The organism is Pseudoxanthomonas winnipegensis, from assembly GCF_030322905.1.
Classification (GTDB): Bacteria; Pseudomonadota; Gammaproteobacteria; order Xanthomonadales; family Xanthomonadaceae; genus Pseudoxanthomonas_A; species Pseudoxanthomonas_A winnipegensis.
Genome location: NZ_CP095475.1, coordinates 3,027,023 through 3,257,708, shown reverse-complemented (window position 1 = coordinate 3,257,708; position 230,686 = coordinate 3,027,023). Strand labels below are relative to the sequence as shown.

Annotated in this window: 189 protein-coding genes, 1 tRNA gene and 1 pseudogene (2 of these 191 cut by a window edge); 115 read left to right on the top strand and 76 right to left on the bottom strand. The window is 68.7% G+C overall.

All coding sequences use genetic code 11. The annotated features are described in order from the left end of the window. The 4 genes from MWN52_RS14325 to MWN52_RS14310 form a co-directional block, all read left to right on the top strand. Positions 1-469: the 3' portion of a type IV pilus twitching motility protein PilT gene (locus tag MWN52_RS14325; protein WP_130517185.1), read on the top strand. 569 nt of this gene lie to the left of the window's left edge; 469 of the gene's 1,038 nt are visible here — the last part of the coding sequence; its start codon lies beyond the left edge, outside the window; the stop codon is at positions 467-469. A gap of 127 nt (positions 470-596) precedes the next feature. Continuing rightward, positions 597-1,727, top strand: coding sequence for a PilT/PilU family type 4a pilus ATPase (locus tag MWN52_RS14320; RefSeq protein ID WP_130517187.1), 1,131 nt, complete (start codon positions 597-599; stop codon positions 1,725-1,727). A gap of 62 nt (positions 1,728-1,789) precedes the next feature. Further along, the gene (locus MWN52_RS14315; RefSeq protein ID WP_286575161.1) at positions 1,790-2,359 is read left to right on the top strand and encodes a hypothetical protein; all 570 of its coding nucleotides are present in this window, start codon (positions 1,790-1,792) and stop codon (positions 2,357-2,359) included. A 137-nt stretch (positions 2,360-2,496) separates the two neighbouring features. After that, positions 2,497-3,192 (top strand): YitT family protein, encoded by a 696-nt coding sequence (locus MWN52_RS14310; RefSeq protein ID WP_337053951.1) that lies wholly within the window; start codon positions 2,497-2,499, stop codon positions 3,190-3,192. 558 nt (positions 3,193-3,750) lie between these two features. Here the strand turns inward: MWN52_RS14310 and MWN52_RS14305 are convergent. The 3 genes from MWN52_RS14305 to MWN52_RS14295 all read right to left on the bottom strand — a co-directional run bounded on the left by MWN52_RS14305 (position 3,751) and on the right by MWN52_RS14295 (position 6,962). Beyond that, positions 3,751-4,320 (bottom strand): DNA-3-methyladenine glycosylase I, encoded by a 570-nt coding sequence (locus tag MWN52_RS14305; RefSeq protein WP_286575160.1) that lies wholly within the window; start codon positions 4,318-4,320, stop codon positions 3,751-3,753. Positions 4,321-4,356: 36 nt separating this feature from the next. Then, the gene (gene recQ, locus MWN52_RS14300) at positions 4,357-6,156 is read right to left on the bottom strand and encodes a DNA helicase RecQ (protein WP_286575159.1); all 1,800 of its coding nucleotides are present in this window, start codon (positions 6,154-6,156) and stop codon (positions 4,357-4,359) included. Positions 6,157-6,413: 257 nt separating this feature from the next. Then, positions 6,414-6,962 carry a Dps family protein gene (locus MWN52_RS14295; RefSeq protein ID WP_130517195.1) on the bottom strand — a complete coding sequence of 183 codons (549 nt, stop codon included), beginning with the start codon at positions 6,960-6,962 and terminating at the stop codon, positions 6,414-6,416. Between the two features lie 84 nt (positions 6,963-7,046). Here MWN52_RS14295 and hrpA point away from each other — a divergent pair, with 84 nt between their 5' ends. Further along, the gene (gene hrpA / locus MWN52_RS14290; protein WP_286575158.1) at positions 7,047-11,231 is read left to right on the top strand and encodes an ATP-dependent RNA helicase HrpA; all 4,185 of its coding nucleotides are present in this window, start codon (positions 7,047-7,049) and stop codon (positions 11,229-11,231) included. Between the two features lie 337 nt (positions 11,232-11,568). On the opposite strand, the gene MWN52_RS14285 is transcribed toward hrpA, so the two are convergent. Beyond that, positions 11,569-13,368 carry a chloride channel protein gene (locus tag MWN52_RS14285; RefSeq protein WP_286575157.1) on the bottom strand — a complete coding sequence of 600 codons (1,800 nt, stop codon included), beginning with the start codon at positions 13,366-13,368 and terminating at the stop codon, positions 11,569-11,571. 180 nt (positions 13,369-13,548) lie between these two features. Between MWN52_RS14285 and MWN52_RS14280 the strand changes: the two genes are divergently transcribed. The 3 genes from MWN52_RS14280 (at position 13,549) to MWN52_RS14270 (ending at position 18,941) form a co-directional block, all read left to right on the top strand. Next, positions 13,549-15,720 carry a RelA/SpoT family protein gene (locus MWN52_RS14280; protein ID WP_286575156.1) on the top strand — a complete coding sequence of 724 codons (2,172 nt, stop codon included), beginning with the start codon at positions 13,549-13,551 and terminating at the stop codon, positions 15,718-15,720. A gap of 783 nt (positions 15,721-16,503) precedes the next feature. After that, on the top strand, positions 16,504-18,078 hold the full coding sequence (locus MWN52_RS14275; RefSeq protein WP_286577749.1) for a hypothetical protein: 1,575 nt from the start codon (positions 16,504-16,506) through the stop codon (positions 18,076-18,078). Positions 18,079-18,080: 2 nt separating this feature from the next. After that, positions 18,081-18,941, top strand: coding sequence for an EcsC family protein (locus tag MWN52_RS14270; protein WP_130517203.1), 861 nt, complete (start codon positions 18,081-18,083; stop codon positions 18,939-18,941). Positions 18,942-19,009: 68 nt separating this feature from the next. Here MWN52_RS14270 and MWN52_RS14265 read toward each other — a convergent pair whose 3' ends face one another. Continuing rightward, entirely contained in the window at positions 19,010-21,115 is a 2,106-nt protein-coding gene (locus tag MWN52_RS14265) for a glycosyltransferase (protein WP_286575155.1), read from the bottom strand. A 97-nt stretch (positions 21,116-21,212) separates the two neighbouring features. Between MWN52_RS14265 and mrcB the strand changes: the two genes are divergently transcribed. From mrcB to MWN52_RS14245, 4 genes are all read left to right on the top strand, one after another. Next, positions 21,213-23,642, top strand: coding sequence for a penicillin-binding protein 1B (gene mrcB / locus MWN52_RS14260; protein ID WP_286575154.1), 2,430 nt, complete (start codon positions 21,213-21,215; stop codon positions 23,640-23,642). Then, positions 23,639-24,166 (top strand): tetratricopeptide repeat protein, encoded by a 528-nt coding sequence (locus MWN52_RS14255; RefSeq protein ID WP_130517209.1) that lies wholly within the window; start codon positions 23,639-23,641, stop codon positions 24,164-24,166. The genes mrcB and MWN52_RS14255 overlap by 4 nt, the downstream gene beginning before the upstream one ends. Positions 24,167-24,197: 31 nt before the next feature. Next, entirely contained in the window at positions 24,198-26,210 is a 2,013-nt protein-coding gene (gene yoaA, locus MWN52_RS14250; RefSeq protein ID WP_286575153.1) for a DNA repair helicase YoaA, read from the top strand. Between the two features lie 346 nt (positions 26,211-26,556). Further along, positions 26,557-28,194, top strand: coding sequence for an NAD+ synthase (locus MWN52_RS14245; protein ID WP_286575152.1), 1,638 nt, complete (start codon positions 26,557-26,559; stop codon positions 28,192-28,194). Here MWN52_RS14245 and MWN52_RS14240 read toward each other — a convergent pair. The 3 genes from MWN52_RS14240 to MWN52_RS14230 all read right to left on the bottom strand — a co-directional run bounded on the left by MWN52_RS14240 (position 28,182) and on the right by MWN52_RS14230 (position 31,800). Then, the gene (locus tag MWN52_RS14240) at positions 28,182-29,042 is read right to left on the bottom strand and encodes a PhzF family phenazine biosynthesis protein (protein ID WP_286575150.1); all 861 of its coding nucleotides are present in this window, start codon (positions 29,040-29,042) and stop codon (positions 28,182-28,184) included. The genes MWN52_RS14245 and MWN52_RS14240 overlap by 13 nt on opposite strands. Before the next feature lie 237 nt (positions 29,043-29,279). Beyond that, the gene (locus MWN52_RS14235) at positions 29,280-30,854 is read right to left on the bottom strand and encodes a DUF4034 domain-containing protein (RefSeq protein WP_286575149.1); all 1,575 of its coding nucleotides are present in this window, start codon (positions 30,852-30,854) and stop codon (positions 29,280-29,282) included. 67 nt (positions 30,855-30,921) lie between these two features. Further along, positions 30,922-31,800 (bottom strand): outer membrane protein assembly factor BamD, encoded by an 879-nt coding sequence (locus MWN52_RS14230; RefSeq protein WP_131660296.1) that lies wholly within the window; start codon positions 31,798-31,800, stop codon positions 30,922-30,924. Positions 31,801-31,906: 106 nt separating this feature from the next. Here MWN52_RS14230 and rluD point away from each other — a divergent pair, with 106 nt between their 5' ends. The 4 genes from rluD to MWN52_RS14210 all read left to right on the top strand — a co-directional run bounded on the left by rluD (position 31,907) and on the right by MWN52_RS14210 (position 34,915). Beyond that, on the top strand, positions 31,907-32,911 hold the full coding sequence (gene rluD / locus MWN52_RS14225) for a 23S rRNA pseudouridine(1911/1915/1917) synthase RluD (RefSeq protein WP_286575148.1): 1,005 nt from the start codon (positions 31,907-31,909) through the stop codon (positions 32,909-32,911). Then, entirely contained in the window at positions 32,908-33,678 is a 771-nt protein-coding gene (gene pgeF / locus MWN52_RS14220) for a peptidoglycan editing factor PgeF (protein WP_286575147.1), read from the top strand. The genes rluD and pgeF overlap by 4 nt, the downstream gene beginning before the upstream one ends. Beyond that, positions 33,675-34,115, top strand: coding sequence for a thiol-disulfide oxidoreductase DCC family protein (locus MWN52_RS14215; RefSeq protein WP_286575146.1), 441 nt, complete (start codon positions 33,675-33,677; stop codon positions 34,113-34,115). The genes pgeF and MWN52_RS14215 overlap by 4 nt, the downstream gene beginning before the upstream one ends. Positions 34,116-34,258: 143 nt before the next feature. Beyond that, positions 34,259-34,915, top strand: a complete 657-nt coding sequence (locus tag MWN52_RS14210; protein WP_286575145.1) for a hypothetical protein — start codon at positions 34,259-34,261, stop codon at positions 34,913-34,915. A gap of 70 nt (positions 34,916-34,985) precedes the next feature. Here the strand turns inward: MWN52_RS14210 and MWN52_RS14205 are convergent, their stop codons facing one another. After that, on the bottom strand, positions 34,986-37,421 hold the full coding sequence (locus MWN52_RS14205; protein WP_286575144.1) for a TonB-dependent receptor plug domain-containing protein: 2,436 nt from the start codon (positions 37,419-37,421) through the stop codon (positions 34,986-34,988). 251 nt (positions 37,422-37,672) lie between these two features. On the opposite strand from MWN52_RS14205, the gene MWN52_RS14200 reads away from it, so the two are divergent. The 4 genes from MWN52_RS14200 (at position 37,673) to MWN52_RS14185 (ending at position 39,989) form a co-directional block, all read left to right on the top strand. Then, complete coding sequence (locus tag MWN52_RS14200) at positions 37,673-38,149, top strand: DUF3574 domain-containing protein (RefSeq protein WP_130517227.1); 477 nt, start codon at positions 37,673-37,675, stop codon at positions 38,147-38,149. Next, positions 38,116-38,616, top strand: a complete 501-nt coding sequence (locus MWN52_RS14195; RefSeq protein WP_286575143.1) for a GNAT family N-acetyltransferase — start codon at positions 38,116-38,118, stop codon at positions 38,614-38,616. The genes MWN52_RS14200 and MWN52_RS14195 overlap by 34 nt, the downstream gene beginning before the upstream one ends. Positions 38,617-38,898: 282 nt before the next feature. After that, complete coding sequence (parS, locus tag MWN52_RS14190) at positions 38,899-39,513, top strand: type II RES/Xre toxin-antitoxin system antitoxin (protein WP_286575142.1); 615 nt, start codon at positions 38,899-38,901, stop codon at positions 39,511-39,513. Next, positions 39,513-39,989, top strand: coding sequence for an RES family NAD+ phosphorylase (locus MWN52_RS14185; protein WP_286575141.1), 477 nt, complete (start codon positions 39,513-39,515; stop codon positions 39,987-39,989). Before parS ends, MWN52_RS14185 begins: the two co-directional genes overlap by 1 nt. A gap of 176 nt (positions 39,990-40,165) precedes the next feature. Here the strand turns inward: MWN52_RS14185 and MWN52_RS14180 are convergent, their stop codons facing one another. Then, positions 40,166-43,189, bottom strand: a complete 3,024-nt coding sequence (locus tag MWN52_RS14180; protein ID WP_286575140.1) for a TonB-dependent receptor — start codon at positions 43,187-43,189, stop codon at positions 40,166-40,168. 680 nt (positions 43,190-43,869) lie between these two features. Here MWN52_RS14180 and MWN52_RS14175 point away from each other — a divergent pair. The 4 genes from MWN52_RS14175 (at position 43,870) to MWN52_RS14160 (ending at position 49,400) form a co-directional block, all read left to right on the top strand. Then, positions 43,870-45,591 (top strand): thiamine pyrophosphate-dependent enzyme, encoded by a 1,722-nt coding sequence (locus MWN52_RS14175; protein ID WP_286575138.1) that lies wholly within the window; start codon positions 43,870-43,872, stop codon positions 45,589-45,591. Between the two features lie 249 nt (positions 45,592-45,840). Next, complete coding sequence (locus MWN52_RS14170) at positions 45,841-47,433, top strand: hypothetical protein (protein WP_286575137.1); 1,593 nt, start codon at positions 45,841-45,843, stop codon at positions 47,431-47,433. 87 nt (positions 47,434-47,520) lie between these two features. After that, on the top strand, positions 47,521-48,465 hold the full coding sequence (locus tag MWN52_RS14165) for an alpha/beta fold hydrolase (RefSeq protein ID WP_286575136.1): 945 nt from the start codon (positions 47,521-47,523) through the stop codon (positions 48,463-48,465). Between the two features lie 104 nt (positions 48,466-48,569). Continuing rightward, on the top strand, positions 48,570-49,400 hold the full coding sequence (locus tag MWN52_RS14160) for a DUF3014 domain-containing protein (RefSeq protein ID WP_286575135.1): 831 nt from the start codon (positions 48,570-48,572) through the stop codon (positions 49,398-49,400). A gap of 29 nt (positions 49,401-49,429) precedes the next feature. Here MWN52_RS14160 and MWN52_RS14155 read toward each other — a convergent pair whose 3' ends face one another. From MWN52_RS14155 to MWN52_RS14145, 3 genes are all read right to left on the bottom strand, one after another. Next, positions 49,430-50,137, bottom strand: coding sequence for a glutathione S-transferase (locus MWN52_RS14155; RefSeq protein WP_286575134.1), 708 nt, complete (start codon positions 50,135-50,137; stop codon positions 49,430-49,432). A gap of 189 nt (positions 50,138-50,326) precedes the next feature. Continuing rightward, positions 50,327-51,637 carry a discoidin domain-containing protein gene (locus tag MWN52_RS14150; RefSeq protein ID WP_286575133.1) on the bottom strand — a complete coding sequence of 437 codons (1,311 nt, stop codon included), beginning with the start codon at positions 51,635-51,637 and terminating at the stop codon, positions 50,327-50,329. A gap of 259 nt (positions 51,638-51,896) precedes the next feature. Further along, positions 51,897-52,154, bottom strand: coding sequence for a GIY-YIG nuclease family protein (locus tag MWN52_RS14145; RefSeq protein ID WP_286575132.1), 258 nt, complete (start codon positions 52,152-52,154; stop codon positions 51,897-51,899). A gap of 119 nt (positions 52,155-52,273) precedes the next feature. On the opposite strand from MWN52_RS14145, the gene clpB reads away from it, so the two are divergent. Both clpB and MWN52_RS14135 read left to right on the top strand, forming a co-directional pair. Further along, positions 52,274-54,859, top strand: coding sequence for an ATP-dependent chaperone ClpB (gene clpB, locus MWN52_RS14140; RefSeq protein WP_286575131.1), 2,586 nt, complete (start codon positions 52,274-52,276; stop codon positions 54,857-54,859). 196 nt (positions 54,860-55,055) lie between these two features. Next, the gene (locus tag MWN52_RS14135; RefSeq protein ID WP_286575130.1) at positions 55,056-56,156 is read left to right on the top strand and encodes a sterol desaturase family protein; all 1,101 of its coding nucleotides are present in this window, start codon (positions 55,056-55,058) and stop codon (positions 56,154-56,156) included. A gap of 36 nt (positions 56,157-56,192) precedes the next feature. Here the strand turns inward: MWN52_RS14135 and ybaL are convergent, their stop codons facing one another. From ybaL to MWN52_RS14115, 4 genes are all read right to left on the bottom strand, one after another. Next, entirely contained in the window at positions 56,193-57,920 is a 1,728-nt protein-coding gene (gene ybaL, locus MWN52_RS14130; protein WP_286575129.1) for a YbaL family putative K(+) efflux transporter, read from the bottom strand. 326 nt (positions 57,921-58,246) lie between these two features. Beyond that, positions 58,247-59,176 carry a DMT family transporter gene (locus tag MWN52_RS14125; protein WP_425608040.1) on the bottom strand — a complete coding sequence of 310 codons (930 nt, stop codon included), beginning with the start codon at positions 59,174-59,176 and terminating at the stop codon, positions 58,247-58,249. A gap of 128 nt (positions 59,177-59,304) precedes the next feature. Beyond that, a complete protein-coding gene (locus tag MWN52_RS14120) occupies positions 59,305-60,132 on the bottom strand; it encodes an AraC family transcriptional regulator (protein ID WP_286575127.1) in 828 nt (275 codons plus the stop codon). A gap of 793 nt (positions 60,133-60,925) precedes the next feature. After that, complete coding sequence (locus MWN52_RS14115) at positions 60,926-63,343, bottom strand: TonB-dependent receptor (protein ID WP_286575126.1); 2,418 nt, start codon at positions 63,341-63,343, stop codon at positions 60,926-60,928. Positions 63,344-63,622: 279 nt separating this feature from the next. Between MWN52_RS14115 and MWN52_RS14110 the strand changes: the two genes are divergently transcribed. Beyond that, on the top strand, positions 63,623-65,485 hold the full coding sequence (locus MWN52_RS14110; protein ID WP_130517261.1) for an ABC-F family ATP-binding cassette domain-containing protein: 1,863 nt from the start codon (positions 63,623-63,625) through the stop codon (positions 65,483-65,485). 9 nt (positions 65,486-65,494) lie between these two features. Here the strand turns inward: MWN52_RS14110 and MWN52_RS14105 are convergent, their stop codons facing one another. Next, positions 65,495-66,382, bottom strand: coding sequence for a LysR family transcriptional regulator (locus MWN52_RS14105; protein WP_286575125.1), 888 nt, complete (start codon positions 66,380-66,382; stop codon positions 65,495-65,497). Between the two features lie 168 nt (positions 66,383-66,550). On the opposite strand from MWN52_RS14105, the gene bla reads away from it, so the two are divergent. Continuing rightward, a complete protein-coding gene (gene bla / locus MWN52_RS14100) occupies positions 66,551-67,468 on the top strand; it encodes a class A beta-lactamase (protein ID WP_286575124.1) in 918 nt (305 codons plus the stop codon). Between the two features lie 1,083 nt (positions 67,469-68,551). On the opposite strand, the gene metK is transcribed toward bla, so the two are convergent. Next, positions 68,552-69,763, bottom strand: coding sequence for a methionine adenosyltransferase (gene metK, locus MWN52_RS14095; RefSeq protein ID WP_130535230.1), 1,212 nt, complete (start codon positions 69,761-69,763; stop codon positions 68,552-68,554). Between the two features lie 225 nt (positions 69,764-69,988). On the opposite strand from metK, the gene olsF reads away from it, so the two are divergent. From olsF to MWN52_RS14075, 4 genes are all read left to right on the top strand, one after another. Further along, positions 69,989-71,695 carry a bifunctional ornithine lipid synthase OlsF gene (gene olsF / locus MWN52_RS14090; protein WP_286575123.1) on the top strand — a complete coding sequence of 569 codons (1,707 nt, stop codon included), beginning with the start codon at positions 69,989-69,991 and terminating at the stop codon, positions 71,693-71,695. Continuing rightward, positions 71,692-72,489 (top strand): UDP-2,3-diacylglucosamine diphosphatase, encoded by a 798-nt coding sequence (locus MWN52_RS14085; RefSeq protein WP_286575122.1) that lies wholly within the window; start codon positions 71,692-71,694, stop codon positions 72,487-72,489. The genes olsF and MWN52_RS14085 overlap by 4 nt, the downstream gene beginning before the upstream one ends. Before the next feature lie 78 nt (positions 72,490-72,567). Further along, positions 72,568-74,646, top strand: coding sequence for a hypothetical protein (locus MWN52_RS14080; protein ID WP_286575121.1), 2,079 nt, complete (start codon positions 72,568-72,570; stop codon positions 74,644-74,646). 218 nt (positions 74,647-74,864) lie between these two features. After that, positions 74,865-75,980, top strand: coding sequence for a metal-dependent hydrolase (locus MWN52_RS14075; RefSeq protein ID WP_286575120.1), 1,116 nt, complete (start codon positions 74,865-74,867; stop codon positions 75,978-75,980). On the opposite strand, the gene dusB is transcribed toward MWN52_RS14075, so the two are convergent. The 4 genes from dusB to MWN52_RS14055 all read right to left on the bottom strand — a co-directional run bounded on the left by dusB (position 75,926) and on the right by MWN52_RS14055 (position 80,449). Next, positions 75,926-76,924 (bottom strand): tRNA dihydrouridine synthase DusB, encoded by a 999-nt coding sequence (gene dusB / locus MWN52_RS14070; RefSeq protein ID WP_286575119.1) that lies wholly within the window; start codon positions 76,922-76,924, stop codon positions 75,926-75,928. The genes MWN52_RS14075 and dusB overlap by 55 nt on opposite strands. A gap of 95 nt (positions 76,925-77,019) precedes the next feature. After that, complete coding sequence (locus tag MWN52_RS14065) at positions 77,020-77,970, bottom strand: ribokinase (protein WP_286575118.1); 951 nt, start codon at positions 77,968-77,970, stop codon at positions 77,020-77,022. 151 nt (positions 77,971-78,121) lie between these two features. Next, positions 78,122-79,420, bottom strand: coding sequence for a NupC/NupG family nucleoside CNT transporter (locus tag MWN52_RS14060; RefSeq protein WP_130517310.1), 1,299 nt, complete (start codon positions 79,418-79,420; stop codon positions 78,122-78,124). Positions 79,421-79,576: 156 nt separating this feature from the next. Then, entirely contained in the window at positions 79,577-80,449 is an 873-nt protein-coding gene (locus MWN52_RS14055) for an SEL1-like repeat protein (RefSeq protein WP_286575117.1), read from the bottom strand. Positions 80,450-80,633: 184 nt separating this feature from the next. Here MWN52_RS14055 and hemP point away from each other — a divergent pair, with 184 nt between their 5' ends. The 12 genes from hemP (at position 80,634) to MWN52_RS13995 (ending at position 91,257) form a co-directional block, all read left to right on the top strand. Then, positions 80,634-80,828, top strand: coding sequence for a hemin uptake protein HemP (hemP, locus tag MWN52_RS14050; protein ID WP_165394674.1), 195 nt, complete (start codon positions 80,634-80,636; stop codon positions 80,826-80,828). Between the two features lie 170 nt (positions 80,829-80,998). Continuing rightward, positions 80,999-81,631, top strand: coding sequence for a Hemin transport protein (locus MWN52_RS14045; RefSeq protein ID WP_425608130.1), 633 nt, complete (start codon positions 80,999-81,001; stop codon positions 81,629-81,631). Positions 81,632-81,938: 307 nt separating this feature from the next. After that, positions 81,939-84,197, top strand: a complete 2,259-nt coding sequence (locus MWN52_RS14040; RefSeq protein WP_286575113.1) for a TonB-dependent hemoglobin/transferrin/lactoferrin family receptor — start codon at positions 81,939-81,941, stop codon at positions 84,195-84,197. Positions 84,198-84,283: 86 nt separating this feature from the next. Continuing rightward, a complete protein-coding gene (locus MWN52_RS14035; RefSeq protein WP_286575112.1) occupies positions 84,284-85,228 on the top strand; it encodes a DUF6607 family protein in 945 nt (314 codons plus the stop codon). Positions 85,229-85,327: 99 nt separating this feature from the next. Continuing rightward, positions 85,328-86,293, top strand: a complete 966-nt coding sequence (locus tag MWN52_RS14030) for an SPFH domain-containing protein (RefSeq protein ID WP_130517323.1) — start codon at positions 85,328-85,330, stop codon at positions 86,291-86,293. After that, the gene (locus tag MWN52_RS14025; protein WP_235872861.1) at positions 86,280-86,729 is read left to right on the top strand and encodes an NfeD family protein; all 450 of its coding nucleotides are present in this window, start codon (positions 86,280-86,282) and stop codon (positions 86,727-86,729) included. The genes MWN52_RS14030 and MWN52_RS14025 overlap by 14 nt, the downstream gene beginning before the upstream one ends. Positions 86,730-86,810: 81 nt before the next feature. Continuing rightward, positions 86,811-87,917, top strand: coding sequence for a glycine cleavage system aminomethyltransferase GcvT (gene gcvT / locus MWN52_RS14020; RefSeq protein ID WP_286575111.1), 1,107 nt, complete (start codon positions 86,811-86,813; stop codon positions 87,915-87,917). A 15-nt stretch (positions 87,918-87,932) separates the two neighbouring features. Continuing rightward, complete coding sequence (locus tag MWN52_RS14015) at positions 87,933-88,553, top strand: 2-hydroxychromene-2-carboxylate isomerase (protein ID WP_286575110.1); 621 nt, start codon at positions 87,933-87,935, stop codon at positions 88,551-88,553. A gap of 71 nt (positions 88,554-88,624) precedes the next feature. Further along, the gene (gene gcvH, locus MWN52_RS14010; RefSeq protein WP_130517329.1) at positions 88,625-89,020 is read left to right on the top strand and encodes a glycine cleavage system protein GcvH; all 396 of its coding nucleotides are present in this window, start codon (positions 88,625-88,627) and stop codon (positions 89,018-89,020) included. 3 nt (positions 89,021-89,023) lie between these two features. After that, positions 89,024-89,494, top strand: a complete 471-nt coding sequence (locus tag MWN52_RS14005; protein ID WP_286575109.1) for a hypothetical protein — start codon at positions 89,024-89,026, stop codon at positions 89,492-89,494. A 396-nt stretch (positions 89,495-89,890) separates the two neighbouring features. After that, positions 89,891-90,247, top strand: a complete 357-nt coding sequence (locus MWN52_RS14000; RefSeq protein WP_130517333.1) for a histidine biosynthesis protein HisIE — start codon at positions 89,891-89,893, stop codon at positions 90,245-90,247. Between the two features lie 302 nt (positions 90,248-90,549). After that, positions 90,550-91,257 carry a DUF2968 domain-containing protein gene (locus MWN52_RS13995; RefSeq protein WP_235871647.1) on the top strand — a complete coding sequence of 236 codons (708 nt, stop codon included), beginning with the start codon at positions 90,550-90,552 and terminating at the stop codon, positions 91,255-91,257. Positions 91,258-92,041: 784 nt separating this feature from the next. Here the strand turns inward: MWN52_RS13995 and MWN52_RS13990 are convergent. Next, a complete protein-coding gene (locus MWN52_RS13990; protein ID WP_130517337.1) occupies positions 92,042-93,517 on the bottom strand; it encodes a serine hydrolase domain-containing protein in 1,476 nt (491 codons plus the stop codon). A gap of 211 nt (positions 93,518-93,728) precedes the next feature. Here MWN52_RS13990 and MWN52_RS13985 point away from each other — a divergent pair, with 211 nt between their 5' ends. From MWN52_RS13985 to MWN52_RS13975, 3 genes are all read left to right on the top strand, one after another. Next, on the top strand, positions 93,729-94,628 hold the full coding sequence (locus tag MWN52_RS13985) for a DMT family transporter (RefSeq protein ID WP_286575107.1): 900 nt from the start codon (positions 93,729-93,731) through the stop codon (positions 94,626-94,628). An 80-nt stretch (positions 94,629-94,708) separates the two neighbouring features. Continuing rightward, positions 94,709-96,025 (top strand): NTP/NDP exchange transporter, encoded by a 1,317-nt coding sequence (locus tag MWN52_RS13980; protein WP_286575106.1) that lies wholly within the window; start codon positions 94,709-94,711, stop codon positions 96,023-96,025. 67 nt (positions 96,026-96,092) lie between these two features. Next, complete coding sequence (locus MWN52_RS13975; RefSeq protein ID WP_286575104.1) at positions 96,093-96,449, top strand: DUF1304 domain-containing protein; 357 nt, start codon at positions 96,093-96,095, stop codon at positions 96,447-96,449. Here MWN52_RS13975 and MWN52_RS13970 read toward each other — a convergent pair. The 3 genes from MWN52_RS13970 to MWN52_RS13960 form a co-directional block, all read right to left on the bottom strand. After that, positions 96,444-96,929, bottom strand: a complete 486-nt coding sequence (locus MWN52_RS13970) for a hotdog fold domain-containing protein (protein WP_286575103.1) — start codon at positions 96,927-96,929, stop codon at positions 96,444-96,446. The genes MWN52_RS13975 and MWN52_RS13970 overlap by 6 nt on opposite strands. A 73-nt stretch (positions 96,930-97,002) precedes the next feature. Next, the gene (locus MWN52_RS13965; protein ID WP_286575102.1) at positions 97,003-99,477 is read right to left on the bottom strand and encodes an acyl-CoA dehydrogenase; all 2,475 of its coding nucleotides are present in this window, start codon (positions 99,475-99,477) and stop codon (positions 97,003-97,005) included. Then, on the bottom strand, positions 99,474-100,430 hold the full coding sequence (locus MWN52_RS13960; RefSeq protein ID WP_286575100.1) for an alpha/beta fold hydrolase: 957 nt from the start codon (positions 100,428-100,430) through the stop codon (positions 99,474-99,476). Before MWN52_RS13960 ends, MWN52_RS13965 begins: the two co-directional genes overlap by 4 nt. A 125-nt stretch (positions 100,431-100,555) precedes the next feature. Between MWN52_RS13960 and MWN52_RS13955 the strand changes: the two genes are divergently transcribed. Genes MWN52_RS13955 through MWN52_RS13940 form a run of 4 tightly spaced genes read left to right on the top strand, consistent with a single transcriptional unit; the run spans position 100,556 to position 103,224 of the window. Continuing rightward, the gene (locus MWN52_RS13955) at positions 100,556-101,155 is read left to right on the top strand and encodes a TetR/AcrR family transcriptional regulator (RefSeq protein ID WP_130517351.1); all 600 of its coding nucleotides are present in this window, start codon (positions 100,556-100,558) and stop codon (positions 101,153-101,155) included. A gap of 49 nt (positions 101,156-101,204) precedes the next feature. After that, positions 101,205-101,789 carry an RNA polymerase sigma factor gene (locus MWN52_RS13950; protein ID WP_130524902.1) on the top strand — a complete coding sequence of 195 codons (585 nt, stop codon included), beginning with the start codon at positions 101,205-101,207 and terminating at the stop codon, positions 101,787-101,789. Next, positions 101,786-102,319 (top strand): hypothetical protein, encoded by a 534-nt coding sequence (locus MWN52_RS13945; RefSeq protein WP_286575098.1) that lies wholly within the window; start codon positions 101,786-101,788, stop codon positions 102,317-102,319. Before MWN52_RS13950 ends, MWN52_RS13945 begins: the two co-directional genes overlap by 4 nt. An 11-nt stretch (positions 102,320-102,330) precedes the next feature. Continuing rightward, positions 102,331-103,224 (top strand): DUF4097 family beta strand repeat-containing protein, encoded by an 894-nt coding sequence (locus tag MWN52_RS13940; RefSeq protein WP_130535251.1) that lies wholly within the window; start codon positions 102,331-102,333, stop codon positions 103,222-103,224. A gap of 159 nt (positions 103,225-103,383) precedes the next feature. Here MWN52_RS13940 and MWN52_RS13935 read toward each other — a convergent pair whose 3' ends face one another. Next, complete coding sequence (locus MWN52_RS13935; RefSeq protein WP_425478221.1) at positions 103,384-104,238, bottom strand: XOO1806 family protein; 855 nt, start codon at positions 104,236-104,238, stop codon at positions 103,384-103,386. 116 nt (positions 104,239-104,354) lie between these two features. Further along, positions 104,355-105,254 carry an Hsp33 family molecular chaperone HslO gene (gene hslO / locus MWN52_RS13930; protein WP_286575096.1) on the bottom strand — a complete coding sequence of 300 codons (900 nt, stop codon included), beginning with the start codon at positions 105,252-105,254 and terminating at the stop codon, positions 104,355-104,357. Positions 105,255-105,417: 163 nt separating this feature from the next. On the opposite strand from hslO, the gene mtgA reads away from it, so the two are divergent. After that, positions 105,418-106,149: a monofunctional biosynthetic peptidoglycan transglycosylase gene (gene mtgA, locus MWN52_RS13925; RefSeq protein ID WP_286577748.1), complete on the top strand. Its 732-nt coding sequence runs from the start codon at positions 105,418-105,420 to the stop codon at positions 106,147-106,149. Between the two features lie 2 nt (positions 106,150-106,151). Further along, positions 106,152-107,144, top strand: a complete 993-nt coding sequence (locus MWN52_RS13920) for a glycosyltransferase family 2 protein (RefSeq protein ID WP_286575095.1) — start codon at positions 106,152-106,154, stop codon at positions 107,142-107,144. 98 nt (positions 107,145-107,242) lie between these two features. Here MWN52_RS13920 and MWN52_RS13915 read toward each other — a convergent pair whose 3' ends face one another. The 5 genes from MWN52_RS13915 to MWN52_RS13895 form a co-directional block, all read right to left on the bottom strand. After that, the gene (locus MWN52_RS13915) at positions 107,243-109,207 is read right to left on the bottom strand and encodes an AsmA family protein (protein ID WP_286575094.1); all 1,965 of its coding nucleotides are present in this window, start codon (positions 109,205-109,207) and stop codon (positions 107,243-107,245) included. A gap of 76 nt (positions 109,208-109,283) precedes the next feature. Continuing rightward, complete coding sequence (gene trhA / locus MWN52_RS13910; protein ID WP_286575092.1) at positions 109,284-109,952, bottom strand: PAQR family membrane homeostasis protein TrhA; 669 nt, start codon at positions 109,950-109,952, stop codon at positions 109,284-109,286. A 109-nt stretch (positions 109,953-110,061) separates the two neighbouring features. Continuing rightward, entirely contained in the window at positions 110,062-111,666 is a 1,605-nt protein-coding gene (locus MWN52_RS13905; RefSeq protein ID WP_130524895.1) for a peptide chain release factor 3, read from the bottom strand. A 72-nt stretch (positions 111,667-111,738) separates the two neighbouring features. After that, on the bottom strand, positions 111,739-112,383 hold the full coding sequence (locus MWN52_RS13900; protein WP_286575090.1) for a hypothetical protein: 645 nt from the start codon (positions 112,381-112,383) through the stop codon (positions 111,739-111,741). 121 nt (positions 112,384-112,504) lie between these two features. After that, positions 112,505-114,973, bottom strand: coding sequence for a penicillin-binding protein 1A (locus tag MWN52_RS13895; RefSeq protein WP_286575089.1), 2,469 nt, complete (start codon positions 114,971-114,973; stop codon positions 112,505-112,507). Positions 114,974-115,198: 225 nt separating this feature from the next. Between MWN52_RS13895 and MWN52_RS13890 the strand changes: the two genes are divergently transcribed. The 13 genes from MWN52_RS13890 (at position 115,199) to tkt (ending at position 131,025) form a co-directional block, all read left to right on the top strand. Next, positions 115,199-116,257, top strand: coding sequence for a pilus assembly protein PilM (locus MWN52_RS13890; protein WP_130524892.1), 1,059 nt, complete (start codon positions 115,199-115,201; stop codon positions 116,255-116,257). Further along, entirely contained in the window at positions 116,257-116,970 is a 714-nt protein-coding gene (locus MWN52_RS13885; protein ID WP_286575087.1) for a PilN domain-containing protein, read from the top strand. Before MWN52_RS13890 ends, MWN52_RS13885 begins: the two co-directional genes overlap by 1 nt. After that, on the top strand, positions 116,967-117,638 hold the full coding sequence (locus tag MWN52_RS13880) for a type IV pilus inner membrane component PilO (protein ID WP_130535259.1): 672 nt from the start codon (positions 116,967-116,969) through the stop codon (positions 117,636-117,638). The genes MWN52_RS13885 and MWN52_RS13880 overlap by 4 nt, the downstream gene beginning before the upstream one ends. Then, complete coding sequence (locus MWN52_RS13875) at positions 117,635-118,174, top strand: pilus assembly protein PilP (protein WP_286575085.1); 540 nt, start codon at positions 117,635-117,637, stop codon at positions 118,172-118,174. Before MWN52_RS13880 ends, MWN52_RS13875 begins: the two co-directional genes overlap by 4 nt. 14 nt (positions 118,175-118,188) lie before the next feature. Next, a complete protein-coding gene (locus MWN52_RS13870; protein ID WP_286575084.1) occupies positions 118,189-120,099 on the top strand; it encodes a type IV pilus secretin PilQ in 1,911 nt (636 codons plus the stop codon). A 210-nt stretch (positions 120,100-120,309) separates the two neighbouring features. Then, positions 120,310-121,335, top strand: coding sequence for an AAA family ATPase (locus tag MWN52_RS13865; RefSeq protein ID WP_286575083.1), 1,026 nt, complete (start codon positions 120,310-120,312; stop codon positions 121,333-121,335). Positions 121,336-121,447: 112 nt separating this feature from the next. Beyond that, positions 121,448-122,392, top strand: a complete 945-nt coding sequence (locus MWN52_RS13860) for a DUF58 domain-containing protein (RefSeq protein ID WP_286575082.1) — start codon at positions 121,448-121,450, stop codon at positions 122,390-122,392. Next, entirely contained in the window at positions 122,389-122,847 is a 459-nt protein-coding gene (locus tag MWN52_RS13855) for a DUF4381 family protein (protein WP_286575081.1), read from the top strand. The genes MWN52_RS13860 and MWN52_RS13855 overlap by 4 nt, the downstream gene beginning before the upstream one ends. Then, entirely contained in the window at positions 122,844-123,860 is a 1,017-nt protein-coding gene (locus tag MWN52_RS13850) for a vWA domain-containing protein (RefSeq protein WP_286575080.1), read from the top strand. The genes MWN52_RS13855 and MWN52_RS13850 overlap by 4 nt, the downstream gene beginning before the upstream one ends. Beyond that, the gene (locus MWN52_RS13845) at positions 123,857-125,638 is read left to right on the top strand and encodes a vWA domain-containing protein (RefSeq protein WP_286575078.1); all 1,782 of its coding nucleotides are present in this window, start codon (positions 123,857-123,859) and stop codon (positions 125,636-125,638) included. The genes MWN52_RS13850 and MWN52_RS13845 overlap by 4 nt, the downstream gene beginning before the upstream one ends. Continuing rightward, on the top strand, positions 125,635-127,392 hold the full coding sequence (locus tag MWN52_RS13840) for a BatD family protein (protein WP_286575077.1): 1,758 nt from the start codon (positions 125,635-125,637) through the stop codon (positions 127,390-127,392). The genes MWN52_RS13845 and MWN52_RS13840 overlap by 4 nt, the downstream gene beginning before the upstream one ends. Positions 127,393-127,514: 122 nt before the next feature. Next, positions 127,515-128,789, top strand: a complete 1,275-nt coding sequence (locus MWN52_RS13835) for a dicarboxylate/amino acid:cation symporter (protein WP_130524880.1) — start codon at positions 127,515-127,517, stop codon at positions 128,787-128,789. Between the two features lie 226 nt (positions 128,790-129,015). Continuing rightward, the gene (tkt, locus tag MWN52_RS13830; protein ID WP_286575076.1) at positions 129,016-131,025 is read left to right on the top strand and encodes a transketolase; all 2,010 of its coding nucleotides are present in this window, start codon (positions 129,016-129,018) and stop codon (positions 131,023-131,025) included. Positions 131,026-131,719: 694 nt separating this feature from the next. Here tkt and MWN52_RS13825 read toward each other — a convergent pair. Continuing rightward, positions 131,720-132,475, bottom strand: a complete 756-nt coding sequence (locus MWN52_RS13825; protein ID WP_286575075.1) for a M23 family metallopeptidase — start codon at positions 132,473-132,475, stop codon at positions 131,720-131,722. A 4-nt stretch (positions 132,476-132,479) separates the two neighbouring features. Then, positions 132,480-133,493, bottom strand: a complete 1,014-nt coding sequence (locus MWN52_RS13820) for a L,D-transpeptidase family protein (RefSeq protein ID WP_286575074.1) — start codon at positions 133,491-133,493, stop codon at positions 132,480-132,482. A 193-nt stretch (positions 133,494-133,686) separates the two neighbouring features. On the opposite strand from MWN52_RS13820, the gene mprF reads away from it, so the two are divergent. Then, the gene (mprF, locus tag MWN52_RS13815; RefSeq protein ID WP_286575073.1) at positions 133,687-136,269 is read left to right on the top strand and encodes a bifunctional lysylphosphatidylglycerol flippase/synthetase MprF; all 2,583 of its coding nucleotides are present in this window, start codon (positions 133,687-133,689) and stop codon (positions 136,267-136,269) included. Next, positions 136,266-137,681, top strand: a complete 1,416-nt coding sequence (locus tag MWN52_RS13810; protein ID WP_286575072.1) for a virulence factor family protein — start codon at positions 136,266-136,268, stop codon at positions 137,679-137,681. Before mprF ends, MWN52_RS13810 begins: the two co-directional genes overlap by 4 nt. Before the next feature lie 106 nt (positions 137,682-137,787). On the opposite strand, the gene MWN52_RS13805 is transcribed toward MWN52_RS13810, so the two are convergent. Continuing rightward, on the bottom strand, positions 137,788-139,749 hold the full coding sequence (locus MWN52_RS13805; protein ID WP_286575071.1) for an acetyl-CoA hydrolase/transferase C-terminal domain-containing protein: 1,962 nt from the start codon (positions 139,747-139,749) through the stop codon (positions 137,788-137,790). 264 nt (positions 139,750-140,013) lie between these two features. On the opposite strand from MWN52_RS13805, the gene MWN52_RS13800 reads away from it, so the two are divergent. From MWN52_RS13800 to MWN52_RS13785, 4 genes are all read left to right on the top strand, one after another. Further along, positions 140,014-142,155, top strand: coding sequence for a TonB-dependent siderophore receptor (locus MWN52_RS13800; protein ID WP_286575070.1), 2,142 nt, complete (start codon positions 140,014-140,016; stop codon positions 142,153-142,155). 172 nt (positions 142,156-142,327) lie between these two features. Next, a complete protein-coding gene (locus MWN52_RS13795; protein ID WP_286575069.1) occupies positions 142,328-142,696 on the top strand; it encodes a BlaI/MecI/CopY family transcriptional regulator in 369 nt (122 codons plus the stop codon). After that, the gene (locus MWN52_RS13790; protein ID WP_286575068.1) at positions 142,686-144,560 is read left to right on the top strand and encodes a TonB family protein; all 1,875 of its coding nucleotides are present in this window, start codon (positions 142,686-142,688) and stop codon (positions 144,558-144,560) included. Before MWN52_RS13795 ends, MWN52_RS13790 begins: the two co-directional genes overlap by 11 nt. Further along, positions 144,560-145,234 (top strand): hypothetical protein, encoded by a 675-nt coding sequence (locus MWN52_RS13785; protein ID WP_425608039.1) that lies wholly within the window; start codon positions 144,560-144,562, stop codon positions 145,232-145,234. Before MWN52_RS13790 ends, MWN52_RS13785 begins: the two co-directional genes overlap by 1 nt. A gap of 210 nt (positions 145,235-145,444) precedes the next feature. On the opposite strand, the gene MWN52_RS13780 is transcribed toward MWN52_RS13785, so the two are convergent. Genes MWN52_RS13780 through modA form a run of 4 tightly spaced genes read right to left on the bottom strand, consistent with a single transcriptional unit; the run spans position 145,445 to position 148,163 of the window. Continuing rightward, complete coding sequence (locus MWN52_RS13780; RefSeq protein WP_131660413.1) at positions 145,445-146,002, bottom strand: flavin reductase family protein; 558 nt, start codon at positions 146,000-146,002, stop codon at positions 145,445-145,447. Positions 146,003-146,061: 59 nt separating this feature from the next. Further along, positions 146,062-146,679 carry a molybdenum ABC transporter ATP-binding protein gene (gene modC / locus MWN52_RS13775; RefSeq protein WP_286575066.1) on the bottom strand — a complete coding sequence of 206 codons (618 nt, stop codon included), beginning with the start codon at positions 146,677-146,679 and terminating at the stop codon, positions 146,062-146,064. Next, the gene (gene modB, locus MWN52_RS13770) at positions 146,679-147,377 is read right to left on the bottom strand and encodes a molybdate ABC transporter permease subunit (protein WP_286575065.1); all 699 of its coding nucleotides are present in this window, start codon (positions 147,375-147,377) and stop codon (positions 146,679-146,681) included. The genes modC and modB overlap by 1 nt, the downstream gene beginning before the upstream one ends. 3 nt (positions 147,378-147,380) lie before the next feature. Then, the gene (gene modA / locus MWN52_RS13765) at positions 147,381-148,163 is read right to left on the bottom strand and encodes a molybdate ABC transporter substrate-binding protein (RefSeq protein ID WP_286575063.1); all 783 of its coding nucleotides are present in this window, start codon (positions 148,161-148,163) and stop codon (positions 147,381-147,383) included. Positions 148,164-148,321: 158 nt separating this feature from the next. On the opposite strand from modA, the gene MWN52_RS13760 reads away from it, so the two are divergent. Next, positions 148,322-148,801, top strand: coding sequence for an OsmC family protein (locus MWN52_RS13760; RefSeq protein ID WP_130528539.1), 480 nt, complete (start codon positions 148,322-148,324; stop codon positions 148,799-148,801). Continuing rightward, positions 148,798-149,238 (top strand): annotated as a pseudogene (trxC, locus tag MWN52_RS13755) (thioredoxin TrxC). Before MWN52_RS13760 ends, trxC begins: the two are co-directional and overlap by 4 nt. 598 nt (positions 149,239-149,836) lie before the next feature. Here trxC and MWN52_RS13750 read toward each other — a convergent pair. Continuing rightward, complete coding sequence (locus MWN52_RS13750) at positions 149,837-150,400, bottom strand: N-acetylmuramoyl-L-alanine amidase (protein WP_286575062.1); 564 nt, start codon at positions 150,398-150,400, stop codon at positions 149,837-149,839. 91 nt (positions 150,401-150,491) lie between these two features. On the opposite strand from MWN52_RS13750, the gene MWN52_RS13745 reads away from it, so the two are divergent. The 3 genes from MWN52_RS13745 (at position 150,492) to rlmKL (ending at position 153,758) form a co-directional block, all read left to right on the top strand. Next, the gene (locus MWN52_RS13745) at positions 150,492-150,983 is read left to right on the top strand and encodes an MOSC domain-containing protein (RefSeq protein WP_130517426.1); all 492 of its coding nucleotides are present in this window, start codon (positions 150,492-150,494) and stop codon (positions 150,981-150,983) included. Next, complete coding sequence (locus MWN52_RS13740; protein WP_130524863.1) at positions 150,980-151,507, top strand: YqiA/YcfP family alpha/beta fold hydrolase; 528 nt, start codon at positions 150,980-150,982, stop codon at positions 151,505-151,507. Before MWN52_RS13745 ends, MWN52_RS13740 begins: the two co-directional genes overlap by 4 nt. 112 nt (positions 151,508-151,619) lie before the next feature. Continuing rightward, on the top strand, positions 151,620-153,758 hold the full coding sequence (rlmKL, locus tag MWN52_RS13735) for a bifunctional 23S rRNA (guanine(2069)-N(7))-methyltransferase RlmK/23S rRNA (guanine(2445)-N(2))-methyltransferase RlmL (RefSeq protein WP_286575061.1): 2,139 nt from the start codon (positions 151,620-151,622) through the stop codon (positions 153,756-153,758). A 15-nt stretch (positions 153,759-153,773) separates the two neighbouring features. On the opposite strand, the gene MWN52_RS13730 is transcribed toward rlmKL, so the two are convergent. Next, positions 153,774-154,637 (bottom strand): DMT family transporter, encoded by an 864-nt coding sequence (locus MWN52_RS13730; protein WP_286575060.1) that lies wholly within the window; start codon positions 154,635-154,637, stop codon positions 153,774-153,776. A 118-nt stretch (positions 154,638-154,755) separates the two neighbouring features. On the opposite strand from MWN52_RS13730, the gene MWN52_RS13725 reads away from it, so the two are divergent. The 3 genes from MWN52_RS13725 to MWN52_RS13715 all read left to right on the top strand — a co-directional run bounded on the left by MWN52_RS13725 (position 154,756) and on the right by MWN52_RS13715 (position 158,859). After that, positions 154,756-156,144 (top strand): aminotransferase-like domain-containing protein, encoded by a 1,389-nt coding sequence (locus MWN52_RS13725; RefSeq protein WP_286575059.1) that lies wholly within the window; start codon positions 154,756-154,758, stop codon positions 156,142-156,144. Positions 156,145-156,249: 105 nt separating this feature from the next. Further along, positions 156,250-157,521, top strand: coding sequence for an MFS transporter (locus tag MWN52_RS13720; protein ID WP_286575058.1), 1,272 nt, complete (start codon positions 156,250-156,252; stop codon positions 157,519-157,521). A gap of 66 nt (positions 157,522-157,587) precedes the next feature. Next, positions 157,588-158,859 (top strand): MFS transporter, encoded by a 1,272-nt coding sequence (locus MWN52_RS13715; protein ID WP_286575056.1) that lies wholly within the window; start codon positions 157,588-157,590, stop codon positions 158,857-158,859. Position 158,860: 1 nt separating this feature from the next. On the opposite strand, the gene MWN52_RS13710 is transcribed toward MWN52_RS13715, so the two are convergent. From MWN52_RS13710 to MWN52_RS13690, 5 genes are all read right to left on the bottom strand, one after another. Further along, positions 158,861-160,312 carry an MFS transporter gene (locus MWN52_RS13710; protein ID WP_286575055.1) on the bottom strand — a complete coding sequence of 484 codons (1,452 nt, stop codon included), beginning with the start codon at positions 160,310-160,312 and terminating at the stop codon, positions 158,861-158,863. Positions 160,313-160,564: 252 nt separating this feature from the next. Continuing rightward, the gene (locus MWN52_RS13705) at positions 160,565-160,837 is read right to left on the bottom strand and encodes a DUF2845 domain-containing protein (protein ID WP_286575053.1); all 273 of its coding nucleotides are present in this window, start codon (positions 160,835-160,837) and stop codon (positions 160,565-160,567) included. Between the two features lie 914 nt (positions 160,838-161,751). Next, positions 161,752-164,433, bottom strand: coding sequence for a M1 family metallopeptidase (locus MWN52_RS13700; protein WP_286575052.1), 2,682 nt, complete (start codon positions 164,431-164,433; stop codon positions 161,752-161,754). A 169-nt stretch (positions 164,434-164,602) separates the two neighbouring features. Then, the gene (locus tag MWN52_RS13695; protein WP_286575051.1) at positions 164,603-165,901 is read right to left on the bottom strand and encodes a DUF445 domain-containing protein; all 1,299 of its coding nucleotides are present in this window, start codon (positions 165,899-165,901) and stop codon (positions 164,603-164,605) included. A gap of 39 nt (positions 165,902-165,940) precedes the next feature. After that, entirely contained in the window at positions 165,941-167,311 is a 1,371-nt protein-coding gene (locus MWN52_RS13690; RefSeq protein ID WP_286575049.1) for a GntT/GntP/DsdX family permease, read from the bottom strand. A 173-nt stretch (positions 167,312-167,484) separates the two neighbouring features. Between MWN52_RS13690 and creD the strand changes: the two genes are divergently transcribed. The 5 genes from creD to MWN52_RS13665 all read left to right on the top strand — a co-directional run bounded on the left by creD (position 167,485) and on the right by MWN52_RS13665 (position 172,407). After that, positions 167,485-168,810: a cell envelope integrity protein CreD gene (gene creD, locus MWN52_RS13685; protein WP_286575048.1), complete on the top strand. Its 1,326-nt coding sequence runs from the start codon at positions 167,485-167,487 to the stop codon at positions 168,808-168,810. Beyond that, on the top strand, positions 168,810-169,199 hold the full coding sequence (locus MWN52_RS13680) for a hypothetical protein (RefSeq protein WP_286575047.1): 390 nt from the start codon (positions 168,810-168,812) through the stop codon (positions 169,197-169,199). The genes creD and MWN52_RS13680 overlap by 1 nt, the downstream gene beginning before the upstream one ends. Continuing rightward, entirely contained in the window at positions 169,196-169,819 is a 624-nt protein-coding gene (locus MWN52_RS13675; protein ID WP_286575045.1) for a GNAT family N-acetyltransferase, read from the top strand. Before MWN52_RS13680 ends, MWN52_RS13675 begins: the two co-directional genes overlap by 4 nt. Next, complete coding sequence (locus MWN52_RS13670; RefSeq protein WP_286575044.1) at positions 169,816-170,700, top strand: carbon-nitrogen hydrolase family protein; 885 nt, start codon at positions 169,816-169,818, stop codon at positions 170,698-170,700. Before MWN52_RS13675 ends, MWN52_RS13670 begins: the two co-directional genes overlap by 4 nt. Before the next feature lie 120 nt (positions 170,701-170,820). After that, positions 170,821-172,407, top strand: coding sequence for a M20/M25/M40 family metallo-hydrolase (locus tag MWN52_RS13665; RefSeq protein ID WP_286577746.1), 1,587 nt, complete (start codon positions 170,821-170,823; stop codon positions 172,405-172,407). A 94-nt stretch (positions 172,408-172,501) separates the two neighbouring features. Here the strand turns inward: MWN52_RS13665 and MWN52_RS13660 are convergent, their stop codons facing one another. The 5 genes from MWN52_RS13660 to MWN52_RS13640 form a co-directional block, all read right to left on the bottom strand. Further along, a complete protein-coding gene (locus MWN52_RS13660; protein WP_286575042.1) occupies positions 172,502-173,143 on the bottom strand; it encodes a LysE family translocator in 642 nt (213 codons plus the stop codon). Positions 173,144-173,219: 76 nt separating this feature from the next. Further along, positions 173,220-174,032, bottom strand: coding sequence for an AraC family transcriptional regulator (locus tag MWN52_RS13655; RefSeq protein ID WP_286575041.1), 813 nt, complete (start codon positions 174,030-174,032; stop codon positions 173,220-173,222). 559 nt (positions 174,033-174,591) lie between these two features. Next, positions 174,592-176,370 carry a Mur ligase family protein gene (locus MWN52_RS13650; RefSeq protein ID WP_286575040.1) on the bottom strand — a complete coding sequence of 593 codons (1,779 nt, stop codon included), beginning with the start codon at positions 176,368-176,370 and terminating at the stop codon, positions 174,592-174,594. Positions 176,371-176,378: 8 nt separating this feature from the next. Then, a complete protein-coding gene (cphA, locus tag MWN52_RS13645; RefSeq protein WP_286575037.1) occupies positions 176,379-179,150 on the bottom strand; it encodes a cyanophycin synthetase in 2,772 nt (923 codons plus the stop codon). After that, positions 179,147-179,989, bottom strand: a complete 843-nt coding sequence (locus MWN52_RS13640) for a cyanophycinase (RefSeq protein WP_130524845.1) — start codon at positions 179,987-179,989, stop codon at positions 179,147-179,149. The genes cphA and MWN52_RS13640 overlap by 4 nt, the downstream gene beginning before the upstream one ends. A gap of 247 nt (positions 179,990-180,236) precedes the next feature. Here MWN52_RS13640 and MWN52_RS13635 point away from each other — a divergent pair, with 247 nt between their 5' ends. From MWN52_RS13635 to MWN52_RS13610, 6 genes are all read left to right on the top strand, one after another. Further along, positions 180,237-180,509, top strand: a complete 273-nt coding sequence (locus tag MWN52_RS13635; protein ID WP_130528559.1) for a type II toxin-antitoxin system TacA family antitoxin — start codon at positions 180,237-180,239, stop codon at positions 180,507-180,509. A 3-nt stretch (positions 180,510-180,512) separates the two neighbouring features. After that, positions 180,513-180,995: a GNAT family N-acetyltransferase gene (locus MWN52_RS13630; protein WP_286575035.1), complete on the top strand. Its 483-nt coding sequence runs from the start codon at positions 180,513-180,515 to the stop codon at positions 180,993-180,995. Between the two features lie 344 nt (positions 180,996-181,339). Beyond that, positions 181,340-182,050 (top strand): hypothetical protein, encoded by a 711-nt coding sequence (locus MWN52_RS13625; RefSeq protein ID WP_286575034.1) that lies wholly within the window; start codon positions 181,340-181,342, stop codon positions 182,048-182,050. Between the two features lie 84 nt (positions 182,051-182,134). Next, complete coding sequence (locus MWN52_RS13620; protein WP_286575033.1) at positions 182,135-182,611, top strand: hypothetical protein; 477 nt, start codon at positions 182,135-182,137, stop codon at positions 182,609-182,611. 44 nt (positions 182,612-182,655) lie between these two features. Next, a complete protein-coding gene (locus MWN52_RS13615) occupies positions 182,656-183,825 on the top strand; it encodes a DUF6161 domain-containing protein (RefSeq protein WP_286575032.1) in 1,170 nt (389 codons plus the stop codon). Positions 183,826-183,852: 27 nt separating this feature from the next. After that, positions 183,853-185,595 carry a P-loop NTPase fold protein gene (locus tag MWN52_RS13610; RefSeq protein WP_286575031.1) on the top strand — a complete coding sequence of 581 codons (1,743 nt, stop codon included), beginning with the start codon at positions 183,853-183,855 and terminating at the stop codon, positions 185,593-185,595. A 445-nt stretch (positions 185,596-186,040) separates the two neighbouring features. Here MWN52_RS13610 and MWN52_RS13605 read toward each other — a convergent pair whose 3' ends face one another. From MWN52_RS13605 to MWN52_RS13590, 4 genes are all read right to left on the bottom strand, one after another. Beyond that, complete coding sequence (locus MWN52_RS13605) at positions 186,041-186,328, bottom strand: hypothetical protein (protein WP_286575030.1); 288 nt, start codon at positions 186,326-186,328, stop codon at positions 186,041-186,043. Positions 186,329-186,465: 137 nt separating this feature from the next. After that, on the bottom strand, positions 186,466-187,887 hold the full coding sequence (locus MWN52_RS13600; RefSeq protein WP_286575029.1) for a site-specific integrase: 1,422 nt from the start codon (positions 187,885-187,887) through the stop codon (positions 186,466-186,468). 184 nt (positions 187,888-188,071) lie between these two features. Next, positions 188,072-188,281 (bottom strand): hypothetical protein, encoded by a 210-nt coding sequence (locus tag MWN52_RS13595; RefSeq protein WP_286575028.1) that lies wholly within the window; start codon positions 188,279-188,281, stop codon positions 188,072-188,074. Positions 188,282-188,410: 129 nt separating this feature from the next. Further along, complete coding sequence (locus MWN52_RS13590) at positions 188,411-188,653, bottom strand: hypothetical protein (RefSeq protein WP_286575027.1); 243 nt, start codon at positions 188,651-188,653, stop codon at positions 188,411-188,413. A gap of 214 nt (positions 188,654-188,867) precedes the next feature. Between MWN52_RS13590 and MWN52_RS19665 the strand changes: the two genes are divergently transcribed. Further along, positions 188,868-189,707, top strand: a complete 840-nt coding sequence (locus tag MWN52_RS19665; protein WP_425608038.1) for a MobA/MobL family protein — start codon at positions 188,868-188,870, stop codon at positions 189,705-189,707. 256 nt (positions 189,708-189,963) lie between these two features. On the opposite strand, the gene MWN52_RS13580 is transcribed toward MWN52_RS19665, so the two are convergent. Beyond that, a complete protein-coding gene (locus MWN52_RS13580; RefSeq protein ID WP_286575025.1) occupies positions 189,964-190,356 on the bottom strand; it encodes a hypothetical protein in 393 nt (130 codons plus the stop codon). 451 nt (positions 190,357-190,807) lie between these two features. On the opposite strand from MWN52_RS13580, the gene MWN52_RS19660 reads away from it, so the two are divergent. Next, entirely contained in the window at positions 190,808-191,164 is a 357-nt protein-coding gene (locus tag MWN52_RS19660) for a helix-turn-helix domain-containing protein (protein WP_425608037.1), read from the top strand. Between the two features lie 14 nt (positions 191,165-191,178). Here MWN52_RS19660 and MWN52_RS13570 read toward each other — a convergent pair whose 3' ends face one another. The 3 genes from MWN52_RS13570 to MWN52_RS13560 form a co-directional block, all read right to left on the bottom strand. Beyond that, complete coding sequence (locus MWN52_RS13570) at positions 191,179-192,150, bottom strand: hypothetical protein (RefSeq protein WP_286575023.1); 972 nt, start codon at positions 192,148-192,150, stop codon at positions 191,179-191,181. Positions 192,151-192,192: 42 nt separating this feature from the next. Next, on the bottom strand, positions 192,193-192,666 hold the full coding sequence (locus MWN52_RS13565) for a hypothetical protein (RefSeq protein ID WP_286575022.1): 474 nt from the start codon (positions 192,664-192,666) through the stop codon (positions 192,193-192,195). 374 nt (positions 192,667-193,040) lie between these two features. Further along, positions 193,041-193,691 carry a hypothetical protein gene (locus MWN52_RS13560; protein WP_286575021.1) on the bottom strand — a complete coding sequence of 217 codons (651 nt, stop codon included), beginning with the start codon at positions 193,689-193,691 and terminating at the stop codon, positions 193,041-193,043. 398 nt (positions 193,692-194,089) lie between these two features. On the opposite strand from MWN52_RS13560, the gene MWN52_RS13555 reads away from it, so the two are divergent. After that, positions 194,090-195,730 carry a MobA/MobL family protein gene (locus MWN52_RS13555; protein WP_286575020.1) on the top strand — a complete coding sequence of 547 codons (1,641 nt, stop codon included), beginning with the start codon at positions 194,090-194,092 and terminating at the stop codon, positions 195,728-195,730. Positions 195,731-195,781: 51 nt separating this feature from the next. Here MWN52_RS13555 and MWN52_RS13550 read toward each other — a convergent pair whose 3' ends face one another. The 4 genes from MWN52_RS13550 to MWN52_RS13535 form a co-directional block, all read right to left on the bottom strand. Next, positions 195,782-196,504 carry a hypothetical protein gene (locus MWN52_RS13550; RefSeq protein WP_286575019.1) on the bottom strand — a complete coding sequence of 241 codons (723 nt, stop codon included), beginning with the start codon at positions 196,502-196,504 and terminating at the stop codon, positions 195,782-195,784. A gap of 83 nt (positions 196,505-196,587) precedes the next feature. Further along, positions 196,588-197,028, bottom strand: a complete 441-nt coding sequence (locus tag MWN52_RS13545) for a ubiquitination-like system serine protease family protein (RefSeq protein ID WP_286575018.1) — start codon at positions 197,026-197,028, stop codon at positions 196,588-196,590. Further along, a complete protein-coding gene (locus MWN52_RS13540; protein ID WP_286575017.1) occupies positions 197,025-198,209 on the bottom strand; it encodes a ThiF family adenylyltransferase in 1,185 nt (394 codons plus the stop codon). Before MWN52_RS13540 ends, MWN52_RS13545 begins: the two co-directional genes overlap by 4 nt. Continuing rightward, entirely contained in the window at positions 198,184-198,879 is a 696-nt protein-coding gene (locus tag MWN52_RS13535) for a multiubiquitin domain-containing protein (RefSeq protein WP_286575016.1), read from the bottom strand. The genes MWN52_RS13540 and MWN52_RS13535 overlap by 26 nt, the downstream gene beginning before the upstream one ends. Before the next feature lie 146 nt (positions 198,880-199,025). On the opposite strand from MWN52_RS13535, the gene MWN52_RS13530 reads away from it, so the two are divergent. The 4 genes from MWN52_RS13530 to MWN52_RS13515 all read left to right on the top strand — a co-directional run bounded on the left by MWN52_RS13530 (position 199,026) and on the right by MWN52_RS13515 (position 201,828). After that, positions 199,026-199,352 (top strand): helix-turn-helix domain-containing protein, encoded by a 327-nt coding sequence (locus MWN52_RS13530; protein WP_286575015.1) that lies wholly within the window; start codon positions 199,026-199,028, stop codon positions 199,350-199,352. 43 nt (positions 199,353-199,395) lie between these two features. Next, entirely contained in the window at positions 199,396-200,268 is an 873-nt protein-coding gene (locus tag MWN52_RS13525) for an ImmA/IrrE family metallo-endopeptidase (protein ID WP_286575014.1), read from the top strand. A gap of 741 nt (positions 200,269-201,009) precedes the next feature. Further along, positions 201,010-201,240, top strand: a complete 231-nt coding sequence (locus tag MWN52_RS13520) for a hypothetical protein (RefSeq protein WP_286575013.1) — start codon at positions 201,010-201,012, stop codon at positions 201,238-201,240. Between the two features lie 63 nt (positions 201,241-201,303). Further along, positions 201,304-201,828 (top strand): hypothetical protein, encoded by a 525-nt coding sequence (locus MWN52_RS13515; protein WP_286575012.1) that lies wholly within the window; start codon positions 201,304-201,306, stop codon positions 201,826-201,828. Between the two features lie 103 nt (positions 201,829-201,931). Here MWN52_RS13515 and MWN52_RS13510 read toward each other — a convergent pair whose 3' ends face one another. Further along, entirely contained in the window at positions 201,932-203,341 is a 1,410-nt protein-coding gene (locus tag MWN52_RS13510; protein WP_286575011.1) for a site-specific integrase, read from the bottom strand. A 29-nt stretch (positions 203,342-203,370) separates the two neighbouring features. On the opposite strand from MWN52_RS13510, the gene MWN52_RS13505 reads away from it, so the two are divergent. From MWN52_RS13505 to MWN52_RS13475, 7 genes are all read left to right on the top strand, one after another. Further along, a tRNA-Arg gene (locus MWN52_RS13505) sits at positions 203,371-203,447 on the top strand. Positions 203,448-203,739: 292 nt separating this feature from the next. Beyond that, on the top strand, positions 203,740-203,874 hold the full coding sequence (locus tag MWN52_RS13500; RefSeq protein WP_267899560.1) for a hypothetical protein: 135 nt from the start codon (positions 203,740-203,742) through the stop codon (positions 203,872-203,874). Between the two features lie 91 nt (positions 203,875-203,965). Further along, entirely contained in the window at positions 203,966-206,449 is a 2,484-nt protein-coding gene (thrA, locus tag MWN52_RS13495) for a bifunctional aspartate kinase/homoserine dehydrogenase I (protein ID WP_286575010.1), read from the top strand. Further along, positions 206,446-207,366, top strand: a complete 921-nt coding sequence (locus tag MWN52_RS13490) for a homoserine kinase (protein WP_286575009.1) — start codon at positions 206,446-206,448, stop codon at positions 207,364-207,366. Before thrA ends, MWN52_RS13490 begins: the two co-directional genes overlap by 4 nt. A 154-nt stretch (positions 207,367-207,520) precedes the next feature. Next, positions 207,521-208,813 carry a threonine synthase gene (thrC, locus tag MWN52_RS13485; RefSeq protein WP_286575008.1) on the top strand — a complete coding sequence of 431 codons (1,293 nt, stop codon included), beginning with the start codon at positions 207,521-207,523 and terminating at the stop codon, positions 208,811-208,813. Between the two features lie 103 nt (positions 208,814-208,916). Next, a complete protein-coding gene (locus MWN52_RS13480) occupies positions 208,917-211,352 on the top strand; it encodes a DUF3772 domain-containing protein (protein ID WP_286575007.1) in 2,436 nt (811 codons plus the stop codon). Positions 211,353-211,630: 278 nt separating this feature from the next. After that, positions 211,631-212,227, top strand: coding sequence for an HD domain-containing protein (locus MWN52_RS13475; RefSeq protein WP_286575006.1), 597 nt, complete (start codon positions 211,631-211,633; stop codon positions 212,225-212,227). A gap of 328 nt (positions 212,228-212,555) precedes the next feature. Here MWN52_RS13475 and MWN52_RS13470 read toward each other — a convergent pair whose 3' ends face one another. Then, positions 212,556-213,809, bottom strand: a complete 1,254-nt coding sequence (locus MWN52_RS13470) for a TIGR03862 family flavoprotein (RefSeq protein ID WP_286575005.1) — start codon at positions 213,807-213,809, stop codon at positions 212,556-212,558. Between the two features lie 112 nt (positions 213,810-213,921). Between MWN52_RS13470 and MWN52_RS13465 the strand changes: the two genes are divergently transcribed. Then, positions 213,922-215,529: a serine hydrolase gene (locus MWN52_RS13465; RefSeq protein WP_286575004.1), complete on the top strand. Its 1,608-nt coding sequence runs from the start codon at positions 213,922-213,924 to the stop codon at positions 215,527-215,529. Positions 215,530-215,806: 277 nt separating this feature from the next. Here MWN52_RS13465 and MWN52_RS13460 read toward each other — a convergent pair whose 3' ends face one another. Then, complete coding sequence (locus MWN52_RS13460) at positions 215,807-216,244, bottom strand: FKBP-type peptidyl-prolyl cis-trans isomerase (RefSeq protein WP_286575003.1); 438 nt, start codon at positions 216,242-216,244, stop codon at positions 215,807-215,809. A gap of 59 nt (positions 216,245-216,303) precedes the next feature. Here MWN52_RS13460 and MWN52_RS13455 point away from each other — a divergent pair, with 59 nt between their 5' ends. Together MWN52_RS13455 and MWN52_RS13450 are read left to right on the top strand one after the other, a co-directional pair. Further along, complete coding sequence (locus tag MWN52_RS13455) at positions 216,304-216,669, top strand: DUF6164 family protein (protein ID WP_286575002.1); 366 nt, start codon at positions 216,304-216,306, stop codon at positions 216,667-216,669. A gap of 20 nt (positions 216,670-216,689) precedes the next feature. Next, positions 216,690-217,427: a sulfurtransferase gene (locus MWN52_RS13450; protein WP_286575001.1), complete on the top strand. Its 738-nt coding sequence runs from the start codon at positions 216,690-216,692 to the stop codon at positions 217,425-217,427. Positions 217,428-217,429: 2 nt separating this feature from the next. Here MWN52_RS13450 and MWN52_RS13445 read toward each other — a convergent pair whose 3' ends face one another. Next, positions 217,430-218,512 carry a GGDEF domain-containing protein gene (locus tag MWN52_RS13445; RefSeq protein WP_130554018.1) on the bottom strand — a complete coding sequence of 361 codons (1,083 nt, stop codon included), beginning with the start codon at positions 218,510-218,512 and terminating at the stop codon, positions 217,430-217,432. Positions 218,513-218,625: 113 nt separating this feature from the next. On the opposite strand from MWN52_RS13445, the gene MWN52_RS13440 reads away from it, so the two are divergent. The 4 genes from MWN52_RS13440 (at position 218,626) to MWN52_RS13425 (ending at position 221,530) form a co-directional block, all read left to right on the top strand. After that, positions 218,626-219,297: a glutathione S-transferase gene (locus MWN52_RS13440; RefSeq protein WP_286575000.1), complete on the top strand. Its 672-nt coding sequence runs from the start codon at positions 218,626-218,628 to the stop codon at positions 219,295-219,297. A 76-nt stretch (positions 219,298-219,373) separates the two neighbouring features. Then, positions 219,374-220,369: an LLM class flavin-dependent oxidoreductase gene (locus tag MWN52_RS13435; protein ID WP_130528764.1), complete on the top strand. Its 996-nt coding sequence runs from the start codon at positions 219,374-219,376 to the stop codon at positions 220,367-220,369. Between the two features lie 226 nt (positions 220,370-220,595). Next, positions 220,596-221,000, top strand: coding sequence for a hypothetical protein (locus tag MWN52_RS13430; protein WP_286574999.1), 405 nt, complete (start codon positions 220,596-220,598; stop codon positions 220,998-221,000). Between the two features lie 5 nt (positions 221,001-221,005). After that, positions 221,006-221,530, top strand: a complete 525-nt coding sequence (locus tag MWN52_RS13425) for a GNAT family N-acetyltransferase (protein WP_286574998.1) — start codon at positions 221,006-221,008, stop codon at positions 221,528-221,530. Between the two features lie 5 nt (positions 221,531-221,535). Here the strand turns inward: MWN52_RS13425 and MWN52_RS13420 are convergent, their stop codons facing one another. The 7 genes from MWN52_RS13420 to MWN52_RS13390 form a co-directional block, all read right to left on the bottom strand. After that, positions 221,536-223,611: a M2 family metallopeptidase gene (locus tag MWN52_RS13420; RefSeq protein ID WP_286574997.1), complete on the bottom strand. Its 2,076-nt coding sequence runs from the start codon at positions 223,609-223,611 to the stop codon at positions 221,536-221,538. 70 nt (positions 223,612-223,681) lie between these two features. Continuing rightward, a complete protein-coding gene (locus MWN52_RS13415) occupies positions 223,682-224,374 on the bottom strand; it encodes a YrbL family protein (RefSeq protein WP_286574996.1) in 693 nt (230 codons plus the stop codon). 47 nt (positions 224,375-224,421) lie between these two features. Then, the gene (locus MWN52_RS13410) at positions 224,422-224,946 is read right to left on the bottom strand and encodes a hypothetical protein (protein WP_425608036.1); all 525 of its coding nucleotides are present in this window, start codon (positions 224,944-224,946) and stop codon (positions 224,422-224,424) included. A 53-nt stretch (positions 224,947-224,999) separates the two neighbouring features. Further along, a complete protein-coding gene (minE, locus tag MWN52_RS13405) occupies positions 225,000-225,254 on the bottom strand; it encodes a cell division topological specificity factor MinE (protein WP_130517500.1) in 255 nt (84 codons plus the stop codon). A gap of 2 nt (positions 225,255-225,256) precedes the next feature. After that, positions 225,257-226,066: a septum site-determining protein MinD gene (minD, locus tag MWN52_RS13400; protein WP_130517502.1), complete on the bottom strand. Its 810-nt coding sequence runs from the start codon at positions 226,064-226,066 to the stop codon at positions 225,257-225,259. A gap of 80 nt (positions 226,067-226,146) precedes the next feature. Continuing rightward, positions 226,147-226,908: a septum site-determining protein MinC gene (minC, locus tag MWN52_RS13395; RefSeq protein ID WP_130524833.1), complete on the bottom strand. Its 762-nt coding sequence runs from the start codon at positions 226,906-226,908 to the stop codon at positions 226,147-226,149. Continuing rightward, entirely contained in the window at positions 226,905-227,501 is a 597-nt protein-coding gene (locus MWN52_RS13390) for a GNAT family N-acetyltransferase (RefSeq protein WP_130517506.1), read from the bottom strand. The genes minC and MWN52_RS13390 overlap by 4 nt, the downstream gene beginning before the upstream one ends. A gap of 149 nt (positions 227,502-227,650) precedes the next feature. On the opposite strand from MWN52_RS13390, the gene MWN52_RS13385 reads away from it, so the two are divergent. From MWN52_RS13385 to MWN52_RS13375, 3 genes are all read left to right on the top strand, one after another. Beyond that, the gene (locus tag MWN52_RS13385; protein WP_130517508.1) at positions 227,651-228,886 is read left to right on the top strand and encodes a sensor histidine kinase; all 1,236 of its coding nucleotides are present in this window, start codon (positions 227,651-227,653) and stop codon (positions 228,884-228,886) included. Then, positions 228,883-229,524, top strand: coding sequence for a response regulator (locus tag MWN52_RS13380; RefSeq protein ID WP_130517510.1), 642 nt, complete (start codon positions 228,883-228,885; stop codon positions 229,522-229,524). Before MWN52_RS13385 ends, MWN52_RS13380 begins: the two co-directional genes overlap by 4 nt. Positions 229,525-230,182: 658 nt before the next feature. Beyond that, positions 230,183-230,686: the start of a polyketide cyclase gene (locus MWN52_RS13375; protein ID WP_130517512.1), read on the top strand. 660 nt of this gene lie beyond the right edge of the window; only the first 504 of its 1,164 coding nucleotides appear in the window; the start codon lies at positions 230,183-230,185; its stop codon lies off the right edge, out of view.

Below are 230,686 nucleotides of genomic sequence, written 5' to 3'. Positions count from 1 at the left end.
CTCGGCGCTGCGCGAGGACCCCGACTACATCCTGGTCGGCGAGTTGCGCGACCTGGAGACCATCCGCCTGGCGCTGACCGCCGCGGAAACCGGCCATCTGGTGTTCGGCACCCTGCACACCAGCTCGGCGGCCAAGACCATCGACCGCATCATCGACGTGTTCCCCGCCGGCGAGAAGCCGATGGTGCGCTCGATGCTGTCCGAATCGCTGCGCGCGGTAATCAGCCAGGCGCTGCTGAAGAAGGTCGGCGGTGGCCGCACCGCCGCCTGGGAAATCATGGTCGGCACCCCGGCCATCCGCAACCTGATCCGCGAGGACAAGGTCGCGCAGATGTACTCGGCCATCCAGACCGGCCAGCAGTACGGCATGATGACCCTGGACCAGCACCTGCAGGACCTGGTCAAGCGCAGCCAGATCACGCGCCATCAGGCCAAGGAATACGCCAAGGACAAGCGGTTGTTCGAGTAAGGCCGGGAATTGGGAGTAGGGAATCGGGAATGGGGCAGGCCGCCATCCCGCGCTTTCCGCTCCCGTGGTGCCCGCAGCCGCGATTCCCGATTCTCCATTCCCGATTCCCAGCTCCGAAGGAGCAAGCATGAGCGCCATCGACTTCACCTCGTTCCTCAAGCTGATGGCGCATCAGAAGGCGTCGGACCTGTTCATCACCTCGGGCATGCCGCCGTCGATCAAGGTGCACGGCAAGCTCACTCCGATCACGCAGACGCCGCTGACGCCGCAGCAGTCGCGCGACCTGGTGCTCAACGTCATGACCCCCGCCCAGCGCGAGGAGTTCGAGAAGACCCACGAGTGCAACTTCGCCATCGGCGTGGCCGGCGTGGGCCGCTTCCGCGTGAGCTGCTTCTACCAGCGCAACCAGGTGGGCATGGTGCTGCGCCGGATCGAGACCAAGATCCCCAGCGTCGATGAGCTCAACCTGCCGCCGGTCATCAAGACCCTGGCGATGACCAAGCGCGGCATCATCATCTTCGTCGGCGCCACCGGCACCGGCAAGTCGACCTCGCTGGCGGCGATGATCGGCTACCGCAACCAGAACTCGACCGGTCACATCATCACCATCGAGGACCCGATCGAGTTCGTGCACAAGCACGAGGGCTGCATCATCACCCAGCGCGAGGTCGGCATCGACACCGACAGCTGGGAGAACGCGCTGAAGAACACCCTGCGCCAGGCGCCGGACGTGATCATGATCGGTGAGGTGCGCACCCGCGAGGGCATGGACCACGCCATCTCCTTCGCCGAGACCGGCCACCTGGTGCTGTGCACCCTGCACGCCAACAACGCCAACCAGGCGATGGACCGCATCATCAACTTCTTCCCCGAGGACCGCCGCAGCCAGCTGCTGATGGACCTCTCGCTCAACCTCAAGGGCGTGGTCGCCCAGCAGCTGGTCCCGACCCCCGACGGCAAGGCGCGCCGGGTGGCGATGGAGATCATGCTGGGCACGCCGCTGATCCAGGACTACATCCGCGACGGCGAGATCCACAAGCTCAAGGAAGTGATGAAGGAGTCCACCAACCTGGGCATGAAGACCTTCGACCAGAGCCTGTTCGAGCTCTACCAGGCCGGCGAGATCTCCTACGAGGACGCCCTGCGCTACGCCGATTCGCAGAACGAGGTGCGCCTGCGCATCAAGCTGGCCCAGGGCGGCGACGCGCGCACCCTGGCCCAGGGCCTGGACGGCGTCGAGGTCGCCGAGGCGCGCTGAGCGCAATGATTCAAGGGACCGCGGTGCCCAAGGGGCACTGCCACTGACGACAGGGGATGTTGATGGAACTACAGGCGGAAAATCCGTATCAGGCGCCTCGGGCGCCGCTCGACAGTGTGTCCGCCGGCCCGTCCAGGACGGTGCCTTTGCTTTATGCGCCGGCGACCTGGAAGTTCCTGCTGCTGTCCTTTGGCACGCTGGGCCTCTATCTCATCATCTGGTTCTACCGCAACTGGGTTGCCTTGCGGCGCGCCCGGCAGGTCGATCTCTGGCCGGTACCGCGCGCGATTTTCTCGGGCATCACCGCCTACTTCTGCTTCGAGCAGATGGAAGATCTGCTCGCCAAGCGGATGGGGCGCCGAGCTCCGCAGCTCAATGGCGGGCTGATGGCGTTCCTGTACTTCATCCTTTGCGTGACCTCGCGCCTGCCGCATCCCATCTGGATGATCTCCCTGCTTGCGCCGCTTCCGGTGCTCTGGGTCAACCTGCGGGTGCGCGCGGCCCACCTGGCCAGCAGCGAAGAGATCTGCGCGGACGATCCCCTGTCCTGGGGGGCCTGGATTCTGGTGGCGTTTGGCCTCCTCTTCTGTGCGCTGGCCCTGGTCGGCTTGCTGCTGCCGGATCCGGGCTAAGCGGTTTCCGGCGTAACGAAAGTCGGGACTTGGCTCGCTAAACTGCACGCGCCCCCTCCCTGCTGCCGCCCGCCGTGACACCTGCCAAGCCGCCTTCCGACGCTTCTGCCCTCGATACGCCCGCGCAGGAGATCGGCCTGGACGATGGCGGCGCCGATCATTCGCCGCCGGGCGTGGTGGTCACCTCGGGGCCGCTGACGCCGCCGCCGGATTCGGAAGGCACGGTGGCCGACGATCGGGCCTTCCACCACTCCGTGGCCGAGGACGTGCAGGGCATGGTGCTGGCCACGCTGACCGCCTCGCTGGGACTGGCGGTGTTCGCCAAGGGCGGGCTGATGATCGGCGGCATGGCGGGCGTGGCCTTCCTGGCGCATTACACCTTCGGCTGGAACTTCGGCCTGATGTTCGTGCTGGTGAACCTGCCGTTCTACTGGCTCTCGGTGCGACGCATGGGCTGGGAGTTCACCCTCAAGACCTTCGTGGCGGTCGGCGCCTGCGGCGTGCTCACCGACCTGCTGCCGCACTGGGCACCGTACGCGCAGATGACGCCGCTGTACTCGGCGCTGGTCGGTGGCGCGTTGGTCGGCATGGGCATCCTGTTCTTCATCCGCCACCACGCCAGCCTGGGCGGCGTGGGCATCCTGGCCGTCTACCTGCAGCGCACGCGCGGCATCAGCGCGGGCAAGGTGCAGATGACCTTCGATGCGGTGCTGATGGGCGTGGCCTGCTTCACGCTGGCGCCGTCGAAGGTGCTGTACTCGGCGCTGGGCGCGGTGGTGCTGAGCCTGGTGCTGATGTTCAACCATCGGCCGCATCGGTATATGGGCGTTTGAAGCGGGCGCCGTGAGCGAGCGTGCTGGATGCGCAGCTCAGTGGAAGGCCGCTTGAATCTTTGAGTCGTCATTACCGCGAACGCGGGAATCCAGGGACGTTGCTTTTCGGCTTTGAGTACGTGACTTCGCTGGTCCCCAGGCGTCATACGCTGCCGTTGAGGCGGCTCACCACGTGCCGTGGAATTTGCAGGGACTCATGTCCCTTCCCAGCATACGACGCATTGATATGTGGGGCCTTGCGTCAGCGACATCGGTCGGCTCTGCGTGTTCCGTCCAGTCTTCTCGCCGTGTCTTGCGCGGACGGATGGGAAGCAGCAAAAGCGAAAAGCGCAAAGTCCCTGGATTCCCGCTTTCGCGGGAATGACGGAATGGGGTGAACGACGAGGTTCAAGTGCTCGCGGGAATGACGGAGTAGCGAGGGCGACGAGGTCCCGCTTCCGTGAGAGCGACGGAGTAGCGCGAACCGCGAGATTCGCGCATTTGCAGGGAGTGGAGCGAACGATGAAGTGCCCGTGTCCGCGGGGAGTGGGGCTAGGGACAAGTGAGGAGGCGCTGGCGCTACTTCTTCGTCTTCGCCGACCTCAGTGGCTTGCCCGCCTGCATCCATGCCGGCTTGTGCCTGGCCGCCGCGGCGAACGCCGGGCAGCCTTCGTGGTGCGCGCCCGGCAGGTAGCCCAGGCTCATCAGGAACTCGCCGGTGATCTCGCCGCCGGTGAAGCGGAAGGTCCGCTTGAACAGCTTCACCCAGTCCGCCTTCTCCAGCGGGTGGTGGGCGTCGAGCCAGGCGGCGAAGCTGCCGTGCGAGGCGCGCAGGGTCTGGATGACCTGGGCGTTGTGGATCGCGGCCAGCACCTTGAGGCGGTTGCGGATGATGCCGGCGTCGGCCAGCAGCCGCGCGATGTCGGCCTCGCCGTAGGCGGCCACCCGGTCCACGTCGAAGCCGCTGTAGGCGGCGCGGAACGCGGCGCGCTTGCGCAGGATGGTCTCCCAGCTCAGGCCGGCCTGGTTGATCTCCAGCAGCAGGCGCTCGAACAGCACCGACTCCTCGCGCTGCGGAAAGCCGTACTCGGTGTCGTGGTAGTCGCCGTGGATCGGGTGGCCGAGGGCGATGGCGCAGTAGCCGCTCATGGGGGCAGTCCGGGTCGGTGAAGGGAGGGGCGGGCGTCAGCCCGCCTCGCGGACCACGTCGATCAGCGCCGGGCCATAGCGGTCCAGCTTGCTGCCGCCCACGCCGCCCACGCGCGCCAGGGCGCGCAGGTCGGTCGGGCGCTGCTGGGCGATGTTGCGCAGTGTGGCGTCGTGGAAGATGACGTAGGCCGGCACGTTCTGCTCCTTGGCCAGCTGCGCGCGCAGGCGGCGCAGGGCCTGGAACAGCGGCTGGTCGGTCTCGGGGACCTCGGCCGCGGCCGGGCTGGTGCCGCCGCTGCGCTGGCGCAGCTTGGGCGAATCCTTGCGCAGCAGCAGGGTCTGCTGGCCTTGCAGGACCGGCTTGGCCGAGGGCGTCAGGCGCAGGCTGCCGTGGCCTTCGGCGTCGACCTCCAGCACGCTGGCGGCCACCAGCTGGCGGAACACGCCACGCCAGGTTGCCGCATCGAGATCGCTGCCGATGCCATAGGTGGTGAGCTGATCGTGGCCGAGCTGGCGGATGCGCTCGGTGTCGGCGCCGCGCAGCACGTCGATCAGATGCGCCGCGCCGAAGCGCTGGCCGGTGCGGTAGACGCAGCTCAGCGCCTTGCGCGCGGCCTCGGTCGCGTCCCAGGTCGCGGCCGGGGTCAGGCAGTTGTCGCAGTTGCCGCAGGGTTGCGGATAGGTCTCGCCGAAGCCGGCCAGCAGCACCTGGCGCCGGCACTGCATCGATTCGCAATAGCCCAGCAGCTGGTCGAGCTTGCGCCGCTCCAGGCGCTTGCGCTCCTCGGCGGCCTCGCCCTGTTCGATCATCTGCTTGAGCAGCACCACATCGCCCAGGCCATAGGCCAGCCAGGCCTGGGCGGGCTCGCCGTCGCGGCCGGCTCGGCCGGTTTCCTGGTAGTAGCCCTCCAGCGACTTGGGCAGGTCGGTGTGGGCGACGAAGCGCACGTCCGGCTTGTCGATGCCCATGCCGAAGGCGATGGTCGCGCACATGACGATGCCGTCCTCGCGCAGGAAGCGGCGCTGGTTCTCGGCGCGCAGCCGCGCGTCCAGGCCGGCGTGGTAGGGCAGGGCGTCGAAGCCCTTCTCGCGCAGGAACTCGGCGGTCTGCTCGACCTTCTTGCGCGACATGCAGTAGACGATGCCGGCCTGGCCCTTGTGGTCCTCCAGGAAGTCCAGCAGCTGGCGGCGGCCGTTGTCCTTCTGCACCACGGTGTAGCGGATGTTGGGCCGGTCGAAGGAGCTGACGAAGCGGCACGCGTCCTCCAGCTGCAGGCGCTCGGCGATCTCGGCCTGGGTGGGCGGATCGGCCGTGGCGGTCAGGGCGATGCGCGGTACCTGCGGCCAGCGCTCGTGCAGCACGGTGAGCTGGCGGTACTCGGGGCGGAAGTCGTGGCCCCACTGCGACACGCAGTGCGCCTCGTCGATGGCGAACAGGCTCACCTGTGCGCGATCGAGCAGCGACAGGAAGCGCGGGGTCAGCAGCCGTTCGGGCGCCACGTACAGCAGATCCAGCTCGCCGGACAGCAGGTCGCGCTCGACCTGCTGGGCGGCCTGGGCCTCGAGCGAGGAGTTGAGGAACTCGGCGCGCACGCCCAGCTGGCGCAGCGCCTCGACCTGATCCTGCATCAGCGCGATCAGCGGCGAGACCACGATCGCCGTGCCCTCGCGCAGCAGCGCCGGCACCTGGTAGCACAGCGACTTGCCGCCGCCGGTGGGCATCAGCACCAGGGCGTCGTGGCCGCTGGCCAGGTGCTCGACGATGGCGGCCTGCTCGCCGCGGAAACCAGGGTGTCCGAACACCCGGTGGAGGATTTCTAGCGCACGTTCCTGCATGCGTACAGGATACCGGGCCGCGGTCTCATCCCCCAGATACGCAATGCCCGGCACAGGGCCGGGCATCGACTACAAATCACGTCGGAAATTTCTGGATCCCGGCTGCAGCCCCCGATTCACTGGCTGGTGGAGAGCCCCCTTGAGTCAAGGGGGCGCGCCGAAGGCGCGGGGATCTGGCAGACGAGTGAGCAGGGGCCCAAGGTTTCGCCAAAGGCGAAACTTTGGGGTAAGCCCGCAGGGACGAAGTCCCGAAGGGATTATTGCAACAGCGACCGCAGCATCCACGCATACTTCTCGTGGGTGTTCAGGCGCTGGGTCATCAGGTCCACGGTCGGGTCGTCGCTGCCGTTCTCGGCGGTCTTCAGCGTCTGGCGCGCGGTGCGGCAGACCGCCTCGTTGCCGACCACCAGCTGGCGCACCATCTCCTTCCAGTCGGCGCTGTCGGACAGGCCGGCCTCCTCGGGGATGGAGCTGAGCGCGACGAACTCGCGGTACGAACCCGGCGCGTTGTAGCCCAGGGCGCGGATGCGCTCGGCGACTTCGTCCAGCGCGCCCCACTGTTCGGTGTACTGGGTCTCGAACATCAGGTGCAGCGAGTTGAACATCGGCCCGGTCACGTTCCAGTGGAAGTTATGGGTCTTCAGGTACAGCGTGTACGCGTCGGCCAGGTAGTGCGACAGGGCGGCGGCGATGTCCTTGCGATCGGCCGGACTGATCCCGATATCCACACGCGGGGCGCTCGGCGCGGCGGCGGCCAGCGGCGTGCCCTTCTTCTTGGTGGCGGGTTTGGTCTTGGTCTTGGCCATGTGCAACTCCTCATCAGTGGCGATGCGTCACAATAAACGCCGCAGATGAAGATTGGTAATCAAAAGATTCACGCAGAACGATTCATGGCTTCAATCGCCCCGCTTCCCACCCAGCCCGACGCCGCGCGGCGCGCCATCGATGGCGCGCTGAGCCGCGACCGTGGCCGCCTGCACGGCCTGTGGTCGCGCTGGAAGGCCGCGCCGGAGGACGCGCAGCTGCGCGCGCGCTTCGGCCAGGCGCTGGCCGAGTCGGTGGCCGCCTGTCAGGCGCGCGCGGCCAACCTGCCGGCGGTGACCCTGGACCAGGCGCTGCCGATCGCGCGCGAGGGCGAGCGGATCGTCGAGCTGATCCGCCAGCACCAGGTCGTGGTGATCGCCGGCGAGACCGGCTCGGGCAAGACCACCCAGCTGCCCAAGCTGTGCCTGGCGGCCGGGCGCGGCGCGGCCGGCATGATCGGCTGCACCCAGCCGCGCCGCATCGCCGCGCGCGCGGTGGCCCGGCGCGTGGCCGAGGAGCTGCAGGTGCCCATGGGCGGCGCGGTTGGCTACCAGGTGCGCTTCAACGACAACGTCGGCGACGACACGCGCATCAAGTTCATGACCGACGGCATCCTGCTGGCGGAGATCGCCAGCGACCGCTGGCTGTCGAACTACGACACGATCATCGTCGACGAGGCGCACGAGCGCAGCCTCAACATCGACTTCCTGCTGGGGTATCTGAAGCAGCTGCTGCGCAAGCGCCGCGACCTGAAGGTCATCGTCACCTCGGCGACCATCGACACGGCGCGCTTCGCCGCGCACTTCGACGACGCGCCGGTGGTCAGCGTGGAAGGGCGCACCTTCCCGGTGGAAGTGCGCTATCGGCCGCTGGAGGAGCCGGGAGTGGAGAGCGGGGATTCGGGATTGGACACAGCGGATGGCGGCGAGCGCCCGACATCCCGTGCTTCCGCCAATCCCGACTCCCGACTCCCCAATCCCGGCCTCACCGTCAACGATGCGATCGTCGCGGCGGTCGACGAGATCACCCGGGAAGACGCGCGCGGCGACGTGCTGATCTTCCTGCCGGGCGAGCGCGAGATCCGCGACGCGCACCAGGCGCTGGAACGGCGCAAGTACCGCCATACCGAGGTGCTGCCGCTATATGCGCGGCTGTCGGCCAAGGACCAGGACGCGGTGTTCAATCCCGGCGCGCAGCGGCGCATCGTGCTGGCCACCAACGTGGCCGAGACCTCGCTGACCGTGCCGCGCATCCGCTACGTGGTCGATCCCGGCCTGGCGCGGGTCAAGCGCTACAGCCCGCGGCAGAAGCTGGACCGCCTGCACATCGAGCCGGTCAGCCAGGCCAGCGCCAACCAGCGCATGGGCCGCTGCGGCCGCGTGGCCGAAGGCATCTGCGTGCGCCTGTACGCGCAGGCCGATTTCGAGGCGCGTCCGCGCTATACGGACCCGGAGATCCGGCGTTCCTCGCTGGCCGGCGTGATCCTGCGCATGCTGCAGCTGGGCTTGGGCCGGATCGAGGATTTCCCGTTCCTGGAGGCGCCGGACGAGCGCGCCATCGCCGATGGCTGGCAGCAGCTGGTCGAGCTGGGCGCGGTCACCGAGGCCGACCGCCACGGCCTGCGCAAGCTGACCGAGGTCGGCCGGCGCATGGCGCGCCTGCCGGTGGACGTGAAGCTGGCGCGCATGCTGGTCGCCGCGCAGGCGCACGGCTGCCTGCGGCCGATGCTGGTGATCGCCGCGTTCCTGGGGATCCAGGATCCGCGCGAGCGCCCGCCCGAGGCGCGCGAGGCGGCAGACAACGCGCATGCCAAGTTCGCCGATGCGCGCTCGGAGTTCGTCGGCATCCTGCGGCTGTGGGACGGCTATGCGCAGGCGCACGAGGAGCTGACCCAGTCCAAGCTGCGCGACTGGTGCGGGCGCCACTTCCTGGGCTTCCTGCGCATGCGCGAGTGGCGCGAGCTGCATCGCCAGCTGCGGGTGCTGTGCGAGGAGCTGGGCTGGGCCGAAGAACCGGCCGCCGCCGCGATGGCGCCACTGCTGGCCGGCTCGCCCGCCGCGCCGGTGGGCCAGGACGGCAAGCCCGCCTCGCGGCCCACGCGCGGCGAACTGCATCGCGCCGCGCGCCTGGCGCGCGAGGGCAAGGCCTCGCTGCCGGGCGCAGCGCCGGCCCAGGCCGCGCCTGCGCCTGCGGCGCAGGACGACAGCGCGCCGCGGATCAGCGAGCGCGAGCGCAGCGCGGCCTACCAGTCGCTGCACCGCGCGCTGATCGCCGGCCTGCCGACCCAGGTCGGGCATCGCACCGAGAAGGGCGATTTCCTGGCCCCGCGCCAGCGCCGGTTCCATCTGTTCCCCGGCTCGGCCCTGGCCAAGAAGCCGCCGGCCTGGGTGCTGACCGCCACGCTGCTGGACACCCAGCGCGTGTGGGGCCTGACCAACGCGGCGATCGAGCCGGACTGGGTGATCGCCGAGGTGCCGCAGCTGCTGGCGCGCAAGCACTTCGACCCGCACTGGTCGCGTGCGCAGGGGCAGGTGCTGGCCTCCGAGCAGATCAGCCTGTTCGGCCTGGTGCTGGCGCCGAAGAAGCCGGTCCACTATGGCCGCATCGCGCCGCAGGAGGCGCATGAACTGTTCGTGCGCCAGGGGCTGGTGCCGGGCGAGATCAACACGCGCGCCTCGTTCGTCGCCGACAACGGCAAGGTGCTGGCCGCCGCGCACGAGGAAGAGGCCAAGCTGCGCCGCGCCGGCATCGTCGCCGACGAGGACTGGCAGGCGCGGTGGTATCTGGACCGCATCCCGGGCGAACTGCATTCGGCCGCAGGCCTGGATGCCTGGTGGAAGACGCTGCCCGACGACAAGCGCGGCCGGCTGCGCTGGTCGCTGGCCGATCTGCTGCCCGGCGAGGGCAGCGAGGCCGATCGCTATCCGAAGTATTTCGCGCTGGGCGATGCGCGCCTGCCGCTGCACTACACCTTCGAGCCGGGCGCGGAGGACGACGGCGTCACCCTCGAGGTGCCGCTGCATCTGCTGAACGCCCTGGATGCGGCGCGGCTGTCGTGGCTGGCGCCGGGCTTCGTCGCGGAGAAGGCGGCCGCGCTGATCCGCACGCTGCCCAAGGCGCAGCGGCGCAACTTCGTGCCGGCGCCGGACTTCGGCCGTGCGTTCTTCGAGGCGCATCGCAAGCCCTCCGGCGACGATCTGCGCGGCGAGCTGGCGCGCTTCCTGGCCAAGGCCACCGGCGTGGCGGTGAGCGCGCTGGATTTCGACGAAGCCGCGCTGGAGCCGCATCTGCGCATGCACCTGCGCCTGCGCGACGAGCAGGGCAAGGTGCTGGCGTCTTCGCGCGATCTGGAGGCGCTGCGCGAACGCTTCGGCACGCAGGCCGGCCATGCCTTCGCCGCGCGCGCCGGACGTGCGCTGGCCAGCGAGGGCCTGCACGCCTTCCCGCACGACCCGATCCCGCTGCAGGTGCCCGGCGAAGCCGGCGTGCCGGCGTATCCGGCGCTGGTGGACGAGGGCGACAGCGCCGCGCTGCGCATCTTCGCCGACCGCGCGCAGGCCGCCGCCGCACATCCCCGCGGCGTGCGGCGCCTGCTGGAGCTGGCGCTGGCCGACAAGGTCAAGCAGGCGCGCAAGCAGCTGCCGGTCTCGCCCAAGACCGGGCTGCTGTATGCGGCTATCGAGTCGCAGGAGCGCCTGCGCGGCGATATCGTCGATGCGGCCCTCAACGCGGTGCTGGCCGAGGGCCTGGGCGAGATCCGCGACCCGGGCAGCTTCGCCCAGCGCCGCGATGCGGCCGGCAAGGCGCTGTTCGGCGAGGCGATGGAGCGGCTCAAGCTGGCCGAGGCGATCCTGGCCGGCGTGGCCGAACTCAAGCCCGAGCTGGAGGCGCCGCTGATGGGCTGGGCGCGCGGCAACCTGGACGATCTGACCGCCCAGCTGGCCGCGCTGGTGCATCCGGGCTTCCTGCGCGACACGCCGGCGCCGGCGCTGTCCCAGTTCCCGCGGTATCTCAAGGCGATGAAGCTGCGCGCCGAGCGGGCCAAGCGCGATCCCACCCGCGACCAGCAGCGCATGCTGGAGCTGGTGCCGTTCATGCAGGCGCTGGAGGATGCCGCCGCGCTGGGCCGCGCCGCCTCGGACGACTGGCAGGCGCTGCGCTGGGATCTGGAGGAACTGCGCGTGTCGCTGTTCGCCCAGGAGCTGGGCGCGCGCAGCGGCGTCAGCCCGAAGAAGCTGGCCCAGCGCGTGGCCGCCCTCCAGGGGCGCTGACTCGCTCCCTCCCTTTCGCGTAGCGAAGGGGAGGGCTGGGGAGGGGTGCTGTTGCTTTGGCTTTTCAGGCGCTCCGCGAAAGGCACCCCCTCCCAGCCTCCCCCTGCCCGCTGCGCGGGCAAGGGGAGGGGCAGAGGCGCTCCTCGCGCGGGTGCGGCTTCGTTGGCGGTGGTGCAGCTCGGCCCCCTCCCTTTCGCGCTCAGCGCGAAGGGGAGGGACGGGGAGGGGTGCTGTTGCTTTGGCTCTTCAGGCGCTCCGCGAAAAGCCCCCCCTCCCAGCCTCCCCCTGCCCGCTGCGCGGGCAAGGGGAGGGGCAGAGGCGCTTCAGCGCCTAGGGATCACTCATCTCCGCTGACGCGCTCGCCCATCAGCTCGCGTTGCCGCTTCTCCAGCTCCTCGGCGTAGCGCTTGCGTACGAAGTTTTCGGACAGCACGCCGAGCACCTTGCGCTCGTCGTCGACCACGGCCAGTTCGTCGGCCTGGGTGGCGTCGAAGACCTTCATGATCGAGACGATGTCGGTGTCGGCGGTCAGCGCCGTGTCGCGGTGCTGGGCGTACTGCGCCACGGTGGCGTCCTCGCGCACGCGGTCGGCGTAGACCGTCGACAGGGGCACCAGCCCGGCGTAGTGGCCGCGCTCGTCCTCCAGCACCACGCGCTGGGTCGAACCCAGCGGGAAGCGGCGGCGGAACTCGGCCACGCTGGTGTCCTGCAAGGTGTGGTTGGCGTCCTTGCGCATCATCTTGCCGGCCGACAGGTTGCGCACCCAGCCCACGTCGCGCGCGCTGCGGATGCTTTCCCCGCGCAGGTGCAGGCGCCAGGTCGAGAACGAATAGCCGAAGGCCTGGCGCACCACCGTGTTGGCCACCAGCACCGCCACCATCACCGCGGTGGTCAGCACGAAATCGTGGGTGCCCTCCAGGATCAGCATGGCCATGGTCATCGGCGCGCCGACGATGGCCGCGGCCAGGGCCGCCATGCCCACCAATGCCGCGCCGGTGACGTCCACCACCGAGGCTTGGACCAGCTGGTTCATGCCCACCGCGAAGAACGCGCCGACCAGCGAGCCCATGAACAGCGAGGCGAAGAACAGGCCGCCGCGGAAGCCGAAACCCAGGCAGATGCCCGAGGCCAGGCACTTGAGCACCAGCAGCGTGGCCAGCAGCTGCAAGGTGTTGTCCCCGCCGATGTCCAGGTGCAGCGCGCCGTGGCCGGAGGACAGCACCTGCGGCGAGACCAGCGCCAGCGGGATCAGCAGCAGGCCGCCGATCACCGGCCGGCCCCAGATCGGCAGCTGGATCTTGCCGACGCCGCGTTCGATCCCGGCCACCAGCCGCATCACCGCGATGCCGATCAGCGCGCAGGTCAGCCCCAGGGCGATGTAGATGGCGTAGTCGCGCGGCTCGAGCTGGTAGGCGGTGGCCGCCGGCAGCGTATAGGCCGACGCGCCCAGCGTGTCGGCCATGAACGCCCCGGCCAGCGCGGCGGCGGCCACCGGCGCCAGCGCCGAGGGCACGTAGGCACCGATGACGATCTCGAAGGCGTAGAACGCCCCGGCCAGCGGCGCGCCGAAGGCCGCGGCGATCGCCCCGGCCGCGCCGGCGCCGACCAGGGTGCGCATGTCGGTGCGGCGCACGCGCAGGATGCGGCCCAGCTGCGAACCGGCGCCCGAGCCCATCTGGGTGTAGGTGGCCTCCAGCCCGACCGAGGCGCCGAAGCCGTTGGACAGCAGCGTCTGCGCGGCGACGATCAGGTTGTCGCGCATCGACATGCGGCCGCCGTGCAGGGCGTTGGCTTCGACCGAGTCGATCAGCGCGCGCTTGCGTCGCCGCGCGATGAGCGTCACCAGCCCGACCAGCAGGCCGCCCAGCGGCAGCACCAGCAGCTGGTTGAGGCTGACATGGTCGAGCATGCTCAGGCGCTGGTCCGGCGCCAGGCCGTACAGCCAGGCCTGCAGGCCATGGGCGATGCCGCTCTGCAGGACGGTCAGCGCCGCGGCGATCAGCCCGACCAGCGCGGCCAGGCCGATGAACCACAGGTCGCTGGCGCGCAACTGCCTGCGCAGCCAGTCCAGTGGACGGTGCGCCTGCAGGCCGCACCAGCGCGCCAGCGGCTGCAGCCTATCGGCGAGGCCTTGCATCAGGACGCACGCGAACGGTGGCCCCTGCCTGCGCACGCGCGGACCGGCGCGGCGCGGGGATGCACGGGGCGCCGGGGGCGGATCGCACGGTGTGTGCGCGGCATGGGTGTTCTTCAACGAGGGGCAGGCCGTTAGTGTAGTCGTACCCTTCGATCCCCACCGTGTGATGGTGCACGCCTGATGTCCGCTTCACCGACGCTGCCGCTGTCCGCCTCCGACGCCGCCCTTTCCGTGCTGCCCGCCGGCCTGCGCGACCAGGTCGAGCCCGCCCTGGCCCAGCCCGGCGCGCAGGACGGCATGCCCGATCCGTGGCCGGTGCTGGCCAACACCCTGGCGACCCTGGCCGGGCTGTCCGCCGATGCCGAGGTGCTGGGCGCGGCCCTGCTGTTCGGCCTGCCGGGCCTGCAGCCGGCGCTGCTGGGGACGCTGCGCACGCGCCATCCCGGCCTGCCGGCGCTGCTGGATGGCCAGGCCGCCGCCGCGCAGGTCTGGGCGCTGCATGCCGAGCCGGCCTCGGCGCGCAACACCGAAGGCCTGCGCCGGCTGCTGCTGGCCATGGTCCACGACCTGCGCGTGGTGCCGATCCTGCTGGCGCGGCAGCTGGCGCGCATGCGCGCGGCCGCGACGCTGCCGGCCGACCAGCGCCGCGAGCTGGCCCTGCTGACCCGCGACATCCACGCGCCGCTGGCCAACCGGCTCGGCATCTGGCAGCTGAAGTGGGAGCTGGAAGACCTCTCCTTCCGCTACCTGCAGCCGGACACCTACCGCTCCATCGCCGCGCAGCTGGACGACAAGCGCGGCGGGCGCGAGCGCTACATCGAGCAGGTCAAGGCGACCCTGCGCGAAACCCTGGCCGCGCATCACATCGCCGCCGAAGTCAGCGGCCGGCCCAAGCACATCTACAGCATCTGGAAGAAGATGCAGCGCAAGCAGGTGGCGCTGGACGAGCTGTTCGACCTGCGCGCGGTGCGCATCGCGGTCAGCGACGTGGCCCAGTGCTACGCGGCGCTGGGCGTGGTGCACGCGCTGTGGACGCCGATCCCGTCGGAGTTCGACGACTACATCGCCCGGCCCAAGGCCAACGACTACCGCTCGCTGCACACCGCGGTAATCGGCCCGGAAGGGCGCGCGCTGGAGGTGCAGATCCGCACCCACGAGATGCACGCCCAGGCCGAGCTGGGCGTGGCCGCGCACTGGCGCTACAAGGAGGGCGGCGGCGATGCCGCCTTCGACCGCAAGATCGCCTGGATGCGCCGGCTGCTGGAGCATGCCGGCGACAGCGAGGCGGGCGATACGGCCAAGGCGGAGGCCGCGCTGGGCGGGGAGTTCGCCGCCGAGCTGGCCGAGGACCGCATCTATACGCTCACGCCCAAGGGCGAGGTGATCGACCTGCCGCGCGGCGGCACGGTGCTGGATTTCGCCTACCACGTGCACACCATGGTCGGGCACCGCACGCGCGGGGCCAAGGTCAACGGCCGCATCGTGCCGCTGGGCCACGTGCTGCGCAGCGGCGACCGGGTGGAGATCATGACCGCCAAGACCGGCGAGCCCAAGCGCGACTGGCTGCTGCCGGCCAATGGCTTTCTGGCCAGTGCGCGTTCGCGCGACAAGGTGCGCGCGTACTTCCACAAGCTCGACCGCGCCGGCAACATCGCCGCCGGCAAGGAGCTGCTGGAGCGCGAGCTCAAGCGCCTGCATCTGCACCAGCTGGACCTGGGGCCGGCGCTGCGCAAGTTCCGCGCCGAGACGGCCGAGGAGCTGTACATCCAGGTGGCCCTGGGCGACACCGGCCCCAGCCAGGTCGCCCGTGCGCTGCAGGAAGAGCAGCGCGCGCAGGCCGGCGACGGCCCGCTGCCGCCGCAGAACCCGATCCGCCGCCCCGTGCAGCGCGCGCCCGGCGCGGACAAGTCGCGCTTCACCGTGCAGGGCGTGGGTAACCTGTTGGTGCAGCTGGCCAAGTGCTGCCAGCCGGTGGCCGGCGAACCCATCGTCGGCTACCTCACCCGCGGCCGCGGCGTCACCGTGCACCGGCGCGACTGCGCCGCGCTGCGCCGGCTGGCCGCCCAGCATCCGCAGCGCGTGCTGCCGGTGGAGTGGGGCGTGGCCGGCGGCGGTTACGAGGTCGATGCGCTGATCAGCGCCATCGACCGCAAGTGGCTGCTCAAGGACATCACCACGCTGATCGCGCAGGAGGATGCGCACGTGCTGGACATCCACAGCGACAGCGCCGGCGGCGCCGGCAAGATCCGCTTCCGGCTGAGGCTGAAGGTCTCCGACTACGGTCAGCTGTCCACCCTGCTCGGCAAGCTGGACGCGTTGCCCGGCGTGCAGGACGCGCGTCGCGCCGGCTGAGCGCGGCTTTCAAAGCGCGTTCTTGCCACACAGCAAAGCGCGTCTTCTGTTGTCCGCGCCGCGCAGTGGCCTCCGCCCCAGCTTTTAGCCCCCTCCCTTTCGTGCGCAGCACGAAGGGGAGCTCGAAGTCGCGGCGAGCGACTGAGGGGGATGGGGTGCTGTTGCTTCTGCACTTCAGGCGCCGCGCGAAAGGCACCCCCTCCCAACCTCCCCCTGCCCGCTGCGCGGGCAAGGGGAGGGGCAGGTCACTCGTCCAGCGTAGCCGCAGCTTTTGGCCCCCTCCCTTTCGTGCGAAGCACGAAGGGGAGGGCTGGGGAGGGGTGCTGTTGCTCTTGCACTTCAGGCGCCGCGCGAAAAGCACCCCCTCCCAACCCCCCCCTGCCCGCTGCGCGGGCAAGGGGAGGGGCAGATTGCTCGTCCAGCGTAGCCGCAGCTTTTGGCCCCCTCCCTTTCGTGCGGAGCACGAAGGGGAGCTCGAAGTCGCGGCTAGCGACTGAGGGGGAGGGGTGCTGTTGCTTCTGCACTTCAGGCGCCGCGCGAAAGGCACCCCCTCCCAACCTCCCCCTGCCCGCTGCGCGGGCAAGGGGAGGGGCACATGACCTCTCTGATCGTCGTTTCTGTGGACGTGGGAAACCAGCGGCTTGTGCACGCAGGGCGAGAGGCACTGGATCCCCGTGTTCGCAGGGAATGGCGATGGGTCGTGGTGTTTGGCTTCTCCCGCAAATCTGCTGTTCAGCATAGGGAACGGCTTGTCACGTTGGCTGGCGGATACTGCCGCGCGTGATGGAGCCGCACGACCGATTGCCTGACGGCAGGATCGAACCGCGCATCGACTGGCAGGCCGCGCCAGGCGAGCCGGCTCGCGTGCGCCCGCTGCCGGTACAGCGCCGGACGCGTCGCTGGCCGTGGATCCTCGGTGCGGCCGTGCTCGCGCTGCTGGTCGCGGCGGTGGCGCTGCGCCAACCGATCGCCGACCGGCTGTGGCAAGGCACGCGCGTGCAGGCCCTGCTCGACCAGGGCGAGGCGGCGCTCAAGCAGGGCCGGCTGAGCGCGCCGGACGGCAGTGGCGCGCGCCAGCGCTTCGAGGCCGCGCTGGCGCTGGACAACGACCGTAGCGAGGCACGCGACGGCCTGGCCCGCGTCGGTCGCGCCGCGATCGGTCAGGCGCGCGCCGCGCTGGCCGCGGGAGACCTCGCAGGTGCGGGCGCGGCGCTGGACCTGGCCCGCCAGCTGCAGGTGCCGCGCGCCGACGCCGACGCGATCGCGGCCGAACTGCGCCAGCGCGAGGCCCGCGCCGCCGGCATCGGCACGCTGCTGGCCCAGGCGGTGGCCGCGCGTGCGGCCGGGCGCATCGTCGGCGGCGACGATGCCGCGCTGCCGCTGTTCCAGCGCGTGCTGGGGCTGCAGCCGGACAACACCACCGCGCTGGAGGGCCGCGAGGATCTGCTGTCCGACCAGCTGCAGCAGGCGCGCCGCGCGTTGTCGGCCGGGGAGCTGGCCCAGGGCGCGCAGCTGATCGAGCAGGTGCGCGGCTTCGACGCCGGCCACTTCGACCTGCCGGCCGCGCGCGCGCAGCTGGCGCGCGCGCTGGACGATCAGCGTCGCCAGGCCGAGGCCGATCTGCGCCGCGGCCGCTTGGACGCGGCGCTGGAGCGCTACCGCGCCGTCCTCGCCGCCGCGCCCGGCGATGCCGCCGCCACGGCGGGCGTGCAGCAGGTCGCCCGGGCCTATGCCGAGGACGCACAGCGCCAGGCAGCGGATTTCGATTTCGAACAGGCGCGCGCCGCGCTGGCCCAGGCCCGCGCGCTGGCGCCGCAGTCGGCGGCCGTGGCCGAGGCCGCGCGCGCGATCGAGCGCGCCCAGCGCAGCCAGGCGCGGATGGAGCACGCCGCGCCACCCTCGCCGCAGCGCCAGCGCCGCGTGATCGCCCTGCTGGAAGAGGCCGAGCGCGCCCAGGCCCGCGGCGACTGGGTCGACCCGCCGGGCGAAAGCGCCTACGACAAGCTGCGCGCCGCCCAGGCGCTGGCGCCGGACGACGCGGCCGTGCGCCGCGCCGCGCAACGCCTGCTGCCCAACGTGCAGGGCTGCGTGAGCCGCGCGCTGGCCGCCAATCGCGTGCGCGCCGCGCAGACCTGCCTGGATGCCTGGCAGGCCATGGCGCCGGGCGATGCCAGCCTGGCGGCGGCGCGCCGGCAGCTGGCGATGCGCTGGATCGACATCGGCAGCGAGCGCCTGGGCGCCGGCGAGCTGGGCGTGGCCAGCGAGGCCCTGCAGCGCGCCCGCGGCCTGGACCGCAGCGCGCCGGGGCTGGCCGACTTCGCCGCGCGCATCGCCCACGCCCGCGCCGGAGGCGGCTGAGCATGGCGCGCGCACAGCCGCTGGTCGGCGAACTCATCCCGGCAGGCCAGGCCGGCACGCTCGGCCCGCATGAGCTCGAACAGCTGCGCCAGGCCGTGCGCAGGCTCGAGCACCCCAGCTTCGGCGCGCGCGTGGCCAACCTGGTCGGCGCGCCGGTGGAGCGGCTGGTCGGCTTCCTGCCGCGTCGGGCCCATGCGCTGATCGCCGCGGCCACGCGCAAGGCCATCGGCGCGGCCCTGCGCCTGTCGCTGACCACGCTGGACACGCGCGTGCCGGCCGAAGGCGCGCGCAAGTCCTCGGACTGGTGGCACCTGGGCGCGACCTCGGCCACCGGCGCCTTCGGCGGCGCGTTCGGCCTGACCGCGCTGGCGATCGAGCTGCCGCTGACCACCACGATCATGCTGCGCTCCATCGCCGACATCGCCCGCAGCGAGGGCGCCGACCTCAACGACCCGGCCGTGCGCCTGGAATGCGTGCGCGTGCTGGCGATGGGCGGCCCATCCTCGGCCGACGACGCGACCGAGGTCGGCTATTACGCCGCGCGCGAGGCGATGAGCCGCATGGTCGCCGACGCGGCCACGCACGTGGCCCGCCACGGCCTGCAGAAGGAAGGTGCGCCGGTGCTGGTCGGCCTGGTCAAGGCCATCGCCGAGCGCTACTCGATCCAGGTCAGCGAGAAGGCCGCCGCGCAGTGGATGCCGGTGCTCGGCGCGCTCGGCGGGGCGACGGTCAACGCCGTGTTCACCGACCACTTCCAGAGCATGGCCCGCGGCCACTTCGTCGTCCGCCGCCTCGAACGCCTGCACGGCCCGGAGACGGTGCGCGTGGCGTATGAGGCGCTGGCGCGGCTGATGGAGGAGTAGGGGGAAGAGGAGTGAGCAGAAGCGGGAGCGCCTGCGTTTGCTCTTACTCACTCCTCACGCCTCTCCACTCACTCCTGCTCCAAAAACAGCCGCCTCACCGTCGCGCGCGCCGCGTCCAGGGAGAAGTGGCGGCGCACATTGTCCAGGCCGTTGCCGGATAGATGGCGCCACAGTGCGGCGTCGCCGTCCAGGCGCAGCACGGCGTCGGCGAAGGCCTGGGGCGTGTCGGCCACCAGTACATCCAGGCCGTCGCGCAGATGCATGCCTTCGACCGCGATCGAGGTCGCCACCACCGGCAGGCCGTGGGCCATGGCCTGGTTGACCTTGCCCTTGACCCCGGCGCCGAAGCGCAGCGGCGCCAGCGCGATGCGGCTGGCGTCCAGCAGCGGCTGCAGGTCGGGCACGTGGCCGTGGACGATGAGATGGGCGCCGGCCAGGCGCCGCACCTGCGGCGGCGGGTCCATGCCCACCACGTGCAGGCGCAGCCGCGGGGCGCGGGCCAGGATCAGCGGCAGCACCTGCTCGCCGAACCACACCACCGCATCGACATTGGGCGGGTGGTGGAAGCCGCCGACGAACAGCAGATCGGCGCGGTCCTCGAACGCACCGCCGGGCGTGGCCGGGCGATGCAGGTTGGACAGGATCTCCACGCGCACCTGCGGCGCCACGCGCGCCAGTTCCTCGGCCTCGACCGGGCTGACCACCACGGTGGTGTCGGCCGCGGCCATCACCGCCAGTTCGCGCGCCTGGGTGGCCTGCGCCTGGCGCAGCATGGCCGCATCGCCGCTGGTCTGGGCGCCGCGCTGCTCGCGCAGGTAGTGCAGGTCCACGGTGTCGAACACCACCCTGGCCTGCGGCGCATGCGTGCGCAGCAGCGGCACAACCGCGTCGGCCACGTAGTGGCGGCAGACCATGGCCGTGGCGAAGCGCGCGCCGTGCTGGCGCAGGAAACGCGGCAGGGCAGTGGCGAACGGCGCGTACCAGACCTCCACGCCCATGGCCTGCAGCGCCTCGGTATAACCCGGCACATGGGCCAGGTCGGCGGCGACGAACACCACGTGCGCGCCTTCTTCCTGCAGCAGCGCGATCAGGTTGACCAGGCGCAGCGAGGCCGAGTCGCGGTCCGGCCGCGGCGTCATCGAATCGATCAGCAGCACCTGGCGCTGGTGCGCGTGCAGGCTGGCCGGAGAGGGTTCGCTGCGCTGGGTCGGATCGGCCTGCAGCGTGGCCTGCCACTTGTCGGCGAACACGCCGGCGTTGCGCACCTGGTAGGCCTTGATGCCGCTGCCGGTGTCGTTGCCGGCCGTGGCGCCTTCGCGGTGCACGACCACCGAGGCCGGCTGGTACAGCACGCGCCGGCCGGCCGCGCGCACGGCGAAGGCCAGGTCGGTGTCCTCGTAATAGGCCGGCGCGTAGCGGGTGTCGAAGCCGCCGACCTGTTCGAACAGCGCGCGCGGGATCGCCACCGCGGCGCCGGAGAGGTAATCGGCCTCGCGAACATAGCCATAGCGCGGGTCGTCGGGCGAGTCGAAGCGGCCGTAGTTCCAGGCCGAGCCATCGGCGAACACCACGCCGCCGGCCTCCTGCAGGCGGCCGTCCGGATAGACCAGCTTCGCCCCGGCCAGGCCGGTGCCCGGATGAGTGTCGAAGGTGCCCAGCAGCGCCTCCAGCCAGCCGGGCTGGGGCAGGGTGTCGTTGTTGAGGAAGACCAGGTAGCGTCCGCGCGCCAGCGCCGCGCCGTCGTTGCAGGCGGCGATGAAGCCGCCGTTGCGCGGCCGCAGGTGGTAGCGCAGGCCCTGCACCTGCGGCAGGCAGGCGGCGGTATCGTCGGGCGAGCCGTCGTCGACCACGATGATCTCCACCGGCAGCGCCGGCGGCCGGGCGGCCAGCGCGCGCAGGCAGTCCAGGGTCATCTGCAGCTGGCCGTAGACCGGGATGATCAGGCTGGCCAGCGGCGCCTCGGAGGCCGGCACGGCGAAGGGCGAGAACGGCTGAGAGGCCGGCAGCCACAGCGGCCGGGCCGGGGCGGGGCGGTTCAGGGCGCCGGCCAGGCGCTGCCAGGCGCGGCGGGCGGTCGGGGCCAGGCCGCGGCTGCGCGCGCTGGCGATGACGCGCCGCAGGGTGGAGGCCGCGCGCGTCCAGGCAAAGCGCGCCTCATCCCACAACATCCTCATCAGAACTCAACTCCGGCTGATCGGGCGGAAGGCCGCGCGGCCGGCCGCGTGCGGGGCTGCGCTAGACTCTCCTGTCCTTTTCATTGTCGCACCACCTGTGGCCCGCAACGATTACGACGCCGACGAGGCGTACGACGACGAGCACGACGAGGCCACAACGGCCCCCCCGGCCTGGCGCAACCGCCTGATCACCGCCGTGTTGGCGCTGCTGGGGCTGGGGCTGGGCTTCATGATTCCGTACGTGGCCTACCTGAACCATCAGGTCAGCCAGCGCTTCGGCGCGCTGCAGTGGCAGATCCCTACCCGCGTCTACGCGCGCCCACTGCCGCTGGCCGAGGGCGAGGCGCTGGACGCGGCCACGCTCAAGACCGAGCTGGACGCGGCCTCCTACCAGGACGACGGCAAGGGCCAGCTGCCCGGCACCTATGCGCGCGACGGCAACCGCTTCACCATCGCCAGCCGCGGCTTCACCGACGTGGACTACATCATCCCGGCCACGCGCATCCAGGTGACGCTGTCGGCGGGCGAGGTGCAGGGCCTGCGCGATCTGGCCCGCGGCCGCAACATCCGCTCGGCGCGGCTGGACCCGGCGCGCATTGCCACTCTCTACGGCCAACAGCAGGAGGAGCGCCGGCTGGTGCGGCTGGAGGACGTGCCCGAACTGCTGGTCACCGGCCTGCAGGCGGTCGAGGACCGCGACTTCGCCACCCACCATGGCATCGACCTGTCCGGCATCGCGCGCGCGGGCTGGGAGTTCGTCAGCAGCGGCGGCCAGGTGCGCCAGGGCGCCAGCACGCTGACCCAGCAGCTGGCCCGCAGCGGCCTGCTCGGCATCGGCCGCGAGCAGACCGTGGGCCGCAAGTTCAACGAGATCCTGTATGCGCTGATCCTGGAGGCGCGCTACGACAAGCGCACCATCCTGGAGGCCTACTTCAACCAGGTTTACTGGGGCCAGCGCGGCAGCCAGGCGATCCACGGCGTGTCGGCGGCCTCGGAGTTCTGGTTCGGCCGCGACCTGGACAGCCTGTCCACCGAGCAGATGGCGCTGCTGATCGGCATCGTCAAAGGCCCGTCCTACTACGATCCGCGCCGCCATCCCGAGCGCGCCCGCGAGCGCCGCGATCTGGCCCTGCGCCGTATGCTGGCGACCAGGCTGATCGACCAGAAGGAATTCGACCGCGCGGTGAAGGCCCCGCTGGGCGTGACCACCGACCCGGGCATCACCGCGGCCAACCGCTTCCCGGCCTATGTGGACCTGGTGCGCCGCCAGCTGGCCCACGACTATCCGTCCGACGCGCTGCAAGGCGCCGGCCTGACCGTGATGACCGGCATGTCGCCCTCGGCCCAGGCCTACGCCGAAGGCGCGGTCAAGCGCACCATCGACCAGCTGCAGAAGGGCAAGCGCCCGCCGCTGCAGGCCGGCCTGGTGCTGACCGACACCCACAACGGCGATGTGCTGGCGGTGATCGGCAACCGCGACGTGGCCGTGCCGGGCTTCAACCGCGCGGTCGAGGCCCAGCGTCAGGTCGGCTCGATCATCAAGCCCTTCGTCTACCTGCTGGCGCTGTCGCAGCCGGACACCTGGTCGCTGGCCAGCTGGGTGGACGATGAGCCGATCACCGTGCCGCTGGGTCGCGGCCGGAGCTGGAGCCCATCCAACTCCGACAACCGCAGCCACGGCCGGGTGCGGCTGATCGATGCGCTGGCCCATTCCTACAACCAGGCCACCGTGCGCGTGGGCCTGAAGGTCGACCCGCAGCGCGTGGCCGACCTGCTCAAGGTGCTGGCCGGCGTCGAGGCCGAGCCCAACCCCTCGCTGATCCTGGGCGCGACCGACCAGAGCCCGTATGCGATGGCGCAGGCCTACCAGTTCCTGGCCTCCGGCGGGCAGATCCAGCCGCTGCACGCCGTGCGCGGTGTGATCGACGCCCAGGGCCGGGTGCTCAACCGCTACGACAAGACCCCGGCCAAGGCGCAGGAGGGCGATTCGATCGCCGCCCACCTGGTCACCGTGGCGCTGCAGGCGGTGATCACCGACGGCACCGGCCGCCAGCTGCTCAGCGACGGCCTGGGCCGGCTGTCGCCGGCCGGCAAGACCGGCACCAGCAACGACGGCCGCGACAGCTGGTTCGCCGGCTACACCGGCGATCACCTGGCCGTGGTGTGGATGGGCAACGACCAGAACCTGGAGACCGGCCTGTATGGCGCCACCGGCGCGATGAAGGTCTGGTCGGGCATCTTCTCGCGCCTGCCCAGCGCGCCGCTGCAGGTCTCCAGCCAGGGCCTGGACTGGCAGTGGGTGGCCGATTCGGCCGCCACCGACGCCAGCTGCCCGGGCGCGCGCCGCTTCCCGTTCGTGGCCGGCCACGCGCCGCCGTACCAGGCCTGCCAGCAGTTCTCCACGCCGGAGGAACAGTCCGGCGGCTGGCGGCGCTGGTTCGGCCTGCCGCCCAAGGAGGAGCCGGAAGCCCCGGCCCGCGAACTGCCGACCCCGACCCCGCCGCCGCCGTCCACGAGCCCGCTATGACCCGTCCCTGCCGTCTTGCCCTGGCCTGCGCGCTGCTGCTGCCGCTGGCCGCCTGCGTGACCGAACCGCCGCCGCCGCCGGCCGCCCCGGCGCCGCCGCGCCTGACCCCGACCCAGGCGCTCAACGCCGTGCTGGCCGTGGCCAAGACCGACGACCGCGAGCTGGACGTGCAGCCGATCCGCGACCCGCAGGTCGAGGACCTGCGCGAGGCCTCGGTCGCCGCCCAGCGCCGCCGCGACTGGCAGGCCTCGGCCGAGGCGCTCAACCAGGCCCTGCTGATCAGCCCGGACGACCCGGCCGTGCTGCAGGAGCGGGCCGAGGTGGCCCTGGCCCTGGGCGACTGGGAGCGCGCCGAGACCCTGGCGCGCAAGGCGCTGTCGCTGGGCTCGAAGACCGGCCCGCTGTGCCGGCGCCACTGGTCGACCATCGAGCAGTCGCAGATCGCCCGCGGCGAGACGCAGAACGCCGCCTCGGCGCACGCCCAGATCGCGGCCTGCACCGTGGCCGGCTTCGACCGGATGTGAGCGGCGCCGGTCGCCGCCGCGCGGCGCGCTGATGGCGCAGCTGTCGCAGGCCAGCTGCGAGGCACTGGGCGAGGGCGGCGCCCTGGCCCAGCGCCTCGAGAACTTCGTCCCGCGCCAGGCGCAGCTGGCCCTCACAGGCGCCATCGCCGATGCGCTGGATGCGCGCGAGACCCTGCTGGCCGAGGCCGGCACCGGCACCGGCAAGACCTACGCCTACCTGGTGCCGGTGCTGCTGTCCGGGCTGAAGGCGATCCTGTCCACCGGCACCCGCGCGCTGCAGGATCAGCTGTTCCACCGCGACCTGCCGCGCGTGCGCGCCGCGCTGGGCGTGGGCCACAGCGCGGCGCTGCTCAAGGGGCGCGCCAACTATCTGTGCCGCTACCGGCTGGCGCAGGCGCGCGGCGAGCCGCGCTTCGTCTCGCGCGAGCAGGCCGACCAGTTCCAGCGCATCGTGGTGTGGAGCGGGCGCACCCGCTACGGCGACATGGCCGAGCTCGAATCGCTGCCCGAGGATTCGCCGCTGCTGCCCATGGTCACCTCGACCGTGGACAACTGCCTGGGCACCGAATGCCCGTTCTGGGACGACTGCTTCGTGGTCCAGGCGCGCCAGCGCGCGCAGGCCGCCGACGTGGTGGTGGTCAACCATCACCTGCTGCTGGCCGACCTGGCGCTCAAGCAGGAGGGCTTCGGCGAGATCCTGCCGGGCGCGCAGGTCTTCGTGATCGACGAGGCGCATCAGCTGCCGGAGCTGGCGGCGAACTTCTTCGGCGAAGGCTTCGGCCTGCGCCCGCTGCAGGAACTGTTGCGCGATGTGCTGGTCGAGGCGCGCCAGGCGCCCGGCGCGCTGGCGCCGCTGCAGCCGCCGGTGGCCGCGGCGGAGCAGACCCTGCGCGAGCTGCGCGCGGCGATGGAGTTCCTGCCGCCGCGCGGCACGCGCGAGCGCGCGCTCGGCAGCGCGCCGGTGCGCGAGGGCTTCGACGCCCTGGTCGTGGCGCTGGAGGACCTGGCCCGCGCGCTGGCGCCGCTGGCCGACACCACGCCCGGCCTGGACGCCTGCAACGCGCGCTGCCGCGATATCGAGGGGCGGCTGTTGCGCTGGCTTGGCGATCCCTCGGCGAACGGGCCGCAAGCCCTGCTGCGCCATGCCGATGTGCCCCCGGCGGACCTCGACGACCTGCCGCTGGCGCCGGACGACGCGCCGCACGACGCCTCGACCGATGTGTTCTGGTACGAACTGACCCCGCGCGGCTTCCGCTGCCAGCGCACGCCGCTCGATGTGTCAGGGCCCCTGCGCCAGCACCGGCAGGCCTCGCATGCGGCGTGGGTGTTCACCTCGGCCACGCTGACGGTGGGCGGTGGCTTCGACCACATCGCCCAGCGCCTGGGCCTGGACGATCCGCACACGCTGCTGCAGCCCAGCCCGTTCGACTGGCCGCGCCAGGCGCTGTGCTACCAGCCGCCAGGGCTGCCCGATCCCAACGCGCGCGGCTATGGCACGGCGCTGGTCGCCGCGCTGCTGCCGGTGCTGCATGCCTCGGACGGGCGCGCCTTCCTGTTGTTCGCCTCGCACCGCGCGCTGCGCGAGGCCGCCGAGGCGCTGCGCGACGCGCCCTGGCCGCTGTTCGTGCAGGGCCAGGCGCCGCGCGCCACGCTGCTGCAGCGCTTCCGCGAATCGGGCAATGGCGTGCTGCTGGGCTCGGCCAGCTTCCGCGAGGGCGTGGATGTGGTCGGCGAGGCCTTGAGCGTGGTCGCCATCGACAAGCTGCCCTTCGCCGCGCCGGACGATCCGGTGTTCGAGGCGCGGCTGGAGGCGATCCGCAACGCCGGCGGCAACCCCTTCCGCGACGAACAGCTGCCGCAGGCGGTGATCGCGCTCAAGCAGGGCGTGGGCCGGCTGATCCGCAGCGAGACCGACCGCGGCGTGCTGGTGCTGTGCGACCCGCGCCTGTCCGGCAAGGCCTATGGCCGAGTGTTCATGCAATCGCTGCCGCCGTTCGCGCGGACCCGCGAAGTGGCCGATGTGGCGGCGTTCTTCGGTAAGTGAGCGAAGCGCTGGTTGGGGAGCCTGTGCGGAAGCTGAGGGAAGAGGCTCGGGAAAGCCCATCGCCGGCATGGCAGCTCACACCGAGCAAAGGCACGGCGGTGGATTGATCAAGTCGCCGCCTCCTTGTAGAGCGGAGCTTGCTCCGCTGCGTTTCGATCGGGTCTTCGGGAAAGCCCCAGCGGAGCAAGCTCCGCTCTACACAGCGGGGATCCGCCTGGGCGACGATGAGGCTTGACCGACGAGGTCCGACTTCACCGACGGTCGCACCCAGCGCGTCGTTCGCACAGGCCGACCGGGCGCTTCTGAAATAATGCACGGGTCCGTCCCGCATCGCATCAGGTGACCCATGCCCGCAACGCTTCGCATCGCCATGGCCCAGTTCGACTATCCGGTCGGCGACGTGGCGGGCAACACCCGGCGCATCATCGAGCAGATCGCCATCGCCCGCGACGAATACGGCGCCGACGTGGTGCTGTTCCCCGAGCTGGCGCTGAGCGGCTATCCGCCGGAGGACCTGCTGATGCGGCCCTCGTTCCTGGCCGACTGCCACCGCGCGCTGGCCCAGGTCGCCCAGGCCGCGACCGGCATCGTCGCGGTGGTGGGCTGGCCCGAGAGCGCCGGCAGCGTGCTCTACAACGCCGCCAGCGTGCTGCGCGATGGCCGCATCGAGGCGACGTATCGCAAGCGCGAGCTGCCCAACTACAACGTCTTCGACGAGCGCCGCTACTTCCACGTCGATCCCGACGGCGGCAGCTGCGTGTTCGAGGTCAAGGGCGTGCCGGTGGGCGTGGTGATCTGCGAGGACCTGTGGTTCGCCGAACCGCTGGCCGACACCGCGCGCGCCGGCGCGCAGCTGGTGCTGGTGCCCAACGCCTCGCCGTTCGAGCACGGCAAGCACGCCCAGCGCGATGCGCTGCTGGCCCAGCGCGTGGCCGAGACCGGCGTGGCGCTGGCCTATCTCAACGTGGTCGGCGGCCAGGACGCGCTGGTGTTCGACGGCGCCTCGGTGGTGGCCAGCGGCAACGGCGAGATCTCGCCGGCGGCGGTGGCCTTCGCCGAGCAGTGGCTGGTGGCCGATTACGACGCCGCCTCGCGCGTGTTCTCGCCGGTGCTGTGGCGCGACGAGGGCGACGAGAGCCGCGATGGGCTGGCCTGGCGCGCGGTGGTGCGCGGCATCGCCGACTACTGCGGCAAGAACGGCTTCAGCAAGGTCTGGGTGGGGCTGTCCGGCGGCATCGACTCGGCGATGGTGCTGGCGCTGGCGGTCGATGCGCTGGGCGCCGGCAACGTCACCGCCGTGCGCATGCCCTCGCGCTACACCGCCGGGCTGTCCAACTCGCTGGCCGAGGAACAGTGCCGCGCGCTGGGCGTGCGCATGGAGACCGTGGCGATCGAGGCGCCGTTCAAGGGCTACCTGGAGGCGCTGGGTCCGTTGTTCGAAGGCCACCCGGTCGATACCACCGAGGAGAACCTGCAGTCGCGCGCGCGCGGGGCGATCATGATGGCCCTGTCCAACAAGTTCGGCGGGCTGCTGCTGACCACCGGCAACAAGAGCGAGTACGCGGTCGGCTACGCCACCATCTACGGCGACATGTGCGGCGGCTATGCGCCGATCAAGGACCTGTACAAGACCGAGGTGTTCGCGCTGTCGCGCTGGCGCAACACCGTGGGCGGCGCGCCTGTGATCCCGCCGGCGGTGATCGACCGCCCGCCCTCGGCCGAGCTGCGCGAGAACCAGCTCGACCAGGACTCGCTGCCGCCCTACGACGTGCTCGACGCGATCCTGCTGCGCTACGTCGATCTGGAGCAGTCGCGCGAGGAAATCATCGCCGCCGGCTTCGACGCCGACACCGTCCACCGCATGCTGCGTCTGGTGCGGGTCAACGAATGGAAGCGCCAGCAGGCCGCCCCCGGCCCGAAGGTCTCCCTGCGCGCCTTCGGCCGCGAGCGCCGCTACCCGATCAGCAACCGCTACCCGGCCTGAGCCGGCGCCGGAATCGGCACGGCGCGGCCGCTCACCCGGATCGGACCCGCCGCCGGGATGTGCACCCGCAGCTGGCTCGGCCGGCCCATGTCCTCGCCCTGCACGATGTGGAGGTCGGTCGGCGCCTGGACCGCGCCGAGCGCGCGCAGGTAGGCGCCGAAGGCCGCCGCGGCCGCGCCGGTGGCCGGATCCTCGACCACGCCGCCGGCGGGGAAGGGATTGCGCGCGGCGAATTCGCACTCCGAGACGCGCCAGACCAGCGCCACCGTGGCCAGTTCGTGCGCCTGCGTCAGCGCCTTGAGCCCGGCGAAGTCGTAGTCCAGCCGCGCCAGCCGCTCGCGCGTGGCGGCAGCCAGGATCAGGTGGCGCGCGCCGGCGTAGGCGATGGCCGGCGGCAGCGCCGGGTCCAGCTCGTCGGCGCTCCAGCGCAGCCGGGTCAGGGCCTGGTCGAGCAGGCCCGGCGGCAGCGCGGGCAGCACGTGCGGGGCGACGCTGGTCAGGGTCGCCCCGATGCCGGCATTCTCGCGCGCGGTGACCACCTCGACCAGGCCGGCGCGGGTGCGGAAGCGCAGCGTGCCCGGGCCGTCGCGCTGCGCCAGCGCGACCGCGCCGGCAATGGTGGCGTGCCCGCAGAACGGCACTTCGTCCAGCGGACTGAAGTAGCGCACGTCGAACGCGCCGGCCTCGCCCGGCTGGACGAAGATCGATTCGGAATAGCCCAGCCGTGTGGCCAGTGCCTGCATGTCCGCGGTCGCCATGCCCGAGGCATCGAGCACGACACCGGCAGGATTGCCGCCCTCGGGCCGATCGGTGAACGCGCTGTAGTGCAGGACATGAGGTGAGGACACGCACGGACCTTGGGAGCGGGAGAGTCGCCTCAGCTTAGGGCGTGGCGCGCACGCGGCCCAGCGCCGCGGCGCGATGCTGGATTCCAACCGCAGCCGTGGCTTCTGGCTGCGAGCGCGCATCGTCGCTCCGCCAGAGACCTCCGATCGTCGTTCCCGCGAAGGCGGGAACCCCGTGGCGTTAGCGCAGGGAACCAGTGTGCCGGGTTTGGCACCTTCGCCACTCGCCCCTAGCGCGCCCTATTGCCTCTTCCCCGCGCGAAGCTCCTGAAGCTGCGTGGTCATCTGTGCCTGCCGCGGATCGGTTCCCTGCGGCAGGGAAAAGAAGCGCTGCGCCGCCGCTTCGGCACCGGGATCATGCTGCTGGGTCAGGACCCAGGCCCGCATGAAGTTCGCCATCGGGTCGTCCGGAAGAGCCGCGACCAGGGCCTGCGTACAGGCCAGCGCGCCGGAGGGATCGTGTTCCCGACGCACGACGATGTCGCAGAGGCAGGTCTGTGCCCACTGCCGGTGGCGCGGCTCCTGCAACAGCACCGTGTAGGCTTGCTTCGCGGTGGCGTAGTCGCCGAGCTTTTCCGCGGAGATAGCCAGCTTGGTGTAGGTGCCCGGACTTGCCAGTCCGCGGTCGACGGTGTCCTGCAGGATGCGGACCGCCTGAGCGTGGTCGCCGTGCTTCTGGTACATCTCGGCGAGTTCATTGAGCACAGCGACATTGCGCGGCTCGAACCGGATCGCCTGGGTCATGTAGACCATGGCGTCATCAAACTGCCCGGCTTCCTGCAGGCCGCGTGCGGCACCGGCCAGCGCTGCGCCGTGCGGGGCGTCGGTGGCGACCGCGATCATCAGCGGCAGGGCCGCTGCGGGCTGCTTGTCGCGCTGTAACGCCATGCCTCGCTCCAGGAGCGTGGTATGACGCATGTAGGCCAACGCCGGATTCTCTTGCGCCGGGGCTTCGATGAAGGCATCGAAGGACGCCAGCGCCTGCCAGCTCCCACCCCAGCGCGGCATGGCGGCCAGGCGCAAGGCGTTCAGATAGTTCGGCAGGTCGGGCTCGGCCTGCGCACAGCGGTCGACGGTGTCCTGCCCGAGCGGCGGGCCGCTGCCCATCCGCACGATATCCAGCAGGGCCGCGCAGGCATAGCCCTGGTGGGGATCGATCGCCACGGCCTCCTGCAGCACCGGACGGGCCCGGTCCAGCCAGCGTTGCATGGCATCGAGCTGCTGCCGCGAGGTCTGGGAGATGAAGCCACCGCCCCGTTGCCTCCAGGCGTTGTTCAGATAGGCCAGGCCTACCGCCGTCATCGCGTAGACGCTTCGTGGCGACTGCGAAAGCCAGGCCTCCGCGGTCTTGCTGACCTCGGGCAGATCTCTTGACTCGTTCTTGAAGGCCTCGAAGGCGCGCTCCCACTCCGGATGCTGACGAGGCGACTGTGCGTAGGCGGCCTGTGCGCTGCTGAACGCCTGGTCGAGCTGTTTCCCGCCGTCCGGCCCGCTCAACAGCGCCTCGATGCGGGCAATGGGCCAAGGTCCCTCCAGAAGCGCGTCGCAGCGGGAGCGGGCGGCCCCGGATGGCCAGTGGTTGCCGGGCAGGTCAGGCGCGGCGATGCAGCGCGCGTGCGCATCCGGAATCGCGGCGACGTCGGTGATCTTTGCCAGATAGGCCGCCGCTTCATCCCTGGACCAGGGGGGAACCGACGCGGCGTTGGCTGTCTGGAGAGCGGGTGGGGTGGATGCGGCCTGGCAACCGCCCAACCCAGCGAACGCAGCCCACGACACTGCGGCCCACAGCAAAGACGGCAGCCGGCTTGCTTCCATGCGTCATCCCCGTTGAAAACGAAAAAGGAGCCTTGCGGCTCCTTTTACGCTTTTCCTCGCAGGAAAGTCAGTGGGCGTCTTCGCGCTCGTTGTCCAGCGCGGACTTCTCGCCGGCGAAGGGGTTGAGCTTGCGCATGGTCGAGGGGAAGTCCGGCCACTTGCCGGCCAGCCAGGGGTGCTGCGGGTCGTTCATCTGCAGCACGCGGCGGGCGTCGTCGGCCAGCGGCTTGTTGCCCAGGCGGGTGTAGGCCTCGCCCAGCAGGGCGACGGCGTCGTACTGGTACTCGCTCTGCGGCAGGGTCTCCAGGATGTACTTGGCGCGGCCCACGGCGGCGGTGTAGGCGCCGCGGTGCAGGTAGTACAGCGCGGTGTCCATCTCGTGGCGGGCGAAGGTATTGCGCAGCTGGACCATGCGCAGGCGCGCATCGGCGGCGTAGCGGCTGTTGGGGTAGCGCTCGGAGACGGTGTTGAAGTCGCTATAACCCTGCAACGGGGTGGACAGGTCGCGGCGGCTGGAATCCAGGCTCCAGACCTTCTGCAGGAACACCGTGTCGCGGTTGGAGTTGGCCAGGCCGCGCAGGTAGTACATGTAGGGCACGTTGCGCTGGGTCGGATAGGTGCGCAGGAAGCGGTCGATGCTCGACACGGCCTCCTCCAGCTTGCCCGACTTGTACTGCGCGTAGGCCAGTTCCATCTGCGCCTGCTCGGTGTACGGGCCGTACGGGTACTGGGCGATCAGCGACTGGAACTGCTTCTCCGCACCGGACCAGTTGCCGCGGGTCATGTCGGTGTGGGCCTCGGTGTAGATGGCCTCGACCGGGCGCGAGTCGACCGCCTTGTCCTTCTTGTTGCGGCCGCAGCCTGTGGCCGTGAGGGCCACCACCAGGAGCAGGAGCAGGACGCGGACGGTGGCGCGGGCGGACGGGGCTGCGAAACGCTGGGACATGGGCTGGCGGACGGGCCGCATCGGGGAAACGAGGGGGCGATGATAGCCTAGGCGGCTGCCGGGCCATGAATTCCGGCCAACTTCTTCACTGGAACCGCTTGACCGGATGACTGACGTAGCCGACGACGACGCCCCCCTGGACGCCCCCGCCACACAGGGCCCGCGCAGCGCCCAGGTGCCCACGCACGCGGCCGGGCGCCGGTTCGACGCGGTGCTGGCCGAGCTGTTCCCCGAGTTTTCCCGCTCGCGCCTGTCCGAATGGATCAAGTCCGGCGACGCGCGCCTGGATGGGGAGGTGGTGCGCCCGCGCGACCCGGTCACCCCCGGCCAGGTCGCCACGCTGGACGCCGTGCTGGACACCCAGACCCACGCCCAGCCCGAGGACATCCCCCTGCAGGTGCTGTACGAGGACAGCGAGGTCCTGGTGCTGGACAAGCCGGCCGGGCTGGTGGTCCACCCCGGCGCCGGCAACCCGACCGGCACCCTGGTCAACGCCCTGCTGTTCCGCGACTCGACGCTGTCCGCGCTGCCGCGCGCCGGCATCGTCCATCGCCTGGACAAGGACACCTCTGGAGTCATGGTCGTGGCCAAGACCCTGCCGGCGCACACCTCGCTGGTGGCGCAGCTCTCGGCACGTGAGGTGCATCGGCAGTATCTGGCGGTGGTGGTCGGCGCGATGGTGTCCGGCGCGACCGTCGATGCGCCGATCGACCGCCATCCGCGCGACCGACTGAAGATGGCCGTGCGCGAGGACGGGCGCGATGCGGTCACCCATGTGCGCCTGCGCGAACGCTTCCGCGGCCATACCGCGGTCGAGTGCCGGCTGGAGACCGGCCGCACCCACCAGATCCGCGTGCACATGGCGCATCTGCGCTTTCCCATCGTCGGCGATCCGCTCTACGGCGGCCCGCTGCGCCTGCCGCGCGGGGCGAGCGAGGAACTCAACGCCCAGCTGCGCGGCTTCCGCCGCCAGGCGCTGCACGCCGAGACGCTCGAGTTCAGCCACCCGACCACCGGCGAGCCGGTGCGCACCAGTGCGCCGGTCCCGGCCGACATGCTGGCGCTGATGGCGGCGCTGCGCGACGACGCGGCCGCGCACAAGCGCAAGTGAGCGCCCTGCTGCCCGCGCACTGGCCCGCGCCGCCCGGCGTGCGCGCGCTGGTGACGCTGCGCTTCGGCGCCGGCGGCTCGGCTGCGCCGTTTGACACCTTCAACCTGGGCAACCGCAGCGCCCCCGCGGGTGACGACTCCGCACAGGTGGAGGCCAACCGCGCCGAGCTGGCCACCCTAGCCGGCCTGCCGTCGCTGCCGCACTGGCTGCGTCAGGTGCACGGGACCGGCGTGGCGCGCTTCGAGACAGCGCTCGGCGCGCCGCGCGCGCAGGGCGATGAGCCGGAAGGCGACGCCGCGGTCACCGACGCCCCCGGCGTGGTGCTGGCTATCCTCACCGCCGACTGCCTGCCGGTGGTGTTCGCCGCCGCCGACGGCAGCGAGGTGGCCGCCGCCCACGCCGGCTGGCGCGGGCTGGCCGACGGGGTGTTGGAGCGCACCGTCGCCGCGATGCGCACGCCGGCCGCGCATGTGCGCGCCTGGCTGGGCCCGGCGGCGGGGCCGGAGGCCTACGAGATCGGCCAGGACGTGTTCGACGCGTTCACCGCGAGCGACCCCGGTGCCGCCGCGGCCTTCGTCGCGACCCGCCCCGGCCACTGGCGCGTGGACCTGTACGCACTGGCGCGCCGGCGCCTGGCCGCGGTCGGCGTGACCGACGTGCACGGCGGCACGCTGTGCACCCTCGGCGATCCGCAGCGCTTCTTCTCGCATCGCCGCGACCGCCGCAGCGGCCGCATGGCCACCCTGGTGTGGCGGGCGCCGACATGAGCGCGGCCGCGCCCTCCGGCGGCGATTCCGCCGCCCAGACGCGAGGCGCGGCGATCATCGTGTTCGACGGCGCATGCGCCATGTGCAACGGCTGGGTGCGCTTCCTGCTGCGCCACGATCGCGCCGCGCGCTATCGCTTCGCCGCCATGCAGGGCCGCACCGGCGCGGCCCTGCTGGCCGAGCACGGCCTGGACCCGCACGACCCGTCCTCGTTCCTGCTGGTCGACCGCGACGGCGCCCACGTCGAGACCGACGCCATCGCGCGCGTGCTGGGTGGCCTCGGCGGCGGCTGGCCGGTGCTGGCCACGGTCATGCGCGCCGTGCCGCGCGGCGCGCGCGACCGCGTCTATCGCTGGGTCGCCCGCAACCGCCGGCGCTGGGCCGGCGCCACCTGCGCCGTGCCCAGCCCCGAGCAGCGCGACCGCTTCCTGGACTGACGCGGCGCGGAAGGTCGGCGCCGAACCGCCGCACCGCCAGTGAGATGTCCCATTGCGACAGCAAAGGTGGTGAAATCCCCTTCAGGAGAGGTCACTCCCATCCCAGTCCTGCCTTCAGGCGCCCGCATGCCCTTGGAGTCGCGATGAAACGAATCCTGATGACGTTGGCCGTTCTGGTAGCAGCCATGCTTGCGGCTGTAACGCTGCGGAACAGCCCAGAGGGCTCATCGGTCGAGCAGGCGGATCCTGTCGCCAAGACAGTCGAAGAAGAACAAGCGCCCGAGAGCCCGGCGGCGAAGGGCAGCGGTGAACGCTCGGAGGCGCCAGGTCTTTCATCCAGTCAGTCGGTCGAAAGTCGATCCGCGCCCGGGGCCACCAGGAAGACCGGTTTCAAGCCGCTCGACAGCGACGGCGCCAAGCGCATCGACCTCATGGTGCACAAGCTCAGCTACGCGAATCCCGAGTTCATCGATCTTTACACGCTGGCCGAGAAAGAGAAGCAGGACCCGGCCTGGTCCCCCGACCTGGCCGAAAAGATAGAAGTCTCGCTGCGCTCGCATGGCCTGGAATACGACGCCCTGCAGATCGGGACGCCTTCCTGCTCGGCCTCGCTGTGCATGGTCAAGGCCGTGGCCCTCCGCGGGTATGCCGATCAGTTGCCGGCGTCCAATTGGCAGCGCTTGGTCGGCTCGGTCTTCGGGGAGAGCTGGTTTGCCGAGAACTTCATGGACGCCCACACCTATCTGGCGGATGACGACATCGGGACGACGTACATCTCCATCTTCGAGCGCAAGCGGTAGCTTTCCGATCAGGCAGGACCGGGGTCGGCCCGTCCAGGCGACGGGCCGACCCTTCAGGACGTCAGCGCACTCAGAAGGTGAAGCGCACCCGCCCGTAGTAGTACGCGCCGTTGCTGCCGATCGGCGAGAGGACGTCGTAGGGCAGGTTGCCGAAGTAGGCGATATCCGGGATCGAGCGGTCCGGATACTGGTCGAGCAGGTTCTGCCCGCCCAGGGCGATGCTCCACTGCGGCGTGATGCGGTATTCGACTTCCGCATCCAGCTGATACTCGGCGCTGTAGGTTTGGCGCGGGACGAAACCGTCACCGAAGTCGAACACGCGCGTGGCCTTGCCGTAACGGCTCAGGCGCGAGGTGAGCGACCACGTGTCGTCGGTCCAGCTCGCTGCCAGCGCGGCGCGCGTGCGCGGCGTGGCCTCGGTCAGCGTATTGCTCTCTTCCACGCCGAACAGCACGTAGTCCGGGTCCAGCGCGAGCAGCTGGCCCGGCGTGGCGACCAGATGCTTCAACTCGGTCTTGGCGTAGCTCCAGGTGCCGGTCAGCAGCAGCTGACCATCGCCGACGGACTGGCGCCAGTTGCTGACCAGCTCGGCGCCGCGGGTGCGGGTGTCGGCGGCGTTGACGAAGAAGCTGGCGCTCTGCACGCCGCCCACGCCGAAGCGGTCCTGCACGAAATCGGTCAGCGCATCGCCGGTGATGTCCTCGGACAGCGCGACGCGGTCGTCGATGTCGATCTGGAAGAAGTCCAGCGACAGGTCGAACTGGCTGCCGATGCGGCTGGTGAAGCCGAGACTGTAGTTGTGCGACTTCTCCGGCTTGAGCGGCTGGGCGCCCAGCGCCTGGGCGATGGGGTTGTTGACCGACAGCAGCCGGCCCTGCACCAGGCGGCCGGCGGCGTCGTAGCCGGTGGAGGTGGCCTCGTAGCCGATCTGGCTCAGCGAGGGCGCGCGGAAGTTGTTGGACACCGCCGCGCGCACGGCGAAGGCGGGCACGAACGCGTAGCGCGCGGCCAGCTTGCCGGTCCACTGGCCGCCGAAGTCCTGGTAGTGCTCGTAGCGGCCGGCGATGTCGGTGGAGAAGTGCTCGCCGAACTGACTGGACAGCGAGGCATAGGCGCTGGCGACGTTGCGCGACAGGTCGGCCACGTCCTGCGGAGTCAGGCCGCCGCCGGCCTGCGAGCCGGTCGGGCGGTCGGTGTAGGGGCCGGCCGCGTAGCTGGCCGGGTCGCCGGCGCCGGTCTCGTAGCGCTCGCGGCGGAACTCCACGCCGGTGCCGAGCGTATGCGTGGCCGTGCCGGCCTCGAACACCCGGCTTAGGTCCAGGTTGGCCACGGTCTGGTCGAAGGCGTAGTCGCCGGTCTTGAAGCGCGTGGGGCTGCCCGGGCCGAGCGAGGCGTTGAGCGAATCCTTCAGCCGGTAGGTGAAGTCGTTATGCCCGTAGTCCAGGCTGGCGTCGTAGGCCCAGTCGCCCCACTGGCCGCGCGCGCCGGCCACGGCCTGCGCGTCGCGGTTTTCGCCCAGCGACACCGGCCGGTAGCCGCGCGGGTAGACCTGCTTCCAGTTGGCCACGCTGTCGGGATAGCGGAAGTAGTTGGCGCCCTGCGTGTCGCGCTGGTTGAAGGTGCCGAAGGCGTAGAACTCGGAGGTGGCGCCGAACGGCACCGCCGCGTTGATCCAGGCGTTGAGGTCCTTGGACTTGCCGTCGCCCAGCACGTAGTTGCGCTTGCCGGCCAGGGCCAGGTTGTCCGGCGTCTGGTCCTCGAAGAAGGGAATCTGGTCGAAGCCGGCGCGGTTGGTGCCTTCGCGGTTCTTCAGCTCCACGCCCAGCTTGAAGAAGCCGTCCTCGCCGATGCGATCGCCGACCTTGGCGCTGAAGAAGCTGGTCTGGCCGTCGGTGATCTCGCGGTGGATCGGTTCGACATCGGTGTGGTTGGCGCCGAAGCTGGCCTCGATCGCGCCGGCGTCCGGATCGTCGTCCAGGATCACGTTGATCACCCCGGCCACCGCGTCCGAGCCGTATTGCGCGCCGGCGCCGTCGCGCAGCACCTCGATGCGCTTGATCGCGCTGATCGGGATGGCATTGAAATCGACCGGCGTGGTGCCCTTGCCGATCTTGCTGTCGGTGTTGACCAGGGCCGAGGTGTGGCGGCGCTTGCCGTTGACCAGCACCAGCACCTGGTCGGGCGAGAGCCCGCGCAGCTGCGCGGCGCGCACGTGGTCGGCGCCGCCGGAGTTGGACTGGCGCGGGAAGTTGAACGAGGGCAGCAGCGCCTGCAGCGCGCTGCCCAGTTCGCCATTGACCACGCCGGCCTTGCGGATGTCCTCGGCGGTGAGCACGTCCACCGGCGCGGTGGACTCGAGCACCGTGCGGTTGCTGGCGCGGGTGCCGGTGACGATCACCGTGTCCAGGTTGGTGGCGGTGGCCGGGGCGGCGTCCTGGGCGAAGGCGGGGGCCGACAGGGCCAGGGCGATGGCCAGGCTCAGCGGCCTGACGAACGGGGACGACATGGCAGTTCTCTCCTGAAGCGATAACGGTCGCGACCGGTCGCGCCGGCCGTGGCGGCGACTGGGGTCGGCAAGGGTTGCTGCATCCATCCGGATGAAGCGATATATTAACTTGACGTAAAGGCGGCGCGCGAGCCGTGGCTCGGTGCCGTGCGGCATGAGCTCATGCCGGGCGGTTATCCGCGCCGTGCCGCGTCGGCCTTCCGATCGTGTTCTCCTTGCCCGTTTTTCCGCCCCCCACCGAGATTTTGCCGATGCTGCTGCGTGCCCCGTTGATCGCCGTTCTGTTCACCTTGAGCGCCTGTGCCAGCGTCGCGCCTTCGCACCCCGCGCCCGCCGCCGTCAGCGCCACCCTGCAGGGCGATGCCTTGCGGCCGGCGCAGGCCAGCGGCTGGGTGCGCAGCGAGCTGTACTTCGGCGTGGGCGTGGAGGAAGGGCCGGGCGGGCGGCACGAGGACCAGCCGATCAGCGAGGCGCAGTGGCGCGCCTTCCTGGACAAGGAGGTCACCGCGCGCTTCCCGGATGGCCTGACCGTGCTGGATGGCTACGGCCAGTGGCTGTTCCGCGGCGCCGCGGCGCCGGAGCGGCTGAAGACCAAGGTGCTGGTGATCCTGCACGAGGACACGCCGCAGCGCCGTGCCGACATCGAGGCCATCCGCCTGGCGTGGAAGCAGGCCACCGGCCACCAGTCGGTGCTGTGGTCGCGTCAGCCGGTGGAGGTGTCGTTCTGAGCGCGTCGCCTTTCCAGATCCGCGTCGACGACCTGGGCGGCGCGCAGATCCGCGCGCTGCTCGAGTATCACCTGCGCCAGATGCACGCCAATTCGCCGCCGGGCAGCGTGTTCGCGCTGGATCTGAGCGGCCTGCAGGCGCCGGGCATGACGGTGTGGAGCGCCTGGCGTGGGCAGGCGCTGGTCGCCATCGGCGCGCTCAAGGAATGGGGCGAGGGCACCGGCGAGCTCAAGTCCATGCGCACCCATCCGGACCATCTGCGCCAGGGTGCGGCGGCCGCCGTGCTGGACCACATCATCGCGGTGGCGAAGGCCCGCGGCCTGCGCCGGCTGAGCCTGGAAACCGGGTCGGGCGAGGCCTTCGAGCCGGCGCTGGCCCTGTACCGCAAGCGTGGTTTCGGCAACGGGCCGGCGTTCGGCGACTATGTCGCCAGCGATTTCAACCAGTTCCTGCACCTGCCGCTTTGAAGCATCGATGCAGGCGGGCGAGGACATCGCCCGCCTGGAACCCCATGCCGGCCATCTCGCATCAGAGACCGACCTTGAATTGAGACGTGCACGTGAGGCAGTGGTGCACCTCCGCTTAGTGGCCCTGCCCTAAGCGAGGATGCGCGCAACTGGTCACAGTGCTAACCATCACGTCGGGATGCCAGATTAGCCAACCACGTGATCGAAAGAGAACGCGTGCATGCCGGCAAGGCTGCGCCAATTGGCGTACTATCAGTGCCATATGCCGACTGGCGAGTGGTCATGAGCGACATCGAAGTTAACGTTCTCGATTACCTGGGCGTTAAGCGGCCCAGTAATTTCTTTGCCAAGCGCAGTTCACTGCCCCCTGCCAAGAAGCTTCCTGGGAGCACGAAGGCCAAGGCTGCAGGCGCGCTGTCGTCCGCTGCGAGGCGACCGGTGAGGTCAACTAAGCCAGGCAAAGTAACGGTTGCCAAAGGTGGCCGGATCCGCGGCTCAAGCACAGCTGCGGAAGTACTTCCTTTGAGGAAGGGGCTGCCTCTGAAGGCGGTCGCGGCCGTGCAGCTTCCAGGATTTGTCATCACAAATCTTGCTCGTAAGCTCGACGTGACGCCCCAGGAGGTCCTGAGCGTCTCCAGTATCTCGCCCAGGACCTACCATCGCCGACAGGAAAATGACGGGTTATTGACCGAGACCGAATCCGACCGGGTCATGCGCATTGCTCGGCTTGCCAGGCAGGCCGAGCGGGTCTTTGGAGACGCAGGCAAGGCCAGTCGCTGGCTATCCACCCCAAATCGTATCCTCGGCAACGTGCCCCTGCAGCTGCTGGCCACCGACGCCGGCGCGCATGAGGTGGAGGATGAACTGGGACGAATCGAGTATGGCGACTTTGCCTGATGTTGGTCTACAGGATCAGCGCAGAGCAGCACGTCGGCACGGCACTCGCTGGCATTGGAGCCGCTCGCTACGGCGGTCGTTGGAACAGCCTCGGTGTGCATGTGGCTTACGCCGCTGAATCAACAGCACTCGCGATGCTCGAGGTGCTGGTCCACATGAATCTGGATATGGTTCCAGAGGGCCAGCGTCTGCTCACTTTCGCCATTCCGGACGACGCGGTGGTGGACTTGCCGCGCGATCAATGGCCAAACGGCTGGAGGAGCCTTCCCTATGATCCAGCCGTTCGCGCCGTGGGTGACGCCTTTATCGCAGGGCGGCAGCACTTGGCGCTGCGTGTGCCCAGTGCGATTGCCCAAGGGGCCTCTAACTTCCTCATCAATCCCGCCCATCCCCGCATCGGGCAAGTCGAGCTTGAGCGAAATGATCCGTTAGCATTGGATTCGAGGCTTTTCCGTTTCGGTCCTTCAGCGAGCTAAAAAAAGCCCCGCTTGCTGCAGGGCTAGTTGGTTAATGCTTGGCGCCTGTTCGATGTCAGGCGCCAGCAATATTGAACTCAACGCAACAACTTCGGCCTCTGTCGAAATCTACCTCGTTGTGGGCGATGTGGCCGCCTTGCAGGCAGTCGACCGGCGTCGCCGGCCTGAAGTTCCGCTCAGAAGTCGTAGGACACCGACAGCCGGATCGAGCGCGGCGGCTGGCGGATGGTGACGGTCTGGAACAGCGGGTTGTTGGGACTGGCGTCGGTGCTGGGCGTGGTCTGGGCGAAGGCGTAGCGCTGCAGCGCGACCTGGCTGTCGAGCACGTTGAAGATGCTGCCGGTGAAGGCCAGGCGGTGATCGCCGAAGTCCGGCGTCCAGGTCACGCCCAGGTCCAGCTGGGTCATCCACGGCATGCGGCCCTGTTTGCCCGGAGGCGAGGGTTCACCGTTGCAGAAGTGGTAGACGCTGCCATAGCCCAGCGGATCGAGCTGCTGCTGACCGTAGAAGCTCAGGCAGTGGCGCGGCGTGCCCGACACGGCCGCGAAGTTGGCCGACACCAGCCACTCCGGCGAGAAGGTGTAGTAGCCGTAGAGCTTGAGCTGATGGGTGTGGTCGTTGTTCTGCGGTCCGTTGGCGTTCTCCATGATCGTCCAGTTGTCCCAGTCGTAGCTGGTGGAGGTGCCGCCCTGGCTGGCATCCGAACGCACCTGGCCCTCGGTATTGCCGTAGCTGCGCGAGAACACATAGCTGGCCTTGCCGTACCAGTTGTCGGCGACCGGATGCTCGAGCACCGCCTCCAGGCCGTAGTACTTGCGGATCAGCTTCTGCTTGAAGCCCAGGTCCTGCATGCTCATCGGGAAGTCGAAGTACGAGCCGTCCCCATCGATCATGGTGAAGACGTTGGTGCGGCCGGGATTGATCAGATAGCAGGTGTTGAAGTTGGCCACATCGTGCCCGGCGGCATTGGCCGCGGCGGCGACCTGCGACATCGAGCAGAAGTCGTCGATCGCGTTGCGCAGATTGCGGTAGGTGCTCTTCAGGCCCCACACCCAGGCATCGCCCAGCGTGTGTTCGAAGCCCAGGATGAACTCGTCCTGGTATTCCGGCTCCAGCGTGCGCGCGGTGGCCGTCTTGGGATCGGGCGCCTGTCCGAACTGGTTGAGCGCCGAGTACTCGCCGGAGATATCGGTCAGCCCGGTGGGCGAGCCATCGGCGGCGATGCCCGAATAGGTGTACAGGTGGGTGGTGTTGTAGAAGCCGGCGGCGACGATCAGGCCGGGGTTGAGCGGCAGGCCCAGGTAGTAGCGTCCGGCGTTGGCGTAGACCTTGAAGCTCGAATCGCCGTGCACGTCCCAGGCCGCGCCCAGGCGCGGCGCCCACTGCGGCTTGGTCTGACGGATGTAGGGCACGCCGTCGGAGTTGAAGTTGGTGAACTGGTCGTTGCGCAGGCCGATGCTCAGCAGCAGGTTGTCGGCTACCTGCCACTTGTCCTCGATGTACTGCGCCTTCTGCGAGGAGCTGATGGTGGTGATGCCGCTCCAGGTGTTGCGCTGGACGTAGTAGCCCGCCGCGCCGTTGGGGAAACCGGCGACGGGGCCGATGCCGTGCGAGGCGTCCAGCGGCAGGCTGGGATCGTCGGCGCGCTGGTAGGACCAGACATAGCCGGGGCCCGGCGCATGGCCGCCCTGGTCCAGGGCCTGCGAGCGGATGTTGTCGATACCGGCACTGAGGGTGTGGTTGCCCAGGGTCCAGGCCAGGTCCACGCGCAGGTTGCTGGAGTGGTTGCCGCGGTCCGGTTCGCTGAGGTCGCCCTGGATCTGGTTGTTGTAGCGCGGCGTGCCGCCGTTGAGCGCCGGGTTCTGGTAGGTCCAGTTGTCCACGCGCACCAGGGTGGGGTCGTAGTTGGGCGGCTGCGCGTTGTACATCTTGGTGTCCATCTCGCCGTAGGTGGCCGAGAGGGTGAGCGTGTCGGTCAGGTAGCCGGTATAGCGGGCCACCCACATGTCGCCGCCGTACTGGCTGTCGCCGTTGGCGTACAAGAAGCCGCTGCGCTTCAGGGTCTTGTAGTCGTAGCCGTAGACGTTGCTGGAGCTATCCAGCCGATCACGCACGCCGGTCAGCTCCAGCAGGTTGTTGTCGTTGATGTTCCAGTTGAGCTTGACGTAGGCGCGCGGCATCTTGCTGGTCTGGCTGACGTAGTTGCCGCCGCTGTCCAGCGTGTTGGTGGAATCGGTCCAGTCGCGCTGGAACTCGCCGGCGGCGAAGAAGAACAGCCGGTCGCGGATGATCGGGCCGCCGGCGTAGGCCGAGACGGTATAGCTGTCGGTGCGGTTGGCGCCGTTGTAGTGATACAGGTCGCCGGCCAGCGGCGAATCGGGCAGGCCGTTGGCGTAGTGGGAATTCTTGGCCTCGGCGCGGCCCCAGTCCGGCTGCCACAGCACCTGCGCGCCGTAGTGCCACTGGTTGGTGCCGTGCTTGCCGACCGCGTTGATCACGCCGCCGTCGGAGCGGCCGAACTGCGCGCTGTAGCCGCCGGTGTAGATCTCCTGCTGGTCGATGGCGCCGTAGGGCAGGGTCAGGCCGCCGGCGGTGTTGAGCGGGTCGGTCGTGTTGAAGCCGTTGATGTAGTAGGCGTTCTCGGTCGGCGAGGAGCCGCCGAAGCTCACCAGCTCCTTGCCCGTGTCGCTGTGGAAGCCGCCGCTGTTGGCGACCACGCCCGGTGCCAGCTTGGCGATGTCCTCAGCGTTGCGGGCCAGCGGCAGGCGCGCCAGCTGGCTGGCGGTGATGACCGTGCGCGAGTCCACCGCCGAGGCGTCGATGCTCGGCACCGCCGAGGCCGACACCTTGACGGCGCCCAGGTTGGTGGCGCCTGCCGTCGCCGCGGGCGCGGCGAAGGACACTTCCGAGGCCACGCCGACCTTCACCAGCACGTGGGCGTCTGCACCGAGCGGCTGGCCGTCGCGGACCGCGCTCAGGGTGTATTCGCCCACCGGCAGGGCCGGGCTGCGGTACTGGCCATCGGCACCGACCTGGATCTCGCGGGTGGTGCCGGTGGCGCTCTGGATGCGGATGGTGCTGCCGGCCTCGGCCTGGCCGTACAGCGTGCCGGTCGTGGATTGGGCGAAGGCCGAGGGGCTGGCCGACAGCGCGAGCGCGGCCGCCAGGGCGTGGAACAGGAGGGAGCGGGAAAACGACATGGATCGGGTCTCCGGGGCGTGGTTGAGCGCGTCCGCACCGGCCGGAAGGACCAATGAGACATGCGGATCGCGGATGGCAAGAACTGCGGCCACGGCAACGCGTCCTGTGCGGACGTGGCGAACGGGCACTGCTACTACGAGGAATCCCCTGGCGGAGCGCGTCCGCCAAGCGTTTTTTTACCATTCTGTAATCGGTTTCACAACCCACTGACAAAATCGACAGAAAGACCGCCCCGTCTACGTTTCAGCGCGATCGAAGGTGGTTGCGGACGAAAACGTCGGTGCGATGGGTTGAAGCCGCCGGAGGCGGGCCGTGCGTGTCTGACTTTTCGCTTTGGCGCAGGTCTTGCGCATCGTGTGGAGGCGCGCCGTAGCAACGCGGGGTCTGCATGGACGTCCATGGATCCCCGCGTTCGCGGGGATGACGAGCATTGCGTTCGCAGCGCCAAGCCGCGGGAAAGCCTTTCCTTGTCGTGCCCGCGGAAGCGGGAAAGCAGCGCCTCTCATGCGGAGGGTGAAAGCCCCTGGCGCCTGCATCGATCACCAACGCGCACTAACGGGCGCGATGCATGTTGTCGCGGCGCGCGACGCCGCGCTGCAATCGAATGTCGCACGAAGCGCACGTGAGCCTCACCGCGCGCTGGCTAGCCTCCAGGACCCCACGTTCGAAGGTCATTCCCATGAGCAAGCGCGTTGCAGAGATCGTCGTCGAGACCCTGGAGGCGGCGGGCGTTCGGCATTGCTACGGCATCGTCGGCGACACCCTCAACCATGTCACCGACGCCATCCACCGCAGTTCGATCCAGTGGGTGCACATGCGCCACGAGGAGGCCGGCGCCTTCGCCGCCGGTGCCGACTCGCTGATCAGCGGCCAGCTGACCGCCTGTGCGGGCTCGTGCGGGCCGGGCAGCCTGCACTTCATCAACGGCGTGTTCGAGAGCAACCGCAACCGCGCACCGATGGTGCTGATCGCCAGCCAGATCGTCACGCCCGAGCTGGGCATGGAGTTCCCGCAGGAAGTGGACTTCAAGGCGGTCTACAGCAGCTGCAGCGTGTTCTGCGAGCAGGTGCACAGCCCGGAGCAGGCGCGGCGCGTGGTCGCGCTGGCCTGCCAGGCGGCGATCAGCCGGCGCGGCGTGGCGGTGGTGATCCTGCCGGCCGACATCAGCCAGGCGCAGGTCAAGCATGACGTGCCGTTCGCCGTGCATCGCGCCGAGCCGGTGCTGCGGCCCAACGATGGCGAGCTGCAGCGTATGGCCGAGCTGCTCGACCGCGGCACCAAGATCGGCATCTACGCCGGCGCCGGCTGCGAGGGCGCGCACGATGCGCTGGTCGCGCTGGGCGCACGGCTCAAGGCGCCGATCGCGCACACCTCGCGCGCCAAGGACTTCGTCGAATACGACAACCCGTACAACATGGGCATGACCGGCATCTTCGGCATCGAGTCCGGCTACCACACGCTGATGGCCTGCGACACGCTGCTGCTGCTCGGCGCGGACTTCGCCTGGGGCCAGTTCTATCCGGACAAGGCCACGATCGTGCAGGTGGATCGGGACGGAAGCCATCTGGGCCGGCGCCATCCGATCGATCTGGGCGTGGTCGGCGACATCGGCCCGACCCTGGAGGCGCTGCTGCCGTTGCTGGCCCAGCGCGAGGACAGCGGCTTCCTGGACGAGTGCATCGCGCACCGCGACAAGGCCATGGCCAAGCGCGCCGAGGAGGAGCAGCCGGGCGAGGGCGAGCTCATCCATCCCCAGCACCTGACCGCGCTGCTGGACCGCTACGCCGATGACGATGCGCTGTTCACCGCTGACGGCGGCTCGCCGATGGTGTGGGTGCTGCGCCATATCCGCGTCAACGGCCGGCGCCGCACGCTGCCCAGCCTGCTGCACGGCACGATGGCCAATGCGATGCCGCAGGCGCTGGGCCTGCAGAAGGCCTTCCCGCACCGGCAGGTGATCTCGCTGTCCGGCGATGGCGGTATCGCGATGCTGCTGGGCGATCTGCTCACCGCCATCCAGGAAGACCTGCCGATCAAGGTGGTGGTCTACAACAACAGCTCGCTCAACTTCGTCGAGCTGGAGCAGAAGGTCGAAGGCCTGCTGGACAACTACACCGATCTGAAGAACCCGGACTTCGGCCGGCTGGCCGAGGTGATCGGTTATTACGGCCGCACCGTGACCCGCAGCGCCGACCTGGAGCAGGCGGTGCGCGACTTCCTGGCCCATCCCGGCCCGGCGCTGCTGGACGTGCACACCAGCCCGACCGAGCTGGTCATGCCGCCGCAGATCGAGGCCGGGCAGGTGGCCGGCACCGCGCTGTATGCGGCCAAGGCCGTGCTGAGCGGGCGCCTGGGCGACGTCAAGGAACTGCTGACCACCAACTTCCTCAACAAGAAGTAGTCGCTCCGCACAGGGGCCGACCTGTAGAGCGGAGCTTGCTCCGCTGAGGCTTTCCCCACGAACCGAACGAAGAGCAGCGGAGTCCCCAAGATGGGATTGCCACGAGCTCCGCTCTACAAGGAGGTCGCCACTGGTCTGGTAGACAGTGGCTCCCCCCGACTCGGGCAGGACGCTTTGTGCATGGCATCGCGCTGTCAGGGGCGCGCGGGCGTCGTACCATCGCGCGGTCCCCACGCTTGGCCCTCCCGCATGTCCTCATCCGCTTCGCCGGCGCCGGTGCGCCCGCGCTGGTTCGTCGCCGGCGATCTCAACGGCTTCTTCGGCCTGGTGGTCGACAACCTGTCGATCCTGGGCTTCATCGCGATGGCGCTGGTGGGGATCTTCCAGTTCCCGGCCGAGGTGGTGTTCGGGCGCATGTTCCCCGGTACCGCCTTCGGCGTGCTGGTCGGCAACCTGGCCTATACGGTGATGGCGCGCCGGCTGGCGCAGCGCACCGGGCGCGAGGATGTGACCGCCATGCCGCTGGGTCTGGATGCGCCGACCAGCATCGGCATGGCGCTGCTGGTGCTGGGCCCGGCCTTCGTCGGCTTCAAGAGCGGTGGCATGGCGCCGGACGCCGCGGCGATCGCCACCTGGCAGCTGGGCATGGGCGCACTGGTGGTGATGGGGCTGTTCAAGCTGGTGCTGTCCTTCTTCGGCGAGGCGGTCACGCGCGCGCTGCCGCGCGCGGCGCTGCTGGGCTCGATCGCCGGCATCGCGCTGGTGCTGATGGGCCTGCTGCCGCTGCTGGAGACGCTCAAGTCGCCCGTGGTCGGCCTGCTCACCCTCGGTCTGCTGCTGTACGTGCTGATCGCCAAGGGGCGGCTGCCGATCCGCCTGCCTGGCGTGCTGGTGGCCTTCGTCGTCGGCACGGTGCTGTATTACGCGCTCGGCCTGGCGGGGCTGGGGGCGCCGGGCTTCCAGCTGCCGGCGCTGGTGGCGCCGCACATCGCGCTGCCGTGGCCGTCGCTGGGCTTCGTGCAGGGGCTCTCCTACGCGGTGCCGTATCTGCCGCTGCTGCTGCCGTTCGGCCTGTTGATGGTGGTCGGCGGCATCAACGTGTCCGAGAGCGCGCGCGCGGCGGGCGACGACTACCGCACCCGCGACATCCTGCTGGTCGAGGCCGTCGCCACGCTGGTGGCGGGCGTGTGCGGCGGCGTGGCGCAGACCACGCCCTACATCGGCCAGCCGGCCTACAAGCACATGGGCGCGCGCAGCGGCTACACGCTGCTCACCGGCTTGTTCATCGGCATCGGCGGCATGCTGGGCATCGTCTCGATGCTGGTGCAGTGGCTGCCGCTGGCGGTGCTCTCGCCGATCATCGTCTACGTGGCCATCGACATCACCACCCAGGCCTTCCAGGCCACGCCGCAGCGGCATGCCGGCGCGATGGTGCTGGGCTTCCTGCCGTCGGTGGCCTATCTGCTGCTGATCAAGGCGCATGGCTGGATCGCGCCGGAGGCCTTCGCCGCGATGGCCAGCACGCTCGATGGCCACGGCCTGCCGGAGATGGCGGTGATCGCGGTGCTGGGCAACGGCTTCATCATCACCGCGATGCTGTGGACCGGCGCGGTGGTGGCGATGATCGACGGCGTGCTGCGGCGCGCGGCGGCGTTCTGGCTGGTGGCGGCGCTGTTCACGCTGTTCGGCGTGATCCACTCGGTGATTCCCAGCGGCGGCATCTATGTGCCCTGGAAGCTCGAGGGCCTGGCCGCGACGATCTGCTGGCAGTTCACCGGCGCCTACCTGGCGCTGGCGGCGTTGATGGGCGTGCTGGCGCTGCAGCGGCGTCCGGCGCCCTGAAGGGAAGGGCGCGGCGGCGGGGCCCCTTGACGGGCGTTTGCGGCGCCTTCGACCATCGCCGCTTCTCCCCCGTGCGATGAGCTCCCGATGACGCCCGCCTCCCTGATGGTCCGTTGCCTGCGGCGTGTGACCCTGCTGGCCCTGCTATACCTGGTCACCGCCGCGACCGCGCAGGCCGCGCCGCCGGATTCCGCGCCGTGGTGGACCGGCCTGCCGCCGATGAAGCACACCACGGTCTACGGCCAGACCCTCCGCTACTACGACGTGGGCAGCGGCCCGACCCTGGTACTGCTGCACGGCCTGGGCAGCAACGCCGGCTTCGACTGGGGCGCGGTGATCCCCGAACTGGCCAAACACTACCGCGTGCTGGCGCCGGATCAGCTCGGCTTCGGCCAGTCCGCCAAGCCGTCGATCGCCTATGGCGTGACCACCTGGGTGGACATGCTGGGCGGGTTCCTGCGCGACCGCGACGTGCAGGAGTTCTCCCTGGCCGGCGAGTCGCTCGGCGGCTGGATCGCCGGCCTCTACACCGTGCGCGCCAGCCAGGCCGGCCTGCCCATGCCCACGCGCCTGATCCTGGTCGACGCCGGTGGCCATCCCTCGATGAAGCCCATCCCCGGCAAGTCCGGCGGCCCGGCCTCGTGGCCGCCGCTGTCCATCGCCGGCACGCGCGAGGGCCTGGCGCGGTTCGTTTTCCACGACCCGAACAAGGTCACGGCGCAGATTGCCGAACAGGCCTTCGCCATGCGCCTGGCCGAGGGCAGCCAGTACACCCAGGACAGCTTCCGCCAGGGCCTGGGCGCCGATGCCAGCGTGTTCCTCGACCAGGCCGCGCTGGCGCGGCTCGACCTGCCGGTGCTGGTGGTCTGGGGCGCGCAGGATCGGCTGGTGCCCCCGGCCAACGGCAAGGACTTCGCCGCGTGGATCCCGCATGCGCGCCTGGTGACGATCGATCAGGCCGGCCACGCGCCGGCGGTCGAACAGCCGCAGCGCTTCCTCGAAGCGGCCCTGCCGTTCCTGCAAGGGCGCTGAGCGCCGCGCCGCTGACGTCGTGCCGCCAGCCGCGCGGCGCGGGAACCGATCCGGCATGACGCGGTCCCACCTGCGTTCGATCGCAATCGCAGGTGGTGTTCCCGATGTCCTCGCAACCTTCTTCCAACCCCCGCTGGCCCTGGGCTCTCGTCGTCGTCCTGGTCGCGGCCGCCGGCTGGTGGCTGTTCGGTCAGCGCAATGCGCCGCAGCCCCCGTCAAACACGCAGGCTGCCACCGCAGAGCAGTCGCAGGCGCCTGCCGCCTCGACGCCGCCCGCCGGATCCCAGCCCCAGGCCGCCCCGGCCATCCAGCATCCGGTGCCCGGCGATGCGGCCGATGCCGCACTGCCGGCGCTGGCCGCCAGCGACGATGCGGCCTGGCAGGCCTTGTCCGGCGCGTTCGGCAACGACGCGGCGGTCGGCATCGTGCTGCGCGAGCATCTGATCCAGCGCCTGGTGGTGATGATCGACAACCTCACCCAGCCCAGCCTCACGCGCAATGCGCTGGCGGTGAAGCCGGTCGAAGGCACGCTGCAGGTCAGGGAAGGCGAGACGGCGATGGAGATCGATCCGGCCAATGCGCAGCGCTATGCGCCGCATGTCGCGGCCTTCACCCATGCCGACCCCGCCACGCTGGTGCAGGCGTATCGGCGCTTCTATCCGCTGTTCCAGCAGGCCTACCTGGAACTGGGCAAACCCAATGCCTACTTCAACGACCGCCTAGTGGAGGTGATCGACCATCTGCTGCAGGCGCCGGATCCCAGCGGGCCGCTGAGCGTCGAACCCGACGGCAAGGGCCGCCTGCGCTTCACCGATCCGGCGCTGGAGCGTCTGTCGGTGGGGCAGAAGGCGCTGGTGCGTCTGGGCCCGCAGCAGGAGGCCGCGGTGAAGCAACAGCTGCGCGCCATCCGCACCGCGCTGACGCGCATGGACTAGGTCTGCCCGAAAACGAAGGGCAGGGCGCCTCAGGCCGCGTCCAGCTCCGGGTAGTGGCGGAAGATGCCGTTGGTGTTGAACGGCAGCCGCCGCTCCGAGGCCAGATAGGCCGCGATGCGCGGGCGCTGCGCCACGCGCTCCTGCAGGCCGTGCAGCAGCGGCAGCTCCGGCGCCAGCGCGGCCATGCGCCGCGGGAACATGTACTGCAGCCCGCTCATCAGCTGGAACAGCGACAGGTCGACGTAGGAATGCTGGCGCAGCGCATGCCGGCCATCGGCCTGCGCGAGCACCTGTTCGAAGTAGCCCAGGAACTTGGGTAGGCGCTGCGCGCGCAGGTCCGCGGCGCGCCGCTGCGCCTCGGCCTGCTGGTCCTGGTAGTACAGCGAGGAGGCGATGGGGTGGTGGGTGTCGTGCACCTCGGCGACCAGGTCGGCGATGGTCAGCTGCAGCTGCAGGGCCTGCAGGCGGCGCGACTCGGCCTCCGGGACCAGCTCCAGCGTCGGGCCCAGGTAATGCAGGATCGCGCTCACCTGGGCCAGCACCAGGCGCCCGGCCTTGAGGAAGGGCGGCGCGAACGGCCGCGCGCCATCCTGCTGGCCGGACAGGAACGGCTCCATCACCGCATCGCCCTGTTCGCGGACCACGTCGGTGTAGTCGGCGCCGGCATCTTCCAGCGCCAGCCGCACGAACTCGCCGCGCCCCTGAATGCCGCTCCAGTAGTACAGCTCGTAATGCATCGCGCGCTCCGCCTCCGGGGGAACGCGTCAGGCTAGTCGAGCCGTGGCGAGGGAGGCGTGATGCGCGCCCGGTGTGTCGCGATGCGCGGTTCTCAAAGTGTTGAACGACTGCCGCCGATCGTCGGCGTGCGCCGCTTGTCCCGCACACCAGCGCCCGGCCAATCGCCGGGCGCCGGCGTCGCCGCTGTCTCAGTAGACCTCCAGCTCGTAGATGCGCGTGGCCGGGTCGCCGTTCTGCGTCGGCGTGTTGATCTTGAGCTGCACGTAGCGCGCCGTGACCGGATTGATGTCGTGCGTGCTGACGTTGGCGGTGTTGCTGCTGGCGCTGGCCACGGTGGACCAGGTGCTGGCGTCGGAGGACACCTGCAGCGTGTAGGCGCGGGTGTTCAACGCGCTGTTCTCGCCGCCGGCGCCGGCGTGTCGCACGATCACGCGCTTGACGCTCTTGGCGCTGCCAAGGTCGACCCGCAGCCACGCGCCGCTGACCAGGGAGCAGAACTTGTCGCTGGTGCCGCCCGAGACGCTGCCGTTGACCGCCTTGGCCGGCGTCTCGTTGGCGTTGCAGGCGCTACTTCCGGTCGCGGTCTTGGCATAGGCCAGGTTCGGCGAGGCGGTGCCGGTGCTCACCGCCTGATTGATGGCGCCCGCATAGTCGGCCGCGGTGCCCTGCGCGGCGCAGGCCTGGATATCGTCGTAGAGCCAGATGAAGCCGCCGGCGATGCCGGCCGAGGACTTCCAGGCGCTCATGCGACTGTTGACGCTGGCCGGGCTGTCGCCGCTGGCGCAGTTGTTGCCGTGTCGGCTCCACAGGCCCGGATCGACGGTGATGCCCAGGCTGTCGGACCAGGACTTGGGATCGTTGCCGGCGCCGCCGTCGTAGACCTGCAGATAGACCCCGTCGACCCGATCGCCCAGGTTGGCCTTGAGCGTCTTCCAGAACGTCACCTGCGTATACGGCGCGAAGGTGATCGCCAGGCCCAGGCTGTCGTAGAGCATCTTGCCGAAGGCGGTGGCCGAGGCCAGGTCGTAGGCCGACTCGTCGTCGAAGTTGACGGCGTTGGCGCCGGTGGCGTTCTTCAGCGCCTGGAAGTTGCGGTACAGGATGCTGTCCGACCCGGTGCCCTGGCTGTTGATCAGCGCTTTGATGTTCTCGAAATCGGTGGCGCCCGCCGAGCCGACGGACAGCTCGATGCGGGTCACCGAGGTCGGCGCGGTCTTGAGGCGGGTCAGGCGGCTGGGCCAGCCGCTGTCGCCCACGTAGCTGCCGTTGGACACGATCAGCTTGTCGTTGAGGTACAGGTCGCCGTTGGACTGGACGTGCACGCTCCAGAGCATGACGGTGGTGAAGCCCGAGGCGCGCAGGTCGTCGATGACGCTGGTGCCGCCGGAGTAGAACGGGCCGCCGCCGTAGATGGCGGAGTCGGCACGGGCCTGGCCGGGGAACAGCGGGGCGAGCGCAGCGAGCAGCAGGCAGAGCGAGAGACGGGTCGTGCGGTGCATGGTCCAGCTCCTGGTTGACGAAGGCGGGGGACGCCGACGCTCGGCAGGGCGGTGGGTGCCGTCAATTCGCGGAAAACGGTTGCGGCCCGCCGCCTGCGTCGATGTGTGACCTACAACGCAGTTGGGCGCGCCTGCGACGCCCTGGAAAAGTCGGAGATTAGATCGATCCAAAGGCTGTTATTGCGCCGCAGCAGCGGTTTTGCGCGAAGGCATGCGCCGATCGCCGGCCTGCCGTGCGCTTGCGTGTCATGACGCGGGGCTAGGCTTCCGTCAGCCAGGCCTGCTTGCGGGCGCGCGGCAGCTGCTTGACCTGCCATTCGGCGCGCGCGGCGCTGGCGCGGTCGGGGTAGGCGCGGCTGGCAAGGGTGCGCAGCGGCGGATGGGCGCGGGTGTAGCGCGCGCCGCGGCCCTGCTGATGGGCGGCGAAGCGCGCGGCCACATCGGTGGTGATGCCGCAGTAGTAGCTGCCGTTGCGGCATTCGAGCAGGTAGACGAACCAGGGCGCGGGCGCAGGCATCGGCGGGAATTATGCAGCGCCTGAGCGCTGCGTCTCACTCCCCCTTGAAACACGCTGGCTGAACGCCATGTGGAAGACATTGCCGGTATCGCCGGCCCCCTTTCTTCGAGGATGTTCCCATGCGAATGGACAAGCTGACTTCGCGCTTTCAGCAGGCACTGGCGGATGCGCAGTCGCTGGCCGTCGGCCGCGACAACAACTTCATCGAGCCGGTGCACCTGATGGTGGCGCTGATCGACCAGACCGGCGGCAGCACCAAGGCCCTGCTGCAGCAGGCCGGCGTCAACGTGCCGCTGCTGCGCGAGCGGCTGGGCGAGGCGCTCGACGCGCTGCCCAAGGTCACCGGGCAAGCCGGCAACCTGTCGGTCGGTAACGACCTGAACCGCCTGTTGAACGTCACCGACAAGCTCGCCCAGCAGCATGGCGATGCCTTCATCGCCAGCGAGTGGTTCGTCCTGGCCGCGGTCGAGGACAGCGGCCCGCTCGGCCTGATGCTGCGCAACGCCGGCGCCGACAAGGCGCGGATCAGCGCGGCCATCGACAAGATCCGCGGCGGGGAGAGCGTGCAGAGCGAGAACGCCGAGGACCAGCGCCAGGCGCTGGAGAAGTACACCATCGACCTGACCGCGCGCGCCGAGGCCGGCAAGCTGGATCCGGTGATCGGCCGCGACGAGGAAGTGCGCCGCACCATCCAGGTCCTGCAGCGCCGCACCAAGAACAATCCGGTGCTGATCGGCGAGCCCGGCGTGGGCAAGACCGCCATCGTCGAGGGCCTGGCCCAGCGCATCGTGAACGGCGAGGTGCCCGAGAACCTGCGCAACAAGCGCGTGCTGAGCCTGGACATGGGCGCGCTGATCGCCGGCGCCAAGTTCCGCGGCGAGTTCGAGGAGCGCCTGAAGGGCGTGCTCAACGACCTGGCCAAGAGCGAAGGCCAGATCATCCTGTTCATCGATGAGCTGCACACCATGGTCGGCGCCGGCAAGGCCGACGGCGCGATGGACGCGGGCAACATGCTCAAGCCGGCGCTGGCGCGCGGCGAGCTGCACTGCATCGGCGCCACCACGCTGGACGAGTACCGCAAGTACATCGAGAAGGACGCCGCGCTGGAGCGCCGCTTCCAGAAGGTCTACGTGGGCGAGCCCAGCGTCGAGGACACCATCGCCATCCTGCGCGGGCTCAAGGAGCGCTACGCGCTGCACCACGGCGTGGAGATCACCGACCCGGCCATCGTCGCGGCCGCCACGCTCTCGCACCGCTACATCACCGACCGCCAGCTGCCCGACAAGGCCATCGACCTGATGGACGAGGCGGCCAGCCGCATCCGCATGGAGATCGACTCCAAGCCGGAGGAGCTGGACCGCATGGAGCGCCGGTTGATCCAGCTCAAGATCCAGCGCGAGATGCTCAAGAAGGAGAAGGACGAGGCCTCGCGCAAGCGACTGGCCGATCTGGAGAGCGACATCGAGGCGCTGGAGCGCGAGTTCTCCGATCTGGAAGAGATCTGGAAGTCGGAGAAGGCTGCGCTGCAGGGCACGACCAAGATCAAGGAGCAGATCGAACAGGCCAAGCTGGACCTGGAAGCCGCCCAGCGCCGCCAGGACTACGCCAAGATGAGCGAGATCCAGTACGGCGTACTGCCGCAGCTGGAGAAGCAGCTGGCCGCCGCCGCCGAGGCCGAGCACACCGAGTTCAAGCTGGTGCAGGACCGCGTCACCGCCGAGGAGATCGCCGAGGTGGTCAGCCGCTGGACCGGCATTCCGGTCAACCGCATGCTCGAGGGCGAGCGCGAGAAGCTGCTGCGCATGGAGGACGTGCTGCACCAGCGCGTGGTCGGCCAGGAAGAGGCCATCCGCGTGGTGTCCGACGCGGTGCGCCGCTCGCGCGCCGGCCTGGCCGATCCGGACAAGCCTAGCGGCTCGTTCCTGTTCCTGGGTCCGACCGGCGTGGGCAAGACCGAGCTGTGCAAGGCGCTGGCCGAGTTCCTGTTCGACAGCTCCGATGCCATGGTGCGCATCGACATGAGCGAGTTCATGGAGAAGCACGCGGTGGCGCGGCTGGTCGGCGCGCCTCCGGGCTACGTGGGCTATGAGGAAGGCGGCTACCTGACCGAGGCCGTGCGCCGCCGGCCGTACTCGCTGATCCTGCTGGACGAGGTCGAGAAGGCCCATCCGGACGTGTTCAACATCCTGCTGCAGGTGCTCGACGACGGCCGCCTGACCGACGGTCAGGGCCGCACCGTGGACTTCCGCAACACCGTCATCGTGATGACCTCCAACCTGGGCTCGCACCAGATCCAGGAGCTGTCCGGCGACGACTCGCCCGAGGCCTATACGCAGATGAAGGCGGCGGTGATGGGCGTGGTGCAGGCGCACTTCCGCCCTGAGTTCATCAACCGGCTGGACGACATCGTCGTGTTCCACCCGCTGGACAAGGCGCAGATCAAGCAGATCGCGCGCATCCAGATGAGCGGGCTGGAGAAGCGCCTGGCCGAGCGCGGGCTGAAGCTGGAGGTGTCGGACAAGGCCTTCGAGCTGCTCGGCAACGTCGGCTTCGACCCGGTCTACGGCGCGCGTCCGCTGCGTCGCGCGATCCAGGCGCAGCTGGAGAACCCGCTGGCGCAAAAGATCCTGGCCGGCGAATTCGTCAGCGGCGACACCATTCAGGTCGATGCGCAGGGCGGGCAGCTGGTCTTCAGCAAGGCGTGATCGAGGGGGCGGGATTGGGGATTCGGGATTGGGGATTCGCAGAAGCGGTCCCTCTATCCCGGCCTCGCCCGCTCTGACCAATCACCAATCCCGAATCCCCAATCCCCGACGGCAACAGCCGTCGAGGACAGCTTGGCGAAAGCCAGCGGCGTGATGCTGTGGGGGCCGGCCTCGTGCCCCTCTTCGCCGTCTTCGCATGTCTGGTTTCGCCCTGGTGTCGTCTGTCGCCCATGCCTGGTCCACGCTGGTCGATCTGCTGGCCCGCGAGGCCGTGGCGCCGCTGCTGTCCGCGCTGCACCTGACCGGGCTCAGCGACGATCCGCGCGACATCGCCGCCTCGCTGCTGATCGCAGCGCTGCAGCTGGCGATCATCGGCCTGGTCTTCCGTCCGCTGGAGAGCCTCTGGCCGGCCGAGCGCTGGGAAGATCGGCGGCTGGCGCGGATCGACTTCCACTACACCTGGGTGATGCTGGTCGGGGTCTTCCCGCTGTTCTCGTTCCTGGTGCTGACGCCGCTGGCCAACCTTGCCGGCGGCGGTGCCGATGCCGGCTCCGCCGGGCACGGCCTGCGCGACGCGTGGCCCTGGCTGGACCGCCATCCTGCGGTGCTGTTCGTCGCCTACTACGTGGTCTACGACTTCACCTACTACTGGATGCACCGCGTGCAGCACTGGATGCCGTGGTGGTGGGCGATGCATTCGATGCACCACAGCCAGCGCCAGCTCAGCTGCTGGGCCAACGATCGCAGCCATTACCTGGACGGGGCGCTGCAGTCCTTCGTGCTGGCCGGGGTGGGCGTGGCCTTCGGCATCCGCGCCGACGAGTTCGCCTGGATGATGCTGCTGGGCGAGCTGGTGCAGAACTTCTCCCACGCCAACGTGCGCATCGGCTTCGGCCCGGTGCTGGGCAGGGTGCTGGTGGATCCCACCTTCCATCGCCTGCACCACATGGTCGTCGATCCGCAGCGGCCCAACCTGCACAACTGCAACTTCGGCCAGGTGCTGGCGGTGTGGGATGTGCTGTTCGGCACCGCGCTCTACGGCGAGCCGGTGCGGCCTACCGGCGTGGCCGACCCGATGGTCGACCGCGACAACGAGCTGGGCCTGGTGGCGATGCAGTGGGAGACGCTCAAGCGCTTCTGGGGCGCGGTGCGCTGCCGCGCCGGCTGGACGCCGGGGGATGTGGCCTTCGATGCGCACTATCGGCCGGTGCCGGTGCAGCACGAGGCGCATGCGCCGGTGCCGGCACACGGTGCGCAGGGCGTGCCGGCGCCGGAGGGCGAGCGCGTCCGCTGCTGATCCGGCCCGCGGCGCCGGGGCGGGTGTGCGGCCGCCTCAGGCAGACGTTGCGGCCGGCTCGGCAGCGGGCGGGCGGCCCTGGCGGTAGGGCGGCATGGCCATGATCATCTCGGCCAGCGAGAACGCCAGTTCGCGCTCGGCCAGCACGGCGGCATCGGCGCCGTGTTCGAGCAGGTGTTCGACCTCGGCCTCGCTGTGTGCGCGCGCCAGCACGGTCAGCTCGGGATTGAGCGCGCGCAGCTTGGCGATGGCCTCGCCGGCCTCCAGCGGCTGCGGGATGGCCAGCACCGCGATGCGCGCCTTGTCCGGCTGGGCCTCGGCCAGCACCGCATCGGCCGCCGCGCTGCCGCGGATGGCGGCAATGCCGGCCGCGTGCGCCTTGTCGACGTTGTCGCGGCTGTCGTCGATCACCACCACCGGCACGCCGCGCTCGTGCAGCACGTGCACCAGGTTGCTGCCGACCCGGCCGTAGCCGATCACGATGGCGTGCTCGCCTGCGCGCAGCGGCGGGCCGGGCAGGGGCTCGGGCTCGACCGCCGGGATGCCGGGGGCATCCTGCGGATGGCGCCGCAGCCAGCGGTCCAGCGCGGTGAACAGGAAGGGGTTTGCCACGATCGAGAGCAGTGCGCCGGCCAGGATCAGGTCGTGCCCCTCCTGCGGCAGGATCTTCAGGGCCAGGCCCAGGCCGGCCAGGATGAAGGAGAACTCGCCGATCTGCGCCAGGCTGGCCGAGATGGTGAGCGCCGTGCCCTTGGGATAGCCGAAGCTGCGCACGATGGCATAGGCCGCCAGCGACTTGCCGACCACGATGATCAGGAAGGTGGCCAGCACCTGCAGCGGGTACTTCACCACGATGGTCGGGTCGAACAGCATGCCGACCGAGACGAAGAACAGCACCGCGAACGCATCGCGCAGCGGCAGCGAATCGTTGGCCGCCTTGTGGCTTAGCTCGGACTCGTTGAGCAGCATGCCGGCGAAGAACGCGCCCAGGGCGAAGCTCACCCCGAACAGCTTGGCCGAGCCGAAGGCCACGCCCAGCGCGATCGCCAGCACCGACAGGGTGAACAGCTCGCGCGAGCCGGTCGCCGCGACGCGCTCCAGCGTCCAGGGGATCACCCGACGCCCGACCAGCAGCATCACCGCCACGAACGCGGCCACCTGCAGCAGCGTGGCGCCCATCGCCTTGGCGATCTCCATCCACGCCCCGCCGCCGGCCCGGGCGCCGGCCTCGCCTTCGCCCAGCGCGCCGGCTAGCGCCGGCAGCAGCACCAGCGCCAGGACCATGGCCAGGTCCTCCACGATCAGCCAGCCCACCGCGATGCGGCCGCGGCTGGTGTCGAGCATGCGCCGCTCCTCCATCGCCCGCAGCAGCACCACGGTACTGGCCACCGACAGCGCCAGGCCGAAGACGAAGCCCTGCATCGGGTTCCAGCCCATCCACCAGGCCAGGCCGAAGCCCAGCAGCGTGGCCACGGTGATCTGCACGACCGCGCCGGGGATGGCGATCTTCTTGACCGACATCAGGTCTTCGAGCGAGAAGTGCAGGCCCACGCCAAACATCAGCAGCATCACACCCAGCTCGGACAGCTGCGTGGCCAGGTCCTGGTCGGCAACGAAGCCGGGGGTGAACGGCCCGACGATCATGCCGGCCACCAGATAGCCCACCAGCGGCGAGAGCTTGAGCTTGTTGGCCAGCGCGCCCAACACGAAGGCCACGGCCAGGCCGACGGCGATGATGTCGATCAGGCTGGTGTCGTGATGCATGGGCGTCCTTGGTGTTGCGAGCCGTCGAGTTTGGCTCAGCATGAACAGGCTGCGCAAATCGAAAATGACCGAACGGTTCATGCGGCCTATCGATCATGACCGAACCGACAGCTGCGATGCCCCGACCTTACGCCCATCGCCGTTCGCTTCATGCCGATGCGACCTTGTGGTGGCTGCGCGCCCCGCTCGGCCTCACCCGCCCCCAACCACCGTCATGCCCGCGAACGCGGGAAGTGCCTTTCGGCAGACGCATGTCTGACTATCCGTGGACTTCGGCGGTCGCGTGCGAAACACCGAGGCGGCGACACCTGCCACCGCACAGCCCGCTAGAGATGCACTTCGGGCCGGATACGCACGGCCACCAGCACGCCCGCGATCAGCAGCCCGACCCCGAGCAGCATCACGCCGCCGGGCCAGGTGCCGCGCAGCAGGAAGGCGTAGAGCAGGGCGGCCAGGGTCTCGAACACGATGAGCTGGCCCACCAGCGCGGTGGGCAGGCGTTGGCTGGCGGCATTCCAGCACAGCGTGCCGGCCCAGGAAGACAGCAGCCCGATGGCGCCCATGAGGCCGACGAAGGCCCAGGGGCGCGGACCCAGCGGCGCCACATCCACCGTCGCGCTCGCCGTTGCGTAGCGCCAGGCCAGATAGGCCGCATAGCCGAGCAGGGCGATCGGCAGGGTCGCCAGGCCCTGGGCCGTGGCCCAGGCGCGCGCCTTGCGGTTCGGATGGGCGCGCATCCAGTCGCCGTTGCGCAGGGGATACCAGGTCCAGCAGGCGACGGCGCCCACCGCGAGGATCGCGCCCCACAGGTAGCGGCTGCGCTGGGCCTGGGAGGCGTGGGCGAGTGCGGCCATCTCGACCTGGTTGACGCAGGCGATGCCGGCCAGGATCACCAACAGGGCGGGGGCGAGGCGGGGCCAGGGCAGACGCCCGTCGCGGGCGTGGTTGCGCAGGTTGGCGGCGATGGCGATGACCACGGGCAGGGTGCCGATGATCATGGTCGGCAAGGGCGCGCCGGCGCGCTGGATGGCGCTGGAAAGACACAGGTAGTACAGGAAGTTGCCGACCACCGAGAGCTTGAGCGCTTCGGTCCAGTCGGCGCGCGTGAGTCGCCGCAGTTCGGCGCGGTCCCACCAGGCCAGCGGCAGCGTGATCAGGCCGAACGCCAGGTAGCGGCCCAGGGTGTGGAGGATGGGCGGGTACTCGGGCAGCAGCAGCGGCCCGACGAAGACCAGGCCCCACATCAAGCCTGCCATCAAGGCGAATGCCACGCCTGCGCCCATGGTCGGTGTTCCCCTGCGATGCCGTCACGTCAGGGCGCAGGGTGGCGCGTGGGCGCGGCCGCCGTCTTGTACCAGCTTGCGCTTGCGGTCGTGTCGGAGGCTCAGCGGATCTGGCGTTGATAGCGCGCCGGGGTGACGCCGTAGCGGCGTGCGAAGGCGCGGGTCAGGTGGGCCTGGTCGGTCAGGCCGGTGGCCGCGGCGACATCGGCCGGGCGCATGCCCCGGGCCAGCAGGCGCTTGGCTTCGGCCAGGCGCAAGGCCATCAGCATCTGGTGGGGAGTGAGGTGGTATTGCGCCTTGAACTTGCGCAGGAAGTGGAAGGGGCTCAGGTTCGCCACGGCGGCCAGGTCGGCCAGTGCCAGCGGCTCGTGCAGCGCGGCGCGCATGGCGTCGATGACGGGCGCCAGGCGTGCGGGGGCGCCATCGCGGAGCTCACGCATGGCGGTCCGCGCCAGGGGGCGCAGGCAGGCGATGAAGTCCAGCAGCAGGCCATCGGCCTGCAGGGCATCGCTGCATTGCCACAGGTGCTGGTGCAGGGAGGTCAGGCGCTGCGCGAGTTCGGGATGGCGCGATTCCACCACGTCGCCGAACCACCAGTGCGCTTCGCCGCTGAGCGCGCTGACCAGGGCCGGATCCAGATACAGCATGCGGTAGCGCCAGCCGCCTGCGGTTTCCGCGCGGCCGGTATGCGGTACGTCGGGGTGCATCAGGACGAGAGACTGTGGGGTGGCGAGGTGGTCGGCGCCGCGATAGCGGAACCGTTCGACGCCGGTTTCGATGATGCCCAGTCCGTACGCCTGGTGCGTGTGCGGTTCGAAGGCGTGCTGCACGATGCTTGCGCGGTAGAGCTCGGCGCCCGGCCGGCCCGCCACGTTCCGAAACTCGGCGTGGTCCTCGGAAGCGGTCAGGGGCTCTGGCAGGTGGGGCATGCCGAGAGTCTAAGAGCGATGCGTGCCCTGGTGGTGGCGCTTGAGTCAGGGAGATTGACCAATCTGCTGCTCGCAGCGTCATCAGCGTTAGGAGCGCAGTGCCGCAACGTTCCGGTCCTCTCGTTCCACGTGCCGGGTGTTTTCTAGTTTCGTCGAAGAACAAAAAGCGTTCTTTGCCTGATCGGGGTATGGCGGCGCGTGGTTGTTGTTCGGCTTCGGGTGGGCAGCGGTCCGGCGGGCGGTGTCCGCTTATCCCTCGGTCAGGGCATCCTGCCCTGACTCGGGCGCTCGGCGTCCTGCCTCGCTAGTCGCGGCCACCGCCCGCCGAACCGCTGCCTCGCGCGTCATGCAGTGGGGCTTCGGTTCAAAAGAAGTCTTGCTAACCCGACCCAGAGCCTCGGCCAGGTGTGCAGAGCCTGATCATTAAGGTTCGCGACAGCGCATGGGCGCTACGTGTCCTTGCAGCATGCCCGACGGCAGATGCGTTGTCGGACTCCAATGTGGGAGCCGCCATGGCGGCGATGAGGCTCTACCGGGCATGCCTGAGCAGCGATGAAGCTTTGCAGGGAAAGCCCCATCGCCGCCATGGCGGCTCCCACCAGGCATGGTGCGGAGGCTCAATTCTCTCCTGTCCCAGGCTGAGCCTGGGAGAGTTGGCGAGTCGAGGAGTCTTGCCCTACCGGATCGAGGCTGGTGGCCGAAGTGCGCTCACCAACCCTGTGTCTGGGCGCAAGAAAAAAGCCCCGGCCAGATCGGCCGGGGCTTTGGGTTCACGCGATGACGCTGGTGCGGTTTACCAGGTGTAGGCGATGCGGCCGTACACGTAGGCGCCGTTGAAGCCGAACGGCGAGTAGTTGCTGTACGGGAACACGCCGCTGGTGGAGTTGGCGTAGGTGTTTTCCTGCGGATAGGTGTCCAGCACGTTGTCCGCGCCCACCGTCAGCGTCCACTGCGAGGTCGGCTTGTAGCTGGCGTTGACGTCGACCAGCCACTTGGCGTCGAAGGTCTGGTCGTTGGCCGGCGTGGTCGAGTTGCGCACGGTGACGCTGCCATAGCGCGTGCCGGTCAGGCCCACGCTCCAGTGGTCGCTATGCCAGGTGCCGCCGACGATCGCCTTGCTCTTGGGGAAGCTGTCTTCCAGTCGGCCGATCTCGTCGCGCCCGACCAGGCCGGTGGTGATGCCCAGGCCGGTCAGCACGGCCGGCGAGGCGTCCAGGCGGGTCACCTCGGTCTTGCCGTAGCTGTAGCTGGCGGTCAGGTCCAGGCCGCTGGTGGCGAACGGGATCGCATAGGTGCCCACCACGTCCACGCCGCGGGTGCGGGTGTCGGCGGCGTTGGTGAAGTAGCGGAACTGGGTCACCTGGTCCTGGCCCAGGCTGGTCAGCAGCGCGCGCGCGGCCGGGGTGGTGTTGACGTTGGAGGACAGCAGGATGCGGTCGTCGATCTTGATCTGGTAGGCATCGACCGTCAGCGAGAACGCATCGGTCGGCTGCAGCACCAGGCCCACGCTGTAGGAGGTCGAGGTCTCGGCCTTGAGCGGCTTGGCGCCGAGGGCCTGGGCCACAGCGGTGTCGGCCGGGAAGGTGCCGGACTGGAAGAACACGCCGTTGTTGATCGTGCTGGAGATGGCCTGGAAGCTCTGCTGGGCCAGCGACGGGGCGCGGAAGCCGTTGGACGCCGTGGCGCGCAGGGCCACGCGGTCGGTGAAGGCGTAGCGCGCCGACAGCTTGCCGGAGACCTTGCTGCCGAAGTCCGAGTAGTCCTCGTAGCGACCGGTCAGGCCGGCGGAGAACTTGTCGGTGAAGTCGGCTTCCAGCCCGGTGTAGACCGCGTAGCTGTGGCGATCGGCATGCACGGCATTGGCCGGGGTGAAGCCGCCGAAGCCCTGCGCGCCGGAGCTGGAGCCGGCGATGCCCTGGCCCGCGTTGGCGTAGGAGCCGTACTCGCCCGGCGACTGGTTCCACTTCTCACCGCGGTACTCGGCGCCGAAGGACCAGGTCACCGGATAGGCCAGGCCCCAGTCCAGCGCCTGGGTGAAGTCGGCGTTGAAGATGTTCTGGGTGTACTCCAGCGCGCCATCGTAGAAGCTGGTCGGGCTGGCCGCGCCGAGCGTGTAGTTGATGGTGTTGCGGGTGTGGTAGTCGATCTTGTTGTAGCCGTAGTTGTAGCTGACGTCCCAGGTGAAGCCGCCGTCGGTATTGCCCTTGAGCCCGGCGATCAGCGAGCGGTCCTTGGAGTACTGGTTGATCACCGGCACGTAGCCGTCCGGGTAGAACTGCGCCAGCAGCGCGCTCTGGTTGTTGTGGTTCTTCGAGCGGTAGAAGGCGTAGGAATCGATGTCGCGGTTGCTGGCGATCGCCGTGGCGTAGGCGCTGAGGTGGTCGCTGAAGTCGAAGCTGGTGTTGGCCGACACCGCGCCGGCGTTCACGTCCGGGTCGCCGATCACGAAGGCCTTCTGGCCTACCGAGGGGAAGTTGCCGGTGTTGGGCGTGCTGCCAGCGTAGGCGCCGGAGCGGTTGGTCGGATCCTGGTAGCCGACCTGGCCGGCCACGTGCAGCTTGCCGCGACCGTCGGCGAAGCCCATGCCCGCATCGCCGGAGAGCTGGTACTGCTCGCCATCGCCCTTGGCGTACTTGCCGTAGTTCACCGCCAGGCTGCCGCCGCTGCCGGCGCCCTTGAGCACGATGTTGACCACGCCGGCGATGGCGTCCGAACCGTACTGCGCCGAGGCGCCGTCGCGCAGCACTTCCACGCGCTCGATGGCCGCGACCGGAATGCTGTTGAGGTCTACCGCCGAGGAGCCGCGGCCGATGCTGCCGTTGAGGTTGATCGCGGCCGAGCTGTGGTAGCGCTTGCCATTGACCAGCACCAGCACCTGGTCGGGCGAGAGCCCGCGCAGCTGCGCCGGGCGCACGCCGCTGGTGCCGTCCACCAGCGCCGGGCGCGGGAAGTTGAGCGAGGGCAGGGCGCGCGAGAGCGCGGTGGCCAGTTCGGTGGTGCCGGTCGCCTGCAGGGTCTCGGGCGAGATGATGTCGATCGGCGACTGCGATTCGGCCACGGTGCGGTCGGCCACATGCGTACCGGTGACGATCACGGTATCCAGCGTGCTGGCTTTGACGGGCGCCGAAGACGCGGCGTCCTGGGCGAAGGCGGGGGCGGCGGCCAGGGCGAGAGCCACGGCGGCGGCGAGGGGACTGGTCTTGCGGTTCATCTGTGCAACTCCGGTAATAAAGGCTCGCATCGCTGGGGGAGGGCTCGTCACCTGAACAGGGGGCGAGGTCGCGATGCACTTTCGAATTAACGCTTTTCTAACTGATGTGTCAAACCCGGTTTCGGCTGAAATCGCTTTGGCCGTGCGCGCCGCGCGCCGGAAAATCCGCAGTTGCGGCGCCCCGCGCGGGCTCCGAGTCAAGTATTCGTTAACGTTAGAATGGCGTCGCAGGAAGGGTCCTCATCTCCTCATGCCCTTCGGTTATTTCGGAAACCCCCCATGATTTCGTTGCGTAATTTCGCCCTCCGTCGCGGCGAACGCCTGCTGTTGTCCAATGTCGACCTGGCCATGCACGCCGGCTACCGGGTGGGCGTGGTCGGGCGCAACGGCACCGGCAAGTCCAGCCTGTTCGCCGCGGTGAAGGGCGAGCTGGAGGCCGACAAGGGCGATGTCGAGCTGCCCGGCAAGGTGCGCATCGCCAGCGTGGCGCAGGAGACTCCGGCTCTGCCCGATGCGGCGCTGGACTTCGTGCTGGGCGGCGACACCGAAGTGGCCGCCGTGCTCAAGGCCGAGGCCGATGCCATGGCCGCCGAGGACTGGGAAGCGGTGGCCGCCGTGCACATCCGCATGGAGGAAGTCGGCGGCTACGACGCCCAGGCGCGCGCCGGCAAGCTGCTGCACGGCCTGGGCTTTCCGGCCGACACCCACCAGCGCGCGGTCAAGGACTTCTCCGGCGGCTGGCGCGTGCGCCTGAACCTGGCGCGCGCGCTGATGATGCCCAGCGACCTCCTGCTGCTGGACGAACCGACCAACCACCTCGACCTGGACGCGGTGTTCTGGCTGGAGCAGTGGCTGCTGAAGTATCCCGGCACGTTGCTGCTGATCAGCCACGACCGCGAGTTCCTGGACAACGTGGCCACCCACACCCTGCACCTGCATGGCGGCGGCGCCAAGCTCTACGTTGGCGGGTATACCGACTTCGAACGCCAGCGCACCGAGCACCTGCGCCAGCAGCAGATCCAGCACGAGAAGGCCGAGGCCGAGCGCGCGCATCTGCAGAGCTTCATCGACCGCTTCAAGGCGCAGGCCAGCAAGGCCAGCCAGGCGCAGAGCCGCATCAAGCGCCTGGCCAAGATGGCCGGCACCGAGGCGGTGCGTGCCGAGCGCGAGTTCCGCATCGAATTCGCCGCGCCGGCGCGCCTGCCGTATTCGCTGATCCGCCTCAACCATGTCGAGGCCGGCTACGGCGAGGACACGGTGATTCTGCACAAGGTCGGCTTCGGCCTGGAGGCGGGCGACCGCATCGGCCTGCTCGGCCCCAACGGCGCGGGCAAGTCCACCCTGGTCAAGACCCTGGTCGGCGAGCTGGCGCCGGTGCATGGCGAGCGCAGTGCGCACCCGGACCTGTGCATCGGCTACTTCGCCCAGCACACGGTCGAGTCGCTGCACGAGGGGCAGTCGCCCATCGACCATTTTCGCGAGATCTCCCCGGATGCGTCCACCCAGTCGTTCCGCGACTTCCTGGGCAAGTGGAACTTCCCTGGCGATCGCGCCTTCGAGGTGGTCGATGGTTTCTCCGGCGGCGAGCGCGCGCGCCTGGCGCTGGCGCTGATCGCCTGGCAGCAGCCCAACGTGCTGCTGCTCGACGAGCCGACCAACCATCTGGATCTTGAGATGCGCGAGGCGCTGGCCGAAGCGCTCAGCATCTTCGAAGGCGCCATCGTGATGGTCAGCCACGACCGCCATCTGATCGGCCTGGTCTGCGACACCTTCTGGCGCGTGGCCGATGGCGTGGTCGAACCGTTCTCCGGCGACCTGGACGACTACGCCGCCTGGCTGCGCACGCGCCCGGCCGCGCAGGGCACCAAGCAGAAGCTGGCCCAGGCCGCGCCCACGCCACCGCCGCCGACCCCGCCGCTGGTGCAGAAGAAGCCACCGAACCCGCACAAGCTCAAGGCGGCCGAAGACAAGGTGGCGCAGCTGGAGGCGGCCGTGGCCGCGATCGATGCGCAGCTGGCCGACCCGGCCAACGCCGCCGACGGCAGCCGGCTGGCCGCGCTCGGCCGCCAGCGCGAGCAGGCCGCCGGCGACCTGGCCAAGGCCGAGGCGGCCTGGATGGCGCTGTACGACGACGCGGCCTGAGCCGGGGCGTCAGTCCGCCGGCGCGGTGTCCTGCGCCACGCGCTGTTCGAGCCAGCGCCGGAACTGCTGCGCGGCCGGGCTCTCGGGCCGCGAGCGCAGCCGGGTGAGCCAGTAGCGGCCCAGCGCGATGTGCAGATCGAACGGTCGCACGAGCTGGCCGCTGTCCAGCGCCTGCTGGAACAGCTCCACCGGCAGCAGCGCCACGCCGGCGCCCGCGGTGGCGGCCGCGGCCATCGCCAGGGACGTGTCGAACACCGGACCACGCGCATCCAGCGGCGCGATGCCGGCCGCCGCGCACCAGCGCGACCATTCGTCCTGCCGGTAGGTGCGCAGCAGCGTGTGCGCGGCCAGGTCCTCCGGGCGGTGCAGGGTCCTGGCCAGGGCCGGGGCGCACAGCGGGGCGAAGCGCACCGCCATCACCGGGGTGCTGTGCTGGCCGGGCCAGTCGCCCTCGCCGAAGCGGATCGCCAGCTCCAGCCCCTCGCCGGCCAGGTCCACGCGGTTGTTGTGGGTCTGCAGGCGCAGGTCGATGGCCGGATGCGCCGCGCCGAACTGCGCCAGGCGCGGCAGCAGCCAGCCGATGGCGAAGGTGCCGACCACGCCGACGTTCAAGGTCTCGCGATAGCGGCCGTCGGTGAAGCGATCCAGCGTGCCGGCGATGCGGTCGAAGCTTTCGTTGAGCATCGGGTACAGCGCCGCGCCCTCGTCGGTCAGCGCCACCCCGCGCGCCAGCCGATGGAACAGCACCACCTGCAGGCGCGATTCCAATACACGGATCTGATGGCTCAGCGCGGCCTGGCTGATGTGCAGCTCCAGCGCGGCGCGGGTGAAGTTCAGGTGGCGCGCGGCCGCCTCGAAGGCGCGCAAGGCATTGAGCGGCAGGGCGGATCGGAGCATGACGGCCGTACGGGAGGGAGAGGATGCAGGCACGCCGGCGGGGCATCGTGCGACGGGCACTGTAGCCCAAGCCATCGATCCAGCTTATGGCTGCCCCTGAAACTTCGCGCTGGTGGCCGCAGGGCTGCCTTCCAATAATCCTGGGACCCAACCGTTCGGAGTGCCGCCATGTCTGACCGTCGTCGATTCCTCCAGCGCAGCGGGACCGCGCTGCTCACCGCCTTCGCCGCGCCCTGGGCGGCCGCCGTCGCGCCGGTAGCGCCTGCCGCCGCGAAGGGCGGCGTGGCCGCGGCCATCGCCGGCGCCAAGGACTTCGCCGCGCTGGAGCAGGTCAGCGGGGGACGGTTGGGCGTGACCCTGCTGGAGGTCGGCACCGGCCGCCGGATGGGCCGCCGCCAGGACGAGCGCTTCCCGATGTGCAGCACCTTCAAGGCGCTGCTGGCCGCGCACGTCCTCAGCCTGGCCGACGCCGGGGCGCTGTCGCTGGATGAGCGCCTCCCGATCCGTCAGGCGCAGCTGCTGTCCTGGGCGCCGGAGTCGGAGCGGCACGTGGGCAAGGACCTCACCGTGCGCGATCTCTGCCGCGCGGCCGTCACCAACAGCGACAACACCGCGGCCAATCTGCTGCTGGCGCGGGCCGGTGGGCCGTCTGCGCTGACGGCGTTCCTGCGCAGGCAGGGCGACGCGGTGACCCGCAGCGATCGCTACGAGCCGGAGATGAACAACTTCGCGCCCGACGATCCGCGCGACACCACCAGTCCTGCGGCGGTGGCCGCCAGCCTGGCGCGCTTCGCGGTGGGCGATGGCCTGTCCAAGGCATCGCGTGCGCAGTACGCGGACTGGCTGATCGACAACCAGACCGGTGACGACTGTCTGCGTGCCGGCCTGGGCAAGCGCTGGCGCGTGGGCGACAAGACGGGCAACAACGGCCGCGACACGCGCAACGATCTGGCGGTGCTGTGGCCGCTCGCGGGCGGCACGCCGTGGGTGCTGGTGGCGCTGCTGCAAGGCGCACGGGTCGATTCGGATCAGCGCGACGCGGTGCTGGCGCGCGTGGGCGCGCTGGCGGATCAGATGATCGGTTGAGGGCGAGGCGGCGTTTCGCATGTTGCCGGTTCTTCCGATTGCATGATCTTGGCGTTTGGGCGTTCGGCTTCGAAGAGGCAGCGATATGGCAGGCGGTGTTTGCTTGTCCCTCGGTCGGGTCATCTGCCGCGCCTATGTGTCTATCGTCGTTCCCGCGAACGCGGGAACCCAGGGACTTTCGCTCGGAGCACGAAGAACAGGTTCTTCCCGCGATCCTGAGGTCGCGTTGCAGCTGAGCGTTGTGGCTTCGGAGGAGCGGTGCTTCCGGCTTCGGAGGGGCAGCGGTCCGGCGGGCGGGGGCCGCTGATCCCTCAATCACGGCATCCTGCCCTGATTCGGGCGCTCGGCATCCTGCCTCGCTAGGCGCGGCCCCCGCCCGCCGGCCCGCTGCTGCACGCGTCGAGTCATAAGGCTTCGGTTTGCGGGGGCGTTCGCCCCCCCCTCGCGCATCACGCGATCAGTGACAGGAAATCATCGACTTGAGGCCCCCTCCCTTGCGCGCAGCGCAGGGGAGCTCGAAATCGCGGCTAGCGATTGAGGGGGAGGGGTCGAGGCTTTCCCGGTCAAGCCACAGAAGCGAAGAGCAAAAGCACCCCACCCCCTCAGTCGCTAGTTCGCGACTTCGAGCTCCCCTTCGCCTGCGGCGAAAGGGAGGGGGCAGAGCGCTGCTCGATGCCTCGAGCTGGAAGACGTCCTGATCCATCCACAGTGGGGCTTCCACCGGTCGGTGCTGATCCCATGTGGGAGCCGCCATGCCTCCCACTTGTAGAGCGGAGCTTGCTCCGCTGGGGCTTTCCCTACGAACCGAACGAAGAGCAGCGGAGCGAGCTCCGCTCTACACACGGGCGGCTGCTAGATTTGAGAGACAGTTGCTCCCACAAGAGCATGCAGCGCTGTCAATCCTTTTCATCCCGGCGTCCGCTGTCGTTGGCGGATCGAGCCGAGGAGCCGCGCCCGGCCGGATCGCGGCTGGGCGGCGACGTCCGCTTTTGCAGCGGCCAGAATCTCGGCGAAGAACCAACAAACAAAAAGGCCGCTTCTCAGCGGCCTTCTTGCAGTCTGCGGCGCGGGCGCGCGGCAGGCTTACTTCAGCTTGGCATCGGCGCGCAGGGCGTCGGCCTTGTCGGTCTTCTCCCACGAGAAGGCGGTGGCGGTGTGCTGCGTGCCAGCGCCGTCGGTGTAGGTGAATTCCTTCGGCTTGCGGCCGAAGTGACCGTAGGAGGCGGTCGGCTGGTACATCGGGTGGATCAGGTCGAGCATCTGGATGATGCCGTACGGACGCAGGTCGAAATGCTTGCGGATCAGCTTCTCGATCTTCTCGTCGGCGATCTTGCCGGTGCCGAAGGTGGTGACCGAGATCGAGGTCGGCTCGGCCACGCCGATGGCGTAGGAGACCTGCACCTCGCAGCGGTCGGCCAGGCCGGCGGCGACCACGTTCTTGGCCACATAGCGCGCGGCGTAGGCGGCCGAGCGGTCGACCTTGGACGGATCCTTGCCCGAGAATGCGCCGCCACCGTGGCGCGCCCAGCCGCCGTAGGTGTCCACGATGATCTTGCGGCCGGTCAGGCCGCAGTCGCCCACGGGGCCGCCGATGATGAACTTGCCGGTCGGGTTGATGTGGAACTTGGTGCCCTTGTGCAGCCACTTGGACGGCAGCACCGGCTTGATGATCTCCTCGCGCACCGCCTCGATCAGGTCCTTCTGCTTGACGCCCGGATCGTGCTGGGTCGACAGGACCACCGCGTCGATGGCCGTGGCCACGCCGTCCTCGTAGCGCAGGGTGACCTGCGACTTGGCGTCGGGGCGCAGCCAGGACAGCGGCGAGTTCTTCTTCTTGCGGATCTGCGCCTGGCGCTCGACCAGCCGGTGCGAGAGGTGGATCGCCGCCGGCATGTAGCTGTCGGTCTCGTTGGTGGCGTAGCCGAACATCAGGCCCTGGTCGCCGGCGCCCTGTTCCTCGGGCTTCTTGCGGTCCACGCCCTGGTTGATGTCCGGCGACTGCTTGCCGATCAGGTTGAGCACGCCGCAGGTCTCGCCGTCGAAGCCGACCTCGGAGCTGTTGTAGCCGATGTCCAGGATGACCTTGCGGGTCAGGGCTTCCAGGTCGATCCAGGCGCTGGTGGTCACTTCGCCGGCCACGATCGCCACGCCGGTCTTGACCAGCGTCTCGCAGGCCACGCGGGCGCGCTTGTCCTGGGCCAGGATCGCGTCCAGGACGGCGTCGGAGATCTGGTCTGCGATCTTGTCCGGATGGCCCTCGGAGACCGATTCGGAAGTGAACAGGTAGCTGGACATCAGGCTTATATCCTTTGATTCGGATGAAAAGATGGCCGCGCATGATACACGCGCGGCGCCGGCCGCGCATGGTGGCGTGCCCCGTGTTGCCGGGACGTTACTTTCCGCGCCCCGGCCTGCGGCCGGGCGGTGTCATCGCCGTGCCGCACGCGTGCAACGCGGCTGACGCCATCGCGGCCCAGTCTGGCGTTCCAGATCCGCCGCTGACCGGGATGGGACCCGACCATGCGCCCTCTGGAAGACACCCTGCTCGAACGTTATCCGCGCTGGTTCGGCGGCCGCCGTGGCCTGCTGACCCGGCCGCTGCTGCGCCGCTACGGGCACTGGTCCGGACTGGACCAGGCGCTGGCATTCCTGAACGCGCACCGGGACAGCACGCCCTGGGACTTCGTCGCCGCCGCGCAAGGATTCCTGCAGTTGGACGGCAGCTTCGATGCGCAGGCCCTGGCGCGCATTCCCGCCAGCGGCCCGCTGCTGGTGGTCGCCAACCATCCTTCCGGCGCGCGCGATGCGATGGCGCTGCTGCATCTGGTCGGCCAGGTGCGGCGCGATGTGCGCATCGTCGCCAACGAGGTGCTGACCCACATCGCACCGCTGCGCCCGCTGCTGCTGCCGGTGCGCGTATTCGGCGGCAGCTCGGCCGCCGGCAGCCTGCGCGCGGTGCGCGCGGCGCTGGATGCCGGACAGTGCGTGATCGTGTTTCCGGCCGGCGAGGTGTCGCGCCTGTCGCCGCTGGGCGTGCGCGATACGCGCTGGCGGCCGGGCTTCGTGCGCTTCGCCCGGGCCAGTGGTGCCCAGGTGCTGCCGGTGCGCGTGCAGGCGCGCAACTCGGCGCTGTTCTACGGCGCCTCTGCGGTGTTCAAGCCGGCCGGCACGGTGCTGCTGCCGCGCGAGATGTTCGCGCGCCGCCAGCAGCCGCTGCGCCTGTACGTGGGCCAGGCGCAGGCGCTGGCCACGCACGCCGACGAGACCACCGTGCTGCGCCAGCTGCGGCGCGCGCTGTATGCGCTCGGCAGCCGCGCCGATGCCGGGGCCGAATCGCCGGCCGCGCTGATCGCGCCGGTGCCGGTGGCGCAGCTGCGCGCGGCGATCGCGGCGCTGCCGAGCTTCGGCCGCACCAGCGAGGGCCGGCGCATCGTCGCCGGGCCGCTGGCCGCCGACTCGCCGCTGCTGCGCGAGATCGGCCGCCTGCGCGAGCTGACCTTCCGCAAGGTGGGCGAGGGCACGGGCCGGGCGCTGGACGTGGACGACTACGACACCTGGTACGACCACATCGTGCTGTGGGACGAGGAGGCCGGCGCGGTCGCCGGCGCCTACCGCGTGGCGCGCGGGGCGCAGGTGCTGGCCAGGCGCGGGCTGGCCGGGCTGTACACGGCCAGCCTGTTCGACTGGTCCGAGGGCGCGCTGCCGCGCATCGCCCAGGGCATGGAGCTGGGCCGCAGCTTCGTCGCGCCCGACTACTGGAACAGCCGCAGCATCGACCAGCTGTGGCAGGGCATCGGCGCCTACCTGGTGGCCCATCCGCAGGTGCGCTATCTGTTCGGCGCGGTGTCGATGAGCGCGGCGCTGCCGCAGGCCGCGCGCGAGCAGATCGTGGCCTATTACCAGCGCTTCCACGGCCAGGACGCCGGCGCCACGGCGCGCCATCCCTTCGTGCTGCAGGCGGTGCCGGCGGCGTTCGAGACGCTGGATGCGCAGGCGGCCTTCGCCGTGCTGCGCGAGAACCTCGCCGCGCTCGGCGCCCAGGTGCCCATGCTGTTCCGTCAGTACACCGAGCTGTGCGAACCGGGCGGCGCGCACTTTCTGGCCTTCGGCGTGGACGCCGACTTCGCCGGCTGCGTCGACGGGCTGATCGAACTGGACCTGGAGCGCATGCACACGCGCAAGCGCCAGCGTTATCTGCACACCCCCACGCAGGAGCAAGCCGCATGAACCGCGCCGTGTTCGTCTCCGATGTGCACCTGGGCTCCACCCATTGCCATGCCGCCGAGTTCGCCGACTTCCTGACCCGGCTCAAGTGCAGGCAGCTCTATCTGGTCGGCGACATCGTCGATCTGTGGTGGATGTCGCGGCGGCGCGCGCGCTGGGACGCCGCCCACCAGCGCGTGGTCGAGGCGCTGCACGCGCTGGCGCGCAACGGCACCGAGCTGATCTACGTGCCCGGCAACCACGACCGCGCCGCGCGCCGTTTCTGCGGGCTGATGCTGCCGGCCATGCAGGTGCGTCGCCGCGTGATCCACACCACCGCCGACGGCCGCCGCCTGCTGGTGGTGCACGGCGACGACTACGATGCGGCCACGCACTTCGGCGGGCTGCAGGAGCAGTTCGGCGACTGGCTGTACTACCGCATCCTCACCGGCAACAAGCTGGTCAACCGCATGCGGCGGCGCTTCGGCCTGCGCTACTGGTCCCTGGCCGAATACCTCAAGCGCAAGAGCGCGGCGGCCGAGCGCTACATCGCCCGCTTCGTCGAGGCCGGCCTGGCCGACGCGCGCCGGCGCGGCCTGGACGGCATCGTCTGCGGCCACATCCATCGCGCCGCGCTGATGCGCCGCGACGGCCTGGTGTACGCCAACGATGGCGACTGGGTCGAGAGCCTCACCGCGCTGTGCGAGACCGCCGACGGCAGCCTGCAGCTGGTGTCCCACGCCGGCCAGGTGCTGAGCGAAGTGCCGGCGCGCCTGCGCCTGGTGCCGGACGAGCCGGCGCTGCCGCAGGCGGCCTGAGCGCGCGCTCGATGTAGCCGCGCTTTCGTTCCGCGCTGCGCCTGTCCGGGTGGCGCCGCGGGCTGCGTGTGCTGGGGCATGGAGCCAAGACTGCGCGCATCATTCCCCGGACTGCTGCTGATCGCGGCCCTGCTGGCGTTGGCGCTGGCGCGCGCGATGGTCGGCACCGCCCGCGATGGCCTGACCCTCGACGAGCCCTACCACTACGCCGCCGGTGTGTCCTACGCGCGGCTCGGCGACTACCGGATCAATCCCGAGCACCCGCCGCTGGCCAAGCTGTGGACCGGCTGGCTGGCGCCTGCCTCGGTAGTGCTGCCGCCGCTGCGCGAGCTGCACGAGAAGGACGACGAGCGCATCTACACCCAGTCCATGGCCTACCTGGACAACGCGCCGGCCGATTCCCAGCACCACATCCGCGTGGCGATGTTCGCGCTCAACCTGCTCCTGCTGGCCGCGCTGGCGCTGCTGGTGTGGAAGGTGGCGGGCCTGTGGTGGGCGACCGGGCTGCTGGCCTGGCTGGCGGTGGATCCCACGGTCGGCGCGCACCTGCCGGTGCTGATGACCGACCTGCCGGTGGCCCTCGCCCTGGGCATGAGCGCGGCCAGCGCGGCCTGGCTGGCCAGCACCTGGCGCTGGCCGGCCTGGCTGGCCTTCGTGCTGTCGGCGGGGCTGGCGCTCGGGTCCAAGCACTCGGCCCCCGGTGCGGTGGCCGGCATCGGCGTGGCGCTGCTGCTGGCCGCGGCCTGGCGGCACTGGCGCAGCCGGCGGGACGCGCTGCCCGGCACGCACGAGCGCGCCGCGACCCTGCTGGCGCGGTGGGCTGCGGTCGCACTGGCCGCCCTGGTCGCGGTGGCCGTGCTGTGGTCGCTGTACGGATTCCGCTTCCATGCCGGGCGCGATGGCAGCGACGCCTTCAATCGGCCGATGGCGCCCAAGATCGACGACCTGGCCTCTCCCGTGCAGCGCCGGGTGCTGCATGCGCTGGACGACGCGCGCCTGCTGCCGCGGGCCTATCTGTGGGGCATGGCCGACACGCTGCGCGCCGGCGTGGAAGGCCGCGGCCAGCGCGAGCACAAGCTGTTCGGCCACGAGTTCAAGGGCGCGCCGCCGTGGTTCTTCTGGCCCGGCCAGCTGGCGGCCAAGCTGCCGCTGCCGCTGCTGGCCGGCGCGCTGCTGGGCCTGCTGGCGCTATGGCGCGCGCCGCTGTCGAGCGGGCAGAAGCACCTGCTGCTGACCATGGGCGCGCTCGGGGCGGCATACTGGGCCAGCCTGCTCGGCTCGCGCGGCACCTATGCCGGTGTGCGCCACGCGCTGCCGCTGTTCCTGCCTTTGGCCACGCTGGCCGGCGCGCTGGCCTGGCGTGCCTCGGTGTCGGTCCGGCGGCGCTGGCTGCTGCCGCTGGCCTTCGCGCCCACCGCGCTGGCGCTGGTGATGACCGCACGCGAGCCGCGGCTGTGGGAGTACTTCAACGAGCTGGGCGGCGGCAGCGCGGAGGGCTGGCGCAACTTCTCCGATGAAGGCGTGGACCTGGGCCAGCGCCTGCCCGAGATCAGCCGCTGGATGCGGACCCACCAGCCGCCGGGAACCACGCTCTACAACAGTTATATGTACATGCCCGAATGGGTGCGCGGCAGCGGCTCGCCGCTGCGCGAATACGTGGAGAGCGTGGACGACACCAATCTCGCCGGGCGCTACGCCGGTCTGTTCGTGATGCGGTTGAGCAGCACCATTCCCGAGCCCGAGTACAACTGGAACCCGGCCGTCACCATGCGCAACCTGCATCAGGTGGGGCGGATCGGCGTGCTGGGCGTCTGGCAGGGCCGGATGGACGACAAGCGCCTGCGCGTGCGCGGCCTGTATCGCGAGGTGCTCAAGGAGGTCTATCGCACGCCCTCGCCCGACTGGCGGCAGGTGGCCACGCGCTGCGCGGAGATCCTCGAGGCGGTGCCGTTCGCCACCGGCTGCTATGTCGAGCGCGGCAATGCACTGGCGCGGCTGGGCGATGTCGCCGGTGCGCGCAAGGCCTGGGCGGGCGGGGCCGATCAGCTTGCGCCAGACGATCCCATCGGCTTGCAGCTGCGCGCGCTGGTCAAGGCCAGCGAAGGCGATCGTCTTCCGGCGAACTGGCGGCCGGTGCGCAATCCGAGCCTGGAGTAAGGCGCTTCGGCCGGTGTTGATCGCGGGCATCGGCATGCGTCGGGCCTGAAGCCAAGGGACCGGGCCGTGCGTGCGTGGCATCCGGGCAGGGCGGCTTGATCGGCAATCCCATCGGGCCGCTCGTGCAATGCGATGCACGGCGCGATCGCCCGCTGGCGGCTCATGGAAGCGGCGGCACATAGAGCCCGCAGCCCCGACCAAGCAGGCATGATGCGGGCATGGATTCGGTCACTCATCTTCTGCTTGGCGGCGCCATCGGCGCGGCCCTCGCCCCGGCGGGTCAGCGCCGCGCCGCCATCCTGGCCGGCGCGGCGCTCAACACCTTGCCGGACCTGGACGTGCTGCTGCTGCCGCGGTTCACCGACGACCCGGTGATGCTGATGACCTGGCATCGCAGCTTCCTGCATTCGGTGTTCGTGCTGCCGCTGATCGGCGCGCTGGTGTGGTGGGTGTGCCGGGTGCGCGGCACCCGGGTCAATTCGGCGCCGGCGCGCTGGTTCTGGCTGATCCAGGCCTGCCTGCTCAGCCATCCGCTGATGGACGCCTGCACGGTCTACGGCACCTCGCTGCTGTGGCCGCTGGATGTGCCACCCACGATGTGGTCGCTGTTCTTCATCATCGAACCGGCCTTCACCCTGTGGCTGCTGTTGGGCTGCGTCATCGCCTGGTGCGTGCCGCGCAAGCCGCTGGGCCAGCGCGGCGCGATCGCCGGCCTGGTGCTGGCCGCCGGCGTGCTGGGCGTGGCCGGCCTGGCCAAGGCGAGGGTCGATCGCCAGGCCGAGCGCACCCTGGCGGCGATGGGGTTGGGCGATGCGCCGCGCTTCTCCACGCCGATGCCGTTCTCCACCCTGCTGTGGCGGGTGGTGGCGATGACGCCGTCCGGCTATGTCGATGCCGAACGCTCGGTGTTCGATCGGGGGCCGATGGTGTTCCGCGGCCATCCCTCCAACACCCAGGCGCTGGCGCAGGCGATGCGGATCGGCATCCCGGCGGTGACGCGGCTGGACTGGTTCAACCACGGCTTCATGCGCGCCCGGGTGCAGGACGGGCGGCTGGTGCTGTCGGACCTGCGCATGGGTCTGGATCCGGACTACACCTTCAATTTCGCCGTGGCCGAGCTGCGCGATGAGGACTGGCAGGCGATGGCGCCGCAGCAGATCCAGGCGCGGCTGCCGATTTCAGGCGTTGATGGCTTCAGGCGATTGATCGGCGCGGTGTGGCAGCGCACCTTGCAGGAGGACGACACGCCGCTGCGGGCGCTGATCCTCGGGCCGCAGGCTCAGGCGGCGTCGGCGAACGACACCGCCACGCCGGCCTCCAGCGCATCGAAGTAGTCGCGCGTCAGGCGCAGCTGCTCCTCGGCGCTCTCGGCGCGGTTGACCACCGCGCGGAAGGCGGCGTTCTCCGGGCGGTCCTTCGCGTACCAGCCCAGGTGCTTGCGCGCGATGCGCACGCCCTGGGGCTCGCCGTAGAAGTCGTGCAGGGCCTGCAGATGGCCGAGCAGGATGTCGCGCACCTCGCCGATCATGGGGGGCGGCAGTTCCTCGCCGGTGGCCAGATAGTGGGCGATCTCGCGGAAGATCCACGGCCGCCCCTGCGCGGCGCGGCCGACCAGCACCGCGTCGGCGCCGGTGTCGCGAAGGACCTGCGCGGCCTTGCGCGGGGAGTCGATGTCGCCGTTGGCGAACACCGGGATGTCCAGCGCGGCCTTGATCGCGGCGATGGTGTCGTACTCGGCCACGCCGGTGTACTGCTGATCGCGGGTGCGCCCGTGCACGGCCAGGGCGGCGATGCCGGCGTCCTGGGCGATGCGGGCGATGGTCGGCGCGTTGCGGTGCCCGGCGTCCCAGCCGGTGCGGATCTTCAGCGTCACCGGCACGTCCACGGCCTGGACCACCGCCGCGACGATGCGCGCGACCAGCGCTTCGTCGCGCATCAGCGCCGAACCGGCCCAGGCGTTGCACACCTTCTTGGCCGGGCAGCCCATGTTGATGTCGATGATCTGCGCGCCGTGGTCGACGTTGTAGCGCGCCGCCTCGGCCAGCTGCGCGGGCTCGGTGCCGGCGATCTGCACGCTGACCGGCGCCGGCTCGCCCTCGTGGTCCATGCGCCGCAGCGACTTGTCGGTGCTCCAGAAGCGCGGATCGGAGATGGTCATCTCCGACACGGCCAGGCCCGCGCCCAGCCGCTTGCACAGCTGCCGGAACGGCTTGTCGGTGACCCCGGCCATCGGCGCCAGGATCAGCGGCGGTTCGATCTCGTAGGGGCCGATGCGCATGGGCGAGGGGCGAGGAGTGAGCGAAGAGACCTGAGGGATGAGCGGAGGGCGGCAGGAGTGCGTGCTGTTACTCACGCCTCCTGTCCACTCACTTCTCAGCTTTCCGGCGTGAGCCGCGGCATCGACACCGCCGCGCCTTCGCTCTCGGTCGAGCGGGCGGCGAAGCGGTTGGCGAAGCGCACGTGCAGGTTGAACGCGGCCTGCGGCGCATGCGCCAGCGAGGCGGCCAGCGCGCCGTTGAAGGCATCGCCCGCGCCGGTGGTGTCCACCGTCTGCGCGGTGTCGGCCGCCACGCGGTAATGGGCCTGCGCGTCGCCGCGCAGATGCTCGTCCTCGTGCGAGACGAAGGCGCCGACCGCGCCCAGGGTGATGACCACCGTACCGCCGGGCAGCAGCTGGCGGCACAGGCCGTGCAGCGTGTTGCCGTCCAGCGCGGCCACATCGTCGCCTTCCATGCGCTGGCCGACATGGCGGCCCAGCAGGGCGGCGAACTCGGTCTCGTTGGGCGTCAGGATGTCGCTCTGGCGCAGCAGCGCGATGCTGGCCACCGCGTTGGCCGGGGCGGGGTTGAGGATGGTGGTCACGCCCGCGGCGCGCGCGCTGGTCAGCGCCGCCTCGATGCTCTCCAGCGGCGACTCCAGCTGCGCCAGCACCACCTGCGCGCCGGCCAGCAGCGGCTGCTGCTGGGCGATGAAGCCGGGGCTCAGGGTGAAGTTGGCGCCGGGGCCGATCACGATGGTGTTGCGGCCGTGGTTGTCCACGTAGATGCCGCCGGTGCCGGTGGGTTCATCGCTGGCTTCGGCGACGACCTGCACCCCGTCCTGCTCGGCCAGGCCGCGCGCCATCGCACCGCCGACATCGCCGCCCAGCGCGCACACGAACGTGGTCCCCGCGCCCGCGCGCGCGGCCGCGATGGCCTGGTTGAAGCCCTTGCCGCCGGGGCCGGAGCTGTAGCGCCCGGCGATGGTGGCGCCGGCGGTGGGCAGCGCATCGCAGCGCCAGACGTGGTCGACATTGAACGAGCCGACGACAACGACAGAACTCATAGACATCTCTTCTTCTAATCCAACATAAAAACGGCGGCCGCAAAGCCGCCGTCGGGGGCGTCAGTATGCCGCAGCGCGGCACAGGCCTAGCGGCGAACGGCGTCAGCAATGCTGAACGAGGCGCGCGCGGACAGCGCGCGGGCGACTTGGTTCAGCTGAAGTGGCTCAGCACGCCGGCGATGGTGGCGGTCATGAACGTGGCGATCGAGCCGCCCAGCACCGCGCGCAGGCCGAAGCGCGCCAGGTCCGCGCGGCGCTCAGGGGCCAGGCCGCCAATGCCGCCGATCTGGATCGCGATCGAGCTGAAGTTGGCGAAGCCGCACAGCGCGTAGGTGGCGATCAGGCTGCCGTCGGCGCTGAGCGACACGCCCGGCACCTGGCCGTTCACGATGCGCGCCAGCTCGGTATAGGCGACGAATTCGTTGATCACCACCTTCTGCCCGATCAGCGAGCCGACCGTGGTCGCGTCCACCCATGGCGTGCCGATCACCCAGGCCACCGGCGCCAGCACATAGCCCAGGATCGTGGCCAGGTTGGTCGGCCGGCCGATCGCGGCGGCCAGGCCGCTCCATTCGCCGAACCAGGTCAGCGGCGCATTGAGCAGGGCGATCAGCGCGATGAAGGCCAGCAGCATCGCGCCGATGTTCAGCGCCAGGCGCAGGCCGTCGCCGGCGCCGGCCGCGGCCGCGTCGATCACGTTGCTGGTGGTCTTCTCCACTTCCATCTTGACCGTGCCGCGGGTCAGCGGCGTGCCGGTCTCGGGAATCAGGATCTTGGACACCACCAGCGTGGCCGGCGCGGCCATGATCGAGGCCGCCAGCAGGTGCTTGGCGTAGAAGGCCTGCTGCACCGGATCGCCATTGCCCAGCATGCCCACGTAGGCCGCCAGCACGCCGCCGGCGATGTGGGCCATGCCGCCGATCATCATCGTGATCAGCTCCGACTCGGTCATCCGCGGGATGTACGGGCGCACGGTCAGCGGCGCCTCGGTCTGGCCGATGAACACACTGGCGCAGACGCTGGTGGTTTCCGCGCCGGACACGCGCATCACCTTGGTGATGGCCCAGGCCATCGCCCGCACCACCGCCTGCATCACGCCCAGGTGGTAGAGCACGCCCATTAGCGCGGAGAAGAAGATGATGGTGGGCAGCACCTGGAAGGCGAAGATGAAGCCCGCCTTGGGCACGTCCATCAGGCTGCCGAAGATGAAGTTGGAGCCTTCGCCGACGAAGCTCAGCACCTTCACGAACACCTTGCCCAGCCAGTCGAAGACATCGCGCCCGCCGGGCACCAGCAGCACCAGCGCGGCGAAGCCGATCTGCAGCGCCACGCCGGTCACCACCAGGCGCCAGTCCACCGCGCGCTTGTTGTTGGAGAACAGCCAGGTGATGCCCAGCAGCACGACCAGCCCGAACAGGCCGAACGCGGCCCGCGATACACCTTCCAGCATTGCGATCCCCAAGACCACGCGACGTCGAAGCGATGCAGCCTAAGTGAGGGGGACGGGCGCGGCAAGGCGAGGCGGCGCGAAAGAGCGCCGCGCGGGCGCCGGGCGGCATGGGACGGGACGCGGCGGGCACGGTTCGCGCGGGCGCCGCGCCCGGTGCTACTGGCAGGGCGCGGTGGCCGGGTCGTCGGGCCGCAGCTCCAGGTCCACGGACACCGGCGCGGCAAGCGCCCGGCTGCCGAAGGCCTCGCGGAACAGCCGCTGCGCCTGGCGTTCGGCGTCCACGCGCTGGCGCAGGGCCAGGGTCGAGACGTCCGGCGCCGGGCCGGCCTTCAGGTAGGACAGCAGCAGCCGGTAGCGATAGGCCAGCGCCGGGTCGTCCGGCACCCGCGCGTCGAGCAGGCCCTGATCGTCGCTGTAGGCGTTGGCCAGCAGCAGCGCCGCTCGCGGATCGCCGGCCTGCAGCGCACGCTGCAGCATCGGCACGGCCTCGCCATACCAGTCGGCGAAGCCCGGGTCCTGCAGGTAGCGCTCGTGGTCCTGGGCCTGGGCCGCCTGCGGGAAGGGGCCGGCGGCGTAGCGCAGCAGGGCGTCGCGGTTGCCGGCCAGCGCCGCCTTGCGCAGATAGAACGCGGCTTTGCCGCGCAGCGCGGCGTCCACGCCCTGGCAGCGATCGCGGCCGGCGTCGGCGGGCGAGGGCGCGGCGCACAGCAGCAGTTCCACCGCGATCCGGCAGGCGGCCGCCGCCTCGCCGGCATCGGCCCGGCGCAGGACGGCCTGCAGATTGGCGCCGAGCGGTTCGCCCCAAGGGGGCAGGGCGGAGGCGGCGAGCGCGTCGGTGCGCGGGGGCGTCGCGCCGGCCGGATCATTGCGCGCGGCGAAGGCGCGCTGTGCCTGCGCGGTCTGCGCGGCGATCCGCGCCGACAGTGCGGCCGCCTCGTCGGCCTGCCGCCGCCAGCGCCAGACACCGAATCCCACGGCCGCCAGGACCAGCACGCCCATCACCAGGTTGAAGCGACCACGCGGGCTCACGCCGTGTCCTTGCTCGATCCGACAGCGACGAGTCTGCCATGGGCCCCGTGCATCCCGTGCCGCCTTGGCGCGTGCGCAAATAAAGAATCGGAAGCGCGATGACCATCGAAAAATTCAATCAGGACCATTTGACTCTTCAATGAGAATGATTATCATCCACGTCGAACCACACAGGAGCTGCCCCATGTCCGCCAACACCATCGCCTTCCCCCACGCCGACACGCGCGCCGCCGAGCGCAGCCCGCGCGTGGTGCCCCCGGCCGAGACCCTCAACAGCGAAGCCCTGCTCAAGGGCCGTCGCGAGATCCTGATCCAGCACGGCGACCGCGTGTATCGCCTGCGCCATACCAGCAACGACAAGCTGATCCTGACCAAGTAAGTCTTGGTTTGGCGGGCGATGGAGCGCCCGCTGCCGTGTTCGCGCCCGCACCGGGCGGCAGCGGCCAGTTCGCGCGCGGCGATGGCGCTCCCTCTCTCACCATCGCCGCGCGCGGGCCGCTGTCGCCGCCGGTGCACCTGCCTGACGCCATCCGCCCCCAGGAGCCGGTCATGACCCTCGACACGATTGCGCCGACCACGCGCGCCGATGCGACCCGCTCGCTGCCGCTGCCGCAGCAGCTGGCCGCGCTGGGCACCGTGCTGTGCCTGTATCGCGCCCAGCAGGGCAGCGAGCTGGCCGGCTGGAACCAGGCGGTGCGCGCGGCGATCCAGTCCGGCGTGGAAAGCGACGGGCTGCGCGAGAGCCTGCTGTTCTTCGACCGCGACGGCGCCTGCTGCTGGCGGCTGTGCCTGCTGCCGGACAGCGACTTCCTGGCCTGGGACCAGCTCAGTGCGCGGCTGCCGGCGCATGCGGCCGGCAACCCGCATGGGCGCGGGGTGAGCGAGCGGCTGTGGCAGCGCCTGGCCCGGCGCCTGACCGGCGAACAGTGGCGCGCGTGTCCGGTGCGCCTGCATGCGCTGGCAGCCGCCGGCGCCCAGGCGGTGCTGGCCGCCAGCCTGACGCCGGTCTCCGCGCTGGGCGCGGCCGCCACGCGCGCGATCGTGCACGCCGAGGGCGCCGAACTGGCCGCCTGGGACGACTGCTGCTGCGCGCAGGCCGCGCTGCAGTCGGTGGGCGTCGGTGCGGCGCATGGCGACCTGGCCGACTATGTGTTCAGGCCCGACCTGAAAGCCAGTCGATGACTTCGCGCGCATCACCCTTATGTATGCCACTGGCTCGCCTCGTCCGATGGCGTGCGCCGCCTGCCTGGGACGGGCGCGACCGCGCCGGGCCGCGCTTGCTTGAGGCGCGCGCGGCCGACTGAAGCCCGGGCGCCTGCGCCTGGCCGAGGCGACATCGCCAAGTCGGGATCGCCGCGACCGGCGCTTCCCTGTTGAACCTCACCTTGCGGTGGCCCTGCGTCAGCGCGTCTTCCTCCTCCTCCTGGGCGCCAGCCTCGACCGTGCACGGTCGCGCCAGCCTGCCGGGTCACCTTGCAAAGGGCCTGTCATGCCGACGTTCCGTGTCTCCCTGCTTGCCTGTGCGCTCGTCTGCGCGCTGGCGTCCCCGGCGCGCGCCGCCGATCCAGCCGTCGCCCCGCCGGACGCGTCCGGCGATGCGCTGCCCACGCGCGACTTCGATCCGCTGCAGGTCACCGCCACCCGCAGCCAGCGCGCGGTGTCCGACGTGCCCAACACCGTGGATGTGATCGAGCGCCAGCGTCTGGACCAGACCCTGGTCTTCGACATCAAGGATCTGGTGCGCTACGAGCCCGGCGTATCGGTGACCTCCAGCTTCGGGCGCTTCGGCCTGGGCGGCTTCCGCATCCGCGGGCTGGAGGCCAACCGCGTGCAGATCCTCACCGACGGCATCCGCGTGCCCGACGCGTTCGCCATCGGCAGCTATTCCAATGCCAACCGCAACTTCGTCGACCTGGACACGGTCAAGCGCGTGGAGATCCTGCGCGGGCCGGCCAGCGCGCTGTACGGCTCCGACGCGCTGGGCGGCGTGGTCGCCTTCGTCACCAAGGACCCTTCGGATTATCTGAAGGCGGGCAAGGACGCCTACTTCGGCCTCAAGTTCGGCTATGCGGGCGACTGGAACGGCCTGTTCGCCGGCGCCACGGCCGCCTTCGGCGGAGAGCGCTGGAGCGGCCTGGCGGTGGTCAGCCATCGCCAGGGGCAGGCGGAGGAGAACATGGGACACGACCGCAGCCAGACGCCGGTCGGCACCGCCGCCAACACCCGCACCGCGCCCAATCCGCAGGATCGCAACGGCACCAGCGTGCTGACCAAGCTGGTCTACGCACCGTCGCAGACCAACCGCCTGCGCCTGACGGTGGAGGGCAACCGCGACGACACCGACACCAACGTGCTCACCTCGCGCGGTTACACCGCCTCGACCCGCGCCACCACGCTGGACCTGCGCGGCGACGACCACCAGTCGCGCGAACGCGTGGCCCTGGCCCAGGAGCTGGACGCGCTGGACTGGGCGCTGGCCGACAGCCTGGACTGGCAGGTCTACTGGCAGGACAGCCAGACCACGCAGGACACCCACGAGCTGCGCACCACCGCCAGCCTGGGCCAGCATCGCCGCGACCGGCGCTTCGACTTCGAGCAGCGCGAGATCGGTGTGCAGGCCAACCTGCTCAAGACCATCGACGCCGGCAGCGTGGTCCACACCCTGCGCTACGGTCTGGACCTGCAGCGCACGCGCACCGAACAGGAACGCGATGGCCGGGTGACCTACGCCAACGGCACCAGCACCAATGTGATGTCGCCGGATGTCTTCCCGGTGCGAGACTTCCCGATCACCGATACCACCACCTCGGCCCTGTACGTCCAGGACGAGATGGCCTTCGGCCAGCGCTTCAGCCTGGTGCCGGCGGTGCGCGTGGACCATTACGACCTGGACCCGAAGCCCGATGCCATCTTCGTCGAGGACAACCCGGGTGTGGCCGTGACCGGCCTGAGCAAGACCAGCGTCTCGCCCAAGCTGGGCGCGGTGTGGAAGTTCGCCGGCGACTGGTCGCTGTACGGCGGCTACGCGCGCGGCTTCCGCGCGCCGCCCTACAACGACGCCAACCTGGGCTTCACCAATCTGCAGTTCGGCTACACCGCCATCCCCAACCCGGACCTCAAGCCGGAGACCAGCAACGGCTTCGAGCTGGGCCTGCGCTACACCGGCCCGGCGGTGTACGCCGCGCTGACCGGCTATCGCAACGACTACCACGACTTCATCGAGTCGCAGGGCTTCGTGGGCTACAACGCGCAGGGCCTGATGGTGTTCCAGTCGCGCAACTTGTCCCGTGCACGCATCTACGGCGGCGAGTTCAAGGGCGGCATCGACCTGGGCGCGCTGGCCGGCTGGAGCGGCTGGTCGCTGCGCGCGGCCGCGGCCTGGTCGCACGGGCAGGACCTGACCGCCGATGTGCCGCTGGACACGATCGATCCGCTGACCGGCACGCTCGGCCTGATCTACGACGCGCCGACCTGGGGCGTGGAGCTGGCCGGTTCCTTCGCCCGGCGCAAGGACCGGGTGTCCGACGCGACCTACTTCCGCGCGCCCGGTTATGGCGTGGCCGATCTGCTGGCGCACTGGAACTTCGCCCCCGGCGCGCGGGTGAACCTGGGCGTGTTCAACCTGGGCGACCGCAAGTACTTCAGCCCGGGCGACGTGCCGGTGGGCACGTTGGCCAGCAGCGCGACGCTGGATCGCTACACCAGTCCGGGCCGCACCGTCTCGGCCAGCCTGACGGTGGAATGGTGAGCCTGCGCATGCGCCCCGCACACCGCCGCACGACACCCGCGCCTGGCGGGTTCCAGCCTCTGTCCCAAGTCAAAGGAAAGCCTTCCATGTCCTGTCGCCTGTCCATCGCCGCGCTCGCGGCCCTCGCCGTGCTCGCACCGGCGCATGCGCAATCCGCCGATCCGGCGCGCGACCATGCGGCCATCCTGAAGATCGCCGGCGAGTTCGCGGTGGACTTCGCCTTCGACGAGACCGTGCTGCTGCAGCCCGGCTACGAGCGGGCCGCGGCCATGCGCAGCAGCGCCGACGAGGCGGTGGTCGTGGTCGAGGACACGCCCACGCGGGTGGTGCTGCAGCACCTGCTGGTCGACGGCAAGAGCGGCCACGTCACCAAGCACTGGCGCGAGGACTGGGTCTACCAGGCGCCGCGGCGGTTCGAGTTCAGCGCCGACCAGACCTGGACCGTGCGCGCGCTGTCGCCGCAGGAAACTACCGGCGCCTGGACGCAGTGCGTGTACGAGGTCAGCGACGCGCCGCGCTACTGCGGCACCGGGCGCTGGACCTACAGCGGCGAGGTGGCGACCTGGACCAGCGACGAGAGCTGGCGCCCGCTGCCGCGCCGCGAATACACCCGCCGCAGCGACTACAACGCCTTGCGCGTGGTCAACCGCCACACCATCACGCCCAACGGCTGGAGCCACGAGCAGTTCAACACCAAGGTGCTGCGCAAGCCCGACGGCCGCCAGGTGGAGATCGCGCGTGAGTTCGGCTTCGACGACTACCGCCGCGACAGCCAGGTCGACTTCGCGCCGGCCTACGCCTACTGGAAGGCGACCAGCGACTTCTGGGCCGGCGTGCGTGCGCGCTGGGCCGGATTCCTGAACGCGCCGCCGGGGCTGCACCTGAAGACCAAGCTCGATGGCATGGCGATGGTGATGCCGCTGTTCGAGCAGGCCGACACCCTGGTGCAGGGCGGCAAGGTCAAGGCCGCCGACACCGATGCGGTGTTCGCCAGGTACGTGGAAGCCGCGCCGGCGCCCGCCGATCGATGAAGGTGCGGCGGCCGCCCCGCACGGCGGCGCATCCCGCAGGCGCGACCCTATAATCGTGCTCGGGAGCGCCCGCCTCGGGCGACAGGCAAGGGGAGTGCAATGGGAACGGGAATGATCCTGGCCGCGTTGATCGTGGTCTTCGTCGTGGTCACGCTGTTCAAGGGCGTGCGCGTGGTGCCGCAGGGCTTCGAGTACACGGTCGAGCAGTTCGGCAAGTACACCAACACGCTGAGCCCGGGCCTGCACATCCTGATTCCCTACATGCAGGGCGTCGGCCGCAAGGTCAACATGATGGAGCAGGTCTTCGACGTGCCCTCGCAGGAAGTCATCACCAAGGACAACGCGGTGGTGAAGGTGGACGGGGTGGTGTTCTTCCAGGTGCTGGACGCGGCCAAGGCGGCCTATGAAGTGTCCAACCTGGACCAGGCGATGATCGCCCTGGTGCAGACCAACATCCGCACCGTCATCGGCTCGATGGACCTGGACGAATCGCTCAGCAACCGCGAGACCATCAACGCGCGCCTGCTGGGCGTGGTCGACCACGCCACCAGCCCGTGGGGCGTCAAGGTCAACCGCATCGAGATCAAGGACATCCAGCCGCCGCGCGACCTGGTCGATTCGATGGCCCGGCAGATGAAGGCCGAGCGCGACAAGCGCGCCTCGATCCTGGAAGCCGAGGGCGCGCGCCAGTCGGAGATCCTGCGCGCCGAGGGCGAGAAGCAGAGCGCCATCTTGGAGGCCGAGGGCAAGCGCGAGGCGGCCTACCGCGAGGCCGAGGCGCGCGAGCGCCTGGCCGAGGCGGAGGCCAAGGCCACCACCCTGGTGTCCCAGGCCATCGCCGACGGCGATGTGCAGGCGATCAACTACTTCGTGGCGCAGAAGTACGTCGAGGCGTTCAAGGAACTGGCCACCGCGCCCAACCAGAAGTTCGTGCTGATGCCGATGGAGGCCTCGGGCATGATCGGCTCGCTCGGCGGCATCGCGCAGCTGGCGCGCCAGGCGCTGGGCGAGGACGGTCCGCGGCCGCCGGCCATGCCGCCGAAGGTGCCGCGTGCCGGCGTTTGACGCGGCGACCCTGCGCCTGGCGTTCTGGGCCGGCCTGGCGCTGGTGCTGTTCGCCGCCGAGGCGCTGGTGCCCGGCGCCTCGCTGATGTGGCTGGGCTTCGCCGCCACGGCGATGGTGCTGGTGATGCTGATCGCGCCCGGGCTGGAGGTGCTGCCGCAGGCGGCGCTGTTCGCGGTCTTCGCCATCGCCTCGGTGCTGGTGTACCGGCGCTGGTTCCGCGCCCGTGCGCAGATCAGCGACAAGCCCTTGCTCAACCGGCGCGCCGAGCAGCTGGTCGGCCAGACCGCCGTGCTCGAGCAGCCCATCGTGCGCGGCCGTGGCCGCATCCAGCTCGCCGACACCTACTGGAGCGTGGCAGGCCCAGACCTGCCCGCCGGCGCGGCGGTGCGCGTGGTGTCCACCGACGGCATGACCCTGCAGGTGGAAGCGGCCTGACCGGCGCGGCCGTGGCCTGGGTCACGGCCGCGGGGCGGCGAGGTTCTGGGATAATGCTGGCCTCTTTGTAAGGACCAGCCCATGACCCAGAAGACGATCCTCAACGACAGCCACCGCGCGCTCGGCGCCAAGATGGTCTATTTCGGCGGCTGGGACATGCCGATCAGCTACGGCTCGCAGATCGAGGAACACCACGCCGTGCGCCGCGACGCCGGCATGTTCGACGTCAGCCACATGACCGTGGTCGACCTGCGCGGCCCGCGCGTGCGTGAGTTCCTGCGCTACCTGGTCGCCAACTCGGTGGACAAGCTCAAGAAGCCGGGCAAGGCGCTGTACACCGCGATGCTCGATGCCAACGGCGGGGTGATCGACGACCTGATCGTGTACTTCCTGGAGGACGCCTTCTTCCGCCTGGTGGTCAACGCCGCCACCCGCGAGAAGGACCTTGCCTGGATCAACAAGCAGGCCGCCGCCTATGGCGTGGAAGTGATCGAGCGCCCCGAGCTGGCGATGATCGCCGTGCAGGGGCCGAACGCGCGCGCCAAGGTCATCGGCCTGCTGCGCGAGGAGGATCGCGAGGCCGCCGACAAGCTGGCGCGCTTCGCCGCGCTGGACGCGGTCAGCAGCGCCGGGGTCGAACTGTTCCTCGCCCGCACCGGCTACACCGGTGAGGACGGCTTCGAGATCGTGCTGCCGGCCGAGCGCGCCGTGGCGTTCTGGGACGCGCTGCTGGAAGCCGGCGTCAAGCCGGCCGGCCTCGGCGCGCGCGATACGCTGCGCCTGGAGGCCGGCATGAATCTCTACGGCCAGGACATGGACGAGACCGTCTCGCCCTACGAGGCAGCGATGGGCTGGACCGTGGCGCTGGATGAGGGCCGCGAGTTCGTCGGCCGCGAGGTGCTCGAGGCCCAGCACCTGCAGGGCGCGCCGCGCCAGCTGATCGGCCTGGTGATGGACGAGAAGGGCGTGCTGCGCCACGGCCAGAAGGTGCTCACCGCGCAGGGCGAGGGCGAGATCCTGTCCGGCACCTTCTCGCCAACCCTGGGCAAGGCCATCGCCTTCGCCCGCGTCCCCAGCGGCGAGCCGGGTGAGGTGCGCGTGGACATCCGCGGCCGCGAGGTGCCGGTGCGCGTGGTCAAGTTCCCCTTCGTCCGCGACGGGCAGCCGCAGCCCGGCGTCATCGTCTAAAGGCAGCTCGCGACCATGGCCGAGCAACTGGACTACTTCGTCACCCTGCTTTCGCCCTGGTCCTACCTCGGACACCGGGCGTTCCTGGACATGGCCGCGCGCCACGGCGCGGTCGTGCGCACGCGGCCGGTGCGGATCTTCGATCTGTTCGGCGAGGTCGGCGCCCTGCCGCTGGCGCAGCGTCCGCCGGTGCGCCAGGCCTACCGGCTGATCGAACTGCAGCGCGTGCGCGAGCAGCGCGGCCTGCCGTTGAACCTGCGGCCGAAGTTCTACCCCTGCGATATCGCCCTGGCCGATCGCACGGTGATCGTGCTGATCGCGCAGGGCCACGATCCGCAGGCCTACATGGCCGACGCGTTCGCCGCGCTGTGGGCCAACGAGCAGGACCTGGCCGATCGCGCGACGCTGGCGACGCTGCTGTCCGCGCACGGCTTCGATGCCGAGGCGGTGCTCGCGCTGGCCGACGCGCCCCAGACCCATGCGACCCACCAGGACAACACCCGCGCCGCGATCGATGCCGGCCTCCCTGGCCTGCCGGGTTACGTGCGCGACGGCGAGCCGTTCTGGGGCCAGGACCGGATCGACCTGCTCGACGCTGCCCTGCGCAGCGGCCGCGCGCCGTACCGCGCCGGGTGACAAGTCGCGGCGGCCTTTCGTTAGACTTGCGCCATTCCCAACCATCGCGCCCAACCGGCCGGAGCATCCTCATGAGCGAGATCCCTGGTGATCTGAAATTCCTCAAGTCCCACGAGTGGGCGCGTGTCGAAGGCAACGGCCGCGTCACCGTCGGCATTTCCGACCACGCCCAGGGGCTGCTGGGCGACCTGGTCTACGTCGAGCTGCCCAACGTGGGCGATGCGGTCACCGCCGGCAACGCCTGCGCGGTGGTCGAGTCGGTCAAGGCCGCCTCGGACGTCTACAGCCCGGTGTCGGGTACGGTCGTCGAGGTCAACGAGGCGCTGGCCGACAAGCCGGAGACCATCAACGAGGACGCCTACGGCGAAGGCTGGCTGTTCGTGGTCGAGATCAGCGACGCCGACGAGCTCAACGACCTGCTCGGCCCGGACGACTACGCCGAGCAGCTGGAAGAAGACGAAGAGTGATCCATGCACGCCGGCCCGGTGCCGGCGTCGCACGCAAGACCAACGCCGCGTCCTGGACGCGGCGTTTTTTTTATGGGTCCGTTCCGGCGCCATCGCGGCGTGATGTTCGTGTCGTTGAGACGCTCGCCTGCATCGACATGGCAGGCGATCGGGATGCGCGCGACGCCGCGCGCTTGGAAAAAGTTTGCGCAGTTGGCGCGCGAGGCAGCTTGTGCGACGCGAAAACGCATGCCGCGAGCGCCTTCGGAATCAGGTGCGATTCAACTGCGCGACACCTTCGACACCACCCTCGGCACGCGCGTCCAAGCGCATGCGTCGGCAACCGCGTCACGCGCGACGCACGCAGCAAACTGCATAAAAAAAGCACTCTGCTCGACATGCCTTGTCGCGCGCGCGTCGCCGCGCCATCGGCTCGAACGCCATCGGCTCGGCAGGCCGGCGCGGCAAGGCGATGACGCGCTTCAAAACACATGAGAAATTTTTCTGAAAAACCATTGACACTAGAAAAAACCGTGATTAGGTTTCGCCCCAACGCGCACAGGCGCTATGCAAATCAAGCGAGTCGGTCATCGCGACGAAACCCACAACGGCAAGGTCGCCCGCCCGTACCCCCGGCAGGATGGTCGAAGGCTTCGCTTCCCCTGAAGAAATTCGAACCCCGATCCGCATCGACACCTGCGCCGCAGTCGCCGCAGGTGTCTTTGCTTTGACGGGTGCACGACGTCGGCCCCGGCCGGCGTCGCAACAGATCCGCCCCAGCGCGCATGGCGCGTCGGCGGCTGCATGCGGGTCCGACTCCCGCGGCGTTTTGAGTACTGGGCTTAGCAACGGATGTTTCATCCAAAGTAATCACTGACGAGGAGCCATCACATGGCAACGAAGAAAGCTGCGAAGAAGCCGGCCAAAAAGGCCGTCAAGAAGGTCGCCAAGAAAGCGGCCGCCAAGAAGGCTGTAAAGAAGGTCGCCAAGAAGGCCGCCAAGAAGGTCGCTAAGAAGGCCCCGGCGAAGAAGGTCGTGAAGAAGGCTGCCAAGAAGGTCGCGAAGAAGGCCGCCAAGAAGGCCCCGGCGAAGAAGGTCGCCAAGAAGGCCGCCAAGAAGGCTCCGGCGAAGAAGGCTGCCAAGAAGGCTCCGGCCAAGAAGGCTGCCAAGAAGTCGCCGGCCAAGAAGGCGACCAAGAAGAAGGCCGCTCCGGTCGCTCTGCCGGCAACCCCGGCGCCGCTGATCTAACGAGAAGTATCGCGGCGACATCGCCGCGCGCTGTCGTTCTGACTGCAGCTTCCTTCCCCGGTTGCCCAGCGGGGAAGGAAGTGTTTTTTTAGGGCGCCACCCCGGCGCCGCACGCGACACCCGGCCCGGCCCGCGCATCGCCGACCACGGCATCGGCCTGCCAGGCGCAGGAACAAAGTGGCGCCCGCGCCCTGCGGCCCGCGAAAGCCGCGTGCTAACATCCCGACCGTATGCCCTGCGCAACGCAGGGGGGCGATCACGCCAGAGAAGTCGGGGCAAGACGGATGATTCATCGGGGGAGCATGTCAAGGATCTGGTTCGGCGCGGCCATCGTGCTGATCTCCACGGCCTGTGCGCCGCTGCCTGCCGCCACGCGGACCAAGCAGGCCCCGCCGCCCGAGCAGACCGCCGAAGTGGCCGAGCCCAGCATCGGCAACACCGCCGAGGAGCTGCGCCACCTGATGGACGCCGGCTCGCTGACCGAGCTGCGTACCACCTACAACGGCAACTACGGCGCCAGCCTGCTGTTCCATGCCGACTCGCTCAACTATTACGTCACCCTGTTCCGCGACAAGCAGTTCTGGCGCGTGATCCGCACCAGTTCGGTCGAGCAGGCCGAGCAGGTCTACAAGACCTTCGTCGACCAGACCAACCAGCTCTCCCAGGTCTATATCGACACCGTGCGCCTGGAGGCCGGCAAGCGCTACACCGAGCGCATGGTCGAACTGAACCAGAAGCGCCTGCAGGGACTCCAGGCCGAAGTCGAGCAGCAGCGCCAGCAGGCCCTGCAGGTCAGCAACGCCCTGCAGCAGAACAAGCAGCAGGCCGTGAGCCTGAGCAGCGACCTGCGCGCCACCAACACCGAACTGGAAGCGCTGACCCGCCGCATCGAACAGCTGCAGCAACAGCAGGGCAATCCCGCGCTGGAGCTGCCGCCGACACCGGCCACCGCTCCGGCAGCGCAGCCGGCTGCGCCGAGCCCTTCGGTGCCGGCGCCGGGCACGGACTGAGCGAAGCGCCGGGTCGCGCCGTTTCGGCATGGCCCGGTTCGCAATCAAGCCCGGCAGTTGCCGGGCTTTTTTGTTCCTCGCCGAGCGTGGGGCGTCAAGCGCCTCACGACCTGCATGCGGTCTTGGCCCATCCATTCGCCGACCGGCCTCGCCCAGCCGAGCGCACCTACTCGTTGGTCATCCTTCTTGACTCACGCTCGGATGGAAAGGGAATGAGCTCGCCGCATCCCGTAGGAACCACTGCCTCTCAGCTCAGTCGCGGCCTCCTTGTAGAGCGGAGCTTGCTCCGCTGCTCTTCGTTCGGTTCGCAGGGAAGGCTCCAGCGGAGCAAGCTCCGCTCTACAGGGGGAGCCGCAATGGTGGCGATGAGGCACTACCAGGAATGCGTGAAGCGCGATGAGGCATCGCCGGTAAAGCCCCATCGCCGCCATTGGCCCAAAAGGCCAGAAGGGCGGCTCCCAGGGGATTTTCGCAAGGACTGTTTTATCGCCGTCCGACGGACCGCTGCCCCTGCGAAGCCGAAACGCACGCGCCGCGATCCCTCGACCGAGAGACCCTCTTGTCTTGATTCCAGGGACTACTTGCGCCAGTCGGCCGGGCACCCGTTCGAACAGACGCTGCCGCAGTGAGCGGCACTGCGAAGGCGCACGCCGCACGGGCAGCAGCCCGGGACCCGTCCAGCGCGAACTGCGGCAACCACGCATCCGAGGCCGGGGGTACTTCCCAACGAAAACGCCGGGCAAAGGCCGGCGTCGTTCTTGGCTGATGTTCGCCGGTTGGCGGATCAGTGCGGCGCAGCCACGGCCTTGCTCGAAGCCGCGCCGGCCTCGTCGTCGTCGCTGACGTTGTCGTCGGAGGCGGCGTGCATGGCCTGCGGCAGCGGATGACCGTTGGTCTGCGCCAGCAGCAGCTGCTTGGCCATGTCGGTGTCCAGCCAGCGCTGCGGCGACAGACCCAGCGCGGTGTCCAGCACCGTCGGCAGCAGGCCGGACGGCAGCGGACTGTTGCTGTTCCACAGGATCGCCACACCGAAGTCGCGCCCCGGCACCAGCGCGACCAGGCCGCGGTAGCCCTCCACCGCACCGGCATGGAACACGACCTGCTGGCCCGAGTAATCCAGCACGCGCCAGGCCAGCGCATAGCTGGCCGACTCCACGCGCGCACCGCGCCAGCCGGCGCGCATCTCGCCCGGCGTGCTGATCAGCGGCGCATGCAGCGTGGCCAGCAGCGGCGCCGGCAGCACGTCCGGACGATGGCCCAGCTGCGCCAGCAGCCACTGCGCCATGTCGCTGGCGCTGGCATTGACGCCGGCGGCCGGCGCCAGACGGTAGTAGGTCGGCTTGGGATTGATCGAAGCCCAGCCACTGCGCGCACGCACGTGCGGCTTGGCCCAGCTCGGGCTGTTCTCGATGCCGGCCAGGCCGATGCTGGCGTCGTTCATGCCCAATGGCTTGAAGATCCGCCGGTCCACGGCCTGATCGTAGAAGCTGCCGGTCGCGGCGAAGACCACATCGCCGATCAGGCTGAAGGCGACGTTCTGATACTCGTAGCACTGCCCCGGGCGGCAGCCCAGCGGCGCGGTGGCGAGCTTCTGCGAGACGGTGTAGTAGTCCGCGTTGCCTTCGATGTCGTTGTCGAAGGCGTTGTGCCAGCGAAGCCCGGTGCGGTGGCTGAGCACGTCGGCCACGGTGACCTCACGCGTGGCGACCGGATCGATCAGACGGAAGCTGGGCACATAGTCGGCGACCTTGCTGTCCCAGCGGATCACGCCATCGTTGACCAGCAGCCCGGCCATCGTGCCGGCGAAGGCCTTGGACAGCGAGGCTAGACGGAAGACGGTATGCGCATCGATCGGACGCGGGTTGCGCACATCGGTCACGCCATACCCCTTGGCGCTGATGATGCGGCCGTCCTGGACCACGGCCATGGCCAGCCCCGGGACGCGCTGGCCCACGGTCAGGTCCTTGGCCAGCGCCTCGAACGCGGCGACGTCGAAGCCCGGCGCGACCGGACGCACATCGCTGGGCGACAGCGCGGTGCGATACGGCAAGGGCTTGGTGGGAGATTCGTAGGGCGCCGGCGCGGCGCGCCAGGCGGCGGCTTGTGTCGCGCCTTCGGCGGCGCCGCTCATGGTGACCGTCGCCAGCTGTGCGGGCAGGGTCGGCGTCTGTGCAGTGGAGGACACGGCCAGCGGCAGCAGCGCGGCCAACAAGGTCATCGTCAGCGATCGCGCACGATGGCGCCCCCTGAGGTTTTTCATGTGCGAGATGCCCGCGTGATCTGGCGTGTTTTGGATCATAACGCTCATGTCGAGAAATGCACAAACGGCCGGAGATTGGCCGGCCATCTCTTTCATCCCATTGATCTTTTTGAACAGCGCGCCGCGCCCTCCGTGCGCCCTGTTCAGCGTCTTGCAACGCGACCAAAGCGGTAATGACGGCGTTGCAAGGTGCGGGCGATCATGCCCGGACATGGCCGCGCCAGCCCCCGATAACTCGCCAAGTTCCGGCCGCGATGCGCTACTGGGGATCGGGTTCGTGCTGGTGTGGTGCACCGGCTACATCGCCGGCAAAGTCGCCGTCGCCCACGCCGCGCCGCTGACCTCGCTGACGCTGCGCTTCGGCATCGCCGCGCTCGTGTTCGGCGCGCTGGCCCTGATCGGGCGGGTGGGGCGCTGCCGGCGCGTGGACCTGCTGCACAGCGCGGCCACCGGCGTGCTGATGCTGGCCCTGCACTTCGGCGCGGTCTACGTGGCCTTCCAGTGGGGCGCCAACGCCGGCGTGTCGGCCCTGGTGATCGGCGCCATGCCGCTGCTGGTGGCGCTGGTGGCCACCCTGGACGGCAGCGAACGGCTGGGCGCCTGGCGCTGGTTCGGCATGGCCCTGGGCCTGCTCGGCGTGGCGCTGGTGGTGGCCGACCGCGTCGATGGCGCCACGCCGCTGAAGGCCTGGGCGATGCTGGCGCTGGGCCTGGTCGGCATCACGGCCGGCACGCTCTACCAGAAGCGTCACGCCGCGCACCTGGACATGCGCCTGGGCCTGACCGTGCAGAATGCGGCCGCCACGCTGGTGCTCCTGCCGTTCGCGCTGTTGGAGGGGTTCCGCTTCGACGACAGCGCGGCCTTCCACGGCGCCCTGGCGTGGCTGGTGCTGGTCAATTCGATCGGCGGCTTCGCCCTGCTGTTCCTGCTGATCCGGCGCGGCGCGGCGACCCGCGTCGCCGCGCTGTTCTTCCTGATGCCGCCGGTGACCGCGGTGTTCGGCCACCTCACCCTGGGCGAGCACCTGACCTGGCTCAAGGGCGCGGGATTCGCCTGCGCGGCGATCGGCGTCTGGCTGGCCACGCGCAGCGAGGCGCCGCGGGCCGCCTAGCGATCCGCGCCTGCGCGCTGGCGATGTTGCAGTGCATCGGCTACCGTGCGCGGCAATCGAACGCGCCGGAGTCGCCGCCCGTGGTCACGCACAAGCCCCACCGGATCGAAGGGGGAGAGGGTCGGGCGCTCGCGCTGTCCTTCGTGTGCTTCTTCTGTGTGCTGGCCGCCTACTACGTGGTGCGCCCGGTCCGCGAGCAGCTGTCCGCGGCCGTGGGTTCGACCCAGCTGCCCTGGTTCTATCTGGCGACCTTCATCGCCACCCTGCTGCTGACGCCGGTGTTCGCCGGGCTCGCCTCGCGCTGGCCCAGGCGGCGGCTGGTGCCGCTGGTGTATCTGTTCTTCATCGTCTGCCAGCTGGCCTTCATCCCGGCCTTCACCTCGGTCGGCCTGCTCAGCCCGCGCGCGCTGGGCATGGTGTTCTTCGTCTGGGTGAGCGTGTTCAACCTGTTCGTGGTGTCGGTGTTCTGGATCTTCATGTCCGACATCTGGAGCCTGGCGCAGTCCCGGCGCCTGTTTCCCATCATCGCGGTGGCCGGCACGCTGGGCGCGCTGGCCGGCCCGATGCTGACGCGCTCGCTGGTGCAGCTGCTCGGCGTGGCGCCGCTGCTGCTGGTGTCGGCCGCGCTGCTGGGCGTGTCGACCGTGTGCGTGGTGCTGCTGGGCCGCTGGGCCAGCGCGCACGGCGCGCGCCGGCATGAGGACGGGCACGAGGCCGCGCTCGGCGGCAGCATGTGGGATGGCCTGAAGCAGATCTTCGCCGACCCCTTCATGCGCGGCATGGCGATCCTGCTGCTGCTGGCCGACGGCATCGGCACGGTCAACTACGCCCTGTTGGTCGACTACTCCGGCGCGACCTTCGCCGATGCGGTGGCGCGCACGCGCTTCCACGCCGACGTGGACCTGGCCGGCAACCTGCTCACGGTGATCGTGCAGCTGACCATCACCCGCTGGCTGCTGCCCCGGCGCGGACCGGGCACGCTGATCCTGCTGTGGTCGGTGATCAGCATCGCGGTGCTGCTGCTGGTGGTGTGCTCGTCCAATCCGCATGCGCCGCTGTTCGTGCTGCCGGTGCTGATCGGCCCGGTCGCACCCACGGTGCTGGCGCTGGTGGTAAGCCGCGGACTGGCCTACGGCATGGCCGAGCCGGCGCGCCACAGCCTTTACACCCGCGTGCCGCGCAACGTGCGCTACAAGGGCCAGAACGCGGTGGACACCGCGGTGTGGCGCTTCGGCGACGTGGCCATCGCTACTGGCATGAACGGGCTGAAGTCGGTCGGGATGACCATCGGCGGCTTCGCCGCGGTCAGTGCGCTGGCCGCCTTCGCCGCGGCCGGCATCGGCTGGCGCCTGTGGAAGCGCGTGGAGCGGATCGACGAGTCGGCCGCACCGCGCTGAGCCGGACGCGTGCTTACCGGCCGCGCACGCGGCACACTGCGCGCCTGCTCACCGACCGGATGGAACCATGCCTGCCATCGCCCTCGTCCTGACCGTCCTGGTCGCATTGCTGCACCTGTGGTTCCTGGTGCTGGAGATGGCGCTGTGGACGCGCCCGCTCGGGCTCAAGACCTTCCGCATGTCGCCGGAGAAGGCGCAGACCACGCGCATGCTGGCGGCCAACCAGGGGCTCTACAACGGCTTCCTCGCCGCCGGCCTGCTGTGGGGCGGGCTGCTGCTGCGCGACGTGCGCGTGGTGGCGTTCTTTCTGGCCTGCGTGGTGGTGGCCGGTGCCTTCGGGGCGGCGACGGTGAGCCGGCGCATCCTGTGGATCCAGGCCGCACCGGCGGCGCTGGCGCTGGTCTGTCTGTTCGCCGGCCTATGAGCGCGGCGCGCGCGCCGGCTTCGGCGAGACCCACATGTCCACCTGCGCGGTGAACACGGTGTCGCCAGCGGCGTCGCGCACGGCCACGTCCACCGGCAGCGCATAACCCTCTGTCGCCTCGCGTATCGGCGCGGCCGGCGTGGCCACCGCCTGCTGCGGGCCGACCGCCTTCTTCAGATAGCGCACCGACATGCCCTGGGGAATCCAGCGCATCGAGGCGGGGATGCTGGCGTCGGTCATCAGGCCGGCGGTGAGCTCGGCCAGGTTGCACAGGGCGATGGCGTGCACCGTGCCGATGTGGTTGTGCACGCGGCGGCGGTCGGCGATGCGCGCCTCGCAGCGTCCGACTTCCAGCAGGGTGATGCGCGGGGCGATGCTGCCGAAGTAGGGCGCCTTGAAGCACACCGCACGCGAGAACAGCCAGCCGCCTGCGGGCCAGCGCTGCAGGCGGCGATACAACGCCAGGAGAGGTGCGGCCATGTGAGGCGACTCCGGACAAGACGACGGCGGACCGAGGTCCGCCGTCGTGGGCAACGAAAAAAGCGCGGGGAACTCAGGCGGCTTCGCGGGCGTCGGCCTGTCGCACCTGCTGGCGGTAGCCGGCCGAGCGCAGTTCCTCGGTGTCGAAGTCGTCCACGCTGATGGTGTCCATCGTGATCGCACGCAGCTCTTCCAGCTGCACGCGCTCCTCGGCGGTGATCAGGCCCTCGCGCACGGCCTCGTCCAGCTGCGCCGGGAAGTCCAGCGCCTCGATGCCCTTGGTCTTGAGCGCCTTGATGAACTTGCGCTCGACCGGCTCGGCGGCCACGGCCTTGGCCAGATAGCTGGCGATGCGGCCGCCCGGGTTGTTCTCGCACGGGGTCAGGAACACACCGCGGGCCAGCTGATCGCGCGCGGCATTGGGCGTCATCAGCAGCGCGGCCACGCGATGACCCAGGCGGTCGCCGGGCGCCTCGGCGCGGCGGCCCCAGGGGAAGATCAGCGCCCACATCAGCCAGCCCACGGGGCGGATCGGGAAGTTGCGCAGCGCCGCAGACAGCGCCAGTTCGATCTCGTGCACGCTGTTGTGGAAGGCCCAGGCCAGCAGCGGCTGCTCGGCCTGCGGCGCGCCTTCGTCGTGATAGCGCTTGAGCATAGCGCTGGTCATGTAGATGTGGCTGAGCACATCGCCCAGGCGGCCGGACAGCGACTCCTTGAACTTCAGCTTGCCGCCCAGCGTCATCATCGAGATGTCGGCCATCAGCGCCAGGTTGGCCGAGTAGCGGTCCAGCTTGCGGAAGAAGCGCTTGGTGTAGGCGTCGCCCGGGGCGGCGCCGATGCGCGAGGCGGTCAGGCCGAACCAGAACGAACGCACCGCGTTGGAGATGCCGAAGCCGATATGGCCGAACAGGCTGCGATCGAACGCGTCCAGGCCCGCGGCGCGGTCCGGATCCTGCGCGGCCTTCATCTCCTTCATCACCCACGGATGGCACAGGATCGCGCCCTGGCCGAAGATCAGCAGGCTGCGGGTCATGATGTTGGCGCCTTCCACGGTGATGGCCACCGGCGAGGCCTGCCAGCTGCGGCCGGCGAAGTTGCGCGGGCCCAGGATGATGCCCTTGCCGCCGATCACATCCATCATGTCGGCGATGCACTCGCGGCTCATGCTGGTGCAGTGGTACTTGGCGATGGCCGACGGCACCGACGGCACGTCGCCGCGGTCCACCGCCGCGGCCGTGGCCTGCGACAGCGCGCTGATGATGTAGGCCTTGCCGCCGATGCGGGCCAGTGCTTCTTCCACGCCCTCGAAGCGGCCGACCGACAGGCCGAACTGCTTGCGGATGCGGGCGTAGGCGCCGGTGACCACCGCACCGGCCTTGGCGCCGCCGCTGGCGGTGGAGGGCAGGGTGATCGAGCGGCCCACGGCCAGGCACTCGTTGAGCATGTTCCAGCCCTTGCCGGCCATGTCGGCACCGCCGATCAGCTGGCTGAGCGGGATGAAGACTTCCCTGCCGTGGATCGGGCCATTCTGGAACGGCGAGTTGAGCGGGAAGTGGCGACGGCCGATCTCCACGCCCTCGGTGTCGCGCGGCAGCAGCGCCAGGGTGATGCCGATGTCCTTGGTGTCGCCCAGCAGACCATCGGGGTCGTACATGCGGAAGGCCAGGCCGATCAGCGTGGCCACCGGCGCCAGGGTGATGTAGCGCTTGTCGAAGGTGAGCTTCAGGCCCAGCACGTTGGCGCCGTTCCATTCGCCCTTGCAGACGATGCCGTAGTCGGGGATGGAGGTCGCATCGGAGCCGGCGAACGGCCCGGTCAGGCCGAAGCACGGCACTTCGTCGCCCACGGCCAGACGCGGCAGGTAATAGTCCTTCTGCTCCTGGGTGCCGTAGTGGTTGAGCAACTCGCCCGGGCCCAGCGAGTTGGGCACGCCGACCGTGGAGCTGACCACGCTGGAGATGGAGGCCAGCTTCTGGATCACCTTGTGGTGGGCCAGCGCCGAGAACCCCAGGCCGCCGTACTGCTTGGGAATGATCATGCCGAAGAACTTGTTCTTCTTGATGAAGTCCCACAGCTCGGGCGGCAGGTCGGCGTGGACGTGGGTGATCTCCCAGTCGTTGACCATCCGGCACAGCTCCTCGACCGGGCCATCCAGGAAGGCCTGCTCCTCGGCGGTGAGCTGCGGCTTGGGATAGTTGAGCAGCTTGTTCCAGTCCGGGTCGCCGGTGAACAGCTCACCCTCGAAGCCCACCGAACCGGTCTCCAGCGCGATGCGCTCGGTCTGCGACAGCGGCGGCAGCACCTTGCGGAAGAACTTCATCATCGGCGCGCTGACCAGCGCCTTGCGCGAGGCCGGCAGCAGCAGCGGCAGGGTGATCGCCGCGACGATGACCGCGGCCACGATGCACGCGGTGGCGCTGGCGCCGAGCAGCCAGCACGCGACCAGGGCGCAGGCGCTGATCGCGGCCCACGTGGCCAGGCGCATGCGGTGATAGGCGGCGATCGCGCCGGCCAGCAGGACGGCGAGGAACGGGACCAGGATGCTCATGAGCGTGCTCCGGAAGCGGAATCGAAAGCGGTATTGAAGGAGCGGGGGTGCCGGGCGCGCGCCAGCGTGCCCAGGTAGTCGAGCACCACCGCGGTGAATGCATCGTTGTCGTCGCCGGCCAGCATGTGGCCGACATTGGGAACCTGGACGTGCTGCGCGTGCGGCACCAGCGCCTGGAAGGTGCGCACGTTGTCTTCGGAGACCAGCTCGCTGCGGCCGCCGCTGATCAGCAGCACCGGGCAGCGCACGCTGCGCGCCGCCGCGGCGATGTCGTCCTGATGGCGGGCGCTGTCGCGCACCAGGTCGTCGACCAGGCGCCGATCCCAGTGCCAGTGCCAGCGGCCGTCCTCACCTGCGTGCAGCAGCGCGGCCAGTTCGTCGGCCGTCTTGCGGGCGCGCCGGTGCGGCAGATAGCCGGCCACCACATCGGCGGCATGCTCGAGCGAGTCGAAGCCGTCGGGGAACGCGGTGACGAACTGCAGCACGCGCGCCAGCCCGGCCTCGTCCCAGTGCGGGGTGACGTCCACCAGCACCACGGCCGAGAACAGCCCGGGCCAGCGGCTTTCGGCCAGCAGCCCGAACAGGCCACCCATCGAGGCGCCGACCAGCACCGGCGGCTCGGCCTGTTCGCCGGCGACGATGATCAGGTCGTCGACGAACTGCGCGCCGTCGTAGGCCACATCCTGCTGATTACGCTGCGAATCGCCGTGGCCGCGCGCGTCGTAGGCCAGGCCCGCATGGCCCTGCGCGGCCAGGCGCAGGCCGGTGCGCTGCCAGGCGCCGCGGGTCTGACCGAAGCCATGGGTATAGAGCACGGATGCCTGGTCCGCCGGCGCGCCCGACGGGGGCAGGTAGGCCGTGCCGGCCAAGTGGATGCCGCAGGCGCCGACGAGGTCGACCGCGCGCGTGGCGGCCGATCCAGGGGCGTCGAGCGGAGAGCGGGTGTCAACCATACGCACAAGTATGGGCGTGTGTTTCGAGCGCCGTCAATCCATACAAGCGTTTGATTCAACAAAAGAAAATGATGCATTGCAGCAAACGTACCGCTGCATGCTCATGCGTATGGTTAAATGCCGCGATGAACACGCCAGCGCCTTCGCCACGCCCCGTTCCCGCCTCGCGCTCGGCCCGTTTGAGCGCCGACGACTGGGCCCAGGCTGCGCTGGACATGGTCGCCGAGCAGGGCGTGGCCGCGGTCGCCGTCGAACCGCTGGCGCGGCGCCTGGGTGTGACCAAGGGCAGCTTTTATTGGCATTTCCCCTCGCGCGACACCTTGCTGCAGGCCGCGCTGGAGCGCTGGGAGATGGTCGAGCAGGAGAGCGTGTTCGGCAGCCTGGAGGCCGTGCCCGACCCGCGCGAGCGCCTCCGCCAGCTGTTCCTGCTGGTCGCGCACGAGGCCAAGTCGCACATTATTTATAGTGAGCTGCTCAAGGCGCTGGACCATCCGGCGGTCGCGCCGGTCATCCAGCGCGTGTCCCAGCGCCGTCTGGACTACCTGATCGCCTCGTTCCGCCAGGCCGGCATGAGCCGCACCGACGCCCAGCACCGCGCGCGCCTGGCCTATGCGGCCTACGTCGGCTTCCTGCAGCTGTCCCTGCAGCTGCACCAGCCGCGCATGCAGCACGAGGAGTTCGAGGATTACGTTAACCACATGATCGCCGCGCTGATTCCCAATTAGTTTCGCGACGGCCTTAAACCTTCCCGCCGCAGCGCGCATCCGAACTGGCATGCTGACCTCGGCCGTGACCTTCGCCACCGACCCGCTCGCCACCGACGCCACCGAAGTGGACGTCGAACAGGCGCGCGCCGCCGCCGCCGGCGATACCCGCGCCTTCGAGCAGCTCTACCGACGACACGTGGGCAAGGTGCACGGCGTGATCGTGCGTCTGGTCGGCGGCCACGGCGCCCGCGCCGAGGACCTGACCCAGGAGACCTTCGTGCGGGTGTGGCGTGCGCTGCCCGAGTTCCGCTTCGAAAGCGCGCTGTCCACTTGGCTGCACCGCATGGCGGTCAATACCGCGTTGATGGAACTGCGCAGCCGGCGCGCCGGTCCACGCTGGGAAGAGGAGGTCGACGGCGACGACGTGGCGATGCTCGACCCGCGCGAGCAGGGACCGGCCCTGCGCATGGACCTGGAGCGCGCGATCGGCACCTTGCCGCCACGCGCCCGCGCCGTGCTGGTCCTGCACGACGTGGAAGGCTGGAAACACGAGGAAATCTCCGCATCACTGGGCATGGCCGTCGGCAGTTCCAAGGCGCAGCTGCACCGCGCCAGGCAGTTGCTGCGGGTCCGTCTGGAGGCACACCAATGAACGAACGACACGACGACGATCTCCGCTTCGCCCTGCGCACCCTGCGCCAGGACGCGGCCCCCGAACGCGACCTCTGGCCCGATATCGCCGCACGGCTGGAACCGCGCAGCGCCGAGCCGTCAACGCACGCCGCGCCGCGCAGACAGCGCACGCGGCGCTGGCAGCCCTTCGCCCTGGCCGCCGCGCTGGCGCTGGTGGCGGTGATCGGCTGGCGCCTGCAGTCCGGTCTGCATCCCGCGTCCTCGGCGCCGACACCGTCGCTGGCGCAGACGCCACCGCGGGCACCCAGCCACGCCCCGCTGCGTGCCGAGGCCGTGCGCATGACGCGCGATTACCAGATCGCGCTGGAGCGGATGCAGGGCGCGCCGATGCCGGTGGCGCTGCAGCCGGCGCTGGAGGATCTCGATCGCAGCGCCAGCCAGGTGCTGGAAGCGATCGACCACAACCCGCGCTCGGCCCAGCTGCTGCAGACCCTGCGTTACACCTATGACCGCCGCCTGGCGCTGACCCGCCGCGCGGCCCTGAGCTAGAGGCCCCGATCATGCGACACCTCGTCTTCCTCGCCCTGCTCCTGGGCAGCGCCGCCGCCCAGGCCGGCACCCCGATCAACCAGACCCTGCCGCTGGACGCGCGCGGCAAGGTCGAAGTGGACAATCTCAAGGGCCGCATCCAGGTGCGCACCTGGGATCGCAACGAAGTCCAACTGCGCGGCACGCTCGGCGATGGCGTGGAGAAGCTCGACGTCGATGCCGACGGCGGCGGCTCGCTCGACATCAAGGTGCGCTATCCGAAGGACGGCGGCTGGGGCGGCAAGTCCTCCGGCCCGACCGACCTGCAACTGACCGTGCCGGTGCGGGCCTCGCTGGAGCTGCACTCGGTGTCGGCCGATATCGACGTGTCCGGCGTGGCCTCCGACGAGCTGTCGATCAACAGCGTCAGCGGCGAGGTACGGGTGGCCGCCGCCCCGCGCGAGGTTTCGATCAACACGGTCAGCGGCTCGGTCACCGCCACGGTCAACAGCAGCCAGGTCGATCTGCAGACCGTCAGCGGCGCGGTCGATCTGCGTGGCCGGCTCAGCGGCGAAGTCGAGGTCGAAACGGTGTCGGGCAGCATCCAGGTCGCGGTCAAGGAAGAGCGCCTGCGCGAGCTGTCCACCAACAGCGTCAGCGGCAGCACGCGCGTGTCCACCGCCCTGGCCCGCAACGGCAAGCTTTCACTGTCCAGCGTCAGCGGCAGCGTGCTGCTGGTGGCACCGAAGGATTTGTCCGCCCACGTCAGCGGCGAGACCTTCAGCGGCAGCCTCAAGGCCACCGGTGCCAGGATCGAGAAACCCGAATACGGCCCGGGCCGCTCCTTCGACAACCGCTACGGCAACGGCGAAGGCGAGATCACCCTGGAGACCTTCTCCGGCGACGCCGAGCTGCGGCTGGAGTAAGGGCTCGCACGCGTCGATGGCCCCCGCCTGCCGGGGCGATCGACGTTTTGCTGCAAGCCTTGCGCTGATCCCGCGCTGGCCCTGCTCAAGACAGCAAAATGGCGCCAAAGCGGCGCCATTTTCAGATGCTGTCTTTCGTGCTGGCTTTACTTTGCGCCCTTACAGATCCTGCTCGTAACGCACGTAAGGCACGGTGCCGTCGTCGCCGATGGGCGAGTTGGGAGCGAAGGGGTTCTTACCGCTGGTGACGATGTTCTCGGCGCCGACGGTGAGCTGGCCGCTCCACGGGGTACGCCAGGTCACGCCGACACCCAGACCTTCCCACTTGCCCGGCTGACCGGGGGCGTCGACGACGCGGCCGATGATGCTGCCGCTGAAGGCGCCGTAGCCGCCGCCGAGGCTGAGACTCCGGCTGGTCCACTGGTCGGGAATGCTGGTCAGCTCGGAGGCGGGCACCAGCTTGGCGTGCGCCACGGTGCCGCCAATGGTGACGAAGCCTTCGCGGCCGAGGTTCTTCTGGCCGAACACGGCCAGGTCGTTCTGCTCGAAGCGGCCCGGCGACACGCCGTTGCCGGTCATCCAGGCGGGCAGGGTGTCGTGACCGCTGCCCAGGCTCAGGCCCACCTTGCCGCCGGGTCGGCTGAGGCTGGTGGTAGCGCTGAGGTGCTGGCCGTTGTTCTGGCCGTCGTCGTCCAGACGGGCGACATTGCAGTAGGTGATCAGGCTGCTGATGCTGCTGCCGATGCCATTGCGGTTGTTGCACAGCAGGCCGAGCGATTCGCCAGCATCCAGACCGAAGGCGGCGCTGAGCGTGTTGCGGCCCATGCGCCAGCGGGCGCCGGCGGCGGCTTCGTCGGTCGGCTCCAGGATCAGGGCGCCTTCGACCTGGCCGTTGCTGTTCCATACCGGCAGCATCGTGGTGGAATTGGCGCGCGTCTGTGCGAGCGCACCCGTCCCGGCCGTGGACACGGCGAGCATCAGGGAAAGCAGCGTTCGAGAAGTACGCAGGCGCATGGTTCGGCTTGGACCAGCAGAGCGGGATGAAGTTCCCCTCCCGACATCCTCAAGCTAACTGATTTATGTTTATTTAACAAGCCAAGATGGCGTGAAATCGTGCGCTGCCGCCCGGTTCACTGCAGCCGTTCCGAGCTGCTCGCCACCATCGGCGTGGGCTCGAACAGCGCCTCGATCTGCGCCGGCGTGAACTGGTAGGTGCGCCCGCAGAATTCGCAGCGGACCTCGGCCTGCCCGGTCTCGGCGGCGGCCTCCGCTTCCTCGCGTCCCAGCGAAACCAGCATGCTTTCCACCCGCTCGCGCGAGCAGGAGCAGCCGAAGCGCACGGGCCGTTGGTCCAGCACCGACACCGATTCCTCATGGAACAGCCGGTGCAGCAGGGCGGTGGAGGCGGTCCCGAGCAGTTCTTCGCGGCCGAGGGTGTCGAACAGCAGGCCGGCGCGGTTCCAGCCGTCGGCGTCGCCTTCGTCGCCGGGCAGCTTCTGCAGCATCAGGCCGGCGACCTGTTCGCCGTCGGCGGCCAGCAGCAGGCGCGTCGGCAGCTGCTCGGAATTGCGGAAGTAGCCTTCGAACGCGGCGTCCAGGGTCGGCGTGCCCAGCTCGACCAGGCTCTGGTAGCGCTGCGGCTGGCGCGGGTCGAGGCCCGGATTCTCAATGGTGATGGCGAGCAGGGCATCCTGGCCCAGGGCGGTGAGATCGGCCGGCGCGTCGCCCGCCTCGCCCAGTTGGACGATGCCGCGCACTGTGCCCGCGGCGGTGCACTCGGCGAACAAGGTGCGCAGGCCGCGACTGGCGCGCAGTTGGACGGACAGGCGTCCCTCGATCTTGATGTGACCGGTGAACAGCGCGGCGGCGGCGATGGCCTTGCCGAGCAGGTCGCGGGCCTGCGGCGGATAGTCGGCCGGTTCGAGCAGTTCGGCCCAGGTCTGGCGCAGGCGCACGGCCACGCCGCGCACGCCGGCCTCCGGCAACAGGAAGCGGGTGCGCAGGTCGGTGGTGTCGGCGGATGCGGTCACAGGTGAATCCAGGAAGAAGTGGGAATGGCGACGCAGACAGGCCGCCCTGGGTCCCCTCAATGCGGTCGCGGCGGCCGTTTTCCAAGCGCCCGGCCACGCGTGGCCTGCGGGAAGAGGGGGGTGAACAGGTAACATCATCGCGCTTCATCGCCGCTAGCCGAGGATTTCCGCCATCGACGCCAAGCCTGCTGTCTCCCGCCGCCGTCGCTGGTTGCGCTGGCTGCTGGCGCTGCCGTTCCTGATCGCCGCCGCCTCGGCGCTGCAGGTGATGGTGCTGCGCTTCGTCGCCCCGCCGTTCTCCGCGTTCATGGTGGCACGGCAGCTGGAGGCCTGGGGCGAGGGCGACTGGCGCTTCCATCCGGTCTACGAATGGCGCGACCTGGAGCGGATCGCGCCCGCGCTGCCGCTGTCGATGGTCGCCGCCGAGGACCAGCGCTTCGCCGACCACGACGGCTTCGACCTGCAGGCCATCGAAAAGGCGCGCGCGCACAACGAGCGCGGTGGCCGCGTGCGCGGCGCCAGCACGATCAGCCAGCAGGTGGCCAAGAACCTGTTCCTGTGGTCCGGGCGCAGCTATGTGCGCAAGGGCATCGAGGCCTGGTACACGGTGCTGATCGAGCTGTTCTGGCCCAAGCGCCGGATCCTTGAGGTCTACGCCAACATCGCCGAGTTCGGCGACGGCGTGTACGGCGCGCAGGCGGCGGCGCGCAGCTTCTGGCGGACCGATGCCTCGCGGCTCAGCGCCCAGCAGGCGGCGCAGCTGGCGGCGGTGCTGCCGGCGCCGCGCAACTACGACGCCGCGCGGCCGGGGCCTTACGTGGCCCGCCGCGCCGGCTGGATCCAGCGTCAGGTCCGCCAGATCGGCGGCACCACTTATCTTGAATCCCTGGAGTGACCATGGCCTTCGACCTGTTGACTGTGGTGGTCGCCGCGCGCAACGAGCAGGAGGCCCTGCCGCGTCTGCATCCGCGCCTGCGCGCGGTGCTCGATCGGCTGGACGGAGTCACCGGACGCGTGCTGTACATCGACGATGGCAGTACCGATGCGACTTGGTCGGTGATGCAGCGCCTGGCCGAGCAGGACCCGCTGGTCGAGCTGCTGCGCCTGTCGCGCAACTTCGGCAAGGAAGCGGCGCTGACCGCCGGCCTGGACCAGGTCGCCGAGGACAGCGCGGTGTTGATCCTCGATGCCGACGGCCAGGACCCGCCGGAGCTGATCCCGCAGTTCGTCGCCGCCTGGCGCGAGGGCCATGACAACGTGTTCGGTACGCGCGTGGAGCGCGACGGCGAAAGCTGGCTCAAGCGCCTGACCGCGCATGGCTTCTATCGCGTGATCGGACGCCTGTCCAAGACGCCGATTCCGGCCGATACCGGCGATTTCCGCCTGCTCTCGCCGCGCGCGCTGGGCGCGCTCAAGCAGCTGCGCGAGCGGCATCGTTTCATGAAGGGCCTGTTCGGCTGGGTGGGTTACTCGCAGCTGGCCGTGCCTTATCACCGTGAGGCGCGCATCGCCGGGCACAGCAAGTTCGGCGCGTGGAAGCTGTGGAACTTCGCCCTCGAGGGCATCACCAGTTTCTCGACCGCGCCGCTGCGGGTGGCGACCTATCTGGGGCTGTTGGTGGCGGCGATGGCATTCGTCTTCGCCGTGGTCATCGTGGCACGCGCGATGCTGCACGGCGACCCGGTGGCGGGCTGGCCTAGCTTGATGACGGTGGTGCTGTTCCTGGGCGGGACGCAGCTGATCGCGCTGGGGCTGATCGGGGAGTATCTGGGCCGGCTGTATGAGGAATCCAAGCAGCGGCCGCTGTATCTGATCGATCAGTGGCGGCCGGCGCGGCAGAAGTTCACGTCGGAAGCAGAAGCGGTGGCTCAGCGTCAGTGCGTTGAATGAGGTTGGCGGGATCGGTCGCGCAAGGGCAGGGGCGGCGGCACTCCTGCAGTAGCGCCAAAGTCCCTGGATTCCCGCGTTCGCAGGAATGACGGGGAGGCTTACTTGGCGTACTGGCCGCCGCAGTTGGCGTCTTCGCCGCCGCCCAGATCCAGGGTCGCCAGCAGCGCGGCCGGGGGCGCGATGCTGCCCAGCGCCAGGGCCACCGCGCCGCGCAGGCCCAGCTTCTTGAGGTCGGGGCGGAACGAGGGATCCTTGAAGGTGCCGCCGATATCCAGCGGCGTGCGGAAGCTCAGGATGCTGCGGTCCTTCGGCCGCGGCCGCAGCACCAGGTCCAGCGACTCATCCTTCAGATTGATCGTGCCCTCGCCGAGCACGAGGGTGTCGGTGGTGTCGAAGGCCATCGCGCGGGTCTGCATCAGGCCGTCCTTGATGCCGAAATCGGCGAACGCGCAGCGGATCGGCACCTGCTTGTTGCGGTCGAACAGATAGCCCAGCGACTGGGTCACATCCAGGCCGGCCAGTTCGACCAGCAGCTGCGGCAAATGCCCCTTGCCCATGCCCACGCCCAGCTGGCCGTTGGCGTTGGCCGCCATCTCGGCGATCGAGTTGCCGGTGGTGTCGATATCGATTCCGCCGCCGATGCGTCCGATCGCGTCCTGGGTGAGTTTGACGCTCGGGAACAGCTGGCCCAGGTTGAGCGTGCGCACCGCGATCTGGGCGCGGGTGCGGATCACGGGCTGGCGCGCGTCCATGCGGATGTTGGAGCGGATGTCGCCGCCGGCCACGCCGAAGTTCAGCGGCTGCAGCTGCAGCAATCCGTCGTCGAGCAGCAGGTGCGCGTCCATGTCGTCGATCGGCAGCTTGGGCGCATTGATGCGGGTCGCCTTCAGGCGCACGTCCGCATCCATCGCACGCAGCTTGGACAGGTTGTAGCGCTCCTGCGGCAGCACGCGCGGGCTGGCGGCGAGCTTGGCGGCCTGCGCTTCCTGCTTGGCGCTGCGCGTCTCGGCCGGTCCGCCCTTGGAGGGCGCATTGATGAACCCGGCCAGGTCGTCGAAATCCAAGCGCTTGGACACCAGATCGGCGTCCAGCTTCAGCCGCGGTCCACCGACGGTGACCGCGGCCGAACCGCCCAGATCGCTGTCGCCGACCTTGCCGGCGAACTTGTCGTAATGCCAGACATTGCCGGCGCGGGTCAGGGTGCCGTCGATCGCGTAGGGCGGCGTTTCCGGCAGGGCCACGCCGATCAGCGGATACAGGTCGGCCAGGTCCTGGCCGGACAGCGCCATGCGCAGGTCGAAGCCGCCCAGATGCAGCGGATCGATCAACGTGCCGCGTGCGTGTGCCTTGGTGGCGCCGGCGGCGGCGTTGAGGTCGATGCGGTACGGGCGCTCGGTCTGGGTGAGGTCAATCGGCGACTGGATCCGTCCTTTCAGCGTAAAGGCGTTGGCGCCCCAGCGGCCCGCGCCGGTGAGGTCGATCGGCGGCGCGCGGTACTGCGCGTCCGGCTTGCCGCTGCTGGCCTGCACACGCAGGTCGGTCTTGTTGGGCGGGTCGAGGTAGTGCAGGCGCAGCGCATCGACGATCACCGCGCCGAAGCGCACGTCCATGCCGCCGTCCTGCGAGGGCTCGTCGCGCTTGAAGTTCCAGTTGCCGCCGCCCTGCGCGGTGGTGCGATTCTGCAGCTCGACGACGGGCTGGGTGATGCGGATCGCGGGCAGCGAGACGTTACGGTGGAACAGCAGTTGCGGCACGTCCAGGTCCAGCTCCAGGTGCTGGACGGTCGCCATCTCCGGCGCGGTCTCGAGCGCCCAGTCCGCATTGGCAAGGCGCAGGCCGTCGGCGCGGATGGTGCTGATCCGGCCCAGATCCACGTCCAGGTTGCCGTCGATGTGGAAGGCGCGCCCAGTCTTGGCCGACACCGCGCGCTCGACCGGCCCTTTGAACCAGTTCCAGTCCCAGAAGATGATCAGCAGCACGATCAGCACTGCGACGATTCCCAGTGCGGTCAGCACGGGATGGGCGCGAACGAAGGGGCGCGGCGTGGTATCTGCGGGCGTCATGAGCCCTACTATCGGCAAGCCGGGTGTTCACGTGCCGCGAAGAGCGCGCCGCCGGCTCCGTCACGCGCAGGCGGTGTCAGCCGCCGTGATGCAGGCGCGGCACCAGCACCTGACCGGTGACGGCGACGAAGTGGCAGACGCTGCCGGCGAGCACGAACAGGTGCCAGATCGCGTGGAAATAGCGCACCGAATCACGCTGGTAGAAGTAGGTGCCCAGCGTGTAGAACAGCCCGCCGGCCAGCAGCCAGCCCAGCGTGAAGGCATCGACCGATTTGAGCAGCGGCTCGATCGCGACCACCACCAGCCAGCCCATGACCACGTAGACGATGGTCGAAAACAGCTTGAAGCGCCCTGTATAGAACAGCTTGAACACCACGCCGATCACGGCGATGGTCCAGATCGCCGCGAACAGGCCCCAGCCCCACGGCCCGCGCAGTCCGATCAGCGTGAATGGCGTGTAGGTGCCGGCGATCAGCAGATAGATCGCGCAGTGGTCGAAGATCTGCAGCCGCGCCTTGGCCATCGGGTGCTGGATGGCGTGGTAAAGCGTGGAGGCCACGTAGAGCAGCAGCAAGGTGCTGCTGAAGACGATCGCGGTGCCCAACTGCCAGGCGTCGCCGTAGAGCGCGCTCAGGGTGATCAGCACCGCGCCGCCGGCCAGCGCCGCCACCGCGCCCAACCCATGGGTCAGGGCGCTGGCGATCTCGTCACGCAGGTTGGTCTCAGGATGCGCCTGCAGAGCCATGCTGCGAACTTTATCGCACCGCGATGAGCATGGTGCGTCGCAGCAGTCACAGTGGCGCCCGCTGACCGGGACGGATTCAGCAAAACCGGACGCGCGCCGCGGGCTCGGCTCAGCCCGCGTCCAGCGCGTGGGCGTGCTCGCGGGTGGCCGAGAAGCGCACGTCCGGCGCGCGTTCCTGCGCCAGCTGCAGGTTGACCCGGGTCGGCGCCAGGTAGACCAGCTCGCCGGCCGCGTCGATGCCGAGATTCATCGCGTTCTTCTCGCGGAACTCCTCCAGCTTCTTCGGGTTGTCGCAATGCACCCAGCGCGCGGTGGTCACGCCGACCGGCTCGAAGATCGCATCGACGCCGTATTCGTCCTTCAGGCGATAGGCGACCACGTCGAACTGCAGCACGCCCACGGCCCCCAGGATCAGGTCGTTGCTCATCAGCGGGCGGAAGAACTGCGTGGCGCCTTCCTCGCTCAGCTGCGCCAGGCCCTTCTGCAGCTGCTTGAGCTTGAGCGGATCGCGCAGGCGCGCGCGGCGGAACAGTTCCGGGGCGAAGTTGGGAATGCCGGTGAAGCTCAGGCTTTCGCCTTCGGTGAAGGTGTCGCCGATGGAGATCGTGCCGTGGTTGTGGATACCGATCACATCGCCCGGATAGGCCTCGGCCGCGATCTCGCGGTCGGAGGCCATGAAGGTCAACGCGTTGGCCAGCTTCTGCTCCTTGCCGCTGCGCACGTGGAAGGCCTTCATGCCGGCCGAGAACCGGCCCGAGCACACGCGCATGAACGCCACGCGGTCGCGGTGCTGCGGGTCCATGTTCGCCTGGATCTTGAACACGAAGCCGGTCAGCTTGCTCTCGGTGGGTTCGACCTCGCGGCCGGTGGTGGCGCGCGGCTGCGGCGACGGCGCATGCTCGACGAAGAAGTCCAGCAGCGGCTGCACGCCGAAGTTGTTCACGCCCGAGCCGAAGAACACCGGTGTCTGCTGGCCGGCCAGGTACGCCTGCGGGTCGAAGCCGTGGCTGGCGCCCTGCACCAGCTCCAGTTCCTCGCGCAGGTCGGCGAGCATCTTCTCGCCGATCTTTTCGGCCAGGCCCGGCGCGTCCAGCGAGGCGAAGATGGTCGAATCCTGGCGGGTGAAGTTGCGACCGGGTTCGTACAGGTGCACCTCGCCGGTGAGCAGGTGGACCACGCCCTTCAGGCGCTGGCCCATGCCGATCGGCCAGGTCACCGGCGCGCACTGGATGCCCAGCACGGTCTCCACTTCGTCCAGCAGTTCGATCGGGTCCTTGCCCTCGCGATCGAGCTTGTTGATGAAGGTCATGATCGGCGTGTCGCGCAGGCGGCACACCTCCATCAGCTTGATCGTGCGCTCCTCCACGCCCTTGGCCACGTCGATGACCATCAGCGCCGAGTCCACCGCTGTCAGCACGCGGTAGGTGTCCTCGCCGAAGTCGGCGTGGCCCGGCGTGTCGAGCAGGTTGACGATCTTGTCCTCGTAGGGGAACTGCATCACCGAGGAGGTGACCGAAATGCCGCGCTCCTTTTCCAGTGCCATCCAGTCCGAGGTCGCATGGCGCGCGGCCTTGCGGCCCTTGACGCTGCCGGCCATCTGGATCGCGCCGCCGAACAGCAGCAGCTTCTCGGTCAGCGTGGTCTTGCCGGCGTCGGGGTGGGAAATGATGGCGAAGGTGCGGCGGCGCGCGGCTTCGCGGGACACATCGGACATGGTCGTCGCGCCCGGGCGGGCGCGCAGGGAATCGAAGGAGCCGGCAAGTATAGCGGGGCGGCCCCCCCGGCTTCAGCCGGCCTCGTAGCCGGCGATCTCTTCGCGGGCCAGCAGTGCCGCCACCTGGGCGGCCGAGGCGCGGTCCATCGGTGCTTCGTCCACCACCGACAGCGGCGCCTGGCGCAGTGCCTGGCGCGGCAGCACGGCGATGTCGAAGCTGATCCCGTCGGCGGCGAAGACCCACACGGTGACATCGGCATGGCGCTGGCGGTCCATGCGCAGCCGGCGCACGCGCGCGTCGGCCGGGATGCGGTGGTCTTCCAGGAAACGCGCCACCGCGTCCTCGTCGTCGCTGTGCAGATGCAGCTGCACCGGCGACTGGGCATCGGCCGTGCCGTCCAGGACCGGACCGACCAGGCGCGGGGCGAAGCCTGCGAAGAATTCCATCGCCTGCAGCGCCGCCTCGCGTCGCGCCCGCAGCATGCCGGCGTGATCGGGGCCAGCGAACAGGCGCTGGTACTCGCGCAGCGCCTCTTCGATCTCGCGGTTGCGCGGCAGCGAGGCATCGTCGGAGATGCCCAGCCGGCTGGCCGCCTTGAGCTTGGCCTGGCGGTAATCGCGGATGCCGCTCTCGGCGATCAGCCGCGCGGCCTCGTGGGCCAGGCGGCGGCGCCGTTCCGCGGTCTGGGTCTGCGCGTGCTGGCGAGCGTGATGCATGGCGGACCCCTCAGGTTTTGTGGCCTGAGTGTGGAGCAGCGAGGAGTGAGTGGGAAGTGACTGGCCGTGCGCCTTCACCTTCGCTCGCTGCTCGCTTCCTCCGCGCTCGACCAACCCTGCCTCAGAAGATGTCGAACGCCGCCTCGTCGGTCGCGTTCTGATCCTGCAGGCTGTCCTCGCCCTGCATCCGCTCCAGGTCCTCGACCTTGATCCACTCGGTCGCGCCGTTGCGGCTGACCTGGACCATGCCCTCGGGCGGGTCGTTGGGCGTGATCGGCTTGTCCTTCAGTGCTACGCGCATGTAGTCGATCCAGATCGGCAGCGCGGCCTTGCCCCCGTACTCGCGGTAGCCCAGCGAGCGGAAGTTGTCCTTGCCGACCCAGACCGTGGTCACGTACGGCCCGGCGAAGCCGGAGAACCACGCGTCGCGATGGTCGTTGGTCGAGCCGGTCTTGCCGGCCGTGTCCGCGCGGCCGAGCACCTTGGCGGCCGTGCCGGTGCCGCGCTGGACCACGTCGCGCATCATCGAGACCAACTGGTAGGCGGTGCGTTCGTCGATGGCGCGCGGTGCCACGTTGGTGCCCGGCGGCGGCGCCTGCTCGTCGGCCGGCTCGGCCTTGGAGGTCGCCAGCGGTTCGGCCTTGGCCTGCGTGTCCTGGGCCGGTCCGAAATTGAAGCCGTCCACCACCTGGCTGGGGGCCGGCGCGTTGGCGCCGTGACGGCCGCAGCTTCGGCAGGCCACGACCGGGTTCTCCTTGAACACGACCTTGCCGTCGCGGTCCTTGACCTCGTCGATCAGCCAGGGCGTGACCAGCGAGCCGCCGTTGGCCAGCACCGCATAACCGCGCGCCACAGACATCGGCGTCAGCGAGGCCGAACCCAGCGCCATGGACAGATTGGGCGGCAGCTCGGCCTCGTCGAAGCCGAACTGGGCGATGAACTTGCGTGCGAAATCCACGCCGATCGCATCCAGCAGCCGCACCGAGACCAGGTTCTTGGACTTCACCAGCGCCTCGCGCAGGCGCATGGGGCCGTCGAACTTGCCGTCGTCGTTGCCCGGACGCCAGACATGACCGCGCCGGTCGCGGAACACCACCGGTGCGTCCAGCACGATCGACAGCGGGTTGAAGCCCTTCTCGAACGCGGCCGAATACAGGAACGGCTTGAAGCTTGAGCCCGGCTGGCGCCGCGCCTGGGTGGCGCGGTTGAACTTGTTGGCCGCGAAGCTGAAGCCGCCGACCAGCGCGCGGATCGCGCCACTGTTGGCGTCCAGCGACACCAGCGCCGACTGCGCTTGCGGCAGCTGGTCCAGCGTGTAGAGGTACTCGGGCTTGGCCTCGGTCGCGGTCTTGGTCTTGTCCTCGGCGTCCTTGTCCTTGCGCTCGGCGCCGATACGGACCAGATCGCCCCGCTGCAGCAGGCGGCCGGGCGTCTTGCCGGTCCAGCGGCTGGCGCTGGGGCCGAGCACGATCTGCTGCGCGTCGCGGGTCACCACCGTGGCGGTGTCGCCGCTGGTGGAGGCGACGATCACCGGATCCAGCCCGCCCTCGGACACGATTCCGGCCAGGTGCGCGGCCAGCGATTCGGCGTCGGCATCGCCGGTCACCTCGAAATGCTTCTCCGCGCCGCGCCAGCCGTGGCGATGATCGTAGGTCGCCAGGCCCGTCCGCACCGCCTGGTCGGCGGCCGGCTGCAGCACCGGATCGACCGTGGTGGTGACGTGGTAGCCCTTGTCCAGCACCTCGCCGCCGAACTTGGCCACCATTTCCTGGCGGACCATCTCGGCCACGTAGGGCGCATAGACGTCGATCGGGCGCTCGTGCGGCGCGGCGTGCGGCTGCTCGGCCTTGGCCGCGGCCGCCTCGCTCGCGCTGATGTAATGGTCTTCCAGCATCCGGTCGATCACGTAGACGCTGCGCTGGTGGTTGCGCTCCGGGTTGCTGATCGGATTGCCGCTGGAGGGGAACTTCAGCGAACTCACCAGCGTGGCCGCCTCGCCCAGTGTCAGCTGGTCCAGCGTCTTGCCGTAATAGAACTCCGCCGCCGCCGCCACACCGTAGGAGCGGTTGCCGAAGAAACTCTTGTTGAGGTACAGCTCCAGGATCTGGTCCTTGGTGAGCATCCGCTCGATGCGCATGGCCAGCATCATTTCGGCCAGCTTGCGGGTGTAGCTGTATTCGTTGCTCAGGAAGAACTGGCGCGCCACCTGCTGGGTGATGGTGCTGCCGCCGGCCACGCGACCGTCCTTGGTCAGCGTCTGCCAGACCGCACGCGAGATGCCGGTCGGGTCGATGCCGCCATGTTCGTAGAAGTTCGAGTCCTCAGCGGCCACGAACGCGCGCTGGACGTTGACCGGCACCTTGCTGATGTCGACCGGGTAGCGGCGGGTCTCGCCAAAGATTCCGATCAGGCTGCCGTCATTGGCATAGACGTACATCGGCTCCTGCAGCTGCACGTCGCGCAGCGACTGGATCGAAGGCAGCTTGGAGGAGATGGAGTAGTAGAAGAAGCCCAGGACGACGGCTCCCACCAGGGCGCCAGCCAGGCACAACAGCAGCGCCCAGCGGAGCAGGCGGCGGAAACGGGACATCGGGAGACTTCCGATTGCACAATTCGTGGCGCCGGAGTATAGATGAGTCGGAAGCGGGGACCGGCTTCCTGGGGGGAAACAAGTACTTGGGGGAAATCCTTAGCAAAAAGCGGCAACCCGTCACGGGAGGCCTTGTGGTCCTTGCAAGTTGTAAAAAATTCATTACTAATGTGAGGGCTGGCTGAACTAGCCCGTTGTGGTTTTCCGGTCGGAAGGGGATACACCGTGGGGCTCATCCCAAAAAGCCAATCTGCGCTGCTCGGCGTGGATATCAGCTCGACTGCGGTCAAGCTGCTCCAGCTCACGCGCGTGGGAAACCGCTTCCGCGTGGAGCATTACGCCGTCGAGCCGCTGCCTCCCAACGCGGTGGTCGAGAAGAACATCGTCGAAGTCGAGGCGGTGGGCGAGGCGATCCGCCGCGCCGTGACCCGCGCCGGCACCAAGGTCAAGAACGCCGCCGCGGCCGTGGCCGGTTCGGCGGTGATCACCAAGATCATTCCCATGCCCGCCGATCTGGACGAGGACGACCTGGAAGCCCAGATCGAGCTCGAGGCGGTCAACTACATCCCGTATCCGATCGAGGAAGTGAATCTGGACTTCGAGGTCCTGGGCCCCATGCCCGGCAACCCGGAGATGGTCCAGGTCCTGCTGGCCGCCTCGCGTTCGGAGAACGTCGAGCTGCGCCAGTCCGCGCTTGAGCTGGGCGGGCTGACCGCCAAGGTGATGGACGTGGAGGCCTTCGCGGTCGAAAACGCCTTCGCCCTGCTGGCGGGCGAGCTGCCGGTCCCGCATGACGGCGTTGTCGCGCTGGTGGACATCGGCGCGACCATGACCACGCTCAACGTCATCCGCAGCGGCCGCAGCCTCTACAGCCGCGAGCAGGTCTTCGGCGGCAAACAGCTGACCGACGAGGTGATGCGCCGCTACGGGCTCACCTACGAGGAGGCCGGCATGGCCAAGCGCCAGGGCGGCCTGCCGGAAAGCTACGAGATCGAAGTGCTCGAGCCGTTCAAGGAAGCCACGGTCCAGCAGGTCAGCCGCCTGCTGCAGTTCTTCTATGCCGGCAGCGAATTCAACCGCGTCGACCAGATCGTGTTGGCCGGCGGCTGCGCCGCCCTGGCCGGCCTGCCGGAAATGGTCGAGGAGCAGCTCGGTGTGCCGACCATCGTGGCCAATCCGCTGGCGCAGATGACGCTGGGTCCGAAGGTGCAGGCGCATGCGCTGGCCCAGGACGCGCCGGCGTTGATGATCGCCACCGGCCTGGCGCTGCGGAGCTTCGACTGATGGCAAAGATCAACTTGCTCCCGTGGCGCGCCGAGCGCCGCGCGCAACGCCAGAAAGAGTTCTACGGCATGCTGGGCGTGGCCGCGGCCATCTCGGTGCTGCTGGCGCTCTTCATCTGGTTCTACTACAACGGCCAGATCGACGGCCAGAACGAACGCAACGCCTTCCTGCAGGGCGAGATCGCCAAGGTCGACGCGCAGATCACCGAGATCAATGCGCTGGACAAGCAGAAAGACCGCCTGCTTGCCCGCAAGAAGGTCATCGAGGAGCTGCAGGCCAACCGCTCGCAGATGGTGCACCTGTTCGATTCGCTGGTGCGCACCATTCCCGACGGCGTGGTCCTGACCAGCATCAAGCAGGAGGGCAATGTCCTCACGCTGCAGGGGCGCTCGCAGTCCAATGCGCGGGTCAGTACCTACATGCGCAACCTCGAAGGCTCGGGCTGGATGACCAAGCCGGACCTGTCGGTGATCGAGGCCAAGGCCGCCGAAGGCCAGGGCCAGAGCGCGCCCGTCTCGGTGGTCGGACGGGCGCTTCCCTACATGTTCAGCCTCAAGGTCGAACTGGCGAATCCGGCCGATCCCGGCACCGCGCCCGCGGCTGATCCGGCGACCGCGCCCGCCGCCGCTCCGGCCGGTGCCGCGACGCCGGCGACCAGTCAGCCGCCGCAGGCCACCACGCCGCCGCAGACCCAGGGGAGCCCGGCGTCATGAGCCAGAAGAAGATCAAGATCAGCGAGCTGGACTTCAACAACATCGGCGGCTGGCCGCGGAACTACAAGATCGGGTTCTGCGTGCTGCTGGGTGCCCTGGTGCTGATCCTGGCCTATCTGCTCGTGTTCCGCGGGCAGGCCGAGGAGCTGGAAGGACTGGAGAGTCAGGAGGCCACCCTGCGCTCGGAGTTCGAGCAGAAGGCCGGCCGCGCCGCCAATCTGCAGCCGCTCAAGCAGCAGCTGGCGCAGATGGAGCAGGTGCTGCAGCAGATGCTGCGCCAGCTGCCCAGCAAGACCGAGATGCCCGACCTGATCGTCGACATTTCGCAGACCGCGCTGTCCAGCGGACTGACCAACGAGCTGTTCCAGCCCGGTGAGGAGTCGCAGAAGGAGTTCTACGCCGAGAAGCCGATCGCCTTGCGCATGGTGGGTAGCTATCACCAGTTCGGCGCCTTCGTCAGCGGCGTGGCGTCGCTGCCGCGCGTGGTCATCCTGACCATGCACGACATCTCCCTGCAGCCGGTGGATCCCAAGCAGGGCATCGCCAACGGCAATCTCGAGCTGTCGGGTACGGTCAAGACCTATCGCTACCTCGACGAGGAAGAGACCGCCGCGCAGGAGAAGGCTGCTGCGGCGGCTGGCACGCAACCTGCTGGGGCCACGCCATGACCCGGATCCCTTCCGCTCGTTCCCGTCTCCTGCTCGCAGGCCTGGCCCTGTTGGCCTTGTCCGGCTGCTCGCGCAGCATCACCAGTACGCCCGGCGATGCGCCGAATCTGCAGAACTGGGTCAACGACGTGCGTGCCCGTCCGGCGCCGCCGCTGGAGCCGCTGCCGGTGATGCAGCAGTTCGAGACTTTCGAGTACGCGGCCCAGAACCTGCGCGATCCGTTCAGCACCGCCTGGACCACGTCCGATGCCGGCAGCGGCTTGCGACCGGATCCGAACCGGCGCAAGGAAACGCTGGAGCAGTACCCGCTGGACAGCCTGAAGATGGTCGGCACCATCGGCAGCGGTTCGAACATCGTCGGGCTGGTGATGGCGCCGGACAAGGTGACCTATCGCGTCTCGCCCGGTGCCTACCTGGGGCAGAACGATGGGCGCATCACCGATGTCCAGCCCGACCGCATCAACCTCGTAGAACTGGTGTCTGACGGCGCCGGTGGCTGGCTGGAGCGTCCGGCGGCCGTGACGCTAGACCAATGATTAGGGGATACACGATGACCGCTTCCAACGCTCATGGCCTGCGTCCCCTGCGGCGACTGGCCGCCCACCGGTGGGGTGCACTGGTGCTGGCGATCGCGCTCGCCTCGGGCAGCGCGCCCGTGCTGGCCGCCGCCGCGGCGCCGGCCGGCGCCGCCCAGGCCGCGCCGGTCCAGGTGTCCGACGTCGACTTCCGTCGCAGCGAGGACGGCGCCGGGCGCCTGATCCTCAAGTTCGACCGCAAGGGCGCGGTGCCGGATCTGCGCACCGACAACGGCAAGGTCATCATCGACATGGCCAACGTCACCCTGCCGGCCTCCCTGCAGAGGCCGATGAATGTCACCGATTTCGCCACGCCGGTGCAGCGCATCGACGCGCATGCCTCGGGCAAGGGCGCGCAGCTGGTGCTCGACACCCGCGGGACCGTGGAGTCGCTGGCCTACCAGACCGAAGACCAATACGTGGTCGAGATCAGCCAGAAGTCCGGCAAGCCCGCGATGGGCGCCGCGGCCCAAGGCACCGGCGCCTCGCAGCTGGCCGCTGGCGGGGTCAAGCCGTATGTGGGCAAGCCGGTGACCTTCAACTTCCAGGACGTGCCGGTGCGCACCGTCCTGCAGCTGATCGCCGAGGAGTCCAACCTCAACATCGTCGCCTCCGACACCGTCCAGGGCAGCGTGACCCTGCGCCTGGTCAATGTGCCGTGGGATCAGGCGCTGGATATCGTCCTGCGCGCCAAGGGGCTGGACAAGCGCCGCGACGGCAACGTGGTCTGGGTGGCGCCGCAGCCCGAGCTGGCCAAGTTCGAGCAGGACAAGGAAGACGCGCGTATCGCGATCGAGAATCGCGAGGATCTGATCACCGACTACGTGCAGATCAACTACCACAGCGCGACTGAGATCTATAAGGCGCTGACTGAGGCCAAGGGCATCGGCAGTCAGAACGGTGGTGGCAGCGGCCAGAGCACTCAGGAGAACGGCTTTCTCTCCTCGCGTGGTCGTCTTGTCGCCGACGAGCGTACCAATACGCTCATGATCAGCGACATCCCGAAGAAGGTCGCGTCGATGCGCGAGCTGATCGCCGTGATCGATCGACCAGTGGATCAGGTGTTGATCGAGGCGCGCATCGTGGTGGCGAGCGACACGTTTGCGCGCGACCTCGGTGCTCGCTTTGGCGTCATCGGCGGCACCGGAAGAGGAATCCTCAGTGGATCCCTGGACAGTAACGTCAATTATCTGAACACCTCGGCGCAGCAACGGAATGAGCTCGCCAACTCTGGTACGAGCACAACGCTGCCGTCCCATCTGTTCCCCACTGGGCTGAACGTCAATATGCCGGCGGGGACGTTCACGAATGGGACGGCCAGCAGCATTGCTTACACTTTGCTGGGCACGAACTTCAACCTTGATCTGGAGTTGTCGGCGTTGCAGGAAGAAGGCCGCGGCGAGGTAGTCTCCAACCCGCGCATCATCACGGCCAACCAGCGTGAAGGCGACATCAAGCAGGGTACGGAAATCGGCTATGTCACGATCACTGGTGGCACGGCGGGTACGGCGGCCACGCCCAATGTGCAGTTCAAGGAAGCGCTGTTGGAGCTGAAGGTCACGCCGACCATCACGCACGATGGACGCATCTTCTTGAACATGTTCGTTAAGAAAGACGACGTGGCTGAGTACATCACGCTGGCTGGATACGGCACAGTTCCGACCCTCAACCGCCGCGAGATCAATACCGCCGTGCTGGTCGAGGACGGTCAGACCGTCGTCATCGGTGGTGTGTATGAGTTCACCGATCGTGCATCGGTCTCGAAGGTGCCGTTCCTGGCCGACATCCCCTTCCTGGGCAACCTGTTCAAGAAGCAGGGCAAGGAAAAGAACAAGGCCGAGCTGCTGATCTTCGTGACACCGAAGGTGATCGCGGTCCGCCAGTAAGCAGGTTCGTAGTGATGAGGAAAACGGGGCCGATCGGCCCCGTTTTCGCGTTGGTGTCTTGTGCGCACTCACAAGTGGGGCGGTAGCTGCGCCGCCCGGCGGATGATGGCGCTTCGCTGAACGCGAGGCCCAAGGTAAGGTGGGGCGCGGAACCCTTTCGATGAGGCCCGGTCGAAACGACGCGCCTGATCTCCACCATGAGAGCCCGTAATGGAACAGTCCCAAAACCTCCAGCCACCCGCGCCTCCCGTCGCGCCTGCGTCCGATGGCCGCCTGCGCGAGGCCTTCATGGCGCTGCGCGGCTCGCTGTCGGCAACCATCGTGGGACAGCAGTTGCTGGTGGACCGGTTGTTGATCGCGCTGTTGGCCGACGGCCATCTGCTGGTCGAAGGCGCGCCCGGTTTGGCCAAGACCATGGCGGTGCGTGCGCTGGCGGCGCGCATGGAGGCGGGCTTCGCGCGCGTGCAGTTCACGCCCGACCTGCTGCCGGCCGATCTGACCGGGACCGAGGTATGGCGGCCGCAGGATGGGCGCTTCGAGTTCCAGGCCGGGCCGATCTTCCATCCGATCCTGCTGGCCGACGAGATCAACCGTGCGCCGGCCAAGGTGCAGTCGGCGCTGCTGGAGGCCATGGGCGAACGCCAGGTCACAGTGGGCCGACACACCTATCCGCTGCCCTCGCTGTTCCTGGTCATGGCCACGCAGAACCCGATCGAGCAGGAGGGGACCTTCCCGTTGCCCGAGGCGCAGCTGGACCGCTTCCTGATGCACGTGAAGATCGGCTATCCCGAAGCGGCGGCCGAGTCGGAGATCCTGCGCCTGGCGCGTGAGCGCGCCCGTGATGCGTTGGCGCCGGTGGCCGAGCCGTTGCAGCAGATGCCGCTGGAGGATGTGTTCGCGGCGCGGCGCGAAGTGCTGGACCTGCACATGGCGCCGGCGCTGGAGGGCTACCTGATCGAGCTGGTGCTGGCCTCGCGCGATGCCGCGCGCTACGACGCCGCGCTGGGACGACGCATCGCCTGGGGCGCCAGCCCGCGCGGTTCGATCGCGCTGGAGCGCTGCGCGCGTGCGCATGCCTGGCTGGCCGGGCGCGACTTCGTCACCCCGGAGGACGTGCGGGCCGTGGCCGGCGATGTGCTGCGCCACCGCGTCCTGCCCAGCTACGAGGCCACGGCCGAAGGCTGGGACGGCGGTCGGCTGGTCGAGGCCCTGATTGAACGGGTGCCCCTGCCTTGAGTCGTAGGTTGGAACAGGCGAGCTACACGATGATCCCTCACCGTCGAACCAAGCTTGCAGGCGCGCTGCGTCGCATGCCTTCGGTGCGCCCGCATTGGCAGGTGCCACCGTCATGAGCGCGGTTCCCACCTCGCACGCCGATCCGGATCCCGCTGCGGTCAACGACGGCCTGCGCCCCACACTGACCGAACTGGTGCAGCTGCGTGCGCTGGCGCAGCGGCGCCCGGCCGCGCGTCGCGGCAGCCACCATCTCAGCGGCCCGGCCGCTTCGCCGCTGCGCGGGCGCGGAATGGAATATGCCGAGTCGCGCGAATACGTCGCCGGCGACGACGCGCGTCATATCGACTGGCGCCTGACCGCGCGCAGCGGCAAGCCGCACACCAAGCTGTTCCAGGCCGAACGCGAGCGGCTGACCCTGATCGTGGCCGATACCGCGGCGACGCTGTACTTCGGCACGCGTGTGCGCTTCAAGTCGGTGCAGGCCGCGCGCGCCGGCGCATTGGCGGCCTGGGCCGCGGTGGCCGACGGCGATCGCGTCGCGGTCCTGCGCGGGGCGGGGCGCGAGCCGTCCCTGCCGCCGGCCTCGGGCACGCGCGGTGCGCTGCGCACGCTCGACGCGCTGACCCGCTGGTATGCGCAGCCGCCGGAGGACGACCAGGGCCTGGCCGTGGCGCTCGAGCACGCCCAGCGCGTGCTGCGCCCCGGCTCGCGGCTGGTGATGCTGGCCGATCCGCGCAGCGTGGCGCAGATCCCCGAGCTGCGCTGGCCGTCGCTGGCGGCGCGCTGCGAGGTCATCGTGCTGCTGATGACCGATGCGCTGGAGCAGGCGCCGCCGCGGGCGTCGCTGCCGTTCCAGAGCGGCGAGCATCGGGTCGAATTGGACCTGGCCAATACCGCGCAGCGACAGCGCTGGGGCCGGGAATTCGTCCAGCCCCTGCATGCGGCGCTGGCGCAGCTGCCTACCCGTGGCGTGCGCGCTATGGCGCTGCGCGCCGATGCGCCCAGCGATGCGTGGCTGTCGCTGCTGGCGCGCGCCACCGCTCCGGCGACCGCATGAGCACGCCCGCGCCCCTGGTGCTGCGCGATGTGCACGTGCCGCCGGCGCCGGCCTGGTGGCCGCCGGCCCCCGGCTGGTGGCTGGTGCTGCTGGCCGTCGCGGTGCTGGTGGCGGTGCCGCTGCTGTGGCGCGCGCGGCGTCGCCGGCGGCGGGCGCGCTGGTTGCGGCTGTTCGAGGCCGAGTGTCACAGCGCGCTGCCGCCGCCGGAGCAGGTCGCGGCCGCCTCGCAGCTGCTGCGCCGCGCCGCGCGCCGGGTCGATCCGCGCGCCGATCGTTTGCAGGGTGCGGCCTGGCTGCAGTTCCTGGATGGTCCGAAGGGACATGCCTTCAGCGAGGACGTCGGTGCGCTGCTGCTCGACGGTGGCTATCGCCCGCGCGTGGATCCGCGGCAGATGGAGGCGCTGCGTGCGCTGGCCGCGACGCGCTTCGTGCAGCTGATGGAGGGCCGCCGATGAGCCTCCTGGCGCAGTGGATGCACGATGTCAGGCTGCTCTTCGGCGGCTTCGCCTGGCCTTGGATGTGGCTGGCGCTGCCGCTGCCGTGGCTGGTGACCTGGCTGCTGCCAGCGGTGCGCAGCCAGTCGCCGGCGCTGCGCGTGCCTTATGGCGATGCGCTGGACGGTATCGCGGTCAGCGCGGCCACCGCGCGGCGGTTCGGCATCAACTGGCTGGCCGCGCTTGCCTGGCTGCTGCTGTGCGCGGCGGCCGCGCGGCCGCAGCAGCTGGGCGAGGCGGTCACGCCGCCGCAGACCGGGCGCGATCTGATGCTGGCCGTCGACCTGTCCGGCAGCATGCGCGAGACCGACATGGAGCTGGGCGGCACCCCGGTCGACCGGCTCACCGCGGCCAAGGCGGTGCTGGCCGACTTCCTCGACCGCCGCGTGGGCGACCGCGTCGGCCTGCTGGTGTTCGGCAACCGCGCCTATGCGGTGGCGCCGCTGACGCTGGACCGCGATTCGGTGCGCGATCAGCTGCGCGACACGGTCAGCGGGCTGGCCGGGCGCGAGACGGCGATCGGCGACGCCATTGGCCTTGCGGTCAAGCGCCTGGCCGCACAGCCCAAGGGCCAGCGCGTGCTGATCCTGCTCACCGACGGCGTCAGCAACGCCGGCGCGCTGGATCCGGACAAGGCGGCCGAACTGGCCGCGCGCGAAGGCGTGCGCATCCACACCATCGCCTTCGGCGGCGGCGGGGGACTGTCGGTGTTCGGCATGCGCGTGGGGCTGCAGGGCCAGGACGATATCGACGAGGACGGCCTGCGCCGCATCGCCCAGGCCACCGGCGGGCGCTTCTTCCGCGCCCGCGACACGCAGGAGCTGGCCGGCATCTATTCGGAACTGGACAAGATCGAGCCGATCTCGCGCCCGGGTCGCGCGGTGCAGCCGCGCATCGAGCGCTATCCGGTGCCGCTGGCGCTCGCGCTGGGTCTGGGCGTGCTGGCGCTGGCTTGGCGAGGGCTGCGGGCATGAGTGCGTTGGTGCAGGCCATGGCGGATTTTCATTTCCTGCGGCCGTGGTGGCTGCTGGCCCTGATCGCGCTGCCTGGCCTGTGGTGGCTGTGGCGGCGACGCCAGCAGCGCGCCAACGCGTGGCGCGGCCTGGTCGATCAGCATCTGCTGGTGCATCTGCAGGTCGGCGGCGGCCGCGCCCAGGTGCTGGGATTGGTCGGCATTGTGCTGGCCTGGGTGCTGGCGACGCTGGCCCTGGCCGGCCCGAGCTGGCAGCGCAGCGAACAGCCGCTGTGGCAGACCCGCGCGCCGCTGGTGGTGGCGCTGGACCTGTCGGGCTCGATCGCCGCCAACGACCTGCCGCCCTCGCGCCTGCTGCAGGCGCGCGCCAAGCTGGCCACGCTGCTGCGCGAACGCGTCGGCGGTCAGGTCGCGCTGGTGGCCTACGCGGGCGAGCCGTTCACCGTAGCGCCGCTGACCGACGATGCGGCCAATGTGGCGCTGTTCCTGGACGCGCTGGACCCGGCGATCATGCCGGTGGACGGCAGCGATGCGCGTCGGGCGATCCTCTGGTCCGAAGAGCTGCTGCAACGCGCCGGGTTTGACCGCGGCCAGATCCTGCTGCTGACCGATCACGCCGATCCGGCTGCCGACGGTGCCGCCAAGCGCGCCCGCGACGCCGGCTTCAGCGTCTCGGTGCTGGGCCTGGGAACGCCGGCGGGTGCGGCCTATCGTCAGGCCGATGGCCAGTTCGGCCGCGCCCAGCTGGATGCGGCCTCGCTGCAGCGGCTGGCGACGGCCGGCGGCGGGCGCTTTGAGGTGCTGCGCACCGACGATGCCGACCTGCGCGCGCTGGGCGTGCTCGACCCGCAAGCCGAAGACGCCAGCGCCGCCCGCGGCGAAAAGGGCAGCGCCTGGCTGGATCAGGGCTACTGGCTGCTGCCGGCGCTGATGCTGCTGGTGCTGCTGGCGTTCCGCCGCGGCGGCGTGCTGGCCGCGCTGGCGCTGTGCGTGGTGCTGCCGATGGCCCAGCCCGCGCAGGCGATGGACTGGTGGAAGCGCGCCGATCAGCAGGCGCAGGATCGCATCGAGCAGGGCGCCAAGGCCTACCGCGGCGGCGACTACGCCGCGGCCACCAAGGACTTCACCGGTCTGGCCTCGGCCGACGGCCTGTACAACCTCGGCAACGCGCTGGCCAAGCAGGGCAAGTACGACGAGGCGATCGCCGCCTACGACAAGGCGCTCCAGCGCCAGCCGGGGATGGAAGACGCCATCGCCAACCGCGCCGCGGTCGAGGCCGCGCGCAAGCGGCAGCCGCCGGCCGGTGGTCAGGGCGGGCAGGGCGGCGACCAGGGCAAGCAGCCCCCTGAGCAGAAGTCTGGCCAGCAGCAGTCGTCCGGCGGCAAGCAGGACGACAAGCCGGGCCAGGATCAGCAGGACAAGCAGCAGCAAGACAAGCAGCAGCAGGACAAGCAGCAGGACAAGCAGGACGCGGACAAGGGCGCGAAGAACCCGTCCGGCGACGCCAAGTCCGAGCCACCCAAGTCGGCCGCCGAACAGCAGCGCGAGCAGCAGGCCGCCGACGCGGCCCAGCGCGAACGCATGCAGCAGGCCATGCAGCAGCAGGCCGGCCAGGGCGCGCAGCAGGAGCCGACCCAGGCCAAGCCGGAAACCGCGGCCGAGCGCGAGCAGCGCCAAGCCATCGAAGCCTGGCTGCGCCGCGTGCCGGACGATCCGGGTGGCCTGCTGCGCGCCAAGTTCCAGCTCGAGTACCAGCGTCGCCAGAGGGAAGGACAATGATGCAGCCGGCCGCCTCCACATCGACGCAGCGCAGGCGCGCGCCGTCGCGGTTCGTCGCGACCGCGTGGCTGGCGCTGCTCCTGCTGGCCTGGACGCTGCCCGCGCTGGCGCAGACGCGCGCCTGGCTGGACCGCTCGCGCACGGCGATGGGCCAGCCGGTGGTGCTGAGCATCGAAAGCGACCAGGACATCGGTCAGCCCGACCTGAGCCCGCTGCAGCGCGACTTCTCGGTGGTCGACACCTCCTCCAGCCGCCAGATGCAGATGGTCAACGGCCGCATCTCGCGCTCGGTCGTGCTGGCCATCACCCTGCAGCCGCGTCGCACCGGTGAGCTGACCGTGCCGGCGCTGGAGGTCAACGGCCAGCGCACGCCCGCGCTGGGCCTTCGCGTCACCGATGCACCCGTCGCCCAGCCCGGCAGCAGCAACGCCTATGTCGAGACCCAGGTCGACGACCCGACGCCTTACGTGCAGCAGACCGTCGGCGTGACCCTGCGCCTGTTCTACGCGGTGCCGCTGGTCTCCGGGCAACTGGACCTCGATGCGCCGCAGGGCACCTCGCTGCAGCGCGTGGGCGAGGACGTGCAGTCCACGCGCGAGGTCAATGGGCGTCGCTACAACGTGGTCGAACGCCACTTCCTGCTGGTGCCCGACCGCAGCGGCGACCTGCAGCTGCCGGCCGCGCGCTTCATCGGCCGCGCCGCCGGCGGTGGCGGCTTCTTCGACAGCATGCTGGGCATGGGCCAGCGCAGCGAGCTGAGCGCGTTCGGTCAGGCCCTGACCCTGCACGTGCAGCCGCAGCCGGCCAACGCCCCGCAGCCGTGGCTGCCGCTGGCCGACCTGCGCCTGCGCTATGCCAGCGCGCCGCGCGAGCTCAAGGCCGGCCAGGCCAGCAGCTTCGTGGTCGAGGCGGTGGCGCGCGGCGCCACCCGTGCGCAGCTGCCGGACCTGCCCACGCCGAACGTGGACGGCGCGCAGGTGTTCGCCGAGCCGGCGCAGTACGAGGACAGCTTCGACGGCGCCACGCCGGTGGTGAAGATCACCCGGCGCTATTCGATCGTGCCCAACGGCGCCGGCCGGCTGACGCTGCCCGGCATCAAGCTGGACTGGTGGGACGTCAAGGCCGATGCGGCCAGGACCGCGGCGCTGCCGGACATGCAGCTGGAGGTCGCCGCCGGGTCTGGCAGCTTCGCCAACGCGACCTTGCCCGCGCCCGCGCCGGCCGCGGAGGTCCCCGCGCCGCAGGCGCCGAGCGACGGCGCGCTGCCGGCCACGGCCGTCGGCGCCGGGTCGGTGGCTGGCCGCCTGTGGCCGTGGATCGCGCTGACCGCGGCGTTCGGCCTGCTGTGGCTGGGCACGCTGGTGTGGTTCCTGCGCCGGCCGTGGCGTGCGCCTGCGTCGGCCCCGGCCCGCGCGGCGGGCGCCGCCACGGCGGCCCCGGCACCGCGGGCGCGCCATGGCCTGCCGGACCTGCGCCGTGCGCTGGACACCGGCACGCTGGACGAGGTCGGCGAGATCCTGATCGGCATGGCCGCACCGCCGGCGCGGGATCTGGACGCGGTCTCCGCCCAATTGGCCGACCCGGCGCAGCGGCAGGCGATCGACGCGCTGCGCCGCGCACGCTGGGCCGACGGCGATGGCGCCCAGGCGCGTGCGCTGCTGCGTCAGGCCTTCGCCAGCGGGCCGACCTGGCGCGTGCCGGCGGGCCCGTCCGCGCAGGGCGAGGCGCTGGCGCCGCTGTATCCGAAGCGCTGAGCGGGTCTTACGGCCAGGCACGGCCTGGCTGTCAGTTCGGTCATTCTCTTTCCCTGCCGTCGCAGGCGGGCGCGGGGCCTTGCTAGAGTGGCCGTTTGCCCTCGAACCCCAGGATTCCACGCATGACCGACGCTGCTTCCGGCAAGTCCAAGCTGCCCTTGCATTGGAAGATGATGATCGGCTTCGTGCTCGGCCTGACGCTGGGCCTGATCGTGCACGCCACCGTCGGCGCCGACGCCGGCTGGGTGAAGCAGGTCACCGCGGTGACCGACCCGGCGGGCAAGCTGTTCCTCAACCTGATCTTCATGCTGGTGCTGCCGCTGCTGTTCTCGGCGCTGGTGGTGGGCATCTCGGAAATGGGCGACGTGCGCGCCCTGGGACGCATCGGCTGGCGCACGCTGGGCTTCACGGTGCTGGCGTCGGGGATCGCGGTGGTGCTGGGCCTGGTGCTGGTCAACCTGCTCAAGCCCGGCGCCGGCACCGACCCGGCCACCGCCCAGCAGATGCTGGCCGCCGGCGCCGAGCGCGCCGATTCGATCATCAGCAAGGGCAAGGAGGCGCCGGGCGGCGCCGGCATGCTGCTCTCGCTGGTGCCGGCCAACGTAGTCACCGCGGCGGCGGGCGGCAACTTCATGGGCGTGATGTTCTTCGCGCTGATGGTCGGGGTGGGCGTGGTGCTGACCCGCAGCGACAAGACCGATGCGTTCCGCAACGCGGTCGAGGGCCTGTTCGAGATCTCCATGACCCTGATCACCCTGGTGATCCGATTGGCGCCTTATGCGGTGTTCTGTTTCATGTTCAACCTGGCCGCGCTGTTCGGCTGGGAGCTGCTGATCCGGCTGGGGGCGTATGTCGGCGTGGTGGTGCTGGCGCTGGCGATCCACATGTTCGTGGTGTATTCGGCGCTGCTGAAGTGGGCCGGCTGGTCGCCGGTGAAGTGGTTCGGCGCGGTACGCGAGGTCATGGTGCTGTCTTTCTCCACCGCCTCGTCCAACGCGACCTTGCCGACCTCGCTGCGCGTGGCCGAGGACAACCTGCGGCTGCCGCGCAAGGTCTCGCGCTTCGTGCTGACCGTGGGTGCCACCGCCAACCAGAACGGCACGGCGCTGTTCGAGGGCGTCACGGTGCTGTTCCTGGCGCAGTTCTTCGGCGTCGAGCTGACCCTGCTGCAGCAGCTGACGGTGATGTTCGTCTGCATCCTGGGCGGGGTCGGCACCGCCGGCGTGCCGGCCGGCTCGCTGCCGGTGGTGGCGCTGATCTGCGGCATGGTCGGCGTGCCGCCGGAAGGCATCGGCATCATCCTGGGCGTGGACCGCTTCCTGGATATGTGCCGGACCACGCTCAATACGACCGGCGATCTGGTGCTGGCCACGCTGGTGGCCAAGGGCGAGGAGTGAGCGCAGGGGCGTGAGCGAAGCGGGCCGGCTGGCGCCGAGGCGCCGCCGCCTGGAAAGGCGAGGACTGAGGCCGAACGCATGCGTTGAGGCTGGGAGGCCGCCCGGACCGGGCTTTCACTCGCTTCTCACTCCGTTGCGCTCCCCGCCTCACTCGTTCCGAACCGTGCCTCATGGGACAATAGGCGTCCCTGGTGCCTCACGCGCCGCTTTCGCCCCAGTCCCTGACATGTCCGCTCCGACCCGCCGTCAGCTCGCCAACGCCATCCGTTTCCTCGCCGCCGATGCGGTGCAGGCCGCCAATTCCGGCCATCCGGGCATGCCCATGGGCATGGCCGACATCGCCGAGGTGTTGTGGAACGACTACCTGCGCCACAACCCCAACAACCCCAAGTGGTTCAACCGCGACCGCTTCGTGCTGTCCAACGGCCACGGCTCGATGCTGCAGTACGCGCTGCTGCACCTGACCGGCTACGACCTGCCGATCGAAGAGCTGAAGAACTTCCGCCAGCTGCATTCCAAGACCCCGGGCCATCCGGAAAGCCACATCACCCCCGGCATCGAGACCACCACCGGTCCGCTGGGGCAGGGCTTCGCCAATGCGGTCGGCTTCGCTCTGGCCGAGAAGCTGCTGGCCCAGCACTACAACCGCCCCGAGTACCAGGTCGTGGACCACCGCACCTGGGTGTTCATGGGCGATGGCTGCATGATGGAAGGCATCTCGCACGAGGCCGCCTCGCTGGCCGGCACGCTGGGCCTGGGCAAGCTGGTGGCCTTCTGGGACGACAACCACATCTCCATCGACGGCGAGACCGACGGCTGGTTCACCGACGACACTCCGGCGCGCTTCCGCGCCTACGGCTGGCACACCATCGGCCCGATCGACGGCCAGGATGCCGACGCCATCAAGGCCGCCATCGACGAGGCGCTGGAGGTCACCGACAAGCCGACCCTGATCGCGTGCAAGACCACGATCGGCTTCGGCTCGCCGAACAAGGCCGGCAAGGAGTCCAGCCACGGCTCGGCGCTGGGCAAGGACGAGGTGGAGGCCACGCGCAAGGCGCTGGACTGGCCGTACCCGGCCTTCGAGATCCCGAAGGAGATCTACGACGGCTGGCGCGCCACCGGTACGGGCAGCCTGCGCCAGGCCGAGTGGGAGCAGCTGTTCGACAAGTACGCCAAGCAGTACCCGGACCAGGCCGCCGAGCTGGCGCGCCGCTCGCACGCCAAGCTGCCGGACGACTTCCTGGCCAAGGCCGATGCCTACATCGCCAAGGTCCAGGCCGACATGCCCGAGATCGCCTCGCGCAAGGCCTCGCAGCAGGCGATCGAGTTCTACACCGGCCTGCTGCCGGAGATCGTCGGCGGTTCGGCCGACCTGGCGCCGTCCAACCTGACCTTGTGGAAGAACGCCAAGACCGCCGTCGGCGACGACCCGGACGCCAACTATGTGCACTACGGTGTGCGTGAGTTCGGCATGTCGGCCATCGCCAACGGCATCGCCCAGCACGGCGGGTTCATTCCGTTCGATGCGACCTTCCTGACCTTCAGCGACTACGCGCGCAACGCGCTGCGCATGAGTGCGCTGATGCGCAGCCATGTGCTGCACGTCTACACGCACGATTCGATCGGCCTGGGCGAGGACGGTCCGACGCACCAGCCGGTCGAGCATCTGGCCAGCCTGCGTCTGATCCCGCACAACGATGTGTGGCGTCCGTGCGATGCGGCCGAGACGGCGGCCTGCTGGAAGGCGGCGCTCGCCCGTCAGGATGGCCCGAGCTGCCTGATCTTCAGCCGCCAGAATCTGAAGCCCCAGCCGCGCGGCAAGGCGGAGATCGAGGGCATCTACCGCGGCGGCTATGTGCTGGCCGAGGCCGAGGGCGGCACCGCCAAGGTGATCCTGATCGCCACCGGTTCGGAAGTGGGCATCGCCTCGGAAGCGCGCGAGAAGCTGCAGGCCGCGGGCATCCCGACGCGTCTGGTGTCGATGCCGTGCACCAACGTGTTCGATCGCCAGGACGAGGCCTACCGTGAGTCGGTGCTGCCGCGCTCGATCCGCGCCCGCGTGGCGGTGGAAGCGGCCTCGACCGACTTCTGGTTCAAGTATGTGGGCCTGGACGGCACCATCGTGGGCATGACGAGCTTCGGCGAGTCGGCGCCGGCGGAGAAGCTGTTCCCGTACTTCGGCTTCACCGCCGACCACGTGGTCGAAGCGGCGCAGAGCGTGGTCGAGGGCTGAACGCCTTCGCCATTGTTGTGTCCATGAAGAAGCCGGGCATTGCCCGGCTTTTTCATGGTCCTTCGTCGGTGTGTGTGGTCGGTAAGAGGACTTCGCCAACCGGCCTCGAACCGGGCGTGCGCGGCTCATCGGCTCGGTCCGCCATCTAAGGCGGACTCGTCGCCGCGGGCCACCCTAAGGCCTGCTCTCCGCGCATACGCGCGGGTCGAGGCTCTGCGGCGGATCGATGGGGACTTTTTTTGAACCGAGGGCGCTGGCCAGGTGCCCCCTCTCTTTCGCCGCAGGCGAAGGGGAGCTCGAAGTCGCGAACTAGCGACTGAGGGGGTGGGGTGCTTCCGCTCTTCGCTTCGGTGGTTTGACCGGTAGAGCCCCGACCCCTCCCCATCCCTCCCCTGCGCTTCGCGCAAGGGAGGGGGCCTCAAGTCCATACCTTCCCGTCACTGATCGCGTTGTGCGCGAGGAAAGGTTCGAGCGCCCGCAAACCGAAGCCCGGTGACCTAACGCGTGCAGCAGCGGGCCGGCGGGCGGGGGCCGCGATGAGCGAGGCAGGACGCCGAGCGCCCGAATCAGGGCAGGATGCCCTGATTGAGGGATAAGCGGCCCCCGCCCGCCGGACCGCTGCCCTTCCGAAGTCAGAACGCTCACACGCCGCGCGCTTCTGATCGAGAAAAATGCTCCCCCGGGGACGCGGTGTTCAGGGCACAGGCGCGCCGTCGTGCAGCACCGGGTAGGGATTGACCGCAGTGCCCTTCCACCACTGCTTTTCCGGGCCCAGCTGGAAGATGGCGAAGTGCAGATGCGGCGCGTCGGGGCTGGCGTTGCCGGTGCTGCCGACGTAGCCGATCACCTGGCCGCGCTTGATGGGCTGCTTCTCCTGCAGGCCGTCGGCGTAGCGCTGGAGGTGCGCGTAGTAATAGGCCAGCCGGCCGCTCGGTTCGAACTGATAGATCGTCAGCCCGCCGCGCTTGCTGTCAAACAGCTTCTCCACCGTGCCGTCGGCCACGGCCAGCACCGGCGTCCCGGCCGGGGCCATGATGTCGATCGCATCGTGTACGCGTCCGGCGCTGCGCGCGTCGGTGAAGGTGTCGCGCAGCGCGCTGCGTTCCACGCCCTGCACCGGCACCAGCAGGCCCTGGCCGTCCTCCGGCGCGCGCAGCTGCGGCGCCACTGCCGGCATGGCGGGTGAGTCGGTGTCATCGCCTATCGGCGCCTGCGGCGAGACCGGCTCGACCGCCACGCGGGTGGGCTGCACGTCGCCGACCATCTGCAGGGCCGGCGTGGTCGGCGCGGTCCGGGCGACCGCGGCGTCGACCGCCGCGGCGGCCGTGCCCGGGGTGGAGGTGGGCTGCACGTCCAGCCCGACCGCGCGCAGAGCGTGCGTGCGTTCGACCAGGCGCAGGCCGACCGCGCCGATGACGATGCCCAGCAACAGCGTCAGCAGGAATCTCATGGCCTCACTCCTGGAAGGTCACCGGCACGCTGGCATCCACCGCGTCTGCGACTTGCAACACGTCCCAGTTGGTCAGGCGCACGCAGCCGTGGGACTGGGTCTTGCCCACGTTGCGCGGCTCGGGCGTGCCGTGCAGCCCATAGTGGTCCTTGGACAGGTCGATCCAGACCAGGCCCACCGGGTTGTTGGGGCCGGCGGCGATGGTGGCCTTCTTGTCGCCCTTCTTCGCGTCCCAGAACAGCTTGGGGTTGTAGTGGTAGGTCGGATTGCGGGAGATGCCAAGGATCTTCCACTGGCCGATCGGCAGCGGGTCGTGCGCGCTGCCGGAGGTCACCGGGAACTGCGCATACACCTTGCCCTGATCGTCCAGCAGCCGCAGCGTGGAGTCGGACTTGTCCACGACCACGCGCGCGGCCTTGGCCAGCGGCGCGGCGCCGAGCACATTGGTCACCTTGACCACCGTGCCGGCCTTGGCCGTGGCGAAGTCCAGGCCGGGGTTGAGCTGCTGCAGCGTCTGCGGCCCGACGTGGAAGCGCTCGCCCAGCGCCTCGACCAGCGAGGTATAGCCCAGCGCGTCCAGGCCGGCCTGCTTGGCGATCTGCTTGGGGATCTGCACGAACGGGCCGGCCACGTCCTCGGCGGTCAGCGTGTAGCTGGCGACGACCGGCTTGGTGTCGGCGTTCAAGGCCTGCCAGGTCGCCGCGTCGGGCTGGCCGGTGACCGGCAGGCCATGGGCGGCCTGGTAGCCGCGCAGGGCGCGCTGCTGGTTCGAGCCAGACTGCCCGTCGATCTCGCCCGGGGAGAAATGCGCGCGGTCCAGCAGCACCTGCAGGCGCAGCAGGCCCGAGGCGCCGTCGACGGTGGCTGCATCGTTGGCGCGCGCCGCATCCGGCGTGTCGGGCGTCGCGGCGGCGGGCGTGCTGGCGGCCGGCGCGGTGGTCTGGAAGGCGTGCGCTTGCAGCGGGGCGATCAGGGCCAGCGCGAGCAGGCTGGGAAGTAGCGATACGGCACGGGTCATGCAACCCTCCAGTCATGGGAATGGCCGCACCATGCGCACGCGGTGTGCGGCATCCGTGTGAAAATCCCGACTGGACGCTGACTGGCGCGACGATGGATCGAGGTATGACTCCGGCATTTCCCGACGGCTTGCGGCGCTCGCGCCCGCACGCGCATCATGCGCGGCTTTCCCGCCGCCCCGTTCTGGACGTCGCATGACCCTGTCGCAGCTGCGCGCCCGTGGTGCCTTCGTGGACACCTGGCTGCCGCGCTTGCAGCGTGCCCGCCCCTGGCTGCTGGGGCTGGCCGCGTTGATCGTGGCCGCGCTGGTGGTCGATGCCTTCGTCGACCTGTCGCGGCAGATCACCTACGACGGCGTGGTCGCCTCGGTGCGCGGCGTGCCGGGCTGGAAGCTGGGCCTGGCGCTGGCGGCCACCGCGCTGAGCTTCTTCTCGCTGACCGGCTACGACGCCTCGGCGCTGCGCTATGCCGGCGCGCGCGTGCCGTACCGCGTGGTCGCCAAGACCGCGTTCATCGCCTATGCCTTGAGCAACATGATCGGCCTGGGCGTGTTCACCGGTGGCGCGGTGCGCCTGCGCCTGTACGGCGCGGCGGGCGTGGAGGCCGGCCTGATCACCCGGGCGATCGCCTTCAACGCCCTGGCCTTCGGCCTGGGCATCAGCGTGGTCGGTGCAGGCGGCGTGCTGCTGGACGCGCGCGAGCTGGCGCCGCTGGCGCATATGCCGGTGTGGGTGCTGCAGGCGCTGGCCATCGGAGCATTGGCCCTGGCCGGCGCGCTGATGTGGGCCTGCCGGCGCGGTGAATTCAGGCTCGGCCCGATCCGCATCCGCCTGCCGGCGCCGAGCATGGCCTGGCAGCAGCTGGGCGTGTCGGTGGTGGACATCGTCGCTTCGGCGGCGGTGATGTGGTTCCTGCTGCCGGACGGGGCGATCGGCTTCCCGGCCTTCGTCGGCTTCTATGCCGCGGCCATGGTGCTGGGCGTGATCAGCCACGTGCCCGGCGGCCTGGGCGTGTTCGAGGCGGTGATGCTGCTGGCGCTGAAGGGCACGGTGCCCTCGGACCAGCTGGCCGGCGCGCTGGTGCTGTACCGGCTGATCTACTACGTGCTGCCGCTGCTGCTGGCCATGGTCGTGCTGGCCGTGCACGAGCTGCGCCTCAGCCCGGCCGCGCCGGTCGGCCGCGCGGTGGTCGGGCTGGCGCCGCATCTGCTGGCCGCCTTCACCGCGGTGGTGGCGATCATGCTGCTGGTCTCGGGCGTGACCCCGGCCACCGACCAGGCCACCGCTCTGCTGGCCATGCACGTGCCGCTGATGCTGGTGGAGGCCTCGCACTTCCTCAGCTCGATCGCCGGCGTGGCGATGCTGTTCGTCGCGCGCGCGCTGCTGCGCCGGCTGGACGCGGCCTGGTGGGCGGCGGTCGGCCTGACCCTGGCCGCGCTGGTGCTGGCCCTGCCCAAGGGCCTGGCGGTGGACGAATCGCTGATCCTGGGCAGCCTGATGGCGGTCCTGCTGCTCTCGCGCAAGCAGTTCACGCGCAAGGCCTCGCTGCTGGCCGTGCCCTTCAGCGGCGGCTGGCTGCTGGCGATGGTGGTGGTGTGCGTGGCGGTGACCGCGCTGCTGTTCTTCGTCTACCGCGATGTGGCCTACGCCAACCGCCTGTGGTGGCAGTTCGAGTTCGACGGCAACGCGCCGCGCTCGCTGCGCGCGATGGTCGGCGTGTCGATCCTGGCCCTGGTGCTGGCGCTGCGCCAGCTGCTGCGCCCGCCGGCGCCGCCGCTGCCGCTGCCCAGCGCCGAGGAACTGGCGCGCGCCCAGGAGATCCTGCGTCGCCAGCCTTCGGCCGACGCGGCGCTGGCGCTGACCGGCGACAAGCCGCTGCTGTTTTCCGAGAAGGGCGATGCGTTCGTGATGTTCGGACGCAAGGGCAAGTCGTGGGTGGCCCTGTTCGATCCGGTCGGCCCGCGCGAGGCCTGGCCCGAGCTGGTCTGGCGCTTCCTTGAGCGCGCCCGCGAATCGGGCGCGCGCGGCTGCTTCTACCAGGTGCGCCCGGACGCGCTGCCGCTGTACCTGGACGCGGGCCTGCGCCTGTTCAAGCTGGGCGAATACGCCTGGGTGCCGCTGGCCGGCTTCAGCCTGCAGGGCAAGCGTCGCGGCAATCTGCGCAACGGTGTCAACCGCAGCGAGCGCGAGGGCCTGAGCTTCAGCCTAGTCGAGCGCGACGAGGTGGCCGCGATCCTGCCCGAGCTGCGCACGGTCTCCGATGCGTGGCTGGCCAAGCACAACACCGCCGAGAAGCGCTTCTCGGTCGGCGCCTTCGACGATGCCTACATGGTGCGCAATCCGGTGGCGGTGGTGCGACGCGAGGGCAAGGTGATCGCCTTCGCCTCGCTGCTGGTGACCGATGTGCAGCAGGAGGCCAGCATCGACCTGATGCGCCAGCTGGAAGAGGCGCCCAACGGCACGATGGATTTCCTGTTCTCCAAGCTGATGCTGCATTTCGCCCAGGCCGGGTACGTGCGCTTCGGCCTGGGCATGGCGCCGCTGTCGGGCATGGCCGGACACGCGCTGGCGCCGCGCTGGCATCGCATCGGGCGCCTGCTGTTCGCCCACGGCGAGCACTTCTACAACTTCCGGGGGCTGCGCGCCTTCAAGGAAAAATTCGATCCGCAGTGGGAAGCCCGCTACCTGGCCGCGCCAGGCGGCATGGCGCCGCTGCTGGTGATGGGCGATGTCGCCGCGCTGATCAGCGGTGGCTACAAGGGAGTCATCCGCAAATGATCCGTCTGGCAAGCTGTCTGCTGCTGTTGGCCTGTGCGTTGCCGCTGGCCGCGCAGCAGCCCCGTCCCGCGCCCGAGCGCATCTCGCACGGCAATTTCCGCGACGTGGCGCTGTACCGGCCGGTCGGCCCGCTCAAGCAGGTGGTGCTGATGCTCTCCGGCGACGGCGGCTGGAACGGGACCATGGACGCCGATGCGCAGGCGCTGGCCGCCAACGGCACCTTCGTGGCCGGCATCGATACGCCGCAGATGCGTCGGCAGTTCACCGGCGACGGCAAGGGCTGCGTATTCCCCGATGGCGACCTGGAGAACCTCTCGCACTATCTGCAGGGCTATGCGCAGCTGCCGGGCTACCGCGCGCCGCTGCTGATCGGCGAGGGCAGTGGCGCGGCCATCGCCTATGCCATGGTGGCGGCGGGCGATCCGGGGATCTTCGCCGGCGCGCTGACCCTGGATTTCACCCCTGCGCTGGACCTGGGCCGGGTGCCCTGCGAGGGCAAGGGCAACATCTTCGACACGCTGCCCACGCGCGGGGCGACCACCACCCTGGTGCCGGCGCGCAACAAGCTGGCCGTGCCCTGGCTGACCCTGGACACCGACGGGCCGAAGAAGGGCTTCGACGCCAAGCCCTTCGCCGCGCAGGTCAAGGGGTCCTCGTTCGTGCAGCTGGCCACCGGCGGCGATCAGGCCGCGGTGCGCCGCGCCGCGCTGACCACCGCCGCGCACATGCTGGCGCGCGAGCAGGTGGCGACCTTGCCGCCGCCGCCGCCGCAGGATCTTTCCGGCCTGCCCTTGAACGAGGTTCCGGCCACCGGCGGCGCCCGCAGCGACACCTACGCCATCCTGCTCAGCGGCGACGGCGGCTGGGCCGGCCTCGATCAGGAAGTGGCCAAGGCGCTGGCGGCCAAGGGCATCCCGGTGGTGGGCTTCGACTCGCTGCGCTACTTCTGGAAGAAGCGCACGCCGCAGGGCCTGGCCAGCGACCTGGATCGCATCATCCGCTACTACGGCGCGCACTGGGGCAAGGCCAAGGTGATGCTGATCGGCTATTCGCAGGGCGCCGACGTGCTGCCGTTCGCGGTCAACCGGCTGGCGCCGGACACGCGCGCCCAGCTCCTGCAGGCCGTGTACCTGGCACTGAGCAACAACGCCGCGTTCGAGTTCCACGTCACCAACTGGATGAGCGACGACGTGGCCGACGCCATACCGACCATGCCGGAGATCCTCAAGCTCAAGGCTGCGCAGAACTTCTGCGTCTATGGCGAAGGCGACGACGAGCAGGTGTGCAGTAAGGTCCCGCCGGGCCACCTGCGCGTGCAGGCGTTGACCGGTGGCCACCACTTCGACGGCGACTACGCGCATCTGGCCGACATCATCCTCACCGCGGCCGACGCGGCCGAAGGCAAGCGCTGAGGCCTCCCGCGGGCGGCGCAGGATAGGCGCGCTTGGCCTCCATGCGGACGCGCATTCGGCGCGTTCGCGTAGCGCTGGCGTCGGCTGCGTGTGAGGTCGTCCGCCGTCAGACGGTCTGCGCCAGTGCCAGGCGCAGCAGGCGCGCCATCAGGTGTTCGCCGATGCCGCGCGGTGCCTCGAGGCCCATGCGCCGCAGCGCGATCGCATCGACCGGCGTGCGCGAGAACACCGCGCGGGCCACCGTGCGCAGCTTGCCGCCGCGCGTGCCGGTGCTGGCCTTCAGCCAGGTCAGGGCACGCACCAGGCGTTGCTCGGTGTCGGTGAAGTCGCTGCCCAGCGGATAGTCGGACAGGGTGCCATCGCGGCGGAACGGCGCCAGGGCCTGCGCCAGGTGCTGCGGCGTGTTGCGCTGCCAGTGCGCCGGCGCGCTGAAGTCGCGCCGCAGCTTGCCGGCGGCTTGGGCCTGCTCCAGCAGCGGCGCGGCGAAGCGCGCATCGGCGATGCCGGCCATGGCGATGATGCAGTCCTCGTCGCTTTGCGCGCGCAGGTCGGCGATGCCGTACTCGTCGACGAACACATCGCGCAGATGGCGGGCGATGGTGGTGTGGCCGTAGTTCCAGCGCAGGTTGGATTCGACGCGCTCGCCCTCGCCGCGCACGGCGCGCAGCATCAGCACGCTGCGCGCATCGTGCAGGGCGTGGGCCATGCTGACGAAGTCGTGCTGCCCACCCACGCCCGACACCACGCGGCCATCGTCCAGCCCGTCGGACACCGCCGCGCCTAGCGCGGTGGCCATCATGCAGCTGTTGAAGAAGCGCGCCTGCACGCGCTGCAGGCGCTCCAGCGCCTCGTGGCCGCCGTAGAGCTGGTTGATCTGGCTGATGCGCAGCATGCCGATGGCGCGGCGCTGGTCGTGATCCAGGTTGCGCAGCCAGTCGTAGAACTCCGGTGAGCCGAGGTAGAAGGCGCCGTGCAGGTACTCGCCCTCGGCCTGCAGGCGGGCGTGGTCCTGCGCGACGGCACTGCCGTCGGCCAGGCGTTGCATCAGCGCCGCATCGTCCAGCACGCGGCGCTTGATCACCCCGCGCTGCACCAGCAGGCGGAAGCCTTCGTTGAGCATCTCGCTGCAGCCGTACAGGCCGATCTGAAACGGCGCCATGCCGCCGCTCTCGATCACCGCCGGGTGATGCACCAGCTCCGGGTCCAGGGCGTGCAGCACGCGGCGATAGGCGGCGTTGTCGGTATGACGCAGCACCAGCGCGTGGCTGAGCGCATCGGCCAGCGTGCCGATACCGATCTGCAGCGTGCCGCCGTCGCGCACCAGGGTGCTGGCGTACAGGCCGATGGCGTAATCGGTGTCGCTGACCGGCTGGCGCGGCAGGGCGAACAAGGTTGGATACGGCCCGGGCAGATCGATCACCACGTCGAAGAAGGTCTCGTCCACGCTGGCCGTGCCGCCGATCCACGGCAGCTGCGGATCGACCTCGGCCACCAGCAGCGGGCGCGGCAGGCCGCGGCGCGCGATCGCCTCCAGCGTGTCCTGGGTGGTGTCGTTGTTGCACGACAGCGACAGGCGCACCGGATCACCGGGCCGGGCCTGCGGATCGCGCGCGACCTTCTGCACGATCACGTTCGGCGCGCGCTGGGCCACGCCGTCGGCGGCGTGGGTGTAGTTGAGGCTGACGTAGCGGCGCTGCATCTGACGCGAGTGCAGCAGCGCGCCGGACTGCATGTAGAACTCCTCGACCTGGATATGCGCCGGCAGCGCGTCGGCCTTGAGTGCCTGGACATAGCGCAGCCGGGGGAAGTCCTCGCCGAAGTGGCGCGCGCCGAACGGCTTGAAGAAGCGCGCCTCCAGCCCGTCGCCCTTCGGCGCGGGCGGGTCCAGCGACAGTGCGGTCAACAGCAGCAGCGGACGCGACGGGTCGCGTTCGATGCGGTCGTAGAGCGCGTTGAGCAGGCGATGCGGCTTGCCGATGCCCAGCGGCGCGGCGACGCGCAGCGGGCCGGGCACCCGCTGCAGGATCAGATCGACGGCATCGGACAGTTCGGCGAGGTGTTGGGGCATGCAGGGACATCGGATCGCGGTGGGAGGAGGGTAGCCGAGCGGCCGTGCAGGACCGCGTGCCGGGCTGTCCAGGCAGTGCCTGCCACGGCGTGCTGTAAAATGCGAATGGTTTTCATTAAGATACTGTCATCCCGGGCGCCGCCATGGACGCGGCCCCGGCCCGCGCCGGCCAGCCGCTCGCCCGCCTGCGCGCCCAACCCTTCTCGCCCCGGCTGGCACGACGCCCGGCCAGGTGCGTCCTGCCTCAGCCATCGGATCGTCCCCATGCCTTTCGCCCGCGCCTCCCTTCGCCTTCCCCGCCGGCCGCTGCCGCGCTGTTCCGTCCTGGCCGCGGGCCTGGCCCTGGCGCTGTCCGCGCAGGCTCAGACGCAGGGTGGTCCGGCCGACGCCGACCAGGCCCAGGAGCTGGACAAGATCCTGGTGGTCTCCCAGCGCGCGCAGCGCGTCAGCAACGGCGCCACCAACCTGGACCTGGCGATCAAGGACACGCCGCAGTCGATCAGCGCCATCAGCCGCGAGCAGATGGACGCCTTCGGCGCCAACACGCTCAACGATGCGCTGCGCCTGGCGACCGGCATCCAGGTGGAGGAGTGGGAGACCAACCGCACCAACTATCTCTCGCGCGGCTTCGAGATCGAGAACACGCAGATCGACGGCATCGGCCTGCCCAACGGCTGGGGCATCGTTACCGGGGCGATGGATTCCTACGGCTACGACAAGATCGAGGTGATCCGCGGCGCCAACGGCCTGCTGACCGGCGTGGGCAATGCGGCCGGCACGATCAACTACGTGCGCAAGCGGCCGACCAACGACGAGCAGGGCTCGGTCGGGATCAGCTACGGCTCATGGAACACCAGGCGCGAGCAGGTGGACTACTCCTCGCCGATCACCACCGACGGCAGCTGGGCGGTGCGCGTGGTCGCCGCGCACGAGGACGGCGGCTCTTACCTGCGCGACTACGACAAGGAGCGCACCTTCCTCTACGGCGTGGTCGACGGCCAGATCGGCGAGAACGGCACGTTGACCGCGGGATACTCGTGGCAGCAGGCCAACAGCACCGGCAACATGTGGGGCGCGCTGACCTTCAACACCATCGGCGGCGGCCAGATCGGCTGGCCGCGCAGCGCCTCCACCACCCAGGACTGGACTTACTGGAACACCAACAACCAGACCGGCTTCGTCGAGTACGCCCAGCAGCTCAGCGAAGACTGGAAGCTGAAGGTGGCCTACAACTACCGGCGCAGCACCGAGGACGATCAGCTGTTCTTCGCCTACACCACGACCGGCCTGGATCCGGTCACCGGCGAAGGCCTGAACGGCTGGCCGTACAAGGGGCGCGACAAGGTCACCGCCAACCTGGGCACGGTCGAACTCAACGGGACTTACGCGCTGTTCGGTCGCCCGCAGGAGGCGATGCTGGGCTTCAGCCTGGCCCAGAGCGAAAGCGGTGGGCATTACTGGTCGGCGCTGTCCGGCTTCGGCGCGCTGCCGGGCTTCCCCTATGCCGGTGATGTCGTGCCCGAGCCGCTCTGGGCCGCGCCGCAGCCGCAGGATTCGCTCAACCAGCACATCAAGCGCGCCTACGGCGCCACGCACGTCTCGCTGACCGAACGCCTGAAGACGGTGCTGGGCTTCAACTACACCTCGTTCTCGCGCAACGGCCTGGCCGGCGGTGCGTACTTCGAGCAGAGCGACAGCCATACCAGCCCCTATGCCGGCCTGACCTGGGACTTCACCCCGGACGTGCTGGGCTATGTCAGCTATTCGGACATCTACCAGCCGCAGGACCAGCAGGACATCAACCAGAACTACCTGCCGCCGACCAAGGGCAAGAACTACGAGGTCGGCGTCAAGGCCAACTGGCTGGACCAGCGCCTGCTGACCACGCTGGCGGTGTTCGATGCCAAGCAGGATGGCCTTGCGGTCTACCGCGGGCTGGACCCGGCCAGCGGCAACTACTACTACGAGCCTTCCGACGTGGAATCCAAGGGCGTCGAGCTGGAGGTCACCGGCAAGGTCAACGACTACCTCGACCTGGTGTTCGGCTATACGCACCTGAAGATGGATGGCGAGCAGGGCGACGACACCTATCCCTGGGTGCCGCGCAACACGGCCAACCTGGCCATCAGCGCGCGCCTGCCTAGTTACAGCGCGCTGTCCTTCGGCCTCAGCGGCCGCTGGCAGGACAAGACCGTCTCCGGCCCGGACAGCTATACCGGCTATACGGTCAGCCAGGACGCGCATACCGTGCTCGATGCCTTCGTCGGCTGGGACATCACCCGCGACCTGACCCTGCGCGTCAACGCGCGCAACATCACCGACCGCAAGTACATCGGCAGCCTGTACCAGATCGGCTACTACGGCGCGCCGCGCAACACCACGGCCAGCCTGGAATGGCGCTTCTGAGCTGATTCGGCCGACGCGTTCGGTCCGCCTCCTGTCCGCGAAAGCGCCGGCTGGTCCGGCGCTTTCGCGTTTCAGGTCAGTGCACATCGCCGTTCGTCGGGTGCCGCCCGCGACGCTTGACAGTGGTTCGATTACGCGCGTAATTTCAATAAAAATTACAGGCGTAAACGACATGGCGATCAGCGATGCCGAGGCGGTGGTGATGGAAGTGCTGTGGGAGCGCAACCCGCTGGGCGCCGACGAGGTGGTCGCCGCGCTGGCCAGCCGCAACGACTGGGCCGAGCCGACCATCAAGACCCTGCTCAACCGGCTGCTCAACAAGGGCGCGATCCAGGCGGCCAAGGAAGGGCGCCGCTATCTCTACTCGCCCGTGCTCACGCGCCAGGCCTGGGTGCAGCAGCAGAGCGAGGGCCTGCTGGAGCGGGTGTTCGGCGGGCGCGTGGCGCCGTTGGTGGCGCATTTCTCGCAGCGCGGCAAGCTCTCGGCGCAGGACATCGCCGAGCTCAAGCGCCTGGTCCAGGAGCTGGATGATGAGCAGTGAGCTGATGGCGTGGCTGGGCGAGACGACGCTGGCCACCAGCGCCGCGCTGGTGGTGGTGCTGTTGCTGCGCCGACCGATGCGCGCCGCCTTCGGCGCCGGGGCCGCGTATGCGCTGTGGGCGCTGGTGCCCGTGGCCTTGATCGCCGTGCTGCTGCCGGCGCCGGTGCGTTCGATGGCGCTGATGCCGATGGCCGTGCGGGTCGGTGGCGTGCAGGCTATCGCCGTGGCGCCGGCGGATGCGGCTGTGCCGTGGATGCCGGTGCTGCTCGTGCTCTGGCTGATCGGCGCGCTGGCGATGGTTGGCCTGCAGCTGTGGCAGCAGCGCAGATTCCTGCGCCGGCTCGGCCGGCTGCGCGTGCATGCCCACGGCGTGCGCGTGGCCGCGATCAGCGCGGGGCTACCGGCGGTGACCGGCGTGCTGCGCCCGCGCATCGTGCTGCCGGCGGATTTCCTGCATCGCTACGACGCGGACGAACGCGCCCTGGTGGTGGCGCACGAGCGCCAGCACATCGCCCGCGGCGATCTGCCCTGCAATGCGCTGGTGGCGCTGCTGCGCTGCGTCTACTGGTTCAACCCGCTGCTGCACTGGGCGGTGGCGCGCTATCGCCAGGACCAGGAGCTGGCCTGCGATGCGCGCGTGCTGCGGCTGCATCCGCGCGCGCGACGAGCGTATGCGCAGGCCATGTTGAAGACGCAGCTGGATGTCTTCGCCCTGCCGGTGGGCTGCCACTGGCACACACACCCGATCAAGGAGCGGATCGCCATGTTGAAACGTCCCAGTCCTCGTCGTTGGCAGACGCGTCTGTCCGCTGCCCTGCTGCTGGCGCTGTTCGCCGGTGGTGGCTATGTGGCCTGGGCGCAGCAGCCGGCGGCTGCGCCGTCGGCGCATGCGGCGGCGCCCACCGCCGCGCAGTACGGCGCGAACCTGCAGATCGAGGTGGACGGCGAGCGCCATGCGCTGGAGATGCACAGCGCGGCCGGCGTGCCGTTCGCCTTCGCCATCGATACCCAGGCCGGACACCGCTGGAGCGGCGAGCTGAGCGTCGAGCCCGATGCCCCTGGCCAAGCCAAGGTGCATGCCCGGCTGGCGCGGGATGGTGCCGACGTAACCGGCCCCGTGCTGCTGATTGCGCGCCTCGGCGAGGCGGCGTCGCTCAAGCTGACAACGGGCCCGGTGCAGGGCGCCGCGCGCGATGTGGCGTTGTCGGTGCGGGTGCGTGCGCTGGATGTCCCGGCCCGTCGCGTCGCCGCGGCAGCGCCGGTGGCGCGCAAGCAGGTGGCGCGTGCGCCTGAGCAGGCGCAAGCCGAAGAGACATCGCCCTTCGACTATTCCCAGCATGCGCCGCCGCGCTATCCCAAGGAGGCCGCGAACAACGGCATTTCCGGGCGTGTGGTGATGCTGGTCGATGTGGCGGCCGACGGTTCGGTGCAGGACGTGCAGGTGGAAGAATCCAGGCCTGCGGGCGTGTTCGATGCCGTTTCGGTGGAAGCGGTCCGCAAGTGGAAGTTCAAGCCGGTCCTGGAGCAGGGCCGGCCGGTCGCCCATCGCATGCGCGTGCCGATCGACTTCGATCTGGATGAGCCATCCGCACCCTCTGCGTCGCACCAAGGCGTCACGTCAGCGCCTGCCGGCTCGCATGAGCCCGTGGATCGTGGGCGCGTGCTGGCCGATGTCGCAGCCGATGGTGGTGTTTCCCGCGTGCGCCTGGATACGGCTCGCAAGCCGACTGCCCTGGAGCGGGAAGTGATGAAGACCGTCGCGGCGTCCAATCTGAAGTGGGTGTTGCAGCGCCAGGGCGTGGATGCCGCCACCGTCGCATTCGAGACCCGCCCGGCACCCGCGGGCTTCATGGCGGGCCGCTGATGACCACGCCCCCCAACAGCCTCCGGCCCGCCCGCTCTCGTGGGAGCCGCCATGGCGGCGATCGGGGCCTTGCCAGCGGAGCCCCATCGTGGCCTCTGCACTTCGCCACGATCTCCGCGCTGACGCTGCTGCTCTCCGCCTGCGCCACGCATCCGATCGACCCGGCGGAGGACACCCTGGTCCGCAATGCCAATGTCGATCAGCGCATGCTGACGCCGGAAGGCGGCGACGGCGCCGGCAAGATCGAACGCTATGCGCTGGCGCGGACCGAGGTGTTCCGCATGCCGCAGCCGGTGCAGGCCGACAACCCCGCGCTGCCCGCCGACTCACCGCGGCAGACGCTGGCACCGACCACGGTCTGCGCGCGCGTGATCCTCGATGCGCGCGGCGAGGTGCTGCGTGTCGAGCCGCTCGCCGACCGCGCCGAATGCGCCGCCGGCGCGCAGCCGGACAATGCCGATCTGGTGCAGGCGATGCTGGCCCAGGTGCGGCAATGGCGTTTCGAGCCGGCCGCCGTCTGCCATTTCAGCGCCGAGCATCCGCCGGCCGATCCGGAGCGCTGCGATGGCGCGCAGTCGGTCGAGCCGGTGCCGGTGACGCTGCTGTATGCCTTCACCTTCGAGGTGGAGCAGGGGCGTGTGCGTGTGGAGCGGGGCGGTGTGGGTGGTAGGTGATCTCCTCAACTCCAACAGCCGCCCTTCTGTAGAGCGGAGCTCGCTCCGCTGCTCTTCGTTCGGTTCGTGGGAAAGGCCCCAGCGGAGCAAGCTCCGCTCTACAGGGGGGAGCCGCCTTTGTGGCCTTTTTGGCCAATGGCGGCGAGGGGATTTGCCGGGAAAGCCTCTCGCCGCCATGGTGGCTCCCACACAGGGCCCTGCGAGAGGTGGTTAAAGCATCTCCGGCTTGAACAGGCCGCGGCGCGAGCGTTCGGGGCCGGACACCATGAACTTGCCATCGCCGCGGTAGTGCACGGTGCGCGGGATCTTCGGTGTCGGCGCCACGTGCGCCTTGACGACTTCCCAGACGAACAGGTTGTGCCGTTCCACCAGGCGGTCATCGTGCAGGCGGCACTCGAAGCTGGCGTGGCACTCGGCGATCAGCGGCGCCTGGACCTGGCTCGCCGGCTGGGCGGTCAGGCCGAAGGCCTCGAACTTGTCGACCTCGTTGCCGCTGCAGTTGCCGATGCGCACCACCGTGTCCAGCAGCGCCTCGGTCGGCAGATTGATCACGCACTGGCGGCTGGCGCGCACCAGCTCGAAGCTGCGGTTGCCGTTGGCGATCACGCAGGCCAGCAGCGAGGGCGAGAACTCCACCATCATGTGCCAGCCCATGGTCATGATGTCGCGTGCGCCGGCGTGCGCGCTGCTGACCAGCACCACCGGCCCGGGCTCGAGGAAGCGCCGCACCTGGTGTACGGGGAAGTCCTCTTTGGTGGGCGTTTTCATGCGGGCCTTGCACAGCGACAGCGGACCGCCATTGCACCGCGCCGGCCGTTCACGGCGTGTCAGTCCAGCACGTGCACCGCATCGGCCAGCTGCTGCACCTCATCGGGCTGGTGGCTGACGTAGAGCATGGGCAGCTGCAGTTCGGTGCGCACGCCGCGCAGATAGGGGATCAGTTCGCCGCGCCGCGCCGCGTCCAGGGCGGACAGCGGCTCATCCAGCAGCAGCAGGGCCGGCTGCGACAGCAGGGCGCGGCCGATCGCAACGCGCTGGGCCTCGCCGCCGGAGAGATTGCGCGGCCGCCGCTGCAGCAGCGGGCTGATGCCCAGCAGCTCGACCACCGCGTCGAAACCGAAGCGCGCGCCGGCGCTGCGCCCGTGCGTGCCGTAGCGCAGGTTGCCGCGCACATCCAGATGCGGGAACAGGCGCGCATCCTGGAACACATAGCCGATGCGGCGCCGATGCACCGGCACGTCGATGCCGCGCGCGCTGTCGAACAGCACCGTCCCATCGACCGCGATGCGCCCGGCCACGGGTCGCAGCAGCCCGGCGATGGCGTTGAGCACGCTGGTCTTGCCCGCGCCGGAAGGCCCGGCCAGCGCCAGCAGGCGCGCATCGCTGTGGATGCGCACATGGCGGGTGAACTGGCCGCGCTGCAGCTGCAGGTCCGCATCCAGCATCACAGCACCTCGGTCTCACGCCCGCGCTGGCGGCGCACCAGCCATTCGGACAGCACCAGCGCGGCCAGCGAGATGCACACCGACACCGCCGCCAGGCGCCAGATGCCGGCCTCGGCGCCGGGCACCTGCAGCAGGCCGTAGATGGCGGCGGACATGGTCTGCGTCTGGCCGGGGATGTTGGAGACGAAGGTGATGGTGGCGCCGAACTCTCCCAGGGCCTTGGCGAAGGCCAGCACCGCGCCGGCCACCAGCCCGGGCCAGGCCAGGGGCAGGGTGATGGTGGCGAACACCTTCCACGGCGGCGCGCCCAGGGTCGCGGCGGCGTGCTCCAGGCGGCGGTCGACCTGCTCGATCGACAGGCGGATGGCGCGCACCATCAGCGGGAAGCCCATGACCGCGCAGGCCACCGCCGCGCCGGTCCAGCGGAAGGCGAAGCGCAGGCCGAAGTGCTCCAGCAGCCAGGCCCCGATCGCCCCGCGCGTGCCCAGCGTCACCAGCAGCGCATAGCCCACCACCACCGGCGGCAGCACCAGCGGCAGATGCACCAGCGCATCGAGCAGCGCCCGCCCGGGAAAGCGCCGGCGCGCCAGCAGCCAGGCCATGGCGATAGCCGCCGGCAGGCTGCAGACGGCGGCCACGGCCGCCACCTTCAGGCTCAGGGCGATGGCGGTGAGTTCTTCGGGCGAGAAACCGAACACGCGTTACGGCAGGACCGTGAAGCCATGCTGGCGGAAGATCGCCTGCGCCGGCGCGGTGCCCAGCCACTGCACGAAGGCCGCGCGCGCCGGCGCGGTGCCGGCCTTGAGCGTGGCCACCGGATAGACGATGGCCGGATGGCTGGAGGCGGGGAAGGTGTCGACCACGCGCACGTTGGCATCGGCCGCCGCGTCGGAGCCGTAGACGATGCCCAGCGGCGACTCGCCGCGCGAGACCAGCAGCAGCGCCGAGCGTACGCTGTCCGATTCGGCCAGCCGGCCCTGCACGCCGTCCCACAGCCGCAGCGAGGTCAGCGCCGCCCTGGCGTACTTGCCGGCGGGCACGGCGTTGACCTGGCCGACCGCCAGGCGGCCATCGCCCAGCGCCTTGTCCAGCGCGCCGGGCTGGGTGAGCCTGACCTGCACGGTGCTGGCCTTGGGCGCGACCAGCACCAGGGTGTTGCCGAGCAGGTTGCGGCGGCTGGCCGGGTCGATCAGCGCGCGCTGCTGCAGATAGTCCATCCATTCCAGGTCGGCCGAGACGAACACGTCGGCCGGGGCGCCCTGTTCGATCTGGCGCGCCAGCGTCGAGCTGGCCGCGTAGGACACGGTGACCGGCGTGCCGGTGGTCTTCTGGTAGAGGGCGGCGGCCTGGTCCATCGATTCCTTCAGGCTGGCGGCGGCGAACACGGTGACCGGCGCGGAGTCGGCCGCCTGCGCGGCCAGCGCGGCGGTGGCCGCGAACAGGACCAGGCCTGCGCGCAGCAGGCGGGGGAGCAGGCGTGTCATCGCGAGGATGTCTCTCGATCGGGCATGTGCGCCGAGTATCGCGCGCCACGGTCGCGCCGGAGGTGAGAGCGCATGCGACGGAGCGTTCGCCCGGCTGCGCGTCGGTCACACCATGAGCGGAGTAGGCTGGCCTCCCGCACTGCCAGGCCAGGCCCGCCATGCGCACCGCCACCCCGATCACCGTCGTGCTGGAGCAGGAGCAGGACTTCGTGTTCCGGCTTCACTTCGAAGGCCTCGATGCGCCCGACGTGCTGTCCGACGAAGGCGCGCCGCTGGGCCATGACCAGGGTCCGCGGCCCTCGCATCTTCTGCTGGCCGCGATCGTCAACTGCCTCTCGGCCAGCCTGCTGTTCGCGCTGCGCAAGTACAAGAACGCGCCGGGCCGGCTGCGTGCCTCGATCAGCGCGGTCGCCGAGCGCAATGCCGACGGCCGGCTGCGCCTGCCGCGCGCCCTGGCCACGCTGCAGCTGCCCGAAGGCAGCGCGGACTATGCGCATCTGGAGCGCGTGCTGGCGACCTTCGAGGACTTCTGCACCGTGACCCAGAGCGTGCGCCAGGGCATCGATGTGCAGGTCGAGGTGCGCGACGCGCAGGGCCAGCTGCTGCTGGGCCAGGCACCGGCCGAGGCGGTGTTGTGAGCGCGCCGCTGCTGATCGCCTGCCCGCACTGCCAGGCGCGCAACCGCGTGCCGGCCGAACGCCTGGCCGAGGCGCCGACCTGCGGGCGCTGCCACCAGGCCTTGTTCACGGGGCATCCGCTGGCGCTGGACGCCGGCACGTTCGACCTGCATGCGCGCGACAGCGATCTGCCGCTGCTGGTGGATTTCTGGGCGCCGTGGTGCGGGCCGTGACGGGTGATGGCGCCGCAGTTCGAGGCCGCCGCCAAGCAGCTGGAGCCCCGCATGCGCCTGGCCAAGGTCGATACCGAGGCGCAGCCGGCGCTGGGCGCGCGCTTTTCCATCCGCAGCATTCCGACGATGGCCGTGTTCCTGCACGGGCGCGAGCTGGGGAGGCAGTCCGGCGCGCTGCAGGCGGCGCAGATCGTGCAATGGGCGCGGCGCGTGGCGCAGGGCTGAGTCGGGTCGGATCCCCGCGTTCGCGGGGATGACGGCTGTTGGGTTTGCAGCGCGAAGCCGCGAGTAAACCCTCTACCGTCGTTCCCGCGAAAGCGGGAACCCATGGACGTTGCGCGACCTGCACAGAAGTCCCTGGATCCCCGCGTTCGCGGGGATGACGGCTGTTGGGTTCGCGGCGCCAAGCCGCGAGCGAATCTCCCTACCGTCGTTCCCGCGAACGCGGGAACCCAGGGACTTTGCGGTGGCCTGCGCGGAAGTCCCTGGATCCCCGCGTTCGCGGGGATGACGGCTGTTGGGTTCGCAGCGTGCAGCCTCGAGCGACTCTTCCTATCGTCGTTCCCGCGAAAGCGGGAACCCATGGACGTTGCGGGGCCTGCGCGAAAGTCCCTGGATCCCCGCATCCGCGGGGATGACGGCTGTTGAGTCCGCAGCGCGAAGCCTCGAGTGAACCCTTCTACCGTCGTTCCCGCGAACGCGGGAACCCAGGGACTTTGCGGGGCCTGCGCGGAAGTCCATGGATCCCCGCGTTCGCGGGGATGACGAGCGTTAGGTTCGCAGCGCGAAGCGCAACCAAAGCCGCACCGCCGCCGCCTATCGCTCAGGGCACCAACCGCTCCAGCCCCGCGCGCGCCAGGACGCGTTCCCACGGGAACAGCGGTCCCGGGTCGCGCTTGCGTGCCACCAGACGCGTGGGCGCGTCCTCGGCGGGCACCTGAGCGGTGTCCAAGTCCTCGTGTCCGGCGATCCAGCGCAGGGCCGGCAGCGTCTGCCGCAGCCGGTCGAGCAGGGCGAGCAGGGCCTCGATCTGGGCGTCGGGATAGGGCTCGTCCATCGCCTGGTGGCCGGCATGCAGCCAGTGCGGGTAGCGCCCGCGGTTGACCAGCTCGATGCCGACGCTGCGCGCGTTGAGGCCACGCACATGGTGGGCGACGCGTTCGGGCGCGATCCACTGCTGCACGGCGCCGTCGCGGTCGATGTACCAGTGCCCGCTGTTGCCGGTGCCCGAGGCATAGCGCGGCTGTTCGCCGTAGTGGCGCGCGGTGGCCAGGTCCGGCAGCTCGGTGCAGTGGATGACCACCAGGTCGATCCGGTCCAGGGGCCGCGCCTCCAGCAGGTCCTGGTAGGGCAGGGGATCGGCGGTGATCGGCAAGGCATCGGGCATGGGCGCCGATGCTACACGGGCGGGCCGCGGGCGAGGGCGGGGTAAACTGCGCGTCCCCGGCGCCAGGCGCCGCCTGTCGCGTCCCATCCGCATGCCGCTCAATCCCGACTCCCCCCTGGCCAGGCTGATGGCCACCCTGCCGCGCCCGGGCACGGTGGAATGGATCGGGCTGCGCCCGGCGCGCGATGTGCCGATGCAGGCTGTCGCGCGCGTCCAGGCCAGCACCGGCGGCGGGCTGGAAGGCGATCGCTACAAGGGCGGCAGCGGCAAGCGCGGGCTGACCCTGATCCAGGCCGAGCATCTGCCGGTGATCGCCACGCTGGCCGGGCTGGATGCGGTGCAGGCGGCCACCCTGCGGCGCAATGTGGTGGTGCGCGGCCTGCCGCTGATCGCGCTGAAGGAGCGCCGCTTCCGTATCGGCAGCGTGGTGCTGGAAGGCACCGAGCCGTGCGATCCGTGTTCGCGCATGGAGGACGCGCTGGGCGCCGGCGGCTACAACGCCATGCGCGGCCATGGCGGCCTGTGCGCGCGCATCATCGAAGGCGGCAGCTTCGCGGTCGGCGATGCGGTGGTGCCGCTGTGATCCGCGGCCACGTCATCCTCTCGCACGGCTTCGAGAGCGGGCCGGACGCGACCAAGGTCACCGTGCTGGCGCAGGTCGCCCAGGCGGCCGGCTGGACCAGCGAGCGGCCGGACTTCACCGACCTGGACGCGCGCAGCGACCTGAGCCAGCTCGGCGATGTCGGCGCGCGCCTGGCGCGCCTGCGCACGCTGGCCGAGGCCGCCGCACGCAAGGGGCCGCTGGTGCTGGTCGGCTCCAGCCTCGGCGCCTATACCTCGGCCCAGGTGTCGCTGCAGGTGCCGGTGCACGGCCTGTTCCTGATGGCGCCGCCGACCGCGCTGGGGCCGATGCCCGCGCTGGACGCGGCGCAGGTGCCGCTGTCGGTCATCCATGGCTGGGACGACGAGCTGATCCCCGCCCGCAACGTCATCGACTGGGCCCAGGCCCGCCGCGCCCGCCTGCTGCTGGTCAACGACGACCATCGCCTGGCCAACCACGTCGATGCGGCCGCGGCCGCGTTCGGCGAGTTGCTGGCCGGGCTCTAGGCGGGAGTGAGCGGAGCGCAGTGAGGAGCGAGCAACAGCAACAATCTTCTCCACCTCCCTCGCGCTCGATCTCACGCACGCCTCACTCCTCTTCACTCACGCCTGGCTTTTTATGAAGTTCTACGTTTCCTGCGCCAAGGGCCTGGAGTACCTGCTGGTCGACGAGCTGACCGCGCTAGGTGCGGCCAAGGCCACGGCCACCGTCTCGGGCGTCAACGCCGAGGGCACGCTGCACGATGCGCAGCGCGCGGTGCTGTGGTCGCGTCTGGCCAGCCGCGTGCTGTGGCCGATCGGCGAGTTCGACTGCCCCGACCAGGACGCGCTGTACGACGGCATCTTCGCGCTGCCATGGACGCGGCACCTGACCTCCGAGTTGACCCTGGCCGTGGACGCGCACGTGTCCGGCGAGGCGATCACGCATGCGCGCTTCGCCGCGCAGCGGATCAAGGACGCCATCGTCGATCACCTGCGCGCCGAAGGCTTCGAACGTCCGTCGGTGGACGTGGACGAGCCGGACGTGCGCATCAACTTCTCGCTGCGCAAGGGCCGGGCGACGGTGTCGATCGACCTGGGCGGCGGGCCGCTGCACCGGCGCGGCTGGCGCCAGGTGCGCAACGAGGCGCCGCTGAAGGAGAACCTGGCCGCCGCCGTGCTGCTGCGCGGCGGCTGGCTGCAGTCCTACGCCGGCGGGGGCGGCCTGCTCGACCCGATGTGCGGCAGCGGCACGCTGCTGATCGAAGGCGTGCTGATGGCCGCCGACGTGGCGCCGGGCCTGCAGCGCCATGGCAGCCTGCCGCCGTCGCGCTGGCTGGGCTTCGACGCTGAGCAGTGGCGCGTGCTGCTGGACGAGGCGCGCACGCGCGAGGCCGCCGGCCGCGCCAAACTGGGCCAGGTCGCCTTCGGCAGCGACATCGATCCGCGCGCCATCGAGGCCGCCCGCGCCAGCGCGCGCGAGGCCGGCGTCGAGGACGCCATCGCCTTCAGCGTGGGCGACGTGGCGCAGCTGTCGGCGCCGCCGATCCGCCGCGGCGTGGTGGTGTGCAACCCGCCCTACGACGAACGCCTGGCGGCCGACGCCGCGCTCTACCGCGCGCTGGGCGATGGCCTGCGCCAGGCCGTGCCCGACTGGCGCGCCAGCCTGCTGTGCGGCGGCGCCGATCTGGCCATGGCCACCGGCCTGCGCGCGCAGAAGAAGTACCAGCTGTTCAACGGCGCCATCGAGTGCGCGCTGATCTTCGTCGACCCGATCGCGCCGCCGCAGCGTGTGGTCCCCGACGCGCCACCTGAGTTGAACGACGGCGCGCAGATGGTCGCCAACCGGCTGCGCAAGAACCTCAAGAAGCTCAAGGCCTGGCGCCAGCGCGAGGACGTGAGCTGCTACCGCGCCTACGACGCCGACCTGCCCGAATACGCCGCGGCGGTGGACGTCTACACCGAGGCCGAGGGCGCGCAGCGCACCTTCCTGCACGTGCAGGAATACGCCGCGCCGGCCAGCATCCCCGAGGCCGACGTGCAGCGCCGCTTCAACGAACTGCTCTCGGCGGTGCGCGCGGTGTTCGAGGTGCCGCGCGAGCAGGTGGCGATTAAGTCGCGCGCGCGCGGCAAGGGCGGCAGCAAGTACGGACGCATGGGCCAGCAGGGCGAGTTCATCGTCGTGCGCGAGCACGGCGCGCGGCTGCGCGTGAACCTGTTCGACTACCTGGATACCGGGCTGTTCCTGGACCACCGTCCGCTGCGCGGACAGATGGCCGCCCAGGCGCGCGGCCGGCGCTTCCTCAACCTCTTCAGCTATACCGGCGTGGCCAGCGTGGAGGCGGCGGTGGCCGGCGCCAGCAGCACCACCAGCGTCGACCTGTCGGCGACCTACCTGGAGTGGTGCGCCGAGAACCTGCGCGAGAACGGCCTGGGCGGCGCCCGGCACCAGCTGGTGCAGGCCGACGTGCTGGCCTGGCTGGAGGCCGACCGCGGCCAGTACGACCTGATCTTCTGCGACCCGCCGACCTTCTCCAACTCCGCGCGCGCCGAGGACTTCGACGTGCAGCGCGACCACGTGCGCCTGCTGCGCGCGGCGGTGGCGCGGCTGGCGCAGGGCGGGGTGCTGTACTTCTCCAACAACTTCCGCCGCTTCAGGCTGGACGAGGCGGCGGTGGTGGAGTTCGCGGTGTGCGAGGAGATCAGCCCCAGCACCATCGGCCCGGATTTCGAGCGCAACGCCCGCATCCACCGCGCCTGGCGCCTCACGCGGGCCTGATCGCCCACCGGCCGGTCAGTGCGCGAACCTGCGCGCGCCGGCCACGCAGACCGCCGCGCCGGCCATGACCCACAGCATGCTCGCGCGCACCGGCTCGTGCAGCAGGCCGGCGGCCAGCGCCAGGCCCAGGAACGGCTGCAGCAGCTGGATCTGCCCGACCGCGGCCACGCCGCCCTGCGCCAGTCCGCGATACCAGAAGATGAAGCCGATCAGCATGCTGAAGAGCGACACGTAGCCCAGCCCCAGCCAGGCCGGCGGGGTGATCGACGCCAGGCTGTCCGGACGCGACAGCCAGGCCAGCGGCAGCATCAGCGGCAGCGCGAGGACCAGGGCCCAGCTGATCACCTGCCAGCCGCCGAGCCGGCGCGACAGGCGCGCGCCTTCGGCATAGCCCAGGCCGCAGACCAGCACCGCCGCCAGCATCAGCAGGTCGCCGCGCAGCGAGGCCTGCAGCCCGCCCATGGCGGCGTAGCCGACCACCAGAGCGCTGCCCAGCAGCGAGAACGCCCAGAACGCCGGCCGCGGCCGGTCGCCCCCGCGCAGCACGCCGAAGATCGCCGTGCACAGCGGCAGCAGGCCCACGAACACCAGGGAATGGGCCGAGGTCACCTGCTGCAGCGCCAGCGCGGTCAGCAGCGGGAAGCCGACCACCACGCCCAGCGCCACCACCGCCAGGCTGGCCAGCTGCTGGCGCTGCGGCCGCGACTGGCGCAGCAGCATCAGCAGCGCCACGGCGAGCGCGGCGGCGATGCTGGCGCGCGCGCAGGTCAGGAACACCGGGGTAAAGCCGGACACCGCGATCCGCGTGGCCGGCAGCGATCCGGCAAAGATCGCCACGCCGAGACCGCCGTTGATCCAGCCGCGCGTGGTGTCGTCCATCGTCTCGTCTTGTCTTGGGGAGGGCGGGCCAGTAGGCCAGCGCCGCGCCGGGCGACCCAGACACAATCCAGTACGATCCGCGGGAACTGTTTTCCTTTTTGACCAGGACGGTTGGGGCATGGCGCGGCAGGCAATCCGGATCGACCAGGTGATCGAGGCCGTCAGGCAGGGCATCGCCGCGCGCACCTATCCGCCCGGGGCGCGGCTGCCCTCGGTGCGCGAGCAGGCGCGCCGGCTCGGCGTGTCGGTGTCCACCGTGGTCGAGGCCTACGAGCGGCTGGCGGCCGAAGGCCTGGTGCAGCCGCGCGCCGGCTCGGGCTTCTATGTGCAGGGGCCGGTCGCGCCGCTGGCGCTGTCGGGCCTGGGGCCGCGGTTGGATCGCCAGGTCGATCCGCTGTGGCTGTCGCGGCAATCGCTGGAGGCCGACCCGAGCGTGCTCAAGCCCGGCTGCGGCTGGCTGCCGCCGTCGTGGATGCCCGAGGCCAGCATGCGCCGCGCGCTGCGCCAGGTCGCGCGCGGCGACGCCGCCACCCTGTGCGACTACGGCAGCCCGCTCGGTCTTGCAGCCTTGCGCGTGCTGCTGGCGCGGCGCATGGTCGGCGCCGGCATCGCCGCGCGCCCCGAGCAGGTGCTGCTGGTCGAGTCGGGCACCCAGGCGCTGGATCTGGTGTGCCGCTTCCTGCTGGAGCCGGGCGATACGGTGCTGGTCGACGACCCCTGCTACTTCAACTTCCACGCGCTGCTGCGCGCGCATCGCGTGCAGGTGGTGAGCGTGCCCTACACGCCGGAGGGGCCGGACCTGGAGGCCTTCGCCGAGGTGCTGCGCACCCACGCGCCGCGGCTGTACATCACCAATTCCGGCCTGCACAACCCGACCGGCGCCACGCTCGCCCCGCGCATCGCGCACCAGGTGCTCAAGCTGGCCGAGCAGGCCGGGACGTGGATCGTGGAGGACGACATCTTCGCCGACTTCGAAACCACGCCGGCGTCGCGGCTGGCGGCGTTCGATGGCCTGGCGCGCGTGATCCACGTCGGCAGCTTCTCCAAGACGCTGTCGGCGTCGATGCGCTGCGGCTACATCGCCGCGCGTGCGGACTGGATCGACGACCTGGCCGACCTGCGCGTGGCGACCAGTTTCGGCGGCGGGCGGCTGGCCTCGGAGGTGCTGCTGGCCGCGCTCACCGATGGCGGCTACCGGCGTCATATCGAGCGTCTGCGCCTGCGCCTGGCGGTCGAGCGGCGCCGGGTGATCGAACGGCTGGCGCCGCTGGGCATCGTGCCGTGGCATGTGCCGGACGCCGGGATGTTCCTCTGGTGCCGCCTGCCGCAAGGGCGGCTGGCCGCGCCGCTGGCCCAGCACGGCCTGGCCCATGGCGTGGTGCTGGCGCCGGGCAACGCCTTCAGCCCGGCCCAGCGCGCCGTGGACTGCATGCGCTTCAACGTGGCCCAGTGCGGCGCGCCGCGGATCTTCGAGGTGCTGGCCGACGGCCTGGCCCGGCAGGGCTGAGGCGGCGCCATGCGGAAAGCTGCATCCGGCTGACGCATCACTGCACGCGCGCAGGCGCAACGCTGGGCCGCTATGGTGTGCGGCCCCCTCCGCTACGCCCGCCCCATGTCCGCTCCTGCCGCGCCGCTGCGCAACGATGCCAAGGTCCTGTCGCTGTCCGCGTTGGGCGGGGCGCTGGAGTTCTACGACTTCGTGGTGTTCGTGTTCTTCGCCAAGACCCTGGGCGCGCTGTTCTTCCCGGCCGAGATGCCGGCCTGGCTGCAGCAGGTGCAGACCTTCGGCATCTTCGCCGCCGGCTATCTGGTGCGGCCGATCGGCGGGGTGATGATGGCGCATTTCGGCGATCGCATCGGGCGCAAGCGCTTGTTCGCCTTCAGCGTGTTCCTGATGGCGCTGCCGACCCTGTGCATCGGCCTGCTGCCCACCTACGCGCAGGTCGGCATCGTCGCGCCGCTGCTGCTGCTGTTGCTGCGCCTGCTGCAGGGCCTGGCTATCGGCGGCGAGATGCCGGGGGCCTGGGTGTTCGTGGCCGAGCATGCGCCGGTGCGCAAGGTCGGTTTCGCCGTGGCCAGCCTGTCGGCCGGCATCAATGTCGGCACCCTGATGGGCTCGCTGATGGCCTCGGCGATGGCGCACTGGTTCACCCCGGCGCAGCTGCTGGATCACGCCTGGCGCATCCCGTTCCTGATCGGCGGCGTGTTCGGTTTCATCTCGGTGTGGCTGCGCCGCTGGCTGGACGAGACACCGGTGTTCGCGCAGATGCGCGCGCGCAAGGCGCTGGCCAGGCTGCCGATCCGCGACGTATTGCGCGACCACCGCGGCGGCGTGCTGGTGTCGATGGGCGTGACCTGGGCCCTGACCGCCGGCATCGTGGTGGTGATCCTGATGACGCCGACGCTGGTGCAGTCCTCGTTCGGCATCGCGCCGGCGCTGGCCAGCGAGGGCAATGTGCTGGCCGCGATCTGCCTGGTGATCGGCTGCGTGTGGAACGGGGTGCTGAGCGACCGCATCGGCTGCGCCCCGGCGCTGCTGGTGGCCTCGCTGGCGCTGCTGGTCGGCGTGTATCTGCTGTACTTCGACCTGGCCCGCGGCGGCGCGCACTTCCTGCCGCTGTATGCCTTCGCCGGCTTCACCGCCGGCGTGGCGGGCGTGACCCCGGCGATCATGGTGGCGTCGTTCCCGGCCTCGGTGCGCTACACCGGCCTGGCGCTGTCCTACAACCTGGCCTATGCCATCGCCGGCGCGGCGACGCCGCCGTTGATCGCCTATCTGGCCGCGCGCGTGGGCGCGCTGGCGCCGGCGCACTACGTGGCGCTGGTGGCGCTGGTCAACGTCGGGCTGGCGCTCTATCTGTGGAGGCGTCCGGCGGTCAAGTAAGCTGCTTCGCGCATCCGGGCGGCGGGCCCGTTATCGTGTGCCGCCTTTCGCCCGAGCGTCCCTGCCATGTCCACCGCCGCCGCACCGCTGCGCAACGATGCCAAGGTCCTGTCGCTGTCCGCGCTCGGCGGTGCGCTGGAGTTCTACGACTTCGTGGTCTTCGTGTTCTTCGCCAAGACCCTGGGCGCGCTGTTCTTTCCGCCGGAGATGCCGGCGTGGCTGCAGCAGCTGCAGACCTTCGCGATCTTCGCCGCCGGCTACCTGGTGCGGCCGATCGGCGGGGTGCTGATGGCGCACTTCGGCGATCGCATCGGGCGCAAGCGGCTGTTCGCCTTCAGCGTGTTCCTGATGGCGCTGCCGACGCTGTGCATCGGCCTGCTGCCGACCTATGCGCAGATCGGCATCGCCGCGCCGCTGCTGTTGCTGGTGATGCGCCTGATCCAGGGTCTGGCCATCGGCGGCGAGATGCCGGGGGCGTGGGTGTTCGTGGCCGAGCACGCGCCCGCCGGCAAGGTGGGCTTCGCGATCGGCACGCTGTCGGCGGGGCTGAGCCTGGGCCTGCTGCTCGGCGCGCTGGCCGCCTCGGCGATGGCGCACTGGTTCACCCCGGCGCAGCTGCTGGATTACGCCTGGCGCATTCCGTTTCTCATCGGCGGCGTGTTCGGCTTCGTGTCGGTATGGCTGCGCCGCTGGCTGGACGAGACGCCGGTGTTCGCGCAGATGCGCGCGCGCAAGGCGCTGGCCAAGCTGCCGATCCGCGACGTGCTGCGCGACCATCGCGGCGGCGTGCTGGTGTCGATGGGGGCGACCTGGGCGCTGACCGCGGCCATCGTGGTGGTGATCCTGATGACGCCGACGCTGGTGCAGTCCTCGTTCGGCATCTCGGCGGCACGGGCCAGCGAAGGCAGCGTGCTGGCGTCGGTCTGCCTGATCGTTGGCTGCCTGTGGACCGGGTTGCTGTCGGACCGGATCGGCCGCGCGCCGGCGCTGGCGGTGTCCTCGCTGGCGCTGATGGTGGGCGTCTACCTGCTGTATCTCGACCTGGCCCACGGCGGGCGTTACTTCCTGCCGCTCTACGCGCTGGCCGGCTTCACCGCGGGTGTGTCCGGCGTCGCGCCGGGGGTGATGACCGCGGCCTTCCCCGCGCCGGTGCGCTTCACCGGCCTGGCGCTGTCCTACAACATGGCTTATGCCATCGCCGGGGCGGTGACGCCGCCGCTGATCGCCTACCTGGCCGCGCGTGTGGGCGCGCTGGCGCCGGCGCACTACGTGGCGCTGGTGGCCCTGGTCAACGTCGGCCTGGCGCTGTATCTGGGGAAGCGCCAGGTCGCGGCGTGAGTCAGGCCGTCGCGCGGGCGCGATGCCCGGACAGCTCGGCGCCGACGTCGTGGCTGAACTTCAGATGCCACCAGGTCGAGGACAGCGAGATCAGCGTCACCAGCACGAAGGCCGCCGAGAAGTCGCCCAGCTGCGCGCTGCCATGGCCGCCGACGGCGATGGCGGTCTTCAGCGCCAATGCGCCCACGCACACGCCCACCGACAGCATCAGCTGCTGCAGCGTGCTGTAGAGGCTGGAGGCGTGGCTCATGCGGCGCGTGGGCACCGCCTCGTAGGCCACCGTGTTGTAGGCGGCGAACTGGAAGGACATGAACGCCCCGCAGCCCACCAGCAGCACGAACATCAACCAGTCCGGCCAGCCCGGACGGAACAGCGCGCACACCGCATAGCCCAGGCTGGACAGCACGCCGTTGGCGAGCAGGCCGTTGCGATAGCCGACCCGGCGCAGCAGCATCGGGGTGCACAGGCGCATCAGCAGCGCGCCCAGCGCGGTGGCCAGCACCAGCCGGCCGGCGTGCGCGGCGCTGTAGCCGAAGCCCAGCTGGAACAGCAGCGGCAGCAGGAACGGTTGCGCGCCCTGGGTGATGCGCATCAGCGAGCCGCCGATCACCGAGAGCCGGAACGAGTCGATCTTCAGCACGTCCAGGTCCAGCAGCGGCGCGGCCGCGCGCCGCGCATGCCACAGGTAGCCGGCCGCCGCCGAGGCGCTGACCGCCATCAGCGCCAGCCCGGTGACCAGGTTCCCCGGCTGGCCCACGCTTTCCAGGCCGAACAGGCCGCAGCCCAGGCACAGCCCGCACAGCACGAAGCCCGGCAGGTCGAACGGCCGGGGTTCGTCGGCCGCCTCGATGTAGGGGATCACCGCGCGCACCAGCACGAAGCCCAGGATCCCGATCGGCACGTTGATGTAGAAGATCCAGTGCCAGCTGGCGTGGGTCACCAGCAGGCCGCCCAGCGGCGGCCCCAGCAAGGGCCCCAGGAAGGCCGGCACCAGCGTCCAGGACATGGCCGAGACCAGATGCCTGCGCTCGACCGTGCGCAGCAGGATCAGCCGGCCGAGCGGGGCCATCATCGACCCGCCCGCGCCCTGCAGCAGGCGCGCGGCGACCATGGTCGGTACGCTGGTGGCCAGCGAGCACAGCACCGAGCCGGCGACGAACACCACGATCGAGGCGCTGAACACCCGCCGCGCGCCGAAGCGGTCGGCCATCGCGCCCGAGGCGGGGATGCCGATCGCCAGCGCCAGCAGGTAGCTGGTCATGGCGATGCTCATCGCCGGAGCGCTGGCGCCGAAGTCGCGCGCCATCGCCGGCAGCGCGGTGGCCAGCACCGTGGCGTCCAGCTGCTCCATGAAGATGGCGCAGGCCAGGATCAGCGAGATGACCCGGTAGTCGGGCGTCTTGCGGGGCGGGCGCGCCGGCGCGGGCGGCCGGGCCTGGGAAGCAGCAGTCACAGCGATCGGGTCCTGACCGACGCGGCCTCACGGTCCCGGCAGGCGGGCCTGGCGGCGGTGAACACGCGTCGAAGGGCCGGTGCGCGCGGGAGTTGCGCACCGCAACACGCGGATTATTCGCCTGTGGCGGGGGCCGGACAAGCCGCGCGGGGCGCAGCCTCCCGCAAGGCGGGACACAAGCGGCGGGCCTCGACCGGGGCCGGGGCGAGATTCACGGGCGATCGCAGCGTCGGCCGCTGCGATGCAGGGCGCTTAGTTGTAGATCTCCTGGATATCGGTCACGCGGCCATCCTTGAAGATGATCTGGATGGTCTTCTGCGACTGGTCGTACTCCCAGCGCTCGCCGATATTGGCGCTGTACTCGTTCTGCAGCGGAATCACGCGGTCGGGCTTGCCGGCCACCTGGGTCACCTTGCCGGCGCTGTCGCCGGTGCTGACCAGCTTGTTGCCGAAGCGCACGCTGCCGGCTGCCAGCGCCGTGCAGGCCAGCAGGCAGAGGGCCAAGCTCAACAGGATCCTTTTCATCGGGCTTTCCTTCGTATCAGGGGTGATTGCGAGCCCGCGGACTGTGCCACAAGCCGCCGAGCGGGGCACGGGCGGATGGTTGGGTCTGAGGTGTCCACTGTCATTGCTCAGCTTTCTGAATCCGACTTCTCGGTTTGAATCGATTACCCCCGGACTGCGAAGCATCCCGCAGCGTTCGATTGCCTGCGAAAAGGTTTCTTCTGCGGCTTGGGTGGGCGCAAGGCAGAAGCGTGTCGGCCTCGAAAGGGGCAGCGGTCCGGCGGGCGGCGGCCGCTTTTCCCTCAATCAGGGCATCCTGCCCTGATTCGGGCGCTCGGCATCCTGCCTCGCTGGGCGCGGCCACCGCCCGCCGGCCCGCTGCCGCGCGCGTTAGGTCACAGGACTTCGGTTTGTGCCCCCTCCCTTGCGCGCAGCGCAGGGGAGGGATGGGGAGGGGTCGGGGCTTTACCGGGCAAGCCACCGAAGCAAGAGCAACAGCACCCCTCCCCGGCCCTCCCCTTCGCCTGCGGCGAAAGGGAGGGGGCAAAGCGCTTACCCAATGCCTTCGGATCGAAAGAAATCCTGTGCTTCTCGATCGCACGGCCTCGCCCCGGCAGGGCGTGACACAGCGCGGGCCAGGCTGGTGCAAGGGTGCGCATAGTCCTCGCAGAATCCCGTGGGAGTCGCCATGGCCGAAAAGGCCACAAGGGCGGCTCCCACCGGAAGCATTAGGCGCGGTCAATCTTTTCCCATCCAAGCGCCGGCTATCAGTGGAAACCGAGCCGAGAAGCTGTACTTGGCCGGGTCGAGGCTGGTGGGCGAAGTCCGCTCACCAAAGCCGCACTCATCGATATCCGCAGTTCGGCAAAGCGTCCAAAAAGAAACCGCCGCAGTTTTCTGCGGCGGTGTCCTGGTGCTGCAACGCGCGCTGGCGCTTATTTCACCAGCGCCGCCGGGTCCTGCTTGGCGGTGAGGGCGGCGCACAGGGCGATGCTCTCGCGGGCCTGCTGCAGGCCGCGGATGGCGCCGGGCAGGTCCTTCAGGCGCGGCTCGAAGAACGCCTGCAGGCGGTCCGACTCGGCCGGGGTGCAGGCGCCGGCCGAGGCCATGCGCGGCAGCGAGCCGCCTGCGAAGGCGCCGATGCGCGCGTGGATGGCGTCGTAGTTCTGGGTGAACCAGGTCCACTGCGTGTCGCGATCGGCCACGGTGGTGTGCTTGCCGGCGGTCAGCAGGTAGCGCATCTCGCCGACCTTGACGTCCTTGCCCAGGCCGAAGCTGCGCACCTTGGCGGCCAGCGCCGGGTCCTCGGTGCGGCTGAGCGCCGAGAGCATGGCGTTGCGGTGGGCCGGATCGATCACGCCGGGCAGCGCGGCCATCAGCTGGTCCACGGCCGGAGCGCCGTGCTCCTGCACGCTCACCGACAGCGCGGCGGCGAGCAGGTCGGGGTTGGCCTGGTCGAAGGCCAGCGTCTTGCCGCCGGCCAGCACCGCATCGCCCTGCTTGAGCAGCTCGGCGCGCGCGGCCGGCACCTTCATGCTCAGGGCCAGGAAGCCGGCCAGTTCGGCGCGCTCCAGCGCATCGCTGCCTTCCTCGCCGTCCTTGCGCACATAGCCCAGCTGCTGCATGCGCGGCAGGTAAGCATCTTCGGCCCACCGGGTCAGCGCCGCGCGCTGGGCGTCGGTCCTGGCCAGGCGGCCGTACAGCCAGCCCACGTGTTCGGTGGGTACGGTCGCGACCTCGGAGACCTTGGAGGCGGTCAGCGGCTTGAGCGCGGCCAGCAGCTGGGCCGGGTTCAACTCGCCCAGGTCGAAGGCGGCGCTGACGCCGTCGCCGTAGGCCAGCTGCTCGGCATCGGTGAGCTGGGCCACATCGGCGGTGAGCGTCTTGAGCGCCTTGGCGTCCAGGCCGATGCGGTAGTAGCCGGCGGCGCCGGCGTTGGGCATCACCCAGCCGCCCTGCTTCGCGCCCGGCAGGGCCAGGGTGCCGCCGGCCGCCGACAGCAGGGTACAGGCCTTGTCGCTGCCGGCGCTGGTCTGGTAGCGCACGCAGACCGGCACGCCCCAGGTCTTGGCCGAATCGCCGGTGCTACCCAGCGGCAGGTAGCGCCGCTGGGTCAGCTTGAGCACCACCTGGCCCTTGGCGTCGGTGACCTCGGTGTGCACGTAGGGCACGCCAGGCTGGTCGAGGAAGCTATTGAACGCGGCGGTGAACTCCGGCCCCTTGCCGGCGGCGGTGGCGATGGCGCTGACCAGGTCGTCGGCGGTGGCGTTGCCGAACTTGTGCCGCTGGATGTACTGGCGCATGCCGGTGCGGAAGGTGTCCTCGCCCACATAGGCCTCGAACATGCCCAGCACCGCGGCGCCCTTCTGGTAGGTGATGCCGTCGAAGGCGTTCTCGATGTCGCCGTTGCCGGTGATCTCCTGGCGCATCTTGCGCGTGGCCACCAGCGCATCGCCGGACATCGCGCCCTGCGCGCCCTGCACGCGGTCCAGGTCGGCGCGGTATTCCGGATGCACCTTCATGGTGACCTTCTGCTGCATCCAGGTGGCGAAGGACTCGTTGAGCCACAGGTCGTTCCACCAGGACATGGTCACCGTGTCGCCGGTCCACTGGTGGGCCAGCTCATGGGCGATCACGTTGAAGGACGAGCGCTTGTAGCTGGTGGCCGAATCCTTGTCGAGCAGCAGCAGATAGTCGCGGTAGGTCACCAGGCCGGCGTTCTCCATCGCACCGGCGGAGAAGTCCGGCGCGGCCAGCTGGTCGAGCTTGTCGAAGGGATAGCCGAAGTCGTAATAGTCCTCCAGCGTGTGGATGATCACCGGCGTGGAGTCCAGCGCGATCTTCATGCGCGGGCCCTTGCCGTTGGGCGCCACGCCGCGCAGCGGCAGGGTGCCGGCGCGCTGCGGCGTGGCGGTGATGCCCGGGCCGTCGACGATGTCCCACGGGCCCACGGCGAAGGCGACCAGATAGGTCGGCAGCGGCAGCGTGCGGGCGAAGGTCAGCGTCTTCCAGCGCTTGCTGGTGGTCGTGGGCGCCTCCTGCACCTGGGCGGTATTGGCCACGGCCTGCAGGTCGGCCGGGATGGTCAGCTTGATGTCGTAGGGCGTCTTGAACGCCGGCTCGTCGAAGCTGGGGAAGGCGAAGCGCGCGCTGATCGGCTCCATCTGCGTCATCGCATACGGCTTGCCTTCGTAGGTGACCTTGTACAGGCCTTCCAGCGCCTGGTTGAACGGCGCGGTGTAGGCGATGGACAGGGTCAGTTCCTGCGGCTGCAGGGTCTTGCCGAAATCGATGCGGGCCACGCCGGCCTGCGCGTCGGCCACGGTGTACTTGGCCGCGGCGGCCTTGCCGTCGGCGCCGGTCACGCTGACCTTGCCGACCTTGAGCTCCTTGCCGTCGATCCACAGGTGGTCGCTGGCCTGGGTCAGCTTGACCTTGATCGTGGTGGTGCCGCTGAAGCTGTCCTGGGCGGGGTCGATCTTCAGGTCCAGCGCGTATTCCTGCGGCTGGGCCCAGGTGGGCAGGCGCCCGGTGGGCACGGCCTCGTCGGCGGCGGCGGCGCCGCAGCAGGCGCTGGCCAGCGCGAGGGCCAGCACGGAACGGGTCAGACGACGCATGGGCAAGGCTCCGGTCAAAAAAGGACTGCGCAGGCTGAGGCGCCGGCGGCGGGGCGCACAGTGCCACAAGGCAGGGGGGCGAGGTGTGGAGGGGGCGAGCGGGCGGAGTGGAACGCGTTGACGCGCGAGCGCTGCGTGTCGCCGGAAGCCCGTTCCGCGCCCGCTCGGGCTAGCCCCAGAACACCACCACCGCATGCAGCACCAGCCCGATCAGCCCGCCCACGATCGTGCCGTTGAAGCGGATGTACTGCAGGTCGCGGCCGACGGCCAGTTCCAGCACGTCCACCAGCTGACGCTCGTCCCAGCCCTTCATGGTCTGGGCGATGTGGTGGGTCACGCCGCTGCGCAGGCGGGTGGTGAGGCTCTCGGCGGCGGTGGTGAGGTGGGCGTTGAGCGCCTCGCGCAGCGAGGCGTCGCGGCCCAGCGCCTCGCCCAGGGTCTGCAGCAGGCGCTCCAGGTGCGCGGCCAGGCGCGAGTCGGGGTTCTCCAGGTCCGCGCGCAGGGCGGCATGGACCTGGTCCCACAGCCCGCGCACGTAGTCCTGCACGGCCGGGTGGTCGATCAGGTCCTGCTTGATCTGCTCCACGCGCTCCACCAGCGCCGGGTCCTCGCGCAGGCGCTGCACGTAGCGCGACAGCCAGGCCTCGTAGTCCTGACGCAGCGGATGGCCGGGCGTGGACAGCACGGTCTGCAGCTCCTCCAGCGCCGCGGCGGCGATGCGCTGGGCCAGGGCGTCGCCGATCTCGTCCACCGGCTTGATCAGGTCCACCGTGCCCATCAGCTTGGGCCATTCGCGCCGCGCATAGCGCACGATCAGCGCCGAGGCGCGGGCCTTGAGCGCCGGATCGTCCAGCCAGCGGGCGATGCGCTTGAGCGCGGCGTCCAGCAGCGCCTGGTGGCGGCCGTCGGCGGTGAGCAGGCCCAGCACCTGGCCGGCGGTGCCGGCGGCGTTCCAGCCGCGCAGGCGGGCGATCACGAAGCGCTGGATCGCCGCGCGCACGGCGCTCTCGTCCAGCAGGTCCAGCGCCTGCAGCGCCCAGCCGCGCGCCATGCCGGCCAGCAGCTTCGCCTGCGCCGGTTCGGCCAGCCACTGGCCCAGGCGCGCGGCCGGGTCGAACACGCGCAGCTTCTCCAGCAGGGCCTCGGGCGCCAGGAAGTGGTCGCGCACGAACACCGCCAGGCTGTCGGCCAGACGCGCCTTGCCGCGCGGCACGATCGCCGTGTGCGGGATCGGCAGGCCCAGCGGCCGGCGGAACAGCGCCACCACCGCGAACCAGTCCGCCATCGCGCCCACCGCCGCCGCCTCGCAGAACGCGGCCAGCCACGCCCAGCCGCCGCGCAGCCCCATCGCATGGCTCAAACCGAAGCCGGCCAGCATCAGCACCAGCAGGCCGAATGCGGCCAGCTTCATGCGGCGCAGGCGGATGCGGCGGGGATCGTCGGCCGGGCCGGTCAGCGGTTCAGTCATAGGGCAAAGCCTAGCGCGTGTTCTGCAAAGCCCTTGCGATCACGCCAGCAGCCGCCACAGCAGCGCGGTGCCGGCCAGTCCGACCAGCGAGACGATGGTCTGCAAGACGGACCACACCATCACCGTCTGCTTGAGCTTGAGATCGAAGTACTCGCGCACCATCCAGAAGCCGGCGTCGTTGACGTGGCAGAAGAACACCGAGCCGGCGCCGATGGCCAGCGCGATCAGCGCGCCCTGCGTGGGCGGCAGGTGCGCCACCAGCGGCGCCAGGATGCCGGCGGTGGTGGTCGTGGCCACTGTGGCCGAGCCGGTCGCCTGGCGCAGCGCCACGGCGATCAGCCAGGCCAGCAGCAGATAGGGCAGGTGCGCGCCCTGGGCGACCTTGGCGATGGTGTCGCTGATGCCGGCATCCAGCAGCACCTGCTTCAGGCCGCCGCCGGCGCCGATGGTCAGCAGCAGCGCGGCGATCGGCGGCAGGCTCTTGAGCAGCACCTGGTTGACCCGCGCGCGGCCCAGCCCGCCGCCCCAGCCCAGCAGCGCCACCGCGGCCAGCACCGCCAGGGCGAGGGCCACCATCGGTTCGCCCAGGAAGCGCAACGCCGTAGTGGCGGGCGCGTCCGGCGGCAGGGCGATCTTGGCCAGGGTGGCGCCGAGCATCAGCACCACCGGCAGCAGGATGATCGACAAGCTCGCGGCGAAGCCGGGCGGATGCGCCGGCGCCTCGCGCGCGGAGAACAGCGCCTCCATCTTGGCCGGCACGGCGATATCCATGCGTCGCGACAGCCAGATCCCGTACAGCGGCCCGGCCAGGATCACCGCGGGCACCGCGATGATGAAGCCGAACAGCATCGTCAGCCCCAGGTCCGCATGCAGCGTGCTGACCGCGATCAGCGGGCCCGGATGCGGCGGCATCAGCGCGTGCAGGGTGGTCATGCCGGCCAGCGCCGGGATGGCGATGCGCAGCAGCGGCTGCTGCGCGCGGCGCGCCATGACGAAGATGATCGGCACCATCATCACCAGGCCGACCTCGAAGAACAGCGGCAGGCCGATCACCATCGCCACCAGCGCCATCACCCAGGGCAGCGCCTTGCCCTTGCCGATGCCGAGCAGGGTGGAGGCGATGCGGTCGGCCGCGCCGGTGTCAGCCAGCATCGCGCCCAGCATGGCGCCCAGGGCGATGATCAGGCCGGCGTCGCCCAGCAGGTGGCCGGCGCCGGTGCTGAAGGACTTGGCCAGCTGTTCGGGCGGCAGCCCGATGCCCAGCCCGGCCACGAAGCTGCCGACCAGGATCGACAGGAACGGCGGCAGCCGGAGCAGGCTGATCAGCGCGACGATGCAGACGATGCCGGCCAGGGCGCACAGCAGCAGGCGCGAGTCGTGCGCGGCCCAGTGCACGGTGGTGAAGTCCAAGGCGACGCTCCGGTGGAAACTGACGGGGCTGTCAGTCTAGTCGGCGCGACCTGTCATCCCGATCGAGGCGAGCGGCTCGCCGGCGGACTTCACATTGGCTTCAAGCACTGCTCAACCGCGCCCCACACGGCCAGCGCAGCCTGTCCGGCATCGACCACCGGCCGGAGCCGTGCATGAAATCCCTGAAGTTGCTGTTGCGTTTGGCCATCGTCGGCGCGCTGGTGCTGGCGTTGCTGATTCCCCTGAGCATGACCCGCGGCCTGATCGCCGAGCGCACCGGCTACCGCGAACAGGCCGTCGAGCGCGTGGCGCTCAGCAGCGCCGGCGCGCAGCGGCTGGTCGGGCCGCTGCGCGCGCTACCGTATGTCGATGTGCGCGAGCAGGCGTGGACCGATGCCACCGGCCAGGCCCGCACGCGGCAGGTGCGTAGCGAGGGCACGCTGCTGCAGGCGCCGCTGTCGCTGCAGGTCGGCGGCCAGCTGCGGCCGCAGACGCGCAGGGTCGGGCTGTTCGACGTGCCGACCTACGTCTGGAACGGGCAGCTGTCGGCGCAGTTCTCCACCGCGTTGCCGCCGGCGCCGGCAGGGGCGGTGCGTCGCTACGGAACGCCCTATCTGGTGCTGGGCCTGCGCGATGTGCGCGGTCTGCAGGGCGCGCCCAGCCTGCGCGTCGACGGCGCGGCCCTGCGCCTGCAGCCCGGCACGCGCGCCTTCAACGCGCACCTGGCCGGCGTCAGCGCGCTCCTGCCCGAGGTGGTGGATGGACGCGTGCCGGGGCGCAGCGTGACGCTGTCCTTCGCGCTGGCCGGGACGCAGGCGCTGGAGGTGGTGCCGGTGGCCGACGACAGCCGCGTGCGGCTGGCCTCGTCGTGGCCGCATCCGGCCTTCGGCGGCGACTTCCTGCCCGTGCAGCGCACGGTCGGCGCGCGCGGCTTCGATGCGCAGTGGGCGGTGTCCTCGCTGGCCAGCCAGGCGCAGGCCCAGCTGCAGCGGCTGCAGTCCGACGGCGGGACGCAGCTGGACGCGCTGCGGGTGGAACTGGTCGACCCGGTCGATGCCTATACGCTGGCCGATCGCGCCTGCAAGTACGGGCTGCTGTTCGTGCTGCTGACCTTCGTCGGCTTCGGCCTGCTGGAACTGGTGCGGCGCATGCGGATCCATCCGCTGCAATACCTGCTGGTGGGCCTGGCGCTGGCGATGTTCTTCCTGCTGCTGTTCAGCTTGTCCGAGCACATCGCGTTCTGGCTGGCGTATCTGATCGCGGCCGTGGCCTGCATCGGCGTGCAGTTCGTGTACCTCGCAGGCGTACTGCGCAGCCCCTGGCTGGCCGGCGGGTTCGCGCTGGCGCTGACCGTGCTGTACGGCGCGCTCTACGGCCTGCTGATGTCCGAGGACAACGCGCTGCTGATGGGCTCGCTGCTGCTGTTCGCCATCCTGGCGGCCATCATGTGGATCACGCGCAGGATCGACTGGTATGCGCTGTCCACGGAGCTGCGCTGATGCTCCTGCACGGACGCGCGGTGCGCCACGCGGCGCGCCGTCTGCCGGCGGCGCTGTCGGTGTGCGGGCTGCGGGTCGAACCGGACGGGCCGCCGCTGCCGCCGCTGCGGCGCGGCGTAGGCGGTGCAGTGGTGTTCGAGCTGGCCCAGGCGACCGCGCAGGCGCTGCGCGAGCGACCGGCCGAGCTGCTGCGCGCGGCGCTGTGGCCGCGTTGCCCGCAGCTGCCGGCCTGGCGCCCGTGGCGCTGCCTGCGCGGCGTGCAGGGCGGGCTGGTGTGGCTCAGTGCGCGGTGCGATCGCGCCGCGTGGCTGGCGCTGGTGCCGGAGCAGGGCATCGCGGTCCTGCTGTGGCGGAGGCGCCGGGCGGGGTGCGGTAAATTAGGCCCATGACCTCGCTTGCTTCCGCCTTGCCCGCGCACCGCATCGCGGTGGTGCGCGGCGCCGAGATCGCGCCCTACCTGGACGATGTGGCGCGCCTGCGCATCGCCGTGTTCGCGCACTGGCCCTACCTCTATCAGGGCAGCCACGCCTACGAGTGCGACTACCTGGCCGCCTATGCGCGCTCGCCGCGCAGCGTGTTCGTGCTGGCGCTGGCGGGCGAGGAGGTCATCGGCGCCTCCACCGGCCTGCCGCTGCTGGACGATACCGAGGCCTTCTCCGCGCCGTTGATCGACCAGGGTCTGGATGCGAGCCGCGTCTTCTACTTCGGCGAGTCCGTGCTGCTGCCGGAGTGGCGCGGGCGCGGCATCGGCCATGCCTTCTTCGATGCGCGCGAGGCCCATGCGCGCGCGCTGGGCGGGTTCGACACGACCGCCTTCTGCGCGGTGGACCGCGACCCGGCCGATCCGCGCCGCCCGGCCGGGCATCGCGACAACGACGCGTTCTGGCGCAAGCGCGGCTACACGCGCCGCGACGGGCTGCAGCTGCGCCTGCCCTGGCGCGAGGCCGGGCACGGCGAGGTCGCGCACACGCTGACCTTCTGGACCCGTGCGCTGGAGCGGCAGGCATGAGGGTCGCCGTCGCCAAGTACCCGGTCGGCCAGCCGCGCGACTTCGATGCCTTCGCCGAGAAGCAGGTGCATCTGCTCCAGCAGGCCGCCGACGCCGGCGCGCGCATCGCCGTGCTGCCCGAATACCTGTCGCTCGAGCTGGCCGCGACCTTCCCGGTGGCGATCAGCGCCGACCTGCTGGCCTCGCTGGAAGCGACCCAGCAGTACGCCGAGGCATTCCTGCATCTCTACGCCACGCTGGCCCAGCGCATGGGCCTGCACGTGATCGCCGGCAGCTTCCTCACCGCAGTGGGCAACGGACGCTATCGCAACCGCGCGCACTGGTTCACCCCGGACGGGCGCCGTGGCTGGCAGGACAAGTTGCAGCTGACCGGCTTCGAGAAGAATGCCCAGGTGATCGAAGGCGGCGACGACCTGCGCGTGTTCGCCGCTGATGAGATCCGCGCTGGCATCGCGATCTGCTACGACGCCGAGTTCCCGCTGCCGGTGCGTGCCCAGCAGCAGGCCGGCGCGCGTCTGCTGGTGGTGCCCAGCTGCACCGACACCGCCGCCGGCGCCACCCGCGTGCGCGTGGGCTGCCTGGCGCGCGCGCTGGAGAACCGCCTGTTCGTCGCCCAGTCGGTGACCGCCGGCAGCGCGCCGTGGAGCCCGGCGCTGGACGAGAACACGGGCGAGGCCGCGCTGTTCGCGCCGATGGATGTGGATCTGCCCGCCAATGGGGTGATCGCGCAGACGGAAGGTGAGCAGATCTGGGCGATCGGCGAGCTGGATTTCGCGGCGCTGCAGGCCAGCGCGGCCCGCGCGCAGGTGGCCGTGGACCGCGACTGGCCCGGCCAGGATGCCCCGGCGCTGCGCCGCGCCCGGCTGACGCCGCTGGCCTGACCGGTTTGTCATCGGCGGCCATGACCTGTGGCCTGCTGCAGGCGCACAACGCGCTGGCAGACTCGGTGGGTTGCACGACACGACCTTCAACAACGCAGACGGGGATTAGGCATGAGGCGGATGAAATGGGCGGCGCTGGTCGCGGGGCTGGGGATGGCCTTCGCGACCCAGGCCGAGGAAACGGTGGACCTGGCGATGGTCGGCAAGATCCGGCAGGAGGCCTTCCACCGCTCGCAGGTGGCCGACACGCTGCAGTACCTGACCGAGCAGATCGGTCCGCGCCTGACCAATTCGCCGGCCATGGGCCGCGCCAATGCCTGGACCCGGGAGAAGTTCACCGAGTGGGGCCTGAGCAACGTCCACGACGAGGCTTTCGACGACTTCGGCCGCGGCTGGGAGTTCAGCAGCGCCAGCCTGGAGCTGCTCAGCCCGCGCGCCGCGCCGCTGCACGCCGTGCCCAAGGCCTGGACGCCGGGCACCAACGGCGCGGTCGAGGGCGAGGCCATCGCGCTCAACCTCAAGACCAAGGCCGACCTGGACAAGTACAAGGGCAAGCTGCGCGGCAAGATCGTGCTGCTCAGCGAGGCGCGCCCGTACAAGCCCAACACCGAGGCCGCCTCCAAGCGCTATGACGAGGCCGGCCTGCACGAGCTGCTGGACTTCGCCATCCCCGCGCCCACCGACAAGGCCGCGCGCGACAAGCGCCTGAAGGAATACCGCGAGCGCACCGAGCTGGCCAAGGCCACCAACCAGTTCCTGATCGACGAAGGCGCGCTGGCCGCGCTGAGCATCTCCGGCTGGGACGACGGCATCCTGCGCGTGGGCGGTGGCGGTTCGCGCAAGGCCGGCGAGCCGGTCGGCGTGCCCGAACTGGTGGTCGCCGCCGAGCACTACAACCCGCTGATGCGCGCGCTGGAGCGCAAGGACACCGTGCGCCTGCGCGTGCGCTCCGATGCGCGCTTCACCAGCCAGGGCAACGACCCGGGCTACAACACCATCGCCGAGCTCAAGGGCAGCGGCAAGGCCGACGAAGTGGTGATGCTGGGCGCGCACATGGACTCCTGGCACGCCGGCACCGGCGCCTCGGACAACGGCGCCGGCGTGGCGGTGATGATGGAGGCCATGCGCATCCTCAAGGCGGTCGGCGCCAAACCCAAGCGCACCATCCGCGTGGCGCTGTGGAGCGGCGAGGAGCAGGGCCTGATCGGCTCGACCGACTACGTCTCGCGCCATTTCGCCCGCTATCCCGAGCCGACCGACCCGGCGCAGAAGGAGCTGCCGTCCTCGCTGCGCACGCCGACCGGCCCACTGCAGAAGACCAAGGACTGGGGCAAGCTGTCGGCCTACTTCAACCTGGACAACGGCTCGGGCCGCATCCGCGGCATCTACGCGCAGGAAAACCAGGCGGTGATGCCGATCTTCAAGGCCTGGCTGGCGCCGTTCGAGGACATCGGCGCGAGCATCGTCACCAGCCGCAACACCGACAGCACCGACCACATCCCGTTCGACCGCGTGGGCCTGCCGGGCTTCCAGTTCGTGCAGGACCGGCTGGACTACGGCACTCAGGTCCACCACAGCGATCTGGACACCTACGACCACGCCGTCCCGGCCGACCTGCAGCAGGCCGCCGCGATCATCGCCACCTTCGCCTACCAGGCCGCGATGCGCGACGCACCGCTGCCGCGCAAGGACGTGATCGAGGAGTAAGGCGACCGCGCGTCGCGTCCTGGCGACGCGGCGCGCTGTGCGCTGGGTGGGGCCTGCGCGCGCCATGCTTGGGCATGGACGCGCCGGTCGGGATTCAGCGCACGACGAGCAGGGCTATGACCCCGAGCGCGAACAGGATCAGCACCGCGCCAGAGACCCGCTCCAGCCACGGCAGCGCCCGCGCGAAGCGGTGCAGCACCGCCGCATTGCCGATGCACATGGCCACCAGCAGGTCCCACAGCAGGACCACGCTGAACATCCACACGCCGTAGAACAGCTTCCAGCCCGCGCTGGTCTGCGCCCCGGTCAGCATCGCCGCCAGGCTGGCGTAGAACAGGGCGTTCTTCGGATTGAGGATGCCGGACAGAAAGCCCATGCCCATCGCGCGCAGCCAGGACGCCGCGCCGGCCGCCGCGCTGCGCGGCGCCTGGACGCCGTCCATCACCTGCAGGTCGCTTCTGCCGGCATGGACAAGGAACAGCCAGCCCAGATACAGCAGATACAGACAGCCGATCAGCTGAAGGCCGACGAACAGCGCGCTGCCCGGGCGCAAGGCCGACAGGCCGGCGAAGGCGATGAGGATGAAGACGCCGTTGGCCACGGCGATCCCCAGGCAGGCGCCGCTGGCCAGCCGCCAGCCGGCGCGCAGCGAGGTGCGCGCGACCAGGAAGAAATCGGGACCGGGCGAGAGCAGCGCCAGGAAGTGGGCCGCGGCGATGATCAGGAACTGCTGCATGCGGACATCGGTGCTCGAAGGACGCCCGAGTCTGTGCATGCCGACGGCGCGCGTCTTGAACGAAATTGCGCGGGACTCAGTCCCGGTAGCGCCCCGGCGTGGTGCCGGTATGCGCCTTGAAGATCCGCTGGAAATGGCTCTGATCGGCAAAGCCGAGATCGGCGGCGACGTCGGCCAACGCGTCGCCTGCCTGCAGACGCGTGCGCGCCTGGTTGATCGCCTGGTTCAACTGCCAGGCATGCGGGGTCAGGCCGGTCGCGGCACGGAACATGCGGATCATCTGGTAGCGGCTCAGGCCGGCCATGTGCGCCAGTTCCTGCAGCGAGTGCATCTCGGCGCCGGACTGGCTCAACGTGTCCAGCACCGGCCGCAGTCGCTGGCGGCTCGCGCCGGTTTCCCGCGCCGGGAAGACGCGCTGTGCCGGCAGGCGGCAGAAGCGTGCGACGAAGGCGAGGAGGGCGGCCTCCTTCTCCTGGATCGAGGCTGTGGAAAACAGCAGCGCGTTGAGCCGGCAGAAGGCCTGGTAGTGCGCAGGCTCAGCGCTCACCTGGATCGGCGCGCGCTCCAGTGCCTGCGCCTGCGGCCGCTGCGCCTGCAGCACGCGCTGCAGCCAGCGCGCATCCAGATGCAGCATCTGGTAGCTCCAGGCGCTGCCCGGCGCAGGATTGCAGGCATGCACGCGCGCAGGCGGGACCAGCACCAGCGAGCCCGGCTGCAGCACGACCGGGCCCTCGGCCGCGCCGGTGAAGACGCTGGTGCCCACATCGACCGCGCCGATGGAAAAGGTCGGATGGCTATGCGGCCGGTAACAGGCGCGACTCTGCCACGCACGCCTGCTCTCGACATGCGGCATCGCCGGATCGCGCCAGAACTGCGGGGCAGGGTTCATGAGGACATCAGGATGGCATGCCGGTGGCGGTGCGCGCGATGGTGGCTTAGTCGGAGAGGACGTTTGGTCAGGCTGCTTTGCTGCGCTTGGTTCGCTCGACGACTCGGACAGAGGTGCAGACGGCGAGAGCATTTGCCGCTGCAGCAGCAACGGCAACAGTAACGGCAACAGCAGCAGCAACGGCAACGGCAACGGCGCAACCCCTCCCCAGCCCTCCCCTTGGCCTGCGGCCAAAGGGAGGGAGCAAAAGCAAAGCCCGTCATTCCTAAGATCGACAATCGGCACTGCTGTTCGCGAATCAAGCAGACAGCAACACCGCCCAGTAGTCCTTGTCGATCGCATGATCGGCCCCCTCCCTTTCGCGAAGCGAAGGGGAGGGCTGGGGAGGGGTGCTCTTCGCGCCATGCTCGGCTGGCGCAACCCACTCCCGGCCTCAACTTGCTATGCACGGAAATGGGCAAAGCCGCAGCTTCACATTCAGCCGCTCAGCCGCTCAGCCGCTCAACCAATCGGTCAATCGGTCAATCGGTCAATCGGCGCGCGCAGTTGCATGACGGCTCTATCCGACTCGATCCACAGACTGCTCCGGAACCGCAGTCCCCGCCCGCCATCCCAAAGCGACCATCTCATCCAGCAGCGCCACCACCTGCGCGCGGTTGGCCAGCTCGTGCACAGGCAGTACCAGCAAGTCGCCTTCACTGGCCCAGGCGAGCAGGCTGCGCGCGGCCTGCACCTCGTCGGGCTGCAGCTGCAAGCGTTGCGGATCCAGGCCGTCGGCCAGTAGCTGCGCATGCATCAGCGCCGGTACCGAATCGGCATCACGACCGCGGGCATAACCCGGCAGTTCCTTGAGAATCACCCGCTCCGGCGCGTACGCGGCCGCGACATGCGCGACCGCGCGCAGATCCTCGTCCTGGCGATTGCCGGCATGGCCCAGCAACAGCCCCAGCCGACCGCCGCGTCGCGAAGCGTCGAGCGCATCGAGCAGGCTGCGCAGGCCCTCAGGATTGTGAGCATAGTCCACGACCACGCGCGTGCTGCCGAATATCCACTGCTGCAGCCTCCCGGGATTGTCGTCCGGGTCCTGCCCGAAGCGGGCGAGCACCCGCGCAATGGTCCCCGGCGAGATGCCCAGCAGACCACCAGCCAGAGCGCTCGCCGCGAGATTGCCCAGGTTGTAGCGCGCGCGATCGCCCAGACTCAGCTGCATCGCGGCGGTGGGGCCGAGGTCGTGTTCGACACCGGCCAGCGCCAGCCACAGATGCGCCTCACGCACGCCGCACGTCGGCTTGCCGAGCGCGCGATGCAGCCGCAGCAGCGGCTGGTCGAAATCCAGCGCGAACCACGCCAGCGGACACGACAGCGCGGTAGACTGCGTGCGCAGAAACGCATCGTCCGCATTGAGCACCAGATGCGCGCCCACGCCCACCGCGCGGGCCACGCTGAGCTTGACCTGCGCCAGCATGTGCAGGTCGTGCACGCCGAACTCGCCGAAGTGGTCGTGCGCCACATTGGTCACCACCGCCACATCGGCCTGTTCGATGGCCAGGCCGTGGCGCAGCAGGCCGCCGCGCGCGGTCTCCAGCACGGCGGCGCGGGCCTGGCCCTGGCGCAGCGCCTCGCGCGCGCCGGCCGGCCCGGAGAAGTCGCCGCTGTCCAGCGCCTGGCCCTGGAAGAACACACCATCGGTGCAGCAGTACGCGGTGTCCCCGGCATGCGCCTGGCACAGCGCGGCCAGCAGGCGCGTGGTGGTGGTCTTCCCGTTGGAGCCGGTCACCAGCGCGGTCGGGATGCGATGCAGGCGCGGCCAGGGCACCTGCGCCGGATCGGGCAGTTCGTCGACGAACCAGCTGCGCGCGCCACTGCCGCTGCCCAGCGTCAGCTCGTCCTCGTCCAGCAGGAAGGGCAGGGCGCGGGCGCGCGCCTTGCGCTGCAGGGCGAGCAGGGTCGGCTGCGCCTCGGCCGCGGCGCAGGCCTGCAGCGTGCGCAAGGCCTGCTCGATGTCCCAGGTGGCCGCATCGCCGGGCGCGTGCAGCGGCTCGGCCGGGCTGTTGCTGGCGATCCACCATGCCCAGACGTTCAGCGCGGTGGCGGTGTGCAGCTGATCCAGCGGCGCGGAGAAGGCGAGCGTGGCGCCGCTGGCATGGCGATGCCGATAGCGCGCGCCGGTCGGCCAGCCCAGCCGCGCCACGGCCTCGCGCACCAGCGCGTCCCAGCGCCGCAGCGCGTCCAGGTCGAACGCCTGCCCGGCCGCGCTTTCCAGCGCCGTTCCGGTGTCGGCGAAATAGACATTGGGTCCGGTCAGCCGACGCGCGTGTCGATAGGGCAGGGCCTGCATGGCGCGGCTCAGTCGGTCTCGCGGCGGAACACCAGGCCCCGCGCGTCCTGCACCACGCCCCCGGGCAGTGCGTCGGGCGTCTCCTCGTCGTCCTGCGCGTGCGTGGTCCGCTGCACGGGCGAAGGCGCGGCGCTGCCCTCGGCGCGGAACTTGGTGATCTGCTTCCAGGTGCGGCTGAGCTGGTCGGCGAAGATCAGCACCAGGTCGCCCGGCCGGCCCATGCGCAGCGCGGCGTCCACCGCCTGCTGTTCGTCGGGGATCAGTTCGATGGCCTCGGCGTCCACGCCCGCCGCGCGCAGGGCGCGTGCCAGGCGCTGCGGCACCTCGTCCTCGCCGCGTCCGCGCAACGCGTCGTCGCGGCGCACGATGTAGTGGTCGAACTGCCCGGCCACCGCGCGGGCGACGGCGTCGATGTCGGTGTCGCGGCGATCGCCCGGCACGCTCAGCACCACGATGCGCCGGCCGTCCACGTCCATGCGCCGCGCCAGGTCGGTCATGGTCGCCGCGGCGTGCGCGTTGTGCGCGTAGTCCATCAGCACCTTGAAGGGATGTTCCTCGAACAGGTTGAGCCTTCCTGGCGACTGGAAGAAGGTGGTGTCGAAGGTGCGCAGGCCCTGGCGGATCGCCTCGAGCCTGAGCCCCAGCGCGAAGGCCATCGCCCCGGCGAACATCGCGTTGGACACGTTGTGCGTGGCGCGGCCCTCCAGCGTGGCCGGGATTAGATGCGTCCACAGCAGCGGCAGATGCGCGCCCTTGTCGTAGAGCGTGATCATCTGGCCGTTGACGCCGTCTTCCAGCGCGCAGGCGCGGCCGCCGGCGCGGATATGCGCACGCACCAGCGCATGGGCAGGATTGGTGGTGACGTAGCAGACGTTGCGCGCCCGCGTGTAGGCGGACATGCGCAGCACCAGCGGGTCGTCGGCGTTGAGCACCGCGCAGTCGCGCGCCACCTCCACCACGATGCGCTTGACCCGCGCCAGCTGCGCCAGCGTGTCCACGCCCCGCGCGCCCAGGTGATCGGCGGCGACGTTGAGCACCGCGCCCACGTCCACCTCCGGCACGCCCAGCCCGGCGCGCAGCAGGCCGCCGCGCGCGGTCTCGAGCAGGGCGATGTCGATCTGCGGATCGCCCAGCACCATGCGCGCGGCGAGCGGGCCGGTCATGTCGCCCTCGACGGTGCGCTGGCCGTCGATGTACACCCCGTCGGTGCTGGTCATGCCCGGCACGTGGCCGGCCATCTTGGCGATGTGCGCCAGCATGCGCACGGTGGTGGTCTTGCCGTTGGTGCCGGTCAGCGCCGCGATCGGCACGCGGGACGGCGTGCCGGGCGGGAACAGCATGTCCAGCACCGGCCCGGCCGCATCGCGCGGGCGGCCCTCGCTCGGCGCCACGTGCATGCGCAGGCCGGGCGCGGCGTTGACCTCGCAGATCGCCCCGCCCACCTCGCGATGGCTGCGCGCGATGTCCGGGCTGATGAAGTCCACGCCGGCCACGTCCAGGCCGATCGCGCGCACCGCGCGCACGGCCATGTCGCGGTTGTCGGGGTGGATCAGGTCGGTGACGTCGGTGGCGGTGCCGCCGGTGGACAGGTTGGCGGTGGCGCGCAGGTACACCACCTCGCCTGCGGCCGGCACGCTGAAGTGGCCGTAGCCGACGCGTTCGAGCATGGCGTCGGCCTGTTCGTCCAGCTCCAGTTGGGTCAGCACCTTCTCGTGGCCGATGCCGCGGCGCGGATCGGCGTTGACCCGGTCGACCAGCTCGGCGATGTCGGCCACGCCATCGCCGACCACATGCCCGGGCGTGCGCCGGGTGGCGGCGACCAGCGCGCCGTCCACCACCAGCAGGCGGTGGTCGTCGCCGGCGATGTAGGTCTCCACGATCACCGAGCGCGCGTGTTCGCGCGCGGCCTCGAAGCCGGCGACGATCTCCTCCGGCGTGGACAGGTCGATGCTGATGCCGCGCCCGTGGTTGCCGTTGTACGGCTTGGTGACGACCGGGCCGCCCAGCGCGCGCGCGGCGCGCACCGCGCCTTCCAGCGTGGTGACCAGGCGCTGCTGCGGCACCGGCAGGCCCAGTCCGGCCAGCAGATGGTTGGTGGCCTCCTTGTCGCTGGCCAGCTCGACCGCCAGGTGCGGCGTGCGCCCGGTCAGCGTGGCCTGGATGCGCTGCTGATAGCGGCCGTGGCCGAACTGGATCAGCGAATGGGTGTCCAGCCGCAGCCACGGGATCCCGCGCGCCTGCGCCGCGGCGACCAGCGCGGCGGTGGACGGGCCCAGTGCGCGCCGCTGCGCGTAGAGGATGTAGTCGACCCTGGCCGTGTCCCAGCTCCAGCCATCGTCCGGCGCCGCGTCGCCGCGCAGGGGGGCGGGCATCAGCGAGGTGAGCAGGCGCAGGGCCAGTTCGCCGGCGGCCAGGCCTTCCTCGCGCTGGGTGTAGGCGTAGACCACCCGCTCCAGGCCCGGCGGCGCGTCCTCGCCGAGCAGGGTGGCGCCGAAGCGCACGTCTTCGCCGGCCATGGCCTGCACCGCCAGCGCCATGTGCTGCAGGACCTCGCTCAGCGGCAGGCCATCGCCCGCGCGCAGGCGATGGGCGAAGTCGCCCTGCGCGGCCAGGCCGGGCAGGGCGGCCAGCAGCGCCTCGGCGAAGGCCGGCCCCAGCCGGCCGCTGGGCCAGTCGCGCAGATCGCCCGGGTCCAGGTCCAGCCGGATCACCGGCTCGTGCGCGTAGATCGAGGGGCCTACATAGACCGCGCGTTCGACGATGCGCAGGGGCCGGCTCATGTCGGCTCCCGCGCCAGCGTGCCGGGCGAGGCCGTGCGCGTGGCCAGGTTGTAGGTGGCCCCGGCCAGCAGCAGATGCATCTTCAGGCCGAGCATGCACACCGGGTCGCGCTCGCTGGCCTCGGCCATGGAGGAGAACTCCAGCTCGCCCGCATCGACCACCGTGACCGCGCCGGAGCCTTCCACTTCCAGCGTGTTGTCCGGGCCGATGAAGGCGGCGGTGTCCTCGTCCAGGCCGATGCCGATGGCGAAGGGGTTGTAGGCCAGCGCCGCCAGCAGCCGGCCCAGCCGGTCGCGCTGGCGGAAGTGCTGGTCGATCACGAAGCGGTTTGTCAGCCCCAGGCCGGGCGCCAGGCGCACCGAATCGGCCTGCGGCGCCGCGCCTTCGCGGCCGAAGGCGATCATGTGCTCTGACAGGATCGCCGCCCCGGCGCTGGTGCCGCCGACCGGGATCCCGGCCGCGTTGCGCGCGCGGATCAGCTGCGCGGCCGGCGTGCCGCCCAGCAGCGTGGACAGCCGCAGCTGGTTGCCGCCGGTGAAGAAGATCGCGCTGGCCTGCTCGATCCGCGCCAGCCGCGCACGGTCCTGGCCGTCGCGGCGGGTGCCGAAGTCCAGCACCTCCACCTGGCGCGCGCCGAGTTCGTCGAACAGTTGCTCGTAGCGCGGCCCGGCCTCGCGCGACTGGCTGGCCGTGGGGATCACCGCGATGCGTGCCGCCTTGCCCCCGGCCAGCGCCACGAAGCGGCGCAGGATGCGCGCATCGCGCCCCTTGTCCTCGGCCCCGCCGATCGGCACCAGCCAGCCCCGCGCCGCGCCTTCGGCCACCTTGCTCGGACACATGACGCTGCCGCTCCTCGCCCGTTCAAACAGGCCGGGCAACGTAGCACGCGGGGTGTGGGCGGGCCGTCCGCGGGGTGACCGGCGGCCGCGGCGTCGAGCGCGTGTCTGTTCGCCTGGGCCGGTAGCCGGGCCTCGGAGTTCGACGAAAGAACGACGGCCCTGCCGTGCCCGCAGACGCGCTGTGAACCAAGATCCGTGCACAGACGAGGCGTACGGTATACTTCCGTACAAGTACAGGAGCCCTGTCATGAGCGTCTCACCCGCCCGTCTGGATCTGCGTCTGGCAACGCACGACAAGGAACGCATCGCCCGCGCCGCCGCGTTGCGCGGCATGCCGGTGTCGTCCTTCGTGCGCGACGCCGTGCTGCGCGAGGCCGATGCCGCCATCGCGGCCGACGCGGTCGTGACCCTGTCCAGGACCGAATCGCGCCACTTCCTGGAGGCGCTCGACGCACCGCTGCGCCCCAACGCACGCCTGAAGAAGGCGATGGACGCCGCGGCGCGCGTGGCCAAGCGCTGATCCGTGGCGCTGGCCTTCGCCGTCCTGGACGGCAAGCGGCACGACCGCGACGGCTTCCGCTGCGGCGTGGCGGCGCTGGACGACTATCTGCGCCAGCGCGCGGGGCAGCACCAGCGCGACGGCATCGCCACCACCCATGTCCTGATCGACGATGCCGCCCCCGCGCGGTTGCTCGGCTACTGCGCGCTGTCGGCCGCGCAGCTGCATCTGACCGAGCTGAAGCCGGCCGATCGCAAGCGTCTGCCCGCCTATCCGGTGCCGGCGATCCGCCTGGGCCGGCTGGCGGTGGCGCAGGCCGAGCAGGGGCGTGGCCACGGCCAGCTGCTGCTCGGCCATGCGGTCAATCTCGCCCTGTCGGTGCGCTCCACGCTGGGCGTGCGCGTGATGGTCGTCGATGCCAAGGACGGGCGCGCTGCGGCGTTCTGCGAGGGCTTCGGCTTTCGCCGCACGGCCTCGGCGGCCATGACGCTCTACCTGCCGCTGTGACCCGCGGCCCGCAGCCCGCGTCCAGCCGGTACAATCGCTCCCCGCGCATGGCCCCGTAGCTCAGCTGGATAGAGCGTCCCCCTCCTAAGGAAGGGGTCAAATTGTGGCGGTGGCCCAGGGTTTGATAACCCCTTGTTTCGTAACGCTGTCGATCATGCAGTAGAGGGTGGTGACGCTGGTTTAGACACCTCGAAACAGCATCGAACATCACTTGTTCGCCACAGCTTTGCCACGGGCTTTGTGGCTTGGATCCCATTGCAAAGGCAAGATCGAAACGGCTCCCGCTAGGCTGGGTCGTGATCGCAATGGCAGAGTGTTGGCTCTCGTCTGCAAGTGGGTCTTCCGTGACTGAAATATTTCAATATCTCGATGCTGCCGAGCAGTGCTCGGGGGCTGTTCGCGAACAGCAGGCGATCGCGCTTGGCCGTTGTGCAGAAATAGACGCGCTTCTTGTCCGGGCATCGAGCTTGCCGCCGAAGATGATCCCAGTGGCAAGGCTGTTGAAGATGAGTGCGCGGGGGATGTTCTTTGCTTCTGTTCGAACTGCTTTAACGGGGTATCGAGCGGCGCTTTTCCCGACACTGCGGGCGTCACTTGAAGCCGCTTGCTACGCGCAAGAGGTCGAACAGAATCCTGAACTTTCAGATATTTGGATGAGTCGGCAAAAGAGCGAAGAAGCGCGCAAGCAGTGCCGTAAAAAGTTTTCTGATGCCGTGCCGCACTGCTGTGACCGACTCGGCCGGCGCATGCCGGACAATGCGAGACTCATCCGATCCGTCTATGACCACATGATCGATGACGGTGCGCATCCTAATGTCCGTTCCATTGTTCCCGGGCTTCACTTTGAGGACAAAGAGGATGTTGTGGAACTTTCAATGGGCTTTGTGGTGCCAAAGCAGGTAAGGAACTCCCTCTTTTGTTGCTACGAGATTGGTCTTTTCACCGCATGGGTCATGGGCAATGTAGAGCCCATGGATCACGACTTTTGGATCGAGGCGAGTCGTCTCAACGATCAAAAGAATGACTGGGAAGCGGAGATTCAGTCGGGCAGCTAGGTGGGACCTTGGCCGCTACCTGCGATGGCCTCCCCGCATGCTTGGGCTAAGATGAGTTGATTCCAGGGACGGCATCGGTCACACATGTCTGCAAGCGCGCTCCAAACGCTCCGTCAGCTGTATCCGCAGCGCTATGCGCTTCGGCCCGAAGAAGTGGCCCATGTGCTTCGTGGTCAGAGCACCAGAGGGGTCGTGCAGCGCGTTCGAGAAGGGATGCAATCAGGGCGCTATCCAGGTGCCCGGAAGATCGACGGATTGATCCAGATGCCGCTCGAAGCCTTAGCTGAGATCCTGGATCCGGCGCCCGGGCCTCAGCCTGTTGTTCCAATCATCACGCCCTCTGTCTCACGGCGTCGCTCGGCCATTGGTCCGCGCCTGAGCTTCGTGCGCGCGGCAGGCTTCTGGCAGGAGGTGATGGGAGCGATCGGGGAAGCGGAGCTTGCTGTTGAGTTGGCCGAAGTTGCAGCGCAAGTTCTTGGTGAGCTTCACTACGAAGAGGCTAAGGGGAAGGCTGAGCGTGCCAAGCACGCGCTAATCAAGGATCAGTGCGGGCCGGACTAGAAGCGGGCAGCGCTGCGCATAAGTGATATGCAACAGGGGGATGTATGACCGATATCAAGCTTTACGACGAAAGCCGTGTGCTGCAATTTGATTCTAGAACCCAAATTCAGAACTGGCTCAAAGAGGAGGTTGAGGCTTGGAAGGGCCTAGATCTTGATCCGACCGACAAGCTTGGTGCCGCGTTTGCCAGCGAGCATTCCGACTTCGTCGAAGCGTTAGCTCGCTTTGTTGAGGCTTCTGACCCTGATGAGTCGCTGGTCGATGTCTTCTCTCCGGTGACAAGGGGGCAGGTGTTTACACACAGCTCGTCCAATTTTCCGACGCTGCGGATGATGTCGAGGAGGAGCGGCAATGCGTTTGGCGTGGCCTATGCCGCGTTTCGTTCTGATTACGCAGCGCAGTGGCGACGATCAACCTTCACGGCCCAACAGATCGCCTGGTTGCGCAGTGTAGTTATGATATCCGCAAGCCGTTTTGACCCTGATATCGATCAGGTAGAAGAAGTGCGGCAGGTAAGCGAGAGGCTGAATAAGAAGCAAGCTGATTTAATTGAAAAGCTTGAAGCCCACGTTGAAGAGCAGACTCAGCAACTTGAAAAGTTCAAGAACGACTTTGATGTGAACGAGCATGAGCGTGACGAGTCTTGGGGCGTAGGTCAAGTCAAGATTCAAAAGGAGTGGGCTGATCAGTCAAAGATTCGTGCCGACGAGTGGGATGCGTTGAAGAGGATTTACGACACAGAGCTGGGATTGCGAGCCCCGACAACCTATTGGCAAGATCGCGCCAAGACGCAGCTCAGGGCGGCAATCGCCTATGGAATAGTCTTCGCTGTTGTGATGGCAGCTTTTTCGTGGATCTTCACCACAATCGGCGTTCCGTATCTCTCTGGTATCAGAGAGAAGGCTAATGTCTTTGTTGCACTGGCTCCTTTGGTCATACCAGCTTTTGCCGCAGTATGGATCCTGCGCATCTTGGGTCGGCTTTTGTCTGAGAGCCTGTCACTGATGCGCGATGCAAGCGAAAGAAAAACCTTGGTAATGACTTTTTTAGCGCTTATGAAAGATGATTCAACAGGGCGATCGGTGATCAAGGATGAGGATCGCATTTTAATTCTCCATGCCCTGTTCCGACCTTCCAGCGGCGCGGTTGTCGATGACGCTCCGCCTGTCCACTGGTTCGATCTTCTTTCAAGCCGCGTTGGCAACAAGAAGTAGTCCCCAAACAACTAGTTCTCAGAAGCCATGCAGCAGCTTGATCACTACCTTAGGAATCCCCAGCCTGGCTATGCCTGCCTCATCACGGGTGGCTGGGGTGTTGGGAAGTCCTTCCAGTGGCATATTTACGCGCGGAACTTGCAGGACATGAAGCCGATCACCTTCTCGGCTGCCGGACTGCAAACAGCCGAGGATCTCGAACGCGCTCTGTTCCAAGCATCGGTTGATGAAATTGCGGGCACAACCGTTGCAGAGGTCGGTGCGGTGATTGGTCGTGCCCTTCTTCGCGTAGCGAAAGTGGACCCCGATGACATCAAATGGAAGGCTGATCTTACGCGGGACAAAACGGTTGTTTGCATTGATGACATCGAACGATTCGCAGGCTCTTTCAATGTCATCTTTGGTTTCATCGTAAACCTCATCGATGCCAGCGGCGTTCACTGTGTTCTCATCGCAGACGAGAGCAGGGCGCTGATCAAGTTTGACGACTATGCGTTGTTCAAAGAGCGAATTGTCGGAAAGACCCTCACGGTGAGGCCTGAGTCAGCACAGTTCTGCGAATACATCATTAAGGGATTCTCACGACGTCAAAATCGTGAGTCGCTGCTTGCTGGTCTCGATGCTTTGCTGGGGCTTATAGATCAGGCCAAGCTGGAAAATTTGCGGACTGTGCGTTTCTTCCTCACTGAGTTGGACCTCCTCTGCGCCGAACTCCCAACAGAAGTCCTGCCTCACGTGACGAGTAGTCACCTGCCGGCTGCGGTTTTGTTCTGGACACGGGCTGTTGCAAAAGCAGCCGGAAGTGAGAGGGTCGCACGGCAGGTTTTTGCTAGCGATGCCGTGGGGATTTCGCTCGCTCTGCGCGAAATCGCCAAGCAAAAAGGACATGTGAGAAGCGAGGAAAAGGACGAGCTTGGCGACCTGCTGGCCGATTTGAATTTAACAAATGCGGCTAGTGCATGGCCGATGTCACAAGCATTCATTGATCACATGCAGGGGCAACAAGGTGTTGACTATGCACGCTTGGCCACCGACTTTGGGTTGCTGGAACACCAGCGCGCATATGATCCTGTTGAAATTATTCATCACTACGAGAGATGGTCCGATCAAGAGGTTCAAGAGGCCATCGTCGCGGCAAGAGCCGAGTTTCACAATCAGGACGGCCTTCCACTGATGAGAATTCATCAGTTGTTTCGAAGTCTCTATTTCATGAGCGAGTTGGGTATTTTTGAGGTCGCCCCTGACGACTGGACCCGGGGAGCATTGGACCGCCTGGACGAGCTATCTTCTGAATTAGATCGCATTGAAGTTGCGGCTTTTGAAATTTGGCCCGCCCCGTATGATGAGAATGAAACGCAAGTCGTCGATAAGCTGCAAGCGCTCAACGAGGATCGAAATAGAGTTGCGGAGCGCGATCGACGAAAGAAGGCTCTTCGAACGCTATTAGAAGGAGGGGCGCCTGACGGGGATATGTCGATTACACCAGTCTTTGAAGATATGCCGGCGCCGGAAGAATTCCTAATTGAACTCAAAGCACTTGGAAGCCAGGCCGTCAGCAGATTTTCTGGAATTTTTCGTCGGCGGATGCAAATCAGCAATGCTCGTGACTTCGTCAGTCAAGATCGAGACTATGCAGCCGCATTGATGGAAGTGATCGAAGAGCAAGTTCCGATGAGGCGCCCTATGAGCGTGCTTGACGCGGAGCTTCGAAGGGCGATGACCACTCTGCGGAAGTTTGTGGAAAAGATGGATGGAGCAGTCGATAGATAGGCCACAGGATCCTCCCATGTCTCGTCGCAATGCCTGAGACCAATCGCGGCCATCCTGTGCTCATGCCCTCCCGACATGCCCACCGCGCGGCATTGCGCCGCTCCAAAGAACCTTCTGTGATCCCGCCTAGCGGCTTGTCAGAGCTTCCGCTCCTTCCTACTGGCATGGCTTGGCGGAATCCGGTGCGGGACTACGATTATGATCGGTCGGAGTGGCAGATCTACATTGTCTTACCACACGCCTCGGTAGAGCTGGCGCGCGTCAATCAAGTTGCCGATCAGACCTTCGAAGTCAGAGCTGGCGAAGACCATACACGGTGTGACACCGCCGCGCCCGCCTTCGCCCTTGCACTGGCCTGGGCCAGGCCGACGTTCGATGGCCCGTCTTCACACCTGGGTGGAGCGGGACGCTAAGCAAGCGCTATGCCGCTCCCATCACTGCAAGATCAAGAGTCACCCTGAGTATTTTTCATATACATACTGAGGTTCTCAGCTTCTTGTGCATAGCGGTCCATCGCGTCATAGAGATGGTGGCCCTCAAACGCGCCATGGTGTTTTTCGGCTAAGTGCATGATGGCGTTCTCGATATCATAAGCATCCAGCGGAGTGCATAAGGTTTTGCAAGCGAGCGCAACCGCGCGATGGAAGCGCTGCTCATCGAGTGGGTGAGCCGTATGCCAAGTTTCAACTTTCATCCAAGGATCGAGCGCTTCCAGGAGGGTGTCTTTGCTCATGTTGCGTGCTCCATGCTCAGGGTGGGGTAGAGCGGCGACGAAGTCTCAGTATGCCTCAGGCTGGCGGGAGTGCCGCAACCTGAGTTGAGATATGTCGTTGTCTATACAAAGACAAAGCCAAAGCGGCGCGCGATCAATCAGGGATGGAAGCCCTTGCCGCTGTTGAGCATTTCATCAAACTGGCCTCGCCGGTATTTTGGCAAGTTCACAGCCGGCGTAAACATGCTCAGGGTCTTGATCATGGTGGTGACTTGGTTTGGAACATCGTCGATGAGGTAATAGTCCACAAGCGCTTGAACCTCATGATCTTCGGCATGGCCGGTGAGGATGGCGATGTCCAGGCGAGGCACGCCCTTTTGGCTTAGGAAGGTTGCGAAGAAGTGTCGAAAGGCATGAAACACGACGCCCTTCGGCGTCCCGACCTCGCTTTTAAGGTAGGCACTGAACGATCGGCCGATCGCGTCGCTATACCCAATCACACTGTCTGCGCCTTCGAGGGTGATCGCACGCGCGCGAAGGTGCGGGAAAAGCCGATCATGACGAATGAGAGAGAGATCAGATACATAGTCCAAGAAGCCAGCATCGATCAAAGGTTGAGCGATGGGGATCACACGGCGCGACGATGAATTCTTCAGTTTTTGCAGCGCTTTGGTCAGCGTAAGACTCGTCTCATCAGCGTCGGGAGTAACGCGAAGCGAGAGGCAAGGATGTCCGCCTATGTAGAGAACATCCGCCTTTTTGAGCTGCGAGATTTCGTTCACACGTGCTCCCGTGTAAAGGCAAAGCATTGGAATCCACCAGCGATCTGGACGCGTGCCCCAAGCGGTAAAGCGCTCCGGCTCAAACATGCTGTTGAGTTCTAAGAGACTAAAAGGACGTCGAACTTTAACGACATTAGCTAAGTTCACATGCTGTCCCACGGTTCTTGCAGGATTTCTAAGGATTGCACCTTCCAAGTCCAAGCTATTGAACAGCGCATTGATCCGGGTCATGTGATTTCTGTATGTATAAGCAGATGGCTCGTCGGTGTTCTCCGCGCAGCCAAGTGCTAGGAGTTCAGGAACACTTAGACCCCGACAGTCTTTTCGAATACCTGCATTTTTGGGGAGCCAGCGCAATGCGTCGAAGAAGGTCTGTGTGTCGGCTTTGGTGATTTCATCAACAGGCTTGTCGCCGACAACCCTCATGAAGAATAGAAGCGTTGTTCGCGTGTCCCTGATGTTCTTTCCGTCCGTTTTACTTTGACGCATCTCGACCAAGCGTGCCGAAATGGCGCTCGATAGTAATAGCGGCTCGCGTGCTTTCGATTCAGTGGTCGAGGTGGTGTGGAGGGGCTGGCCCTGGTCTAGGGGGAGTGGCCCTGGGGCGGCGAGGGCTTGCACGATGCGGAGCAGCGATGCTTCGAACCGATCGTATGCGGCCTCGCCGACGAGTCTGGCTCCTTTGAACGAGATGGGGCCAGCAAGCACCTCTTTGAAGTGATAGATCTGGCAAGCTTCGGCAAGACTTGTGGATCCTGGCGTATTTAGCGGATTTCGGGAAAGATCATCATCAGACATAGTCGCACTCAAAATTGATAATGCCTGCAAACTAGTTTTAGCTTTTAATCTGTCAATGCCTTTTAGATAAATTGCAAGAAAGATAGTGCGCCGATATTACTGTTTCTAAATTTTAGATTTTTGCAAGAAATTTCGTCAAAGCAAGCATTGGCAGGGCTCCTCCCGTGTTACTCAGTGAGAGAGATCATCTTTCCAGATCTTTTCTATTTGCAATCATCGTAAATAAGGAAGCGAAAGGAAAATCGCCTAGGCCAAGCTTCTTGGTTTCCTGCGGGCTTAAAATCGGACTGCGGATCGGCTTGATAAAGGAGATCATGATCTTTTGCAGGCGTCGCCCTTTGCGCTTGTTGAAGCGGCATTTCTTTAACTCTCGGCTGAGTTGGGTGTGGATCATGGGCTTAGGTTTAGTGCCAGGCTTTTTACCGTCAATGGCTACCTTTGCTTAGATGGCCTCGCCTTGTTAGCCTCCTCGGAGCTTGCGCGCTTGCGGAGGCCGAGGCGCTTTGTGCGCCTGGGCTCGGAATTAATGCAACCCTCGCCGTGCGAATATCTCTAATACGCGCGGAAGCGTAATAGCGCCTTCTATGAACTGTTCTAGCGTCGCCATTGAGCGGGCGCTGGGATAAGCACCCTCGATTTCAGCCTCTTCAATAAGAAGCTTGACAAGGCGCTGGCGCTTGGCCTTGGCTGACGAACTTTGCTCAATGGGTGATTGATAAAGCTCTTGGAAGAGCAAGGGGAGGGTATGGCTCGTCAGTGATTTCATGCTCGATTTCTAACAGGGAATCGCCACACGTCAAGCTGATTCCTTGTCGGAATCGACAGTTTGTCCCTGGTCGTAGGCGAAGAAGAGCCCGTCATGGGAACTAGGGAGTTGGCTTGACCGCCTGGATTGGATCTGAAAAGAATGAGCTATCAGGTCTTGCCAAGGAAAAGCTGGGCCTCTTAACAACTGGAACTCACCCACAAAGGAGCGTTCCATGTTGGTCCCCAACACTCACATACAAACTTATAGCCGAGCCAAAGGCGACAATGCCTTGGCCATTGCAGCATCACTCGGCGGTCTTTTACTGACTGATCCTAGGACTGGTCAAGGTCATGACTTTCGGGGCAGAGGCCATGTTGTTCGAGTGCGGATTATGATTCCTGAGAATGCGCCACCATGGGCCGACGACCCGCAAGCGCTCTGGCTCGCGGCTGAGCAAGCCGAAAAGCGTCGGGACAGCACCGTCGGGCGAAGCTTCCGGATCACCCTGCCGCGTGAGCTTGACTCAGGCGCGCAGTGGGACCTGGTTCTGGATGTCACCAAACGGCTGGTTGACCGCTACGGGTTCGCTGTTCAAATGAGCTACCACGTTCGACCCTGCGGAGAAGACGTTGAGGCATATGCCAATTTGCTCGCCACCACGCGCCGCATGGATGCTTGCGGCCTCACGGTCAAAACGCGTGTCTTGGATGGCCACATCAATGGCCGAGCCGAGATCGAGCAAGTGCGCGCTATGGTCGACGAAGAGATCTTTCGTCACCTCCATCAGGCCAACGTCCCCGATCAAAGCGCACAGCTGCCACGAAGCTTCCGAGATCAATTGATAGCTAGGCGCGGGGAAGGTCCACTGGGAGAGCCCAATGGCTTCGAAGCGCTGTTGCTTAACTACCGAGATCGCCTTCGTTCTCAGGCCAAATTGTCGTCAGAAGGCGCCGTCTCTGGTTTGGCGATGACGCAAGGCCTAGTGGCGTCGGTTGCCCCGCAGCTTCCCGCTGTTCAATGCACCAGCCCCCTTGTCACCGCGCAGTCTCAGGGACCGTCTCCGCCCACATAGTGGTTCGATTCCGTCTCCGTAAGGAGGCCAGCATTGCTGGCCTTGTTCAACCCCACGCTATTCCGCATCTCAGAGCACGTGTCGCAGGCTCTCTGCGCCATAGGGGGTAGGAAAAGTCCGATCGCTGTATCAGAGAACGTCGCAACACGCCCTAGGGGCTCGAACGCTAAGAGTCGCAATGAATGCTTGCAAGCGCCCGTTGTAGTGGTTTGATTGGGGGGAGGCCACGCTGCTTAGGCGACCCCGGTTCAATCGTTCAAAGCCTAAGCCGTTCGTTAACCGCTTGCCCCAGCAACTCATACCAGCGATTCATTTCCATCTCGTTTCCGAACTTGACTGTCCAAACGGGCGATTTGATATCTCGAACGCTAATCGTAAGAGTCCCTTCATGCTTTGAGTTGTGCCAATGCTTTTCCCAGGATCGCACATCTGTAAATGCGTAGGTGCTGACATCCTTTCCAGAGCGAAGCTTGATCGCAGAGCGTGCCGTCGAAAGTGCGATGTCAGTATTTTTGTAGCCGTGATAGCGCTGATAGTCCTCCTGGAACGCGACACTGGCGCGCCGCGTCCTGAGTGTTTTGCTCATGCCAAGCGCGATCAACGCCCCAGCGCCAAGCATGAAGAAAAACAGCAGGTTCCAAATCGTCATGAGCGATCCTTGATGAAAAGAAGGGAGGCGTGCTGGTGCTACTGGATGCGACCGGTGACCTTCCAGTCGCTTCCCAACTCGGCAAAGGTGTAGATGCCATCAAGCTCATGACCAAGATCACGACCTGCCGCTTCGACCCTGGCGCTGACATGGCATGCGTAAGTAGGGGCGCTCTGAGACTTGACGCATTTGCCGCTCTCAAAGTCCCTGACCTTTGCGTTGTCGCTGCCCTCCTCCTTCATGTAAGTCACAAACGCTCGCTGCCGTTGGTCTGAGGACGGGCCACCCCCTGAGCACGAGGCTAGGCCGACAAGAAGTGAGCAGATGAGCAAGAAGCGACAGGTCGACATGGCCGGATCCTAGTGGTGGGCTGCGGGCTTGCAGTGGTCCGAAATTTACGGTAAATGTAATTTACATTCAATGAAATTTACCGAACACGTAACTTACGTTCATGCTTGGCGGCATGAGCGCTCCTCCACTGTCCATCCGACTCTTGCTGGCCAAGCGTGTGCGTGAGCTTCGCAAGGCCGCTGGGTGGTCCCAAACGGAGCTTGGCGTGCGCATGGGATTCTCGGAAAGCAACAGTTCTGCCGTTCGGATCAGCCGCTACGAGTCAGGCGACAGCGCGCCAGGTCTTGACACCATCAAGCAGTTGGCTGCGGCGCTTGGGGTCTCGGCTTCATACCTGGTGGCTGAAACCGAGGAGCTAGCGGAGTGGATCCGGCACTTTGATGCCGCATCGGCTAAGGAGCGCAAAGCGCTCTTGGAGTCCATCGGAGCTAGGCGCGAGGGTGATAACGGGGACTAGTCCCAACTGAGCTATCAAAATCCATGGTTGCGATTGCGGGGCTTAGAAGCGGGATCGGGACTAGGCCCAAGGCCAGGTCCGTTCTTCGCGGCGCTGATAACTGCGGATAGATCTTGATTGCCCAATGCCAAGGTCAGCGGGGCGAAAGCTGCTGCCAAGCTTTCGTCAAGCGCCACCAGTGGCCCGAATTGTCCCCTGCTGTCGGTGACAATCACTGGCACAAGCGGCAGTAAGTTGGGAAGCTCGGCAATGGCCGCCTCCGGTGCCATGACTAGCCAGCCGGCTGTATCATCCCCAACCCCTGACTTCATCACATCTACGAAGGGTCTGGATTCGCCCGGCAAAGCGTAGGCGTTGACCCGCTCCCTTCCATCAAGTTCTTGTGCATAGACGCTGCCTAGGTGAGGCAGCGTGATGCAAGCAGGGGCCGACGGTTGATAGATGAGGTAATGCACGAAAAAGGCGGATCTCAACCTTCCCGCGATCTTGCCGGAATCCGTAAGTTCGAGCAGCTTCGTTGCATCTTCAATCGCTCGAGGCGCAACAGGCTTTCCCCGCGAGACCGAAAAGAGGCGATGGGCGGTCTCCGCTAAAACAAAGATCTGTGGGTCTCGTTCAGGGTCTTTGGGGATACGATTGAGGTCAGCCCGCCAGGACCCGCTGACGAACTCGCCGCGCTTGGCTTGAAAGATGGCCAGCCGTGCTGTGTTGTCATCAAGCAGCGTGAGTAGCGCGAAGTCAGCACCGCTTCCGGGTTCTGTTTTTTTCCTGTCAGCACCCTGATATTTGTCGTAAGAACCCCAGTAGATATTAGGTTCTGAGTGGCTGCCTACCGGCGAAAGCGCGGTTATGAGCGCGTGGGCAGTGGAGAGAGAGCCCAGCAAAGATCCGGTGAGTGTTTCTTCGTTCTCGGTCTGGGTGAGGCACAGGGCTTCGACGATTCCCGCCGCCGCTTCGAATGCTGCTCTTAGAGTCGAACTTGGCACCACCACCTCCTTGTATGGGTGAAAACAGAGCTTAACGGCAAATCAGGTTAGGACCCATCCTTTGTTTTCCAACGCGCGTGCTGCCAAGTAGTTGAAGCGCATGGAGCGGTCCTCGTTGGCCCACAGCCGAGCGAGCTTGGCTTTCCAAGTGCGCGGCAAATGGTCTGCGCCCGGAGGTGTGACATCAGCAAATAGATGATCAAGAAGCGGTGCTGGTTTGTGCCAGATGCGACACCGAAGTGCCTCAACCAACTCCTCACGGTGCATGGGCCCAGCCTTATCATAGGACTTCATGAAAAGACGGAAGCGCTCCCACTCAAAAATCAGAAGAGACGCGTATCCGAGCCAAGCAAGCCATAGCTCACCCAAGCTTCTATAACGCCGGCCATGAAAGGGAAGGCCCTGGCCTTGATCATCAAATTCTAAGAAAGAACCTTTGTCATCGGTGCCTTCAATGAATCGATAGCCGAGTGTGGAGAAATATTGATCTGTTTCAGTTCTATTCGGAATACGCATGATTGACCTCCCCATTAAACCTAACGTCGAAGTGAGGTCCGTCAAGGGTTGCTATGGAAGGCCGCTAAATTAGATGCCTACGGGGTCTGTCACTTCTCGTCATTTGGGCTTCACGCGCCGTGGATCGATCCCGGCGTAGTAACTCTTCTACGGGAGGGCTCAGGCCATGGCTACGAAAAAGACGAGCAGCAAGCGCACGCTCATTGAACCCAATGGGGACAAGCGCTACGTGCGCCGCGACGAGGGTGGGAAGTTCAAAGAGAGTGACGACGTAAGCCGCTCTCTTCGGCAAGATGTCAAGAAGCCTGCAAAGAAGACGGTCCCGAGCGGCCAGGGCGATAAGGGGGATCAGAAACGCAAGCCTAAGTAATGAATCAAGAGTGAGCTTTGCGCTCAGCTCGATCAGCGGCCAAGGCTAAAAGCCCTGCAACGCGTTCGAGCCGACCAGCAAGCACTGCCAGAACCAGCGCCCCGATCAAGAAGCCGAGGCTGCTGCTTTGGATAGCGAGCTTGAACCAAGTTGGGCTTGACCAAAATTGCGCTCTTTCGCCTGTGTCGAGCAAGCTCACTGCCGCAACGCCGATGGCCAAGAGCACAGTGGTCAGTCCCGCTCTTCGCGTGCGTTGCTTTGCTTCAAGGTCTAGATGCTTGCTGTGCTCTCTCAGAGCTTGCGGATCGCAGTAGGCGAGCTTCTCGATCCATCGCCGCTCGTTAGCAATGGCTTGATCAATCGCCTCACCATGGGGGGTAAAGCCCTGCCGCCAAGCCCTAAGCACTTCAAGGGCTTGCCAGATTGCCCAAACAATGGCGAGCACCAAAAGCCCCATCAAAGCCCACACAGCTCCCGTAAGTGCCCAAGCGTAGCGCTGACCCAGAAAGAGCAGTGCCGTCATCACCAGCCAAGCTAAAACACCTGTAATGCCAAAGAACTTGTCGCTGCCTTCAAGAAACTTGGGGGTCGGGCGTTTGACCGCTTCCAGCAGCGCGGCGGTGCTGGGGATGACGCAATATGTAGGTTCGTCCATGTGGAAGCTTCGGTTCGGAAATAACGTTACGCGGATCTTCTGATGCAAGAACATTCATTACTAGTTAATATTTGTGAAGTTTCTGTCGGTTTTTTTGAATCCGGCCATGACCTTCGCTAGAAGGCAGAAGTGTTAGCAAAAGCAAACGTCTAACTCAATTCTTCATCGTCGAAGAGTGCACTTATGGTTTTTGCGTTTTTCGCAAAAACCGTGCACTCGCCGGGCCGAGGGTTGGTCACTTGGGAGGCGACCTTGGGTAGCGCTGCTGCGGCCCAGAAACTGCCAAAGCTTGCCGTGAGAATGAGACATTTGGCTCACATCAGGCAATGTCGTCGTTTCTATTTACAGATCAAAGCTAAGCCCTTCCTTGAATGCTCCTCAATCCTCGGAGCTTCAAGATGGCGATCTATCACGCAACACTCAAATCTTTTTCGCGCGGCAAGGGCGACTCGTCGGTTGCCGCCGCTGCATATCGTGCGGGCCTCGATCTGCACGATGAGCGAACCGGCACACCGCATCGCTTTGCCAAGCGCAAAGGTGTGGTCTCTCACCACACAATCGGCCCCGACGACATGCCCCCCTGGTGTCTAGATCCGCAAGTTTTCTGGAATGCGAATGAGCAAAGCGAGGCTCGCGCCAATGCTCGCATCGCCCGGGAACTGCAAGTTGCGCTCCCTAGCAGCTTGGATGCGGGGCAGCGTGAAAAGCTTGCCTTAGATCTGGGGCAGCTTTTAGTTGATCGCTATGGTGCACTGGTCTTGGTGGCCATACACATGCCCACCCGGCAGGGCGATCAGCGCAACTTCCATGTCCATTTGCTCATGTCAGCACGGCAGGTGAGCGCAAAGGGTCTCGGCGAGCGAGCTGGCGCAGCCTTTGAGGCGCGCCAGGGCGGCGGGACGAGAGAGCTTCGGCAAGTTCGAAAAGCCGTGGGTGAGATCATCAATGCGCACCTCAAACGCGCCCATCGCTCAGAGCGTGTCGATCATCGAACACTTAAAGCACAAGCTCAGGAAGCTGCACGCCTAGGTGACCATAGCCGCGCACGGACACTGTCCCGTAAGCCGACCAAGCCGCTTGGCAAGGCGAAAGTAGCAATTCTGCGTAAGGCGCAAGTGCAAGCAGAACTTTACGGAACCGGGCTACCCACGGCGGACTTTGCCTTGACCGACTATGTACAACTTCGGGTGAGGCACGAGAGCCGGCAGGACCTCCACGATGTGCCCAAGAGTCACAGTCATGAGCAAGCCCTCAAAGATCTACATCGCGAACTCCATGGCCGCGCTGTTGCAGGGCGAGGTCGGGGAAGCCCTGCACATGCGGCCAAAGACAAGCTCAGGACATCCGCAACTGATTTAAGAGACTCCCAACCCAAAGCTTCCATCGCGCCGCAATACAGTGGCCTGACCCGAAGTCTAAGCAAAGTAGGGCGCATCACCCGAGCCTCAGGGCGAGAAGACGCCGAAGTTTTGAACAGCCAAGCCGAACTTATCGAACGGTGGCTTGAAGCGCAACGACAGGCTGCGCAAGACGCCTTAGAGCTGCTTCGATCCATCCCTGGTATCGCGATCGAAGCAGAGTTCCAGCAAGCACAGAGTGCGTTGCTCTATCGACGGGTCGATAGCTATCTATCAAAGCCTTTCCTATTTGAAGACACCGAGACGCTGGCGCAAACGATGAGCAAGTATGCGTATGTGCTAACACGCCCGCATCGCGCGCGGATGGATCTGTTGCAAGCCAAGATGGAGCTGTCATTGCATGACGATGAACCGCTCACGACCGCAGCAGCCAAAGCACGATTGGAAGTGGCGAAGGCAAAGGCACGACTGTCGGCTGGCGCTAAGCAGCGCCAGGAATGGCGCATTGTTGAGGCGAGGAAAGAGATGGTGGAAGCTACGCAGGCGTTGGAGAAGAAATTTTCGATGTCATCAGCAACGCCGGATGCGCCAAGCGCAGCTGACCCAGAGTCGGCAGAGCCCGCAGCACAGGCAAGCGGGCATTGGGAACTCAAATGGAAGACGCCTCGGCCCTCATTTTGAGGCAGGCTTGGGGCGGCGCATTGCGCCGCTCCTACTGCGCGGGCGATGTCACTATGAGTTGGGCGATGTCGCTCTGAGGGCGGACTTATCGGTGGGATCGGGCGCTCGCAATTCAATGTCGGTGCCGGGAATAATGCGAACCTGTTTCAGGTCCAGATCAAAGATGGCATAGCGTGATTCACTGGCGAAGATGACTTTCCCGCGAGCAAGACGTTGATCCTTTTGCCAAAGCTCCTGCCATTCTGCCTGCGGCATATCCTTGATCTGCGAAACCTCGCTAGCGAACTGTTCTCTACCGGCTCGCTCACCAACCAGTCCTGGCATGATTGAAGTGAGTAATCCAAAGATAAAAGTCATCCCTACGGCGTAGACGACTACAACGGATTGACCAAGGGACAGGCCGATGTTGCGAGCCCAGAGCGGAAGCTTGCCTAGCTTCTGCACCCACTCCGGTGGCTTCCGGGCGGGAATACGCATCATCAGAAGGAAAAATGCCAAAAGCAAGAAGGCCGCCAAGGCGACATACCAATGGATGGCTTTAAGGACATTCAAACCCTGGAACATAACTGCGTAATAGCCGTTGACAACCTTCCAATCCGCTTTTTGATCGAACAAACCCTCATCAATGCCCCAAAGATGAAGGTGGGTGACGTTGGTGACGTGTCCACAACCGTGGAAGAGCACGCCGACGATCGTCGCTGCTGCGGCGAAACCGCCTACCACCGTCGCCCATTGCACGAGTTGAGGAAGCGTCTGGGAAGATGTGTCACGCATGGTTTGATGATCCGATTCAAAATCAAAAAGGGCGGGATGGGACCTTGGCACCAGGAAAGAAGAGTCAAGCTCGATATGCTTGTTTAGCCTTGGAGCCATTGACCAAAACGCTCCTTCCAGGTCAGGGCCTTGGCGCGAGGCTGGGGTTCTTCGGCATGTTTAAGTGCCGACTGAGGTTTTCCGGGCGAGTAGTAGTTGTCTTTGGCGCGACGATCACGATCGCGTCCTGCTTGGATTTCTTCTGGTGTCATGTCGTAAGACCACTCCACCCGGCCTCCGGTGATCCAATAGTGAGATCGGCAGGGGAACTGCCAATTGCCAATGGATGGGTTCAGCGAGACGCCAACGCCGTCATAGATCAGCTTCCAATCAGTTGGCGAGAGGTTAGAAATGACTTCCTTGCCGCAGCCGCACGCGCAGGCATGGGCGGTGCAGGGGAAGCGCGTTGAAACATAGAGCACTCCCTCATCCAATGGACGAGGGAAGCTCTCAACGAAGCGATGCTGATAGTGATCGACCTTCATGCCGCACCCAGGGTCGAGGCCATTGAACTTGAATGCGTGGCGTAGGTCGTGAGGTAGCCGCCTTTTCGGGCCGAATAGTAACCACGGCGCTTCTTCCAGGCCTCAATAGCCAGGATGGCGTTGAGTGCATTGAGTTCGCCAATCTGGGCATTGGTGTTGTAAAGATCATCTTCACCGCCTTCGCCGAGCGGTAGCGTGGCTTTGGCGGCGTCCCAGTTGTCACCTTCAAGAACCGTGGTCCGAACAACGGCGTAGACCTCATTGGCAGCATTCAACTTAACGCCCATGCCAACATCGATCACGACCACGGCTGAGCCAGAGAGCGTGTTTGCGATCAACTCACGAACCGCCCCGCGATCAACACAGACGAAAACGGTGTCGTAGTTCAGAAGTGCCTGGACATTGGCCTCAGTGATCATGACGGCGTTCGGCCTGATACAGGTGTGGATCTCGCCGTAGACCTTGGCTAGATAGTTGACCTTGTACGGACCATCTTTCAAGACCGCCAGCGGGACTGCGCCCGGATAGCGAAAGGCATTGTGCTGTTCGAGTCGGTCCCCATCGAACAGATCAAGACAAGCCACAGGCGTTTTGCAGATGAGATCCAGGAGGTGTGCACCAGTTCCACCCAATCCAACGATTGCGATGCGCTGCCCCCGAAGCTTGGCAGTGGGCACCGAAAGCCCCGCACGTGGTGAAGCGCTGTCTTCGTAAGCGAAAACCGACTTCGGCTGAACCTCCACCGGGCTGGCGTGGGGCGTTGAAGTAGCACGGGGATCGACGGCTTGTGCATGGCCCAAGAGCAGTTTGGCGTAGGTCGACACCTGCTCGTAATAGCCGGAATAAAGACCACTCTTGGGCTTGGACGAGAAATAGTGATCAATCCAAAGCCCGGGCGCGCGCTCCATCCGGTTGCTGTTGTTGATGATCTTGTTCAGAGGCTGGCCGAACGAGTCACACGGCACTTGACCGGCAAACCATGCCGTGTGGTCAGGTGCTGTGTGAGCAACATCTGCTGTGAGGTGAAGTGCGATCACAAGCGTTCCTACTGCCACGGTCTTATCGACCGTGGCGTAGGCGATGCCCTTGACGAGCAGGTGGCTGTCCCGGATTTCCAGGTCATACCCCTCGTCGCGCAGGCGTTGGAGTTCCGGACTACGACTTATCAGTGAGGACGACATAGAATTCCATCTCCTGCTTGATGTGGACGGCCTGGTGTTCGAGCAAGTTGCCTGCGGGGTTCTCTGTCGGGCCTTGCGCATACGACACGGTGTAGGTGGTGTTGGCGTCCTGCGGGCCGGCTCCCGGATGCTCCAATCGCACCACATCCCAGTAGGACAGAACGCGCTTGTGAACGACTGCTTCCCGGGTGTTGACGAATACCTTGATGCTCAGCGGAGCGGTGAAGAAGCGCTCAATGCTGGGTTGGTCCAGATCGATGATGGCGTTGTCGGCGATCTGCTCGTCGGGCTTTTCGCCCCGATGCTCAATCCAGATATCCAGCTCGTCCGGCACGCGACCCACTTGGCGCAGGGTGGTCAGCGTGAGCGGGCCCGGCCAGGCGTATCGAGTGTCATCAAGGATGAAATACCTCACGCCATCGGTCTTGGCAGCGAAAAACTGCAAAGAAGAATGCCTTTGGGGGAGGGGGCAGACCTCGTCCAGCTCAATGACACTGGTCGGGCCATCTTCCGGCCAAAGCACGAGGGCATGGTCGATTTCAGGTCGCAGATGAGCGGCAGACAAGATCTGACGTCCCGTGGGGGTAAGATCGGCAATCGGAAACGCCTGACCGTTCACGACAACGGTCGATTGATCCGGAGGCTGGTGATGCTTCGCTTCAATGTTCATGTTGATGATGTCCTGTATGGAAGGATCAAATCGTTCGGTAAATCGAACGACATGCGCAGGCTGCACCTCCCCAGGGGTTCTGTCAAGCGATAGTTTTTTGTTCGTTTTAACGATAAGATGCGTGGCTAGCTGCGTTAGGAGTGCTCATGCCCTCGTTACTGGGTGAGAAAATTCGTGCCAAGAGGACCGCTATGGGCCTCAGTCTCGATGACTTGGCCAAGCGAACCGACACCAGCAAGGGCTACATCTGGGAGCTTGAAAATCGGGACAAGCCCAATCCGTCCATCGACAAGCTGAACAAGATCGCTGTGGCACTGGGGCTGACGACTGAGTTCCTGCTGGGCACCCAAGGCGACAGTGTGGAAGCTTCTGTGGATGTGGCAGATCAGGCGTTCTTTCGTAACTACCAAGCGATGAGTCCTGTGGCCAAGGAAAAGCTCCGAAAGATGATGGAGATCCTCGACGGCGAGTAGCGAGAGATAGGGCATGGAGAAGCCAGTTCCGCCTAAACGCCCGATGGCTGAGGCCAACAGCCTCACCCTGTTGCTTGACCAGGTATTTGGAGCCGACCGCTTTCCCGTGGATGTCCAGGCGCTCGCGCTTGATTACTCGAAAGAGCGGTTTGGTCAAGAGCGAATCGCTAAGATCGCGGCGATGGATATCCCAGGCTTCGAAGGTGTCCTAAAAGCCAGAAGAGACGGTCAATGGGCGATTGGCTACAACAGCCAGCAATCGCCTGGGCGCGTTCGTTTCACCCTGGCACATGAGTTCGGCCACTACATGTTGCATAGACAGCTCCAAAGCGCCTTTCAGTGCACATCCAAAGATGTCTACGATTGGGAGTCTGCGGAGCGCAAGATAGAGACGGACGCCGATCTATTCGCGTCTTATCTGTTGATGCCGTTGAACGACTTCCGTCAGCAGGTTCAGGGGCATGCGGGACAGATCGACATGCTGCGCCACTGTGCTGATCGCTATGGCGTGTCGATCATGGCAGCGGCCTTGAAGTGGATCGAGATTGCGCCCAAACGTGCAGTTGTGGTCGTAGCACGGGATGGCTTTGTGCACTGGGCGCGATCGAACACTGCGGCGCGCAAATCCGGCTTGCTTCTTGCGGCAAAGAAGAACCTCATCGAGGTCCCCGGGGGGTCATTGCTCGCTCGGTCCGACGAGTCGGACTCAGGGCTTACCCAAAAGCAAAGCGCCAAGCTTTGGTTCCCCAGGGAGCCTGCGGGCATGGAGCTTGTTGAGCATATCCATGTAGTGGAGAGGGGCTGGCCTTATACCCTCGGGTTGCTGCTACTTCCGGACGCCATCCCGCGTTGGGAGCGCCGAGACGAGGAAGAAGAAGGCCTTGCGCCATTGAGCCAGCCAACGCGTTGGCGCTAAGCCTTGGGTCGCTTCACCTGTGCAGTGATATGACCGAAGCCATTGTTGTAGCTTGCCCTGAAAAGCAAAGGGCCGCCCGATGGCAGCCATTTACTTCTTTTGCGTCCCAACTGCCAAAGGCCCATCCAAGGAGAGGCTGGTCTAAAGCCGGGCTGGTCGCGACGGTTTACCGCACTCGTGAAGATCTTAGATCCGGCAAGTCGCTAGGGCAGTGGTTTCCGCCTATTTAAGGTATCGATCCAGAACAAGTGCCTCACAGAGGCGTTCGAGGGGAGCAAAGCTCCGCCCAGCTGTAAGTTCGGATCTGATGGCTCGGAACTCCGAATCCAGTCAATTGGTGAACCAAGCCTGGCTCATCCTCGGGCGTGTAGACCGCCAAGTGGAAGTTTGCTTCGCGCATCGATGGGCTCCGAAGTATGGCTTCAAAGTAGGGCGCGTTGACATCGACCAATAAATGGCCCAGCAGATAGAACTTTTGAACCGACGAAAGTCCATAGAGGAGGCGGGGTGGACTTGGATGATCGTGTCAGGCGGCTTGAAGTTGCTGTCGAAGTGGCCGTCCAAGATGTCATGCGCCTCGACCAAGCGCGTAGTAGTTCGACACTGGCCTGATCATCGCTGTTTCCGAGGCGATGTGGTCGTCGGGGTTCAATGTGGATTTCTTGACTTTCGACCCATGGCTGATAGAATTTGTCAAGACTAATTTTTTCAGGTTTCAGATTGACTACTAAGAAGCCCCGCATGATGGCTTTCATGGCGGCGCCGAACGCGCCGAAAGAGGTTGGCGCGCCCAAGAAAGGCGATGCCAATGCTGTGAACGCTCGGCGCCCAGCCCGGCAGCTGCGTGCCAAACTGCGTTTGCCTAAGGGGGCATATCCGCAGGATAAGGGTTTACCGAGTCAGAAGATGCTCAACATCATCGGCGAGAAAATTCCGCAAGATGTGGACATGTCAGACTGGGAGTCGCTCTGATCTATGCGTCAACCAAGGATGGGTTCCCGAAGAGCAAGAGTGGTTATCCCCTTAGATGCCAAGATGCCTGCCAAGTGGCACGGCTCAAACATCAAGCCGGGCGACATCTTGCTTGCGCGCTTCCCGTTCCGAGAGGCGCCTGATAGACCTGCGCCGCAGTATCACCCTGTTCTGGTGCTGGCAAAAAATGGCAGGATTGATCCTTGGCAATTGTTTGTTGCTTACGGCACAAGCAGTGATTTGGCATTAAAGAACGCGTGGCAATTCATCATCCCGCCCGCAGGCAATCATGCTTCTGCCAAGCGGGCTAATCGTCAACGCGACACGAAATTTGACCTGGGTCGCACCGCGCTTTTGAACTTCAATCAAGCCTGGTTTTCGTGTGCGGAAGATCACATTTATCCGCGCATTGGTGAGCTTGATCGGGCGGGCATGGCGGTCTATGAGAGCGCAAGGCGTGCCTACGAGTCCCACAAGGGCAGCTCTTTGATCCCCGGAAAGCCAATGTTGGACATGCCATCAGTGGCGGCTCCGCAAGGCTCTGCGCCGTCCCACGAGCTTCCCCCTGGGCCCGACTCGGCTAGTTAAACCTGGGGCAAAGCGCCGTTGAGATAGCTAGGGCTTCTGTGAGATTAGGCGTTGCCTTGAAAAGCGCGGGAGTATTGCTGCCGGCCGGACAGGTTGCCCTTGATCATTTGGTTTTGGCCCGCGTTTGAAAAGCGAGCGCCACTGCTAACGCCATGTTTTCCGGGCTTAGCGTCAAGAGCTGCTTCACGACCTCTTCCACATCGGTCCCAGCGCCGCCTTGGCGTTCAAGCTGTTCAAGTTTTTTGCCCAGTGCCACGGGATCCGGGTTGAAATAGCGCATGAAGGTTTTCAAGTCCTTATGTCCCGAGATCCTGGCCGCTTCCGCTGGGTTGAGATGATGTCCCATCTCTGTGATACGCGTATGGCGAAGATCGTGCATGCGCGCAGTCAGGATCTCTGGATCACCGAGCTTCTCTGCTATTTGCCCACGGACGCGATCCCAGGCTTGGGTGACGGTATCGGCGCGGATGCGCTTTCCGCGCGAGGTTACAAACACGGGGCCCTTCTTCGTTTTGCTTGCTTCGAAGCGCGCGGCGATCAAGGCCATGGGCTCTGAGGTCAACGGGATCACGCGCTCGTTATATTTTCCGTTCTTGGCCTTGGTTTCGCGAAGTCGCGCGGTCTTCTTCTTGAAGTTGATGTCCGCCCAATCGAGCTTCACGCACTCGGAGCGACGAGCTGCCGTCATGCGAGCAAAACGGATGACATCGGCCGTTGCCTGGTCGGTCCGGCCAGCATCAAGCTGCGCAACGATGGCGTTCCATTCTTCTTCTGTCAGCGTCCGGTCGCGCGAATCGTCCGAATTGAGTGACTTCAAGCTCTTGATCGGTGAGCGAAGGTCAATCTGCCAGCTTTCGTGCGCAATCCGGAAGAGGTTTCGGATCGTGGTCAGGGCCCGCTTTTTGCTGGCCTGGGCCATCGGGAGTGTGGTGCCGTCTCGCTTGACCTTGATGTAGGAGTTCACGAAGGAGCTGGCTTGTCGCCCCAAGAAGTCTTCCTGAGTCAAATCCTTGGCCAGCTTGCGAGTGAGGTGGGGCATGCCGGTTTGGCTCAACCCCAAACCTTTGCCGCCACCCAAAAAGAGATAGGCATTGGAGTGGTCAGTCTTGACCGAAGCATGCTTGATCAGTCCATCATCGATTTCTTGGACAAACCGGCGCAGCAGATCTCCGAAGGTCCAAGCCTCGGCGGTGTAGGCATACGGAGTTTGCCGAAGCTCCAATGAGGCGTGTTCTCGACGGACATAGGCCTCGGCCATGAGTCGAGCAGCATCGATGTGATGCTCAGTGTTCGGCGAGGCTTGGGGGTCGACGGGGTAGCGCACCAGCGGGAACTTCAAGGCCTGCCCGTTAAGGGACCTTCGGATGCGAGCTTCCCACCTGAGTTGCCCGTCCGTTCGAAGTGTCACACCCGCCACAGAGCTAACGGCCTGGGAGGCCTTGATCCCGCGTGGGAGCGTGCCCTTGAAGTCCTTGGTGCGCCCGGACTTTGCGGTTGCTTTTGCTTTGCTCACCTAGCCTCTCCCTGTATCCTTTGAACGATGGCCCCGTGGCACAATTGGATAGCGCGCGTCCCTCCTAAGGACGAGGTTGCTGGTTCGAACCCAGCCGGGGTCACCACCTTCTTTGGCAAGCTGCGTGAGCAGCCCTGTGGTTACCACAGATTTGCCACAGCCGAGCCAGACACGCATGCAAAGCCTTGCGCTGCTTGGGTCTTAGTCTAGCGACGTTGTCCCTCCTAAGGGGAAGGTCGCCCGTTCGAATCGGGCCGGGGTCACCATCGTGCAGCCATCAGGTGTGGCGAAATTTTCGCCAGTACCAGGCCGGCCTTCGAAGTTGCGCGTGAAACCATGAGATGCCTTGTTTCACAGCGCTTGACAGGCTTGCGGTGCATGCGGTTCATTAGCCGCCCATGACGCACCTGCCCACCCCTGCCGTGACCGCCAGCGCAACTTGCGCGGGCTTCGTCGCGGGCGCGGCGGGCATCGGCACGATTACCACCACCACGATCACCCGGACCCGGGTGCTGGTGGCCGTGCAAGCGTAGGTTCTTCGCAAACACCGCCCCGCACCCGGATCAGGATGCGGGAGCCCCACATCCTGATGCGCGCGAGGCCTTCTCCCCACCCGAGGTCTCCATGTCGTCGCCCGCTGCATCCGTCCAACCGCTGAAAACCGTCGCCCACAAGTTCGGCGGCACCTCCGTGGCCGATGCCACGCGCTACCGCCACGTGGCCGACCTGCTGCTGGCGCGCGATGAGGACGAGCAGGTCACCGTGGTCTCGGCGATGAAGGGCGTCACCGATGCGCTGATCGACCTGGCCGGGCGCGCGGCCGGCAACCTGGCCGACTGGCGCGAGCGCTGGCACGAGCTGCGCGCGCGCCATCGCGGCGCGGCCGTCGCGCTGCTGGGCGAGGATTCCGGCGCGACGGTGGAATGGCTGGACGGGCAGTTCGACACCCTGGCCGAGGTGCTGCAGGCGCTATCGGTGATCGGCGAGCTGCCGCGCGAGGTGCTCGAACGCGTGCAGGGCCTGGGCGAGGTGTATTCGGCGCGGCTGCTGGGCGACCACCTGCGCAGCCGCGGCCAGGACTGCGCGGTGCTCGATGCGCGCGATGTGCTGGTGGTCGATCGCGGCGAGCTGGGCGTGGACGTTGACTGGGAGACCAGCGCGCAGCGCTTGGCGCAATGGCGTGCCAGCCACCCGGCCCGGCGCGTGGTGGTGACCGGCTTCGTCGCGCGCGATCGCGCCAATCGCATCACCACGCTGGGCCGCAACGGCAGCGACTACTCCGGGGCGATCTTCGCCGCGCTGTTCAACGCCGCCGAGCTGCACATCTGGACCGACGTGGACGGCGTGCTCTCGGCCGATCCGCGCGTGGTGCCCGAGGCGGTGCAGCTGGAATCGCTCAGCTACGACGAGGCCTGCGAACTGGCCTATTTCGGCGCCAAGGTCGTGCATCCGCAGACCATGTCACCGGCGATCGAGCGCGGCCTGCCGATCATCATCCGCAACACCTTCCAGCCCGAGCATCCGGGCACGCGCATCACCGCGCGCAAGGACGCGGCCGGCCCGGTCAAGGGCCTGACGCTCTCGCCCGACCTGGCGGTGGTGAACCTGGAAGGCACCGGCCTGATCGGCGTGCCGGGCACGGCCGAGCGCGTGTTCTCGGCGCTGCGTGCCGAGCGCGTGTCGGTGGTGATGATCTCGCAGGGCTCCTCGGAACATTCGATCTGCTGCGTGGTCAAGGCGGTCGATGCCGCGCGTGCGCGCACCGCGCTGCTCACCGCCTTCGCCCACGAACTGGCGATCGGCCAGATCCAGCGCGTGCAGCTCACCGACGGGGTCAGCGTGCTGGCCGCGGTGGGCGACGGCATGGCCGGCCTGCCGGGCGTGGCGGCACGGTTGTTCGAATCGCTGGGCCGCGCGCGGGTCAACATCCTGGCCATCGCCCAGGGCTCGTCCGAGCGCAACATCTCGGTGGCCATCGCCAGCAGCGATGCGACCAAGGCGCTGCGCGCGGCGCATGCCGGCTTCTGGCTCTCGCCGCAGACCTTCGCGGTCGGCGTGATCGGGCCGGGCCATGTCGGCGGCGCGCTGCTGGATCAGCTGCGCGCGGCGCAGCCGCAGCTGCTGGGCAAGGCCAATGTCGACCTGCGCCTGCGCGCGATCGCCTCCTCGCACCGCATGCTGCTGGCTGAACGCAGCATCGAGGACGACTGGCGCGGCGTCTTCGCCCAGGCGCGCGAGCCGCTGGACCTGGACCGCTTCACCGAACACCTGCTGGCCTCGCACCTGCCGCATACGGTGATCGTGGACTGCTCGGCCAGCCCGGCCGTGGCCGATCGCTACGCCGGCTGGCTGGCCGCCGGCATCCACGTGGTCACGCCGAACAAGCAGGCCGGCTCGGGCTCGCTGCAGCGCTTCGAGGCCATCGCCGAGGCCGCGGCCGCCAGCGGGGCGCGCTTCCGCTACGAGGCCACCGTCGGCGCCGGCCTGCCGGTGATCACCACGCTGCGCGACCTGGTGGACACCGGCGATGCGGTGACCAGCATCGAAGGCATCTTCTCCGGCACGCTGGCCTGGCTGTTCAATCGCTTCGACGGCAGCGTGCCGTTCTCCGAACTGGTGCGGCAGGCGCGGGCCATGGGCTATACCGAGCCGGATCCGCGCGACGACCTGTCCGGCACCGATGTCGGCCGCAAGCTGGTGATCCTGGCGCGCGAGGCTGGCCGCGCGCTGTCGCTGGAGGACGTGCGCATCGAGAGCCTGGTGCCGCAGGCGCTGCGCCAGGCCAGCGTGGAGGACTTCATGGCGCGCCTGGACGAAGTGGACGCCGACTTCGCCCAGCGCCTGGCCGCGGCGAAGGCGGCCGGCAAGGTGCTGCGCTACGTCGCGCGCCTGGATCAGGACGGCGCCAGCGTCGGCCTGGTCGAGCTGCCCGCCGACCACGCCTTCGCCAACCTGCGCCAGACCGACAACGTCGTGCAGTTCACCACGCGTCGCTACTGCGACAACCCGCTGATCGTGCAGGGCCCCGGCGCCGGCCCGGAAGTGACCGCGGCCGGCGTGTTCGCCGATGTGCTGCGCGTGGCGGCCGGGCAGGGGGCGCGCCTGTGAGGCGGGAGGCACGCGCGTTCTCGCCGGCCTCGGTCGGCAATGTCGGGGTCGGCTTCGACATCCTGGGTCATGTGATCGAAGGCCCGGGCGACACCGTCACCGTGCGCCGCATCGAGGACCCTGTGGTGCGGATCGCCGCCATCCGCGGCACCACGCTCGACCTGCCGCTGGATGCACCGGCCAATACGGCGGGCGCGGCCTTGATCGCGATGCGCGAGGCGCTGGAGCTGCCGTTCGGCCTCGAGGTGGAGATCGACAAGGGCATCGCGCTGGGTTCGGGCATGGGCGGTTCGGCCGCCTCCTGCGTGGCGGCGGTGGTCGCGGCCAATGCCTTGCTCGACGAACCGCTGAGCCCGCAGGCGCTGTATCCGTTCACCCTGGTCGGCGAGGCGGTGGCCAGCGGTGGCCGGCATGGCGACAACCTGGGGCCGATGCTGCTGGGCGGGCTGGTGCTGGCCACGGCCGAGCACCTGGCCAGCGTGCCGGTGCCGCAGGGCTGGCACAGCCTGCTGGTGCATCCCGACGCGGTGCTGGAGACACGCCGCGCACGCGCCGCGCTGGCCGGCGCCTACGAGCTGAAGGACTTCGTCCACCAGAGCGCCAATCTGGCCCTGGTCCTGGCCGGCTGCTATCAGGGCGATGCCACCCTGGTGCGCGCCGGCCTGGCCGACGTGCTGGTCGAACCGCGGCGCGCGCCGCTGATCGGCGGCTTCGACGCGGCCAAGGCGGCGATGCTCGCCGGCGGGGCGATGGGGGCGAGCATCTCCGGTGCCGGCCCGAGCATCTTCGGCTGGTTCGAGACGCGGGCCGAGGCGCAGGCCGCGGCGCCGGCGGTGCAGGCGGCGTTCGAGCAGGCCGGCTTCACCTCGCAGGCCTGGGTCTCGCGCATCGCCGCGCCAGGGGCGCGCGTGCTCTGACCTTCTTGGCACTCGGAGACTCATCCTCTTGCCCGTGGGAGCCGCCATGGCGGCGATGAGGCTTTACCGGTAAGGCCCATCGCCGCCATGGCGGCTCCCACACAGAAACAACCGCATCCATCGCCCATCCCCCGCTTTTCGGAAAACCTCACCCATGCACTTCGTCTCCACTCGCAACGCCTCGCCCGCCGCTTCGCTGAGCGCGGCCATCGCCGCCGGCCTGGCGCCCGATGGCGGCCTGTACGTGCCCCAGGCCATGCCGCCGGTGCGCGCGCTGGCCGCCGGCGATTCGCTGGCCGGCACCGCCGCCACGCTGCTGCAGCCGTTCTTCGAAGGCGACGGCCTGGAAGGGGCCTTGCCGGACATCTGCGAGGCGGCCTTTGACTTCCCCGCGCCCCTGTTGCCGCTGGCCACGCCGAACGACCATGTGCTGGAGCTGTTCCATGGCCCGACCGCGGCGTTCAAGGACTTCGGCGCGCGCTTCCTGGCGCAGTGCCTGACCCGCCTGCGCGGCGCACAGGAGCCGCCGCTGACCATCCTGGTGGCGACCTCCGGCGATACCGGCGCGGCGGTGGCCGCCGCCTTCCATCGCCAGCCCAACCTGCGCGTGATCGTGCTGTATCCGGACGGGCGGGTCTCGCCGCGCCAGGCGCATCAGCTGGGCTGCTTCGGCGATAACATCACCGCCCTGCGCGTGGCCGGCTCGTTCGACGACTGCCAGGCGCTGGTCAAGCGCGCCCTGAACGACGCGCAGCTGCAGGCGCGCGCGCCGCTGAGTTCGGCCAATTCGATCAGCCTGGGGCGCCTGCTGCCGCAGATGAGCTATTACGCGCACGCCGCGCTCGGCCACCACGCCCGCAGCGGCAACACGCTGAACTTCGTCATCCCCACCGGCAACCTCGGCAATGCGATGGCCGCGATCCTGGCGCGGGCGATGGGCGTGCCGATCGGCCGCATCGTGCTGGCGACCAACGCCAACCACGTGCTGCCGGACTACTTCGACGGCGGCGAGTACGCGCCCCAGCCCAGCGTGGCGACCATCGCCAACGCCATGGACGTGGGCGCGCCGAGCAACTTCGAGCGCCTGCGCTGGCTGTATCGCGGCGACGACGCGGCGCTGCGCGCGGCCTTCGCCTCGGCCAGCGTGGACGACGACGCGATCCGGCTGGTGATCGCGCGCCGCTCTCGGCACTTCGGCGAGGTGTTCTGTCCGCATACGGCCACGGCGGTGAAGGTGCTCGAAGACCTGCGCAACCAGGGCGAGGGCGGCGACTGGGCGGTGGCCGCCACGGCGCACCCGGCCAAGTTCGAGAGCGTGGTCGAGCCGCTGGTCGGCCCGGTCGGGGTGCCGCCGGCCTTGGCCGACCTGCTGCTGCGCCCGGCCCACGCCGAGCCGATCGGACCCGATTACGAAGCTCTGGTCGGCCACGTCCTGGCCGGCGCCTGAGCCGGTGGTGAAAGCCGGCGGCACGCGCCGCCGGGCCGGCGACAGGCGCTGACTTATCATCGGCGGCGGTGCGTGGCGTCCACGCGTTGTCCGTGTCGTGATCGTGTCCTTCCATTCCGTTTCGCGTGCCGCCCGGCGGCTGTGGCTGCTGAGTGCGTTGCTGGTCCTGGCCGCCGGCCAGGCGCTGGCGCAGGGGCCGGCCGCGCCGGCGCCCAGCGTCGATGAGGCCTTGCAGCAGATCGACGATGCGCTGAGCACGCTGCAGGACCAGTCCAAGGACGAGCAGGTCCCCGAGAACCTGCACGCGCTGGGCCTGCAGGTGGCCGACGCCCAGCGCCAGGCCGATGCCCAGGCCTTGGCGCTGCAGCCGCAGCTGGACGAGATCGACGAGCGCCTCAAGCAGTTGGGCGACCTGGCCCCGGGCACGCGCGAGGCCAGCGACATCGCCGCCGAGCGCAAGCAGCTGCAGGCCAGCCACGACCGTCTGGACGGGGCGATCAAGCGCGCCAAGCTGCTCTCGGTCGAGGCGCAGCAACTAGGCGATGCCATCGAGAAGGCGCGCGCGCGCCAGCTCGGCGAGCAGCTGTTCGCCCGCGTCGCCTCGCCGCTCTCGCCGACCCTGTGGCGGCAGATGGCCCAGGCCTGGCCCGACGACCTGCAGCGCCTGCGCGCGGTCGGCCAGGACCTCACGCAGGCGCTCCAGCAGGGCGTGGCCACCCATGGCACCGCGCCGCTGGCCACCGGCATCGCGATCGCGATGCTGATCCTGTTGCCTGGTCCGCTGGCGCTGCGCTGGGTCGGCCAGCGCTATGTGATCCAACGCACGCCGGGCGGGCGCCTGCGGCGCTCGGCGCTGGCGGTCTGGACGCTGGTGCTGGGCACGGCGCTGCCGACGGTGGCGGCCTGGGTGCTGATCGATACCCTGCGCGCGATCCAGGCCATCCCCGAAGACCTGGACGGCCTGGCCGACGCGGTGGTCCGGGTGACCTTCTTCTCCGCCTTCGTCGGCGCCACCAGCGCGGCGCTGCTGCTGCCGCGTCAGCCGTCCTGGCGCCTGCTGCCGTTCGACGACGACACGGCGGTCAAGCTGGGCCGCTATGCCTGGCTGACCTCGGTGGCGGTGTGGCTGAGCGGCATGCTGACCGCGCTCAACCGCGTGGCGCGCACCAATCCGGTGACGGGGGTGGGTGTGGATGGGGTGATCGCGCTGGTGTTCGTGGCGCTGGTGATCGCCATGCTGGTAAGCCTGCTGCGCATCCACCGCGGGCCGGTCGAGGCCGCGGTCGAAGGCGGCGAGGCCACCGCGCCGGCCGTGCCGCAGCGCCGCTCCGGCGTGGTGGTGCTGATCTCGCTGCTGGCGCAGCTGGTGGTCGCCGCGGCCCTGGTCGGCGCGCTGCTGGGCTACGTCAATTTCGCCCGCGCCGCGACCCAGCAGATCATCTGGGCCGTGGTGGTCTGCGGTGCGGGCGGGCTGCTGATGATGTTCGCCGACGACCTGTCGCAGTGGCTGTTCAAGCCCGACAGCCGCTTCGGCAAGGCCGCCAGCGTGGGCCTGGGGCTGCGCTCCAGCCACATGGAGCAGGCCGCCGTGCTGACCGCGGCGGTGGCGCGACTGTGGCTGGTGCTGATGGTGATCGGCGCGCTGCTGGTGCCTTACGGCGCCAATTTCACCAGCATCACCGACTGGATCGTACAGGCGCGCAAGGCGTGGACGGCCAGCGGCCTGCCGCTGCAGCCCTGGGATGTGCTGCGCGCGGTGCTGGTGGCCCTGATCGGCCTGGCGCTGGTCAAGGCGGCGCACCGTTGGCTGGTGCGCACCTATCTGCCGAGCACCGAGCTGGAGCTGAGCACGCGCGCCTCGGTGGCCGCGGTGATGCGCTACCTGGGCATCACCGTGGTTGCCCTGTGCGTGCTGGTGACCCTGGGCCTGGACATGACCAAGCTGGCGATCGTGGCCAGCGCGCTGTCGGTGGGCATCGGCTTCGGCCTGCAGGCGATCACCCAGAACTTCATCTCCGGGCTGATCCTGATGGCCGAGCGTCCGGTGAAGATTGGCGACTGGGTGCGCATCGGCGATGCCGAGGGCGATGTGCGCCGCATCAACGTGCGCTCCACCGAGATCCAGGTGTCCGACCGCTCCACGCTGATCGTGCCCAACTCGGACCTGATCACCAAGACCATCCGCAACATGACCATGGCCGGTCCGCTGGGCCGCGTGCAGCTGCAGTTCTCGGTGCCGCTGGGCACCGACGTGGGCGCGGTGCGCACGCTGCTGCTGGACCTGTACGCCGCGCACGAGAACGTGCTGGCCGAGCCGGCGCCGTCGGTGTTCATCGACTCGATCGCCGCCGGCATGATCGCCATCAACAGCTTCGCCTACGTGCCCAGCCCGCGCGCGACCTATGGCACGCGCAGCGACCTGTTCTTCCAGTTGCTGCAGGCCCTGGCCGATGCGCAGATCGCGCTGGTCACGCCGCAGGATGTGCGGATTGTCGATGCGCCGCCGCCGGCGACCGGTCAGGATCACGCGCCGGGCTGAGCCACGGACTGGATTCCTGGGGTCGATTAGGCAACAGGCAGCGGGTGCAAGAGCCGGGCGGTAAGAGGGCAATGGGCAACGCTGCAGCCTGCGCGAAAAAACTTCTACCGTCGTTCCCGCGAAAGCGGGAACCCAGTGCCTTGGTTTCTCCGCGCGAAAGTCGCTGGGCTCCCGCTTTCGCGGGAGCGACGGGACTGTTATCCGTCCTGGGTCAACCCACCCGTGCGCGCAACCACCGCACACCGACGGTGTAGGCTGCCGCCACACAGGAGTCCGTCATGCACCCGATCCTCGCGCAGCTGCCGCCCGCTCAGCGCCAGGCGCTCGAACAGGCCTATGCCACGCCGCCGCGCGCCTATCACGCCATCGACCATGTGCAGGAGGTGCTGCGCCAGGTCGATGCGGTCGCGCAGGGGCCCGGCTGGCGCCAGCCGCGCGAGGTGCAGTGGGCCGCGCTGTACCACGACGCGATCTACGTGGCCGGGCGCGGCGACAACGAGGCGCGTTCGGCGCAGCTGGCGCAGGCCCATCTCGAACAGTGGCCGCAGCCGGGCGTGGACGCGGCCCGCGTGGTCGAGCTGATCGAACTCACCGCGCGCCATGGCAGCCTCTCGCCCGGCGATGTGGATGCCGAGGCGGCGCTGTTCCTGGACTGCGACATGGCGATTTTGGGCGCGGCGCCGGAGGTCTTCGACGTCTACGACCGCGGCATCGCCAGCGAATACGCCGGCGTGGTGCCGGGCTTCATCTTCCGTCGCAAGCGCAAGCAGTTCCTCAAGGACCTGCTGCAGCGCGAGCGCATTTATCTCAGCGATTTCTTCCACGCGCGCCTGGACGCGGCCGCGCGCGCGAACCTGCGGCGCGCGACGCGCTAACTAAGTCAGGCCTCGCCACGACACTTGGCGCCCGCGCTCAGCTCCTCCTCTTGCGCAGCAGGGGGAGGCCGGGAGGGGGTTGGATCAGTCCGCGGCGCGCTTTGGTTGGCCGCGCCGAACCACATCAACATCGTCATCTGCGAACGTTCATCGGCGCAGCCCGCACCACTGCAGGCTTTGCTGCACCGCACACGCGATCTGTCATGTTCACGACCGGTCCGCGTCACCGGACTTGAACACTTGGCTGCGCATCATGCGCCCACGTTCCGCGACCGCCGGGGTTGAAGCAAGACTTCCTTCCGGCCCTCGCGGACGACCAATACGGTCGTCAGTCCCCGATGCGACGACCTTTCGCCCAGGCTGCCGCGCCCATGCCGGCGCGGTGGCCCGAGGCGAAACACGCGGTGAGCAGATAGCCACCGGTCGGGGCTTCCCAGTCCAGCATCTCGCCGGCGCAGAACGCGCCCGGCACCGCCTGCAGCATCGCCTGCGCGTCCAGCGCCTCCAGACGCACGCCGCCGGCGCTGCTGATGACCTCGGCCACCGGGCGCGGGCGCAGCAGCGTCAGCGGCAGGCGGTGGATCGCCTGGGCGAGTGCGGTGGCGTCCTGCCGGGCGGCAGCGGCGACCGTCTCGAACACCAGCGCGGCCTTGGCGCCTTCGATGCCCACGGTGCGGCGCAGGTGTTCGCCCACCGAGCGGCCCTTGCGCGGCCGCGACAGCTCGGCGATCAGGCGCGGCAGGTCGCGGCCCGGCGCCAGATCGAGTTCGAGCGTGGCCTGGCCCTCGCGCGCGATCGCCTCGCGCAGGGCCGGGGCGATGGCGTAGATCAGGCTGCCTTCGATGCCGGTCTCGGTGAGCACGCATTCGCCCTGCAGCGCGTGCGCCGCGCCGTCCGCGTCGCGCCAGTGCGCCACCACCGGCTTGAGCGGCGCGCCGGCGTGCGGGCGCATGTGCGCGCTGAAGGCGATGTCGAAGCCGCAGTTGGCGGGTTTGAGCGGCACCACGTCCACGCCGCGCGCGGCCAGCCACGGCTGCCAGGCGCCGTCCGAACCCAGCTGCGGCCAGCTCGCCCCACCCAGGGCCAGCACCGTCGCATCGGCCGCCACCCGCAGCGGGCCCTGCGGCGTGTCGAAGCGCAGCGCCCCGTCCGCCTCCCAGCCGGTCCAGCGATGCTGGACGTGGAAGCGCACGCCCTGGTCCTTGAGCCGGCGCACCCAGGCGCGCAGCAGCGGCGCGGCCTTCATGTCGCTGGGGAACACGCGCCCGGAACTGCCGACGAAGGTGTCCACGCCCAGTCCGCGCGCCCAGGCGCGCAGCGCATCGGCATCGAAGTCGTCCAGCCAGGCGCCGACCTGCGCGGCGCGTTCGAAGTAGCGGGCATCGAACTGCGGGCGCGGCTCGGAATGGGTGAGGTTCATGCCGCCCTTGCCGGCGATCAGGAACTTGCGCCCGACCGAGCCCTTGGCCTCGTAGACCGCCACTTCCAGGCCTGCCTCCCGCGCGGTCTGGGCCGCCATCAGGCCGGCCGGGCCGCCGCCGATCACGGCCAGGGTGGGAGCGGGGGAGCGAGCTTGGGACATCGCGCCATTATGAAGGGCCGCGCGCATGACCGATGGCAGGCCACGTTGTCGCGCGCGGCGGCTATCGTGCGAGGCTGTCTCTCTTTCCAACCGGGGAACTTCGATGCGCGTGATGCCGACCCTTGCGGGGGCGCTGTTGACTGCTGGCCTGCTGGGCGCCGCCTCTTCCGGGCAGGCGCTGTCCGTCGAGCCGCCGCCGGCGCAGCTGGTGGACTTCGACGCCTATGTCGACAAGACGCGCGAGACCTTCGATGTGCCCGGCATCGCCGTGGCCATCGTCAAGGACGGGCAGGTGGTGCTCGAGCGCGGTTACGGTCTGCGCGAGCTGGGCAAGCCGGAGAAGGTGGACGCCAGGACGCTGTTCGCGATCGCCTCCAACACCAAGGCCTTCACCTCCGCCTCCATCGCCATGCTCGCCGACGAGGGCAAGCTGAGCCTGGACGATCGCGTCATCGACCACCTGCCGTGGTTCCGCATGTCCGATCCCATGGTGACCCACGAGCTGCGCATCCGCGACCTGCTGGCCCATCGCAGCGGCCTGTCGCTGGGCGCCGGCGACCTGTTGTACTGGCCGACGACCACCTACACCAACCAGGAGGTCGCGCAGCGGCTCAAGGACGTGCCGATCAAGGGCGGGTTCCGCTATCAGTACGCCTACGACAACATCCTGTTCGGCGTGGCCCAGCTGGTGATCGAGCAGGCCTCGGGCATGCCGTACAAGCAGTTCCTGCAGCAGCGCTTCTTCAAGCCGCTGGGCATGGACGACACGGTCTACAACAGCGACGACCTCAAGCCCGGCGACGATGTGGCCACCGGGCATTCCAAGGAGGATTTCACCCGGCTGGTGCCCGCACCGCGCATGACCTGGTCCAACGTCGGCGGCGCCGGCGGGATCTATTCCAGCGTGCACGACCTGTCCAAGTGGGTGATCGCCCAGCTCAACGGCGGAGTGATCTCCGGAGAGGGCGAAAGCGCCAAGCGCCTGTTCAGCGCCAAGCGCCAGGCCGACATGTGGACCATGCTCACGCCCATCCCGGTGTCCGAGCCCTCGGTGCCGGAGCTGGCCGCGGTCAAGCCCAACTACTTCGGCTATGGCGAGGGCTGGATGCTCTCGGACTACCGCGGCCGCAAGCTGGTCTGGCACACGGGCGGCTGGCCGGGCATGGTCTCGCGCATCACCCTGGTCCCGCAGGAGAAGCTGGGCGTGATCGTGCTGACCAACCAGGAGGTCGGCGCGGCCTTCAACGCGGTCACCCTGCGCGCGCTGGACGCCTACCTGGACGCGCCGAAGACCGACTGGAACGCCGCCTACGCCAAGGCCGTGGCCAAGTCGCACGGCGATGCCGACGAAAGCTGGGCCAAGCACCAGGCCGCGCGCGACGCCAGCTCCAAGCCCTCGCTGCCGCTGGCCCGCTACGCGCAGACCTATCGCGATGCCTGGTATGGCGACATCGTGATCGCGCAGGAGAACGGCAAGCTGGTGATCCGCTTCACCAAGACGCCGCAGCTGGTCGGCGAGCTCAGCCACTGGCAGCACGACACCTTCGTGGTGCGCTGGCGCGAGCGCTGGCTCAACGCCGATGCCTTCCTCACCTTCCAGCTGGATGCCGACGGCCAGATCACCGGCGCCGGCATGGAGCCGATCTCGCCGCTGACCGACTTCAGCTTCGACTTCCAGGATCTGGCGCTGAAGCCGGTGAAGGCGACGAAGACGCCATAGGCCTTATGTGGGAGCAACAGGCCTCAGATCGAGTCGCAGCCTCTGTGTAGAGCGGAGCTTGCTCCGCTGCCTTTCGGACGGATCGTCGGGAAGCCACAGCGGAGCAAGCTCCGCTCTACAGGTGGGATCCGCCATAGGCCGAGAAGGCCGCAGGGGCGGCCGCCACGAAAAGCAGGCGCTTACGAGGCTTTTCATGTGGGAGCCGCCATGGCGGCGATGAGGCTTTACCGGGAAAGCTCCAGCGCCGCCATGGTGGCTCCCACCGAGCGCTGGGTGCTTACGGCGCCTTGACGTCCAGCAGCTCCACGTCGAACACCAGCGAGGCGCCCGGCGGGATGACGCCGCCGGCGCCCTCGTCGCCATAGCCCAGCGCGGCCGGAATCATCAGCGTGCGCTTGCCGCCGACCTTCATCCCCGCCACGCCCTGGTCCCAGCCCTTGATGACCTGGCCGCCGCCGAGCGGGAAGGTGAAGGGCGTGCCGCGATCGATGGAACTGTCGAACTTCGGCCCATGCTTGTCCGGCTTGGTGTCGTCGTAGATCCAGCCGGTGTAGTGCACGCTGACGTTGTCGCCCGGCTTGGCCAGTGCGCCCTGGCCGACGTTGATCTCATGCACCTGCAGCGTGTCCACGCCGCCGTGCAGTTCGATCGGCTGGCGCGGCGGTGCGCAGGCGGCCAGCGCCAGGGTCAGGGCCAGAGGAATCCATCGGCGCATCGTGCGCTCCTGTAGAGGTGGCAAGGCGCGCCAAGGTAGCAGCCCGCTATCCTGTGCGCATGGCCAAGCTCCTGCTCAACCTGCGCAACGTGCCCGACGACGAAGCCGGCGAGGTGCGCGCATGGCTCACGCGCGCGGGCATCGCCTTCTACGAGACCACGCCCAGCAGCTGGGGCATCAGCCATGGCGGCATCTGGCTGAAGGACGAGGCGGACCTGCCGCGCGCCAAGGCCTTGATGGCCGAGTACCAGGCCGAGCGTGGCGAACGGGCCCGGGCGGCGCGCCAGCAGGCGCAACAGGACGGCACCGCCGACACCTTCGCCCGCCAGCTGCGCGCGCGGCCGCTGTACGTGGCCGGGATGCTGCTGGCGATCGTCGCGATCCTCGCGCTGACCCTGGCGCTGCCGTGGTGGCTGCTGCGCTGAGCCCCCGTAAAATGGCCGGCATGATCCTCAACATCGCCGCCTACCACTTCGTCGCCATCGACGACCCGCAGGCCCTGGCCAATGCGCTGCTGGCGCGCGCGCAGGCCGCCGACCTGCGCGGCACGCTGCTGGTCTCGCCGGAAGGGCTGAATGTGTTCCTGGCGGGGCAGGCGCCGGCGGTGCGCGACTTCGTCCAGGCGCTGCGCGCCGAGCCGGGCCTGGCGCAGATCGTCATCAAGGAGAGCTGGAGCGATGCGGTGCCCTTCGCCCGGCTCAAGGCCAAGGTCAAGCCGGAGATCATCACCTTCCGTCATCCCGGCAGCGAGCCGCTGGGCCGCGACCGCGCCCCGGCGGTGACGCCGCAGACGCTGGCGCGCTGGCTAGACCAGGGCCACGACGACGCGGGCAAGCCGGTGCGGCTGCTTGATACCCGCAACGAAGAGGAGGTCGGCCACGGCACCTTCGCCGGCGCGCTGACCCTGCCGATCACCGACTTCACCCAGCTGCCCGAGGCGCTGGCGCCGCACCGCGCAGCGCTGGCCGACGCGACGGTGGTGAGCTTCTGCACGGGCGGGGTGCGCTGCGAGAAGGCCGCGCTGTGGATGCACGACACCGGCATGGCCAACGTGCTGCAGCTGGAGGGCGGCATCCTGGGTTACTTCGAGCAGGTCGGCGGGCGTCATTACGACGGCGCCTGTTTCGTGTTCGACGACCGCCTGGCGCTGACGCCGGATCTGCGCCCGGTCGCGGCCGGCTAGGCCTAGTTGGCCGGCGCGCGCAGCACCCGGTCGCGGCCGTCGCGCTTGGCCTGCAGCAGGGCGTGGTCGGCGCGGCGCATGGTGTCTTCCAGCCGGTCGGTGGTGCGCACCTGGCTGAGGCCGGCGCTGAAGGTGATGCTGCGGCCGAACTCGATCCGCCGCACCGCCTCGCACAGGTCCTGGATCTGGCGCACGGCCTGCATCTCGGGCAGGCCCGGCATCAGCAGCACGAATTCCTCGCCGCCCAGGCGCCCGACGATGTCCTGGCGGCGCGCGTAGCGGCGCATCGCGTCGGCCACCAGCGCCAGCGCGCGGTCGCCGGCGTCGTGGCCCAGCTCGTCGTTGATGCGCTTGAAGTGATCCAGGTCCAGGTAGGCCAGGGTCATGGGCCGACGCGCATCGCGGGTCAGGGTGAACACCACCCGCGCGGCGCGGAACCAGCCCTCGCGATTGAGCAGGCCGGTCAGCATGTCCATGTCCACGCGCAGCTCCAGCTTGCTGCGCAGTTCGAACAGCTCCAGGGCGATGTCCAGGCGCCGCCGGCGCAGCATCAGGCCCGCGCCGATGCCCAGCACGAGCAGGGCCAGGTCGGGGAGCCAGCTCGCCAGCGAGGCGTGCACCAGCACCAGCATCGCCAGCGACGGCAGCAGCAGCGCCGCGCCCATGCCGATCGCATCGCGCAGGCGCAGGCTCAGCGGCAGGGCGTGCATGGCCATCAGCAGCAGGACCACATGGGCCAGGCCCAGGCCGTGCGGGTCGAGGGTGACGCTGTAGGCCAGCGCGCCGCTGGCGATCAGCACGCCCAGCACCGCCAGGCTGCCGGCCGTGTCCGAACGCAGCCCGCGCATCCGCACGACCCAGCCGATGATCAGGACCGCCACCGCGGTGGCGCCGCGCACGGCCATCAGCCGCCAGGCGTCGGGTTGGCCGGTCAGCAGGTCGCGCATGCCGCTGATGACGAACACCAGCGGCGTCGCCACGAACAGCACTTCGACATAGCGCCCGGATTCGCGCTGCTGCTGCTCGATGAGCGCGCTGCGCTGCTCCGGAGCCAGGTCATCGACCCGACCGTTGAACCAACCCATCCGTGACCAGCCCCCTGATTCCAGGGTGACACGATACTCAAATTGACGACGACGCGATGCAGCGGGGTCCGCGGCTATCCTGACCGATCGCCCGCCCTGGAAGCCTCCCGTTCATGATCACCGTCCATCACCTCAACAATTCCCGCTCCCAGCGCGTGCTGTGGCTGCTGGAGGAACTGGGCCTGGACTACACCGTGGTCCGCTATCAGCGCGATGCGCGCACGATGCTGGCGCCGCCGGAGCTGCGCAGGATCCACCCGCTGGGCAAGTCGCCGCTGATCGAGGACGAGGGCCGGCTACTGGCCGAATCCGGGGCGATCATCGAATACCTGGTCGAGCGCTACGACGTGGCCCGCGCCTTCGCGCCGACACCGGGCACCGATGCCCACCTGCGCTATCGCTACTGGCTGCACTATGCGGAAGGCTCGCTGATGCCGCCGCTGCTGATCACCCTGGTGCTGAGCCGGATCCGCAGCGCGCCGATGCCGTTCTTCGCCAAGCCCATCGCCCGCGGCATCGCCGACAAGGCGATGGCCGGCTTCGCACGCCCGCAGATCAAGCTGCACCTGGACTATTTGGAGCAGGAGTTGGGCCGCCACGCCTGGTTCGCCGGCGAGGATTTCAGCGCCGCCGATGTGCAGATGAGCTTCCCGCTGGAGGCCGCGCAGGCGCGCTATGGCTTCGAGGGCCATCCGCTGCTGGCGGGCTTCATCCAGCGCATCCACGCCCGGCTTGCCTACCAGCGCGCGCTGGCCCAGGGCGGGCCGTACGACCTGCTGAGCTGAATACAGCATCGCGCTGACAGGGCTGGAAGCCGGGCGCCCTGGCCCCATCTCAAGGGGCATGAGTACCTCTTCCCCGATCATTCCCTATTCGGTCCTGGACCTGGCCCCGGTGTGCGAGGGCAGCACGCCGAGCCAGGCCTTCGCCAACGTGCTGGATCTGGCCCGCCACGCCGAAGGCCTGGGCTATACCCGCTACTGGCTGGCCGAGCACCACAACATGCCCGGCATCGCCAGCGCCGCCACCGCGGTGCTGATCGGCTATGTCGCCGGCGGCACCTCGACCATCCGGGTCGGCTCGGGCGGCGTGATGCTGCCCAACCACGCGCCGCTGCAGGTGGCCGAACAGTTCGGCACGCTGGCCTCGCTGTATCCCGGACGCATCGACCTGGGGCTGGGCCGCGCGCCGGGCACCGACCAGCCCACCGCCCGCGCGCTGCGCCGCTACTTCGACAGCGCCGACCAGTTCCCGGCCGATGTGACCGAGCTGCTGCGCTACTTCGCCCCGGCCGAGCCCGGACAGCTGGTGCAGGCCGTGCCCGGCGCTGGCCTGGACGTGCCGGTGTGGCTGCTGGGCTCGAGCCTGTTCAGTGCCACCCTGGCCGCGCAGCTGGGGCTGCCGTTCGCCTTCGCCTCGCACTTCGCGCCCGACGCGATGGATCAGGCGCTGGCGGTCTATCACCGCGACTTCCGGCCCTCGCGCCATCTGCAGCAGCCTTATGCCGCTCTCGGCCTCAACGTGATCGCTGCCGACACTGACGAGGAGGCGCGCCGGCTTTTCACCACCGCCCAGCAGGCCTTCGTCAACCTGCGCCGCGGCCGGCCGGGCAAGATCCCGCCGCCGATCGACGATATCGAGGCCTACTGGCAGCCGCACGAGAAGGCCGGGGTCGAGCGCGCGCTGGCCTGCAGCGTGGTCGGCGCGCCGGCGACCGTGCGCAAGGGGCTGGAAGCCTTCATCGATCGCCATCGCCCGGACGAGCTGATCATCGTCGCCAACATCTACGACCACGGGGCGCGCAAGCATTCGTATCGCCTGGCCGCCGAGGCGCTGGCGCCGGCGAAGGCGGCTTAGGGCGGGGAGCGGAACGGGCTCGTTGTTACTAGCGGGCCCTGCCGTTTCTTGGGGCGAACCCTGTCGTCATCGAGACACGACGCCTAACCCTCGAAGTTCTTAGGTTCCCGCCTTCGCGGCAACGACGGTTCGGACACTATTGATGGCGTCCCGGGGCCTCTCGACAGACCCGGGCCAGACCCCGCCGCGGTACCCTATCGGCCCCTTATCGTCCCGGGCCGATGCCATGTCGATCACCTCCAAGCAGCGGCGCGATGCGCGCAAGCGCCGCGAGCAGCGGGCTCGCAACCAGGCCGCCGCCGGCCTTGGCGCGCCTTCGCCGATCGAACCGCATGCCGAGCTGCGCGACGACGACAAGCAGCTGCTGGCCGGGATCGTGCGCCGCGACGGGCAGTGGGTGCTGGGCATGGACGGGCGCATCGCCGGCGAATCGGACAGTGCCGCGCACGTGCTGGCGCTGATCCTGCGCGCGGCCGAACTGCACGACCGCGCCGGCACCAACGTGCGCCTGGTCTATTCGGACGATCTCAAGCATGCCGCCCATGCCGAGGCCGCCGGCCAGGGCCTGAGCTTCGACCAGTTCCGCCAGCAGCTGGTGGCCGGCCTGCAGGGCGAGCCGGAGACCCACTGAGCCGCATGGCCGCTTCCGCCTCGCGCGTCGGCGTGCGGCCGCTGCTGCGCACCGATGCGACCGCGCTGATCGCCGCGCACCGCGCCAGCGTGGCCCTGCATCGTCCCTGGGTGTCGCCCTGCCTGGACCAGCCCGGATTCGAGGCCTGGTTCGCCCGCACCCTGGCCGATGACTACGTGAGCCTGATCGCACGCGAACGCGATAGCGGCGCCATCGTCGGGGTGTTCAACGCCAGCCAGATCAGCCGCGGCAACCTGCTCAGCGCCTACCTGGGCTACTACGCCTGCGTGCCCTGCGCCGGGCGCGGCCTGATGCGCGAGGCGCTGCCGCAGGTGACCGCGCATCTGTTCGGCGAGGTCGGCCTGCATCGCCTCGAGGCCAATATCCAGCCCGGCAACGCCGCCTCGATCGCGCTGGCCCGCGGCGCCGGCTTCCGCCTGGAAGGCTTCTCGCCGCGCTATCTGCGCATCGACGGCATCTGGCAGGACCACGAGCGCTGGGCGCTGCTGGCCGACGAGGCCGGTTTCTAGCGGCTTCAGCCCGCGGTGTCGGCCGCAGCGGCCGCCGGCACCTGCCAGCCGCAGCTGCGCCCCTCGTTCTGCTGCTTGAGCCAGGCCTGCAGGGGCTGGAAGTATTCCAGCATCGGGCCGGCGTCCATCGCCTCGCTGCCGGTCAGCGCCTTGAGCGTCTGCGGCCAGGGCTGGCTGGCGCCCTGGCTCAGCATCGCCCAGAACTTCTGCCCGGCGACCTTGTTGCCGTAGAAGCTGCACTGGTTGAGCGGCCCGGTATGGCCGGCGGCATCGCACAGCGCCTTGTAGAACTGGAACTGCAGGATCGCCGCCATGAAGTAGCGCGTATACGGCGTGTTGGCCGGCACGTGGTACTTGGCGCCGGCGTCGAAGTACTCCTCGCCGCGCGGCGTGGCCGGGGCCACGCCCTGGTACTGCGTCTTGAGCTGCCACCAGGCGCGGTTGTAGTGGTCCGGCTTGATCGAGCCGTCGAACACGCCCCAGCGCCAGCGGTCGATCATCAGCCCGAACGGCAGGAAGGCCACCTTGCTCAGCGCCATGCGCATCTGCGCGTTGACCAGCGCCGGCTCATCCTGCGTCGCCTCGCGCACCAGGCCGATCGAGGCCAGGTAGCGGGGCGTCATCGCCAGCACGATGGTGTCGCCGATGGCCTCGTGGAAGCCGTCGTTGGCACCGGCCTGGAACACCGGCGGCTGCCGGTTGTAGGCCAGGTCGTAATACAGGTGCCCCAGCTCGTGGTAGAGCGTGGTGAAGCTGTCCTCGTCGGGCCGGATGCACATCTTGGTGCGCACGTCGCCGGCCATGTCCATGTCCCAGGCGCTGGCGTGGCAGACCACCTCGCGGTCGCGCGGCTTGATGAACTGCGCGCGGGTCCAGTAGCTCTCAGGCAGCGGCGGCATGCCCAGCGAGGTGTAGAAGTCCTGCGCGCGCCGGGCCATGTCCTTGGCGCTGGCCAGGTCCGCGTCGCGGCGCAGGTCGCCCAGGCGCGCGATGGCCGCATCGTAGGCGCTGCGGCTCAGGCGCTCGCGTTCGTTAGCGTCGGGCGCATGGCCCAGGGCGCGCAGCTGCGCGCCATAGGCCGCATCGCGCGCGGATTCGAACGGGTCGGTGGTGTCCAGGCCGGCGTCGGTCAGGGTGCGCTCGTACTGGGCATCGTTGCGCGCCTGCAGCGCGCCGGTGATGTCCAGCGCGTCGGCCTCGGGATAGGGCTGCAGCAGGTCCCACAGGTTGCTCCAGTCCTGCTGCCACATATTGCCCATCAGATGCGCCGGCAGCAGACCGCCGTCGACCTGGCCGCGCATGCCGTAGCGCGCCTCCAGCCGGGTGCGCGCGTAGCAGTGCAGCTGCTGGTACAGCGGCTTGACCTGGTTCCACAGGCGATCAGTCTGCGCGGCGATCTCGCCCGGGGCCATGTCGTAGCCGCTGCGCCACTGCTCGCCGGCATCGGCGAAGCCGATATCGCGCGCACCTTCGTTGATCAGGTCGACGAACTGCCCGTAGCGTGCCCGCATCGGCGTGGCCGCGTCGTGCCAGCCGCTCCAGGCCTGCAGCTGGGCGTCGTAGTCGCGGCTGTGCGCCAGCACCTGCTCCAGCTCGCCCAGGCTGCGGCAGTTGCGCGTCGGGCCGTCGCCGGTGCAGGCCTTGCCGGCGCCGTACATGCCTTCCAGCTCGGTCGACAGCTGGGTCAGACGCGCCAGCTTGGCCGGGTCCTGCGGCGCGGGCATGGCGCTCATCAGCTTGAGCAGGTGGATGGCGCGCGCATCGGAGGGCGCCATCTGCTGGCCCTCGAAGCGTCGCGACTGCGCGATCCAGGCATTGAGCTGGGTCAGCGCGCGCTCGTTGGTCTTGGCGGCCAGGCGCTGGCTGTCCGGATTGATGTAGGTCGAGGACAGCCACTGCGCCGCGCTCACCTCCGGCGCGCTCTCGCGCAGGCCGGCGTTGACGCGCGCGACGAAGGCCTGCGCGGTCTCGCCCTCGGGCGCGGCGTGGATCCCATCGGCCGGCGGCTGGTCCGAACCGCAGCCGGCCAGGGCCAGCAGCGACACGGCGCCCAGGGCGAACACGAGGTGGCGTGGCGGCACGGAGCGCTTCCTTTGCTTCAGGCGGTGAGCCCGCAGGCTAGAGAAGCCGACCAGACGCCGCAAGCGCGGCTCATGGTGCGGCGCTGGGGGCGCCGTTGTCGGGCAGGGCGGCGCGGATGCGCGCGCGCAGGCGCTCGGCGCGGCGGCGGATCTTGCGCCGGCCCAGCGCGCCGACCCAGCGCGAGAACGGCACGATCTCCTTGCCGGCTACCACCGATTTGGCGTCCACGCAGACCAGGCGCACGCCGTCCCCGTCGGGCAGCACCAGCAGATTGCCGGCGTTGAGGTCGAACAGCGGGATGCGATGGCGCAGCAGCCACTGCTCGAACACGCTGACCGCGGCGCACAGGGTCGCGGCCGGATAGCGCGGCGCCTCGAACAGCAGCGCGTACAGGCTGGGCGCATCGCCGCCTTCGGGCAGGGTCACCCGCTGGCAGCACAGGGCCTGGCCGTAGACGGTGCGGAACATGCCCAGCACGGTGGCCAGGTGCGGCGCCAGCTCCTCGGCCGGGATGCGCGCGGACAGCTGCAGCCAGGCGCGCAGCTCGGCGTGGTTCTCATCGCGCGCGGGCTTGCGCTGCGCGCGCCAGCGCGCCAGCCGCTGGCGCAGGCCCACGCGCGTGCGCTGCGCCGGCGGCAGCATGAATTTCAGGCATTGGCGCGTGTCGCGCCGGTCGATCACGCACACGCGGTTGGCGCCGCGGCCGATCACGATCATGTGGTTCCAGGCCTGTCCGGGCCTGGGAGCGGCAGTGGTGTCCATGCGCGTCCCCGAACGCGAAGAAGTGGGTCGTCGAAGCCGTGCGCCGTTTAGTGCGGCAGGCCGCGCTGGGCCAGCCAGCGGCGCGCGTCCTCGGCGTCGTGCTGCATCCAGCCGGCGGTGGAGCCGATGCGGAACGAATAGCCCCACGCGTCCATGTCGGCCATCAGCCGCGCGCGGCCCACGCCGGGCAGCTCGTCGGCCAGCACCACCTGCAGGTAGCAGGTGGCGTCTTCCTCGATGTCCGAATCGGTGGCATCGGTGTGCACCAGCGCGCGCGCCTCGGGCGTGAGCACGATCAGGTGGCAGGCCTCGTGCAGCAGCGAGTGCACCGGCGTGTCGCCGCGCACGTAGACGTTGTGCGCGATCACCCCGGCCTCCGGATCGCCCCAGAAGCTGCCCGGGATCGGCACGCCGTCGGGCACGCGGTGCAGCACCAGGTCGAAGCGCGCCAGCAGCGCGGCCAGCGTGTCGAACGGCAGTTCGTCCACGCGCAGCACCGTGGCCATGGCCGCCTCGCTGCCGGGCGGCGGGGCGGAATCGGAAGCGGGCAGGGCGTTGTGCGGGGACGACATGGGGGCGGTGCTTGTGCGCAAGGCGCGGGCATGGCGGCCCGCGCCGGGTTGGATCAGGCCTTGCCTTCGGGCAGGGCCACCGAGATGTCCAGCACGTCGTGATCGCCTTCCTTGAGCAGGTCGACCTTGACCGCGTCGGCGTCGATGTTGACGTACTTCTTGATCACTTCCAGCAGCTCGCGCTGCAGCAGCGGCAGATAGTCCGGCCCGCCGCGCTGGGTGCGCTCCTGGGCGATGATGATCTGCAGACGGTTCTTGGCCGTCTCGGCGGTGTTCTTCTTGGCCTTGAGGAAATCGAACATGCCCATGCTCAACCTCCGAACAGCTTGCTGAAGAAGCCCTTCTTCTCCGTTGTGGTGAAGCGCATCGGGCGGTCTTCGCCCAGCAGGCGCGCCACCGCATCGTCGTAGGCCTGGCCGGCCGGGGATTCCAGATCCAGGATCACCGGCTCGCCCTTGTTGGAGGCGTTGAGCACATCGCCCGACTCGGGGATCACGCCGATGGTCTTCAGGCCCAGGACCTCTTCCACGTCCTTGATCGAGAGCATTTCGCCGGTCTCCACGCGCGCCGGGTTGTAGCGCGTCAGCAGCAGGTTGGGCTTGAGCGTGCCGCCCTGTTCGGCCTTGCGGGTCTTGGAATCCAGCAAGCCCAGGATGCGGTCGGAGTCGCGCACCGAGGACACTTCCGGATTGACCACCACGATCGCCTTGTCGGCGAAGTACATCGCCAGGAAGGCGCCCTTCTCGATGCCGGCCGGCGAGTCGCAGACCACGAAGTCGAAGCCGTCGGCGTCCAGGTCCTTGAGCACCTTCTCCACGCCTTCGGTGGTCAGGGCGTCCTTGTCGCGGGTCTGCGAGGCGGCCAGCACGTACAGCGTGTCGAAGCGCTTGTCCTTGATCAGCGCCTGCTTGAGCGAGGCCTCGCCCTGGGTGACGTTGATGAAGTCGTACACCACGCGGCGCTCGCAGCCCATGATCAGGTCCAGGTTGCGCAGACCCACGTCGAAGTCGATGACGGCGACCTTCTTGCCGCGCCGGGCCAGGCCGACGGCCAGGCTGGCGCTGGTGGTGGTCTTGCCTACGCCGCCCTTGCCGGACGTGACGACGATGATCTCAGCCAATGGTGTTCTCCTGGAATGTGAAATGCGGTGGAGCTTTGCCATGTTGCGGGAACGGCCCGGTGAGGGCCATCTGTGCCGCGCTAGGTCTGCGCGGCGATGTTCAGCTGTCCGTCTTCCAGCCACACCTGCACGGGCTTGCCGTGCAGCGCGCGCGGGACGTCGTCCAGCACCTTGTAGTGGCCGGCCACGGCGACCAGTTCGGCGTGGAAGGCGCTGCAGAAGATGCGCGCGTCCTCGTTGCCCTGGGCACCGGCCAGCGCGCGCCCGCGCAGCGGGCCGTAGATGTGGATCGAGCCGTCGGCGATGACCTCGGCGCCGGCGCCGACCGAAGTCAGCACGGTCAGGTCGCGCTGCTCGGCATAGATCTGCTGGCCCGAGCGCACCGCGGTCTTGAGCACCATGCCGGGCTGCGCGACGGCCTTGGGCTTGGGCGGCTCCGGGGCGGGCGGGGGAGGCGGAGGCGGCGGCGCGGCCTGGACCGGCTCGCTGCGCTCGTACTGGGCGCGGAACTTGGCCAGCAGCGGCAGGCCGAGCTGTTCGGCCAGCGCCTCGATCTCGGCCGTGCCGTAGGCCAGGGCCACCGGCAGCACGCCGGCGCCGGTCAGGCCGTCGACCAGCGCCCGGGCGGTGGTCAGGTCAGGGGCCTGGATCAGGCCGCCGAAGTCCACGATCACCGCGGCGCGGCCGAACAGCTTGGGCGCGCGGTCCACACGCTCGCGCATCTCGCGCACCAGCGCGGCCACGTCCAGCGTGCGCACGCGCAGGTTGGCGATGCCGACCTGGCCGATCTTCAGTTCGCCGGCCTGCTCGTAGTTGGGGGTGGTGGGGGACGGGCTGCTCATGCGTTGCTCGCCCCCTGCGCGCCGGCGGGGGTGAAGGCGCGGGTACGCGTCCACGGGGTCTGCGGCAGCTTGCCGCCGTAGGTCTCCAGCACCCAGGGATAGCTGCACAGCTCCTTCATCAGCATGCTGGCGCGGACCTTGACGCCGGCCATGACGTGCTGGCCGACCTCGCGGAAGCCGAAGCTGCCATGGAACAGCAGCGCCGAGTCGGCGCCGTGGTCCAGGAACACCTCGCAGGCCAGCTGCGGGTAGCGCAGCTCGGCATAGCTCTGCACATCGGCATAGAAGGCCCGACCCACGCCGCCGCCGCGGCGGCGGCTGGCCACCACGATGCGGTCGATATAGAAGAAGGCCGGATAGCGCTCCTGGAACCAGCGGTAGTTGCTGCTGTCGTGCTCCTGGCCGGCGCCGAAGCCGACCAGGAAGCCGGCCAGGTTGCCATCGCGCTCGGCGACGCGGAAATACTCGGCGCGCTCGTAGAACTCGTGCACACGGGCGCTGTCCAGCGGCAGGATCGCCAGACCAGCGTTGTTGTTCAGGGCCAGGACGGAATCCAGCTCGCGCTCGCGCACGTCGCGGATGACGATGGACATCGGGCTTCAACTCCGGGGGAAAACTGCGCCCGACACCGCCGGGGCGGGCCGATTATCGCATGGGTGGCTGGCCGCTGCGGCAGGTCGGATGCGCGCAGGCATGACTTCAGGCCGGGTCGCGGGTCGCGGCACGCCCGTAAGATGCCGCCATGCTCGGACGAATCGCCCACACCCGCCTGTTGCGTGCCGCCGGGCTCTACACCTGGGCGCTGGTCGGCATTCCCATCGTGCTCAACGCCTGGTTCCTGCCGCCCTCGCGCGGGGCCGAGGGCGCCAGCCTGAACGTGCCGATGTCGCTGCTGGCCTATCTGGCCTTCGGCCTGTGCTACTGGCTGGCCACCCGCACCCTGCACGAGCGCCCGCCGCAGCATCACAGCCTGTCCAGCGTGCTGTTGCTGCTGGTGATGATCTCCTCGGCCGTGGCGGTGGGCTTCTACACCCGCACCGGCCTGGGCGCGCTGCTGCTGGCGGTGGTGGCCGGCGTGCTGCCGTGGATGCTGGAGCTGCGCTGGGCGGTGCTGTGGCTGATGTTCGCCCACGTGCCGCTGGTGCCCTCGTTCATGGCGCTGGACGACTTCAACTTCTGGGAGTCGGTGTTCCAGTCCTCCTTCTATGTGGGCTTCGCCGCCTTCGTGCTGGTCACCGCCTATGTGGCCCGGCAGCAGGCCCAGGCGCGCGAGGAGCAGCGCCGGCTCAATGCCGAGCTGCGCGCCACCCGCGTGCTGCTGACCGAGAGCGCGCGCGTCAACGAGCGCACCCGCATCTCGCGCGAGCTGCACGACCTGCTCGGCCACCACCTCACCGCGCTCAGCCTCAACCTGGAAGTGGCCAGCCACATCACCGAGGGCCGCGCCCAGGAGCATGTGCGCCAGGCGCACACCCTGGCGCGGCTGCTGCTCAACGACGTGCGCGAGGCGGTCAGCCAGCTGCGCGAGTCCGGCTCGATCGACCTGGCCGCCACCCTGCGTCCGCTGGCCGAGCACGTACCCTCGCTGCACATCCATCTGGACCTGCACGAGCCGTTGACCCTGGAGGATCCCGAGCGCGCCCACGTGCTGCTGCGCTGCGCCCAGGAGATCATCACCAACGCCGTGCGCCATGCCGCGGCGCGCAATCTGTGGATCCGCTGCCGGCGCGAGGGTGCCGAGCTGGTGATGGACGCGCGCGACGACGGCCGCGGCGCGGCCGAGCTGATCGGCGGCAACGGCCTGCGCGGCATGCGCGAGCGCCTGCGCCAGTATGGCGGCCAGCTGCAGCTGGATACCGCGCCGGGGGCGGGCTTCCGCCTGGCCCTGCGCCTGCCGGCGGCCAGCGACGATCCGCTGCTGTCCGGCCCGCTGACGCCGGCCTCGGCGCCCCTGATTTCTTCCGGAGAACTTCCATGATCCGCGTCTGCCTGGTCGACGACCAGAACCTGGTCCGCCAGGGCATCCGTTCGCTGCTGGCCCTGGACGACGGCATCGAGGTCGTCGGCGAGGCCGCCGACGGTCGCCAGGCCGTCGAGCTGATCCCGCAGGTCCGCCCCGACGTGGTCCTGATGGACATGCGCATGCCGGTGATGTCCGGCCTAGAGGCGCTGCAGGCGCTGGCCCGCGCCGGCCAGCTGCCGCCCTCGATCATCCTGACCACCTTCGACGACGACCAGCTGGTGCTGGCCGGGCTCAAGGCCGGCGCCAAGGGCTATCTGCTCAAGGACGTCTCGCTGGAACAGCTGGTCGGCGCCATCCGCACCGTGGCCGAAGGCGGCTCGCTGGTGCAGCCGGCGGTGACCCAGCGCCTGCTTTCGGGCCTGGAGCACATGCGCAACGAGTTCGTCAGCCTGGACCGCCCGGACCCGCTGACCGACCGCGAGACCGAGATCCTGCGCCTGATGGCCTCGGGCTTCTCCAACAAGGAGATCGCCAATTCGCTGGGCGTGGCCGAGGGCACGATCAAGAACCACGTCTCCAACATCCTGTCCAAGCTGGGTGTGCGCGACCGCACCCGGGCGGTGCTGAAGGCCTTCGAGCTGCAGCTGGTCTGAGGCCGAGGGGCCAACGGGTCTTTCCCTAAACGCCGCCGACATCCCCCGCCACCGTCGTTCCCGCGAACGCGGGAATCCAGGGACTTCGGGGCTCTACCGCGTGAGGGTCCATAGATTCCCGCTTTCGCGGGAACGACGGCTTTCTTGTTAGCCGTTCTGTCCAGCTTCGTGGCACGCAGGCGCGCCCATTCAGCTCCGGCCTTCGCCTTGAGTTGGCAGGTCCGCAAAAGAGCATGAGCCCGCACCAATCCCCCGTGGGAGCCGCCATGGCGGCGAAGAAGCTTTCCCGACAAAGCCCTTCGCCGCCATGGCGCCCACCTGTAGAGCGGAGCTTGCTCCGCTGGGGCCGTCCCCACGAACCGAACGAAGAGCAGCGGAGCGAGCTCCGCTCTACAGGCAGGCCGCTGCGAGATTTGAGGAGACAGTTGCTCCCACAGGGCCAGTCTCCGGCCGCGCCACCACACCGCACAGGCGCCCTTCGACAGCGCTCACACTCCAGCTGGTATGCCCTTGGTCTGTTAAGACTTCGTTCTCGCGGCAGAAGGCAATGATTCCGGTGCATTTTTCGGCTGACCGTCTCGATCCAAGCCTGCTACGATTCAGGACTGACTTGTTCCTTAACCCCCCATGGCCTCTCACCGGCCCCGGAGACCGCTGAATGACCCGTTTGCTCGAGTTCTTGATCGCCCTGGCGCTGGTATTGGCGCTGTTCCTGGTCATCGGCGTGGTCCTGCCGTCCCATCGGCACCTCGAAGGAAGCGTGGAAAGCAACCGCAAGATGACCATCGTGTACGACACGGTGAACAACGTGCGGCGCCTCAAGGATTGGAGCCTGATGCTGCCGGGTGACCCGGCCCACCTGAAGTATTCCGGCGGTGCCGATGGCAACGTCGGCAAGGGCGCCAAGGTCGAGTTCACCTCGGACGTGGCCAGCGCCTGGAAGAGCGGCAGCTGGGAAATCACCGACAGCCAGGCCCCGCCCGCTGGCGGCGGCCCGGCCAAGGTGGTCTATGCGATCGTCGACCAGACCCCGGGCAGCAACAAGTCCTCGGAGATCAACCTGACCCCGACCGGCCGCAATAACCGCAACGTGCGCATCAGCCAGTCCTATGACGTGGACTACGGCTGGAACCTCTACGGCCGCTTCCTGGGCATGTACATC

Coding starts and splice junctions, on each gene's coding strand:
- recQ (WP_286575159.1), bottom strand. CDS start 6,156: ATGCAGGAACGTGCGCTAGAAATCCTCCACCGGGTGTTCGGACACCCT.
- MWN52_RS13520 (WP_286575013.1), top strand. CDS start 201,010: ATGATGGCTTTCATGGCGGCGCCGAACGCGCCGAAAGAGGTTGGCGCG.
- MWN52_RS13715 (WP_286575056.1), top strand. CDS start 157,588: ATGTCCACCGCCGCCGCACCGCTGCGCAACGATGCCAAGGTCCTGTCG.
- MWN52_RS13680 (WP_286575047.1), top strand. CDS start 168,810: ATGCTCCTGCACGGACGCGCGGTGCGCCACGCGGCGCGCCGTCTGCCG.
- gcvH (WP_130517329.1), top strand. CDS start 88,625: ATGAGCGAGATCCCTGGTGATCTGAAATTCCTCAAGTCCCACGAGTGG.
- MWN52_RS13425 (WP_286574998.1), top strand. CDS start 221,006: ATGGCCGCTTCCGCCTCGCGCGTCGGCGTGCGGCCGCTGCTGCGCACC.
- MWN52_RS13920 (WP_286575095.1), top strand. CDS start 106,152: ATGGCCTTCGACCTGTTGACTGTGGTGGTCGCCGCGCGCAACGAGCAG.
- MWN52_RS13975 (WP_286575104.1), top strand. CDS start 96,093: ATGCCTGCCATCGCCCTCGTCCTGACCGTCCTGGTCGCATTGCTGCAC.
- modA (WP_286575063.1), bottom strand. CDS start 148,163: ATGACACGCCTGCTCCCCCGCCTGCTGCGCGCAGGCCTGGTCCTGTTC.
- MWN52_RS13440 (WP_286575000.1), top strand. CDS start 218,626: ATGATCACCGTCCATCACCTCAACAATTCCCGCTCCCAGCGCGTGCTG.
- MWN52_RS13945 (WP_286575098.1), top strand. CDS start 101,786: ATGAACGAACGACACGACGACGATCTCCGCTTCGCCCTGCGCACCCTG.
- MWN52_RS13965 (WP_286575102.1), bottom strand. CDS start 99,477: ATGAGCATCCTGGTCCCGTTCCTCGCCGTCCTGCTGGCCGGCGCGATC.
- MWN52_RS14040 (WP_286575113.1), top strand. CDS start 81,939: ATGCCGACGTTCCGTGTCTCCCTGCTTGCCTGTGCGCTCGTCTGCGCG.
- MWN52_RS13835 (WP_130524880.1), top strand. CDS start 127,515: ATGACCGACGCTGCTTCCGGCAAGTCCAAGCTGCCCTTGCATTGGAAG.
- MWN52_RS13445 (WP_130554018.1), bottom strand. CDS start 218,512: ATGGGTTGGTTCAACGGTCGGGTCGATGACCTGGCTCCGGAGCAGCGC.
- MWN52_RS13905 (WP_130524895.1), bottom strand. CDS start 111,666: ATGTCCGATGTGTCCCGCGAAGCCGCGCGCCGCCGCACCTTCGCCATC.
- MWN52_RS13670 (WP_286575044.1), top strand. CDS start 169,816: ATGAGGGTCGCCGTCGCCAAGTACCCGGTCGGCCAGCCGCGCGACTTC.
- MWN52_RS14120 (WP_286575127.1), bottom strand. CDS start 60,132: ATGCCCCACCTGCCAGAGCCCCTGACCGCTTCCGAGGACCACGCCGAG.
- bla (WP_286575124.1), top strand. CDS start 66,551: ATGTCTGACCGTCGTCGATTCCTCCAGCGCAGCGGGACCGCGCTGCTC.
- MWN52_RS13940 (WP_130535251.1), top strand. CDS start 102,331: ATGCGACACCTCGTCTTCCTCGCCCTGCTCCTGGGCAGCGCCGCCGCC.
- MWN52_RS13880 (WP_130535259.1), top strand. CDS start 116,967: ATGAGCCAGAAGAAGATCAAGATCAGCGAGCTGGACTTCAACAACATC.
- MWN52_RS13635 (WP_130528559.1), top strand. CDS start 180,237: ATGAGCGTCTCACCCGCCCGTCTGGATCTGCGTCTGGCAACGCACGAC.
- MWN52_RS14035 (WP_286575112.1), top strand. CDS start 84,284: ATGTCCTGTCGCCTGTCCATCGCCGCGCTCGCGGCCCTCGCCGTGCTC.
- MWN52_RS14230 (WP_131660296.1), bottom strand. CDS start 31,800: ATGTCCCAGCGTTTCGCAGCCCCGTCCGCCCGCGCCACCGTCCGCGTC.
- MWN52_RS13960 (WP_286575100.1), bottom strand. CDS start 100,430: ATGGTTGACACCCGCTCTCCGCTCGACGCCCCTGGATCGGCCGCCACG.
- MWN52_RS14135 (WP_286575130.1), top strand. CDS start 55,056: ATGTCTGGTTTCGCCCTGGTGTCGTCTGTCGCCCATGCCTGGTCCACG.
- MWN52_RS14275 (WP_286577749.1), top strand. CDS start 16,504: ATGGAGCCGCACGACCGATTGCCTGACGGCAGGATCGAACCGCGCATC.
- rluD (WP_286575148.1), top strand. CDS start 31,907: ATGACTGACGTAGCCGACGACGACGCCCCCCTGGACGCCCCCGCCACA.
- MWN52_RS14060 (WP_130517310.1), bottom strand. CDS start 79,420: ATGCTGGAAGGTGTATCGCGGGCCGCGTTCGGCCTGTTCGGGCTGGTC.
- MWN52_RS13885 (WP_286575087.1), top strand. CDS start 116,257: ATGGCAAAGATCAACTTGCTCCCGTGGCGCGCCGAGCGCCGCGCGCAA.
- MWN52_RS13390 (WP_130517506.1), bottom strand. CDS start 227,501: ATGTCCATCGTCATCCGCGACGTGCGCGAGCGCGAGCTGGATTCCGTC.
- MWN52_RS14285 (WP_286575157.1), bottom strand. CDS start 13,368: ATGCAAGGCCTCGCCGATAGGCTGCAGCCGCTGGCGCGCTGGTGCGGC.
- MWN52_RS13475 (WP_286575006.1), top strand. CDS start 211,631: ATGCACCCGATCCTCGCGCAGCTGCCGCCCGCTCAGCGCCAGGCGCTC.
- MWN52_RS14320 (WP_130517187.1), top strand. CDS start 597: ATGAGCGCCATCGACTTCACCTCGTTCCTCAAGCTGATGGCGCATCAG.
- MWN52_RS13825 (WP_286575075.1), bottom strand. CDS start 132,475: ATGAGATTCCTGCTGACGCTGTTGCTGGGCATCGTCATCGGCGCGGTC.
- MWN52_RS14030 (WP_130517323.1), top strand. CDS start 85,328: ATGGGAACGGGAATGATCCTGGCCGCGTTGATCGTGGTCTTCGTCGTG.
- MWN52_RS13995 (WP_235871647.1), top strand. CDS start 90,550: ATGTCAAGGATCTGGTTCGGCGCGGCCATCGTGCTGATCTCCACGGCC.
- MWN52_RS13565 (WP_286575022.1), bottom strand. CDS start 192,666: ATGCGTATTCCGAATAGAACTGAAACAGATCAATATTTCTCCACACTC.
- MWN52_RS14015 (WP_286575110.1), top strand. CDS start 87,933: ATGGCCGAGCAACTGGACTACTTCGTCACCCTGCTTTCGCCCTGGTCC.
- MWN52_RS13460 (WP_286575003.1), bottom strand. CDS start 216,244: ATGCGCCGATGGATTCCTCTGGCCCTGACCCTGGCGCTGGCCGCCTGC.
- MWN52_RS13720 (WP_286575058.1), top strand. CDS start 156,250: ATGTCCGCTCCTGCCGCGCCGCTGCGCAACGATGCCAAGGTCCTGTCG.
- MWN52_RS13955 (WP_130517351.1), top strand. CDS start 100,556: ATGAACACGCCAGCGCCTTCGCCACGCCCCGTTCCCGCCTCGCGCTCG.
- MWN52_RS13660 (WP_286575042.1), bottom strand. CDS start 173,143: ATGCAGCAGTTCCTGATCATCGCCGCGGCCCACTTCCTGGCGCTGCTC.
- MWN52_RS14160 (WP_286575135.1), top strand. CDS start 48,570: ATGTCCTCGCAACCTTCTTCCAACCCCCGCTGGCCCTGGGCTCTCGTC.
- MWN52_RS14125 (WP_425608040.1), bottom strand. CDS start 59,176: ATGGCAGGCTTGATGTGGGGCCTGGTCTTCGTCGGGCCGCTGCTGCTG.
- MWN52_RS13385 (WP_130517508.1), top strand. CDS start 227,651: ATGCTCGGACGAATCGCCCACACCCGCCTGTTGCGTGCCGCCGGGCTC.
- MWN52_RS13675 (WP_286575045.1), top strand. CDS start 169,196: ATGACCTCGCTTGCTTCCGCCTTGCCCGCGCACCGCATCGCGGTGGTG.
- MWN52_RS13725 (WP_286575059.1), top strand. CDS start 154,756: ATGGCGCGGCAGGCAATCCGGATCGACCAGGTGATCGAGGCCGTCAGG.
- MWN52_RS13610 (WP_286575031.1), top strand. CDS start 183,853: ATGCAGCAGCTTGATCACTACCTTAGGAATCCCCAGCCTGGCTATGCC.
- MWN52_RS14065 (WP_286575118.1), bottom strand. CDS start 77,970: ATGAGTTCTGTCGTTGTCGTCGGCTCGTTCAATGTCGACCACGTCTGG.
- MWN52_RS13990 (WP_130517337.1), bottom strand. CDS start 93,517: ATGAAAAACCTCAGGGGGCGCCATCGTGCGCGATCGCTGACGATGACC.
- modC (WP_286575066.1), bottom strand. CDS start 146,679: ATGCTGGATGCGGACCTGCAGCTGCAGCGCGGCCAGTTCACCCGCCAT.
- MWN52_RS13655 (WP_286575041.1), bottom strand. CDS start 174,032: ATGAACCCTGCCCCGCAGTTCTGGCGCGATCCGGCGATGCCGCATGTC.
- MWN52_RS14045 (WP_425608130.1), top strand. CDS start 80,999: ATGACCCTCGACACGATTGCGCCGACCACGCGCGCCGATGCGACCCGC.
- MWN52_RS13515 (WP_286575012.1), top strand. CDS start 201,304: ATGCCTGCCAAGTGGCACGGCTCAAACATCAAGCCGGGCGACATCTTG.
- MWN52_RS13800 (WP_286575070.1), top strand. CDS start 140,014: ATGCCTTTCGCCCGCGCCTCCCTTCGCCTTCCCCGCCGGCCGCTGCCG.
- MWN52_RS13895 (WP_286575089.1), bottom strand. CDS start 114,973: ATGTCCCGTTTCCGCCGCCTGCTCCGCTGGGCGCTGCTGTTGTGCCTG.
- MWN52_RS13780 (WP_131660413.1), bottom strand. CDS start 146,002: ATGAAAACGCCCACCAAAGAGGACTTCCCCGTACACCAGGTGCGGCGC.
- MWN52_RS14180 (WP_286575140.1), bottom strand. CDS start 43,189: ATGTCGTTTTCCCGCTCCCTCCTGTTCCACGCCCTGGCGGCCGCGCTC.
- MWN52_RS13430 (WP_286574999.1), top strand. CDS start 220,596: ATGTCGATCACCTCCAAGCAGCGGCGCGATGCGCGCAAGCGCCGCGAG.
- MWN52_RS14255 (WP_130517209.1), top strand. CDS start 23,639: ATGACCCGTCCCTGCCGTCTTGCCCTGGCCTGCGCGCTGCTGCTGCCG.
- MWN52_RS13450 (WP_286575001.1), top strand. CDS start 216,690: ATGATCCTCAACATCGCCGCCTACCACTTCGTCGCCATCGACGACCCG.
- thrA (WP_286575010.1), top strand. CDS start 203,966: ATGTCGTCGCCCGCTGCATCCGTCCAACCGCTGAAAACCGTCGCCCAC.
- MWN52_RS14150 (WP_286575133.1), bottom strand. CDS start 51,637: ATGCACCGCACGACCCGTCTCTCGCTCTGCCTGCTGCTCGCTGCGCTC.
- MWN52_RS13550 (WP_286575019.1), bottom strand. CDS start 196,504: ATGCGTGACACATCTTCCCAGACGCTTCCTCAACTCGTGCAATGGGCG.
- MWN52_RS14315 (WP_286575161.1), top strand. CDS start 1,790: ATGGAACTACAGGCGGAAAATCCGTATCAGGCGCCTCGGGCGCCGCTC.
- MWN52_RS13810 (WP_286575072.1), top strand. CDS start 136,266: ATGATCCGTCTGGCAAGCTGTCTGCTGCTGTTGGCCTGTGCGTTGCCG.
- rlmKL (WP_286575061.1), top strand. CDS start 151,620: ATGAAGTTCTACGTTTCCTGCGCCAAGGGCCTGGAGTACCTGCTGGTC.
- MWN52_RS13855 (WP_286575081.1), top strand. CDS start 122,389: ATGAGCACGCCCGCGCCCCTGGTGCTGCGCGATGTGCACGTGCCGCCG.
- MWN52_RS13470 (WP_286575005.1), bottom strand. CDS start 213,809: ATGTCCCAAGCTCGCTCCCCCGCTCCCACCCTGGCCGTGATCGGCGGC.
- tkt (WP_286575076.1), top strand. CDS start 129,016: ATGTCCGCTCCGACCCGCCGTCAGCTCGCCAACGCCATCCGTTTCCTC.
- MWN52_RS13785 (WP_425608039.1), top strand. CDS start 144,560: ATGACCACGCCCCCCAACAGCCTCCGGCCCGCCCGCTCTCGTGGGAGC.
- yoaA (WP_286575153.1), top strand. CDS start 24,198: ATGGCGCAGCTGTCGCAGGCCAGCTGCGAGGCACTGGGCGAGGGCGGC.
- MWN52_RS13500 (WP_267899560.1), top strand. CDS start 203,740: ATGACGCACCTGCCCACCCCTGCCGTGACCGCCAGCGCAACTTGCGCG.
- MWN52_RS13590 (WP_286575027.1), bottom strand. CDS start 188,653: ATGAAATCACTGACGAGCCATACCCTCCCCTTGCTCTTCCAAGAGCTT.
- MWN52_RS14000 (WP_130517333.1), top strand. CDS start 89,891: ATGGCAACGAAGAAAGCTGCGAAGAAGCCGGCCAAAAAGGCCGTCAAG.
- MWN52_RS13915 (WP_286575094.1), bottom strand. CDS start 109,207: ATGACGCCCGCAGATACCACGCCGCGCCCCTTCGTTCGCGCCCATCCC.
- MWN52_RS13555 (WP_286575020.1), top strand. CDS start 194,090: ATGGCGATCTATCACGCAACACTCAAATCTTTTTCGCGCGGCAAGGGC.
- olsF (WP_286575123.1), top strand. CDS start 69,989: ATGCGCCCTCTGGAAGACACCCTGCTCGAACGTTATCCGCGCTGGTTC.
- MWN52_RS13600 (WP_286575029.1), bottom strand. CDS start 187,887: ATGTCTGATGATGATCTTTCCCGAAATCCGCTAAATACGCCAGGATCC.
- MWN52_RS13410 (WP_425608036.1), bottom strand. CDS start 224,946: ATGTCGTCCCCGCACAACGCCCTGCCCGCTTCCGATTCCGCCCCGCCG.
- MWN52_RS13700 (WP_286575052.1), bottom strand. CDS start 164,433: ATGCGTCGTCTGACCCGTTCCGTGCTGGCCCTCGCGCTGGCCAGCGCC.
- MWN52_RS13380 (WP_130517510.1), top strand. CDS start 228,883: ATGATCCGCGTCTGCCTGGTCGACGACCAGAACCTGGTCCGCCAGGGC.
- MWN52_RS13595 (WP_286575028.1), bottom strand. CDS start 188,281: ATGATCCACACCCAACTCAGCCGAGAGTTAAAGAAATGCCGCTTCAAC.
- minC (WP_130524833.1), bottom strand. CDS start 226,908: ATGAGCAGCCCGTCCCCCACCACCCCCAACTACGAGCAGGCCGGCGAA.
- MWN52_RS14175 (WP_286575138.1), top strand. CDS start 43,870: ATGAGCAAGCGCGTTGCAGAGATCGTCGTCGAGACCCTGGAGGCGGCG.
- MWN52_RS14005 (WP_286575109.1), top strand. CDS start 89,024: ATGCACGCCGGCCCGGTGCCGGCGTCGCACGCAAGACCAACGCCGCGT.
- MWN52_RS13875 (WP_286575085.1), top strand. CDS start 117,635: ATGACCCGGATCCCTTCCGCTCGTTCCCGTCTCCTGCTCGCAGGCCTG.
- MWN52_RS14270 (WP_130517203.1), top strand. CDS start 18,081: ATGGCGCGCGCACAGCCGCTGGTCGGCGAACTCATCCCGGCAGGCCAG.
- MWN52_RS13545 (WP_286575018.1), bottom strand. CDS start 197,028: ATGAAGGTCGATCACTATCAGCATCGCTTCGTTGAGAGCTTCCCTCGT.
- MWN52_RS13935 (WP_425478221.1), bottom strand. CDS start 104,238: ATGCGCCTGCGTACTTCTCGAACGCTGCTTTCCCTGATGCTCGCCGTG.
- clpB (WP_286575131.1), top strand. CDS start 52,274: ATGCGAATGGACAAGCTGACTTCGCGCTTTCAGCAGGCACTGGCGGAT.
- MWN52_RS13540 (WP_286575017.1), bottom strand. CDS start 198,209: ATGTCGTCCTCACTGATAAGTCGTAGTCCGGAACTCCAACGCCTGCGC.
- gcvT (WP_286575111.1), top strand. CDS start 86,811: ATGACCCAGAAGACGATCCTCAACGACAGCCACCGCGCGCTCGGCGCC.
- MWN52_RS13970 (WP_286575103.1), bottom strand. CDS start 96,929: ATGGCCGCACCTCTCCTGGCGTTGTATCGCCGCCTGCAGCGCTGGCCC.
- MWN52_RS13580 (WP_286575025.1), bottom strand. CDS start 190,356: ATGACGATTTGGAACCTGCTGTTTTTCTTCATGCTTGGCGCTGGGGCG.
- MWN52_RS14205 (WP_286575144.1), bottom strand. CDS start 37,421: ATGTCGTCCCCGTTCGTCAGGCCGCTGAGCCTGGCCATCGCCCTGGCC.
- MWN52_RS14265 (WP_286575155.1), bottom strand. CDS start 21,115: ATGAGGATGTTGTGGGATGAGGCGCGCTTTGCCTGGACGCGCGCGGCC.
- MWN52_RS13465 (WP_286575004.1), top strand. CDS start 213,922: ATGCCGACCCTTGCGGGGGCGCTGTTGACTGCTGGCCTGCTGGGCGCC.
- MWN52_RS13850 (WP_286575080.1), top strand. CDS start 122,844: ATGAGCCTCCTGGCGCAGTGGATGCACGATGTCAGGCTGCTCTTCGGC.
- MWN52_RS13415 (WP_286574996.1), bottom strand. CDS start 224,374: ATGGACACCACTGCCGCTCCCAGGCCCGGACAGGCCTGGAACCACATG.
- MWN52_RS13560 (WP_286575021.1), bottom strand. CDS start 193,691: ATGGACGAACCTACATATTGCGTCATCCCCAGCACCGCCGCGCTGCTG.
- MWN52_RS13790 (WP_286575068.1), top strand. CDS start 142,686: ATGAGCAGTGAGCTGATGGCGTGGCTGGGCGAGACGACGCTGGCCACC.
- MWN52_RS14170 (WP_286575137.1), top strand. CDS start 45,841: ATGTCCTCATCCGCTTCGCCGGCGCCGGTGCGCCCGCGCTGGTTCGTC.
- hrpA (WP_286575158.1), top strand. CDS start 7,047: ATGGCTTCAATCGCCCCGCTTCCCACCCAGCCCGACGCCGCGCGGCGC.
- MWN52_RS13865 (WP_286575083.1), top strand. CDS start 120,310: ATGGAACAGTCCCAAAACCTCCAGCCACCCGCGCCTCCCGTCGCGCCT.
- MWN52_RS13900 (WP_286575090.1), bottom strand. CDS start 112,383: ATGCATCACGCTCGCCAGCACGCGCAGACCCAGACCGCGGAACGGCGC.
- MWN52_RS13795 (WP_286575069.1), top strand. CDS start 142,328: ATGGCGATCAGCGATGCCGAGGCGGTGGTGATGGAAGTGCTGTGGGAG.
- MWN52_RS13750 (WP_286575062.1), bottom strand. CDS start 150,400: ATGCCCGATGCCTTGCCGATCACCGCCGATCCCCTGCCCTACCAGGAC.
- creD (WP_286575048.1), top strand. CDS start 167,485: ATGAAATCCCTGAAGTTGCTGTTGCGTTTGGCCATCGTCGGCGCGCTG.
- MWN52_RS13615 (WP_286575032.1), top strand. CDS start 182,656: ATGACCGATATCAAGCTTTACGACGAAAGCCGTGTGCTGCAATTTGAT.
- MWN52_RS14155 (WP_286575134.1), bottom strand. CDS start 50,137: ATGCATTACGAGCTGTACTACTGGAGCGGCATTCAGGGGCGCGGCGAG.
- MWN52_RS14215 (WP_286575146.1), top strand. CDS start 33,675: ATGAGCGCGGCCGCGCCCTCCGGCGGCGATTCCGCCGCCCAGACGCGA.
- MWN52_RS13845 (WP_286575078.1), top strand. CDS start 123,857: ATGAGTGCGTTGGTGCAGGCCATGGCGGATTTTCATTTCCTGCGGCCG.
- MWN52_RS13605 (WP_286575030.1), bottom strand. CDS start 186,328: ATGAGCAAAGACACCCTCCTGGAAGCGCTCGATCCTTGGATGAAAGTT.
- MWN52_RS13705 (WP_286575053.1), bottom strand. CDS start 160,837: ATGAAAAGGATCCTGTTGAGCTTGGCCCTCTGCCTGCTGGCCTGCACG.
- MWN52_RS13840 (WP_286575077.1), top strand. CDS start 125,635: ATGATGCAGCCGGCCGCCTCCACATCGACGCAGCGCAGGCGCGCGCCG.
- MWN52_RS14115 (WP_286575126.1), bottom strand. CDS start 63,343: ATGAACCGCAAGACCAGTCCCCTCGCCGCCGCCGTGGCTCTCGCCCTG.
- MWN52_RS13665 (WP_286577746.1), top strand. CDS start 170,821: ATGAAATGGGCGGCGCTGGTCGCGGGGCTGGGGATGGCCTTCGCGACC.
- MWN52_RS13455 (WP_286575002.1), top strand. CDS start 216,304: ATGGCCAAGCTCCTGCTCAACCTGCGCAACGTGCCCGACGACGAAGCC.
- MWN52_RS14235 (WP_286575149.1), bottom strand. CDS start 30,854: ATGGAAGCAAGCCGGCTGCCGTCTTTGCTGTGGGCCGCAGTGTCGTGG.
- MWN52_RS14185 (WP_286575141.1), top strand. CDS start 39,513: ATGTTGGTCTACAGGATCAGCGCAGAGCAGCACGTCGGCACGGCACTC.
- MWN52_RS13760 (WP_130528539.1), top strand. CDS start 148,322: ATGCGCACCGCCACCCCGATCACCGTCGTGCTGGAGCAGGAGCAGGAC.
- MWN52_RS14210 (WP_286575145.1), top strand. CDS start 34,259: ATGAAACGAATCCTGATGACGTTGGCCGTTCTGGTAGCAGCCATGCTT.
- MWN52_RS14145 (WP_286575132.1), bottom strand. CDS start 52,154: ATGCCTGCGCCCGCGCCCTGGTTCGTCTACCTGCTCGAATGCCGCAAC.
- ybaL (WP_286575129.1), bottom strand. CDS start 57,920: ATGCATCACGACACCAGCCTGATCGACATCATCGCCGTCGGCCTGGCC.
- MWN52_RS14305 (WP_286575160.1), bottom strand. CDS start 4,320: ATGAGCGGCTACTGCGCCATCGCCCTCGGCCACCCGATCCACGGCGAC.
- MWN52_RS14085 (WP_286575122.1), top strand. CDS start 71,692: ATGAACCGCGCCGTGTTCGTCTCCGATGTGCACCTGGGCTCCACCCAT.
- MWN52_RS14200 (WP_130517227.1), top strand. CDS start 37,673: ATGCTGCTGCGTGCCCCGTTGATCGCCGTTCTGTTCACCTTGAGCGCC.
- MWN52_RS13860 (WP_286575082.1), top strand. CDS start 121,448: ATGAGCGCGGTTCCCACCTCGCACGCCGATCCGGATCCCGCTGCGGTC.
- metK (WP_130535230.1), bottom strand. CDS start 69,763: ATGTCCAGCTACCTGTTCACTTCCGAATCGGTCTCCGAGGGCCATCCG.
- MWN52_RS13985 (WP_286575107.1), top strand. CDS start 93,729: ATGGCCGCGCCAGCCCCCGATAACTCGCCAAGTTCCGGCCGCGATGCG.
- dusB (WP_286575119.1), bottom strand. CDS start 76,924: ATGCGCATCGGCCCCTACGAGATCGAACCGCCGCTGATCCTGGCGCCG.
- mprF (WP_286575073.1), top strand. CDS start 133,687: ATGACCCTGTCGCAGCTGCGCGCCCGTGGTGCCTTCGTGGACACCTGG.
- MWN52_RS13805 (WP_286575071.1), bottom strand. CDS start 139,749: ATGCCCCAACACCTCGCCGAACTGTCCGATGCCGTCGATCTGATCCTG.
- MWN52_RS13525 (WP_286575014.1), top strand. CDS start 199,396: ATGGCTGAGGCCAACAGCCTCACCCTGTTGCTTGACCAGGTATTTGGA.
- minE (WP_130517500.1), bottom strand. CDS start 225,254: ATGGGCATGTTCGATTTCCTCAAGGCCAAGAAGAACACCGCCGAGACG.
- MWN52_RS19660 (WP_425608037.1), top strand. CDS start 190,808: ATGCTTGGCGGCATGAGCGCTCCTCCACTGTCCATCCGACTCTTGCTG.
- MWN52_RS13745 (WP_130517426.1), top strand. CDS start 150,492: ATGCCGCTCAATCCCGACTCCCCCCTGGCCAGGCTGATGGCCACCCTG.
- MWN52_RS14080 (WP_286575121.1), top strand. CDS start 72,568: ATGGAGCCAAGACTGCGCGCATCATTCCCCGGACTGCTGCTGATCGCG.
- MWN52_RS13730 (WP_286575060.1), bottom strand. CDS start 154,637: ATGGACGACACCACGCGCGGCTGGATCAACGGCGGTCTCGGCGTGGCG.
- MWN52_RS14295 (WP_130517195.1), bottom strand. CDS start 6,962: ATGGCCAAGACCAAGACCAAACCCGCCACCAAGAAGAAGGGCACGCCG.
- MWN52_RS13820 (WP_286575074.1), bottom strand. CDS start 133,493: ATGACCCGTGCCGTATCGCTACTTCCCAGCCTGCTCGCGCTGGCCCTG.
- MWN52_RS13620 (WP_286575033.1), top strand. CDS start 182,135: ATGTCTGCAAGCGCGCTCCAAACGCTCCGTCAGCTGTATCCGCAGCGC.
- MWN52_RS14105 (WP_286575125.1), bottom strand. CDS start 66,382: ATGCTCCGATCCGCCCTGCCGCTCAATGCCTTGCGCGCCTTCGAGGCG.
- MWN52_RS14075 (WP_286575120.1), top strand. CDS start 74,865: ATGGATTCGGTCACTCATCTTCTGCTTGGCGGCGCCATCGGCGCGGCC.
- MWN52_RS14280 (WP_286575156.1), top strand. CDS start 13,549: ATGTCCGCTTCACCGACGCTGCCGCTGTCCGCCTCCGACGCCGCCCTT.
- parS (WP_286575142.1), top strand. CDS start 38,899: ATGAGCGACATCGAAGTTAACGTTCTCGATTACCTGGGCGTTAAGCGG.
- MWN52_RS13530 (WP_286575015.1), top strand. CDS start 199,026: ATGCCCTCGTTACTGGGTGAGAAAATTCGTGCCAAGAGGACCGCTATG.
- thrC (WP_286575008.1), top strand. CDS start 207,521: ATGCACTTCGTCTCCACTCGCAACGCCTCGCCCGCCGCTTCGCTGAGC.
- MWN52_RS13950 (WP_130524902.1), top strand. CDS start 101,205: ATGCTGACCTCGGCCGTGACCTTCGCCACCGACCCGCTCGCCACCGAC.
- MWN52_RS13870 (WP_286575084.1), top strand. CDS start 118,189: ATGACCGCTTCCAACGCTCATGGCCTGCGTCCCCTGCGGCGACTGGCC.
- MWN52_RS14110 (WP_130517261.1), top strand. CDS start 63,623: ATGATTTCGTTGCGTAATTTCGCCCTCCGTCGCGGCGAACGCCTGCTG.
- MWN52_RS13535 (WP_286575016.1), bottom strand. CDS start 198,879: ATGAACATTGAAGCGAAGCATCACCAGCCTCCGGATCAATCGACCGTT.
- cphA (WP_286575037.1), bottom strand. CDS start 179,150: ATGAGCCGGCCCCTGCGCATCGTCGAACGCGCGGTCTATGTAGGCCCC.
- MWN52_RS13695 (WP_286575051.1), bottom strand. CDS start 165,901: ATGACTGAACCGCTGACCGGCCCGGCCGACGATCCCCGCCGCATCCGC.
- MWN52_RS13650 (WP_286575040.1), bottom strand. CDS start 176,370: ATGCAGGCCCTGCCCTATCGACACGCGCGTCGGCTGACCGGACCCAAT.
- trhA (WP_286575092.1), bottom strand. CDS start 109,952: ATGGCTCTGCAGGCGCATCCTGAGACCAACCTGCGTGACGAGATCGCC.
- MWN52_RS14245 (WP_286575152.1), top strand. CDS start 26,557: ATGCCCGCAACGCTTCGCATCGCCATGGCCCAGTTCGACTATCCGGTC.
- hemP (WP_165394674.1), top strand. CDS start 80,634: ATGTCCGCCAACACCATCGCCTTCCCCCACGCCGACACGCGCGCCGCC.
- MWN52_RS13640 (WP_130524845.1), bottom strand. CDS start 179,989: ATGTGTCCGAGCAAGGTGGCCGAAGGCGCGGCGCGGGGCTGGCTGGTG.
- MWN52_RS14165 (WP_286575136.1), top strand. CDS start 47,521: ATGACGCCCGCCTCCCTGATGGTCCGTTGCCTGCGGCGTGTGACCCTG.
- MWN52_RS19665 (WP_425608038.1), top strand. CDS start 188,868: ATGTTGGTCCCCAACACTCACATACAAACTTATAGCCGAGCCAAAGGC.